The organism is Austwickia chelonae (genome assembly GCF_003391095.1).
In the GTDB taxonomy this organism is placed as follows: domain Bacteria; phylum Actinomycetota; class Actinomycetes; order Actinomycetales; family Dermatophilaceae; genus Austwickia; species Austwickia chelonae_A.
The window spans coordinates 1,093,555-1,324,240 of sequence record NZ_CP031447.1; the positions used below are offsets into that span (position 1 = coordinate 1,093,555).

General features: G+C 62.9%; 202 protein-coding genes, 1 tRNA gene, 3 rRNA genes, 3 pseudogenes and 1 riboswitch (2 of these 210 running past the window's edge). Of the genes and pseudogenes, 164 read left to right on the forward strand and 45 right to left on the reverse strand.

Annotated elements, in window-relative coordinates; translation table 11 throughout:
• From DX923_RS04820 to DX923_RS16620, 8 genes are all read left to right on the forward strand, one after another.
• Window positions 1–629, forward strand: the 3' portion of a protein-coding gene (locus DX923_RS04820) for a TIGR03936 family radical SAM-associated protein (RefSeq protein ID WP_116116162.1). 139 nt of this gene lie to the left of the window's left edge; the window shows 629 of its 768 coding nt (coding positions 140–768); its start codon lies off the left edge, out of view; the stop codon is at window positions 627–629.
• 182 nt (window positions 630–811) lie between these two features.
• Entirely contained in the window at window positions 812–3,991 is a 3,180-nt protein-coding gene (locus DX923_RS04825; protein ID WP_116113092.1) for an Rne/Rng family ribonuclease, read from the forward strand.
• Window positions 3,992–4,124: 133 nt separating this feature from the next.
• Window positions 4,125–4,433, forward strand: coding sequence for a 50S ribosomal protein L21 (gene rplU, locus DX923_RS04830; RefSeq protein ID WP_006501252.1), 309 nt, complete (start codon window positions 4,125–4,127; stop codon window positions 4,431–4,433).
• Window positions 4,434–4,486: 53 nt separating this feature from the next.
• Window positions 4,487–4,747 (forward strand): 50S ribosomal protein L27, encoded by a 261-nt coding sequence (gene rpmA / locus DX923_RS04835; RefSeq protein WP_006501251.1) that lies wholly within the window; start codon window positions 4,487–4,489, stop codon window positions 4,745–4,747.
• A gap of 158 nt (window positions 4,748–4,905) precedes the next feature.
• Window positions 4,906–6,435: a GTPase ObgE gene (gene obgE, locus DX923_RS04840; protein ID WP_116113094.1), complete on the forward strand. Its 1,530-nt coding sequence runs from the start codon at window positions 4,906–4,908 to the stop codon at window positions 6,433–6,435.
• 274 nt (window positions 6,436–6,709) lie between these two features.
• On the forward strand, window positions 6,710–7,189 hold the full coding sequence (locus DX923_RS04845) for a hypothetical protein (protein ID WP_116113095.1): 480 nt from the start codon (window positions 6,710–6,712) through the stop codon (window positions 7,187–7,189).
• A 49-nt stretch (window positions 7,190–7,238) separates the two neighbouring features.
• The gene (gene proB / locus DX923_RS04850; RefSeq protein WP_116116163.1) at window positions 7,239–8,375 is read left to right on the forward strand and encodes a glutamate 5-kinase; all 1,137 of its coding nucleotides are present in this window, start codon (window positions 7,239–7,241) and stop codon (window positions 8,373–8,375) included.
• 161 nt (window positions 8,376–8,536) lie between these two features.
• A complete protein-coding gene (locus DX923_RS16620; RefSeq protein ID WP_116113097.1) occupies window positions 8,537–10,459 on the forward strand; it encodes a glutamate-5-semialdehyde dehydrogenase in 1,923 nt (640 codons plus the stop codon).
• Window positions 10,460–10,500: 41 nt separating this feature from the next.
• Here DX923_RS16620 and DX923_RS04860 read toward each other — a convergent pair whose 3' ends face one another.
• Window positions 10,501–11,532, reverse strand: a complete 1,032-nt coding sequence (locus DX923_RS04860) for a glycosyltransferase family 2 protein (protein ID WP_240322747.1) — start codon at window positions 11,530–11,532, stop codon at window positions 10,501–10,503.
• A gap of 113 nt (window positions 11,533–11,645) precedes the next feature.
• Between DX923_RS04860 and DX923_RS04865 the strand changes: the two genes are divergently transcribed.
• The 5 genes from DX923_RS04865 (at window position 11,646) to DX923_RS04885 (ending at window position 13,814) form a co-directional block, all read left to right on the forward strand.
• The gene (locus DX923_RS04865) at window positions 11,646–11,894 is read left to right on the forward strand and encodes a hypothetical protein (protein WP_162872784.1); all 249 of its coding nucleotides are present in this window, start codon (window positions 11,646–11,648) and stop codon (window positions 11,892–11,894) included.
• An 8-nt stretch (window positions 11,895–11,902) separates the two neighbouring features.
• Window positions 11,903–12,529: a nicotinate-nucleotide adenylyltransferase gene (gene nadD, locus DX923_RS04870; protein WP_116113100.1), complete on the forward strand. Its 627-nt coding sequence runs from the start codon at window positions 11,903–11,905 to the stop codon at window positions 12,527–12,529.
• A 61-nt stretch (window positions 12,530–12,590) separates the two neighbouring features.
• Window positions 12,591–12,989 carry a ribosome silencing factor gene (rsfS, locus tag DX923_RS04875; RefSeq protein ID WP_116113101.1) on the forward strand — a complete coding sequence of 133 codons (399 nt, stop codon included), beginning with the start codon at window positions 12,591–12,593 and terminating at the stop codon, window positions 12,987–12,989.
• Window positions 12,986–13,660 (forward strand): histidine phosphatase family protein, encoded by a 675-nt coding sequence (locus DX923_RS04880; protein ID WP_116113103.1) that lies wholly within the window; start codon window positions 12,986–12,988, stop codon window positions 13,658–13,660. The genes rsfS and DX923_RS04880 overlap by 4 nt, the downstream gene beginning before the upstream one ends.
• Before the next feature lie 78 nt (window positions 13,661–13,738).
• Window positions 13,739–13,814, forward strand: a tRNA-Ala gene (locus DX923_RS04885).
• A 106-nt stretch (window positions 13,815–13,920) separates the two neighbouring features.
• On the opposite strand, the gene DX923_RS04890 is transcribed toward DX923_RS04885, so the two are convergent.
• From DX923_RS04890 to DX923_RS04905, 5 genes and pseudogenes are all read right to left on the reverse strand, one after another.
• Window positions 13,921–14,547: a rhodanese-like domain-containing protein gene (locus DX923_RS04890; protein WP_116113105.1), complete on the reverse strand. Its 627-nt coding sequence runs from the start codon at window positions 14,545–14,547 to the stop codon at window positions 13,921–13,923.
• A gap of 145 nt (window positions 14,548–14,692) precedes the next feature.
• Window positions 14,693–15,841 (reverse strand): transglutaminase-like domain-containing protein, encoded by a 1,149-nt coding sequence (locus DX923_RS16115; RefSeq protein WP_162872785.1) that lies wholly within the window; start codon window positions 15,839–15,841, stop codon window positions 14,693–14,695.
• 264 nt (window positions 15,842–16,105) lie between these two features.
• A pseudogene (locus tag DX923_RS17110) lies at window positions 16,106–16,960 on the reverse strand (DUF3488 domain-containing protein); the annotation flags it as partial.
• A 38-nt stretch (window positions 16,961–16,998) separates the two neighbouring features.
• Window positions 16,999–18,342 carry a DUF58 domain-containing protein gene (locus DX923_RS04900; RefSeq protein WP_116113109.1) on the reverse strand — a complete coding sequence of 448 codons (1,344 nt, stop codon included), beginning with the start codon at window positions 18,340–18,342 and terminating at the stop codon, window positions 16,999–17,001.
• Window positions 18,339–19,346, reverse strand: coding sequence for an AAA family ATPase (locus tag DX923_RS04905; RefSeq protein WP_116113110.1), 1,008 nt, complete (start codon window positions 19,344–19,346; stop codon window positions 18,339–18,341). Before DX923_RS04905 ends, DX923_RS04900 begins: the two co-directional genes overlap by 4 nt.
• A gap of 370 nt (window positions 19,347–19,716) precedes the next feature.
• Between DX923_RS04905 and mraZ the strand changes: the two genes are divergently transcribed.
• The 25 genes and pseudogenes from mraZ to DX923_RS05025 all read left to right on the forward strand — a co-directional run bounded on the left by mraZ (window position 19,717) and on the right by DX923_RS05025 (window position 49,019).
• Window positions 19,717–20,148: a division/cell wall cluster transcriptional repressor MraZ gene (mraZ, locus tag DX923_RS04910; protein WP_116113112.1), complete on the forward strand. Its 432-nt coding sequence runs from the start codon at window positions 19,717–19,719 to the stop codon at window positions 20,146–20,148.
• A 240-nt stretch (window positions 20,149–20,388) separates the two neighbouring features.
• Window positions 20,389–21,432: a 16S rRNA (cytosine(1402)-N(4))-methyltransferase RsmH gene (gene rsmH / locus DX923_RS04915; protein ID WP_116113114.1), complete on the forward strand. Its 1,044-nt coding sequence runs from the start codon at window positions 20,389–20,391 to the stop codon at window positions 21,430–21,432.
• A complete protein-coding gene (locus DX923_RS04920) occupies window positions 21,429–22,010 on the forward strand; it encodes a hypothetical protein (RefSeq protein WP_162872786.1) in 582 nt (193 codons plus the stop codon). The genes rsmH and DX923_RS04920 overlap by 4 nt, the downstream gene beginning before the upstream one ends.
• Window positions 22,011–22,193: 183 nt before the next feature.
• Window positions 22,194–23,981: a peptidoglycan D,D-transpeptidase FtsI family protein gene (locus DX923_RS04925; protein WP_240322749.1), complete on the forward strand. Its 1,788-nt coding sequence runs from the start codon at window positions 22,194–22,196 to the stop codon at window positions 23,979–23,981.
• Window positions 23,982–23,990: 9 nt separating this feature from the next.
• A complete protein-coding gene (locus DX923_RS04930) occupies window positions 23,991–25,559 on the forward strand; it encodes a UDP-N-acetylmuramoyl-L-alanyl-D-glutamate--2,6-diaminopimelate ligase (RefSeq protein ID WP_116113119.1) in 1,569 nt (522 codons plus the stop codon).
• Window positions 25,556–26,929: a UDP-N-acetylmuramoyl-tripeptide--D-alanyl-D-alanine ligase gene (locus DX923_RS04935; RefSeq protein ID WP_116113120.1), complete on the forward strand. Its 1,374-nt coding sequence runs from the start codon at window positions 25,556–25,558 to the stop codon at window positions 26,927–26,929. Before DX923_RS04930 ends, DX923_RS04935 begins: the two co-directional genes overlap by 4 nt.
• On the forward strand, window positions 26,926–28,038 hold the full coding sequence (mraY, locus tag DX923_RS04940) for a phospho-N-acetylmuramoyl-pentapeptide-transferase (protein WP_116113122.1): 1,113 nt from the start codon (window positions 26,926–26,928) through the stop codon (window positions 28,036–28,038). The genes DX923_RS04935 and mraY overlap by 4 nt, the downstream gene beginning before the upstream one ends.
• Window positions 28,035–29,537 (forward strand): UDP-N-acetylmuramoyl-L-alanine--D-glutamate ligase, encoded by a 1,503-nt coding sequence (murD, locus tag DX923_RS04945; protein WP_116113123.1) that lies wholly within the window; start codon window positions 28,035–28,037, stop codon window positions 29,535–29,537. The genes mraY and murD overlap by 4 nt, the downstream gene beginning before the upstream one ends.
• A gap of 168 nt (window positions 29,538–29,705) precedes the next feature.
• The gene (gene ftsW, locus DX923_RS04950) at window positions 29,706–30,893 is read left to right on the forward strand and encodes a putative lipid II flippase FtsW (RefSeq protein WP_240322750.1); all 1,188 of its coding nucleotides are present in this window, start codon (window positions 29,706–29,708) and stop codon (window positions 30,891–30,893) included.
• A complete protein-coding gene (murG, locus tag DX923_RS04955) occupies window positions 30,890–32,044 on the forward strand; it encodes an undecaprenyldiphospho-muramoylpentapeptide beta-N-acetylglucosaminyltransferase (RefSeq protein ID WP_116113125.1) in 1,155 nt (384 codons plus the stop codon). Before ftsW ends, murG begins: the two co-directional genes overlap by 4 nt.
• 2 nt (window positions 32,045–32,046) lie before the next feature.
• Complete coding sequence (gene murC / locus DX923_RS04960) at window positions 32,047–33,471, forward strand: UDP-N-acetylmuramate--L-alanine ligase (protein WP_162872787.1); 1,425 nt, start codon at window positions 32,047–32,049, stop codon at window positions 33,469–33,471.
• Between the two features lie 292 nt (window positions 33,472–33,763).
• Window positions 33,764–33,904 (forward strand): annotated as a pseudogene (locus tag DX923_RS17115) (hypothetical protein); the annotation flags it as partial.
• Between the two features lie 51 nt (window positions 33,905–33,955).
• Window positions 33,956–34,333: a cell division protein FtsQ/DivIB gene (locus DX923_RS16120; RefSeq protein ID WP_240322753.1), complete on the forward strand. Its 378-nt coding sequence runs from the start codon at window positions 33,956–33,958 to the stop codon at window positions 34,331–34,333.
• Window positions 34,334–34,519: 186 nt separating this feature from the next.
• Window positions 34,520–35,836 (forward strand): cell division protein FtsZ, encoded by a 1,317-nt coding sequence (gene ftsZ / locus DX923_RS04970; RefSeq protein ID WP_116113128.1) that lies wholly within the window; start codon window positions 34,520–34,522, stop codon window positions 35,834–35,836.
• A 181-nt stretch (window positions 35,837–36,017) separates the two neighbouring features.
• Complete coding sequence (gene pgeF, locus DX923_RS04975; protein ID WP_116113129.1) at window positions 36,018–36,755, forward strand: peptidoglycan editing factor PgeF; 738 nt, start codon at window positions 36,018–36,020, stop codon at window positions 36,753–36,755.
• On the forward strand, window positions 36,752–37,465 hold the full coding sequence (locus tag DX923_RS04980) for a YggS family pyridoxal phosphate-dependent enzyme (protein WP_116113131.1): 714 nt from the start codon (window positions 36,752–36,754) through the stop codon (window positions 37,463–37,465). Before pgeF ends, DX923_RS04980 begins: the two co-directional genes overlap by 4 nt.
• Before the next feature lie 75 nt (window positions 37,466–37,540).
• Complete coding sequence (locus DX923_RS04985) at window positions 37,541–38,074, forward strand: cell division protein SepF (RefSeq protein ID WP_116113132.1); 534 nt, start codon at window positions 37,541–37,543, stop codon at window positions 38,072–38,074.
• 80 nt (window positions 38,075–38,154) lie between these two features.
• Complete coding sequence (locus tag DX923_RS04990) at window positions 38,155–38,436, forward strand: YggT family protein (RefSeq protein WP_116113134.1); 282 nt, start codon at window positions 38,155–38,157, stop codon at window positions 38,434–38,436.
• A gap of 161 nt (window positions 38,437–38,597) precedes the next feature.
• Window positions 38,598–39,632 carry a DivIVA domain-containing protein gene (locus tag DX923_RS04995; protein ID WP_116113135.1) on the forward strand — a complete coding sequence of 345 codons (1,035 nt, stop codon included), beginning with the start codon at window positions 38,598–38,600 and terminating at the stop codon, window positions 39,630–39,632.
• A gap of 428 nt (window positions 39,633–40,060) precedes the next feature.
• Window positions 40,061–40,483, forward strand: coding sequence for a TraR/DksA family transcriptional regulator (locus tag DX923_RS05000; protein ID WP_240322756.1), 423 nt, complete (start codon window positions 40,061–40,063; stop codon window positions 40,481–40,483).
• A 2-nt stretch (window positions 40,484–40,485) separates the two neighbouring features.
• On the forward strand, window positions 40,486–41,142 hold the full coding sequence (gene lspA / locus DX923_RS05005) for a signal peptidase II (RefSeq protein WP_240322758.1): 657 nt from the start codon (window positions 40,486–40,488) through the stop codon (window positions 41,140–41,142).
• Window position 41,143: 1 nt separating this feature from the next.
• Complete coding sequence (locus DX923_RS05010) at window positions 41,144–42,064, forward strand: RluA family pseudouridine synthase (RefSeq protein ID WP_116113140.1); 921 nt, start codon at window positions 41,144–41,146, stop codon at window positions 42,062–42,064.
• A 57-nt stretch (window positions 42,065–42,121) separates the two neighbouring features.
• Complete coding sequence (gene dnaE, locus DX923_RS05015; protein ID WP_116113142.1) at window positions 42,122–45,715, forward strand: DNA polymerase III subunit alpha; 3,594 nt, start codon at window positions 42,122–42,124, stop codon at window positions 45,713–45,715.
• 57 nt (window positions 45,716–45,772) lie between these two features.
• A complete protein-coding gene (locus DX923_RS05020; RefSeq protein ID WP_116113143.1) occupies window positions 45,773–47,911 on the forward strand; it encodes a S9 family peptidase in 2,139 nt (712 codons plus the stop codon).
• A 121-nt stretch (window positions 47,912–48,032) separates the two neighbouring features.
• On the forward strand, window positions 48,033–49,019 hold the full coding sequence (locus DX923_RS05025) for an SPFH domain-containing protein (protein WP_116113145.1): 987 nt from the start codon (window positions 48,033–48,035) through the stop codon (window positions 49,017–49,019).
• A 230-nt stretch (window positions 49,020–49,249) separates the two neighbouring features.
• On the opposite strand, the gene DX923_RS05035 is transcribed toward DX923_RS05025, so the two are convergent.
• Window positions 49,250–50,107 (reverse strand): ABC transporter permease, encoded by an 858-nt coding sequence (locus DX923_RS05035; protein ID WP_116113147.1) that lies wholly within the window; start codon window positions 50,105–50,107, stop codon window positions 49,250–49,252.
• A 101-nt stretch (window positions 50,108–50,208) separates the two neighbouring features.
• Between DX923_RS05035 and hisD the strand changes: the two genes are divergently transcribed.
• The 38 genes and pseudogenes from hisD (at window position 50,209) to DX923_RS05245 (ending at window position 93,489) form a co-directional block, all read left to right on the forward strand.
• The gene (hisD, locus tag DX923_RS05040) at window positions 50,209–51,645 is read left to right on the forward strand and encodes a histidinol dehydrogenase (protein WP_240322760.1); all 1,437 of its coding nucleotides are present in this window, start codon (window positions 50,209–50,211) and stop codon (window positions 51,643–51,645) included.
• Entirely contained in the window at window positions 51,642–52,811 is a 1,170-nt protein-coding gene (locus DX923_RS05045) for a histidinol-phosphate transaminase (protein ID WP_116113149.1), read from the forward strand. The genes hisD and DX923_RS05045 overlap by 4 nt, the downstream gene beginning before the upstream one ends.
• The gene (gene hisB / locus DX923_RS05050; RefSeq protein WP_116113151.1) at window positions 52,808–53,431 is read left to right on the forward strand and encodes an imidazoleglycerol-phosphate dehydratase HisB; all 624 of its coding nucleotides are present in this window, start codon (window positions 52,808–52,810) and stop codon (window positions 53,429–53,431) included. The genes DX923_RS05045 and hisB overlap by 4 nt, the downstream gene beginning before the upstream one ends.
• Before the next feature lie 109 nt (window positions 53,432–53,540).
• Window positions 53,541–54,188: an imidazole glycerol phosphate synthase subunit HisH gene (hisH, locus tag DX923_RS05055; RefSeq protein ID WP_116113152.1), complete on the forward strand. Its 648-nt coding sequence runs from the start codon at window positions 53,541–53,543 to the stop codon at window positions 54,186–54,188.
• 60 nt (window positions 54,189–54,248) lie between these two features.
• On the forward strand, window positions 54,249–54,998 hold the full coding sequence (gene priA / locus DX923_RS05060) for a bifunctional 1-(5-phosphoribosyl)-5-((5-phosphoribosylamino)methylideneamino)imidazole-4-carboxamide isomerase/phosphoribosylanthranilate isomerase PriA (protein WP_116113154.1): 750 nt from the start codon (window positions 54,249–54,251) through the stop codon (window positions 54,996–54,998).
• On the forward strand, window positions 54,995–55,783 hold the full coding sequence (locus DX923_RS05065) for an SseB family protein (RefSeq protein ID WP_162872791.1): 789 nt from the start codon (window positions 54,995–54,997) through the stop codon (window positions 55,781–55,783). The genes priA and DX923_RS05065 overlap by 4 nt, the downstream gene beginning before the upstream one ends.
• Before the next feature lie 85 nt (window positions 55,784–55,868).
• Complete coding sequence (locus tag DX923_RS05070; protein ID WP_116113157.1) at window positions 55,869–57,056, forward strand: MFS transporter; 1,188 nt, start codon at window positions 55,869–55,871, stop codon at window positions 57,054–57,056.
• Between the two features lie 367 nt (window positions 57,057–57,423).
• Window positions 57,424–58,065, forward strand: a complete 642-nt coding sequence (infC, locus tag DX923_RS05075; protein ID WP_240322761.1) for a translation initiation factor IF-3 — start codon at window positions 57,424–57,426, stop codon at window positions 58,063–58,065.
• A 91-nt stretch (window positions 58,066–58,156) separates the two neighbouring features.
• Window positions 58,157–58,351 (forward strand): 50S ribosomal protein L35, encoded by a 195-nt coding sequence (gene rpmI, locus DX923_RS05080; RefSeq protein WP_006501203.1) that lies wholly within the window; start codon window positions 58,157–58,159, stop codon window positions 58,349–58,351.
• Window positions 58,352–58,451: 100 nt separating this feature from the next.
• A complete protein-coding gene (gene rplT, locus DX923_RS05085) occupies window positions 58,452–58,829 on the forward strand; it encodes a 50S ribosomal protein L20 (RefSeq protein ID WP_116113160.1) in 378 nt (125 codons plus the stop codon).
• Between the two features lie 41 nt (window positions 58,830–58,870).
• Complete coding sequence (locus DX923_RS05090) at window positions 58,871–59,707, forward strand: TrmH family RNA methyltransferase (RefSeq protein WP_116113162.1); 837 nt, start codon at window positions 58,871–58,873, stop codon at window positions 59,705–59,707.
• A 20-nt stretch (window positions 59,708–59,727) separates the two neighbouring features.
• Window positions 59,728–60,807, forward strand: coding sequence for a PAS domain-containing sensor histidine kinase (locus DX923_RS05095; protein ID WP_116113163.1), 1,080 nt, complete (start codon window positions 59,728–59,730; stop codon window positions 60,805–60,807).
• A 97-nt stretch (window positions 60,808–60,904) separates the two neighbouring features.
• The gene (gene pheS / locus DX923_RS05100; RefSeq protein ID WP_116116166.1) at window positions 60,905–61,993 is read left to right on the forward strand and encodes a phenylalanine--tRNA ligase subunit alpha; all 1,089 of its coding nucleotides are present in this window, start codon (window positions 60,905–60,907) and stop codon (window positions 61,991–61,993) included.
• Window positions 61,993–64,575 carry a phenylalanine--tRNA ligase subunit beta gene (pheT, locus tag DX923_RS05105; protein WP_116113165.1) on the forward strand — a complete coding sequence of 861 codons (2,583 nt, stop codon included), beginning with the start codon at window positions 61,993–61,995 and terminating at the stop codon, window positions 64,573–64,575. Before pheS ends, pheT begins: the two co-directional genes overlap by 1 nt.
• On the forward strand, window positions 64,568–65,362 hold the full coding sequence (locus DX923_RS05110; protein ID WP_116113166.1) for an SDR family oxidoreductase: 795 nt from the start codon (window positions 64,568–64,570) through the stop codon (window positions 65,360–65,362). Before pheT ends, DX923_RS05110 begins: the two co-directional genes overlap by 8 nt.
• Before the next feature lie 71 nt (window positions 65,363–65,433).
• On the forward strand, window positions 65,434–66,474 hold the full coding sequence (gene argC, locus DX923_RS05115) for an N-acetyl-gamma-glutamyl-phosphate reductase (protein ID WP_116113168.1): 1,041 nt from the start codon (window positions 65,434–65,436) through the stop codon (window positions 66,472–66,474).
• Entirely contained in the window at window positions 66,471–66,938 is a 468-nt protein-coding gene (locus tag DX923_RS05120; protein ID WP_240322763.1) for an ACT domain-containing protein, read from the forward strand. The genes argC and DX923_RS05120 overlap by 4 nt, the downstream gene beginning before the upstream one ends.
• Entirely contained in the window at window positions 66,935–68,086 is a 1,152-nt protein-coding gene (gene argJ / locus DX923_RS05125) for a bifunctional glutamate N-acetyltransferase/amino-acid acetyltransferase ArgJ (RefSeq protein WP_116113170.1), read from the forward strand. Before DX923_RS05120 ends, argJ begins: the two co-directional genes overlap by 4 nt.
• The gene (argB, locus tag DX923_RS05130) at window positions 68,083–69,093 is read left to right on the forward strand and encodes an acetylglutamate kinase (protein WP_116113171.1); all 1,011 of its coding nucleotides are present in this window, start codon (window positions 68,083–68,085) and stop codon (window positions 69,091–69,093) included. Before argJ ends, argB begins: the two co-directional genes overlap by 4 nt.
• Complete coding sequence (locus tag DX923_RS05135; protein ID WP_162873097.1) at window positions 69,083–70,279, forward strand: acetylornithine transaminase; 1,197 nt, start codon at window positions 69,083–69,085, stop codon at window positions 70,277–70,279. The genes argB and DX923_RS05135 overlap by 11 nt, the downstream gene beginning before the upstream one ends.
• A gap of 198 nt (window positions 70,280–70,477) precedes the next feature.
• The gene (locus DX923_RS05140; RefSeq protein ID WP_116113174.1) at window positions 70,478–70,978 is read left to right on the forward strand and encodes an arginine repressor; all 501 of its coding nucleotides are present in this window, start codon (window positions 70,478–70,480) and stop codon (window positions 70,976–70,978) included.
• Window positions 70,979–71,006: 28 nt separating this feature from the next.
• Window positions 71,007–72,452: an argininosuccinate lyase gene (gene argH, locus DX923_RS05145; protein ID WP_116113176.1), complete on the forward strand. Its 1,446-nt coding sequence runs from the start codon at window positions 71,007–71,009 to the stop codon at window positions 72,450–72,452.
• A complete protein-coding gene (locus tag DX923_RS05150; RefSeq protein WP_116113177.1) occupies window positions 72,445–72,990 on the forward strand; it encodes a DNA-3-methyladenine glycosylase in 546 nt (181 codons plus the stop codon). Before argH ends, DX923_RS05150 begins: the two co-directional genes overlap by 8 nt.
• Before the next feature lie 184 nt (window positions 72,991–73,174).
• A pseudogene (locus tag DX923_RS05155) lies at window positions 73,175–74,059 on the forward strand (ISL3 family transposase); the annotation flags it as partial.
• A 240-nt stretch (window positions 74,060–74,299) separates the two neighbouring features.
• Entirely contained in the window at window positions 74,300–75,556 is a 1,257-nt protein-coding gene (gene tyrS / locus DX923_RS05165; RefSeq protein WP_116113179.1) for a tyrosine--tRNA ligase, read from the forward strand.
• A 482-nt stretch (window positions 75,557–76,038) separates the two neighbouring features.
• Window positions 76,039–77,558 (forward strand): 16S ribosomal RNA (locus DX923_RS05170).
• 328 nt (window positions 77,559–77,886) lie between these two features.
• Window positions 77,887–80,994 (forward strand): 23S ribosomal RNA (locus DX923_RS05175).
• A 104-nt stretch (window positions 80,995–81,098) separates the two neighbouring features.
• Window positions 81,099–81,215: ribosomal RNA gene (rrf, locus tag DX923_RS05180) — 5S ribosomal RNA — on the forward strand.
• Together the 16S, 23S and 5S rRNA genes form the textbook arrangement of a ribosomal RNA operon.
• Before the next feature lie 700 nt (window positions 81,216–81,915).
• A complete protein-coding gene (locus DX923_RS16630; RefSeq protein ID WP_240322764.1) occupies window positions 81,916–82,821 on the forward strand; it encodes a tetratricopeptide repeat protein in 906 nt (301 codons plus the stop codon).
• Between the two features lie 75 nt (window positions 82,822–82,896).
• Complete coding sequence (locus DX923_RS05200) at window positions 82,897–83,955, forward strand: HAD-IIA family hydrolase (protein WP_116113183.1); 1,059 nt, start codon at window positions 82,897–82,899, stop codon at window positions 83,953–83,955.
• 223 nt (window positions 83,956–84,178) lie between these two features.
• On the forward strand, window positions 84,179–85,000 hold the full coding sequence (locus tag DX923_RS05210) for a TlyA family RNA methyltransferase (protein ID WP_116113186.1): 822 nt from the start codon (window positions 84,179–84,181) through the stop codon (window positions 84,998–85,000).
• Complete coding sequence (locus tag DX923_RS05215) at window positions 84,997–85,905, forward strand: NAD kinase (RefSeq protein WP_116113188.1); 909 nt, start codon at window positions 84,997–84,999, stop codon at window positions 85,903–85,905. The genes DX923_RS05210 and DX923_RS05215 overlap by 4 nt, the downstream gene beginning before the upstream one ends.
• A gap of 112 nt (window positions 85,906–86,017) precedes the next feature.
• Window positions 86,018–87,766, forward strand: a complete 1,749-nt coding sequence (gene recN, locus DX923_RS05220; protein WP_116113189.1) for a DNA repair protein RecN — start codon at window positions 86,018–86,020, stop codon at window positions 87,764–87,766.
• 164 nt (window positions 87,767–87,930) lie between these two features.
• Window positions 87,931–89,634 (forward strand): CTP synthase, encoded by a 1,704-nt coding sequence (locus tag DX923_RS05225; protein WP_116113191.1) that lies wholly within the window; start codon window positions 87,931–87,933, stop codon window positions 89,632–89,634.
• Entirely contained in the window at window positions 89,631–90,299 is a 669-nt protein-coding gene (locus tag DX923_RS05230) for an NUDIX domain-containing protein (RefSeq protein WP_116113192.1), read from the forward strand. The genes DX923_RS05225 and DX923_RS05230 overlap by 4 nt, the downstream gene beginning before the upstream one ends.
• A gap of 137 nt (window positions 90,300–90,436) precedes the next feature.
• Entirely contained in the window at window positions 90,437–90,724 is a 288-nt protein-coding gene (locus DX923_RS05235) for a YchJ family protein (RefSeq protein WP_430732292.1), read from the forward strand.
• 225 nt (window positions 90,725–90,949) lie between these two features.
• A complete protein-coding gene (gene aspS / locus DX923_RS05240; RefSeq protein ID WP_116113196.1) occupies window positions 90,950–92,773 on the forward strand; it encodes an aspartate--tRNA ligase in 1,824 nt (607 codons plus the stop codon).
• Window positions 92,770–93,489: an HAD family hydrolase gene (locus tag DX923_RS05245; protein ID WP_116113198.1), complete on the forward strand. Its 720-nt coding sequence runs from the start codon at window positions 92,770–92,772 to the stop codon at window positions 93,487–93,489. Before aspS ends, DX923_RS05245 begins: the two co-directional genes overlap by 4 nt.
• Before the next feature lie 60 nt (window positions 93,490–93,549).
• Here the strand turns inward: DX923_RS05245 and DX923_RS05250 are convergent, their stop codons facing one another.
• Entirely contained in the window at window positions 93,550–95,697 is a 2,148-nt protein-coding gene (locus DX923_RS05250; protein WP_116116168.1) for an MMPL family transporter, read from the reverse strand.
• Between the two features lie 146 nt (window positions 95,698–95,843).
• Here DX923_RS05250 and DX923_RS05255 point away from each other — a divergent pair, with 146 nt between their 5' ends.
• Entirely contained in the window at window positions 95,844–97,241 is a 1,398-nt protein-coding gene (locus DX923_RS05255) for a replication-associated recombination protein A (RefSeq protein ID WP_116113199.1), read from the forward strand.
• Window positions 97,242–97,294: 53 nt separating this feature from the next.
• Here DX923_RS05255 and DX923_RS05260 read toward each other — a convergent pair whose 3' ends face one another.
• From DX923_RS05260 to DX923_RS05280, 5 genes are all read right to left on the reverse strand, one after another.
• Window positions 97,295–98,431 carry an ABC transporter ATP-binding protein gene (locus tag DX923_RS05260; RefSeq protein ID WP_116113201.1) on the reverse strand — a complete coding sequence of 379 codons (1,137 nt, stop codon included), beginning with the start codon at window positions 98,429–98,431 and terminating at the stop codon, window positions 97,295–97,297.
• Window positions 98,424–99,470 carry an ABC transporter ATP-binding protein gene (locus tag DX923_RS05265; protein WP_116113203.1) on the reverse strand — a complete coding sequence of 349 codons (1,047 nt, stop codon included), beginning with the start codon at window positions 99,468–99,470 and terminating at the stop codon, window positions 98,424–98,426. Before DX923_RS05265 ends, DX923_RS05260 begins: the two co-directional genes overlap by 8 nt.
• A gap of 15 nt (window positions 99,471–99,485) precedes the next feature.
• Window positions 99,486–100,421, reverse strand: coding sequence for an ABC transporter permease (locus DX923_RS05270; RefSeq protein WP_116113205.1), 936 nt, complete (start codon window positions 100,419–100,421; stop codon window positions 99,486–99,488).
• Window positions 100,414–101,340: an ABC transporter permease gene (locus DX923_RS05275; RefSeq protein ID WP_116116169.1), complete on the reverse strand. Its 927-nt coding sequence runs from the start codon at window positions 101,338–101,340 to the stop codon at window positions 100,414–100,416. Before DX923_RS05275 ends, DX923_RS05270 begins: the two co-directional genes overlap by 8 nt.
• 315 nt (window positions 101,341–101,655) lie before the next feature.
• Window positions 101,656–103,263: a peptide ABC transporter substrate-binding protein gene (locus DX923_RS05280; protein ID WP_116113207.1), complete on the reverse strand. Its 1,608-nt coding sequence runs from the start codon at window positions 103,261–103,263 to the stop codon at window positions 101,656–101,658.
• 389 nt (window positions 103,264–103,652) lie between these two features.
• Here DX923_RS05280 and alaS point away from each other — a divergent pair, with 389 nt between their 5' ends.
• From alaS to aroB, 7 genes are all read left to right on the forward strand, one after another.
• Window positions 103,653–106,355 (forward strand): alanine--tRNA ligase, encoded by a 2,703-nt coding sequence (alaS, locus tag DX923_RS05285; protein ID WP_116116170.1) that lies wholly within the window; start codon window positions 103,653–103,655, stop codon window positions 106,353–106,355.
• 1 nt (window position 106,356) lies between these two features.
• Window positions 106,357–106,848 (forward strand): Holliday junction resolvase RuvX, encoded by a 492-nt coding sequence (ruvX, locus tag DX923_RS05290; protein ID WP_116113208.1) that lies wholly within the window; start codon window positions 106,357–106,359, stop codon window positions 106,846–106,848.
• Window positions 106,799–108,025, forward strand: coding sequence for an endolytic transglycosylase MltG (mltG, locus tag DX923_RS05295; protein WP_240322765.1), 1,227 nt, complete (start codon window positions 106,799–106,801; stop codon window positions 108,023–108,025). The genes ruvX and mltG overlap by 50 nt, the downstream gene beginning before the upstream one ends.
• A gap of 17 nt (window positions 108,026–108,042) precedes the next feature.
• Complete coding sequence (locus DX923_RS05300; protein ID WP_116116171.1) at window positions 108,043–108,879, forward strand: shikimate dehydrogenase; 837 nt, start codon at window positions 108,043–108,045, stop codon at window positions 108,877–108,879.
• A gap of 71 nt (window positions 108,880–108,950) precedes the next feature.
• Window positions 108,951–110,174 carry a chorismate synthase gene (aroC, locus tag DX923_RS05305; RefSeq protein ID WP_116116172.1) on the forward strand — a complete coding sequence of 408 codons (1,224 nt, stop codon included), beginning with the start codon at window positions 108,951–108,953 and terminating at the stop codon, window positions 110,172–110,174.
• Window positions 110,168–110,713, forward strand: coding sequence for a shikimate kinase (locus DX923_RS05310; protein ID WP_116113212.1), 546 nt, complete (start codon window positions 110,168–110,170; stop codon window positions 110,711–110,713). The genes aroC and DX923_RS05310 overlap by 7 nt, the downstream gene beginning before the upstream one ends.
• The gene (gene aroB / locus DX923_RS05315; RefSeq protein WP_116113213.1) at window positions 110,706–111,788 is read left to right on the forward strand and encodes a 3-dehydroquinate synthase; all 1,083 of its coding nucleotides are present in this window, start codon (window positions 110,706–110,708) and stop codon (window positions 111,786–111,788) included. The genes DX923_RS05310 and aroB overlap by 8 nt, the downstream gene beginning before the upstream one ends.
• 40 nt (window positions 111,789–111,828) lie before the next feature.
• Here aroB and DX923_RS05320 read toward each other — a convergent pair whose 3' ends face one another.
• Genes DX923_RS05320 through DX923_RS05330 form a run of 3 tightly spaced genes read right to left on the reverse strand, consistent with a single transcriptional unit; the run spans window position 111,829 to window position 115,608 of the window.
• Complete coding sequence (locus DX923_RS05320) at window positions 111,829–112,572, reverse strand: response regulator (protein WP_116113215.1); 744 nt, start codon at window positions 112,570–112,572, stop codon at window positions 111,829–111,831.
• The gene (locus tag DX923_RS05325; protein WP_162872792.1) at window positions 112,569–113,783 is read right to left on the reverse strand and encodes a sensor histidine kinase; all 1,215 of its coding nucleotides are present in this window, start codon (window positions 113,781–113,783) and stop codon (window positions 112,569–112,571) included. The genes DX923_RS05320 and DX923_RS05325 overlap by 4 nt, the downstream gene beginning before the upstream one ends.
• Before the next feature lie 28 nt (window positions 113,784–113,811).
• Window positions 113,812–115,608 carry a peptide ABC transporter substrate-binding protein gene (locus DX923_RS05330; protein WP_116113218.1) on the reverse strand — a complete coding sequence of 599 codons (1,797 nt, stop codon included), beginning with the start codon at window positions 115,606–115,608 and terminating at the stop codon, window positions 113,812–113,814.
• Window positions 115,609–115,784: 176 nt separating this feature from the next.
• On the opposite strand from DX923_RS05330, the gene efp reads away from it, so the two are divergent.
• Entirely contained in the window at window positions 115,785–116,345 is a 561-nt protein-coding gene (gene efp, locus DX923_RS05335) for an elongation factor P (RefSeq protein ID WP_116113219.1), read from the forward strand.
• Complete coding sequence (gene nusB / locus DX923_RS05340; protein ID WP_116113220.1) at window positions 116,345–116,797, forward strand: transcription antitermination factor NusB; 453 nt, start codon at window positions 116,345–116,347, stop codon at window positions 116,795–116,797. Before efp ends, nusB begins: the two co-directional genes overlap by 1 nt.
• Before the next feature lie 106 nt (window positions 116,798–116,903).
• Here nusB and DX923_RS05345 read toward each other — a convergent pair whose 3' ends face one another.
• The 4 genes from DX923_RS05345 to pflB form a co-directional block, all read right to left on the reverse strand.
• On the reverse strand, window positions 116,904–117,446 hold the full coding sequence (locus tag DX923_RS05345) for a DedA family protein (protein WP_116113221.1): 543 nt from the start codon (window positions 117,444–117,446) through the stop codon (window positions 116,904–116,906).
• A gap of 8 nt (window positions 117,447–117,454) precedes the next feature.
• Window positions 117,455–119,134, reverse strand: a complete 1,680-nt coding sequence (gene pgi, locus DX923_RS05350) for a glucose-6-phosphate isomerase (RefSeq protein WP_205413127.1) — start codon at window positions 119,132–119,134, stop codon at window positions 117,455–117,457.
• A gap of 155 nt (window positions 119,135–119,289) precedes the next feature.
• The gene (gene pflA / locus DX923_RS05355) at window positions 119,290–120,114 is read right to left on the reverse strand and encodes a pyruvate formate-lyase-activating protein (protein WP_116113223.1); all 825 of its coding nucleotides are present in this window, start codon (window positions 120,112–120,114) and stop codon (window positions 119,290–119,292) included.
• A gap of 1 nt (window position 120,115) precedes the next feature.
• A complete protein-coding gene (pflB, locus tag DX923_RS05360) occupies window positions 120,116–122,404 on the reverse strand; it encodes a formate C-acetyltransferase (protein WP_162873099.1) in 2,289 nt (762 codons plus the stop codon).
• Window positions 122,405–122,919: 515 nt separating this feature from the next.
• Between pflB and DX923_RS05365 the strand changes: the two genes are divergently transcribed.
• The 34 genes from DX923_RS05365 (at window position 122,920) to DX923_RS05530 (ending at window position 158,161) form a co-directional block, all read left to right on the forward strand.
• The gene (locus DX923_RS05365; RefSeq protein ID WP_116113225.1) at window positions 122,920–123,840 is read left to right on the forward strand and encodes an ABC transporter ATP-binding protein; all 921 of its coding nucleotides are present in this window, start codon (window positions 122,920–122,922) and stop codon (window positions 123,838–123,840) included.
• Window positions 123,837–124,625 carry an ABC transporter permease gene (locus DX923_RS05370; protein ID WP_116113227.1) on the forward strand — a complete coding sequence of 263 codons (789 nt, stop codon included), beginning with the start codon at window positions 123,837–123,839 and terminating at the stop codon, window positions 124,623–124,625. Before DX923_RS05365 ends, DX923_RS05370 begins: the two co-directional genes overlap by 4 nt.
• Before the next feature lie 225 nt (window positions 124,626–124,850).
• Window positions 124,851–126,500 (forward strand): methyl-accepting chemotaxis protein, encoded by a 1,650-nt coding sequence (locus tag DX923_RS05375; RefSeq protein WP_116113228.1) that lies wholly within the window; start codon window positions 124,851–124,853, stop codon window positions 126,498–126,500.
• Window positions 126,501–126,636: 136 nt separating this feature from the next.
• Window positions 126,637–127,263 carry a bifunctional pyr operon transcriptional regulator/uracil phosphoribosyltransferase PyrR gene (gene pyrR, locus DX923_RS05380; RefSeq protein WP_116113230.1) on the forward strand — a complete coding sequence of 209 codons (627 nt, stop codon included), beginning with the start codon at window positions 126,637–126,639 and terminating at the stop codon, window positions 127,261–127,263.
• Window positions 127,263–128,201, forward strand: coding sequence for an aspartate carbamoyltransferase catalytic subunit (locus DX923_RS05385; protein WP_116113232.1), 939 nt, complete (start codon window positions 127,263–127,265; stop codon window positions 128,199–128,201). Before pyrR ends, DX923_RS05385 begins: the two co-directional genes overlap by 1 nt.
• Window positions 128,198–129,487, forward strand: coding sequence for a dihydroorotase (locus DX923_RS05390; RefSeq protein ID WP_116113233.1), 1,290 nt, complete (start codon window positions 128,198–128,200; stop codon window positions 129,485–129,487). The genes DX923_RS05385 and DX923_RS05390 overlap by 4 nt, the downstream gene beginning before the upstream one ends.
• Entirely contained in the window at window positions 129,484–130,728 is a 1,245-nt protein-coding gene (gene carA, locus DX923_RS05395) for a glutamine-hydrolyzing carbamoyl-phosphate synthase small subunit (RefSeq protein ID WP_116113235.1), read from the forward strand. Before DX923_RS05390 ends, carA begins: the two co-directional genes overlap by 4 nt.
• Window positions 130,728–134,081 carry a carbamoyl-phosphate synthase large subunit gene (gene carB, locus DX923_RS05400; RefSeq protein ID WP_116113237.1) on the forward strand — a complete coding sequence of 1,118 codons (3,354 nt, stop codon included), beginning with the start codon at window positions 130,728–130,730 and terminating at the stop codon, window positions 134,079–134,081. Before carA ends, carB begins: the two co-directional genes overlap by 1 nt.
• Entirely contained in the window at window positions 134,074–134,973 is a 900-nt protein-coding gene (locus DX923_RS05405; protein WP_116113239.1) for a dihydroorotate dehydrogenase electron transfer subunit, read from the forward strand. The genes carB and DX923_RS05405 overlap by 8 nt, the downstream gene beginning before the upstream one ends.
• On the forward strand, window positions 134,973–135,938 hold the full coding sequence (locus tag DX923_RS05410) for a dihydroorotate dehydrogenase (protein ID WP_116113241.1): 966 nt from the start codon (window positions 134,973–134,975) through the stop codon (window positions 135,936–135,938). The genes DX923_RS05405 and DX923_RS05410 overlap by 1 nt, the downstream gene beginning before the upstream one ends.
• Window positions 135,935–136,900, forward strand: coding sequence for an orotidine-5'-phosphate decarboxylase (gene pyrF / locus DX923_RS05415; protein WP_116113243.1), 966 nt, complete (start codon window positions 135,935–135,937; stop codon window positions 136,898–136,900). The genes DX923_RS05410 and pyrF overlap by 4 nt, the downstream gene beginning before the upstream one ends.
• Window positions 136,900–137,247, forward strand: a complete 348-nt coding sequence (locus DX923_RS05420; RefSeq protein ID WP_162872794.1) for a chorismate mutase — start codon at window positions 136,900–136,902, stop codon at window positions 137,245–137,247. The genes pyrF and DX923_RS05420 overlap by 1 nt, the downstream gene beginning before the upstream one ends.
• 214 nt (window positions 137,248–137,461) lie before the next feature.
• Window positions 137,462–137,779, forward strand: coding sequence for an integration host factor, actinobacterial type (mihF, locus tag DX923_RS05425; RefSeq protein WP_006502433.1), 318 nt, complete (start codon window positions 137,462–137,464; stop codon window positions 137,777–137,779).
• Between the two features lie 3 nt (window positions 137,780–137,782).
• Window positions 137,783–138,373 carry a guanylate kinase gene (gene gmk, locus DX923_RS05430; protein ID WP_116113244.1) on the forward strand — a complete coding sequence of 197 codons (591 nt, stop codon included), beginning with the start codon at window positions 137,783–137,785 and terminating at the stop codon, window positions 138,371–138,373.
• A 60-nt stretch (window positions 138,374–138,433) separates the two neighbouring features.
• A complete protein-coding gene (gene rpoZ / locus DX923_RS05435; protein ID WP_006502431.1) occupies window positions 138,434–138,697 on the forward strand; it encodes a DNA-directed RNA polymerase subunit omega in 264 nt (87 codons plus the stop codon).
• A 40-nt stretch (window positions 138,698–138,737) separates the two neighbouring features.
• Entirely contained in the window at window positions 138,738–140,057 is a 1,320-nt protein-coding gene (gene coaBC, locus DX923_RS05440; protein WP_116113246.1) for a bifunctional phosphopantothenoylcysteine decarboxylase/phosphopantothenate--cysteine ligase CoaBC, read from the forward strand.
• A 132-nt stretch (window positions 140,058–140,189) separates the two neighbouring features.
• Window positions 140,190–141,404, forward strand: a complete 1,215-nt coding sequence (metK, locus tag DX923_RS05445; RefSeq protein WP_116116175.1) for a methionine adenosyltransferase — start codon at window positions 140,190–140,192, stop codon at window positions 141,402–141,404.
• A gap of 103 nt (window positions 141,405–141,507) precedes the next feature.
• Window positions 141,508–143,526 carry a primosomal protein N' gene (locus DX923_RS05450; RefSeq protein ID WP_162872795.1) on the forward strand — a complete coding sequence of 673 codons (2,019 nt, stop codon included), beginning with the start codon at window positions 141,508–141,510 and terminating at the stop codon, window positions 143,524–143,526.
• A 184-nt stretch (window positions 143,527–143,710) separates the two neighbouring features.
• Window positions 143,711–145,003, forward strand: coding sequence for an MFS transporter (locus tag DX923_RS05455; protein ID WP_240322766.1), 1,293 nt, complete (start codon window positions 143,711–143,713; stop codon window positions 145,001–145,003).
• Between the two features lie 72 nt (window positions 145,004–145,075).
• Window positions 145,076–145,621, forward strand: a complete 546-nt coding sequence (gene def, locus DX923_RS05460) for a peptide deformylase (RefSeq protein ID WP_116113249.1) — start codon at window positions 145,076–145,078, stop codon at window positions 145,619–145,621.
• Window positions 145,622–145,624: 3 nt separating this feature from the next.
• A complete protein-coding gene (gene fmt, locus DX923_RS05465) occupies window positions 145,625–146,560 on the forward strand; it encodes a methionyl-tRNA formyltransferase (protein ID WP_116113250.1) in 936 nt (311 codons plus the stop codon).
• Window positions 146,561–146,631: 71 nt separating this feature from the next.
• Entirely contained in the window at window positions 146,632–148,164 is a 1,533-nt protein-coding gene (locus DX923_RS05470; protein WP_162873101.1) for an RsmB/NOP family class I SAM-dependent RNA methyltransferase, read from the forward strand.
• An 81-nt stretch (window positions 148,165–148,245) separates the two neighbouring features.
• A complete protein-coding gene (gene rpe, locus DX923_RS05475; protein ID WP_116113252.1) occupies window positions 148,246–148,905 on the forward strand; it encodes a ribulose-phosphate 3-epimerase in 660 nt (219 codons plus the stop codon).
• Between the two features lie 131 nt (window positions 148,906–149,036).
• Window positions 149,037–149,780 (forward strand): nucleoside/nucleotide kinase family protein, encoded by a 744-nt coding sequence (locus tag DX923_RS05480; RefSeq protein WP_205413107.1) that lies wholly within the window; start codon window positions 149,037–149,039, stop codon window positions 149,778–149,780.
• Between the two features lie 50 nt (window positions 149,781–149,830).
• On the forward strand, window positions 149,831–150,709 hold the full coding sequence (locus DX923_RS05485) for a PfkB family carbohydrate kinase (protein WP_162872796.1): 879 nt from the start codon (window positions 149,831–149,833) through the stop codon (window positions 150,707–150,709).
• A gap of 85 nt (window positions 150,710–150,794) precedes the next feature.
• Window positions 150,795–150,928, forward strand: a riboswitch (FMN riboswitch).
• A 262-nt stretch (window positions 150,929–151,190) separates the two neighbouring features.
• On the forward strand, window positions 151,191–152,204 hold the full coding sequence (ribD, locus tag DX923_RS05490) for a bifunctional diaminohydroxyphosphoribosylaminopyrimidine deaminase/5-amino-6-(5-phosphoribosylamino)uracil reductase RibD (protein WP_116113256.1): 1,014 nt from the start codon (window positions 151,191–151,193) through the stop codon (window positions 152,202–152,204).
• 11 nt (window positions 152,205–152,215) lie between these two features.
• Window positions 152,216–152,860 (forward strand): riboflavin synthase, encoded by a 645-nt coding sequence (locus DX923_RS05495; protein WP_116113257.1) that lies wholly within the window; start codon window positions 152,216–152,218, stop codon window positions 152,858–152,860.
• 86 nt (window positions 152,861–152,946) lie between these two features.
• Entirely contained in the window at window positions 152,947–154,275 is a 1,329-nt protein-coding gene (ribB, locus tag DX923_RS05500; protein ID WP_116113259.1) for a 3,4-dihydroxy-2-butanone-4-phosphate synthase, read from the forward strand.
• A 2-nt stretch (window positions 154,276–154,277) separates the two neighbouring features.
• Window positions 154,278–154,775, forward strand: coding sequence for a 6,7-dimethyl-8-ribityllumazine synthase (gene ribH, locus DX923_RS05505; protein WP_116113261.1), 498 nt, complete (start codon window positions 154,278–154,280; stop codon window positions 154,773–154,775).
• Window positions 154,772–155,545, forward strand: coding sequence for a nicotinamide riboside transporter PnuC (gene pnuC, locus DX923_RS05510; protein ID WP_116113262.1), 774 nt, complete (start codon window positions 154,772–154,774; stop codon window positions 155,543–155,545). Before ribH (DX923_RS05505) ends, pnuC begins: the two co-directional genes overlap by 4 nt.
• A 132-nt stretch (window positions 155,546–155,677) precedes the next feature.
• Window positions 155,678–156,166 (forward strand): 6,7-dimethyl-8-ribityllumazine synthase, encoded by a 489-nt coding sequence (gene ribH / locus DX923_RS05515; RefSeq protein WP_116113264.1) that lies wholly within the window; start codon window positions 155,678–155,680, stop codon window positions 156,164–156,166.
• A gap of 88 nt (window positions 156,167–156,254) precedes the next feature.
• Complete coding sequence (locus tag DX923_RS05520; RefSeq protein ID WP_116113265.1) at window positions 156,255–156,518, forward strand: phosphoribosyl-ATP diphosphatase; 264 nt, start codon at window positions 156,255–156,257, stop codon at window positions 156,516–156,518.
• A gap of 67 nt (window positions 156,519–156,585) precedes the next feature.
• Complete coding sequence (gene hisG / locus DX923_RS05525) at window positions 156,586–157,431, forward strand: ATP phosphoribosyltransferase (RefSeq protein ID WP_116113267.1); 846 nt, start codon at window positions 156,586–156,588, stop codon at window positions 157,429–157,431.
• 217 nt (window positions 157,432–157,648) lie between these two features.
• A complete protein-coding gene (locus DX923_RS05530; RefSeq protein ID WP_240322767.1) occupies window positions 157,649–158,161 on the forward strand; it encodes a PH domain-containing protein in 513 nt (170 codons plus the stop codon).
• An 8-nt stretch (window positions 158,162–158,169) separates the two neighbouring features.
• Here DX923_RS05530 and DX923_RS05535 read toward each other — a convergent pair whose 3' ends face one another.
• Genes DX923_RS05535 through trpS form a run of 3 tightly spaced genes read right to left on the reverse strand, consistent with a single transcriptional unit; the run spans window position 158,170 to window position 161,131 of the window.
• Window positions 158,170–159,393, reverse strand: coding sequence for an FUSC family protein (locus tag DX923_RS05535; protein WP_116113270.1), 1,224 nt, complete (start codon window positions 159,391–159,393; stop codon window positions 158,170–158,172).
• Complete coding sequence (locus tag DX923_RS05540; RefSeq protein ID WP_116113271.1) at window positions 159,377–160,045, reverse strand: hypothetical protein; 669 nt, start codon at window positions 160,043–160,045, stop codon at window positions 159,377–159,379. Before DX923_RS05540 ends, DX923_RS05535 begins: the two co-directional genes overlap by 17 nt.
• Window positions 160,046–160,048: 3 nt before the next feature.
• On the reverse strand, window positions 160,049–161,131 hold the full coding sequence (trpS, locus tag DX923_RS05545) for a tryptophan--tRNA ligase (protein WP_116116179.1): 1,083 nt from the start codon (window positions 161,129–161,131) through the stop codon (window positions 160,049–160,051).
• Between the two features lie 271 nt (window positions 161,132–161,402).
• Between trpS and hisF the strand changes: the two genes are divergently transcribed.
• From hisF to DX923_RS05565, 4 genes are all read left to right on the forward strand, one after another.
• Entirely contained in the window at window positions 161,403–162,200 is a 798-nt protein-coding gene (gene hisF / locus DX923_RS05550; protein WP_116113273.1) for an imidazole glycerol phosphate synthase subunit HisF, read from the forward strand.
• Between the two features lie 138 nt (window positions 162,201–162,338).
• Window positions 162,339–163,547, forward strand: a complete 1,209-nt coding sequence (cbiE, locus tag DX923_RS05555) for a precorrin-6y C5,15-methyltransferase (decarboxylating) subunit CbiE (RefSeq protein ID WP_162872797.1) — start codon at window positions 162,339–162,341, stop codon at window positions 163,545–163,547.
• Window positions 163,547–164,665 carry a YihY/virulence factor BrkB family protein gene (locus tag DX923_RS05560; RefSeq protein WP_116113276.1) on the forward strand — a complete coding sequence of 373 codons (1,119 nt, stop codon included), beginning with the start codon at window positions 163,547–163,549 and terminating at the stop codon, window positions 164,663–164,665. Before cbiE ends, DX923_RS05560 begins: the two co-directional genes overlap by 1 nt.
• A 10-nt stretch (window positions 164,666–164,675) precedes the next feature.
• Window positions 164,676–164,885 carry a hypothetical protein gene (locus DX923_RS05565; protein ID WP_116113278.1) on the forward strand — a complete coding sequence of 70 codons (210 nt, stop codon included), beginning with the start codon at window positions 164,676–164,678 and terminating at the stop codon, window positions 164,883–164,885.
• Between the two features lie 78 nt (window positions 164,886–164,963).
• Here the strand turns inward: DX923_RS05565 and DX923_RS05570 are convergent, their stop codons facing one another.
• Window positions 164,964–165,548 (reverse strand): DUF3043 domain-containing protein, encoded by a 585-nt coding sequence (locus tag DX923_RS05570; RefSeq protein WP_116113280.1) that lies wholly within the window; start codon window positions 165,546–165,548, stop codon window positions 164,964–164,966.
• A 121-nt stretch (window positions 165,549–165,669) separates the two neighbouring features.
• On the opposite strand from DX923_RS05570, the gene DX923_RS05575 reads away from it, so the two are divergent.
• From DX923_RS05575 to erpA, 3 genes are all read left to right on the forward strand, one after another.
• A complete protein-coding gene (locus DX923_RS05575) occupies window positions 165,670–167,064 on the forward strand; it encodes a dipeptidase (RefSeq protein WP_275895844.1) in 1,395 nt (464 codons plus the stop codon).
• A gap of 51 nt (window positions 167,065–167,115) precedes the next feature.
• A complete protein-coding gene (locus DX923_RS05580) occupies window positions 167,116–168,279 on the forward strand; it encodes a glycerate kinase family protein (protein ID WP_162872798.1) in 1,164 nt (387 codons plus the stop codon).
• 137 nt (window positions 168,280–168,416) lie between these two features.
• Window positions 168,417–168,767: an iron-sulfur cluster insertion protein ErpA gene (gene erpA, locus DX923_RS05585; RefSeq protein WP_116113283.1), complete on the forward strand. Its 351-nt coding sequence runs from the start codon at window positions 168,417–168,419 to the stop codon at window positions 168,765–168,767.
• Window positions 168,768–168,841: 74 nt separating this feature from the next.
• Here the strand turns inward: erpA and DX923_RS05590 are convergent, their stop codons facing one another.
• Complete coding sequence (locus DX923_RS05590; protein ID WP_240322768.1) at window positions 168,842–169,168, reverse strand: PadR family transcriptional regulator; 327 nt, start codon at window positions 169,166–169,168, stop codon at window positions 168,842–168,844.
• A 94-nt stretch (window positions 169,169–169,262) separates the two neighbouring features.
• On the opposite strand from DX923_RS05590, the gene aat reads away from it, so the two are divergent.
• The 5 genes from aat to DX923_RS05615 all read left to right on the forward strand — a co-directional run bounded on the left by aat (window position 169,263) and on the right by DX923_RS05615 (window position 174,676).
• On the forward strand, window positions 169,263–169,988 hold the full coding sequence (aat, locus tag DX923_RS05595; RefSeq protein ID WP_116113286.1) for a leucyl/phenylalanyl-tRNA--protein transferase: 726 nt from the start codon (window positions 169,263–169,265) through the stop codon (window positions 169,986–169,988).
• A 229-nt stretch (window positions 169,989–170,217) separates the two neighbouring features.
• Window positions 170,218–171,048, forward strand: a complete 831-nt coding sequence (ctaC, locus tag DX923_RS05600; protein ID WP_116113288.1) for an aa3-type cytochrome oxidase subunit II — start codon at window positions 170,218–170,220, stop codon at window positions 171,046–171,048.
• A complete protein-coding gene (gene ctaD, locus DX923_RS05605) occupies window positions 171,048–172,826 on the forward strand; it encodes an aa3-type cytochrome oxidase subunit I (protein ID WP_116116181.1) in 1,779 nt (592 codons plus the stop codon). The genes ctaC and ctaD overlap by 1 nt, the downstream gene beginning before the upstream one ends.
• The gene (locus tag DX923_RS05610) at window positions 172,823–173,239 is read left to right on the forward strand and encodes a cytochrome c oxidase subunit 4 (RefSeq protein WP_116113290.1); all 417 of its coding nucleotides are present in this window, start codon (window positions 172,823–172,825) and stop codon (window positions 173,237–173,239) included. The genes ctaD and DX923_RS05610 overlap by 4 nt, the downstream gene beginning before the upstream one ends.
• A gap of 234 nt (window positions 173,240–173,473) precedes the next feature.
• A complete protein-coding gene (locus tag DX923_RS05615; RefSeq protein WP_162872799.1) occupies window positions 173,474–174,676 on the forward strand; it encodes a L,D-transpeptidase in 1,203 nt (400 codons plus the stop codon).
• Between the two features lie 72 nt (window positions 174,677–174,748).
• Here DX923_RS05615 and DX923_RS05620 read toward each other — a convergent pair whose 3' ends face one another.
• On the reverse strand, window positions 174,749–175,108 hold the full coding sequence (locus DX923_RS05620) for a metallopeptidase family protein (protein ID WP_116113293.1): 360 nt from the start codon (window positions 175,106–175,108) through the stop codon (window positions 174,749–174,751).
• A 33-nt stretch (window positions 175,109–175,141) separates the two neighbouring features.
• On the opposite strand from DX923_RS05620, the gene DX923_RS05625 reads away from it, so the two are divergent.
• Entirely contained in the window at window positions 175,142–175,426 is a 285-nt protein-coding gene (locus DX923_RS05625; protein WP_116113295.1) for a DUF167 domain-containing protein, read from the forward strand.
• A gap of 98 nt (window positions 175,427–175,524) precedes the next feature.
• Here DX923_RS05625 and qcrB read toward each other — a convergent pair whose 3' ends face one another.
• From qcrB to ctaE, 4 genes are all read right to left on the reverse strand, one after another.
• Window positions 175,525–177,339: a cytochrome bc1 complex cytochrome b subunit gene (gene qcrB / locus DX923_RS05630; protein ID WP_116113296.1), complete on the reverse strand. Its 1,815-nt coding sequence runs from the start codon at window positions 177,337–177,339 to the stop codon at window positions 175,525–175,527.
• Window positions 177,336–178,490, reverse strand: a complete 1,155-nt coding sequence (gene qcrA, locus DX923_RS05635; RefSeq protein ID WP_116113298.1) for a cytochrome bc1 complex Rieske iron-sulfur subunit — start codon at window positions 178,488–178,490, stop codon at window positions 177,336–177,338. The genes qcrB and qcrA overlap by 4 nt, the downstream gene beginning before the upstream one ends.
• Before the next feature lie 61 nt (window positions 178,491–178,551).
• Window positions 178,552–179,337: a cytochrome bc1 complex diheme cytochrome c subunit gene (gene qcrC / locus DX923_RS05640; RefSeq protein ID WP_116113300.1), complete on the reverse strand. Its 786-nt coding sequence runs from the start codon at window positions 179,335–179,337 to the stop codon at window positions 178,552–178,554.
• 51 nt (window positions 179,338–179,388) lie between these two features.
• On the reverse strand, window positions 179,389–179,976 hold the full coding sequence (ctaE, locus tag DX923_RS05645; RefSeq protein WP_240322769.1) for an aa3-type cytochrome oxidase subunit III: 588 nt from the start codon (window positions 179,974–179,976) through the stop codon (window positions 179,389–179,391).
• A 307-nt stretch (window positions 179,977–180,283) separates the two neighbouring features.
• On the opposite strand from ctaE, the gene DX923_RS16635 reads away from it, so the two are divergent.
• On the forward strand, window positions 180,284–180,739 hold the full coding sequence (locus tag DX923_RS16635) for a response regulator transcription factor (RefSeq protein ID WP_116113301.1): 456 nt from the start codon (window positions 180,284–180,286) through the stop codon (window positions 180,737–180,739).
• 2 nt (window positions 180,740–180,741) lie between these two features.
• Window positions 180,742–181,800 carry an anthranilate phosphoribosyltransferase gene (trpD, locus tag DX923_RS05655; RefSeq protein WP_116113303.1) on the forward strand — a complete coding sequence of 353 codons (1,059 nt, stop codon included), beginning with the start codon at window positions 180,742–180,744 and terminating at the stop codon, window positions 181,798–181,800.
• A 6-nt stretch (window positions 181,801–181,806) separates the two neighbouring features.
• On the opposite strand, the gene DX923_RS05660 is transcribed toward trpD, so the two are convergent.
• The gene (locus tag DX923_RS05660; protein ID WP_116113305.1) at window positions 181,807–182,085 is read right to left on the reverse strand and encodes an Lrp/AsnC family transcriptional regulator; all 279 of its coding nucleotides are present in this window, start codon (window positions 182,083–182,085) and stop codon (window positions 181,807–181,809) included.
• 72 nt (window positions 182,086–182,157) lie between these two features.
• Here DX923_RS05660 and DX923_RS05665 point away from each other — a divergent pair, with 72 nt between their 5' ends.
• The gene (locus tag DX923_RS05665; protein ID WP_116113306.1) at window positions 182,158–183,354 is read left to right on the forward strand and encodes a hypothetical protein; all 1,197 of its coding nucleotides are present in this window, start codon (window positions 182,158–182,160) and stop codon (window positions 183,352–183,354) included.
• A 79-nt stretch (window positions 183,355–183,433) separates the two neighbouring features.
• Here the strand turns inward: DX923_RS05665 and DX923_RS05670 are convergent, their stop codons facing one another.
• Entirely contained in the window at window positions 183,434–185,245 is a 1,812-nt protein-coding gene (locus DX923_RS05670) for an AMP-dependent synthetase/ligase (RefSeq protein ID WP_116113308.1), read from the reverse strand.
• Window positions 185,246–185,414: 169 nt separating this feature from the next.
• On the opposite strand from DX923_RS05670, the gene DX923_RS05675 reads away from it, so the two are divergent.
• From DX923_RS05675 to DX923_RS05695, 5 genes are read left to right on the forward strand one after another with little or no spacing between them, the layout of a single operon-like run.
• Complete coding sequence (locus tag DX923_RS05675; RefSeq protein WP_162872801.1) at window positions 185,415–185,837, forward strand: polyketide cyclase / dehydrase and lipid transport; 423 nt, start codon at window positions 185,415–185,417, stop codon at window positions 185,835–185,837.
• A gap of 34 nt (window positions 185,838–185,871) precedes the next feature.
• Window positions 185,872–186,315 carry an SRPBCC family protein gene (locus DX923_RS05680; protein WP_116113311.1) on the forward strand — a complete coding sequence of 148 codons (444 nt, stop codon included), beginning with the start codon at window positions 185,872–185,874 and terminating at the stop codon, window positions 186,313–186,315.
• A 4-nt stretch (window positions 186,316–186,319) separates the two neighbouring features.
• Window positions 186,320–187,399 carry a hypothetical protein gene (locus tag DX923_RS05685; protein ID WP_116113313.1) on the forward strand — a complete coding sequence of 360 codons (1,080 nt, stop codon included), beginning with the start codon at window positions 186,320–186,322 and terminating at the stop codon, window positions 187,397–187,399.
• Window positions 187,383–187,781 carry a hypothetical protein gene (locus DX923_RS05690; RefSeq protein ID WP_116113315.1) on the forward strand — a complete coding sequence of 133 codons (399 nt, stop codon included), beginning with the start codon at window positions 187,383–187,385 and terminating at the stop codon, window positions 187,779–187,781. Before DX923_RS05685 ends, DX923_RS05690 begins: the two co-directional genes overlap by 17 nt.
• A gap of 51 nt (window positions 187,782–187,832) precedes the next feature.
• Window positions 187,833–188,807: an ROK family glucokinase gene (locus DX923_RS05695; protein WP_116113316.1), complete on the forward strand. Its 975-nt coding sequence runs from the start codon at window positions 187,833–187,835 to the stop codon at window positions 188,805–188,807.
• 67 nt (window positions 188,808–188,874) lie between these two features.
• Here DX923_RS05695 and DX923_RS05700 read toward each other — a convergent pair whose 3' ends face one another.
• On the reverse strand, window positions 188,875–189,324 hold the full coding sequence (locus tag DX923_RS05700) for a hypothetical protein (RefSeq protein WP_162872803.1): 450 nt from the start codon (window positions 189,322–189,324) through the stop codon (window positions 188,875–188,877).
• Window positions 189,325–189,512: 188 nt separating this feature from the next.
• Between DX923_RS05700 and DX923_RS17005 the strand changes: the two genes are divergently transcribed.
• From DX923_RS17005 to DX923_RS05715, 3 genes are read left to right on the forward strand one after another with little or no spacing between them, the layout of a single operon-like run.
• Window positions 189,513–190,955 carry a 1-acyl-sn-glycerol-3-phosphate acyltransferase gene (locus tag DX923_RS17005; RefSeq protein ID WP_116113319.1) on the forward strand — a complete coding sequence of 481 codons (1,443 nt, stop codon included), beginning with the start codon at window positions 189,513–189,515 and terminating at the stop codon, window positions 190,953–190,955.
• Window positions 190,956–191,012: 57 nt separating this feature from the next.
• Window positions 191,013–192,344, forward strand: a complete 1,332-nt coding sequence (locus DX923_RS05710) for a class II 3-deoxy-7-phosphoheptulonate synthase (protein ID WP_116113321.1) — start codon at window positions 191,013–191,015, stop codon at window positions 192,342–192,344.
• Window positions 192,345–192,366: 22 nt separating this feature from the next.
• Complete coding sequence (locus DX923_RS05715; RefSeq protein ID WP_116113322.1) at window positions 192,367–192,963, forward strand: molybdopterin-dependent oxidoreductase; 597 nt, start codon at window positions 192,367–192,369, stop codon at window positions 192,961–192,963.
• A 56-nt stretch (window positions 192,964–193,019) separates the two neighbouring features.
• On the opposite strand, the gene pknB is transcribed toward DX923_RS05715, so the two are convergent.
• Both pknB and DX923_RS05725 read right to left on the reverse strand, forming a co-directional pair.
• Window positions 193,020–194,975: a Stk1 family PASTA domain-containing Ser/Thr kinase gene (gene pknB, locus DX923_RS05720; RefSeq protein ID WP_116113324.1), complete on the reverse strand. Its 1,956-nt coding sequence runs from the start codon at window positions 194,973–194,975 to the stop codon at window positions 193,020–193,022.
• A 75-nt stretch (window positions 194,976–195,050) separates the two neighbouring features.
• Window positions 195,051–196,364: a LysM peptidoglycan-binding domain-containing protein gene (locus tag DX923_RS05725; RefSeq protein ID WP_162872804.1), complete on the reverse strand. Its 1,314-nt coding sequence runs from the start codon at window positions 196,362–196,364 to the stop codon at window positions 195,051–195,053.
• A gap of 289 nt (window positions 196,365–196,653) precedes the next feature.
• On the opposite strand from DX923_RS05725, the gene DX923_RS05730 reads away from it, so the two are divergent.
• Entirely contained in the window at window positions 196,654–197,094 is a 441-nt protein-coding gene (locus DX923_RS05730) for an Rv2175c family DNA-binding protein (protein ID WP_346218098.1), read from the forward strand.
• A gap of 114 nt (window positions 197,095–197,208) precedes the next feature.
• On the opposite strand, the gene DX923_RS05735 is transcribed toward DX923_RS05730, so the two are convergent.
• Window positions 197,209–198,294 (reverse strand): polyprenyl synthetase family protein, encoded by a 1,086-nt coding sequence (locus DX923_RS05735; RefSeq protein WP_116113329.1) that lies wholly within the window; start codon window positions 198,292–198,294, stop codon window positions 197,209–197,211.
• Window positions 198,295–198,356: 62 nt separating this feature from the next.
• Between DX923_RS05735 and metF the strand changes: the two genes are divergently transcribed.
• The 4 genes from metF (at window position 198,357) to DX923_RS05755 (ending at window position 202,490) form a co-directional block, all read left to right on the forward strand.
• Window positions 198,357–199,661: a methylenetetrahydrofolate reductase [NAD(P)H] gene (gene metF / locus DX923_RS05740; RefSeq protein ID WP_116113331.1), complete on the forward strand. Its 1,305-nt coding sequence runs from the start codon at window positions 198,357–198,359 to the stop codon at window positions 199,659–199,661.
• A 160-nt stretch (window positions 199,662–199,821) separates the two neighbouring features.
• Window positions 199,822–200,601: a methyltransferase gene (locus DX923_RS05745; protein ID WP_116113333.1), complete on the forward strand. Its 780-nt coding sequence runs from the start codon at window positions 199,822–199,824 to the stop codon at window positions 200,599–200,601.
• Between the two features lie 32 nt (window positions 200,602–200,633).
• Entirely contained in the window at window positions 200,634–201,914 is a 1,281-nt protein-coding gene (gene dinB / locus DX923_RS05750; protein ID WP_116113334.1) for a DNA polymerase IV, read from the forward strand.
• A 174-nt stretch (window positions 201,915–202,088) separates the two neighbouring features.
• Window positions 202,089–202,490, forward strand: a complete 402-nt coding sequence (locus DX923_RS05755; protein WP_205413108.1) for a DUF3040 domain-containing protein — start codon at window positions 202,089–202,091, stop codon at window positions 202,488–202,490.
• A 176-nt stretch (window positions 202,491–202,666) separates the two neighbouring features.
• On the opposite strand, the gene DX923_RS05760 is transcribed toward DX923_RS05755, so the two are convergent.
• Window positions 202,667–202,876, reverse strand: coding sequence for a DUF7455 domain-containing protein (locus DX923_RS05760; protein ID WP_006502365.1), 210 nt, complete (start codon window positions 202,874–202,876; stop codon window positions 202,667–202,669).
• A gap of 328 nt (window positions 202,877–203,204) precedes the next feature.
• On the opposite strand from DX923_RS05760, the gene DX923_RS05765 reads away from it, so the two are divergent.
• Window positions 203,205–205,316, forward strand: coding sequence for a DNA gyrase/topoisomerase IV subunit B (locus DX923_RS05765; protein WP_116113338.1), 2,112 nt, complete (start codon window positions 203,205–203,207; stop codon window positions 205,314–205,316).
• A 65-nt stretch (window positions 205,317–205,381) separates the two neighbouring features.
• On the opposite strand, the gene DX923_RS05770 is transcribed toward DX923_RS05765, so the two are convergent.
• Both DX923_RS05770 and DX923_RS05775 read right to left on the reverse strand, forming a co-directional pair.
• Window positions 205,382–206,395 (reverse strand): sucrase ferredoxin, encoded by a 1,014-nt coding sequence (locus DX923_RS05770; RefSeq protein ID WP_162872805.1) that lies wholly within the window; start codon window positions 206,393–206,395, stop codon window positions 205,382–205,384.
• Window positions 206,396–206,468: 73 nt separating this feature from the next.
• Window positions 206,469–207,470, reverse strand: coding sequence for a sugar-binding transcriptional regulator (locus DX923_RS05775; protein ID WP_162872806.1), 1,002 nt, complete (start codon window positions 207,468–207,470; stop codon window positions 206,469–206,471).
• Window positions 207,471–207,652: 182 nt separating this feature from the next.
• Between DX923_RS05775 and DX923_RS05780 the strand changes: the two genes are divergently transcribed.
• From DX923_RS05780 to glpK, 3 genes are all read left to right on the forward strand, one after another.
• Window positions 207,653–209,389, forward strand: a complete 1,737-nt coding sequence (locus DX923_RS05780; protein WP_116113342.1) for a glycerol-3-phosphate dehydrogenase/oxidase — start codon at window positions 207,653–207,655, stop codon at window positions 209,387–209,389.
• Between the two features lie 188 nt (window positions 209,390–209,577).
• A complete protein-coding gene (locus DX923_RS05785) occupies window positions 209,578–210,339 on the forward strand; it encodes an MIP/aquaporin family protein (protein WP_162872807.1) in 762 nt (253 codons plus the stop codon).
• A 153-nt stretch (window positions 210,340–210,492) separates the two neighbouring features.
• On the forward strand, window positions 210,493–212,013 hold the full coding sequence (glpK, locus tag DX923_RS05790) for a glycerol kinase GlpK (RefSeq protein ID WP_116113346.1): 1,521 nt from the start codon (window positions 210,493–210,495) through the stop codon (window positions 212,011–212,013).
• Between the two features lie 129 nt (window positions 212,014–212,142).
• Here the strand turns inward: glpK and DX923_RS05795 are convergent, their stop codons facing one another.
• The 5 genes from DX923_RS05795 to pfkB all read right to left on the reverse strand — a co-directional run bounded on the left by DX923_RS05795 (window position 212,143) and on the right by pfkB (window position 219,193).
• Window positions 212,143–214,923 carry a DNA gyrase/topoisomerase IV subunit A gene (locus DX923_RS05795; RefSeq protein WP_116113347.1) on the reverse strand — a complete coding sequence of 927 codons (2,781 nt, stop codon included), beginning with the start codon at window positions 214,921–214,923 and terminating at the stop codon, window positions 212,143–212,145.
• A gap of 264 nt (window positions 214,924–215,187) precedes the next feature.
• A complete protein-coding gene (locus tag DX923_RS05800) occupies window positions 215,188–215,952 on the reverse strand; it encodes an SDR family NAD(P)-dependent oxidoreductase (protein WP_116113349.1) in 765 nt (254 codons plus the stop codon).
• A 205-nt stretch (window positions 215,953–216,157) separates the two neighbouring features.
• Window positions 216,158–217,744, reverse strand: coding sequence for a PTS fructose transporter subunit IIC (locus DX923_RS05805; RefSeq protein WP_116113351.1), 1,587 nt, complete (start codon window positions 217,742–217,744; stop codon window positions 216,158–216,160).
• Window positions 217,741–218,190 (reverse strand): PTS sugar transporter subunit IIA, encoded by a 450-nt coding sequence (locus DX923_RS05810; protein WP_116113353.1) that lies wholly within the window; start codon window positions 218,188–218,190, stop codon window positions 217,741–217,743. The genes DX923_RS05805 and DX923_RS05810 overlap by 4 nt, the downstream gene beginning before the upstream one ends.
• Before the next feature lie 52 nt (window positions 218,191–218,242).
• A complete protein-coding gene (pfkB, locus tag DX923_RS05815; RefSeq protein WP_116113354.1) occupies window positions 218,243–219,193 on the reverse strand; it encodes a 1-phosphofructokinase in 951 nt (316 codons plus the stop codon).
• A gap of 185 nt (window positions 219,194–219,378) precedes the next feature.
• On the opposite strand from pfkB, the gene DX923_RS05820 reads away from it, so the two are divergent.
• The 4 genes from DX923_RS05820 to DX923_RS05835 are packed head-to-tail and all read left to right on the forward strand — an operon-like array spanning window position 219,379 to window position 224,620.
• Entirely contained in the window at window positions 219,379–222,081 is a 2,703-nt protein-coding gene (locus DX923_RS05820; protein WP_116113356.1) for a GNAT family N-acetyltransferase, read from the forward strand.
• Window positions 222,082–222,098: 17 nt separating this feature from the next.
• Window positions 222,099–222,692: a DUF5998 family protein gene (locus DX923_RS05825; RefSeq protein ID WP_116116183.1), complete on the forward strand. Its 594-nt coding sequence runs from the start codon at window positions 222,099–222,101 to the stop codon at window positions 222,690–222,692.
• A 1-nt stretch (window position 222,693) separates the two neighbouring features.
• The gene (locus DX923_RS05830; protein ID WP_116113357.1) at window positions 222,694–223,896 is read left to right on the forward strand and encodes an alkaline phosphatase family protein; all 1,203 of its coding nucleotides are present in this window, start codon (window positions 222,694–222,696) and stop codon (window positions 223,894–223,896) included.
• The gene (locus tag DX923_RS05835; protein ID WP_116116184.1) at window positions 223,889–224,620 is read left to right on the forward strand and encodes a thymidine kinase; all 732 of its coding nucleotides are present in this window, start codon (window positions 223,889–223,891) and stop codon (window positions 224,618–224,620) included. The genes DX923_RS05830 and DX923_RS05835 overlap by 8 nt, the downstream gene beginning before the upstream one ends.
• Here the strand turns inward: DX923_RS05835 and sepH are convergent.
• Window positions 224,592–225,914, reverse strand: a complete 1,323-nt coding sequence (gene sepH, locus DX923_RS05840; RefSeq protein ID WP_116113359.1) for a septation protein SepH — start codon at window positions 225,912–225,914, stop codon at window positions 224,592–224,594. The two genes, DX923_RS05835 and sepH, sit on opposite strands and share 29 nt — an antisense overlap.
• Window positions 225,915–226,100: 186 nt before the next feature.
• On the opposite strand from sepH, the gene DX923_RS05845 reads away from it, so the two are divergent.
• From DX923_RS05845 to DX923_RS05875, 7 genes are all read left to right on the forward strand, one after another.
• Window positions 226,101–227,192, forward strand: a complete 1,092-nt coding sequence (locus tag DX923_RS05845) for a ferrochelatase (protein ID WP_116113360.1) — start codon at window positions 226,101–226,103, stop codon at window positions 227,190–227,192.
• Window positions 227,193–227,314: 122 nt separating this feature from the next.
• Complete coding sequence (locus DX923_RS05850; RefSeq protein ID WP_240322770.1) at window positions 227,315–228,094, forward strand: inositol monophosphatase family protein; 780 nt, start codon at window positions 227,315–227,317, stop codon at window positions 228,092–228,094.
• A gap of 252 nt (window positions 228,095–228,346) precedes the next feature.
• Window positions 228,347–228,649 carry a DUF4193 domain-containing protein gene (locus DX923_RS05855; RefSeq protein ID WP_116113363.1) on the forward strand — a complete coding sequence of 101 codons (303 nt, stop codon included), beginning with the start codon at window positions 228,347–228,349 and terminating at the stop codon, window positions 228,647–228,649.
• Window positions 228,650–229,135 carry a dUTP diphosphatase gene (gene dut, locus DX923_RS05860; RefSeq protein ID WP_116113365.1) on the forward strand — a complete coding sequence of 162 codons (486 nt, stop codon included), beginning with the start codon at window positions 228,650–228,652 and terminating at the stop codon, window positions 229,133–229,135.
• Between the two features lie 70 nt (window positions 229,136–229,205).
• On the forward strand, window positions 229,206–230,009 hold the full coding sequence (locus tag DX923_RS05865) for a DUF3710 domain-containing protein (protein WP_116113367.1): 804 nt from the start codon (window positions 229,206–229,208) through the stop codon (window positions 230,007–230,009).
• A 10-nt stretch (window positions 230,010–230,019) separates the two neighbouring features.
• Window positions 230,020–230,394, forward strand: coding sequence for an OB-fold nucleic acid binding domain-containing protein (locus DX923_RS05870; protein ID WP_116113369.1), 375 nt, complete (start codon window positions 230,020–230,022; stop codon window positions 230,392–230,394).
• Window positions 230,384–230,686 carry the 5' end (the start) of a DUF3159 domain-containing protein gene (locus tag DX923_RS05875; protein ID WP_116113370.1) on the forward strand. 435 nt of this gene lie beyond the right edge of the window, so the window shows 303 of its 738 coding nt (coding positions 1–303); its start codon is at window positions 230,384–230,386; its stop codon lies beyond the right edge, outside the window. The genes DX923_RS05870 and DX923_RS05875 overlap by 11 nt, the downstream gene beginning before the upstream one ends.

Sequence of the window (230,686 nt, forward strand, 5' to 3'; positions counted from 1 at the left end):
GAGCTGCCGTTCCTATGGCTTTTTCGTCCGGCTTTCACCCACACCCGCGGATCTCCTATGCCAATGCTGCTCCGACAGGGACGGCCAGCGAGGCCGAGTACGTAGAGATCGCTCTGGCTGAGAGAGTCGATCTTCCCGCAGTACGAGTCGCATTGGACGAAGCGCTACCGCCGGGGTTGGACATCTTGGAGGTTGCCGAGTCGACCGAGTCCTCGCTGGCTGACCTGCTGCAGGCCAGCGCCTGGTTGATGTGTTTCCAGGACCTCACGCCGGAGGAGCTGGCTCTGGTCCGTGCTGAGTTCTTGGGATTGGACGAATCTCCGGTGACCCGGATGTTCAAGACGGGTGAAAAGACTCTGGATCCACGGGCAGCCGTCGTATCCATGACGGTCTGGAATCGTGCTGATGGATGCGCTGCGGACAGCACGATCAGCGGGCTTGACGAAGCGTGTGCCATACTGCGAATGGTCGTACGGCACACCACGCCCGCTGTACGCCCCGATGACATCCTCACTGCGTTGCGCACTTATGCCTCCTTGTCGCCCACATCGACCCCCTTGGTGATCCGACTCGCTCAGGGCCCGCTGATCGAGGGGGAAGTGGCCGATCCACTGGCCGCATCACAGTGACGTCGTCGGCGCCCGCACAGGTGACGCGCTAGCGCGAGCCCGAACGGACGTAGCGATACGACTTCCGTCGATAGCGGTGAACCGCACTACCGACGATCTTCGATCATGCATCGGTGCGATGACGAGGGAGAACGAGATTCCAGGCGTGGCCGTTGTCACACGGTGCAGGAAGGACGCCTCAGATGGCTTCCGAGAACAGCACCCCCGAGCAGGATGCCGACACCCCGGAATCTGCTCCTCGTAAACGCGCTCCCCGTAAGGCTGCGGCGGCTAAGTCGTCGACAAGTTCCTCTCGGGCATCGGCGTCAAAGCCTCGCAAACGCGCGGCCTCCAAGAAGACTGAGGTGCGACAGGAAACTGCCGAAGAACCGGCTGCTGCAGCGCCCGAGACGAACGAAACCGAGGGCGAGCGGCCTCTGGCGCAGGAGAAGGCCGCGACAGCTCCTCGTAAGCGGGCGGCCCGACAGAAGAAGGTCGTAGAGGAGACCGCGGGGTCCGATCCTGCGCAGAGCACCGGCACGAAGGAAGAGGCTAACGCCGGAGAGGGCGAGTCTGCTCCTCAGACGACGCGTGCTCGGCGTGCTCGGAAGAAGACGGCATCACCATCGGTTGGAGTCGATGTCGAGGCTGCGACGTCCGATCCCGAGACTGTGAAGAAAGCCGCTGGCAAGGCCCCTGCCAAGAGTCGGAAACGTTCGAAGAAGGTCGACCATGCCGCTCTCCCCATGCCGGAGGAGGGCCAGGTCTCCGATCTGATGGTGGCTCAGATCTCCGAGGACGAGGCGAATGCCTTGATCGAGGAGGTTCTTTCCTTGGCGGAGGCGGACGCACCAGAGGAAACGGGGAACACCGATCAGTCGCTGACACCCACTTTCGGTGTTCTCTTCCAAGCACCGGAACCGACTGCCGTTGTTGCTCAGACTCGTCGTCGTGGTCCAGCAGAACCCGAGGAAGTAGCTCAGGACCACTCCAGCGTGGACGATGACGTCGACACCGATGTCGATGCCGACTCGAACGCCGAGGACTCACGCGATTCGGAGGAATCCGAGAGCGGACGTCGTCGTCGTCGTCGCGGAGGTAAAGGTCGCCGCCGTGGAAGCGGCTCAGCCGAGGACGGGTCAGCAGCCGACGGCGAGGATGCTCCGGAGGAGGACGACCGGGAGCAGGAAGAACGCTCAGGGTTGCCTGCGGAGGGAGACGGGGACGAGCCTGCCGCCAGCGGACGCCGCCGTACCAGACGGCGCCGTCGGAGCGGGAGCGCCACCGAGGGCGAGGACCCGCCCGGTACTGTGACGAAGGTGCGTGAGCCCCGTCGGGACCGAGACGAGGCCACGGGCATTAAGGGGAGCACCCGGCTGGAGGCCAAGAAGCAGCGCCGCAGGGAAGGGCGCGAAGCTGGTCGGCGGCGGACCATCATTACCGAGGCGGAGTTCCTGGCACGCCGGGAGAGCGTCGAACGGGTGATGGTGGTCCGGCAGCAGGGAGAACGCACTCAGATCGGGGTTCTTGAGGACGGGGTCCTGGTCGAGCATTACGTGAGCAGGGCTGATTCGGCTCAGTCCGGTTCGATGGCCGGCAATGTCTATCTGGGACGGGTGCAGAATGTGCTGCCCAGCATGGAAGCTGCTTTCGTCGACATCGGGCGAGGACGCAATGCGGTGCTCTACGCCGGAGAGGTCAACTGGGACGCGGCGGGTCTGGAAGCACACCGCTCCCGTCGTATTGAAAACGCATTGTCCTCGGGGCAGAGCGTTCTGGTGCAGGTCACCAAGGATCCGATCGGTCACAAGGGGGCCAGGCTCACCAGCCAGATCAGTCTTCCAGGGCGTTACTTGGTGTACGTGCCCCAGGGCAAGATGACCGGAATCAGTCGCAAGCTTCCCGACACCGAGCGAACCCGTCTGAAGAAGATCCTCAAGGAGATCGTTCCCGCAGATGCCGGGGTCATCGTGCGTACCGCAGCTGAGGGTGCGTCGGAAGCCGAGCTGCGGGCAGACGTGGAGCGTCTGGCGAACATCTGGGAAACCATTCAGAAGAAGACGGCCTCAGGACATGCACCCGCGCTGTTGCACGGTGAGGTAGATCTGACGGTACGGGTCATCCGGGACGTCTTCAACGAGGACTTCTCTTCGATGGTGGTCGCTGGGGACAGTGCCTGGTCAACGGTCAATGACTACATCGGATCTGTGGCCCCGGATCTCGCAGGAAAGCTGCGCCGATGGACCGGGGGCAAGGACGTTTTTGCCGAGTTCCGCATCGACGAGCAGCTGGCGAAAGCCATGGACCGTAAGGTCTGGCTGCCCAGCGGAGGATCCTTGGTCATCGATCGCACTGAAGCGATGACGGTCATCGACGTCAACACCGGTAAGTTCGTCGGTGCCGGCGGCAATCTCGAAGAGACGGTCACGAAGAACAACATCGAGGCTGCGGAGGAGATCGTCCGTCAGCTGAGGTTGCGTGACATCGGCGGGATCATTGTCATCGACTTCATCGACATGGTTCTGGAGTCCAATAGGGACCTCGTGGTTCGCCGACTGCTGGAGTGCTTGGGCCGCGACCGTACCAAGCACCAGGTTGCCGAAGTCACCTCGCTGGGATTGGTCCAGATGACCCGGAAACGTGTGGGTGCAGGGCTCATCGAGGTCTTCTCCGAGCCCTGCGAACACTGCAACGGACGCGGGATCATCGTTTCGAACACTCCGGTGGACAAGTCGTCTGCGTCCAGCAGCGGCGGAGGAAACAGCGTTGAGGGCGGACGCCGTCGTCGCGGGAAGGGGAATGCCGCATCGGCGACATCCTCCGCGTCTACCTCGACCGGTACCGATCAGCCGGCCGCCGAGGTCGAGGAGAGTTCCGAGACTGCGGCATCGGACCGGACGGTTGCGTCTAGCCCTACACCGGCGCAGATCGCGGCAGTGGCTTATGCGGCGCTTCATCAGGAGCCACCTGCAGAGGGGGAGCCCGCTTCTCCGATGACGGAGCCGGTGAAGACAAGTGCGGTGAAGACAGGGGCGGTGAAGAGACGGAGTGAGCGTGTCGTCGAGGAGCCGACGGACACAGCAGCCGAGGAATCTGTGAAGGTCTCGCCGGTGAAGAGCAATCGGGTTCGTCGAGGAGCTAGTCGCCCGGTTGCAACGCCGGAGCCGAGCACGCCGAAAGCACTGCTTGCTTTGCCCGATGCTCCTGCTGAGAGCTCTCTTGGAGCTGGGGGTGGGGCTACCGGTTCGGCGGCCGCCAGCGAGCTTGTCCCGGTGGCGGAGACAACAGCGCGTAAACCTCGTCGGCGTCGGGCGCGTGCGGTGGCTCCTGCGGGGCCGCCCAAGCACACCCGTTCGGACGAGGTCGACACGGCTTCAAAGTAAGAGAGATGTAATTTGGGCAGACTTGCTGCCTTCACGTAGACTTGTCAGTCGGTGCGCCCACCGTGACCCGTGTTGACGGGCCGGTTCGAAGAGGTCGCCGAATCACTGCAGAAGCAAGGAGAGTGGGTTCAACGTGTACGCGATTGTTCGCGCCGGAGGCCGCCAGGAGAAGGTGTCCGTAGGCGACGTCCTCATCGTCGACAAGGTCAACGCGGAGCCCGGTACGTCCGTGGACCTCACTCCGCTGATGCTGGTGGACGGCGCCGATGTCACCACCGAGGCAGAGAAGCTTGCGAAGGTGAAGGTCAAGGCTGAGGTCGTGAAAGCGACCAAGGGTCCCAAGATCACGATCCTCAAGTACAAGAACAAGACCGGTTACCGCAAGCGTCAGGGTCACCGTCAGCCGACGACCCAGATCAAGGTCACTGCGATCGAAGCCTGAGTGCTTCTTCGTATTAGTTCGAGCCTCTACGAGCAGCAAAGGTAGACACTGACATGGCACACAAGAAGGGTGCGTCGTCGTCGAGGAACGGCCGCGACTCCAACCCCCAGTACCTCGGCGTGAAGCGTTTCGGGGGTCAGGTCGTCAACGCAGGCGAAATCCTGGTCCGTCAGCGCGGCACCCACTTCCACCCCGGCGAGAACGTCGGCCGTGGCGGCGACGACACTCTGTTCGCACTCGCCGCTGGTGCGGTGAAGTTCGGCACCAAGCGTGGCCGTAAGACGGTCAACATCGTCCCCGCGACCCAGGCCTGACGAGCACACGTTCTTCACCTGCACATCGCACGACGTATACGTGAGGGGTGGGCTTCGGCCCACCCCTCACGTGCATCTATCAGGACCCATCGTTCGGGTACAGCCGACAGGCGGCAGACCGTACGGCCCAATGAACACCAGATACTGAGAGGCATCTCATGGCTGCAACCTTCGTCGACCGAGTAGCCCTGAACGTGGCGGCTGGTAAAGGCGGCCACGGATGCGCCTCTGTCCATCGTGAGAAGTTCAAGCCCTTGGGCGGGCCAGACGGCGGTAACGGCGGTCACGGCGGTGATGTCGTAATCCGGGTCGATGCCCAGGTGACCACTCTTCTGGACTATCACCACAGCCCGCATCGCCAGGCAGCCCACGGCAAACCTGGCGAGGGAGAAGAACGTAATGGAGGCCAGGGAGCCGACCTGGTGCTCCCCGTTCCGGACGGTACGGTGGTCAAGGACTCCGACGGGCGGATTCTCGCCGATCTGGTCGGGTTGGGCAGCGAATACGTAGTAGCCCGAGGCGGTCGCGGCGGGCTGGGTAACAAAGCTCTGGCGAGTCCCCGACGTAAAGCCCCAGGGTTCGCGCTGCTCGGTGAACCAGGCGAACAGCGCGACATCGTTCTGGAGCTGAAGACGCTTGCGGACGTCGCGCTGATCGGTTTTCCCAGCGCAGGGAAGTCATCCCTCGTCTCCGTGATTTCGGCCGCACGGCCCAAGATCGCGGATTACCCCTTCACGACCTTGGTCCCGAACCTGGGGGTGGTGACTGCTGGTGATGCGCGCTATACCGTGGCTGACGTCCCGGGGCTGATTCCTGGAGCACACCAGGGTAAGGGCCTGGGGCTGGAGTTCCTACGTCACGTCGAGCGCTGCTCCGTACTCGTGCACGTCGTGGACTGCGCCACTCTCGAGCCAGGTCGTGATCCGTTGACCGATCTGGACGTCATCGAACACGAGTTGCGTCAGTACGTGGCCGACGAGTCCCTGGGCGGGCGCCCGCTGTCCGAACGCACTCGCATCGTGGTGCTCAACAAGGCAGACGTTCCTGAGGCCCGTGAACTGGCCGAGATGGTCCGTCCTGATCTTGAAGAACGCGGGCTCGAGGTACACATCGTCTCCGCTGTTGCCCGCACCGGGTTGAAAGAGCTCGGGTTCGCCTTGGCCCGTCATGTCGCCCAGGCGCGAGCTGAGCAGGCAGCACAAGCCGAGGCCGCTCCCCGCCAGCGGGTTGTGGTGCGACCGGTGGCCGTCGACGACGAGGGCTTCACCGTGAACCAGATCGAGACCGAGGACGGTCCTGCCTTCCAGGTCTTGGGAGAGCGTCCGTCCCGATGGGTGCGGCAGACTGATTTCACGAACGATGAGGCGGTTGGCTATCTGGCCGACCGACTGGCGAGGGCCGGAGTCGAGGAAGCCTTGTTCGCGGCCGGTGCGGTTGCTGGATCGACGGTGCTGATCGGGCCGGAGGACAACGCCGTGGTCTTCGATTGGGAGCCGACCATGTCTGCTGGGGCGGAGCTGCTTGGGCGACGTGGGACCGATCTGCGCCTCGAAGACCACCACCGTCCGACTCGAGGTCAGAAGCGTGAGGACTATGACTCCCGTCGGGCTGCCAAACGAGCAGCACGGGAGGAACTCGAGGCAGAACGTGCAGCAGGGTGGTGGACCTCGTCTTCGGACGACCACTGACCTCGGTACGGGTTATCGCCTCAGGGGTTGTGAGGAAGGCGTAGGGCTCAGAAGGTCATTGCTTTCTCCAGTTTCTCCGGACTTGTCATGGGATTGGCTGCTTCTCTTGTCAACCGGTCGACGCTCTGCCTACGGTGGCTGGAAGGTGCTGACCGGGGATTCAGGTCAGAGAGACCTGACGTAGTAGACCGACGGTATGCGCTCATCTCCTGCTTTGTGTTGACGATGGGTCGGTCAGGAGCACGGTCGGCCCTTCTCTCGGTCAGGAGGATGTATGCCTGCGATGGAAGCGGGGCCGTCCTCGGTCCGGAGGACGGAGGACATCTGCCGGGACGCAGCTGAAAAGGACACCGCCCTCGGTGGGGAAACGGATGCGGCGAAGTCCACGGCTGTGGCCAACTGGCGGAGTGTGCTCACGGAAGACCGCGTGGGACGTGCCCGGAAGATCTTCGGTAGCGATCTCGATTATTTGACCGATACCGATCGACAACTTATCCACGCTGTCACCGGTGAGGTGATCTGGCAAGGCCAGGAACCGCACGAACGCCCGCTGAGCGCCTTCGCCATGCAGATCGCCGTGGACCGCCGAACTCGCGCTCTGGCCGAGGGGGAAGAGATCTCACAGTCCTATCTGCAACGCACGTGCGACAGGTTGGCCGCCTTGGGTGTTCCAGCCAACCCCTTCCAAGGAGTCAACCTACGCAAGGCGAAGGATTATCTGGCTTCACGGAGTGAGGTTCCACGGTCTGGCTGAACGAGCAGATTCTTTTCGCTGCCGGCCTTCTGCCGGTTACGCTGCGTCCATGTCCGTGCAGGTGAACGACCCCAGAGCGGTCCGACAACAGATCTCGACGGCGTCACGACTGGTGGTGAAAGTCGGCTCGTCGTCCTTGACGACGGCTGAGGGGATTCTGGACGGAGGACGTCTACGGACTCTTGCCGATGCTCTGGCAGAACGCAGGCTGTCCGGACACCAGGTTGTTCTGGTCTCCTCTGGAGCTATCGCTGCGGGGATCGTCCCCCTAGGGCTGACTCAGCGTCCTCGAGACCTGGCCACTCAGCAGGCTGCCGCGAGCGTCGGACAGGGAGCCCTGATCGCGGCGTATACGGCTGCCTTCGGGGCACACAGGTTGACCGTCGGACAGGTCCTGCTCGCCGCTAGCGATCTGAACCGCAGCGATCACTACGTCAATGCGCGGCGAGCGATCATTCGCTTGCTGCGCCTAGGAGTTCTTCCGGTCGTCAACGAGAACGACACCGTGGCTACCGACGAGATCCGTTTCGGGGACAACGATCGTCTGGCTGCCTTGGTAGCTCACCTGATCGGAGCCGAAGCACTGGTTCTGCTGACCGATACCGACGCCCTTTACGACGGTCCGCCGCAGGAGCCGGGGAGTCATCGCATTTCCTCGGTCTCCGGAGACAAGGACCTGGTGGGGGTCCGTATCGGTGGTAGTGGAAGCTCTGTGGGCACCGGCGGCATGGTGACGAAGATCGAGGCTGCGAGGACCGCCACGGGCGCGGGGATACCGACGCTGCTGGCCGGAGCTGGCCAGGTGACCGAGGCCTTGCGAGGGGATGATTTGGGAACGCTGTTCCTTCCTAGAGGTGAGAGGCCCACATCGAAACGTCTGTGGCTGGCCCATGCCAGTGAGCCTGAGGGAAGGCTGGTCTTGGACGACGGAGCGGTGAATGCCTTGCGGGCCGGGCGGGCTTCGCTTCTACCTGCCGGGATTGTCGCAGTCGAGGGAGCCTTTGCGCAGGGGGCTCCGGTGGAACTGGTGGATCGGAGCAAGGTGCCTGTTGCTCGGGGGCTCGTGGCTTTTTCCAGTGATGAACTGCCTCGGCTGTTGGGCAGGAGTACCCGGTGGCTGGGCGAGGTCCTTGGTCCTCAATACGCCCGTGACGTCGTGAACCGCGATTATCTGGTGCTGGTGTGAACCATCCCTACTACTAGCCCGGAGAGCTTGGGCAGGAAAGGATCTGGGGGAGCCGGTCGAAAGGCTGTCCACAAGCGTTCCCGTCTCCGCACGGCGGCTGATCGAGCTCTCCTGGCGGGGTGGATTCGCTCCGCTCGAGTGAGCTATGTACCGTCGGCCCCATGCGCTATCAGATCACGCGCGCTCACCTCCGCGATTTGTCCCGCGTCAAGCCTTTGTGGAAGGCGATGCTGAGCCGCTATGTCGATGTCATCGGGCCGACCTGTCCGGTCCGGAATCCGGGCGAGGCCTGGGCCCGGCGCCATGAGGAGTACCTGACCTGGCTTAACGACGGAGCTGGGGTGGTCTACCTGGCTACTGATAGCGAGGACTCGGACCGGGTTGTGGGCTATGCCGCGCTGCATTTCCGAGTCTCCGGATCAGCTTTCGACATGGGAGAGCGCTTCGGGGAACTGGAGTCCCTTGCGGTCAGCGAGGAAGTACGTGGTCAGGGCCTGGGAAGCCGGCTGCTGGAGGCTTGCAGGCTGGAATTGCATCGACGGGAGATCCGTTATTGGTCGCTGGACACTTTGGCAGCGAACGAGAACGCCCGTCGCATGTACGAGCGTGCGGGTTTCGAGCCGTTCATGCTGCGGATGATTCGACTGGTCGAGGACACCTCCGGCGTTCCTGCGGCTTCTGACCCTCCGACCGCCCCACTTGTCATGCCGACCGATCAAGTCGGCGTTCCCGGGTCGGCAGGTGATCGCAGCGCTGCTGCGGGGTGGCGTTCCGAGCAGGAGGCTAAGGGCGACAGCGAGGTTGAGGGTAGCGCGGCACCTGCCGTGTCATTGTCTGTGCAGGAGGCCGGGATGAGAGCCCGGGCAGCTGCTCGGGAAATGGCTGTGGTGACGACGGCGCAGAAGAACCGAGCTCTGCGTTTGATCGCTGATGCGCTGGAAACGGAGTCGGAGTCGCTGCTGGCAGCGAATGCGAAGGATGTCCGCCGGGCTGAGGAGGAGGGACGCCCGGAGAGCCTGATCGATCGGTTGAAGCTCGATCAAGGTCGGCTGAGTGAGATTGCGGATGCTGTCCGCCAGATCGCGGAGCTGGCTGATCCGGTGGGTGAGATCGTGCGGGGATCGACCCGTCCGAACGGCCTGCAGGTCCGTGAGCAACGGGTGCCTTTCGGTGTGGTCGGCATGATCTTCGAAGCTCGTCCGAATGTGACTGTCGATGCGGCTGCGCTTTGTCTCAAGAGCGGAAATGCTGTGGTTCTTCGCGGAAGTTCTAGTGCAGTAGAGAGCAACCGGGCGCTGTCAGGGGTCATGCGGGCAGCCCTTGAACGGACTGATATCCCGGCCGATGCCGTTCGACTACTCGACGGGGACCGTGCCGAGGCAGCCTCTTTGATGAGGGCCAGAGGGCTGATCGACGTGATCGTTCCTCGAGGTGGCGCGGAGTTGATCCGCGCTGTGGTCGAGGAGTCAAGTGTCCCGGTCATCGAGACAGGTAGCGGAAATGTGCACCTCTACGTTGATGCTGCGGCGGATCTGGCCAAAGCGCTCGACATCTTGATGAACGCGAAGACCCAGCGTCCGAGCGTGTGCAATGCGGTGGAGACCTTGCTCGTGCACGAGTCGGTCGCCGAGGACTTGATGGATGCGGCATTGCCTGCTTTGCATTCGGCCGGAGTCGTGGTCCATGGAGATCTCGCAGTGTGTGAGGCGGGATCTCGTGCGGGGGTTCCCGTGCAGGAAGTAACCCATGAGGATTGGGCGACCGAGTATCACGGCCTGGAGATTGCCGTAGGCGTCGTCGACTCGATTGATACTGCGATGAAACATGTGGCGAAGTACTCCACCGGCCACACCGAGGCGATCATCACCGAGGATCGAGGCGCGGCACGTCAGTGGACGAAGGGCGTGGACGCCGCCGTGGTGATGGTGAACACCTCGACTCGTTTCACCGACGGCGGTGAATTCGGCTTCGGCGCCGAGATCGGCATCAGCACTCAGAAGATGCATGCCCGGGGGCCGTTGGGTCTACGGGAGCTGACCAGCACTAAGTGGATCGTCGAGGGAGACGGACAGATCCGCGGTTGAGCAAGCTGAGTCGTCCGCACTGGCTTACCGGTGCGGACGACTCAGTCCTGGTTTGATGCGGTCTGCTCTGGCCCGGGGGTACCAGCGCTGCTGGAGCGACCTTGGGTCTGGTCCTCCTGGGAGTCGTAGGAGATGTAGTAGGTGGGCCGTCCTTGCAACATGGTGTACATACGGCCGACGTATTCGCCGAGAACCCCCAGACACAACAACTGAACGGCACCTACGGCCGAGACCGCGACCACCGTTGAGGTCCATCCGGCAATGACATGGCCCAATGCTCGAGCCACCAGGGCATAGACGAGGACGCCCAGCGCGGCGACGCCACCGAGCAGCCCGCACCATGTGGCGAGGCGTAAGGGCGCCATCGAGTGTCCGGTAAGGCTGTCGACAGTGAGCGCCAGCATCTTTCCTAGTGGGTACTTGGATGTTCCTGCCGCTCGAGCAGCCCGTTGGTAAGGGACAGAAGCGCTCGGAAAACTGAGAGTGGGGACCACCAGGCGTAGCACCCGGTGCTGTTCGGGCAGGGCATTGACCGCATCCACCGTGGCTCTGCTCATGAGGCGATAGTCGCCTGCCTGGTCAGGGACATCTCCTCCGGCGGCTGCGCGCATGATCCGGTAGTAGGCCTGCGCGGTCCGGCGTTTGAAGAGGGTGTCACTGCTGCGGTCGGTGCGCACTCCGTAGACGACGTCGACCTGGCTGTCCTGGGCGGTGTGCAGCATGATCGGGATACTTTCGGGAGGGTCTTGGAGATCGGCGTCGATGGTTACGACGTAGTTCCCTCGAGCACGCATCAACCCCGCCGATATCGCTGCTTGATGCCCGGCGTTGGCTCGTAACCGAACGATACGTAGCTCCGGCCATTCCCGGCGAAAGCGTTGGAGAAGGACGGGCGAGGCGTCTGAGGAGCCATCATCAACGGTGATCACTTCGTAGGGGGCGTTCAAGTCGTCGAGGACCGGGCGCAGCCGCTCGACCAGTAGCGGAAGGACAGATTCCTCGTTGTACACGGGAACGACTACCGTGAGGACGAGGTCGTCCACATACTCCGGGGGATCGGTCGGGGCAGGCATGCCAGCCAGGCTATCCGCCGTTGAGCGCAGGTGGTGCCCCCTGAACGGACCGCCTCTTGTTTGTGTCCTGCAGCGGACCCACCGGATCTGCGTCGACGGGTAGTCTGTCCGCCATGTCGATGACGTCCGTAGCGATGATGGTGTCCGGTTCAGGTGGCCACGGACACGAGCCCGTATGGGACCTTCCGATCCCGGCGTGGTCCTATGGTGCGATCGCGTTGGCTGCTTTCATGCTGCTGTTGTTCGTCACCTGGTGCTTCCGCAACGCGGGGCATACCTTGATGGAGGCGTCGGACGTCGTCGCCCATGGGCAGGGTTCTTCGGACGGGTCGACGCGGGATGGTCACGGCTCGACGCGCTGAGGAAGATCATGCGAGTAGGAGTGATGGGTGGGACCTTCAACCCGATCCATCACGGGCACCTGGTGGCGGCCAGTGAGGTGCAGCATTTGCTAGAGCTCGACGAGGTCGTCTTCGTGCCGACAGGGCAGCCTTGGCAGAAGGACAAACAGCTCTTGGCGTCTGCCGAGCATCGATATCTCATGACGGTGATTGCGACGGCCTCCAACCCGCGGTTCTCGGTGAGTCGGGTTGATATCGATCGGGAAGGTCCGACTTACACGATCGATACTTTGCGGGATCTGCGGCGGGAACGTCCTGAGGCCGAGCTTTTTTTCATCACGGGCGCAGACGCCTTGGCGCAGATCTTGTCCTGGAAGGACGCGGACGAACTCTGGCATCTGTCGCATTTTGTGGGTGTTACACGGCCAGGACATGCGTTGTCGGTGACCGGATTGCCACAGGAGGGCTTGACGCTCACTGAGATCCCCGCGATGGCGATCAGCTCCACGGATTGCCGTGACCGGGTCGCCAAGGGGGAGCCTATTTGGTATTTGGTGCCTGATGGTGTGGTTCAGTACATCGGCAAGTACCGTCTGTATCGGACGGATCTGTCGCCGGAGCCTGCGGTGGCGCACTTGTCTGATCTTTCTCGGTGACTTCCGAGATTCCAGCCCACAGCCGCATCCACGTGCGGCGACATCAGGAGGAAAACTGCCCGTGTCCGCCACTGAGCAATCCCGACAGCTGGCCCAGGAAGCGGCGGCTGCTGCTGAAGACAAGCTGGCCATCGACATCGTCGCGCTGGACGTCAGCGAACACCTGGCGCTCACCGACATATTCCTGGTGGCTTCGGCTCCGAACGAGAGGCAGATCAGCGCCGTCGTTGACGCGATCGAGGAGAAAATGCACGCGCGCGGGATCAAGCGTGTACGTCGCGAGGGTGAGCGTGAAGCTCGCTGGGTTCTGGTCGACTTCGGTGACATCATCGTGCATGTCATGCACCAGGAGGAGCGGGCTTTCTATCAGCTCGAACGACTGTGGAAAGACTGCCCCCATGTGCCTCTGGTGCTGGGGCCCGAATCGGCAGATGTCGAGTCCGTCGACGCGACCCGATGAGCCAGGGCGCGGAGTCCGCTAGCGCCCCTCGCCGTCTCGTCATCCTCCGTCATGGGCAGACCGATTTCAATGAGCAGGGGATCTGGCAGGGACATCTCGACACCGAGTTGAACAAGCGGGGGATCTCCCAGGCAGACAGCGCGGCTACAGCACTGAGTTTGCAGGGTTTCGACCACATTCTGTCGAGCGATCTGGCGCGCGCTAAGCGCACTGCCCAGATCGTCGCCAAGGCCTGCGGATTGGAGGTCACCTGTGATTCACGACTACGGGAGATCCACGTGGGCTCCTGGCAAGGGCTGGACTCCGTAGGGGTAGAGAGTGTCTTCCCCGGCGTGCAAGCGCGTCTCGCCGCTGGTGAGGACCTGGCGCGGGGGGGCGACGGCGAGCGGGTAGGCGATGTCGTTCTGCGGGCCCGGGCGGCAGCGGACGACCTGCTCTCGGTTCTCCGGCATGGGGAATCTGCCTTGGTGGTCACGCACGGTGTATGCGCGCGAGCATTGGTCGCCGACCTTTGCGGGATGGACCAGCGCACGGCCTGGATGTCCTTTGGTGGTTTGGCGAACTGCGCCTGGGCAGAGCTCGTGGAAAGATCGGGCCGTTGGCGGCTGGCGCGCTGGAATGTCGAGGTCTCCGCTCTGGGGCGGCCGCTGCGAGAGGGACACGGTTACTGAGCGCGATTCTCGGACCTCTCGATTTGGCATGTGGCTCGGCTCTGGATAAACTCATCCAGTCCTCGCGATGAGGATGAAGGGGCTGTGGCGCAGTTGGTAGCGTACCTCCATGGCATGGAGGGGGTCAGGGGTTCGAATCCCCTCAGCTCCACCAGAAGCGGTCAGGGCCCTCACGGAAACCCGTGAGGGCCCTGACCGCTTTCTTTTGAAACCTTTAAGGGTGTTGCGGTCTGGAAGAATTTCCCGACCGCAACACTAGGTCAGTGTCCGAGCTCGGTGAGCACTGAACGCAGGTCAGGCTCAAGCTCACGGTTGTAGGGAAGCTTGGAGAGCAAGCTTCCCATCATGCAGGAATCAGTCAGCGCGGCTGCCATGAGCCCGCAGCCGATCGCGCCGGAGAGCCACTTGGCCCGAGGGATGAATGTGCTGGTCACGATGCCGCTCACGACAAGCCCGCCAGCGACCAGGCGAACTTGGCGTTCCAGATCCCACCTTCCTTCGCCCTGGACCACCGGTGCGCCTTCAGCCATCCAGGTGGTCATTCCGCCGGTGAGCACGTGCAAGCGGGACAACCCCGATGCCGCCAGGATTTCCTCGGCCTGACCTGCTCGTCGATCCGTGCGACAGATGAGCACGCTCTGCTGCCCCAGCGCTTCTGTGAGCTCTTCCTTGTGGTCTTTCAGGAGGGGCAGTGGGACGTTGAATGCTGTCGGGATATGTGCGCTCCGGAATTCTGCGGCGGATCGGACATCGATCAGCAGGGGCCGGTCGGCACCGGTGAGCCAGGAACGCAAGGTGTCGACATCGATCCGGGTAGGCAGATCGATGTGGACGGCTGGGTCGGTGACCGGGTGGATCTGAGGGTGCTGTTCGGCGGTGACGGTCATGTGGCCCTTTCTGCTGGTCCCGATGGATTCGGGAAGTGGAGTCGCGGCTGGTGACTGCGGAAGCGGGCCACGAGTCGGACAGGCGAATGCTCGCCACTGTAAATACCCCCAGGGGTATTTACAAGCAGGCTCGGATTTCCCCGCTTCAGCCGGAACGGAACCTGCGCGGACGGGAGCGCCACTCCCCGGGAAGGAGCGGGCCTGGCGTTGGCCACAGCGCAGCCCGTAGCCGATCGGTCTTTGTGCGATGACGTGCAGCTTCATCCACGATCAGGCCTGCATCGGACCTGAACGTCCGAGCAACACCAACGTCGTGCACCCTCTTGTCGTCTGAAGGCGCATATCGGAAAAGCTCAACTGCCAAAGCCATCCGGGAAAGAGCGTCCTGCGCAGGCGAGTTCAGAGGTATATGGGCCTTGAGTTCGCGATGAAGGGCCCTGGGCGAAGCGGAGACAGGGACCAAGATTCCTAGATCCCGTAGACGCTCCGACATGATGTCCCATTCCACGCCGACCTCGCACCCAGGGGAGAGTCGTCGGCGCCGATGCCAACGTGACCAGGCTGCTGGAAAAGTCCGGATCCCGCCGATGCCGATAGCTGTGACGGCACCGATGACCCAGAACCACCATCGGTGCTTCCGGCTATTGACGGAGCCGTCGGACTTCATCACGCCCGTTGCTGGTACCGATGCTGACGGCGTCGGCGAGACAACCGGGGACTCCGGGGAGGGTGATGCCGCCGAGGTGATGGGTGGAACGACCTCTTCGGCCCGGTTCCAGGCATAAGTCGGAGGGAAGACGTCCCGGGCGGCAGGGGTTGGCTCGAAACGTAACCATCCCAGCCCCTCGAACCTGAGCTCGGGCCAGGCATGGGCGTCCGAGGAAAGGACGATTCGGTTCTCCCCTTCGACGCGACCCGGACGGAAGCCCGAGACCAACCGCGCTGGAATTTCCGCAGCACGCGCCAGCATCACCATCGCCGTAGCGAATTGGACGCAATAACCTCGTCGGGAGGTGAGGAACCGATCGAGCGCAGTACGCCTCACGGTGGTCTCGTTCATGCCCTCCGGAGGGGGCTCGAGGTCGAGGGAGTAGGTGAAACCTCCTGCGCGACGTAGCCACTCCTGTATGCGGACCGCTTTGTCATACGCTCCTGCTGAGCCGGCAGCAGCTTCAGCCAGGGCTTGGTGTAACACCGGCGTGTCGACCTCAGGAGGAAGCTCCAAGGTCTCAGGAGGCGCGTCCTCGGCCGCTATCGCCGTACTCAGATGCGCATTGGTAGGAAGCGCTGTCAAATAACGAAACTCATATGATCGAGGAGGAGCGTCCACGACGGGAACCTCTGTCCTGGTGTCCAAGGCCCAGCGTGCGCCCACCACCGTGCCGGAAACGAGTGCAGGTTGAGCCGCGATGTGTGGGGCAGGTAAGGAGGCCTCCTCCACCTTCAGATGGGACTCCTGGAAAGCGAGATCCGACCAGCTGGCCGCAGGATCCGGGAGCACCGGACGGCGGGAAGGCGGTATGCCCTGGACGGCTGAGGACCACCGCCCGTCCTGATAGACGTGAGCCACATCTACCCGCAGCGGAGGCTGTCCCGGATCGTCAGACCGGTAGCGGAGAACTGGAGAGGGATCGCTACTGCGTAAGCTCTTCGACATGTCTGAGTAGGGAGAGAAACCCATGGTGGCCTTCCCCGAATAGCCTGGCACGGACAAGCGATCGGCCAGACGCGAGGGCGGCAGGTGCGGAAGGCTGCCCGAGGCATAAACTCCGGCCGCAGAAGCCGATATCACGCAGACCCCGGCGAGTGCAGCCCGAGGTAGCACGGCAGATCTTGGAGACGGCACCGAAGCGCGGCGCCCCCTGGGGGTCTTCTGCCCACCGCAGAGCATCATCACCCACAGTAAGAAAGGCCACGCGACATCTGTGCTGGACATGGTGCCTGATGCGTTGATGGCCGGCACGAGCAGCGGGAGAAGCAAAGGTACTCCAGCCAATGCCGGCATCCGAGCCCCCGCTGCCAGGACGTCCACCCACCAAGCCACAAGGCTGATCGCAACGGTGACGAGGAAGGAAACCGCTGTCGGGGTCGGCGCAGGAATCGGATGACCGGCCAGGACACGTGACCCTTCGAACAGATAGTCACGCCAGATGAGCCAGATGGATGGCGTGGGGACGAATCCTCTGGTCAAAGACCCTGGAGCAGGGAAAAAAACTGAAATGGCAATGACCATGATCGCGAGCTGAAGGGGAGCGACCACGGACAGCCTGTGTAGGAATATGCGGAGGAAGACCCCGGACAAGGCCACCGTCATCACGATCACCTGGACTGGGCTGCGCCAAGGATCATCGATGAAGAGAAAACGCAGTGGGTAGGAGGCGAACAAGACCGTGACAGCTCCCAAAGCAGCCATAGCCGGGGCCGGCCTCAAGTCGGAAAGGCCGCCTCTCGTCACCGGACGCCTCGTGTCATGTTCTCAGGGTTCTCGCTCCGACGTAGGCCGCGCCATACCTCGGTCGGTGACATCCCCGGCCTTACTCCCACGGTATGCCAGCCACCTGCGGTGGCATGGGCGCAACAAGCTTCGATCAGAGGAGAAGCGGCGGTTTTACTGCTCTTCGTGAAAGCAGCGACATCCAGGAAAACAGCCGACCCGACAAGGCCAGGGCGGAGGAGTTCCAAGGTAGGTCGGCCACCGGCTGGGCTCTGATCTCCGGCGACGAAGACGACGATTCCGCCGCTTTCAGGCAGGTGGAAGTCCGACCCCGGCAGGAGTGAGGGCATCGGCGGAGTCTCTTTCCGTGCACCCGGCTCCGGTCCTGGTTGCACGGTTGCCAGAGCGAGCAGAAGCTCGGATACGGGCAAAGGACCCGCTGCGCCGTCTGTATCAGTAGAGCTGCCAGCATCGAACAGAATAAGGTGCAGCCCGAAGCCGCGACTGTCCAGATGGGTCGCCACCGATGCCAGCCAGGAAACAGCCCACTCGAAAGCAGCGCAATCGTCACCCGAGGGAAGGCCCCAAACCTCGGGTGAACAATCCAGAGCGAGCAACGCGCATCGTCGGCGTGGTCGTGATTCGTGCCGGATCATCAGCCGACCCTGACGCGCAGTGGTCTTCCAATGGATACGGCGTAACTCGTCGCCATTGCGGTACTCACGCAGTGAAAGGTCGTATTCCGACCCGGTGAGCATGGTTCCGGGGGTGTCGCCCTCCTTGCTCAGGCCCGACTCTAGATCAGCCTCTTCTGACAGCAGATCGATGGAGGGGAGAACGATGACCTGCGTGGCAGCAGCCGTCTGTATTCGCGAGCGGACCAGTCTGAAGGGATCGTGTTGGTAGACGGCTGTCGGGCCGATCTCGAGTACCCCGCGCCGAGTGGGAGAGAACATATAACTCAAGGTCGTCGACGGCCGTTGCGCGAGGTCCACCTCAGACCAGCGCATCTGACGGCCGACTCCCCAGGGTGCCTTCTCGATGACGGTGACTTGGGTGCGGCCGCTGAGATTTGTTGCGGTGAGCGCCAGCCGTACTGTGCCGTGACCACCCACGACTGCATTCTCTCCGGAGAACCGACGTTCTAGATTGAGGCGTGGACGCAGCAGCACAGAGGCGAGAGCGCTCAGCGGCGGTAGAGCCAAACAGGACACTCCGATCTGAGTGAGTGGCCGTAGACCGAGTGCCATACCGCACATCGTGATCACCAGGCCTGCAGAGAGCAGTGCGACTGCGCGGGAGGTGAGGAAGAACAGCCGCGGACGGTCTGGTGCGACAGCCCGGTTTCGCCGGGAGGTCATGACTTGTCGACCGGGATGCGTTCCAGCAGATCCATCAAGACGTGACGAGTATCGACACGTTGTCGTTGAGCCTGCCCGGAGAGCAGAACCCGATGCGCGATCACAGACAGGAATATGTCCTGAACGTCATCGGGAACAACGTAACTGCGATCGCGGATCGCGGCACGGGAACGGGCTGCTCTGAGTAGATGAAGGCTCGCTCGCGGGGACGCGCCCAACCTCAGCCGTTCATCGTTTCTGGTGGCTGAGACGAGTTCTACGATGTATCGCTGGACATCGCGCCCGGCGTGCACTCTTCCGGTTGCCTCGATGACGCGATTCATCGTCAATGGGTCAGTGACCGCACGCAGACCGGACAGCGGCGAGAGGGCGCCGTGTGACTCCAGCATGAGACATTCGGCTTCTTTTGAGGGGTACCCCATCGAGAGCCGAGCCATGAACCTGTCCCGTTGAGCTTCGGGCAGGGGGTAGGTGCCTTCCATCTCGACAGGATTCTGCGTGGCGACCACGAGAAATGGCTGGTCCAGGACATAGGTGCGTCCGTCGACGCTGACCTGTCCTTCCTGCATGCATTCAAGGACTGCTGACTGGGTCTTGGGAGATGCTCGATTGATCTCATCGCATATCACGACATGGGCGAAGATCGGGCCTGGCCGAAACTCGAAACAGCGGTCGTCGGGAGTGAGGACGCTGATCCCGGTGATATCGGAGGGAAGTAGATCTGGAGTGAACTGGATCCGGCTCGGCTTAGCTCCGATCGCTATCCCAAGGGCTGTTGCCAAGGTGGTCTTGGCCATGCCGGGGACATCCTCGATGAGCAGGTGTCCCCCAGCGAATAAAACGGTCAAGGCGATGTCGATCGCATGGTCCTTACCGGTGACCACTTCGGTGACCGCTCGATAGATCGCTCTGGCCGTCGTCGGTACCAATGTGTCATCCGACGGTGGTACGGGAGAGCTGCCGACCAGGCGTGCGGATAGTCGATCAGATGACTGATGGGGCACAGATCCTCCTCGGCGGTCTTCATTCCCATTGTGCGCACCGGAGGCAGCCTGCGCTCAGTAAGCGAGACGAGGTCTGAGGCATGCACCACTTTCCTCCACGTTGCCGCCCTCCCGGACAGCTAAAGGAGAAGTTGTTTACGTCATTGCTGATAGAGCCCCCAGTCCAAAACGTTCTAAATGCGAATTTCCCACCTTGAGTCCTGAACTTCTCCACCTGTCTGATCTGCGAAATCAACGGAAATGGAGCAGCCGCGCTCGGCGAGTGCGTTGACGGTGGAGCGAAGTGGAGTATCGTGGAGGAACAGGGTGGGCGGGAGTATTTCTTCGGGGGATCCCACTCTGATCGTCCGGACGGGAGGTGCGTATCGCGATGTTCCTCGGTACACACACGCCCCGGATCGATGACAAAGGACGGCTGATCCTTCCGGCCAAATTCCGTGAACGGTTGGCATCCGGCCTGGTGGTAACACGCGGTCAGGAACGTTGCCTCTACGTCTTTCCTGCTGATGAATTCAGCCGGATCGCCGGTGATCTGAGGGCCGCGCCTGTCACTAGTAAGTCTGTGCGGGACTATCTGCGAGTGCTGCTCTCCGGAGCCTCGGACGAGATCCCCGACAAACAGGGCAGGGTCACCATTCCGGTGTCCTTGCGGGAATACGCAGGGTTGAGTCGTGACGTGACGGTCATCGGCGCGGGCAGCCGCGTCGAGATCTGGGACAGCGCAGCTTGGCAGACCTACCTGTCGGAGACCGAACAGGCCTTCGCAGACCAGGCCGAGGAGGTGGTTCCCGGGTTGCTGTGACCGCGCGGTCGTCATGGATGGTCGGACCGCAGTGATGCGGGCCCTGTCTTGTGGTCTCTCCCCGCTCTCAAACAATCCCGGGATACTTCCCCGATCTCGGGCCTGAGCGGTGGGAGACCGGATGACAGGGCTTGTCGTGTACATCGGGGGCGGCGCAACGACACCCGCCATGATCGCTTCGGCCGGGGAACCCTGTCATGTCAGGACTCTCCCGTCGGGCGAGTGAACGAGAGGAGCACAGTGAGCTTGTCGGCGTCGGAACGTCATATCCCGGTGATGTGCGCGCGCATCACCGAGTTGCTGGCCCCTGCACTCCAGGCCTCGGGCAGTGTCTATGTCGACGGCACTCTCGGCATGGGAGGGCACACCGAAGCTGTGCTGACCGCCTGCCCTAATGCTGTGGCAGTCGGTATAGACCGGGATCAGCAGGCTTTGGCCGAAGCACGGGAGCGGCTGGCGTCTTTCGGTGAGCGCTTCGTCGGGGTGCATGCGCGGTATGACCAGATCGATGAGCTGGTTCCTGAGCTGACGGGAGGGAAGGTCCAGGCCATTCTGTTGGACTTGGGTGTGTCCTCTCTCCAGCTCGACGAAGCCGAGAGAGGTTTCGCCTACCGCATGGACGCGCCTCTCGATATGAGGATGGACCTGGGGCTGCCACTCACCGCGGCAGATGTCCTCAACGGTTACACCGTCGATGAGTTGACCAGGGTCTTGCGTGAATACGGGGAGGAAAGATTCGCCTCGAAGATCGCTCGGTCTGTAGTCGCTGAACGAGAACGTGAGCCTTTCGAGAACTCCGGAAGACTCGTCGAGCTGCTCTATCGGGTCATTCCTGCAGGATCTCGCAAGACCGGTGGACATCCGGCTAAACGAACTTTTCAGGCTCTGCGGATCGAGGTCAACGGCGAGCTGGAGTCCTTGGCCCGAGTCCTGCCTCGTGCGGTCGAGTCCTGCGCGCTGGACGGACGCATCGCAGTCCTATCCTATCACTCTCTGGAAGACCGGATGGTGAAGAAGACCTTTGCTCAGGGGTTGGCAGACACCTCTCCGCCGGACATGCCGGTACAGCTTCCTCAGCATGCTCCTTTCCTGGCTTCACTCACCCGCGGAGCCGAAACAGCGGACGACGATGAAGTCGCCCGTAACCCTCGATCGGCGTCGGCCAAGCTTCGCGTGGTCCGGCGCATCGCACCGACCCCTCCCGGGCGGTTGAGCGACGACTCCCACGCCGACCTCTCGCCGCGGTCGCGGCACCAGAATCGACGGAAGGGACAACCCCGATGAGCCAGACAGCCGCGACCGCTCGCACCACGGCGAGACCGACCCGACGGCCAGCTCCGAGTCGGCCGAGGCTGCAGGTGGTCAAGCCGCTTCCTCGCAGGCGTAGCAGCCTTCCTTTCGCGCTACTGTGTTCCTTCATCCTGGCTGGAGGGTTGATGGCTGTGCTGCTGTTCAACCTCTCCCTTTCGCAGGGCGCTTACGAGATGCACGAGTTGCAGTCCCGTTCTTCGATGGCCTCCGACCAGGAAGGAGCACTGCGGGAGCACCTTGCGGCGGAATCCGCCAGCGGAAAATTGGCTGAACGTGCAGGCAAGATGGGGATGGTCCCGGCAGGGTCTGCGGTTTTTTTGAGCCTTCCCGACGGCAAAGTGCTGGGAGTTGCGCCCAAGCAGCCGGTTAAAGATCCGCTGCGAATCGCAGGCGACCGTTTGTCTTCAGGACAAGGAGAAGAACCGGCATCCCGGCCGACCCCGAGCCGGACTTCTTCAGGTCATGGGGCATCGCCACAGGCTGGAAATATGTCTGAGACGCCGGGCAGGCTCGAGGAGAGCTCGCGGCGGAGTACCGAACAAGGACGATGATCGATGGGTACCCGACGTGAGCCCAAGCGTGGGCAAGGGGCGCCACGCAACTCGTCTTCCTTCCGAGCGCATGCAGCAGCTGGGCGTCGAACAATTTCTGCAGCCCAGGCTCGTGCTGTGGGGGCGATGCGCCCTACGGAACCTCCTCTGGCGCCAGGCCGGGTTCCTGACTACCGACCCAGGATGGGGAACAACCGCAGGCGAGCCAGAGCTTTGTTCATCGCGACGCTTTTCGTTTTCAGTATCTTCGCGGTGCAGCTTCTGCGACTTCAGTGGTTCGAGGCAGGAAGCATCGCCAAGGGAGGCCGCGATCAACGACAGGGGACGACGAAGCTTCCTGCGGTGCGCGGGCAAGTCACCGATGCGCATGGCGTGGTCCTGGCGCAAAGCATCGAGCGGTACACCGTGGCTTCATGTCCCCGCGATGTGCGTTTCTACGGGCAGAGCAAGGACCCGAAGAAACGTCAGATGACCGGGCCCGAGGGCGCCGCGCAGGAGCTGTCTCCGTTGCTGGGTATGTCTGCTGAGCAGCTCCTTCCCTTGCTCTCCGGTACTGAGAACGAGTGTTACAAAATCGTCAAGAAGGGCGTGGAGCCGCTCCAATGGCGGAAGATCGCTGAGCGTGCGATACCGGGGATCAGCGCGCAGATGACGCAGGAGCGGCTCTATCCGGGCGGTTCTGCGGCAGCTCCGCTGATCGGTTGGGTGGGGAACGAGGGCGAGGCCAGGAAAGGTCATGGTGGGGGCCTCGAACTTCTGATGAACGAGAAACTCACGGGGAAGCCTGGTCAGATGACCGCTGAGTACTCCGTGAATGGACGGGTCATTCCCATGGGGGAGAGGGAGCTTCGTCCTGCGATCCGTGGGCGAGATGTGCGCCTGACGATCGACAACGACTTGCAGTGGTACGCCTATAACGCGATCGCGGCTCAGGTCCAAGCCAGCAAGGGTGATTCCGGCTACGCCGTTGTGATGGATAAGAAGGGGCGGATCCGCGCTGCGGCCCAGTACCCGGCTTTCGATCCGGTGACCCGTGCGAAAGGCTCCCGGTTCGATGCACTTCCGTTCACTGATGTCTTCGAGCCAGGGTCGACGGCCAAGGTGATGTCGATCGGGGCTGCTCTGAACGAGGGGCTGATCGACCCCACATCTCAGTTCGTGGTGGAGAATCGGTTGCCCCGCGCCGACCAGCAGTTTCGAGATGCTCATGACCACGCGACCCTTAACCTGACCTCGACGGGGATCCTTGCGGTCTCCAGCAATATTGGCACGATCCAGATCGCGGAGAAGATGCCTGCGGAGAAACTTGAGTCCTACTATCGATCTTTCGGTATGGGAAAGACTTCCGCAGTCGGCTTCCCCGGTGAGTCCGATGGTCTGATGCCACGCACCGACAAACTCAGTGCTTCTCAGCGGTACACGATGATGTTCGGTCAGGGGTTCTCGCTGACCGCGATGCAGGACATCGGGGTATTCCAGACCGTGGCCAATGGCGGGGTCCGGATCCCGGCGACCTTGGTCGAGGGGAGCGCCGACGCGGAAGGGCGATATGTCCCCTCGGTGGAGCCGGAGGGCGAGCGAGTCCTGTCGGAGGATGCCAGTAAGACTTTATTAAAGATGATGGAGAACGTCACCAATGTTGGTGGCACTGCAGTAACTGCTGAGTTACCTGGGTATCGCGTCGCTGGGAAAACAGGTACTTCCGATCGGTACGACGATGCAAAGAAAGGGTATTCCGGGACGACAGCATCCTTCATCGGAATCGCGCCGGCAGATGATCCTGAGCTGATCACCGCTGTCATTGTCCAGAATCCGAAAAATGAGGGTCTGGGTAGTGACCATACTGCTCCAGTCTTCAAGTCCGTGATGACTTATGCCCTGCAGAAACTCAAGATTCCACCTACCGGAAGCTCCCTGGACCCCTTCCCGAACTACTGGGGGGAGCAGGCTTCCAGGAACAAGACGCGGTAGGTTCGACCGGTGAGCAGCACCCTCCGCCCGACCAAGGTTCCTCAGGTTTCAGTTCGACGACTCGCGAGGGAAGTGGGCGCAGAGCTCACACTCGCAGGCGGTCTTCCGTCTCCGGATGTGGGGGCCTGCGGCATCGTCCTCGACAGCCGGCAGGTGAATGCCGGTGACATCTATGCCGGCCTTCCCGGTGAGCATGTGCATGGTGCTTACTTTGCAGTTCAGGCTGCAGCATCTGGGGCTGTTGCCGTGTTGACCGATGCTAGAGGCGAAGCCTTGATGGACGAGGCGGGTGTTGAACTTCCCCGCATCGTAGTTCCCTCCCCGAGAGACCTTTTAGGGGCTTTGTCGGCGCTGATGTACGATCGGCCAGCCGAGGCGCTGACACTCGTCGGGGTGACCGGCACTAACGGCAAGACGACCACCGCGTACATCGTCGACAGTGCATTGCGCGCGATGGATCGCCGCACCGGTTTGATCGGCACTATCGAGACTCGAGTGGGAGAACGCAGCGTGTCATCGGTGCGCACGACGCCGGAGTCCTGCGATCTTCATGCGCTTTTTGCGCTCATGCGTGAGGAACTCGTCGATTCCTGCGTGATGGAAGTCAGCAGCCATGCTCTCGAACTCCATCGGATTGACGGGGCTGTTTTCGATATCGCAGTGTTCACGAACATGTCCCAGGATCATTTGGACTTCCACGGTTCCATGGAAGCCTATTTCACGGCGAAAGCTTCCTTGTTCACTCCTGAACGATCCAAGCTCGGAGTCGTCTGTGTCGACGACGAATGGGGTGCGAGATTGGCCAGGGAAGCTACCGTGCCGGTGGCTACTGTCGCGACTCGTCCTGATGCGGTCGGTGAGGCCCAGTGGACTCTGCGTCCTGAGCCTGAACGAGGGATCGATGCCTTCGCACTGGTTGGTCCGGAAGAGACCTTCCATCTGACAGGGGCTCTTCCCGGAGACTACAACCGGTCGAATACGGCGTTCGTGGCGGTGGCGCTGTCATTGATCGGGTGGTCGAGGACACAGATCGAGGAATCACTCACTGACGGCGCTCATGTGCCAGGCCGGATGGAACGGGTCGACCTAGGCGAGGGAGCCCCGTCGGTCTATGTCGACTTCGCGCACACTCCTGAGGCTGTTCGCGCGACTTTGGGGACCTTGAAGAAGAACACGCGGGGTCGGCTCATCGCCGTGGTGGGGGCAGGGGGACACCGGGACATCGGCAAGCGTCCGCTGATGGGTGCTGCTGCGATGGAGTACGCAGACCTGGTGATGATCACCGACGACAATCCCCGGGACGAGGAACCAGCAACGATCCGTCAGGCCATCGAAGCTGGTGCACAGGAGTTCTGGTCTGCGAAGAAAACACGCGAGGTAGACGGCGCTGCTCCACTCCGGAACGTGGCAGGACGCGCCGAGTGCATTGCAGAGGCGCTCCGGTGTGCAGAACCGCAAGACGTGATCGCGGTACTGGGCCGAGGACACGAGAAGAAACAGGAAATCATGGGTGAGTTCGTGCTCTTCGACGACCGTATCGCCGTGCGAACGGCTTGGAACAAGGTGGCTCATCCGTGATCCCGTTGACACTCTCCCGGATCGCAGAGATCACGGGGGGCCGCTTGTCTGGGGAAGCTGCCGCTGCGATCGTGATCGACGGTCCGATCGTCACAGACAGCAGAGAGGCCCGGCCTGGTTCCCTGTATGTCGCCCGTGTGGGTGAGCATGCTGACGGGCACCGTTACGTCGGCCAGGCTGAGCAGAACGGTGCCCTGGCTGCGCTGGTCACTGAGCCGGTCGAGGAGCTTCCCTTTGTCCAGGTCACGGATGTTCAGGAGGCTTTCGCGTCGCTGGCATCTGCCGTCATCACCGGTATCCCAGAGTTGAATGTCGTGGGCATCACCGGTTCTTCGGGGAAGACTTCCACGAAAGATCTTCTTGCCGCAGTGCTGGAAGAGAACGCGCCGACCGTGGCCAATGTCGGCTCGCTCAACAGCGAGGTGGGTGTGCCACTGACCGTTTGTCGTGCGACGCCACAGACCAAACATCTCATTTTGGAGATGGGTGCCCGGGGCCTTGGCCATGTGCGCTATCTGACGGATATGACCCATCCGCGGATTGGTGTGGTCCTCAACGTCGGCAGCGCTCATGTCGGGGAGTTCGGGGGGATCGATACGGTCGCCATAGCCAAGCGAGAACTGGTCGAGACGCTGCCTGTGGACGGAGTCGCGGTACTGAACGCCGATGACGTGCGTGTGGCCGAGATGGCGTCACATACTTCGGCACGAGTGGTGTTCACCGGTCGATGCGCGTCTGCCGATGTCCGGGCGATCGATGTCTCGATGTCCGCTGAGGGGACAGCCTCCTTCCTTCTCGTCTTCCCGGAAGGGGAGGCGCAGGTGGACCTGAAGGTGCTGGGCGAGCACATGGTTGACAACTGCTTGGCTGTTGCCGCTGTCGCCAGGGAGTCTGGTATGGATGTCCGACAAGTGGCGACAGCACTTGGCCGGGCGCACCTGGCCAGCCGGTGGCGTCTGGAGCGTCATGACCGTCAGGACGGCGTGACCGTCCTCAACGATGCTTACAACGCCAACCCTGACTCCCTGGCAGCTGCCCTGCGGACCCTGGCCGTCATGGGATCTAGTCGAAGGACTTGGGCTGTGATCGGGGAGATGCTCGAGCTGGGTGACGGGTCCAGCCAGGCTCATTACGACAGCGGAACGCTGGCGGTTTCCTTGGGCGTGGACCATGTGGTCGCCGTAGGCGTTGGTGCTTTTCCTGTGGCTGAGGGCGCAGGCGAACATGGCCGCACGGTGGCCGATATCGACGAAGCGTACGAATTACTCACAGCAGAACTTGCACAGGGAGACATCGTCTTGTTGAAGTCGAGCAGGAACAGCGGTCTTCGCCATCTCGGCGAGCGCCTCGCGGAGGAGTCGCAGGCATGAAAACCGTTCTAGCCGCTGCTGCGTTGGCGCTCTTCATCTCTTTACTGGGTACCCCTCTGTACATCAAGTTCTTGGTGAGTCGGGGTTACGGCCAGTTCGTTCGAGACGATGGTCCGACCACTCACAAGACCAAGCGTGGTACCCCCACCATGGGCGGTTTCGTCATCATCGCCGCAACTCTCATCGGTTACTTCGTGGCTCACCTGGTGACGATGCGCAGGTCGGACGGAATCGCTTTCGGGGTGACCCCTAGTGCGTTACTGATCCTGGGCCTGATGACAGGACTGGGGTTTGTCGGCTGGCTGGACGATTACATCAAGATCAGCAAGCAACGCAGCCTTGGCTTGCGTTCTGCGCAGAAACTGTTTGGACAGATTCTGGTGGGAAGTGTCTTCGCCGTGGTCGCCGTCATGATGACGGATATGCGAGGTAACCCATTGGCTTCGATGAAGATCAGCTTTGTTCGGGATCTTTCTTGGCTGGACCTGGCTGTTTTTGGTCCGGTCATCGGGCTGGGGCTGTTCATCCTGTGGGTGAATTTGATCGTGGCGGGGACCAGCAACGGGGTGAACCTTACTGACGGGCTGGACGGGCTGGCCACCGGTGCATCGACCATGGTCTTCGGGAGCTATGTCCTCATCGGTATCTGGCAGATGAACCAGAACTGCCATCCGGTGGCGATGTCTCCGAACTGCTACGAGGTCGCTGCGCCCTACGACTTGGCGATCACAGCGGCGGCATTGGCTGGCTCCTGTTTCGGATTCCTCTGGTGGAACGCGGCTCCGGCAAAAATCTTCATGGGTGACACCGGCTCGTTGGCGCTAGGTGGAGCGCTGGCCGGTTTCGCGATTATGACGCGAACTCAGCTTCTCGTGGTCTTGCTGGGCGGGCTCTTCGTGATCATCACGCTTTCGGTGATCATCCAGGTCGCCTCCTTCAAACTGACTGGCCGAAGGGTGTTTCGGATGGCACCTCTCCAGCATCACTTCGAGCTTCTGGGGTGGGCTGAGATCACCATCGTGATCCGTTTCTGGATCATCGCCGGTGTCTGTGCCGCCCTCGCCTTGGGCATCTTCTACGCCGAGTGGTTCACCGGAGGGCTCGTATGACCTCGCAGAGAACGGACGCAGGTGTTGATCCCTATGAGCCTCGTCCTGGGCTGATCTGCCGGGAAGCAGACTGGTCTGGACTTCGGGTCGTGGTGACCGGTTTGGGTGTCTCCGGTTTTGCTGCAGCTGACGCCTTGTCAGAGCAAGGCGCTGACGTCATCGTGGTCGACGGGTCCAGCGTTGGCGATCGTCTGCTGGAACGGGCTCAGATCCTGCGCGTCCTCGACGTCGATGTCCGGTTGGGGGTTGAGTACGTCCAGACCTTGCCGGAAGACATCGACCTGGTGGTGACCTCGCCGGGATGGAGCCCCTCTCAGCCGCTGTTGAAGGAGGCCGCACTTCGAGGCGTTCCCATCTGGGGAGAGGTCGAGCTCGCCTGGCGGATGCGTCCCCGCGAGGGATCTGCGCCGTGGATCACCGTCACCGGGACGAACGGTAAAACGACCACGGTGAAGATGCTGACTTCCATTCTGGAAGCGGCAGGGAAACGTACCGTGGCTGCAGGCAACGTAGGTACGCCGATTATGGAGGCGGTTCTCGACCCGTCTCCGTACGACTTCATCGTCGTGGAGCTGTCGAGCTTCCAATTGCATTGGCAGCGTTCGTTGTCACCATTAGCTTCCGTGTGCCTCAATGTGGCACCGGATCACGTGGATTGGCATGGCTCCTTCGAGGAGTACGCATCTGCCAAGGCCCGGGTTTACGCGAACACCAAGGCCAGCTGCGTCTACAACGTCGACGTCCCACGAACCGAGCAGATGGTTCGAGATGCCGAAGTGCAGGAGGGCTGTCGCGCGGTGGGGTTCACCCTGGGTGTTCCGGGCCTCTCGATGGTGGGGCTGGTCGACGATGTGTTGGCAGATCGAGCTTTTGTCACCCAACGTCAGACCTCGGCGGCAGAATTGGGTACCTTGGCAGACCTGCGCGCAGGTGAACAAGATCCTGCACCGCATTTCGTGGCGAATGCTCTGGCCGCGGCGGCGTTGGCCAGATCCTGCGGTGTTCCACCTGCGGCTGTTCGTGACGGTCTGGTCTCTTTTCAACCTGATGCTCATCGCATCGCTGAGGTGGCTACGGCTCAGGGAGTGAGCTGGATCGACGACAGCAAAGCGACGAATCCACATGCGGCGGCGGCATCGCTGGCGGCGTACCCTTCGGTTGTTTGGATCGCCGGTGGTCTCCTCAAAGGGGCTGACGTCGACGAGCTGGTCGAAGGCGCGGTTGATCGCCTCAAAGCTGTATTGCTGATCGGTCGTGACCGGGACCGGATCAAGCAGGCCTTGATCCGACACGCCCCGAAGATTCCGTTGGTTGAGTTCGCCGAGACGGACACTGGGGTGATGGGCCGAGTGGTTGCTCGGGCTGCGGAGCTGGCTTCACCGGGCGATGTGGTTCTGTTGGCTCCGGCCGCAGCCTCCATGGATATGTTCGCCGACTACGGTGCCCGGGGGGATGCTTTTGCCGCAGCGGTACGTTCGCTGCTGCTCATCGACGAGTGATGACGTGGTGAAAGGCTCGGGGAAGTTGGATCATCTGCCGCTGCATCGAAAGGCTGGGACGACGTGAGCACGACGGGCCGACGTATAGGGACTAGACGTCGTGTCCGCCCGCCTCTGTCTGCAGAAGACCAGGGAAGGGGACACGACCCTCATTCGGCGTTGGCCGGCTTGCACAGTCCACTGTCCACGTACTATCTCCTGATCGCGTCGATCGGTACTTTGCTGGGCATCGGTCTGTTCATGGTGTTATCGGCGTCCAGCGTGATGTCTTTGCACGAGAACGGCAATGTCTTCACGATCGGGCTCAATCAGGCGAAGTTCGCACTGATTGGTGTCGTGCTGGCGATGGTGACCAGTAGGGTTCCGACTGCAGTGTGGCGCTCCTTGGGAACGCCGGTTCTTCTGGGAGCGCTCTTTCTCCAGCTGCTGGTGTTCGTGCCAGGGCTGGGGGTCACTGCGAACGGTAATACCAACTGGCTGCGCTTGGGAGGGCTGCAGTTCCAACCAAGTGAATTCGGTAAGTTGGGGCTCATTCTGTACGGGGCCTGGATCCTCACGGTGAAGCGTCATCGGCTGGCGGATTGGAAACATGTCGTCATCCCCGTGATTTTTCCTGCAGCGACTTTGTTGTTTGGGCTCATTCTGGGTGGAGGAGACCTGGGAACGGCGATCGTTCTGTTCGGGATCTTGTTCGCCGTTCTCTGGACCTCAGGCATCCCTTCCCGAATTCTGGGTGTGGGTGTGGCGATCTGCACATTCTTGGTACTCATGCTTGCCCTGTTCAGCGCCAACCGGATGCGTCGTATCACGGGGTGGCTTTCCTGCGAGAAGGCGACTGATCACGATGGTGCTTGTTGGCAGGCTATTAATGGCCAATTCGCTTTGGCCGACGGTGGATTGTGGGGGCTGGGGCCTGGCGCGAGCCGGGAAAAATGGGGGTGGCTTCCTGAACGGCACAACGACTTCATCTTCGCGATCATCGGCGAAGAGTTGGGGATCTTCGGTACCTTTTCCATCCTGCTGCTGATCTGCATGATCATGGTGGCCTGCTACCGGGTGATCCTCCAGTCCGAAGACATGTTCGTTCGATTGGCCACGGCGGGTGTCATGGGGTGGTTCGTGGTGCAGTCGGTGGTGAACATCGGCGCGGTGATCGGGCTGCTTCCGGTGATCGGGGTGCCGCTTCCCTTGGTCTCTGCAGGTGGGTCGGCAATGGTGACGACCTTGTTCGGCCTGGGTATGGTCGTGTCCTTCGCGCGTAACGAACCGGCTTGTCAGCGTGCGTTGACTGAGCGACCGCATGTTCTCGCTCGTTCGTTGTCCATCTTGTCCCCGTTGAGGAAGAGACGCCGATGACTTCCGCTCGTCCCGATGTCCCCGAGAACCCAGATGAAGGTTCGGTGACGGTCCGTAGAGGCCCGCGTTCGGTGGTGTTGGCAGGAGGCGGGTCAGCTGGGCACGTGTCTCCTCTGTTGGCATTGGCTGATGCGCTACGTCGGCGTAATCCCTCAGTGACGATCACTGCTCTGGGTACCAGCACCGGCCTGGAGCAACGTTTGGTTCCCGAACGGGGATACCCGCTGAGATCGATTCCGAAGGTAGCTTTCCCCCGTAAGGCTCATGTTGATGCTTTGCGTCTGCCGGCCATGCTGAAAGAGGCTGTCGACCTGTCAGGGGAGATCCTGGACGAGGTGTCTGCTGAGGTCGTGGTGGGTTTCGGCGGGTATGTGTCTAGCCCGGCCTATCTGGCAGCGAAGAAGCGCGGCATTCCGATCGTGATCCACGAGCAGAACGCGCGTCCCGGGTTGGCCAATCGTCTGGGGGCACGTTTAACCCCCTACGTGGCGACAACTTTCACAGGGACTGACCTTGCCCATGCTCGAGTGGTGGGAATGCCGCTGCGAAGAGAGATCACGGGCCTGGACCGCGCTGCTGAGCGTGCTCGGGCACGAGAACATTTCGGGCTGGAGCAGGACGGGCCAGTCCTGCTGGTCACCGGAGGCTCTTTAGGCGCAGCCAAACTGAACTCGGCTTTTGCTGAAGCTGTTGAAGACCTCTCTCGAAGTGGCATCCAGGTTCTTCATGTCACTGGTCTGGGGAAGGAATTCGTTCCGGAAGGGACCCGCGGCACCCCATATGTAGTTCTTCCTTATGTTGATCGGATGGACCTGGCCTATGCCGCGGCGGATCTGGTGGTCTGTCGTTCAGGTGCCAATACAGTCTGCGAGTTGGCTGCTGTGGGGCTTCCTGCAATCTTTGTTCCGCTGCCGATTGGAAATGGGGAGCAGCGTTTCAATGCGGCTGATGTGCAGGCTGCTGGGGGATGTTTGTTGTTCGACGATGCGGATGTCAACGCTTTCTGGGTGCGAGCTGCGGTCCTTCCTTTGCTTCGAGACGAATTGCGTTGTCTTCGAATGGCTGAGGCGATGATGCGCTCAGGGCGCCGTGATGGAGACGATGGATTGGCCGATTTGGTGTACGAGGCTTGGCAGGAGAGCACGCGGTGAGGATGAGATTTGATGTGGACGAGCTAGTTCCGGCTCCTGCTGAACTGGGTCGGGTTCATGTGTTGGCTGTGGGTGGCGCAGGGATGTCCGCAGTGGCTCGATTGTTGTTGGCTGCAGGTGTTCAGGTGTCCGGGTCGGATGTCCGGGATTCCGATGTTCTACGGGGGCTGGCTCAGGAGGGTGTCCGTACCTTTGTCGGCCACGATCCTTCCTATGTTGCTGGAGCTGACACGGTGGTGATCTCCTCTGCCATCAGGGAAGACAACATTGAACTGGTTGAAGCGCGATCGCGAGGGCTACGTGTCTTGCATCGTTCACAGGCGCTCTCGTCCGTGATGTCCGGACGCCGTTCGATCGCGGTGGCTGGAGCGAACGGTAAGACGACAACAAGTTCGATGCTGGCGACAGTGCTGTCGCATGCGGACGCCGATCCGTCCTATGCGATTGGCGGCGAGCTGGTGACCAGAAGGACGAATGCGGCATTGGGAACAGGGGAGGTCTTTGTCGTAGAAGCAGACGAGAGTGACGGCTCTTTCCTTGTTTACCACCCGGAAATCGCAGTAGTCACGAACATTCAGCCCGATCATTTGGACTTCTACGGGACTTTTGATCAGGTGAAGGAGTCCTATCTGAAGTTCGGAAAGACTGTTCCTTCCGGTGGAACCATCGTCGCTTGTGCTGATGATTCCGGATCAGCTGAGTTTGCAAAACGGATGACTGGGACCGGAGTTCGTGTGGTGACCTATGGCGAGTCGGTAGATTCTTCGATACATATCGATGACATATCTTTTGATAGGCTGGGGTCAACGGCGACACTTGTTTATGAAGGTCGGCGTCACAGTCTGATGTTGTCGGTTCCAGGTCGGCACAATGTCGCCAATGCTGCAGCAGCTTTCGCGGCCGCCCACGTTGGAGTGGGAATGTCTGCTGAGAGCGCCCTTCAAGGCCTGTCTGCCTTTCGAGGTGCCCGACGCCGTTTTGAAGTGAAGGGCGAAGCCGGCGGGGTGCGTGTTGTTGACGATTACGCCCACAACCCGGGCAAGGTTGCTGCTGTGGTGGAGGCAGCCGCGCGGGTTGCTAGGCCTGGTCGGTTGATAGTGGTTTTTCAGCCCCATCTGTACAGCAGGACCAGGGATTTTGCGGGGGAATTCGGACGAGCATTGTCCGGCGCAGATCTGGTTTTAGTGACTGATGTGTATGCGGCGCGTGAAGATCCAATTCCAGGCGTGGATGGAAGGATGGTTGCTGAGGCAGTGGATCGGGTCAGTGGAGTCGAGGTCGATTATGTCGAGCAGCTGGCGCAGATTCCTGAGCATGTCGTCTCACGGGTCCGCCCAGGGGATTTGGTCGTAACGGTGGGCGCTGGCGATATCACCATGGCGGGTCCGAAGATCCTGGAGTTGTTGGCCGGGCAGGGACGTGGCTGATTCTCCACGAGGCAAACGGCCTGCTGATTCTCCACGGCTGAAGACGCCTAAGAACAAAAGTCCGTGGACACCGTCTGGGGTCAGGGGTGTTCGGAGAGCCGTCTCCTCAGCTCCCTCTGAGTTTGGTCATCCTGAGGGGGCACGTGAGCGTCCCCGTCTGGGAAAAGCACGCAACTCGGGAACTGCGGCGAAGCAGAGGCGGCGCCGCGGCAGGCCCCGAGCATGGCTCCTCCTGGGCCCGGCTGTTGCTCTGGCCTTTTTATGGGTGGTGCTGGGGAGTCCTTGGTTGCGAGTGGCCTCGGTAGAGGTTGTTGGTGGAGATCCTGATATTCAGGAAGAGGTCCGTAGCATCATGGACCCCCGTAAAGGACAGTCGTTGATCCAGGTTGATACAGTGGGGCTCCAGCGTGATGTAGCTCGTTTGCCGAAGCTGGCTCGTGCTGATGTTATGCGTGACTGGCCGAATCGTCTGAAAGTCACTGTGGTGCCACGTCAGCCTGTGATGGCAGTCGACCGGGGTCAGTCTTTGGACCTCGTTGATGGCGATGGCGCTGCCTATACGTCTGTTTCGATGGCTCCGCAGGGCGTTCCTACGGTGGCCGTCGCACATGGCGATGACAAACGAGAGATCGTGGCGGCGGCTTCGGCGATGAGGTCCTTGACTGACGATCAGAGATCCAAGGTGTCGAGCCTGGAAGCTTCTTCCCCTGACAACGTGCGTTTTGTTGTTGATGGAGTGGCAGTGGTCTGGGGTGGCGCAGGGCAAGGCCGGCAGAAAGGTCTGATCTTGACTGCCCTACTCCAACAGAAAGGCGTCAAGTCGATCAACGTCAGCGCACCGGATGCTCCGGTCGCTTCATGACCAGCGGAGGACGGTCGGTCAGGCGGCATCGAGCGCAGCCGGATTCCCGCATGTCGGCAACTTGAGTCACGGGCAGCGTGCCGTACGATGGGGCCGAGCTGGAGCGCACCATCGCACTTTTTGAAGCGGTACCCCTAGGCAGCGCCCCTCACGCACCACCATCGATCCAGGAATGAGGCCCCCGTCGTGGCAGCACCACAGAACTACTTGGCCGTGATCAAGGTCGTCGGCATCGGTGGCGGCGGTGTCAACGCGATCAACCGCATGATTGAGGTCGGCCTCAAGGGTGTCGAGTTCATCGCGATTAACACTGATGCCCAAGCGCTTCTGATGAGCGACGCTGATTTGAAGCTGGATGTGGGTCGTGAGTTGACCCGAGGACTAGGAGCAGGCGCAGACCCGGAAGTGGGTCGGCGCGCTGCCGAAGACCACGCCGAGGAGATCGAGGAAGCACTCAAGGGCGCTGACATGGTCTTCGTGACTGCAGGAGAAGGCGGTGGCACCGGTACCGGTGGAGCCCCTGTCGTAGCCAAGATCGCTAAGGGACTGGGGGCTCTGACTATTGGTGTGGTGACCCGTCCTTTCACCTTCGAGGGGCGACGCCGCGCGAACCAGGCCGAATCTGGGATCGGTACCTTGCGTGAAGAGGTTGACACTCTGATCGTGATCCCGAACGACCGGTTGTTGTCGATCAGCGATCGGGCTGTGAGTATGTTGGACGCTTTCCGCAGCGCTGATCAGGTGTTGCTCTCTGGCGTTCAGGGAATCACTGATTTGATCACGACTCCGGGTTTGATCAACCTGGACTTCGCTGATGTGAAGTCGGTGATGCAGGGCGCAGGGTCTGCCTTGATGGGGATTGGCTCGGCGCGAGGTGATGAGCGCGCGGTTCAAGCTGCAGAGTTGGCAATTTCTTCGCCACTCCTGGAGGCCAGTATCGATGGAGCGCACGGCGTTCTTCTGTCGATCCAAGGCGGTAGTGATCTGGGCCTCTTCGAGATTAATGAGGCCGCGCGGCTGGTTCAGGAAGCTGCCCATCCTGAGGCGAACATCATCTTCGGCGCGGTTATTGATGACGCTCTAGGAGATGAGGTCCGTGTGACCGTGATCGCCGCGGGTTTTGACTCGGGCGGCCCGCAGCGGACCAGTGAACGTGGTCTCGGCCAGGCCGCCGGCTCTTCTCAGCAGCGCCCGACTACCCCTCAGCAGCGCCCAGCAGCTCCGCAGCCGCAGGCATCTCGGCAGGTGTCTCCTCCTGTGATGCAGCAGCCTTCGTCGCATCCTCGCCTGGGACAGGTGATGCCGCCTCCTCCGGGGCGTCCGGTGGAACCGGCGCGACTTCAGTCTGAATCAGCCAGGGATGTGCGGCCGGAGCGGAAGTTGGAGCGTCCCGCTGAGGCTGGAAACTCGGCCATGAACCGCCCGGCTGAGCCTGCGAGGCCTCCCCGGACGGTGACTTTCGATGAAGCTGACGATCTGGACGTTCCTGATTTCCTGAAGTGAGTTCTGGCATAGGTCGGATCTGGCGTCCTTAGAGTTGGCGATCCCGGCCTTGGTAGAGCGCTCCTCCAGAGGTTGTCATGTGGTTCAGCAGGCGTCTGTCTTCCGGGTGCCTGCTGAACCTTTTGTTCCAGGGAGATGAGGGCTTGCCTCGGAAATAGCTTGTGCAGCGTAGGGTTACGACGTGTGGGAATGGACTCAGACGTACGAGGCGCTGCCCGGGAGACACTCGCTGCGGTGGGGATTTACTAATGCCGTTGGAGGAGCGAGCTCACTGCCCTATCGGTCACTGAATCTCGGGGATCATGTGGGGGACGACCCCGCATCTGTAGCTGAAAATCGTGCTGCAGTGGCCAGTGATCTGGGGTTGCCTCCGGACCAGCTGCGCTTTATGAAACAGGTGCACGAAGCTCAGGTCGCTGTCGTGGAGGGAACTTCAGGTTTAACGCCAGTGGCAGATGCTATGGTGACCCACTCCACAGGGGTGGCTTTAGCTGTCCTGGTGGCGGATTGCGTTCCTGTTCTCCTGGCTGACCGCGCTATCGGCGTTATCGGTGTGGCGCATGCCGGGCGACCAGGGCTCGTGGCAGGTGTCGTTCCTCAGACTGTGCGGACGATGCGCGGCCTCGGCGCACGTCGGATCGAGGCGGTCGTCGGGCCTTCGGTCTGTGGCCGCTGTTACGAGGTTCCTGCTGCGATGCAGGCGGCTGTGGCCGCGGTGTCCCCGGTAAGCGCCACCGTCAGCTGGACCGGAAGCCCCGCGGTGGATGTAGCAGCTGGTGTGGTGGAGCAACTGAATTCATTGGGGGTGGATGTGTCCTGGCGACCGGGGTGCACCCGTGAATCCACGAATCTTTATTCCTATCGTCGTGATGCTGTGACAGGCAGATTCGCCGGAGTGGTCCTGCAAGGGGGAGAATGATGGGACGCCGTGAGGAGCTTGCCGCTGCCCTGGCGACGGTTCAGGGAAGGATCCGCGCAGCTTGTGACGCTTGTGGGCGGGATTCTGCCGAAATCACGCTGGTAGTGGTGACGAAGAACTTTCCGATGGAAGATCTGGTCCACCTGTCGGCATTGGGTGTTCGGCATATCGGTGAGAATCGGAGCCAAGAGGCTGAGAACAAACTTGACAGGCTGGCAGCTGTCTGTCCTGAAGCGCGTACCGCGCTGAATGTTCATTTCATCGGTCAGCTGCAGACGAACAAAGCGACTTCAGTCGCTCGTTATGCCGATGTGGTGCATTCGGTAGATCGAATTCGTCTGGTCGAGGCACTGGATCGAGGGGCTGATCGCGCTGAGCGATCTATGGACGTATTGGTTCAGGTGTCTCTCGACGGGCAACAAGGGCGAGGCGGCATCGATGTAGCTGGACTCCCGCAGATTGTCGAGCAGGTGGCGCGATCTTCACGTTTGCATCTGCGCGGTGTGATGGCAGTGGCTCCGCCAGGCGCGGACGCTGACAGCGCATTTTCGGAACTGGCTGCTGCAGCAACAGTTCTTCGGTCGTATGACACCTCAGCGAGAGTGATCTCAGCAGGGATGTCATCAGACCTGGAGGCAGCGATACGACGCGGGTCCACACTTCTGCGTGTCGGTAACGCAATCCTCGGAACCAGAACGCCGACCGGCTAGTTTCGCTAATGAGCACTGGCGTCTCCGTCTCCGGGGCGTCATGGCAGGCGACGGGTGAGCTAAGGAGCGACGACCATGGGATTCTTTAAGGACGCGAGTGTCTACCTGGGTTTGCGTGATGACGAACGTGAACTGGCGTACGACACTCCGCGACACAACGGAGGGGGCCACGCGGACAGGTTGAGTCGCGCGGCACCTGTCATGCACGGTGCGAATGCCGTGTCGCTGCATGACGATTACGACCCAGAACCGATGCACCATGCGGAGGTAACCCCGTTGCGGACGACACCGGTCGCACAGGTCGTCGACGATGTGGAGGTCGCAGCCGTGAACCGCATCACCACCATTCACCCGAAAACCTACAATGACGCGCGCAACATCGGTGAGGCCTTCCGCGAAGGCACTCCGGTCATCATGAACCTCACCGATCTGGATGATGCGGACGCCAAGCGTTTGGTCGATTTCGCTGCGGGCCTGGTCTTCGGCCTGCAAGGTGCGATCGAACGGGTGACGAACAAGGTCTTTTTGTTGTCGCCCTCCACCGTGGAGATCACGACTGAAGGAGGAGACGGCGCCAAGGATGGGCGCGGTCTGTTCAATCAGAGCTGAGTCGCTGTACACCCGTCGCTGAAGCGCGTGGATCCGGTTGTTGTCCGGATCTGCGCGCTTCGTCGTTGATACTAGGAAGCATGAACGTGGTGCGACTCCTGCTCATATGGATTCTGAATGTCTTCCTGCTGCTACTCTTGGCCAGGCTGGCATTGGATTGGATCCAGATGTTCGCGCGAGACTGGCGACCGCGCGGGGTGCTCCTCGTGATAGCTGAGGGCCTTTACACGGTCACGGACCCGCCCTTGCGGGCTGTACGCAAGGTCGTTCCACCGTTGAATCTCGGGGGAGTGGCTCTTGACCTATCTTTTATGGTGGTCGTTCTCATCATCTGGCTTCTACGTGTGCTCCTGCTTCGATGAAGTGCCCTTGGCTATGATGATTTTAGGATGAACGATCGTCCAGGTCAGAGACCTAAAGCGCAGTTGTCGACACGGCGAGTCGCACCAGTGTTTGCCCGAGCGACGTTACGCACTTGGGTAGGCTGACGCCTGTCCACTACAGGTCCGATCGAGGGGACGACATGGCTCTTACGCCCGAAGATGTCCTTAATAAGAACTTCACAGCTACCCAGTTCCGACGTGGGTACGACGAACAGGAAGTTGATGACTTCCTCGACGAAGTAGTCGTTGAGCTGCGCCGATTGCTCGGTGAGAATTCCGAGCTAAGACGAAAACTGGAGGCTGCCCAGCAGGGCAAAGGTCTCCAGGATTCGCCTGCGGTCGGTGTAGGAATGGATCCCTACGCAGTCCGTCAGAGCGAAGCATCCACCAAGGCTGAGATCGAGCGCATCCAGCGTGAATCTGAAGACCGCATCGCTCGAGCCCGCGCTGGTGCAGAACAGGCCGAAAAGGATGCTTCCGCTAGAATTTCCAAGGCCCGAGCCGATGCTGAGAACGCGGAGAAGCAGGCTGCGGCGGCGGCTCGAGCTGCCGACCAGGCACGTCGTGACATGCCTCCTACAGGGGCTCCACCTGCCCCGCATCCGATGGTCGCAGCTGCGACAGGTGGCGCAGGGGATGCTGCCGGTGTCATTGCCTTGGCGCAGAAGCTTCACGACGAGTACGTCACTCAGGGCAAGGCAGAGCACGATCGCTTGTTGGGTGAAGCTACCCGACAGCGCGACCAGATGCTGGCTGCTGCCACCACTCAGCGCGACCAGATGTTGGCTGAGGCGAACACGCGTCGTGACCAGTTGTTGGGTGAAGCCCAGGCACGGCACAACGAGTTGATCGGCACCGCAGAGTCTCGCCATCGTGAATTGTTGAGTACTGCTCAGACTGAACATGACCGTCTTCTTGCCGAGGCCAATGAAACGCACGAGCGCTTGATTACCGAAGCACGTCAGCGTTCGACCGGGATGGTGGCGGAGGCGCAGCAGAAGCGGCAGTCCGTGTTGGAGGAGATGGAGCGGACCCAGTCCCAGCTCAACCAGCGCATCGCCGAACTGCGGCAGTACGAGCAGGATTACCGCAATCGTCTACGTTCCTTCATTGAGGGCCAGCTTCATACGCTGGCCAACGCTGAGACGGTGGCTCCTCGTAGCGCTATCGGCTGATTTGAGAGCTGATGGCGTTACCGGGAGGCTCAGGCGTCGCTTGGTGACGTCGGAGCAGCTTCTTGTGCCTGAATTTGTGCTCGATATGTGGACGGTATGACGCTCGCGCTCCGGTCAGATGGACGTGAGCATGCGCTGATGGTCAGGGCATGGAGGTCTTGGCCTCGGGATGGCCTTCTGGGCAGGACCGTTGCTTGGGACCGGTGCCTGTAGAAGCGCCATACGATGATTCGCACTATTTGGCGAGGCCTGGCTCGGGCTGGGCCCATCGGACAGAGCTCTACGTGATGGGTTGACTCTGGACGGTAGACCAGGGGTGTTGTCATTGAGTTAGGCCTTTGACGGTCTATCCTTTCCACCACTGATCATTCCGGTCGGTGTGAGAACAACGAGCGAGGTACGCCATGGCCGGTGTCACAGAGGCGAGCATGAGCGCGAGACACGACGATTCCGATCTGACGTGGCTTCCGACCCGTGAAGGAGAGGAGCCTTGGACGATCGACGATCTGGAGGAGGTGCGCTCGGAGCTCCTGAGTGAACGAGAGCGTCTTACCGCAGACCTTGCCGAGTCGGAAATGGACCTTCAGGACCTCATGCGGGATTACGGCGGAGGGTCAGGCGACGACTCGGCCGACACCGGTGGAAAAGTTCTGGAGCGTGAGCAGGAGATGACGCTGACCAACAACTCGCGAGGGCTGCTTGCACAGACTGAGCGGGCTTTGGAGCGCCTTGATGCCCATACCTACGGGGTTTGTGAGAACTGTGAGCAGCCGGTCGGAAAGCTTCGACTGCAGGCGTTTCCTCGAGCGACCTTGTGCGTCTCCTGTAAGCAGAAGCAGGAACGACGCTGACTGTGTCCGACGCTGCCAGCGGAGACGGGAAGCCTCCATGCCCTGATCCGCTGAACGACAGGCATAGTGACCAAGGCGTTTCGTCTCCGGGATGGACTCCGCTCGTCCTGGGGCTTGCGGTCTTGGTCTATGCCGCGGATCAGTTGACGAAGATCTGGGCTTTGGCGAACCTCGAGCCGGGGAACCGGAGGGAGTGGCTCGGGGAGCTGGTGCAACTCCATCTCATCTTCAACCCAGGCGCAGCTTTTTCGCTTGGGTCCAACATGACCTGGCTATTTACCATTATCCAGACAGTGGTCCCGGCGATGATCTTGTTCTTCACCCCTCGGCTGAAGACCTGGCAGTGGGCTGCAGGTGCCGGTCTTGCTCTGGGTGGTGCTTTAGGGAACCTCACTGATAGATTGCTGCGCTCACCGGGATTTGGGGTCGGTCATGTGGTCGACTTCCTTGAACTGCCGAATTGGCCAATTTTCAATGTGGCGGATTCTGCCATCGTAGGGGCGGCCTTGATCGTGACCCTTGCGACAGCGATGGGGGTGGATGCGTTCGGTGAAGAGAAGAGCGACTCTTCCAAGCCCGAACGCAGCGACAGCACCGCGGAGAAGAAGTACCCCGCTGAGGGGGACACGGAAACATTTGGGGACAAGAATCGTGGTTGATATGCGCGCCTTCCCGGTGCCTGACGGACTTGATGCAGAACGGGTCGATGCTGCACTGGCACGACTTTTTGGGCTTTCTCGCACCCGTGCTGCCGAACTGGCTAGTGAAGGCGCGGTTGCGCTCGACGGGCGGCCGGTCGGCAAGTCAGACCGGGTCCGGGCCGGCAGCCTGTTGGAGGTTGCGCTTCCGGCGACTGTTCTTCCCCCAGGGTTAGAGGTCATCGCCGAGCCGGTTCCAGGAATGACGGTGGTCCATGACGATGACGACATCGTGGTGGTCGACAAGCCTGTCGGTGTGGCCGCTCATCCGAGTGTTGGATGGTCCGGTCCAACAGTGGTGGGTGGCTTGGCGGCCGCAGGCTACAGGATCTCGACCTCCGGAGCCTCGGAACGCCAAGGCATTGTGAGCAGGCTGGACGTAGGCACCTCGGGGCTGATGGTCGTCGCCAAGAGTGAGTACGCCTACTCTGTCCTCAAACGTGCGTTCCGCGACCGCACTGTCGAGAAGACTTATCACGCACTTGTTCAGGGGCTGCCGGACCCGGTGGTCGGCACCATCGATGCTCCGATCGGTCGACACCCTGCTTATGACTACAAATACGCTGTGATGAAGTCGGGTAAGCGAGCGATCACCCATTATGAGGTCGTTGAGGCTTTCGGACCAGCTAGCCTCGTCCAGATCCATTTGGAGACAGGACGAACCCATCAGATTAGGGTTCATTTCGCGGCGACTCGCCACCCTTGCTGTGGGGATCCGTTGTACGGGAGTGACCCTGTACTGGCCAAAAGACTCGGGCTGGAACGCCAGTGGTTGCATGCGACCGGTCTGGGATTCGTGCATCCTGGGTCTGGGGAATGGGCCACCTTTGAGAGCACCTATCCTGGAGACCTACAGGGCGCGCTCGACCGTATCGCTACCTGACGCTGTATCCGAGCATGATGCTCCTGGCGTGTCTGCGGGGCTTAGACTCGCACAACGATGTCAATCCAGCCAGCCTCCGCCGCCCCGACCGATCAGATCGGGTCGGGATTTGTTCACCTGCACAATCACACCGAGTACTCCATGCTGGACGGTGCCGCGCGGATCGACGACCTCTTCGAGGCCTCGGCCCGGATGAGGATGCCCTCGCTCGCCACCACCGACCACGGGTTCATTTTTGGTGCCTACGAGTTCTGGAAGAAATCCAGCAAGTACGGGGTCAAGCCCATCATCGGTATCGAGGGCTATCTGACACCGGGGACGCACCGTACCGACAAGACCCGGGTGAAATGGGGCGACGGTAGCCGGGACGATGTCTCGGGGGCCGGGTCGTACACGCACATGACGATGTGGGCCCAGAACAACGTCGGCATGCACAATCTCTTCCGATTGTGTTCTTTAGCCAGTCTGGAGGGGTACTACTTCAAACCCCGTATGGACCGGGAGCTGTTGCAGACGTATGGGAGAGGCATTATCGCAACTACTGGATGCCCTTCTGGGGAGGTCCAGACCCGGCTTCGCTTGGGACAGTACGCAGAGGCAAAACAGGCTGCCGCTGACTTTCGTGACATCTTTGGCCCGGAGAATTTCTATTGCGAGCTGATGGACCACGGGCTTGACATCGAACGGCGGGTGCAACGTGACCTGTTGCGTCTGGCCAAAGAACTTGACCTTCCTCTGGTGGCGACGAACGACCTTCACTACACGAAGGCCGAGGACGCGAAGTCCCACGCGGCGCTGCTTTGTGTGCAGTCAGGGTCCACCATCATGGATCCCAACCGGTTCAAATTCGATGCCGACGAATTCTACTTGAAGTCCCCTGAACAGATGCGTCATCTGTGGCGGGAGGTTCCAGAGGCTTGTGACAACACCCTGCGAATCGCAGAACGCTGCGCGATCGACTTCGTCGAGGAAACCGGCAAGTACATGCCACGCTTTCCCTGCCCGGAAGGTGAGGACGAGACGAGTTGGTTCATCAAAGAAGTCGAGAGGGGGCTCCATGAACGTTATCCCCAAGGAATCCCCGACTATGCACGTAAACAGGCTGAATACGAAGAAGAAGTCATCATCGGTAAGGGGTATCCCGGATACTTCCTCGTTGTTGCGGACTTCATCAATTGGGCCAAGAACAATGGCATCCGTGTCGGACCGGGGCGTGGGTCCGGTGCTGGCTCAATGTGTGCCTATGCGATGCGGATCACCGACCTCGATCCGGTTCCGCACGGCCTGATCTTCGAGCGTTTCCTCAACCCGGAACGTCCGTCGATGCCAGACTTCGACGTGGACTTCGACGAACGCCGACGCGGCGAGGTCATCAAGTACGTCACGGACAAGTACGGTTCGGATCGGGTCGCGCAGATCGTGACCTACGGGACGATCAAGGCCAAACAAGCAGTCAAGGATTCGGCCCGCGTCCTCGGGCACCCTTTCGCGGTCGGTGAGAAGCTGACCAAAGCGATGCCACCGGATGTCATGGGTAAGGGCATCCCCTTGTCCGGCATCTTCGACTCCGGCCACAAGAGATACGCAGAAGCGCAGGACTTCAGGGATCTGCACAGCTCTGACCCTGTGGCTCAGGAAGTTGTGGCCACAGCCCTGGGTCTAGAAGGCCTGAAGCGGCAGTGGGGTGTCCACGCTGCTGGCGTCATCATGTCCAGCGAACCGTTGCTCGACGTCATCCCGATCATGAAGCGGGAACAGGACGGGCAGATCATCACCCAGTTCGACTATCCGAGCTGTGAGAGTCTCGGGCTGGTCAAGATGGACTTTCTGGGCCTGCGGAACCTGACGATTCTCGATGACGCGCTGGCCAACGTGAAACTCAACCGCGGTGAGGACATCGATCTGGACCAGCTGTCCAAGGACCCGACTGATGTCAACGCCTACAAGTTGTTGCAGCGCGGAGACACACTCGGCGTCTTCCAGCTCGACGGCGGCGGTATGCGCTCCTTGCTCCGGCTGATGCAGCCGGACAACTTCGAAGACATCTCCGCTGCACTTGCCCTCTATCGTCCTGGGCCGATGGGAGCGGACAGCCATACCAACTATGCGCTGCGCAAAACTGGCCGGCAAGAGATCGTTCCGATCCATCCGGAGTTAGCTGAGCCGCTGGACGAGATCCTGTCGATGACTCAGGGCCTGATCATCTATCAGGAGCAGGTTCAGCAGATCGCCCAGAAACTTGCTGGGTACACCCTGGGCAAGGCGGACATGCTGCGTCGTGCCATGGGGAAGAAGAAGAAGGAAGTCCTGGACGCAGAGTTCGTCCCGTTCGAAGCCGGGATGCTCGACAACGGGTACTCGAAGGCAGCGATCAAGACGCTGTGGGACATTTTGGTTCCCTTCTCCGACTATGCCTTCAACAAGGCTCATACGGCTGCGTACGGGCTGGTGTCCTACTGGACGGCTTACCTCAAGGCGAATTATCCGGCCGAATACATGGCTGCACTGTTGACCTCGGTCGGTGATGACAAGGATAAATCTGCGCTCTATCTCAACGAGTGTCGTCACATGGGAATCAAGGTGCTTCCTCCTGATGTGAACTCTTCCATCGGTTTTTTTGCTGCGGTCGGGGAAGATATTCGATTCGGCTTGCAGGCGGTACGTAACGTGGGTGGCAACGTGGTGGAAGCCATCGTGCAGGCTCGGGAGGAAAAAGGAGAGTTTTCTTCCTTCGCGGACTTCCTTAACAAAGTGCCTGCTGTGGTCTGTAACAAGCGAACCATCGAGTCCTTGGTCAAAGCCGGTGCTTTCGACTCGTTGGGCCATCCTCGCCATGGTCTGGTTCGGATCCACGAGCAATATGTCGATGCTCTGGTGGACGTCAAGCGGAAAGAAGCTATTGGCCAGGACAGCCTGTTTGCCTCTTTCGGTTTCGGTGAGGAAGATGCCGGGGAAAACCCGATGGACGCGATGTCCGGACTGCCTGCGATTCCCGATCTGGAGTGGGACAAGGCCACCGAGTTGGCTTTCGAACGTGAGATGTTGGGTCTCTACGTATCGGATCATCCGTTGTTCGGAATCGAGCACGTTCTGTCACAGCACGCTGATACATCGGTCAGCTCTCTCAACCTTCCGGTGGAGGACGGAGGTCGCAGCGACGGCGCGATCGTGACCGTGGCCGGCTTGATCACCGGTCTTCAGTTGAAACGTACGAAGAATGGTGAGTTGTGGGCGATTGTGACCGTGGAGGACCTCCAGGGTTCAGTCGAGTGTCTCTTCTTCCCCAAGACGTACATGACGGTTTCCACGATGTTGTCGACCGATGTGGTGTGCACGGTGAAGGGCAGGGTGAACCGTCGGGATGATGCGACGAGCCTCTACGCCCAGGAACTCACGCTTCCCGATATCACCGAAGGCCCTCGTGGCCCGGTGGTGCTCACCCTGCCTGCTTCTCGGGCGACTCAGCGGCTTGCTGAACGACTCAAAGATGTGCTTTGTGAGCATCCAGGGGTGACTGAGGTGCAGATCAAGTTAACGCAGCCAGGCCGGGGGGTTCTGATGAGGTTGGACGATTCGTTACGGGTGAGTGCAAGCCCGGAGCTCTTCGGCGATCTCAAGGCGCTGCTGGGAACCTCCTGTCTGGATGTCTGAGACCTGAGGAGCTTCCCTGTCGGGCTGCTGAGCCGGTGCTGGACGTAGGGTCGGATCATGTTTACGCCGCCCCGGGCCGCGACCCGCGATGATGTCCGCACACAGCACGGCGATCAGGTGAAGGACGAATTCGCGTGGTTCGCCGATACCTCCGATCCTGAGTTCCGTGCCTACCTGGAGGCCGAGAATGCCTATGCCGACGAGGTCATGGCTCCGCTGGCGGAGCTGCGTGAACGCATTGTTGGTGAGATCAAAGGCAGAGTGAAAGAGACCGATCTGTCTGTGCCGGTGTCATATCGCGGCTGGTGGTATTACTCCCGGACGCAAGAGGGGCATCAGTACGCAGCGGAATGTAGGGTGGCCGACATCCCTGGCGAGCCGATGCCTCGCCCGGAGCCGGGAGATCCTCTACCTGGTGAACAGGTGCTGGTGGACGGCGAGATCGAGGCAGCGGGGGCGGATTATTTTGCCTTGAGTGCCTGCGAGGTCAGCCCGGATACCGAGCTGGTGGCTTTCGCTGTGGATCGCTCGGGAGACGAGCGTTTCGATGTGGTGGTGCGTCGGATCGGTGACGGCGTGGTGGTCGACGAGATGCTCACCGGCGTCGGATACGGGCTGGTCTGGTCCGCCGATTCGTCCTACCTGGTCTACGTGCGAGTGGATGAGGCCTGGCGGCCACATGAAGTGTGGCTGCACAGGGTGGGGACTGATTCTGCACAGGACGAACTCCTGTTGACCGAATCGGACGAGCGCTTCTGGCTGGGGATCGGTCAGTCGCGGGACGAGCGTTGGCTAGTGGTCTCGGCAGCGTCGAAGACCACCAGCGAATGTTGGCTGGGAGATCTTGACTGCTCGCACCCCGAACTGGTTTCAGTGGCGGGCCGGAGGGAGGGCTTGGAATACGACGTCGAGCCAGACCGGGACGGTCTGTTCATCACCCATAATGCGACGAGTCCTGATTTTGGAGTTTCTTGGGCGCCTTGGAATGTCAGGCAGGAACTTGCAGGGGCCGAGGTCCGTCCTTCGGCTCCTGAGGAGGAATGGGTCCCCTGGCTGTCGCCGCGTCCAGGGGTCCGTTTCCTGGGGGTGGATGCCTTCGCGGAGCAGGTCGTGGTTTCTCTGCGCGAGGGAGGGCTTCCTTCGTTGAAGCTCGCGCGTCGCCAAGGCCAGGTGATGGCGGTGTGGGAGGACCTGCTTTTGTTGGCGCCGCAGGAGGAATTGTTCTCGGTCTCCTTGGCGCAGAACCCCTCCTGGGAGGCCAGCGCTCTTCGTGTTGCCTACGAGTCCTTCGTTACGCCGAAGACTTTGGCTGAGGTGCAGGTTGCTGATCTCTCCTGGACGGTGTTGAAACAGCAGGAGGTTCTGGGCGGTTATCGTCCGGAGTGTTATGTGCAGTCGCGGGAGTGGGTGACTGCCGAGGACGGGACCGCAGTGCCACTGTCGATCGTTCGCCGGTCAGGTGTTGAGGCGGATGGTACCGCGCCGGCTTTCCTGATGGCTTACGGGGCTTATGAGGTCAGCCTGGATCCGTGGTTCTCGGCGCTGCGATTGTCGATGCTCGATCGTGGGGTGGTCTTCGCCGTTGCGCATGTGCGTGGAGGGGGCGAACTGGGACGTTCTTGGTACGAGCAGGGTCGGTTGACTGCGAAGCCAACAACTTTCTCGGACACGGTTGCCTGTGCGCGGCATCTGCATGACCGGGGTTGGGTGGCACCGGACAGGCTCATCCTGCAGGGGGGGTCTGCCGGTGGCTTGACGGTAGGGGCTGCGATGAATGCAGCGCCGGAGCTGTTCGCGGTCGTTCATGCAGACGTGCCTTTCGTCGACCCCTTGACGTCCATGTTGGACGATTCCTTGCCGTTGACGGTGGCCGAGTGGGAGGAATGGGGTAATCCTGCCGCGGATCAGGAGATCTACGCCTGCATGAAGGGCTACTCGCCCTACGAGAATTTGCAGCAGGTTTCCTACCCGGCGATTTTGGCAACCACGAGTTTGAACGACACCCGGGTGTTGTGCGCTGAGCCAGCTAAGTGGGTGGCGCGTCTACGCGCCTTGGGTGTGAAGGGTCAAGCGCCGATCCTGTTGCGTACCGAGATGGTGGCTGGCCATGGCGGGCGTAGTGGACGCTACGACGCCTGGCGGCAGTATGCCTATGAGACGGCTTTTGTGCTGAGTCGGGTGGGTGTCACGGACTGACCGGTAGCCCGGTGTGCGGCCGAGGCGGATGTCGGTTCTCTGCCTCGGCCGCACGCCTCTGGTTTCTTCTCTAAAAAAGTGATATCACTTTGCTATCACTTGATGATGACCGGAGGCCGCTGTGAGCGCAGAACAAACTGTTGAGACCCCCTCGACAACGTCACCTGAATCAACATCTCTCGGGCCGGGGGCCGCACCGCCCGCCAGCGCTCCGGTGGGGCACGCCGGCATCCGCATCGATGTCGCCGAACGACAGGCGATGGTGCTGAACGGTTTTCTCGGTCTGCTCTTGGCGCTCCTCGCTGTTGTTGCCGGGGCTGCTCTCTTCTTCAACGCTTTACCGAAGGGGCACAGCGCTCTCGCAGGTGCCGGAGCAGTACTGGCGTGTTCCTCGCTTTTCCTGTTGACCACCCTGACCGTGATTCAGCCGGGACAGACCACGGTGATCCAGTTCTTCGGCCGGTACATCGGCACCGAACGACGGGCAGGGTTGTTCATGCTCATCCCCCTGTGCAAGCAGAGAAAGGTCTCGGTACGAGTCAACAACTTCGAGACCTCGGAGCTGAAGGTCAACGATTACGACGGTAATCCCATCGAAATTGCGGCCATTGTGGTCTGGCAGGTCGCGGATACCGCGAAGGCTGTCTTTGCGGTCGAGGACTATCGCAACTTCATCCGTGTGCAGTCAGAAGCTGCGCTACGTCACGTGGCTACCTCTCACCCGTACGACGACCCCAAGGGTGCAGGCACTTCCTTGCGAGGCAGCACGGATGTAGTTTCTGCTGAACTCGCCCATGAGGTCGCTCAACGTGTTGCTGTCGCGGGACTGGAGATCGTGGAGGTTCGTATCAGCCATCTCGCCTATGCTCCGGAGATCGCTGGCGCAATGCTCCAACGGCAACAGGCCGGAGCCGTCGTGGCTGCCCGTTCACAGATCGTCGAAGGAGCGGTGGGCATGGTCGAGCTAGCCCTTGCACAGCTGGAAGAAGAGGACATCGTGGTTCTCGACGACGAACGCAAGGCCGCTATGGTGAGCAACCTGCTTGTAGTGCTCTGTGCCGAGCAGAAAGCCACACCTATCCTGAATGCAGGAAGTCTGTATTCCTAAGTCATGTGTGCGGGGGCGCGTCGGCCCTCGCACACACCTTGTTTTGGACGAACTTTTCCCACTGTTGATCAGGGAGGACTGTGACCCCCCGCGCAGAGCGTAAACAGGTCCTTCTGCGTCTGGATCCGCAGACTTACGATGCCGTTGCCAAATGGGCAGCCGATGATGTCCGTAGTGTCAACGCCCAGATCGAGATCCTGCTCCGCAGGGCTCTCGAATCGGCGGGCAGATCACCTCGAATCAGCGCGCCGATCCCCCGTCGAGGGCGTCCCCGCAAGACGGAGGAATGACTGCGGGCCCAGACTCGCTTGATGGGTGCTCTTGGATCGTGTCATCACCCCTCGGGACACCAGTTCTACTGTCAGAAAGACTGCTACCGACTGACTGGCCAAGATCCCGGCCAGAACGACCAGTTGTAATGCAGCTGCCTGTTGCGGAGAAGCACCCCCCAGCAAAGTTCCTACGAAAGCACCGGGCAGGGTCACCAGCCCTACGGTTCGGGTCTGGTCCAGGGCGGGGACGAGCGCCAGCCTCGCAGTGCGGCGTGCCACCAGTAGGGCAGCTTCCCGAGGAAGGAACCCTAACGCGAGCGCAGCTTCGACCTGTCCTCGACGTTCCTCGAGGGCATCCAGGGTTCTCTGACCGGACAGAGTTACGGCCGTCATGGCATTGCCGATGAGGATGCCAGCCGTGGGGATGATCGAGATCGTCTGCATCGGAAGTAGGCCTACTGCCAGGAGGAAGGCGGTGACTGGAAGCCCGCCGCAGGCCACTGGCAATAGTGCTGGCCACCACGACGAGACGCGAAGGCGTCTTCCTGCGGTGAACGCGCCCACTGTCACCATGATGATGATGAACAGGCAGGTCAGTGGCCATGAACCGAGTACTCCGGCTACCACTATGCCGACCGCGCCCAGCTGCACCGTTGCCCGCCCTGCCGCCAGGATCTCTTCGCGGCCGTTGCCCAATCCGCAGAAGAAACGGAGAGCTCCGCTGAACGCTGCGAGCACGAAGACGGCCAGGAGCAGGCGGAGGTAGTCCGGACCGTCTTCCAGGTGGATCAGGGCATCCGTGGGTAAAAGGGGCACTTGCGTATTCTCCTCCTGCTGGGAAAGTCTCCTGCTTGGCGGATCGTTCCGGAGCGTGGTCGTCGAGGCGATCTGCCCGGACCGTTTTCTAGAATGACCTCGTGATCTCCCGAATTGATTTGCGCGGCCGGGAACTTGATGCCCGCGCACTGCGCGAGGCGCTTCCGCGCGCCGACTACGACATGGACGACGCTCTCGACGTCGTTCGCCCGATCTGCGAGGACGTCCGCACTCGTGGAGCTGAGGCGGTACGGGAATACGGTCATCGGTTCGATGGTGTCACGCCTCCTCATCTTCGGGTTCCACCCGAGATCTTGAGCGCTGCTCTCGAAAATCTGGACCTCGACGTTCGGGCAGCTCTGCAGGAGTCGATTCGGAGGGCTCGGATCGTACATGCGGAGCAGATGCGTGCACCGCACACCACTCATGTGGTTCCAGGCGGAACGGTCTCTCAGCGTTGGTTGCCGGTCGAGCGTGTGGGGCTGTACGTGCCAGGGGGAGTGGCCGTCTACCCCAGTAGCGTGGTGATGAATGTTGTTCCGGCGCAGGTCGCCGGGGTTGATTCACTGGCTGTGGCGAGCCCTCCGCAACGACAGAACATGGGGGAGTTCATCGGATACCCGCACCCGACGGTCTTGGCTGCCTGTGCACTGTTGGGCGTCGAAGAGGTCTACGCAGTGGGCGGGGCGCAGGCGGTGGCGATGTTCGCCTATGGCGCGCGCGAAGAGGACGGCTCTCAAGTATGTCAACCGGTTTCCTTGGTGACCGGTCCGGGGAATGTCTACGTGGCCTCAGCGAAACGCGCCCTACGCTCAGTGGTGGGTATCGATGCGGAGGCCGGCCCGACTGAGATCGCGATCCTGGCTGATGACACCGCGGATGCCGAGCATGTTGCCGCTGACATGATCAGCCAGGCTGAGCACGACGTCCTCGCGGCCTCGGTCTTGGTCACGGCAAGTGAGTCCTTCGCGGATGAGGTGGCTTCCGCCGTACAACGCCGTGCGGAACAGACGAAGCATCGTGATCGAGTTGTCAAAGCTCTGAGCGGGCGGCAGTCGGCGATCGTTCTGGTCGACGACCTTGACGCAGGGCTGCGGGTGGTGAACGCCTACGGTGCTGAACATTTGGAGATCCAGACCGTGAATGCAGCCCAGGACGCGCGTTTCGTGACCAATGCTGGCGCTGTCTTCATCGGTTCCTATACCCCGGTGAGTCTCGGCGACTATGCAGCAGGGTCTAACCATGTCCTGCCGACGAGCGGGACCAGCGCTTATGCTTCAGGGCTTTCGGTGCAGTCTTTCCTGCGTTCGGTGCAGTTCATCGAATACACCAAGGACGCCTTGGAAGAGGTTGCGGAGAGTGTGGTCTGTTTGGCCGAAGCCGAGGATCTGCCGGGGCATGGAGAAGCTGTCCTGGCGCGGAGAGTGACCATCTCGGACGAAACCGATTTTTCAGGAGAGCCTCTCGAATCGGATCCCGCTGTGTCGATGATGGGTTCTCTCTCACAGGGTGGGGCGAGGGCCGAGGAGAAGGAGTGAGCGCCTCGTCATCGGCGGAACTTGCTGTTCTGCTGCGCCCGGAGCTGCGTAACCGTTCGGCCTACGGTGCTCCCCAGATAGACGTGCCCGTTCTGCTGAACACCAACGAGAACTCTTATGCGGTACCTGATCTGGTGGCCAGGGCCATGGCTCGAGACATCGAGCTGGCCGCATCGACCCTGAATCGCTATCCAGACCGTGAGTTCTCTTTACTGAGAGAGGATTTAGCGAGCTATCTCACTCGGACGAGCAGTACTTCGATCCTGCCGGAACAGGTGTGGGCGGGCAATGGATCCAATGAGGTTCTACTGCACGTGGTTCAAGCTTTCGGGGGTCCGGGACGGTCGTTGATGGCTTTCGTGCCGTCCTATTCGATGTATCCCAATTACGCTTTAAGTACCGGTACGAGATGGATCCAGGGGTCCCGGGGAGTCGCTGGCGCGGGTCGTCATGACCTCGGCGTGGAGGACGTGGTCCGACAGGTGGAGGAAGCCCGCCCCGACATCGTGATGATCGCCTCGCCGAACAACCCCACTGGTACCGCAGTCGATCTGCGAGTCATCCAAGCGGTCTACGACGCAGCGCCTTGCGCAGTAGTCGTGGTCGATGAGGCCTATGCGGAATTCTCTAGAGCAGGAACAATATCGGCGCTTTCCTTACTCCAAGGTCGCCCTCGTCTGGTGGTCAGTCGCACGATGAGTAAAGCTTTTGCTCTGGCGGGTGGTCGGCTGGGCTACCTTGCCGCAGATACAGCACTCGTGGATGCCTTGCGATTGGTGCGGATGCCTTACCATCTGTCGACGGCTACTCAAGTGATCGCACGCACTGCACTGGCGCACGCTGACCTGTTGCTGGCTGAAGTCGAGGCGCTGAAGGAACAGCGGGACCGGATTGTCGACGAGACTCTTGCCATGGGCTTGAAACCGGTGCCCTCGGATGCCAATTTTGTTCTGGTTGATGGTTTTAAGGATGTAGGGGAGGCATGGCAGGCTCTTCTTGACCAGGGGGTTCTGGTCCGTGATGTAGGCCTGCCAGGCTGCCTGCGGGTGAGTGCAGGGACGCCTGCCGAGGTGACGGCATTCTTGAAGGCATTGCAGACATACCTCTCGTCATCGCGGACCGAGCGGTGTTTCCCGGAGACCGATGAAGAACGGACGACCCCATGAGCGACACATCAACCACGCCCGCCGCTCGAGTGGCGCAGATTCGACGGGAGACCCTGGAGAGCCGTATCGACCTTGAGGTGGACCTCGACGGATCGGGAGCTTCGGAGATCTCGACGGGTGTTCCGTTCTATGACCATATGTTGATCAGCTTCGCCAAACACAGCCTGATTGATCTGCGGATCGAGGCGGTCGGCGATGTGCATATCGATGCGCATCACACGGTTGAGGACGTGGCGATTTGTCTCGGAGACGCCATCTCTCAAGCGTTGGGAGACAAACGGGGGATCAGCCGCTTTGGCGATGCCGTCGTCCCGCTCGATGAAGCTTTGGTCCAAGCTGTCGTCGATGTGGCTGGTCGACCCTACTGCATGCACACCGGGGAGCCTGAAGGGCAGCAGTACGTCATGATCGGCGGGCATTTTGTGGGTTCGCTCACCCGGCATGTCTGGGAAACACTGGCTCATCACGCACAAATCGCTTTGCACGTTCGGGTATTGGGTGGCAGGGATCCCCATCACATCGTGGAAGCGCAGTTCAAGGCGGTTGCTCGTGCGATGCGCGCAGCCCTGTCTCGTGATGCGAGGGTGACCGGCGTGCCCAGTGCGAAAGGGTCGCTGTGATGCGTCACTTTTCCTGGCCCGAGGCGCGGGCCTTCTCTTCCGTTCGGCGACAGCGGCATCTAGCGCTGCTGTCACCGATCGATCGCTGTCACGGTGGAGGAGAGCGTCGATGACCTCTGGTTCGAGGCACGTGGTGGTGCTTGATTACGGGAGCGGGAATGTTCGTTCGGCGGTGCGGATGCTGCAACGAGTTGGAGCTGAGGTCTCCTTGACCGCAGATCCTGATCAGGTACTCCAGGCTGATGGCCTGGTCGTGCCCGGTGTTGGTAATTTTCACGCGTGCATGACGGGGCTTTTCCGAGCGGGCGCAGCGGGGCTCATCGACCGCCGTCTGTCAGGGGGGCGCCCGGTTCTGGGCATCTGCGTGGGGATGCAGGCCATGTTCGAGGGGTCTGACGAGCCTTCGAAAGAGAAACGGCCTGGGTTGGGGCAATGGCCTGGCAAGATCCAGCGGTTGCCTTCAGCGATAGTGCCGCACATGGGGTGGAGCAGCGTGAGGCCAGGAGAGGGTAGTCAACTGTTCGCCGGTGTGCAGGATGAGTTGTTCTATTTCGTGCATTCATACGCGGCTTTGGAGTGGTCATTGCGACAGGAAGGTCCGTTCTCTGCGGTCGCTCCTACAGTGACATGGGCTGAACGCGAGGCGCCTTTCGTGGCTGCGGTGGAGAATGGTCCGTTGTGTGCAACCCAGTTCCATCCGGAGAAATCCGGGGACGCGGGTGCTCATCTGCTGCGTAACTGGTTGAGCATGTTGTAGTTGAGGCTTTGCCCCGAGATTTGCCCGTGCGTTGATCGTGTGTCGAACGAAAGGTCCCAGATGACTGCCACTCCTGCATCCACAGAGCTCCAGCTGCTGCCTGCAGTGGACATCGTTGGTGGGCAGGCCGTTCAACTTGTGCAGGGAGTCGCTGGCACCGGCGGAGAGTTCGGTGATCCTTATGAATCAGCGATGCGTTGGCAGCGGGAGGGCGCCCAATGGCTGCATTTGGTGGACCTTGATGCCGCTTTCAGCCGAGGAAGTAATTACGATCTGATCGCTTCGATCATCGAACGCTTGGACCTCCAGGTAGAGCTTTCTGGTGGGATTCGTGACCAGGAAACCTTGGATCGTGCGTTGGCGACTGGTTGCCGTCGGGTGAACATCGGCACTGCCGCGTTGGAAGACCCAGAGTGGACGGCTCGGGCTATCGCCGAGCACGGTGACCGGGTCGCCATCGGTCTGGATGTGAGAGGCGAGACTTTGGCTGCCCGAGGCTGGACCAGCGAGGGCGGTGACCTCTGGGAGACTCTGAACCGTTTGGATGCAGAAGGATGCTCTCGATACGTGGTGACTGATGTGAAGCGTGACGGGATGTTGTCCGGCCCCAATGTGGAGTTGCTGCGCGAGGTCTGCGCGAGGACTAACCGTCCGGTGATTGCCTCCGGCGGAGTGTCGACTTTGTCTGACATCGAGTCCTTACGCGAGTTGGTACCGGTGGGGGTCGAAGGCGCTATCGTCGGTTCGGCGCTATATAAGGGGGCTTTTTCTCTGCCCGAGGCCTTGGCCACAGCAGGCACTGTGCAGTGACGCGTCGACTGGAGAACGGCGGCGTGGGGGCAGCAAGCGCGATGAGCCTGTCGGACACTCACGGTGTTCCATGGTCAGGCCGCTCTTTGTCGCCTTCCCCGTTCGCTGGGGACGAGGGGACGGCCGATCCGCAGCTGGTGAGGGCACTGGCTGCAGTGGGTGTTGCCGAAATGGCAGAGCGTGCTCGGGCCGAAGCGACAGCAGTCGAGATCTTGTCGGCATCTCGCTTGGTGGTTCCCTTGCTGGCGATGCCGGAGTCTGGAAGTGGAGCGAATGTTGGTGCCATGGCGACAGCTCTGCTGATGGCGCCAGACGGCACTAAGGCTTTGCCGCTTTTTACCGGGGTTGACGCATTGGCTTCCTGGGATCCTCGGGCAAGGCCGGTGCCGATGACGGCGGCTCAGGCTGCGGAAGCGGCCTTGAGCGAGGAGGGATGTCACACCGCTGTGGTCGATGTGGCGGACTCGCATGGGATGGTGCTGCGCATGTCCCAGTTGTGGTCCTTGGCATTGGGGGAGGCCTGGGTGCCAGCCGATCAGGATCCGGTGGTGTGTCGAGCAGCGGCGAATGCTGCAGAGAGCGTACACGGTGTACATGCTGTGATGGTGGTTGAAGGGTGGGGCGAGCTTCCGGGCGCGCTTCGGCTAGAGGTGGAGATTCTCCCCGGGATCGTCGAGAGCCAGGTCGCTGCGGCTTTGGTGGCAATTGGTGAGAGATTGTCTGCTGACCCTGATGTCCGCCGTCGAATCGATGACTTGTCCGTGAAGGTCATTCGCCTGGGGTAGTGAGTTTCTTTGGCTTCTGCTGCGGTGTATTCCATCACCGGGCAATGCCGGGGTTATCCGGCATGCTGGCTGGGATAATGGTGGTATGCCTCTGACTCCCTATGTCCGTGTTCTGCGGGAGAGCCGGATCGGGATCACAGTGCTGTTGGGCTTGCTGGTTCGGACTCCGGTGGCTGCTTGTGGTGTTGTTCTGACCCTGCATGTGGTGGCGATCGGGCGTTCCTACGCCGAAGCTGGGGTCGCGACGATGCTCCTGACCGCAGGGGTGGCGCTTTCTGGTCCCTGGCGTGGCCGACTACTGGACAAGGTTGGCTTGCGTAGAACGGTCTGGCCTTCCCTCGTGGTGTTGATGGTCTGTTGGTCGGTGGCACCTCATCTGAATTACATTTCCCTGTTGGCGCTGTGTTTGTTCGCTGGGATGTTCACGATTCCGTCCTTTTCCATCATTAGGCAGGCGGTGATTGCGGCTGTTCCTCATCGGGATCGGCGCACGGCATTGGCGATGGATTCTGTGGCGGTAGAGATTTCGTTCATGCTGGGGCCCTTGCTCGGGGTTTGGGCAGCTACTGCGTGGGACACCGGCAAGGTCTTGGGCGGGGTGGGGCTCGCCGGAGTTGGCGCTGGCCTGGTGATGTGGTGGGTCGATCCTCCGTTGCGTAGTACCCGATCAGAGCAGGAAATTTCTTCTGCTTCGGGGGATGGTCTCGATCAGTGGTTCACTCCGAAGGTTGCAGTGATCTGCATGGTGGCAGCGGCGACGACAATTGCTTTGTCCGGCACGGATATCGCAGTGGTCGCTGCAATGCGGGAATGGGAACGTACTGCGCAGGTGGGATGGGTGCTGGCCTTGTGGTGTGTCGGATCTTTGGTAGGAGGCCTGGCTTATGGGCTGTCTTCTCGGCCGATACCGTCGTTATGGCTTTTGCTGGCTTTGGGCGCGGTGACTTTTCCGGTGGCATGGGCCCGTGACGTGGCCACGCTCGCTGCATTGGTTGTCGTGGCTGGCCTGCTGTGCGCGCCGACGACAACAGCGATGGTGGACGAGCTGACTCAGGTTGTTCCAGAGCGTTTTCGGGGAGAAGCAATGGGGTGGCATGCTTCTTTCCTGCAGATCGGCTCTGCACTGGGCGCTCCGATAGCTGGTGTGGCGATCGACCGGGGCGGCTTCGGTGCTGGTTTTATGGCGGTGGCGCTGACGAGTACGGGTATCGCAGTGCTGGGGATGGTGGCGTCCTGGGTTCGCCGTCGTGGCTATGTGGCTGCTTCGAGCTGACGAGGATGATTCGCTGAAAAAGCTTTCTGACTGATATCCTGCTGCAGAAGATCGTGTCGTGCGCTGTTAGGCATTCGACACGAGAAGAAGAGAGGTCGGCTCAGCCGCTTCCACCTGCTTCGGCTCCAGAGTCGACGGGTTGATCTGGAAGTTTCCTGTCCCCTGTGGCAGGAGTAGATGTCATTTCGCTGCAGCATGGCTGCTCGTGGGCGGGTGAGATTTCTTCTGGAAGGTGAGCTGGGCTTCTCGCATACGACGGACGCGGGAGGCCCTTTCTGTGTGCGTCGCCCCTGATAACTAAGCAGTTTGAGAGAAGGAGCGCACCATCAGCGAACCGCGCATCAACGACCGCATCCGCGTCCCGGAAGTGCGGCTCGTCGGGCCTAATGGGGAGCAGGTCGGCATCGTCCGCGTGGAGGACGCCCTGCGACTCGCCGCAGAGGCGGATCTGGACCTGGTCGAGGTGGCACCGATGGCCAAACCCCCGGTCGCAAAGTTGATGGACTTCGGGAAGTACAAGTACGAAGCTGCCCTGAAGGCCCGTGAGGCTCGGAAGAACCAGGTCAACACGGTAATCAAGGAGATCAAGCTTCGTCCGAAGATCGATCCTCACGACTATGAGACCAAGAAGGGACACGTCGTCCGCTTCTTGTCAGCTGGTGACAAGGTCAAGGTCACAATCATGTTCCGTGGCCGCGAGCAGTCCCGCCCCGAACTTGGTTTCCGTCTACTGCAGCGTCTGGCCCAGGATGTCACCGAGCTCGGCTTCGTCGAGAGCTCACCGAAGCAGGACGGCCGCAACATGATCATGGTGCTCGGTCCGACCAAGAAGAAGGCCGAGGCCAAAGCGGAGCAGCGCAAGCGCCGTGACGACGCTGAGGCTGCGAAGAACGCAGCTCGTGGTCCTGAGAAGCACAGCGCCCAGGAGCCCGTGGACACGCCTGCCGAGGTCTCGGAAGAAGGCGTTCCGGTGGCAGCTGCTACCGGGTCCCCCAACTCTGGGGCATGAGGCCGGACTGACGCAGGTCACGGTTTTCCTGCCCACTCACCCCTGTCACGCAACGGTGTGTCAGGACGTACGACGAAGGAGAGTCGGCGCGATGCCGAAGAACAAGACGCACAGCGGCGCCAAGAAGCGTTTCCGTCTCACGGGGACCGGAAAGGTCATGCGCGAGCAGGCGAACGGCCGTCACCTGCTGGAGCATAAGTCCAGCAAGTACACGCGGAGCATCGCCGGCGACCTCGAGCTCGCCAAGCCGGACGCTAAGAAGATCAAGAAGCTGCTGGGCAAGTAAGCCCACCCGCCATAACCGACCACTGCACCGTGCGGTCTGTTTTCGTCAGCGCTTTCCTGCGTAGCGAAGATCGCCGGTTCGACATGCAAGGAGCAATCACGTGGCACGCGTGAAGCGGGCAGTCAACGCCCAGAAGAAGCGTCGCGTCGTCCTGGAACGAGCGAGCGGGTACCGCGGACAGCGGTCCCGTCTCTACCGCAAGGCCAAGGAGCAGGTCCAGCACAGCCTTGGTTATGCCTACCGTGACCGCCGGGCCCGCAAGGGTGACTTCCGTCGCCTGTGGATCCAGCGCATCAACGCCGCGGCGCGTGCGCACGGCATGACGTACAACCGCTTCATCCAGGGCCTCAAGGCTGCTGAGATCGAGGTAGACCGTCGCATGCTGGCCGAGATGGCGGTGAACGACGAGCCTGCTTTCGCGGCGCTGGTGCAGATCGCAAAGCAGAACGTCCCCGCTCAGACTTCTGACGCGGCCTGATTCCTCGACCGGAAGCACTCTCTGGTTTGCGGATGTCTTCGATGCCAGAGCGCCGGGAACGCCCTGTGCTGTCCAACCCTCGCAGCGAGCGAGTGAAGACAGTTCGGGGGCTGTCCCGGCGTTCTGCGCGTATGCGCAGCGGTTACTTCCTCGCGGAGGGGCCGCAGTCGGTGCGGGAAGCAGTCCTGCATCGGCCTGATGTGATCGTCGATTTGTATGTCGGTCATGAAGAGTCGGACGATGCGTTGTGGAAACCGATTGTTGACGAAGCCTTCTCTGCAGGGGTTGAGGTGCGCCTCGTCAACCGGGCTGTCCTCAGCGCGATGTCAGACACTCCGTCGCCGCAAGGAGGATTGGCTGTCTGCCGGCAGCTGGATGTGACTTTGGAGTCGGTGCTGGCTCAAAAACCGAGAGCTTTGTGTGTGCTGACTCATGTCCGAGACCCCGGAAATGCTGGCACTGTGCTGCGGGGAGCCGACGCCACTGATATTGACGCAGTATTCCTGACCGAGTGCAGCGTCGATCTCTACAATCCGAAACTTGTGCGATCGACTGCAGGTTCTCTCTTCCACGTTCCCGTGGTCACCGGGATCCAGGTCGATGGGCTCTTCGCAAGCTTGCGAGCAGCAGGAGTGACCTTACTGGCTGCAGACGGTAGAGGGGACACCTCTTTGTACGACGCGGATCTTCAGGTGCCGCATGCTTGGATCTTCGGCAATGAGGCCTGGGGGCTGACTGATGAGATCCGGGTAGGTTGCGATGACGTCGTCAAGGTTCCGATCTACGGACGAGCTGAGTCATTGAATCTGGCTATGGCGGCCACCGTGTGCCTCTACGCTTCTGCCTCCGCTGTGCATGAGCGAGGTCTCCCGCAGTAGCTACGCGATATTCTCAGGTCGTGGTGATCCAGCCGGAAGCGCACCGGGACGAGGTCCTTGCGCAGATGCCTGACGGGGTCGTCGTCGTCGGTGCGGATCGGGCGGTGACACAGGTCAATCCCCGAGCGGTCCGCTTGATCGGACGTGGCTCCATGGAACTTGTCGGTCGACCGGTCACGGAGGCCTTGCCGTTGATCGAGCCGACGGGGCGCTCATGGTGGTCGTGTATCGATCCATGGTCAGGTTTGGCCACTCGCACCGGACATCGAGAGCGGATGCTGCTTTTGCCCGGGCGCGGTGAGATGTTGGTGACGATGAGTTTCGTCCGTGCGGAGAGGTCTGGTCCGGTCGAACGAGTGATCGTTATGCTGCGCGATGCGAGCCAACGGCGCCGTCATGAATCGGGGACAGCGGAGTTGGTGTCGATCGTGGCGCATGAGCTGAGATCTCCGTTGTCCAGTATCAAAGGGTTCTCCGGAACCTTGTCCAGACAGTGGGAGAGGTTCACCGAGGATCAGCGAAGACTGATGGTGGAGACCATTGCCACCGATAGTCAGCGGCTCTCCCGGTTGCTGAACGAGCTGCTGGACGTGTCTCGTCTCGACGCAAGTCGGCTGAGGGTCTCTCTGCGTCCATTGGACGTACGTCAGGTCATCGGCGCGCATGTGACCCGTCTGGTTGCCGGAGGGCATGACCGTTCCCGATTTTCTTGGGAGGAAGCAGACCTGGGTCGCCTTGAGGTGTGGGCTGACGCAGATCGTCTTGATCAGATCTTGGCGAACCTGATCGAGAACGCTTTACGCCATGGTGCCGGAACGGTCCGCGTCACCACAGAGGTCCTATCTGATATCGATGGTGAGCCGTCCTCGGTTGCGGTGGCGGTCAGTGATGAAGGCGAGGGTATCGACCCTGAGCTCTACCCCTTGATCTTCGACAAGTTCTGGCACGGGTCTGCCCGGGGCAGCACAGGGTTGGGCCTTTATCTGGTGAAAGGCTTGGTGGAGGCACATGGGGGGCAGGTCGAGGTCGACCGCGCGCCGACCGGCGGTGCACTCTTCCGTTTCACACTTCCGCTGCGCGAACCGTCACATATGTCATGAGCGCTGGTCTTTTCTGCCGCTAACGAGGCTCGGGTGCAAAGGGTCTTGTCGTTCTCGATGTCGCGTCGTGGTGCAGGTGCTGGCTAGGATCGACTCCGTGTCAGGACCGAACAAGCAGTATGACCCCGTCGAGGTAGCCGCTCTCGCACCCGAACAGATCGAGAGCGATTTAGCTGCTGCCTTGGAAGCGATAGCTGCCGCTCAGGATCTTGACGAGCTTAAACTTGCTCGTCAGGCCCATGCTGGTGATAAGAGTCCATTGGCTCTGGCCAACAGGGAGATCGGAGCGTTGCCTCCGAGCGCCAAGGCCGAGGCTGGCAAACGGGTTGGCCAAGCACGCGGCCGGGTGGGCGCTGCGTTGAAGGCACGGCAACAAGAACTTGAGAATGAGCGGGATGAACGGATCCTGGTGGAGGAACGGATCGACGTCTCGGTGGTGTCGCCCTATCGCCGGGTCGGAGCTCGCCATCCGATCAGTCTCGCCGTGGAGCGTATCCAGGACATTTTCGTGGGTATGGGCTGGGAGATCGCAGACGGTCCGGAGATCGAAGCTGAATGGTTCAACTTCGACGCGTTGAACTTTGCTCCTGATCATCCGGCCAGGCAGATGCAAGACACTTTCTTTCTCGATCCGCCAGGGTCTGGTCTGGTACTGCGGACACACACGTCACCGGTACAGGCGCGGACCATGCTGCACTTGGATTCCTCGCTGTTGAAGCGGGATCTTCCTGTCTATGTCGCAGTACCCGGTCGGGTATACCGCACTGATGAGTTGGATGCGACTCATACCCCGGTGTTTCATCAGGTCGAAGGCTTGGCTGTGGACAAAGGGCTCACGATGGCGCATCTGCAGGGAACCTTGGATCACCTGGTCAAAGCACTCTTCGGTCCCGAGGCCCGGACCCGTTTGCGTCCATCGTTCTTCCCCTTCACCGAGCCCAGTGCCGAGATGGACCTCTGGTTCCCACAGAAGAGGGGTGGAGCTGGATGGATCGAGTGGGGCGGTTGCGGGATGGTGAACCGCAATGTGCTCTCGGCCTGTGGTGTCGACCCTGATGTGTATTCAGGTTTCGCCTTCGGCATGGGGATCGATCGTACGGTCATGCTCCGTAACGACGTACGGGATATGCACGACCTCGTTGAAGGAGATGTGCGGTTTTCCGCGCAGTTCGGGATGGAGATCTGATGCGCGCGCCTACGATCTGGCTTGCAGAATTGGTCGGTCTGGAGCAGACCCCTGCCGGCACCGATGTGGCGGCCGACTTGGTAAAGGTCGGGCTGGAAGAGGAAACTATCCATACCGGTGAAGTGTCCGGTCCTCTGGTCGTGGGTCGGGTTCTGGACAAGACGGACGAGCCGCAGAAGAACGGTAAGACCATCCACTTCTGCCATGTTGACATCGGTACCGAAACACCGCAGGAGATCGTGTGCGGTGCACATAATTTTGAGGCAGATGACCTGGTCGTCGTGATCCTACCTGGTGGCAGGCTCGGGGACTTCGAGATCGGGGCCCGGAAAACTTACGGGCACATGTCGGCAGGAATGATCTGCTCAGAGAAAGAACTAGGGATTAGTGAGGAGCATGACGGGATCATCGTCCTGTCGGAGTTCTTCGCTGGAGATGACGCGCTTCTCGCCTCGCTTGAGCCAGGTCAAGACGCCTTGGAACTGATGGGGCTGACCGAGGAAGTCGTCGAGGTCAATGTCACCCCGGATCGTGGGTATTGCCTCTCTATGCGGGGAATTGCGAGGGAATACGCCTTGTCGACCGGTCGTGGAGTGGCTTTTCAGGATCCAGTCGTCGAGACCGACGGTCTTCCGGTAAGCAACGATGAAGGCTATGAGGTTCGCCTCGTCGATGAGACCCGGATCCACGGCGTGGCAGGCTGCGACCGCTATGTAGCCCGGATGGTCAGTGGCATCGATGTGGCCGCGCCGACACCTCCATGGATGAAGCGTCGGCTTCGTCAAATGGGGATGCGGCCGGTCAACGTGGTGGTCGATGTCACCAACTACATGATGCTGTTGACCGGGCAACCGTTGCACGCCTTCGACTTGGATGAGTTGGACGGGGCAGTTGAAGTCCGGCGAGCTCGTGAGGGCGAGTCCTTGGCGACTTTGGACGGTGTCGAACGCACATTGCACCCCCAGGACTTGTTGATCACGGACGGGGGATCTACCCCGTTGGCGATCGCTGGCGTCATGGGCGGGCAAAACAGCGAAGTGAGTCTTTCAACCACCAACGTTCTGGTGGAATCAGCGCACTTCGATCCGGTCAGTATCGCGAGAAGCTCTCGTCGACACCAGCTTTCCACGGAAGCTAGCCGTCGTTTCGAACGAGGCGTCGACCCTGCCATCACCGCTGTGGTTGCAGATATGACGGTCCGGATGTTGCTTGATCTGGCTGGCGGACAGCTCGATCCCGGAGTGACGGACATCGACCGGCGGGAAGGGCGTTATGAGATCACCTTTGATACCGCGCAGGCCTGGCGCCTGATCGAGCCGGGCAACCCGTTGACCTCGCCGATTCCGGAAGGGTTGGGGCACCAGGATGTCGTCATCGCCCTACGGGGTTTGGGCTGCGAGGTCGAGGAGATTACCGAGCCAGCGGCGGATGCCTTCGGCCATGTACGGGTGTTGCCTCCGTCCTGGCGTCCTGATCTGTGCAACGGTCCGGACCTGGTTGAGGAGATCGCCCGGCTGCGTGGTTACGACCGGATCCCCTCCATCCTTCCGGATGCGCCTGGTGGGCGGGGGCTGACCAGAGGGCAGACTGCGGTGCGTACGACAAATGCGACCTTGGCGTCCTTGGGGCTCACCGAAGTCTGGTCGTATCCCTTCGTGTCGGAGGGGCTCTTCGACGAACTCGGCTATGAAACGGATGATGAGCGCCGGAATGCAGCTCGGATCACGAACCCGTTATCGGACGAGGCACCACTCCTGCGCACCTCGATTCTTGACTCCCTGTTGGGAACCCTACGACTGAACGTGAACCGGGGTTCGAAGGACTGTGCTCTATTCGAGACAGGATTGGTCTTCCGGCTTGCTCATGATCTGGTTTCTGCGCCGGTTCCTGCTGTGGGGATCAAACCTGACCAGGAGGTACTCGATGAGATCGTCTCAGCGGTACCTTCCCAGCCACGGCATGTCGCTTTTGCTATGACAGGGGCTTCTGAGCCCGAAGGCCCTTATGGGGCAGCAACGCCGTGGACTGCACCTCAGGCAATCAGTCTGGCGATCTCGCTGGCCAGAGTGTTCGGTGTCGTCGTGATGCCGGAGGCAGAGGTCGGGAAAGCGCCTTGGCATCCTGGACGGTGTGCTCGCTTGGTAGCCGCTGACGGAAGCGTGATCGGTTACGCCGGTGAGCTGCATCCGAAGGTGTGCGCGAGATTGGGAATACCCGCTCGTTCCTGTGCAGCGGAACTCGACCTTGATGAGTTGTTGTCCTGTGGCGGCGATCCGGTTCAGGCTTCGGCGTTGTCGACCTATCCGGTGGCTCGTACGGATGTGGCTCTCGTCGTCGACGAGGACACTCCTTCAGCGGCGGTGGAGTCTGCCCTGCGAGCTGGGGCTGGTCATGGGTTGGAGTCGGTGGAGCTGTTCGATGTCTATCGTGGCGAGCAGGTTGAGCAGGGACAGAAGTCTTTGGCCTATCGACTCACCTTCAGGGCCGCGGATCGGACGTTGACCACCGATGAGGTGAGCGGAGCCAGGGATGCAGCTATTTCGGCGGCTGCTCAAGTAACAGGCGCTGTCCAGCGTGGGTGAACGATCTCGAGTGGTGGTGGTCACCGGTGCTTCTCGCGGCATCGGTGACCATCTGGCCGCTGCGTTCGTGGCAGCGGGCGATCTGGTTGAGGGCTGTTCTTTGCACGGCAAAGCGTCGGGGGCCGAGCCCCACCTAAGAGGTTTTTCGCTGACGGCTGTGGATGTGACCGATGCCCAGGCGGTTGCCGATTTCGTATCGGCGGTCGAGGAAAGGCATGGACGTATCGATGTTCTGGTCAATAACGCCGGAGTGATCGACGACGAGGTGCCTTTGGAGTGCTCTACCCCTGATCAGTGGTGGCGTACGGTGGAAGTGAATCTTAGGGGGCCTTATCTTTTCACCCGAATGGTGTTGCCTGGGATGCTGGCTGAAGGTTCTGGTCGGATCATCAATCTCAACTCTGGGGCAGCGATGCGCGCTGGAGATGTCGCGTCGGCTTATCACGTTGGGAAGGCTGCTTTGGCCCGGATCACCGGCTCGACGCATCTTTCGGGGAATGGTCGGGGAGTTCAGGCTTTTGACTTGATGCCGGGTGTCGTGCGTACTGATATGACCTCATCGATGCAGGCTCATGACGGACGTACGGAGTGGACGACTCCGCAGCAGGTGTGCGAGTTGGCCTTGGCTTTGGCCAGCGGGCGTCTGGATTCATGGTCAGGTTGTTTCGTGCGGGCAGGGGTGGACAAGGTCGACGACTTGGTTTCGGTGGCTGCGAGCGGTGTAGGTGGAACGGCGCGACAGCTGAATCTGACTTCTTATGGCAAAGGCGATCCGGTCGTCGGTTGAGAGTGTCCGCTAGCTGAGGGAACCGCCGACTCTCGGTGAATAACTTTACAATACTGTGTATATTCATCCGCATGAGAGTTGCGGTTGCAGGTGCCAGCGGTTATGCCGGGGGGGAAGTGATCCGCCTCCTGCTGGGGCATGCTGAATTCGAGGTAGGTGCGCTGACCGCCTCTGCCAGCGCAGGTAGCACCCTGGGAGAGCATCATCCACACCTCTTTCAGCTGGCAGACCAGATCCTGAAGGGCACAACCCCAGAGTCCTTCGAAGGACATGATGCTGTGGTCCTGGCTTTGCCACATGGATTCTCTGCTTCACTCGCAGCTGATCTCCCCGCAGACCTTGTCATCATCGACTGTGGCGCAGATTTTCGGCTGACAGATCCTGATGCATGGGAGCACTATTACGGCACTCCGCATGCTGGTTCATGGAGCTACGGACTGCCGGAACTTCCGACGGCGGGGGGCGGACGACTCCGCTCCGAACTAGTAGGACAACGCCGCATCGCAGCTCCTGGGTGCTATCCGACTGGGATCAGTCTGGCTTTGGCGCCGGGGCTGGCAGCTGGGCTTCTCGACCCTGCTGACATCGTTGTCGTTGCTGCCTCGGGCACTTCTGGCGCAGGAAAGGCGCTCCAAACTCACCTTCTGGCTTCTTCGGTGATGGGGTCAATGTCCCCTTACGGAGTCGGAGGATCTCACCGACACGTTCCCGAGATCGAACAGAATCTGTCCAGAGCTGCGGGAGCACCCGTATCTGTCTCGTTTACTCCTATGCTCGCGCCAATGCCTCGAGGCATCATCGCTACCTGCACAGCACGGCTGTCAGCTGGGATTTCACCGATCGGGTTGAGACGAGTATGGCAAGAGATCTACCAGGACGAGCCTTTCGTCCGGTTACTTCCTGAAGGTGTCTCGCCTTCCACCGGAAGCGTTCTGGGAAGCAATGTTGTGGCGATGCAACTGGCCTATGACGAGCGTGCTGGACGGGTCGTCGTGGTAGCTGTGGAGGACAACTTGACGAAAGGGACAGCGGGTGCCGTTGTGCAATGTCTCAATTTGGCATTCGGTATCCCGGAGGACACCGGTCTGTCTACGACGGGAGTAGCACCGTGAGTACCGCACACCAGTTCTGGCATCTGACTATGCACGAGTGTCCGGTCAAGATTGCTCGGCTCGACCCTGGGAGCGCGGTTCCTCAGTGGGCTCGAAGTGGACACCCCCTGACCTCGGTCACCTGGAATGCCAAGGAAACCTCGGTGATTGCGGCAGCAGACGAGGTTCCCATCGGGGTAGTCCAAGCGGGGCCTTTCCACGCCTTCGAGATCGAGGGGCCTCTTGATTTCACCTTGACTGGCGTGTTGGGAGGGCTGCTTGCCCCACTCGCGAGGGAGGGCATAGCTGTCATCACCCTGTCCACCTTCGAGACAGACTGGATCTTGATCCCGGTCGATCAGTCGGATCAGGCTGCCACTGTCTGGCGCTACAACGGTCATACGGTCGACACAGACCCACAGGTGAGGACGGCGCCTCCCAACGATGTACTTCTGGAGCATCCTGATGTCGAGGGGGAAGTATGAGCGTTACTTTCCCGGCGGGTTTTCGTGCTGCAGGTGTCGCAGCAGGGATAAAGCGCTCAGGTGCCCTGGACGTCGCGCTCGTGGTCAATGATGGGCCGAAGCGGTCTGCCGCGGGAGTTTTCACCACCAACCGTGTAGAAGCCGCTCCTGTCACGTGGAGTCGTCAGGCGCTCGACGACGGCCAGGCGTCGGCTGTGGTCCTCAACTCAGGATGCGCTAATGCCTGCACCGGTTCTCAAGGTCCCCAAGATGTGAAGGCCACGGCTGATCACCTGGCAGGCCGCCTGGGCTGCACATCGAGTGATGTCATCGTATGTTCCACGGGGATGATCGGCGAACTGCTTCCGCTCTCGGTGTTATTGAGCGGCATCGATGCCGCGGTCAGTTCCTTAGGAGCTGGGGGAGGGCCAGCGGCAGCCGAGGCGATTATGACGACCGATACGGTCGCCAAACAGGCTCACTGTTCAGAGGGTGGGTGGTCTGTCGGGGGAATGGCCAAAGGTGCGGGAATGCTGGCCCCAGGGCTGGCTACCATGCTGGTAGTTCTGACGACTGATGCCCAGGTTGACGCCCCAGGGCTCGGTTGTGCGCTTCGGGAGGCGACCCGCCGGACATTTGACCGACTCGACTCCGACGGGTGCATGTCGACGAATGACAGCGTGGTTTTGCTGGCCTCCGGGGCTTCGGGAATCGAGCCTTCGATGCAAGATCTCAGCAGGGCGTTGTTCGAGGTGTGTTCGGATTTGGCTCGACAGTTGATCGCCGATGCGGAGGGCGCGCGACACGACATCGCGATTACGGTCGAACACGCAGCGTCGGAGAGCGAAGCGACTGAGGTGGCCCGGGCAGTGGCTCGGAGCAATCTGTTCAAATGCGCTGTTTTTGGCGAGGACCCCAACTGGGGCCGAATTGTTGCTGAGGTCGGAACGACGCGAGCGACATTCGATCCAGACGACCTTGATATCTCGATTAATGGTGTGCAGGTGTGTCGGGGGTGCGCACCCGGAGAGAGCAGAACTGAAGTCGACATGTCTCTTCGTGAGGTCACCGTTCTCATTGATCTGAAAGCCGGCTCTGCGGAGTCCACGGTCTGGACCAACGACCTTACTCACGATTATGTCCACGAGAATGCGGTCTACAGCACATGAATGGCGTCGGAGGAAGGAAAACGGAGAAAGAGTGGTCTGCTGAGGAAAGGTCAGATGCGGCCTTCCAGCACCTACGGACCCTGCGTGACCAGGCGTCCTTGAACCGAGCTGCCGAGAAAGCCCATGTCTTGGTCGGCGCACTTCCATGGCTGGAGCGTTTTCATGGCTCCTTGGTCGTGGTCAAGTACGGCGGCAATGCTATGTCCTCAGATCGACTGAAGAAAGCTTTCGCTCAGGACATCGCTTTTCTACGCTACGCAGGTCTTCGTCCGGTAGTGGTCCATGGTGGTGGTCCTCAGATCGGCGTGATGCTCGACCGACTCGGCTTGCCTTGTGAGTTCAAAGCAGGACTAAGGGTGACCACTCCTGAGGTGATGGATGTGGTGCGCATGGTGCTGATGGGGCAGATCGGCAGAGAATTGGTAGGTCTTCTCAATGAGCATGGGCCGATCTCGGTGGGACTCTCTGGCGAGGATGCCGGATTGTTCGAGGGTCGGCGGCGTTCTGTCATGGTCGAGGGGGTGCCGGAGGACATTGGTCTGGTGGGCGATGTGGTGGGGGTCAACCCTTCGGCGGTGCTCGACATCATCGAGGCAGGGCGTGTTCCGGTGGTCTCGACCATCGCGCCTGATATCGAACGGGATGGGGTTCTGAATGTGAACGCGGATACGGCTGCAGCCGCGTTGGCTGTGGCCTTGTCCGCGCGCAAGCTGGTGGTGCTGACGGATGTCGAGGGAGTTTACGCCCGCTGGCCAGATAAGACTTCGCTGCTTTCTCGTCTGGATCTCACCTCGGCTGAGGAGCTGATGGGGTCAGTGGGTACAGGGATGCTTCCCAAGCTTGAGGCCTGTGTGCGGGCCGTGCGCGGAGGAGTTGGCAAAGCACATGTGATTGATGGTCGTCGGCCGCATTCATTGTTGGTGGAGATCTTTACCGGCGAAGGTGCAGGCACGATGATCGTTCCTGACGAGACAGAAGGAGGAGCTGGTGGATCAGATGGTCCGTGAGGAGTTCTTCCGAAGGTATGGACAGTCGTTGCTTCCGGTATTCGGCAAACCTCAGCTTGTTGTGTCTCATGGGGTTGGTAGCCGTTTGTGGGATATAGACGGAAAAGAATACTTGGACCTCTTGGCTGGTATTGCAGTCAATGCTTTGGGGCATGCGCATCCGGCTTTGGTCGCTGCGCTTTCTGAGCAGGCGTCGAAGCTTATTCATGTCAGTAATTACTTCACCTCTACGGTTCAAGTTGAGTTGGCAGAGAAACTCCTTGAGCTTGCTGAAGCGCCAGAGGGATCAGCTGTCTTCTTCACTAATTCTGGGACGGAGTCAGTGGAAGCAGCGATCAAGCTGTCACGGCGTACAGGACGTACGCGGATGGTGGCTGCGGAGGGTGCTTTCCATGGTCGTTCGACTGGCGCTTTGAGCTTGACGCACCGGCGGGAGTACCGGGATCCCTTTGAACCATTGTTGGGGTCAGTGCAACATGTGCCTTTCGATGACGCACAGGCTTTACGTGCGGTTTTCGCCGATGACTCTGCTCCGGTCGCAGCTTTATTCCTGGAACCTATTCAGGGAGAAGCCGGCGTGATCCCGGCATCACACAGCTATCTACGTCTGGCTCGGGAACTATGTAGCAGACACGGCGCTCTTCTCATCTTTGATGAGGTGCAGTCTGGAATGGGCCGGACTGGGCGCTGGTTCGCGCACCAGTGGGCGGAGGTGACGCCGGACGTCATGACCCTGGCCAAAGGACTGGGCGGCGGGATGCCCATAGGAGCGATGCTGACTTTTGGTAGGTCAGTGACGGGGCTGCTTTCTCAGGGACAACACGGCACAACATTTGGTGGCAATCCACTTGCGTGTGCAGCAGGTAACGCGGTGATTGAAGTACTGCAGCAGAAAGGAATGCTGGAACGAATCTGCAGCCTCGGTGACGAGTTGAAAGAACGGCTGATCGACATGGGATTGCCACGAATCGTCGAGGTTCGTGGACAAGGATTACTGCTCGGGATCGGTCTTGGTGATGCTGAAGCGCGCTCGCTCGCTGACGATCTGCTGGCAGAGGGGTGCATTGTTAATGCACCGAATCCGTACACCCTGCGGATCGTGCCTTCGCTCTTGTTGAGCCGCGAGGATGTCAGCTTGTTCGTCGAGACCTTCCGCCGAGTACTCCTGCGGGACGTCAAACGATGAAGAAGGGAGCTGTTTGCAGCCAGACGTTGACCAGATCGGCGCAGGGCCGGCCGGGGGATCCGGTGGTTTGGCATCAGCGGTTTCGTGTGATTGTTGACCTGCTGGGTACCCTCCGGTACCTGGTCGTGGGTGGAGGTAGGAGGTGCCCACGCATCACGGCTTCCGTGACTTTCACCGTTCGATGAGGAGAGATTTCTGTTGACCGTCGCCCAGTCCCGTATGGCACGACACGCACGGATCGTGGAGATCCTGATGCGAAATGCGGTGCGGAGCCAAGGAGAACTTCTGGAGCTCCTGTCCCTTGACGGTTACGAAGTGACCCAGGCCACCTTGTCGCGGGACCTGGTGGAGATCGGTGCGGTGAAAGTGCGTCGGGGAAAGTCACTGGTTTACGCGGTTCCAGGGGAAGGCGGAGACCGCACCCCTCGACCTGCGGTGGAAACGGACGAGATTGATGTTCGCTTGAAAAGGCTCTGTGAGGACCTGTTGGTGACGGCCACGGCCTCGGCGAACCTGGTGGTTCTTCGTACCCCGCCCGGCGCGGCGAATTACTTGGCTTCTGCCATTGACCGTGCTGATCCGGACGAGATCATCGGCACGATCGCTGGTGACGACACGGTTCTGATCGTCACAGTTTCTGCTCAGGGTGGGCAGGAAGTTGCGGATCGACTGCTGTCCTTGGCCTCAGGTATGTCATGAGATCACATATCACTTTGAGGGATGATCGATGTCAGAACTTGTGAATTCAGGTGGCGCTGTGTCTTTGTGGGGAGGAAGGTTTACCGGCGGACCGGCGGAAGCTCTGGCCGAGTTGAGCCGGTCGACGCACTTTGACTGGCGGCTAGCTCCGTATGATTTGGCAGGGTCACGCGCACATGCTCGGGTTCTCCGTGCTGCTGGTCTGCTCGACGAAACTACGTTTGCGACGATGATCGAAGGGCTGAATGCTCTCGGAGCGGAGGTCGCATCGGGTGCTTTCCTCCCTACCTTGGGCGACGAAGACGTGCACACGGCGTTGGAACGTGGTCTGATCGAGCGAGTTGGCACTGAGGTGGGCGGCCGGCTCCGGGCAGGAAGATCTCGTAACGATCAGGTGGCTACGCTCTTCCGGATGTATCTGCGGGACCATGCACGGGTCTGTTCAGGGATGCTCTTGAACGTCGTAGATGCTTTGATCGCGCAGGCTGCGGCCCATCCGGGTGTTCCGATGCCAGGCCGGACACATCTTCAACATGCCCAGCCGGTGTTGTTGGCCCATCATCTGTTGGCTCATGCGTGGGCTCTGCTGCGTGATGTGGAACGTTGGCGTGATTGGGATGTCCGGGCAGCGGTCTCCCCGTATGGTTCTGGAGCACTCGCCGGTTCTTCACTCGGGTTGGACCCGGATTCGGTCGCCTCGGATCTGGGGTTTACCTTGGCTTGCGAGAACTCGATCGATGGCACGGCGAGTCGTGACTTTGTCGCTGAGTTCTCTTTTGTCTCAGCGATGGCCGCAGTGGACGTATCTCGCTTTGCGGAGGAAGTATGTCTTTGGGCTACGAAGGAGTTCGGTTTCATCACCTTGGATGATGCCTACTCGACTGGGTCAAGCATCATGCCTCAGAAGAAGAACCCCGATGTCGCTGAGTTGGCGCGTGGCAAAGCGGGTCGTTTGATTGGCGACCTAGCTGGGCTTTTGGCCACGTTGAAGGGGCTGCCGCTGGCTTACAACCGTGATTTGCAGGAAGACAAAGAGCCTGTCTTCGACGCAGTCGACACCTTAGAAATGTTGCTGCCTGCTGTGGCAGGGATGACATCCACATTGATTTTTCATAGTGAGCGGCTCGCTGAGCTGGCTCCTCAGGGTTTTTCCTTGGCGACAGATGTTGCAGAGTGGTTGGTCCGTCAAGGAGTAGCCTTCCGCGTCGCACACGAGGTCGCTGGCGCGTGTGTGCGGGTCTGCGAGACGCGAGGTATCGAGTTATGGGAGCTCACCGATGGTGATCTGATCGCTATCTCGCCGCATCTCACTCCCGAAGTGCGCTCGGTGCTTTCGGTGGAGGGCTCCCTGGCCTCCAGGGATTCTAAGGGCGGGACGGCCCCGGTGAGAGTGGCTGAGCAGATCGCCCGGGCGTGCACAGCAGCTGAACAGGCACGTTGCTGGACTTCTGAGCAGGTCGTGGTCTGTGACTGATGTTTTTTTGACGGAGCGCTTCTACGCTCGTCCAGTCCTGGAGGTCGCACGTGATCTGCTGGGATGCGTCATCGCTCATTCCGGTGTGGCGGTACGACTCACAGAGGTGGAGGCGTACGACGGTGAACACGATCCGGGATCGCATGCTTTTCGCGGGCGTACACCGCGTACAGAGGCGATGTACGGCCCACCGGGCGGCTTGTATGTTTACTTTGCCTATGGGATGCACTTCTGCGCGAACCTGGTTTGCCGACCAGAAGGACAAGCAGCAGGGGTCCTGTTGCGAGCAGGCGAAGTCGTAGCGGGTGAAACGGTGGCGGTGGATCGCCGCATGGTTCGTAAGAAGCCCTCGCTGGGTCCTGACAGGCAGGCGATTGAGATTCGTCCGCGAGATCTAGCATGTGGTCCTGCTCGTCTGACGACGTGTCTTGCGATTGGACGTGCCGAGAACGGCCTGCTCACCACATCTGAGGGGAGCGCCGTAAAGGGGCTCTTCCCAATTGATGGTGTAGGTCGGGCGGCCATCATGCGGCAGTAGGGGGTGGGCGCGTCGGTGCCGGGGTAGGCGTCGAGGCCTTCCGAGGATGAAGGTTCCTACACCAGCCATCCAAGAAGACCTCGACGTGCGCGACGCTACCTTCACCTGCCCTGATCTGGCCATGTTCACCGGCGTGAGCGACCTCGGCCTGATCATCACCGGCCAACGCCTTCTGCCCGACAAAGCGGTCCTGGACGAGGGCCGCCGGGTCCTGATCAGCGACCCCGCGCGGTTCGACGGGGTGCGGGTGATCGGCGTCGATGAGCACGTGTGGCGCCACACCCGCCGCGGGGACAAGTACGTCACCGTCGTCATCGACCTGACCCCGGTGCGCGAGGGCACCGGCCCGGCCCGGTTGCTGGACATGATCGAGGGCCGCTCCAAAGCGGTCTTCAAGACCTGGCTGACCGGCCGCGACCAGACGTGGCGCGACGGACTCGAGGTCGTCGCGATGGACGGGTTCACCGGGTTCAAGGCCGCCGCCGAAGAGATCCCGCAGGTGGTCGCGGTGATGGACCCCTTCCACGTCGTCCGCCTGGCCAGGGACGCACTGGACCGGTGCCGCCGCCGAGTCCAGCTGGACCTGCACGGCCATCGCGGATTCAAGGGCGACCCGCTCTACCAGGCCCGACAGACCCTGCACACGGGCGCTGACCTGCTCACCGAGAAACAGCAGACCCGCCTGGTCGCCCTGTTCGACAGGCCCGAGCATGTCGAGGTCGAAGCGACCTGGGGCATCTACCAGCGGATGATCGCCGCCTACCGCGACCCCGACCGCGCCAACGGGAAGAAACAGATACGAGCCGTCATCGACGCCCTCGAGGGCGGCGTTCCCCGCGCGCTCACCGAGCTCATCACGCTCGGGCGGACACTGAAGAAACACGCCGACGACGTCCTGGCCTTCTTCGACCGCCCCGGCACCAGCAACGGCCCCACCGAGGCCATCAACGGCCGCCTCGAACACCTGCGCGGGTCCGCCCTCGGCTTCCGCAACCTCACCCACTACATCGCCCGCAGCCTCCTCGAAGCCGGCGGGTTCAGACCCCGACTACACCCTCAATTCGGATGAGTCCGTAAAGGTGACTCGTGGTGATCTGATCGATGATGCGCAGGTAGCTTCGGGGCCCAGGGTCGGAGTGGCAGGTTCTGGAGGAGATCCTGAGCGGTTCCCTTGGCGCTTCTGGATCAACGGGGACCGAACAGTGTCGGCCTATCGCCCGGCGGTTTCTCCGCAGCGACAGGGGTAAGGGATTATGGCCAAGGAGAGTCCACCGTCCGGGTGGCCTGGCGATCGAGAGGTAGTGAAATTGTGAGCAATGTGCTCGACGAGTTGATGTGGCGTGGCCTGGTGGCACAGACCACCGACGAGGCTTCGTTGCGTGAGGCGCTCGAGAACCCGCTCACGGTCTATTGCGGCTTCGATCCCACTGCACCTTCCTTGCATTTTGGCAATCTCGTGCAGTTGATACTGCTGCGGCATCTTCAACGGGCAGGCCATCGGGTCATCGGACTGGTGGGAGGGTCGACTGGTTTGATCGGGGACCCTCGGCCTACGAGCGAGCGGACGTTGAAGACCAAGGAACAGACCGCGGCGGACGTCGATCGTATTGCTGCTCAGGTACGTAAGATTCTGTCGATTGATGACAGCAACCCCCCAACCTTTGTGAACAACCTGGACTGGACCGCTCCGATTTCCGCCATTGATTTTCTTCGTGACTACGGGAAACACTTCAGGGTCAATCAGATGATCAAGAAGGATGCTGTGTCCGCCCGGTTGAGCTCTGAGCAGGGGATCAGCTACACCGAGTTCAGTTATCAGATCTTGCAAGCGCTGGACTACCTGCACTTGTACCGTGAATTTGGCTGCACGCTACAAACCGGTGGCCAGGATCAGTGGGGCAACCTCACCGCAGGGGTCGACCTTATCGGCCGGTCGGAAGGCGCCTCAGTGCACGTGCTGACGACTCCGCTTCTCACTGACAGCTCAGGTGAGAAGTTTGGTAAATCTGCAGGAAATGCAGTTTGGCTTGACCCAGAGATGACGAGTCCGTATGCGTTTTACCAGTATTGGCTCAACGTCGAAGACGCCTCAGTGATCATGCTGCTTAAGGTCTTCACCGATCGAACCCAGGATGAGATCGCTGAGTTCGAGCGTCAGGTGAGGGAAGAGCCCTTCCGTAGGACAGCACAGAAGCAGTTGGCTGCAGATGTGACAGAGCTGGTCCACGGAGTAGCTGCATCTGAGTCTGTCCAATCAGCTTCAGCGGCGCTTTTCGGTAAGGGCGACCTTCGAGGGCTGGCCATGACCACGCTGCGGGACGCCACAGACGAGCTTCCCGACGGTGTGGCAACTGTCGGCGATTCGCTGGTGGACGCGCTGGTTTCCTCAGGGCTGGTCGACTCCAGGAACGCAGCACGACGGGTGCTCTCCGAAGGGGGCGTCTCGGTTAACAACCTCAAGGTGAGTGATCCAGGAACGTTGCTTGTTGAGGAGGACTTCCTGGGAGGGGAAATCTGTCTTCTCAAGCGGGGACGCAAGGCCATGGCTGTGGTTCGCCGGGCATGAGCTCCCACGCTTGGAGGTACCCCCGCTGCGACGCTGCAAGCTTCTGAACAGCAGATTTGTACCTCTTGGGATTCTCTGGCTAATGTATTTCCTGTCAGCCCGGAAGGGAAGAAGCGAGGCGGAAAAGCCTCGGGTAAGCCTCGGGCTGACAGGTTCTCGATAGGAGAAGATGTCCTGAATCTACAGGGTTTCGATTCCTTGAATCTCGAAGAGTGAACTTGAACATCAAGGCACACTCTGATAGAGTTGAGAGCCTGCCGCCGAGAAGGAAGACTTCACGACGGAGCGCCGCCTCTTGCTAGGTTCTGCTAAGATCCTCTAGCTCGCAGGTAAGCAACCGATTCTTGAGAACTCAACAGCGTGCCGAAATCGATGCCAATTGTTTGTTGGTTTCAAGTCAATTCGGTCTTGACTTAATGGTTGAGACTTTTGGTTTGTTGCCAGGATTTTCCCGGCTAACTTTGTTGGCCTGGGGTTTTTCATTAATGGAGAGTTTGATCCTGGCTCAGGACGAACGCTGGCGGCGTGCTTAACACATGCAAGTCGAACGATGAAGACCAGCTTGCTGGTTGGATTAGTGGCGAACGGGTGAGTAACACGTGAGTAACCTGCCCTTCACTCTGGGATAACTCCGGGAAACCGGGGCTAATACTGGGTATGACCAATCTCCGCATGGAGTGTTGGTGGAAAGCTTTAGTGGTGAAGGATGGACTCGCGGCCTATCAGCTTGTTGGTGAGGTAATGGCTCACCAAGGCGACGACGGGTAGCCGGCCTGAGAGGGCGACCGGCCACACTGGGACTGAGACACGGCCCAGACTCCTGCGGGAGGCAGCAGTGGGGAATATTGCACAATGGGCGAAAGCCTGATGCAGCGACGCCGCGTGAGGGATGAAGGCCTTCGGGTTGTAAACCTCTTTCATCAGGGAAGAAGCGAAAGTGACGGTACCTGAAAAAGAAGCACCGGCTAACTACGTGCCAGCAGCCGCGGTAATACGTAGGGTGCGAGCGTTGTCCGGAATTATTGGGCGTAAAGAGCTTGTAGGCGGTTTGTCGCGTCTGCCGTGAAAATTCGGGGCTTAACTCCGGACGTGCGGTGGGTACGGGCAGGCTAGAGTGTGGTAGGGGAGACTGGAATTCCTGGTGTAGCGGTGAAATGCGCAGATATCAGGAGGAACACCGATGGCGAAGGCAGGTCTCTGGGCCATAACTGACGCTGAGAAGCGAAAGCATGGGGAGCGAACAGGATTAGATACCCTGGTAGTCCATGCCGTAAACGTTGGGCGCTAGGTGTGGGACTCATTCCACGAGTTCTGTGCCGCAGCTAACGCATTAAGCGCCCCGCCTGGGGAGTACGGCCGCAAGGCTAAAACTCAAAGGAATTGACGGGGGCCCGCACAAGCGGCGGAGCATGCGGATTAATTCGATGCAACGCGAAGAACCTTACCAAGGCTTGACATACACCGGAAACACGCAGAGATGTGTGCCCCGTAAGGTCGGTGTACAGGTGGTGCATGGTTGTCGTCAGCTCGTGTCGTGAGATGTTGGGTTAAGTCCCGCAACGAGCGCAACCCTCGTTCCATGTTGCCAGCACTTCGGGTGGGGACTCATGGGAGACTGCCGGGGTCAACTCGGAGGAAGGTGGGGATGACGTCAAATCATCATGCCCCTTATGTCTTGGGCTTCACGCATGCTACAATGGCCGGTACAAAGGGCTGCGATACCGCGAGGTGGAGCGAATCCCAAAAAACCGGTCTCAGTTCGGATTGGGGTCTGCAACTCGACCCCATGAAGTCGGAGTCGCTAGTAATCGCAGATCAGCAACGCTGCGGTGAATACGTTCCCGGGCCTTGTACACACCGCCCGTCAAGTCACGAAAGTCGGTAACACCCGAAGCCGGTGGCCTAACCCTTGTGGGGGGAGCCGTCGAAGGTGGGACTGGCGATTGGGACTAAGTCGTAACAAGGTAGCCGTACCGGAAGGTGCGGCTGGATCACCTCCTTTCTAAGGAGCATATAGGGTCCTTTCGTTACCAAATGTGTAACGGGGATCTGCTCAAGGGTGGAACATCGATGGATGGCATTTGCTGATGGTCAGCATCACGAGTACGGCTCTTCGGAGCAAGGAAAGTGTGTCTGGTTGGAGTGAATGTCGTGGCACGTTGTTGGGCTCTCAGGGCTCGGCTGCTCTTCGAGTAGTTGGGTGCTGATTGTTGATGTCCCATGTGGGTCATACCCGTTCATGACAGGAATGTTGTGGGTGTGAGGTGGCTCCGGTTGTGGGATGTTGGTTGGTGTTTTGAGAATTACACAGTGGACGCGAGCATCTTTGTGGCCAAGTTTTTAAGGGCACACGGTGGATGCCTTGGCACCAGGAACCGATGAAGGACGTAGGAATCTGCGATAAGCCTCGGGAAGTCGATAACCAGACTGTGATCCGAGGATTTCCGAATGGGGAAACCCGGCTGGAGACATGTCCAGTCACTCGCACCTGAATATATAGGGTGTGTAGAGGGAACGTGGGGAAGTGAAACATCTCAGTACCCACAGGAAGAGAAAGCAACCGCGATTCCGTGAGTAGTGGCGAGCGAAAGCGGATCAGGCTAAACCGAGCGTGTGTGATAGCGGTCAGGCGTTGCACGTTCGGGGTTGTGGGAGGTATCAGCTGGCACTGACTTGTCAGCAAGGAGTAAGAAATTTTCATGGTAGGCGAACGGTCTTGAATGGCCGGCCATAGACGGTGGCAGCCCGGTAGCTTAAACCTTGAGAACTCCTGATGCATTTCCCGAGTAGCACGGGGCCCGAGAAATCCTGTGCGAATCTGGCGGGACCACCCGCTAAGCCTAAATATTCCCTGGTGACCGATAGCGGACAAGTACCGTGAGGGAAAGGTGAAAAGTACCCCGGGAGGGGAGTGAAATAGATCCTGAAACCGTGTGCCTACAATCCGTCGGAGCCTCTTTGTGGGGTGACGGCGTGCCTTTTGAAGAATGAGCCTGCGAGTTAGTGCTCCGTGGCGAGGTTAACCCGTGTGGGGAAGCCGTAGCGAAAGCGAGTCTGAATAGGGCGTTTTAGTCGCGGGGTCTAGACCCGAAGCGGAGTGATCTACCCATGGCCAGGTTGAAGCGCCGGTAAGACGGCGTGGAGGACCGAACCCACTTAGGTTGAAAACTGAGGGGATGAGCTGTGGGTAGGGGTGAAAGGCCAATCAAACTCCGTGATAGCTGGTTCTCCCCGAAATGCATTTAGGTGCAGCGTTGCGTGTTTCTTGCCGGAGGTAGAGCTACTGGATGGCTGATGGGCCTTACCGGGTTACTGACGTCAGCCAAACTCCGAATGCCGGTAAGTAAAGCGTGGCAGTGAGACTGCGGGGGATAAGCTCCGTAGTCGAGAGGGAAACAGCCCAGATCACCAGCTAAGGTCCCTAAGCGTGTGCTAAGTGGAAAAGGATGTGGAGTTGCAGTGACAACCAGGAGGTTGGCTTAGAAGCAGCCACCCTTGAAAGAGTGCGTAATAGCTCACTGGTCAAGTGATTCCGCGCCGACAATGTAGCGGGGCTCAAGCACACCACCGAAGCTGTGGCATTGACACATTTCCTAAGCCTTCGTGGTTCAGGGGTGTTGATGGGTAGGGGAGCGTCGTGTGGCGAGTGAAGCATCCGAGTGATCGAGGTGTGGACGCCACACGAGTGAGAATGCAGGCATGAGTAGCGAATGACGGGTGAGAAACCCGTCCGCCGAATAACCAAGGGTTCCAGGGTCAAGCTAATCTGCCCTGGGTAAGTCGGGACCTAAGGCGAGGCCGACAGGCGTAGTCGATGGACAACGGGTTGATATTCCCGTACCGGCGAAGAACCGCCCATATCGAACCCAGTGATGCTAAGCATCCGAAGCCGCTGTTTTCAGTCTTTGGCTGTGAATGGATGGTGGAGCATGCGATCCTATCTGGTAGTAGGTAAGCGATGGAGTGACGCAGGAAGGTAGCCTCCGCGTGGCGATGGTTGTCCACGTTCAAGCATGTAGGGAGTCAGATAGGCAAATCCGTCTGGCATTATCCTGAGATGTGATGGTGACACCGTATGGTGGAAGCAGGGTGATCCTATGCTGCCGAGAAAAACTTCTAGCGAGGTTCGAGCCGCCCGTACCCTAAACCGACTCAGGTGGTTAGGTAGAGAATACTAAGGCGATCGAGTGAATCGTGGTTAAGGAATTCGGCAAAATGCCCCCGTAACTTCGGGAGAAGGGGGGCCCAAACCTTGAAACTCTTTACGAGTTAGGGGTAAGGGCCGCAGAGACCAGGGAGAAGCGACTGTTTACTAAAAACACAGGTCCGTGCGAACACGTAAGTGGATGTATACGGACTGACGCCTGCCCGGTGCTGGAACGTTAAGGGGACCGGTTAGCTCTTCGGGGCGAAGCTGAGAACTTAAGCGCCAGTAAACGGCGGTGGTAACTATAACCATCCTAAGGTAGCGAAATTCCTTGTCGGGTAAGTTCCGACCTGCACGAATGGCGTAACGACTTCTCCACTGTCTCAACCGCGAACTCGGCGAAATTGCACTACGAGTAAAGATGCTCGTTACGCGCAGAAGGACGGAAAGACCCCGGGACCTTTACTATAGCTTGGTATTGGTGTTCGGTACGGCTTGTGTAGGATAGGTGGGAGACTGTGAAGCTCGTGCGCCAGCATGGGTGGAGTCAACGTTGAAATACCACTCTGGTCGTACTGGATGTCTAACTTCGGACCATGATCTGGTTCAGGGACAGTGCCTGGTGGGTAGTTTAACTGGGGCGGTTGCCTCCTAAAAGGTAACGGAGGCGCCCAAAGGTTCCCTCAGCCTGGTTGGCAATCAGGTGTTGAGTGCAAGTGCACAAGGGAGCTTGACTGTGAGACAGACATGTCGAGCAGGGACGAAAGTCGGGACTAGTGATCCGGCCATGGCTTGTGGAAGCGTGGTCGCTCAACGGATAAAAGGTACCCCGGGGATAACAGGCTGATCTTGCCCAAGAGTCCATATCGACGGCATGGTTTGGCACCTCGATGTCGGCTCGTCGCATCCTGGGGCTGGAGTAGGTCCCAAGGGTTGGGCTGTTCGCCCATTAAAGCGGTACGCGAGCTGGGTTTAGAACGTCGTGAGACAGTTCGGTCCCTATCCTCTGTGCGCGCAGGAAACTTGAGAAGGGCTGTCCCTAGTACGAGAGGACCGGGATGGACGAACCTCTGGTGTGTCAGTTGTTCTGCCAAGAGCACCGCTGATTAGCTACGTTCGGAAGTGATAACCGCTGAAAGCATCTAAGCGGGAAGCACGCTTCAAGATGAGGTTTCCATGAGTCCTAGAGACTTGAGAGGCTCCCAGCTAGACTACTGGGTTGATAGGCCAGATGTGGAAGCACAGCAATGTGTGGAGCTGACTGGTACTAATAAGCCGATAACTTGTTTACAAAGATGCTACGCGTCCACTGTGTGATTCCCGGAACATCAACCGGGATGAACAATTTCATATGAGATTGTTGTGATTCTCTGAGGTTGGTAAGTACGAGAGAGTTACGGCGGTCATAGCGAGAGGGAAACGCCCGGTCCCATTCCGAACCCGGAAGCTAAGCCTCTCAGCGCCGATGGTACTGCACTGGTGACGGTGTGGGAGAGTAGGACGCCGCCGGACAATCATTCAGGAAGGGTCCTGACCACTACGTGGTCAGGACCCTTTTTGTGTTTGGGGAGTATTCCGTGTGGCTGGGAGCCTGGGGTGAGGCCCGGGTAGAGCATCTACCCACAGCCACCAGAGGACCCCACAGACAAGAACCCACGCTTCTATGCCAGCGTGATGATGCGACATCGCTATCAGAAGCGCTTAGGTGCGGATGGCTGGTGTTCGATAACCTTGTTGACGGTCGTGAAACGGCCGCGTGTGCAGATCAGAAGAGGGGAACGAAGTGTCTCAGGACCGAAATATGCTGGGATCAGGGCGGTCTCGGTGGAACCGAGTCGACGGAGAGCAGCAGCCCCCTGCCGGAGACAGCCATCAGACTACTCACGCTGTACAACGGGCGGAGGAAGACTCCCCTAAGTCGTCCCAACAGGGTAAAAAATCACGAGACGGCGAGCTGCCGAGAGGACGAACTGCTGACGGTGCAGCAGATAGAAAAACTCGCTTTGGGCGTTCTGAGCTAGGAAATCGGCACGACAGAAGATCGGCTGGTAGGCCGCAGCGAGAAGCTGACGAGACGGGACGAAGCCAAGGACGACAGAGCCAGGAAGGGCGCCCTGTGCGAGGGCGGAGAGATACTGATCGCCGTGGATCTTTCGGGGAACGTCCGAAGCGTTTTCGAGACGAACAAGATCGGGACGGTTCGAAGACCCCAGTGGGGGAGCGTCGTCCCTTCCGGTCTCGCAGCGGAGAGGGAGGACGCACTGCAGGACCCCGTAAGGACGAAAAATTTGAAGTCGTCAAACGCGGTGGGGCCCGGCTGGCGCCAAAACAAGAACGTAAGCCGGACCCAGCTATCGATGCAGATGTCACCGGGCTCGAAATTGACCGTGCAATCAAGAACGAACTTCGCACATTGAGTAAAGAGAACGCCAAAGGCGTAGGGCAACATTTGGTTATGGTGTCCCGGTTGCTGGACGTGGACATCAACGGTGCCCGTGCACATGCGGAAACAGCGGTCCGCAGAGCAGGGAGAGTGGCGGCTGTTCGTGAAGCCAGAGGGCTAGTTGCCTACCGAGAAGGCGACTACCAGATGGCGCTGAGTGAATTTAGGACTGCACGTAGGCTGTCTGGTTCACAGCATCTTCTGCCCCTCATGGTTGACTGCGAACGCGGGCTGGGACGTCCGGAAAGAGCTCTCGAACTGGCGGGATCCCCTGAGGCTCGTACCTTGACGAAAGCGGAACGCATCGAGCTTTTGATCGTCTGTTCTGGGATTCGCAGGGACATGGGGCATCTGGATGCTTCTGTAGTGCTGCTTGAAACCCCAGATCTCAATCCGAACAGGAGAGATCCTTGGTCAGCGCGATTGTTCTACGCATATGGTGAAGCATTGATGAGCCGTGGTGATCATGAACTTGCCCGTGCATGGTTCGCAGAAGCAGCAGATGCAGACACCGATAATCTCACCGATGCAGCTGAACGGCTTGATGAGATCGATGGAATCGTTTTTGTCGACCTCGGAGAAGAAGAGAACGACCTGCCTGGGGTCAGCTCGGTTAAGAATGGGGCTGATTCTGCGCAAGAGCAGGATGTTCAGCAGACGGGCCATATGAGGTAAACAGTCTGTGAAAGTGACATACTCGACTTTATCGAGAGATGGGAAACCGCTCCCAGTTCGCAGGAGAAAATTTCTATGACAGATGTGTCAGATTGCCTGGTTAGTTTTTATCGTGGGCTTATCTGCGACCTGGATGGCGTGGTCTATAGAGGATCAAACGCAGTGCCACATGCCGTTGATTCGCTTGCCGAAGCTCAAAGAGGAGGTATTGGCGTAGTTTACGCCACAAACAATGCCTCTCGCCCACCACGTGAAGTCGCTGATCAGCTGAGAGCGCTAGGCCTGGTGCTTGAAGAAAGGGCTGTTGTCACCAGCGCGCAAGCTGGTGCCGCATACCTGGCAGGAGTCCTCCCCGCCGGAAGCAGGGTTTTGGCCGTTGGAGGACCAGGTGTGGCACAGGCGCTGTCCGCAGCTGGCCTTCAGGCAGTGAGTGGCGCGGATAGCTCAGGCGGAGAAAAAGTATCCGCGGTGCTCCAGGGTTATGGTCGAGATGTCAGCTGGACGGATCTGGCCGAAGCTGCATACGCCATTTCAGAAGGAGCCCTTTGGGTCGCGTCGAATACTGATCTCACTATCCCGACTGCGCGGGGACTCGCCCCGGGGAACGGTTCCCTTGTTGGCGCAGTAAGACAAGCTGTGAAGATCGACCCCATCGTCGTCGGAAAGCCCCAAACTGCACTTTATGAACTCTCAGCCTCAGTGCTTCACGGAGAACTGACAGAGGTGCTCGCACTAGGAGATCGCCTCGACACCGACATCGAAGGAGCTAACAAGGCCGGGATCGATTCCTTGTTCGTCCTGACAGGGGTGAACAACGTCGCGGACGTTGTCATGTCGCCTGAGCTGCTACGTCCTCGATACATCGCTAGCGATCTTCGATCCTTGATGACTCCGTATGCAGAGCCGACTGTAAACAGCGATGGGAAGACCGCCACCGCAAGATGCGCAGATGCGGAGGTCATCGTTGGAACCAAGGGAGTGGAGAGTCTCGCCGGGGACCCAGAGTCGGCTATGCGGACCTTCGTCTCAGCGGCCTGGATGGCCCAGGACGCAGGGATTTTGCGCGACCAGGACGAGATCCGCCGCGCCGCAGACGCTGTGCAAGATGCGGCTCGGCGAGCTGCGCAGGGCTGACGATGGTTCACCCCGTCGACTCTGATAGCAACGGTGGCAAGCCAGTTCCTGGCTTGCCACCGGAGGCCTGCTGCGGGACACCCGAGAAGACATGTCAGCTGGAGATCAGCGGGACCTTCAAACAGCTCATAGAGCTTGAAACCAGTGATTTCGATGGTGCGATTGAGCTGGGAGCCCGTCTCTATCAGGATCTTCGTAGCCAGCTGCAGGAGGCAGCAGGAGGATGACCCCTTCGCGTATCGATGCTGCGCTGGTCGCTCGAGGTCTAGCACGTTCGCGTGGAGACGCTCAGGAGCTGATTCGATCAGGTGCGGTACAGCTCAATGAAACTGCTGTCCGCAAAATGTCGACCCCGGTACGCGAAACAGATCAGATCGTCGTCCGGAGGGAGGGTCCGCTCCCGGTCGGTCGTGGCGCGTATAAATTAGAAAAGGCTTTCGAGCTCTTCGGGAGAACTCGTGAAGATCCTTTTGACGTCGGGGGGCAGCGCTGCCTCGATATCGGTGCATCGACGGGCGGGTTCACCCAGGTTCTTCTAGCGCACGGCGCCAGAGAAGTCACCGCGCTCGATGTCGGACATGGGCAGCTGTCACCCACGCTCCGATCTGACCCTCGGGTGCGGGAAGAATCCGGTCGCAATATTCGCGAAACCTGTGCTATCGATATCGATGGCCCTTTTCCCATCATCGTCGGCGACCTGAGTTTCGTCTCCCTGGCACTGGTCATGCCTGCCGTCGCAGAGCTGATCGACGACCCAGGACAAGCTGTTCTTCTGGTCAAGCCCCAGTTTGAGAGCGGACGAAACGCCCTCGACAAGAACGGCGTCGTCCGTGACCCCCGCGAACACCGTAGAGCGATCTGCGCCGTGGCCCGTTCAGCGCGCGAACAAGGACTTTTTCCCAGAGAGATCCGCACAACAGGACTCCCCGGACGTACCGGAAATCACGAGTACCTAATGTGGATCACGACGAGAGAAGAACTCGCCTTGACCGACGACGAAGCGGCTGCCGACACTGCTGTTGATCTTCCGGGAAGGACACGATGACGCGCACAGTACTGCTCATCACCAATGTCACCCGCTCCGAGCTGCGCCACCATACCTGTGAGATCGCCTCCCTTTTCGCTCAAGCCGGGATGCAGGTGGCGATGGCCTCCAGCGAACTTGACGTTATTGGAAGAACAGCGAACTCCCCGATCATCGAGGCGGATGCTGATGTGCCAGCAGACGGAGTGGAACTGGTCTGTGTTCTCGGAGGAGACGGGACGATCCTCCGGGCCGCAGACATCGCCCGAGGGTCAGGAGTTCCCTTACTCGGCGTGAACTTCGGCCATGTAGGATTCCTGGCTCAAGCAGAACGAGATGCGCTCACCGATGTTGTCCGACAAGTGGTGGCTGGCGATTACGCCGTCGAAGATCGGATGACTCTTGACGTGACAGCGCTACATCGTCAAGACGTCATCGCTACCAGCTGGGCACTCAACGAGGTCACCGTCGAGAAAGCAGCCCGGGAACGCATGTTGGAGCTCGTGCTCGAGATCGACGGCCGACCGCTCTCGACGTGGGGGTGCGATGGCGTCATCGTGGCCACCCCCACCGGAAGCACGGCCTATGCCTTTTCTGCAGGAGGCCCCGTCGTCTGGCCCGATGTCGAAGCTCTCCTTTTGGTTCCCATCTCGGCACATGCGCTGTTCGCAAGGCCTCTTGTCGTCGGACCGGACTCGCACGTCGCTGTCGACCTGGTAGCAGGTACTGAAGGTCGGGGAGTCATGTGGTGCGACGGAGCCAGACCTGTAGAACTACCGGAAGCTGCTCGTATCGAAGTGCGTCGTAGCGATCTTCCTGTACGACTTGCCCGCCTTGACGACGCGCCCTTCACCGATCGGCTTGTAGAGAAATTCGCGCTATCCGTTCACGGATGGCGCGGCAGGAACAACACGAACCTCAGGTGATCGCAGAGTAGCCAGCTACAGAAAGCCCCAAGGCCGGCTCGGAAGAGCGACGATCCCCAGGGAAGACAGCCGGGAATCCAGCGGAACACGATCTTATGCCTACGCTGGCCTCATGCTCCGCCAGATGCGAATCCAAGGTCTGGGTGTCATCGAAGACGCCGTTCTCGACCTCAGCGATGGACTCAATGTCCTCACCGGTGAAACCGGTGCCGGGAAGACCATGGTGATCTCCGGGCTCGGGCTGCTTCTCGGAGCACGAGGCGACGCAGCAATGGTCCGTGCAGATGAACGCGCTGCTGTGATCGAAGGGCTACTCGACATTCCCGAAGGCCACCCGGCTCGGGAACGAGCGATCGACGCCGGGGCAGACGTTGAAGACGATCTGATCATCAGCCGTACTGTGTCCGCTGAAGGACGCAGCCGTGCACACGTCGGAGGCAGGCAGACTCCGGTCTCAGTGCTGGGCGACATCGGAGAGATGCTTGTGGCCGTGCACGGGCAATCCGATCAGTGGCGCCTCCGCAGACCTGAAGAACACCGGGTCGTCCTCGACGACTACGGTGCTGCTCCTCTCGCCCAGCTCCTGCAGGATTACGCTGCGGCCTACAGCGCGCTGGCCACGACCCAAGCGGCGATTCGGGAAGTGACTGAATCGAGCCGAGACCGAGCCGTCGAGATCGAGGTTCTGCGCAGAGGACTTGCCGAGTTGGAAGAACTCGATCCTCGCCCAGGCGAAGACGAGGAACTCCGTGCCGAGGACCAACGCCTTTCGCACACCGACGCGCTACGTGCTGCGGCCGGCATCGCCCATGACGCGCTAACCGGAGATCAGGAGGTGCCGGACGACGGTGGTGCCGCTGGCCTGCTCGCCGCCGCCAGGGCAGCCCTTGCCGGACAAGCCGATCACGACGAACAACTCGCGGAGCTGGAACGACGTACTGCTGAGCTGACCTACTTGACAGCAGATCTCGGAACTGACCTGGCTGCCTATCTCAATGACATCGATGCCGACCCCACTCGCCTCGCCATCGTGCAGGAACGACGAGCAGCGCTCGCGAGACTCACCCGGAACTATGGAGACGACATCGATCAGGTGCTCGACTGGGGGCGACGGGCAGCAGCTCGCTTGGACGAACTCGAAGGATCACACGACAGGGTCGAAGCCTTGCGTGCCCAAGCAGCGCAGGAACAGGAAACCTTAGCGGCAACAGCGATAACGCTGAGCCGCACCCGTCAGGAAATCGCGGTGAAACTGGGGCAGGCAGTAACCGAAGAGCTCACCCACTTGGCAATGGGGCGGGCTCAGATTGAGGTGGTTGTCGAACAACAAGAGGATCCCGAACGCGGACTACCGTTACCGGACGGACGCCGAGTACGTTGCCACCCCCATGGCATCGACGTCGTCGAGATCAGGTTGGCGGCGAACCCAGGCGCGTCTCCCCGGACCGTGGCCAAAGCCGCTAGTGGCGGAGAACTATCCCGAGTGATGCTCGCCTTAGAGGTCGTCACCGGAGCCTCCATCGAGGACAGTACAGCGCCACGACCACGCACTTTCGTCTTCGATGAAGTCGATGCAGGCGTGGGTGGCAAAGCGGCCCTGGATGTCGGGGCCCGCTTGGCCCAGCTGGCTCAACACGCCCAGGTCATCGTGGTGACCCATCTTCCTCAGGTCGCTGCTTTTGCCGACGCCCACCTGGTGATCCACAAGAGCAGCGACGGACAGGTGACAACCAGCGGGATCAGTGTTTTGGACGATGACGGCAGACTCCGTGAACTGGCTCGAATGATGGCCGGCGCGGAAAGCGAGGTTGCCGTGCAACATGCTCGAGAGCTCCGTGAGCAAGCGACCAGCCGTACCTGAGGAAAACCGCTCGGAGCGTTGCGGATACGGACCCAACGGGGATATTTACGGACGATTAACAGGCTCTGCCCACCTGTTCAAGACGGCAGAAAGATGGAAGATGGCAGCCCACCGAGCAGGTAGAAGGTCTCCACTCGGGCGAAGGTGACGTAGAATCAAAGTCCGTGGCGCAAACGAAACATATCTTCGTGACCGGAGGCGTTGCCTCGTCGCTTGGCAAGGGGCTGACGGCATCAAGCCTCGGATTCCTGCTTCGTCAACGCGGGTTACGGGTCACCATGCAGAAACTCGACCCCTACCTCAACGTCGATCCGGGGACGATGAACCCTTTCCAACACGGCGAGGTCTTCGTCACGGCAGACGGCGCGGAGACCGATCTCGATATCGGACACTACGAACGCTTCCTCGACGCACCTCTCTCCCAAGCTGCCAATGTCACCACCGGGCAGGTCTACAGCCAGGTCATCGCCAAGGAACGTCGCGGAGAGTACCTGGGTGACACAGTGCAGGTCATCCCGCATATCACCAATGAGATCAAAGAGCGGATGAGGGAACAGGCCTCGGCGAAGAAGCCGCCGCAGGTCATCATCACCGAGATCGGGGGGACCGTCGGTGACATCGAATCCCTTCCCTTCCTCGAGGCGGCCCGGCAGGTGCGTCACGACCTCGGCCGAGAGAACTGCTTCTTCCTGCACGTCAGCCTCGTGCCCTACCTCGCGCCGAGCGGTGAACTCAAGACAAAACCCACCCAGCACTCCGTGGCGGCGCTGCGTCAGCTCGGGCTCCAACCTGACGCCATCGTGCTGCGCGCCGACAGGGAGATCCCCGAAGGGATGAAGCGGAAGATCGCCCTGGCCTGCGACGTCGATCAGGAAGGCACCATCGCCTGCACAGATGCGCCCTCGATCTACGACATCCCCAAGGTGCTGCATGCCCAAGGCCTCGACGCCTATGTCGTCCGTCGTCTTGGTCTTCGTTTCCGGGACGTCGACTGGAAAGAGTGGGACGTCCTCCTGAACCGGGTCCACCGGCCGAGCAGCCATGTCGAGATCGCGCTCGTCGGAAAGTACATCGACCTCCCGGATGCCTATCTGTCGATCACCGAAGCGCTCCGGTCGGGAGGCTTCCACCATGACACCAAGGTCAAGATCCGCTGGGTGGCCTCCGATGAATGCCAGACCCCGGAACGAGCGCAAGCAGCACTCGGAGGCGTCGACGCCATCCTGGTCCCCGGAGGTTTCGGTGTTCGAGGCATCGAAGGGAAACTCGGCGCGCTGAGATGGTCCCGTGAGAACGGCATCCCCACTCTGGGGATCTGTCTGGGCCTGCAATGCATGGTCATCGAATACGCTCGAAATGTCGCCGGAATCGAAGGCGCCAGCAGCAGCGAGTTCGATCCGCAGACCCCGGCACCAGTTATCGCCACGATGGCCGAGCAAGAAGCCTTCGTCGAAGGTGCCGGAGGTGACATGGGTGGAACCATGCGGCTCGGATCGTATCCGGCCAAACTGCTCAAAGGGTCGGTCACCGCGAGTGCCTACGGGGCGCTCAAAGCGGACGAAAGGCACCGTCATCGTTACGAGGTCAACAATGCCTATCGGGGGCAACTGGAGAACGCCGGGTTGGTGTTCTCCGGGACCAGCCCGGACGGTTCCCTCGTGGAATTCGTGGAGCTTCCTTCATCGGTGCATCCGTACTATGTCTCCACCCAGGCCCACCCTGAATTTCTCTCCCGTCCGCACCGGGCGCATCCGCTCTTCGCCGGACTCGTCCGTGCTGCGCTCGACCGGCAGGAAGCTGCTCGGAGCACCGATCCGGAGTCAGCATCGGGGAAGAACTCAGACCGGAGAGGAAACGCCAAGAAATGAGTCTCGATGCGCCTCGCCTCGGTGCCGACGACTTGGCCGACGATTTTCTAGGTAAACCGGTCCTTCACACAGACAAAGTCTTCCAGGGCATGGTCTGGGACGTCAGAGCAGACCGGGTCGATCTCGGGGAGGCAGGGGAAGTCACCCGACAGTACGTCGAGCACCCCGGCGCGGTGAGTATCGTCGCGCTGCGCGAATGCCGCAGTGAACCTGAGGTTCTGCTGATCAAGCAGTACCGGCACCCGGTGCGGGCTACCGAATGGGAACTGCCGGCAGGACTGCTGGACATCGCAGGGGAACCAGCGAGGGAAGCTGCCGCCCGTGAGCTGGCCGAAGAGGCTGATCTCCGAGCCAAGAGCTGGCATCTGCTCACCGATCTTTTCCCGTCCCCCGGTGGGATCGGAGAAGCGATCCGTATCTTCCTGGCCCGTGACCTGACCGAGGTGCCGCTCGAGGAAAGACATGACCGCGATGCGGAAGAACTAGGCATGCCCACGGCCTGGGTGCCGCTCGACGAAGCGGAGAGAGCTGTCCTGGCGGGGAGACTCACCAACGGGGTCGCCCAGCTGGGGATCCTCGCTGCCGCGGCGGCCCGTCGACACGGATGGGCCACTTTGCAGGCAGCGGACACCGCATTCCTCGCGCTTCCCGGGAACCGTGGATGAGCGGGGCTTTCGGGAACATCCGCGGATCGGCAGAGTCACGCTGCCCCTGCGGCGGAGTTCCGACAGGAAATTCGTACCAGGAATGTTGCCAGCCGTTGCACTCGGGCACGGAACGAGCAGTTACTGCAGAACAGGTGATGCGCAGCAGATACAGTGCCTTTGCGCTAGGCGATGAGAGGTACCTGCTGCGAACCTGGCACCCCCGCACTCGGCCAGAGGCTCTGCGGCTCGACCCGGGGCATCGTTGGGTCTCGTTGGAAGTCCTGGGGACTCACGAAGGGCAGGACGCCGACGAGACCGGGGTGGTGACCTATCGGGCCCGGTCCCGCGGACATAACGGCGAAGAGAGCACCATGACAGAGATCAGCCGATTCGAACGACGAGCCGGACGATGGGTCTACGTCGACGGAGAGATCGTCGATTGACGACCCGGTACCCGTGAACAGGACGACAGGGAACCGAAAATGCCCTCGAAGCCATTCGTCGCGGCCGCGTACCATAGGACACGGTCGCTGCACCGTACGAGGGCTTGACCCTCCATAACGGGACGGCACCGTCTCCTGCACGACGTCTCTGCTCAGGAAGCTCCTAGGCGCGGACGGTGTGGGCGACCAATCCAGACCAGTGATCCATCGATCGAAGGACCCACCGTGCTCCGTACGCACACAGCCGGCTCCCTGCGGGCCGAGCATGCCGGAACGACCGTCACGCTCACAGGTTGGGTAGCCAACAGGCGCGATCACGGCGGCGTCGAATTCATCGATATCCGGGATGCCAGCGGGGTCGTACAGGTCGTGGCCCGTGACGAGGTGCTCACCGGTACAGCCCATGGCCTGCGCAACGAGTACTGCGTCAAGGTCACCGGTCAGGTCACCCCTCGCAGCGCCGAGAACATCAACCCTGATCTGCCCACCGGCCAGATCGAAGTCGTCGCCAGCGACATCGAGGTGCTCTCCGAGGCCTCCCCACTGCCCTTCCAGATCGATGAGCGCACCACCGTCGGCGAAGAGGCTCGGCTACGCCACCGTTACCTGGACCTGCGGCGACCCGGAGCGCACAATGCCGGACACGCGATCCGTCTGCGCAGCAAGGTCAACGCAGCTGCCCGGCATGTGCTCGGCGAACGTGACTTCGTAGAGATCGAGACGCCCACCCTGACCCGGTCCACCCCTGAAGGCGCTCGCGACTTCCTTGTCCCGGCCAGGCTCGCACCCGGCTCCTGGTACGCGCTTCCGCAGAGCCCTCAGCTGTTCAAACAGCTGCTGATGGTCGCCGGTATGGAACGCTATTACCAGATCGCCCGGTGCTACCGTGATGAAGACTTCCGTGCAGACCGCCAACCCGAGTTCACCCAGCTCGACATCGAGATGAGCTTCGTCACCGAGGACGATGTCATCGAAGTCGGTGAAGCCGTCGTTCGGGAGATCTGGCAGCTCATCGGCGTCGAGCTGCCCACGCCCTTCCCCCGGATGGCTTACGCCGAAGCGATGGCACGCTATGGGTCCGACAAACCGGACCTCCGCTTCGGCCAGGAGCTCGTGGACTGCACAGAGTTGTTCAAAGAGACTTCCTTCCGGGTCTTCCAAGCCGAATACGTCGGCGCGGTCGTCATGCCGGGTGGGGGCAGCCAGCCTCGTCGCCAGTTCGACGCCTGGCAGGAATGGGCCAAGCAGCGTGGGGCCAAGGGGCTTGCCTACATCACCGTGGGGGAGGACGGCACACTGGCCGGACCGGTGGCCAAGAACCTCTCCGAAGCCGAGCTCGCTGCACTGCCTTCGCACACCGGCGCTCAACCAGGTGACTGCATCTTCTTCGCTGCAGGTGCCATCAAAGCGAGTCGCGCACTCCTCGGCGCGGCACGTCTCGAGATCGGCAAACGCTGCGGGTTGATCGACGAGAACACCTGGAGCTTCCTCTGGGTGAACGATGCACCGCTCTTCGAGCCGACAAGCGAAGCCGTGGCCGCTGGCGATGTCGCCGTGGGCAGCGGCGCCTGGACCGCGGTACACCACGCCTTCACCTCCCCGAAGGCCGAATACCTGGACACCTTCGACAGCGACCCTGGGCCTGCGCTGGCCTACGCCTACGACATGGTCTGCAATGGCAACGAGATCGGAGGTGGATCGATCCGTATCCACCGACGAGACGTCCAGGAACGTGTCTTCAAGGTCATGGGGCTTACCGAAGAACAATCGCAGGAGAAGTTCGGATTCCTCCTCGACGCCTTCGCCTATGGTGCCCCGCCGCACGGTGGAGTCGCCTTCGGCTGGGACCGCATCGTGATGCTGCTCGGCGGATACGACTCGATTCGCGACGTGATCGCCTTCCCGAAATCCGGTGGTGGCTTCGACCCCCTGACCGAGGCCCCGGCCCCGATCACCCCTCAGCAGCGTAAAGAAGCCGGTGTCGACGCGGCACCGCAGACATCGTCCTCGACGAAGGCTCCCGAAACGGACGCCAAACCCGGCGCATGACAGAAGAGGACACACGCTCTTCCTCGTCGGTGCGGCTCACCACTGTGTCAGGGGCGGGCCGCACCGACGAACGAGGTGAAGAGCTCATCTTCGACGAGAAGTCCCGTCCCGGAATCGTCCTGCTCGATGCCGATGGCGTACTACAACGGCCTCCGGAGGACTGGCTGGAACAGCTCCTGGCTATCGGAGGAGGACCGGACTTCGTCGAAGACTGTTTTCACGTGGAGAAATCTTCCCTACGGGGAGAGAGCGACTTCCGGAACGATGTGAAGAACTATCTCGCGACCCGAGGACTACATGCTGTCGATGTCGAAGACGTCCTAGCGCCCTGGTTGCAGATCGAGGTTGATCCCGGAGCCCTGGCCATCGTGGCCCAGCTACGGCGTGGCGGGACCCGCTGTTACCTGGCCACCAATCAACAAGCCATCCGTGCAGCTCATATGAAAGAACATCTCCGGTACGAGTCAGTGCTGGACGGGTGCTTCTACAGCTATGAACTCAAGGTCGCCAAACCCGACCCTGCCTACTTCGAGCGCATCCTGGCAAGACTTGGCGCAGCTGCCGCTGACGTCCTTTTCGTCGACGACCGCGTCGACAATGTCGAATCAGCGCGCTCAGTAGGGTTGCATGCCGAAGTCGTCGAAGGCTTCGACGACGGAGACTTCCTACGCAAGATCTTCACCGACTACGGTCTGCTGCCTCCGCAGCACGAATAATCTTCGGGCCCGGCTCACTTGTCCCAAGAGAGCCGGGCCCGAAGATCATCAGAACGAAGATCAATGCTTGATGGCGTGTTTCTGATGCCACCTGCGTAGCGGGCCCGGCGCCCACCAGTTCCACCGCCCCAACAGGTGCATCGTGGCCGGTACCAGCAGCATGCGGACAACGGTGGCATCCAGGACCACGGATATCGCCAGACCCACACCGATCTGCTTCACGATCAGCATCTTCGCCATGGCCAAACCAGCCAAGACGATCAGGATCAGTAAAGCGGCGCTGGTGATGATCCGTCCTGAACGTTGCAGGCCCAGCTCGACGGCCCTCTCGTCGTCATAGCCCTGCTCGTGCAGCTCCACGATCCGTGACAGCAGGAAGAGTTCGTAGTCCATGGCCAACCCGAACCCGAAGGCCAACAGGATGACCGGAGTCACCGACTCCACTCCGTGAGTAGAGGTGAACCCCAAGACCTCCTGCAGATGTCCCTCCTGGAAGATCCAGGTGAGGATGCCCAGGCTCGCGCCCAAGGACAACACATTGAAGATCAACGCTTTCAAGGGCAGAGCCAGTGAACCGGTCATCAGGAACATCAGCACCATGGTGGCCGTCGCGACAATTCCTGCTGCCCAAGGAGCACGCTCGCGGATCGCATCGAGGTAGTCGGCGAGCTGTGCGTCCGAACCGGTCACCCAGGTCTGGAAAACAGGCCGTTCCGAGCGCAGGCTCGTGACGATGTTCTTCCCCTGGTCGTTCTCCGTGGCAGCGCCCTTCGCCCGGACACCCAAAGCAGAGTACTGATCGTCGATCGGTCGGGCAGGGTCCACGGAGGAGACTCCGGCGATACGCGAGACGACGTCGCGTCCATAGGTGTCCAATTGCTCGGGGGTGGCTCGGGCGACGACCACTGCAGCCGGTTCGCTCAACATCGGGAAATCCCGTCGAACACCTTCGATGAACTGGCGTTCCGTGCTGCCGGCTGGGAGCAGCTCGGTGCTCGAGGAGACCTGCCGCATCCCGAGTACGGGCCAGGCCAAGGCCAACAACAATGCGGTGGCTGCTACCACCATCGGAATGTAGGTGCGGGCCACGAACCGTGCCAGACGGGCGAAAAGGCCCTCATCGGGGGAGTCATCACTGCGTCGACGGACCAACCGGCGACCGCCCAGGAAACAGAGCGCCGGGACCAGTGTCATCGCTACCGCCAGCGCCACCAACACCACGGTGACCCCAGCCAGCCCCACCGCGCGGATCACCGGAGCGGGAAAGACTGTCAGACCGGCCAAGGAGATCGCGACGATCAATGCGGAGAAGAAGACGGTCCGTCCCGCAGTGTTCACCGTCTGCGCAGTGGCCTCCACCAGATGTTCGCGATCCAGCTGTGCATGGTCAGTCTCCGGGGCGAGCCGACGGACCTCCTCGCGGAACCGGCTGACGATCAGCAAGCCGTAGTCGATGCAGAGCGCCAAGCCCAACAAGGTGGTGATGTTGACCACGGTGGCGTCCAACTCGGTGACGAAAGAAAAAGCCCACAAGCTGGCCAGACCACCAGCGATGGAGGCCAAGGCACCGACGATCGGTAGACCTGCCGCGAGGAAGCCCCCGAACACGAAGACCATGACGATCAAGGAGAGCGGGAGCGCGATGCCTTCACCTTTGGCCAGGTCGGTCTGGATCTGGGTGGTGATGTCCTCGAGGAAAGTGATGCCGCCACCCAGGGTGACCTTGGCGCCAGGGACCGCGGCGAAGGCATCCTGCGCCTGTTGGCGCGACTCTCGGGCGAGGTCCAGCCGCTGGGTTTGGGAGAGGGCTCGGTCGACGACCAAGACCATCATGAAGCTGTCCTCACGGTCCTGAGCGAACAGACCGTCGGTCTGCGGGGTGCGGGCTCCGCCGGGGACGACGAAAGGGGAGGTCGCCCGGGTGACATACTTCGTGGTGGCGAACTTCTCCTGTAACCGGGATCCTGCTTCGAGAGTCGCGGGTTCGGTACTGCGAGCGCCTTCGACCCGGATCAGAATGTTGGGTCCGGTGTCCTTGGCCCGTTCCAGAAGAGTGCTTCCTTCGTGGGATTCCTTCGGGACAAAGGGCTCGGCTTGATGCAACCGGGAGAAGAGCGAAGGGGCGCCGAGCGCACCGGTGGCCCCGGCGTAGCACAAGGCCGAGACGACGAGCCACAGCACGACGACCAGACGGGCATATTGTGCCATGGCACTGCCAGCTCGGTACAGAAGAGGTCTCGACCCGGTACGTGCTTCATGCGCTTCGGCGATCACGGGACAACTCTCTCATTCCGGAGCGGACCCATGGTTTCAGTGGCCGATGGCCGGCTTTCCTCAGGTGACAGACTGGTCCGGTGGACGAACCCGATCTTTTCGCCGACGCCGTGGACTCAGCTCCGGCAGAGGGGGTCCTGCCGCCTCTTGCCGTACGGATGCGCCCGCGGTCTCTGGATGACGTCCAGGGGCAGGAAGCCGTATTGCGGCCAGGAAGCCCCCTGCGTCGCTTGATCGAAGGACACGGCGGTTTGGCCGGTCCTTTGAGTGCGATCCTCTGGGGCCCTCCGGGGACAGGGAAAACGACCCTGGCGCATTTGGTCGCTCAAGCCGCAGGCCGGGATTTCGTGGAGCTTTCGGCCATCACCGCCGGGGTCAAGGACGTACGCACCGTGATGGAGGGCGCCCGCAGAACACGGGACCTTCATCACCGTCAGACAGTGCTCTTCCTCGACGAGATCCACCGATTCAGCAAAGCCCAGCAGGACGCATTGTTGCCCGGGGTGGAGGATCGCACCGTCATCCTGGTCGCGGCCACCACGGAGAATCCGTCGTTCTCGGTGATCGCCCCGCTGCTGTCGCGCTCGATGCTGATCCGTCTCGAATCGCTCGACGACGACCACGTCAGGGAGGTCCTGGCTTCGGCGCTTCTGGACGAACGGGGGCTTTCCGGCGCCTACCTGCTGACCGAGGACGCCGGAGAGCATCTGGTGCGCATGGCAGGTGGGGATGCCCGTCGAGCCTTGACCTCGTTGGAAGCCGCAGCTGGAGTGGCGCTGGACGCGCGCGCGGCGGGGCTGGGACTGCCGGATGCAGAGCATCCTGTCGAGATCGATTTGGCGCATGTGGAGCAGGCAGTGGAACACGCTGCGGTGCGTTACGACCGGGCCGGGGACCAGCATTATGACGTGGCCAGTGCTTTCATCAAATCGATGCGTGGTTCGGATGTGGACGCGGCGCTGCACTACCTGGCCAGGATGCTTGAGGCGGGAGAGGACCCCCGGTTCATCGCACGGCGCATTGTGATCTCGGCCAGCGAGGAGATCGCGATGGCCGACCCGACCGCCTTGCAGACTGCGGTGGCAGCGATGCACGCCGTGGCTCAGATCGGGATGCCGGAGGCCCGGCTGATTCTGGCGCAGGCTGTGGTGCACAACTGTTTGGCGCCGAAGTCGAATGCCACCTATACGGCGATCAACGAGGCGATGGCACAGGTGCGGGCCGGTGGTGGTGGCCCGGTGCCGACACATCTTCGGGGGACCGGCTACTCCGGTGCCGGCCGCCTGGGGCATGGGCGTGGCTACCGGTACGCCCATGACGAACCGGATTCAGTGGCCGCTCAGCAGTACTTGCCGGACGACCTGGCCGGGAAGACCGATTACTACCGTCCGAAAGAGCGAGGCTTCGAAGCGCGCATGGTTTCTCGACACGCCTGGCTGAAGGAACGACTCGGCGGCGGCCCGGCGGAAGCGACATGATCGTGTGGTGAGGTTTCCCCCGGAGGAGCACCTCACCACACGATTCCCAGGGGTCAGCTCTGGGGCGGAATCTCCGGTTGTGGTTCCTCCGGAGCCATGACCTGGGCTAGCGGCGAAGCTTGGTCGGATCTCACGGCGTCGGGGCTGAGAGTTCCAGTAGGTGCGGCGATCGCGGAGACGTCGACGGCTTCGACGACGACTCGAGGCTGCGCGAAATGGCACGCTGACTCGTGTTCCCCGGTGCCATCCGGACGTAAGGTCAGCGTCGGCTCCTCGGAACTGCAGATGTCTTGGGCCATCCAGCATCGGGTGTGGAAACGGCATCCGGTAGGCGGATTGGCCGGTGAAGGGACATCCCCGGTCAGCACGATCTGTTCGCGTTTGTCGCGCAAGGTCGGGTCCGGAACCGGAACCGCGGAGAGCAGAGCTTGCGTGTACGGATGGGTCGGCCGACCGTAGATCTCGTCCTCTTCGCCGATCTCGGCCATCTTCCCCAGGTACATGACACCGACCCGGTCAGAGATGTGCCGGACCACGGACAGGTCGTGGGCGATGAAGATGTAGCTGAGTCCGAGTTCTTCCTGCAAACGGCTCATGAGGTTCACGACCTGGGCCTGTACCGAGACGTCGAGTGCGGAGACCGGTTCGTCGCAGATCAACACTTTCGGGTTGAGCGCGATGCCTCGAGCGATGCCGATGCGCTGCCGCTGCCCGCCGGAGAACTGGTGCGGATAGCGGTTGATGTGTTCCGGGTTCAACCCGACCAGCTCGAGAAGATCACGGACGGCCTTGTCGTACCCGCCCTTCGGAATGGCGTCGCGGTGAATCCGGAAGGGCTCTCCGATGATGTCTCCGACTGTTTTCCGGGGGTTCAACGAGGTGTACGGATCCTGGAAGACGATTTGGATGTCGCGGCGGATCCGCCGCATGGCGGCACCCTTCTGGGCGTACATGTCGACCCCGTTGAAGACGACCCGGCCACTGGTGGGTTCTTCCAGGCGCATGAGCAGCCTTCCCAAGGTGGACTTACCGCACCCGGACTCGCCGACGATGCCGAGCGTCTCCCCTTTACTCAAGGAGAAGCTGACCCCGTCGACGGCTTTCACTTTGCCCACCGGGCGTCGGAGAACACCGCTGAGGATCGGGTAGTGCTTGACCAGGTTCTCGGCGATGAGGACAGGTTCAGTCACCGTAGACCTCCTCGGCGAAATGGCAGGCGGTCGGACGGCCTGGGACGACCTCACGCAGCTCGGGCAGTTCCTCGGTGCAGCGTTGACGGGCATGACCGCACCGAGGATGGAACGGACATCCCTTGGGCATACGTAACAGGTTCGGTGGAAGTCCACCGATGGCGGCGAGGGTCTGCCCCTTCTGGTCCAAACGAGGGATGGAATCCAGCAGCCCCTTCGTGTACGGATGGGCCGGACGCCGGTAGAGCTCGAAGACGTCAGCGGTCTCCATGAGCCGACCTGCGTACATGACCGCGATCCGGTCGGCGACATCGGCGACGACCCCGAGGTCATGGGTGATGAGGATCAGCCCCATCTGCCGCTCTTCCTTGAGCTCCTGGAGGAGGCGCATGATCTGTGCCTGCACCGTGACGTCCAGAGCGGTGGTGGGCTCGTCGGCGATCAGGACGGCGGGGTCCAAAGCGATGGCCATCGCGATCATGATGCGTTGACGCATACCACCGGAGAACTGATGGGGGTAGGCCTTGACCCGTTGGCGAGCCGCAGGGATCTGTACCCGTTCCATGAGCGAGACTGCCTGGTCCATGGCATCGGACTTGTTCAGCCCCCGATGCTGACGGAACATCTCCGCGATCTGCCAGCCCACCGGAAACACCGGGTTGAGTGCGGACAGGGCGTCCTGGAAGATCATCGAGATCTCTGGCCCCCTGGTCCGACGCCTCTTCTCCTCGGGCATCGTCAAGAGTTCGTGGCCGTTGTACTTCACCGACCCTTTGGGGACCCGCGCGGGCGGGCTGTCCAGGATGCCCAGGATCGCTTGGGCGGTCACCGACTTCCCAGAGCCGGACTCACCGAGGATCGCGAGGGTTTCACCAGGGTCGAGTCGGAAACTCACCCCGTTGATGGCGTGGGCGGTCCCGTCGTCGGTGTGGAAGTCGACGTACAGATCGTCCACCTCCAACAGGGACGATCCGTCCACAGGGGCGAAGAGGGAAGACTTCTCCGGGTCACGCTGGGACACGGACGTGGCGGCGTTCATCGTCTTGTCCTCTCCTTATCGCTGTTTGGGGTCGAAGGCATCGCGTACGACGTCCCCCAGGGTCATGAAGGCCAGTACGCACAGGCTGAGGAAAGCCGCCGGACAGAGCAGGTTGTGCGGGGACAGCTGGTACCAGGACAGGGAAGCGTTGATGGCGGTTCCCCAGGACGTCGCTGGGTGCTGCAGCCCGATGCCCAGGAAAGATAAAGTGGCCTCGGCCGCGATGTACGCCCCGAAATGGATCGTCGCGATCACCAGGACCGGCGCCATGGCATTGGGCAGGATGTGCTGCACGATGATCCGTAACGGCGAGGCCCCCAAGGCGCGCGCGGCCAACACGTATTCGTTCTGCTTGATCTGTAGGACGGAGCTACGCATCAGCCGGGCGATGCTGGGCCATCCGAAGAGCATGAGCACGAAGACGACTTTGAAGACGACGAGTAAGTAGGGGTCGTTTGGCCGACTGACCCAGGTCGACATGAAGAGGATGCCGCCGAGCAACATCGGAATGGCGAAGACCATGTCGGTGACCCGGGAGATCACGGCGTCGATCCACCCCCCGTAGAAGCCGGCGATGACGCCGAGGAGACTTCCGAAGGTCGCGGTTGCCAGGGTGGTGAGGAGACCGACGGTGATGGAGGCACGGGCTGCGTAGACCGACCGGGAATAGACGTCCCGGCCCAGGTGGTCGAAGCCGAAGACGGCGCCGTCGCCTGGCGCGCGCCTGGCACGGGAAAGTTCTCCGTAGTTGGGGTCGACGCTGGTGAACAGGCTGGGGAACAAGGCCATCGCCAGGAAGACGACGATGATCGAGGAAGCCACCCAGAACAGGGGGCGTTTGCGTAACTGCCGCCAGGCGTCCTGGGTCAGGGAGCGGCCGGGCGCGGACTCGCCGCCGTCGGAGGATGACGGGGGTGCAGAGGGGAGCGTTTCCGCGGTGGCATCAGTCATGGCTGATCCTAGGGTCGAGCACGCCGCAGAGTAGGTCGACGAGCAGGTTCATGACGAGAAAGACGATGACGAGTACGGTGACCGCACCGACCACGGCGAGTCCGTCCCGGTTGGCTATGCCGGTGAAGATCATGCTGCCGACGCCTTGGATGTTGAAGATGCGTTCGGTGACGATGGCTCCGCCGAGCAGGCCGCCGAAGTCGGCACCGATGAAAGTGACGACGGGGATGAGGGAGTTGCGCAGGGTGTGCACGCTGATGGCCCGGCGTCGAGTGAGGCCTTTGGCGATCGCGGTGCGGGCGTAATCGGCGCGGAGGTTCTCGACCAGGCTGGTCCGGGTGAGCCGGGCGACATAGGCCACGGAGAGTAACGCGAGGACCATGCCCGGCAGGATCAGCTCGTTCAGCGGTGCTTCCGGAGAGACCGTGGGGCGGAACCAACCGAGTTGGATCGCGAAGACGATCTGGGCTACCGGGCCGATCACGATGATCGGAATGGAGATGAAGATCAAAGTGGCCAAGATCACGGTCGTGTCGATCAGTCCGCCTTTACGGACTCCAGCGAGAACACCGATAGAAATGCCGATCAGGATCTCGAAGGAGATGGCGATGAGCGCCAACTTGGTGGTGGTCGGATACCGCTGGAGGAGTTCATCAGCGACCTGATTGCCGAAATAGTTCGTGCCGAGGTCGCCCTGAGCCAATTTTCCGAGGTATTTGCCGTACTGGATTAGCAGCGGATCGTCCAGATTATGTTCGGCCCGGTACTGGGCTACATAGGCCGGTGGGCAGGGGCGCTCGCCGCATTTTCCGTCCGTGGGGTCGCCAGGTAGAGCGAAGACCATGGCGAAGATCACGAATGTCGCTCCGAGAGCGACCGGGATCATTTGCAGCAGGCGCCTGATGACGTACTTGCCCACGACACCTCCTAGGTTGTCGTCGACGGCGGGGGCTGACATCGAGGTCAGGGAACATGATTTATCCGGGTGGCAGCCCGGTGCCGTCTGGTGGACGGTGCTTGTCGGGGAGATCTGCACCGTGATGAGAGTGGCAGTGAGAATACATACCGGAGTTGCCCTGTGCCCGGTGTTCGGAGCTTCTTGACCTGTGTCGAAATGATGTTTGTGCGGAGACGACAGGCCGAACCTGCCGGGTCAGCCCGCGGACTGAGCAGTGCGGGCCGACCCGGAGGTGTTTTTCAGCAGGGTCCGGTGTGAGAGAGAACTTGGCTCAGCTCACTTCCGTTTGATCTGCCGGTAGTCGGGTTTTCCGTCGATGTCGAGTTTGACGTCGGCGATCTTGTTCGACCATCCGGCGTGTTCGGTATAACTCCACAGCGGGATGGAGGGCATATCTGCCACGAGCATCTTCTCGGCTTCGACAAACAGCTTGAAGCCGTCCTCCTTGCTGGGGGCAGCGAGTGCTTCCTTCAGTTTGGCGTCGAAGGCGGGGTTGGAGTAGTCGGAGTCATTGCTGGAGCCGCCGGTGCCGTAGAGCGGGGTCAGGTAGTTCTCCGGCGAGGGGTAGTCCATCTGCCATCCGGCGCGGAACATCCCCTTCATCTCCCGTTTCTTGACCGTGTTACGGAAGGTCTTGAAGTCGACGCTGGGGGCACCTTGGCACTGGATGCCCAGAGTGTTCGTGATGGACTGGCAGGCGGCGTCGACCCATCCGCGATGGTCGGAGTCGGCGTTGTAGCCGATGGTGAGGACGCCGGTGAATCCGCCGGCTTCGGCGAGTTTGGCCTTGGCCTTGTCCTTGTCGTACTGGCAGTATTCGCCGCAGTTGTCCGTGGGGTAGCCGTCGATCGCGGCCGAGGCGACCCAGCCGTTCAACGGCTTGCGTTCGTTGTTGAAGACCGCCTTGATGATTTCTTCGCGGTTGATGGCCATCGAGATGGCCTGCTTGAGCTTGGGGTTCTGCACGGTGGGGTCGGTCTTGGCCGGGGCGAAGGTCACATGCTGGACCGTGGAGGTCTTGTCGCGGACGGAGAACCTGTTGGGCAGGTCGTTCTTGTACCGGCCGCCGGCCAGTGCGTCTGAGGGGAAGCCGTAGGTGACATCGAGGTTGTTGGCCTGGACGTCCTTGTAGGCGGCGCCGGCGTCCTGATACATCCGGAAGGTGATCTTGTCGGACTGTCCCTTGAACTCGCCGGCGTACTCCTTGTTCTTCTCCAGGACGATCTGCTGGTTGGCATCCCACTGGACGACCTTGTAAGGGCCGGCACCGATCGGTTTCTTCCCGAAATCGCCCTTCGGGTTGGCGAAGAAGGCGTCCGGCATGGGGGTGAAGGCGCTATATCCCAGGCGGAGACCGAAGTCGGAGGTGGGGTTGGAGAGCGTGACCTCGAAAGTGTGGTCGTCGACGACCTTCAGGCCCTTCATCTCCTTCACCGTGGATTCGGGTTTGGAGACGTCTTCGTATCCTTCGATGGGAGCCATGAAGGACCCTGCACCCATGGCATTGGGCCCGAAGGCGGCGTAATTCCAGGCATCGACGAAGTTCTTGGCCTTCACCTCGGTGCCATCGGAGAACTTCTGGCCCTTCTTCAGGGTGATGGTGAACACTTTCGTGTTGACGTCGCTGATCTTCTCGGCGAGGTCGTTCTGCGGCTTGGCGGTGTCGGCGTCGTAATGGAGCAAACGCGCCGTGGTCAGGCCGAGGATCTCGCCGGCGCAGGATTCGGTGGTGTTCGCCGGGATCAGGTCGTTCTGCGGATTGCATCCCCTGACAGTGATGTTGTTCCCCTGGGCATCGGATTTGCCGCCACCGCCACAGGAGGCGGTGATCAGGGATGCGGCGGTCAGGCACACAACGACGGCGACGCGGGTTTTTCCTCGCATGAATGGGACCTCCTATGCGGGGTTCACGCCCGGTTGACGGGAACCAGCTGCCGTCGGCGCATTCACGGAACGTTGGGGTGTGAAGTGCCTTGTGGTACAAGGGCAGCATGAGAATTGTCGGCCAAAATAAGAGGGGTTCAGGCTTCCTCAACATGGGGTATACCTAATCGTGACCTTCACGTGATTCTTTTTTGTTCGACAGCATCCGATGGGATTTTTCTGAGGCTTGTCGATCCTCAACGATGCATTCGATGAACTAAAATTCGCCCACCACTCGGAGCTGGACGTGCCTCAGGAGCAAGCCGGTGAGGCGCAAGGGCCAGTACTGTAGGTGGAGCGGCGTGTCGGGGCCCCGACACGCCTACGTCGTCACCCGCAAGGACCCCTGCATGGATACCGCCGAGATCAGGCGCCGTTGGCTGACCTTCTTCGAGAAGAACGGACACACCGTCGTCCCCAGCGCTCCGCTGCTCTACGACGACCCCAATCTGCTGTTCGTCAACGCCGGTATGGTTCCCTTCAAGCCGTACTTCCTCGGTCTCGAGAGCGCCCCCTACGCGCGTGCCACCTCGGTACAGAAATGTGTCCGTACCGGCGACATCGACGAAGTCGGCAAGACCACCCGCCACGGCACCTTCTTCCAGATGAACGGCAACTTCTCCTTCGGCGACTACTTCAAGGAAGGCGCCGTCAAGTACGCCTGGGAGCTGATCACCGGTCCGCAGGATCAAGGTGGGTACGGCTTCGACCCCGACAAGGTCTGGGTCACCGTTCTCGGCCCAGGACACCACCCTGGATATCCGCACGGCGATGCCGAAGCCGTCGAGATGTGGCGCGCGGTCGGGCTGCCCGACGAACGTATCCAGCGTCGTGGCCTCAAGGACAACTATTGGCACATGGGCGTTCCCGGCCCGGGCGGGCCGTGCTCGGAGATCTATATCGACCGCGGACCCCAATACGGTGCTGACGGCGGACCCGAAGCTGACGAAGACCGCTTCCTGGAGATCTGGAACCTGGTCTTCCAAACTGAGGAACTCTCTGCCGTGCGGGCCAAGGACGACTTCGACGTGGCCAAGGCACTGCCTGCCAAGAACATCGACACCGGGCTCGGGCTGGAACGTACCGCCTATCTCATGCAGGGCGTCGACAACCTGTACGAGATCGACGAGGTCTTCCCGGTGATCCGTCGTGCCGAAGAGCTCGCGGGGAAAAAATACGGCATCCACACTCCTGACGACGTGCGTTTCCGAGTAGTTGCCGACCACGTCCGGTCTTCCCTGATGCTGATCGGGGACGGAGTGACTCCTGGCAATGAAGGCCGCGGCTATGTGCTGCGACGGCTGCTGCGTCGCGCGGTCCGGTCCATGCGGCTGCTGGGCGTGCACGATCCGGCGCTGCCGGAGCTGCTCCCGGTGTCGATGGGACGGATGAGCCAGTCCTATCCCGAACTCGAACGTGATTTCGGGCGGATCAGTCAGATCGCTTACGCCGAGGAGGAGGCCTTCCGACGTACCCTCGCCTCGGGCACCAGCATCCTCGACGTCGCTGTGGCCAAGACCAAGGCCGGAGGGGGGGACACGCTCACCGGTGGGGACGCCTTCAAACTGCACGACACCTACGGCTTCCCCATCGACCTGACTCTGGAGATGGCTGCGGAGCAGGGATTGTCCGTCGACGAGTCCGGTTTCCGTCAGCTGATGACTGAACAGCGGGAACGGGCAAAAGCTGACGCCAAAGCCAAGAAGCAGGGGCACGGAAGTGTCCAGGTCTACCGTGAGATCGCTGACTCCCTCGGCCGTCCGGTCGAATTCCTCGGCTACGGCGATGTCGTCGGGGAGGGGACCGTCGCCGGACTGGTGGCGGCCGGGAACGGGGTTTCCTCGGCTCGAGAGGGGGACCAGGTCGAGATCGTTCTGGACCGGACTCCGTTCTACGCCGAATCCGGTGGACAGATGCCGGACAAGGGCCTGATCACTTTCTCCAACGGAGCGGTGATCGAGGTCGACGACGTCCAGTCACCGATCACTGGGCTCATCGTGCACCGGGCGAGGGTGATCTCCGGCGAGGTCGAGGTCGGACTTCCTGCGTTGGGTCAGGTCGATGTGCTGCGACGTAAGGGGATCAGCCGCGCACACACCGCCACCCACCTCGTTCACCAAGCAATGCGGGAAGCACTCGGGGAGACGGCGACCCAGGCCGGTTCGCTCAACCGGCCAGGAAGTCTCCGATTCGACTTCAAAGCGGGCCAACCTGTTCCGGCCGCGGTTCTGCGTGATGTCGAAGCTCAGGTCAATGCCAAGCTGCTGGAAGACCTCCCGGTCTACGCCGAGATCATGTCCCAGCAGGAAGCGCTCGACTCCGGAGCCATGGCTCTCTTCGGCGAGAAATACGGCGATCAGGTCCGAGTCGTCTCGGTAGGCGACTGGTCCCGCGAACTCTGCGGGGGGACCCACGCCGAACGTGCAGGCCAGCTCGGGATCGTGAAGCTCTTCAGCGAAGCCTCCGTCGCCTCTGGTGTTCGTCGTGTGGAAGCGCTGGTCGGTGCCGACGCCTATGACTACCTGGCGCGAGAGAGCGTCATCGTCGGTCAGCTCACCGAAGTCGTGAAAGCGCGACCAGAGGAGTTGCCCGACCGGATCGGTGGCATCCTCAACAAGCTGCGGGAAGCCGAGAAAGAAATCGCCACCATGCGTCGCCAACAGGTTCTTTCCCAGGCTTCGGCGCTGGTCGATCAGGCACACGATGTCTCAGGCGTCACCGTGCTTGCCCACCATCTGGGCGATGACATCAGCACGGATGATCTACGCCAGCTCGTCCTCGACCTGCGCGGACGGCTGGGAACGGAACGTCCATCTGTGGTGGCGCTCACCTCGGTGGTCAAAGAACGTCCGATGGTCGTCATCGCGACCAACGGTCCGGCACGCGAACTGAAGGTGAAAGCCGGCGCCCTGGTCAAGGTCGCTGCGCAGACCCTCGGAGGAGGAGGAGGAGGCAAAGATGACGTGGCTCAAGGCGGCGGCAGTGACCCCACCAGGATCGAAGACGCTCTCTCCAAGGTGAAGCAGGCCGTCGCCACTACGGTGACCGGCTGACGTGCGCCCTGGACGGCGTGTCGGCGTCGATATCGGTCAGGCCCGTGTCGGAGTCGCAGTCTGCGATCCCGACGGCCTGATCGCGACTCCGGTCGAGTCTGTTCCCCGTGACCTGAGCGGGCACAAGGACATTGATCGGGTCGCCGAACTATGCGTTGAATTCGAGGCTGTGGAAGTGGTGGTGGGCCTGCCACTGTCCTTGTCCGGTGTCGAAGGTTCGGCGGCAGGCGCCGCGCGCGAGTATGCTCGCAGGCTCGCATCCCGAGTGCGTCCGGTGCCCATCCGTTTGGTGGATGAGCGCTTGACCACCGTCGATGCACACCGATCGTTGCGGGACGCTGGCCGTGGCACGCGCACCCACCGATCTGTCATCGATCAACAGTCTGCAGTCCTCATCCTGCAGACTGCCCTGGACATTGAACGAGCAACGAATTGGCCGGCTGGTGAACAACTACTCTCACGAAAGCCGCGGGCGTCGCGGCGCCACAACTAGAAGACGGTCTCGAGTCGAGGATCCTCTCGACGAGTCGATCTTCGGTGCCCCTGTCTACGAAGAAGAAGAGCCACAATCTCGGCGGAGCGACCGGAACCGTCGTCGCCGAGGGCAACAACGTCGTCGCCGCAGGCTGGTGACCTATGTCACTGCTACTGCGGTGCTGGTGGTAGGCGGTGCAGTCGTCGTCACCAACTTCAAACCCCTCTATGAGCAGCTCGTGGAGTCTGGCGACTACGAAGGCGAGGGTGGTGAAAATGTCACCGTCGTTGTCCGGCCGGGTGACTCCGGTGGGCAGATCGCACAGCGACTTCAGGAATCCGGGGTGGTCAAGACTGCTGCCGCTTTCCGGGAAGCCTTGGAGAACAACAAGGGCGACGAGATCCAGCCGGGCACATATACCTTACGGAAGGAGATGAAAGCCACTGCGGCGCTGTCGAACCTCCGCGGCGGAAACCGGAATGTCGCAAAGGTGACCATCCGGGAAGGCCTGTGGAAGTCCGAGACCTACGACGTGCTCTCGAAGGCCACCGGGACTCCTCGGGAGGAATATGACAAAGCAGAGAAATCTGCCGGCGCCGACCCTTCACTCCTGGGTCTTCCGGCCTCCACCAAGGGGAACCCGGAAGGTTGGCTTTTCCCGGCCACCTACAACTTCGACAAGAAGAGCCCGGCGATGGACCAGTTGAAGAAGCTGGTGGGTCAGACCGACATGAAGCTCAAAGCGTTGAATGTGCCCTCGGACCAAGCTCATCGCGTCCTGACCATTGCGAGCATGGTGGAGGCCGAGGCGAGACATGTCGACGACGGACCCAAGGTGGCCAGGGTGTTGGAGAACCGGCTCACCGCAAAACCGCCGATGAAGCTGGAACTCGACTCCACATCGATGTACGGCGTTCAGCAGCGCACAGGTAAAGCTTTGACCAGTGAGCAGATGCGTAAGGCGAACAATCCGTACAACACTTACGCCATCGAAGGGATGCCGGCCGGGCCGATCGGTAACCCTGGCGAGAATGCGATCAAAGCTGCTATGAATCCGGCCTCCGGGTCCTGGCTTTTCTTCGTCACCACCAACCCCTCCAGCGGAGAAACCATCTTCACCAGTACGTTCGCTGAACACAATGTCCAGGTGGCCAAGCTGAATGCGTGGTGCCGAGCCAACCCCGGAAAATGCTGACAGGCCCGCTGTGCGACATGAAGTCTGATGAAGAGCTTTGTCGCGCAGCGGTCTTGGGGTCTCCGATCGCACACTCCCTCTCTCCTGTTCTTCACCGAGCGGCTTACCGGGCGCTGGGGTTGACGCGGTGGTGCTACGAACGGCGACAGGTAGGTGGTTCTCACGACCCCTCCTTGGCGGATTTTCTGTCCGGTTTAGGGCCGGAATGGAGGGGTTTGTCCGTCACCATGCCGGTCAAGGAAGAGGCACTTGATTATGCGGACGAGGTCTCACCGGTCGCAGAACTGGTCGGTGCGGCCAACACTCTCCTGAGATCCGAGACCGGGTGGCAGGCCACGAATACCGATGTCCACGGGATGGCCTGCACTCTTCACGAGAGCGGGATCGACATCCCTGACCGGGCGTTGGTCCTGGGCGCAGGAGCCACCGCGCGTGCAGTGTGCGTGGCCTTGGCCGAGTTGGGCGTCAGCGTCGTGGACTTCGCGGTGCGTAGCCGGATCCGTACGAGAACGGCTGAGGTCGCGGCCCGGGCCGGGCTGAGGACAGACGAGCGTTCGCTCAGCGACCTTCCCAGGTATGCCGACGACTTCCAGCTGGTCATCAGCACCTTGCCCACCGGTACAAGACTGGAACTGTCCTCCGACGGGTCGGGTGCGCCCGGCCCGGGAGGGCTGCTCCTCGACGTCGTCTACGGCGGATGGCCCACCCCGCTGGCACAGTGGGCCGCGGCTGGGGGCAGCACGGTGATCTCCGGCCGGGAGATGCTTCTCCACCAAGCCGCTGCCCAGGTTCAGTTGATGACGGGATGTCCAGCGCCGCTGGAGCAGATGCGGGCAGCCTTGGCCGCTGCCTGAGCTGCTCGTCGCCGAGGGCATCAGCGAGACAGGATGTGTCCGTCATCCGAGCATCTGGCAGCATGGCCGACATGGTGCGTTGGTTGACCGCAGGAGAGTCGCACGGTCCTTCCCTGGTGGCGATCGTCGAGGGTGTTCCGGCCGGGGTCGAGGTGACCACAGCTGATATCGCCGATGCGTTGTCCCGGCGCAGGCTCGGGTACGGACGAGGTGCCAGGCAGAAATTTGAACAGGACTCCTTGGAAGTTCTGGGCGGGATCCGGCATGGTGTGACCCTGGGATCACCGGTCGCGCTGGAGATCGGCAACAGCGAATGGCCCAAATGGCAGACGGTCATGAGCCCTGACCCGGTCGACGCCGCCGAATACGCCGAGGCCGATGACATCAACGCTCCCCGGGAGATCGCTCGGAATCGTCCGTTGACCAGACCGAGGCCGGGACATGCCGATCTGGTCGGAATGCAGAAATACGGCTTCGCTGAAGCGCGGCCTGTGCTGGAACGAGCTTCAGCGAGGGAGACCGCAGCCCGGGTCGCACTGGGCGCGGTCGCAGCAGCCTTCCTCTCGCAGGCCTGCGGGATCAGGTTGGTCGCGCACACTGTCGCCGTTGGAGAGGCCCATGTGCCGGAGGACCAAGAGCTTCCCCGCCCTGACGATGTAGCCCGCCTCGATGCGGACCCGGTACGCGCCCACGACCCGCAGACTTCGGCAGCGATGGTCGCCCAGATCGACGCAGCGCATCAGGACGGCGACACCCTGGGGGGAGTGGTGGAGGTCGTGGCTTACGGGTGTCCTCCCGGACTGGGCTCATACGTGCACTGGGACCGCAGACTGGATTCCCGACTGGCTGGTGCATTGATGAGTATCCAGGCGATCAAAGGTGTCGAGGTCGGCGACGGTTTCCGAAGCGCAGCCAGGCGAGGGTCGGTCGCTCACGACGAGATGGACCGTGACGAGGACGGCGTCATCCGACGGCGGAGCGGGCGGGCCGGTGGGCTCGAAGGCGGGATGACCACCGGCGACCCGCTCCGGGTGCGGGCTGCGATGAAACCGATCAGCACGGTTCCACGAGCATTGGCCACTGTCGATGTGGCCGGGGACGAACCGGCTCGAGCGATCCACCAGCGTTCCGATGTGTGCGCGGTCCCCGCCGCGGGTGTCGTGGCCGAGGCGATGGTGGCTCTGGTTCTGGCGGATGCCGTCTCGGAGAAGTTCGGTGGAGATTCAGTGGCGCAGGTCCGAGCCGCCCACGAGAGTTATCTGGCGCAGATTCCCGAAAGGATGCGCACATGGTGAGCGTGGAATCGTCCCCTGGGCCCGCAGTGGTGCTCATCGGCCCCCCTGGCGCGGGTAAATCCACGGTCGCCCGGGAACTAGCTGCCCGGACCGGCTACGACACTGCTGACACCGACCTCCTGATCGAGGAGCGGGTCGGAATGTCGATCTCCGACATCTTCTTCGAACGAGGGGAGACTTTCTTCCGGGATGTGGAGGCCGAGGTCGTCGCCGCTGCTGTGTCCGAGTACCGAGGAGTGCTGGCGCTGGGCGGCGGCGCGATCCTGGCTCCGAGCACGCAGCAGGTTCTGACCGGGCGGCCGGTGGTTTTTCTCGATCTGTCCTTGCGGGAGGCAGTCCGACGTACAGGACTCGACCACGGGCGGCCGCTGTTGGCCTTGAACCCGCGTGGGGCTTGGCTACGGCTGATGGAAGACCGGCGAGACATCTACGAGCAGCTGTCGGTGCTCAAGGTGGATACCAGCGACATCTCGCCTGAGGAGGTCGCGGAGTGCATCGTCGTAGGGCTCGGCTTGGAGGGGAGTGACGTCCGTGCATGAGGAACCGACCTGTGTCCGGGTGGGTGGCGCAGACGGCTACGACGTCGTCATCGGTCGCCAGCTGACGGACCGGGTGCTAGAACTGGTCGGGGAAGGTGCTGCTCGAGTACTCGTGGTGCATTCTGCTCCCTTGTCCGAGCTGGCTGAGCCGATCTGTACGGCCTTGCGCGGGCAGGGGCTGGAGGTGCACGAGGCAGCCATCCCTGATGCAGAGCAGGCGAAGACTTCTGTGGTCGCGGCGGACCTGTGGGGGAGATTGGGACGGGCTGGATTCACTAGAACCGATGTCGTCGTCACCGTTGGCGGTGGATCGGTCAGCGATCTCGGTGGCTTCGTCGCAGCTACCTGGCTCCGGGGCGTGCGCGTGGTGCATGTGCCGACCACCTTGCTCGGCATGGTCGACGCTGCAGTCGGTGGAAAGACCGGCATTAACACTGCCGAGGGGAAAAACCTGGTCGGATCTTTCCACCCCCCGGCTGGGGTACTCGTCGATGTGGAACATCTGCGGACCCTTCCCCGGGCCGACCTGGCAGCAGGGATGGCCGAGGTGATCAAGGGCGGCTTCATCGCCGATCTACGGATTTTAGAACTGGTCGAGGAGAACCCTCGTTCAGCGCTCGACCCGCTTGGGCCGGTGCTCGCAGAGCTGGTGCGCCGCAAGATCCAGGTCAAGGCGGACGTGGTCACCGCTGATCTGAAGGAGTCTTCACTGCGGGAGATCCTGAATTACGGACACACTTTCGCTCACGCGATCGAACAGGTTGAGAACTACCGCTGGCGGCACGGGGACGCCGTTGCGGTCGGGATGGTTTACGCTGCCGAGCTCGGCCGCTTGGCTGGACGACTCGATGCTGCCGAGGTGGAAAGGCACCGTCGGATCATCGGGTCGCTGGGGCTGCCCACTACGTACACGGCTGGACGTTGGCCCGAGCTGCACACCGCGATGTGTCGAGACAAGAAGGCGCGGGGGGCCACTTTACGTTTTGTGGTGCTCGATGGGGTGGGTTCGCCGACGCGGTGGGAAGGTCCTCCGGAGGCGGCTCTCCGCACGGCTTACGAGGCCGTTCTGCCCTGAGACAGGGATCTCCCCGCCCGACGTGAAGAGGGACTGAGGCTCACAGCAGCCCTGCATCGTGGACCCGAATCGCAATCTGAACCCGGTTGTCGACCTGAAGTTTTTCGAAGAGCCGGGCGACATGTCCTTTGACGGTGGCGATACTCAGGTAAAGCTCCTGGGCTATTTCGGCATTCGACGCCCCTCGCCCGATGGCTAGAGCAACATCTCGTTCGCGTGAGGTGAGGGACCGGAGTGCAGTGGCCGCCTGTTCCGCGCGGTCGTCCGCTGGTCCGTTCTGGGAGGAACGGGTGGCTGCCGCGATCACCTGGGCCATGACCGACGGTGACAGGGAATGCTCTCCCCGCGCGACCGAATGGACTGACTGGACGATGGTGTGTGGCGGGGTGTGTTTCAGCAGGAAACCGGAAGCTCCGGCGGCCAGTGCGCTCAGGACCATGTCGTCGGCGTCGAAGGTGGTCAGCACGATGACCTTCGGTGGATGTGGGTCTTCCAAGAGCGTCCGGGTAGCGGTGAGCCCGTCCATTCTGGGCATGCGGACGTCCATGAGGACGATGTCGGGGCGGAGCCGTCGGGCCTCGGAGACCCCGGTCACGCCGTCGTCTGCTTCCCCGATGATGTCCAGGCCGGGCGAGCCACCGAGGATGAGACGCAAGCCGGCCCGGACGAGATGGTCGTCGTCGACGAGGAGCAGCCGTACTGGTGTCGGCGTTGCGTGCGGATCGTCGACTGAGCTGGATGGTCCCGGATCGTGGTGGTGTGGGCGGGGGCTCGGACTGATCATGGTTTCGGTCTTTCTTCCGAGGGCCAAGGCAGACGTGCGCGTACGCGATAGCGTTGATCCCGGGTGCGCATGTGGTCGAGGAATCCACCCGCCAGGTGGGCCCGTTCGGCGAGGCCGATGAGTCCCAGCCCCGCCCCAGGGGTGTGTTGGCCTGCGGCGGGATCGAGGAGCGGGTTGGACACCTCGATGATCAGTTGTTCACCAGGGCGCCCACCCAGAATGATGGATACCGGCACCGAAGGGGCATGTTTGCGGGCATTGGTGCAGCATTCTTGGATGATCCGGTACGCGTGTCGCCCGGTCGAAGTCGGGAATCCCGTGTCCACAGCGCGATGGTCGTGCACAGTGATGTCCAGGCCTGCGGTGCGGAGATCGTCGAGAAGATCCGGTAGGTCGACCAAGGTCGGCTGAGGGCGTTCAGGAACCGGGGAAGCCGCCTGCGGGTCGGCGGCCCGAAGGACGCCCAGGATGTCTCGCAGCTCAGTCAGTGCGCCGTGCGCATTCTCCTGGATCAGTGCTGCACTCTCTCTGACCTGCTCGCCGCTGAGGTCGGTGCGATAGGACAGCGCACCGGCGTGCATCGCGACCAAGGAGATGCGGTGTGCGAGGGTGTCGTGCATCTCTCTGGCGATCGCAGCACGCTCTGCTCCACGCGCCTGGGCGACTCGAGCCTCTTGTTCTCTTTCTGCGGTCTCGGCTCGGGCCACCAGCGAATCCATCAGCTCACGTCGAGCTCCTCGGTAAGCGCCGATGGCCAGGACGATCACCGTCACCATGACCTCGCCGCTGGCGGTAATCCACCAGACCTGGGACTGTGAGTCCTTGGTCAACCAGAAGAACTGCAGGAACAAGGTGCACAGCAGCGTGCCGAGTACCGTGATGACCTGCCACCATCGGCGGCGAGCGCCAATAGCGCCTGTCGCGATCGCCCAGGGGACCACGGCGGGCAGGCTGAAGGTTGACAGTGCCGTGGTGAAACTTGCCGTTGCGACCGGCCACCGTCGACGCAGCGGAAGAGTGAGGAAGGACGCCCAACCGAGCAAAGTGGTTGAACCACTCTGCTGGATGTCCCCCTCCGTTGTCGCTTCCCGCCACAGCGTGATCAGAGTGACCAGGATCAGAATGGTGAGGCAGAACCGTTGCCCCGGAGTCATCGGGGCATTCGGCTCGGCTTCGTCACTCGGCGGAACCATGTTGAGGCTCAGCGACACCTGGGGATGTCTGATATGTCTTCTCGGATCATGGTCGAGACATCTCGGTGTAGATGGGCAGCCCGAAGACATCGATCTTCACTGGCTGGACGCGTTCGCTACGGCCGACGGTCGCGTTGACGTACCACAAAGGGATCTCCGGCATGTCGTGCAGGATCGCTTTCTCGGCCTCCTGATAGACCTTGATGCGTTGTTCGATGTCGGTGGTAGCAGCGGCTTTGGCCAGCAGGGTCTGGGCTGTTGCACCGGTGTATCCACTGAGGTTCTCGTTGGAGCCAGCCATGAAACGCGGGGAAAGGAATCCGCTGAGATCCGGGTGGGTCATCCGTCGAGTGATCAGCATCGGGATGGTGATCTGATGCAGGGCAGCCGAGCGCTCCAGCGCAGCCTGCCTGGGAACCGGGTGAGGTGTACAGGTGATGCCGACCGCCGAGGTGATGGCTGAGCACAAGGCCTCTACGACAGGTCGTCCGCCGGAGTCTGCCCCGTAGGCGATCTCCAAGGAACGCATGGGCTGGGGGACCCGGTTGAGCTCGGTCCGAGCCGAGTGGGGGTCATGGCGGCAGTCGTCTCCGCAGAGGTCGTTGGAATACCCTGCGACCACGGGGGAAGCCAGGTCGTTCGCCGGGGCCCGTGTGCCGGCGTAGATGCCCTCGGCGAGAGCCTTGCGGTCGATCGCGCGAGAAATGGCCTGACGGGTGTAGCGGCCTTCGTCGCCAGCCCATTCAGGGCGGGCGACGGGGAAGACCAGCGAGGTGGTGACGCCCACGGCTTGGTTCGACGAACGGAAGCCCAGATCGGCCTTGTACCGGTCGAGTGCGGTGACCGGCATCGAGTCCAGGACGTCCAGGCGTCCGTTCGTCAACGCCGGGTAGGTTCCGCTGGGGTCGGGGAAGAAACGGAAAGTCAAGCCACCGTTGCGTGCGGGCTCTCCTCCTGAATAGGAGGCATTCGGAATGAGTCGGACTTCCTTGCCGGCCAGCCAGCCGCCGCTGAGCTGATAGGGGCCGTTGCCGACCGGGGCGGTCGCGAAAGCAGCCGGGTCCTTCAAAGCCGCAGAGGGCAACGGGGAGAACGGAAGTTGAGCCAACCTGTCGGTGAAGGTCGAATCAGGAGCTGCCAGACGAATGGTGAATTCCAGCTCATCGACGACCGCTAGACCGACGAGGGCGCCAGCAGGAGGGCCTGCCGGGTCACCCAGCGGGCCAGCAGGAGTGGGGGATGTGCTTGGCGAGGCGGAAGCCGAAGAACGTTGGGTGTTCCGGGTGGGATTGACCGACGGCTTCGTGGTGCTGGTCGACGGAGTCGGGGACTCCTTCCCCTCTCCATCTGAGGCCGGAGGTGCAGGTTCGTTGAGCCCTCGTAGAGCTCGGTAACCGGCGATCGAGGAGAAGGCGTCGGCATGCAGCTGCTTGTTGGCCGGGTCTGCCGCAAAATTCCAGGCGTCGACGAAGGATTCGGCGGTGACCGGTTCGCCGTTGCCGAAGACCCATCCTTTACGGATCTTCACGCGATAGAAGGTGGAGTTCACCGTGGCGATCTCTTCTGCGACTTCGTTGACCAGGCGACCTTTAGCGTCGTAGCGCACGAGACCGCGGTAGATCAGCGAGCCGATCCTGGTGCCGTAATCATCACCGATATCGGCGGGCAACAGGGCGCGTTCAGGCTCGACGGCATTCACGATGATGGGGACCTTGTCAGGACTGTTCACCGTGTTGGCCGGCAGTTGCGCTGCAGGCGGTGGCTGCGGCGGGCTGCTGCACGCGGCGAGCGCACCGCACGTGAGCGCCAACAGCGCCGCACTGACGCGATGCCGGGGGGACATGGGGCCTCCTCGGGCGGACGCGACCGGGACCAGACCGAGGAGATTCGGGTAGGCCCACGGTACGGGCGGGACCACTCGAGATTACGCGATGATGAAGGGATGGCGCGTCGCGGGGAGGCCGTGCGCAGGCCGGTAGAATTTATGGTGAACCGAAGAGTCGAGAAGAGAGACGATCTGTGGCAACCACGAATGACCTGAAGAACGGCCTGGTCCTGAACATCGACGGCCAGCTCTGGACCGTGGTGGAGTTCCAGCACGTCAAGCCAGGCAAGGGCGGCGCCTTTGTGCGTACCAAGCTGAAGAATGTGCTCTCGGGCAAGGTCGTCGACAAGACCTTCAACGCGGGCACGAAGGTCGAGACCAGCAATGTCGACAAGCGGACGATGCAGTACCTGTACAAAGACGGGGACGACTTCGTCTTCATGGACGGGAAGACCTTCGACCAGATCAACGTGAGCAGCACCGTCGTCGGTGATGCCGAGAAGTACATGTTGGAGAACCAGGAGGCCATCGTCGCCACCCACGACGGAGCTCCGTTGTTCGTGGAGCTGCCGGCCTCGGTCGAGCTGGAGATCACCTACACCGAGCCGGGCCTGCAGGGTGACCGTTCCACCGGCGGAACCAAACCGGCCACCTTGGAGACCGGTGCGGAAATCCAGGTTCCGTTGTTCCTGGAGACAGGCACTCGGGTCAAGGTCGACACCCGGGACGGTAGCTACCTGGGCCGCGTCAACTGATGGCTTCTTCCTCCGGTGGGCGGGCGCCGCTGTCCGGTGCGCGTACGAAAGCGCGCCGGGCGGCACTGGACCTGCTCTTCGAGTCGGAACAGCGTGGGCTGAACGCCGGCACGCTGTTAGCAGAGCGCATGACCAAGCCCATGGCTGATGCCCCCTTGCGGGGATACACGGTGGAGATCGTAGACGGGGTCGTCGCGCATTGGCAGCAGATCAATGAAGCTCTGGGGACGTACAGCCAGGGCTGGCCGGTGGAGCGGATGCCTGCTGTCGACCGGGCGATTCTGAGGATCGGTGCGTGGGAGGTGCTGTACAACTCTGACGTGCCGGACGCGGTGGCTACACAGCAAGCTGTGGAATTGGCAACGGCTCTGTCCACCGACGAGTCGCCGAGTTTCGTCAACGGCCTGCTTTCCCGGTTGTCAGAGGTGAAGAACACACTCGACCTGGCCTGATCCGATGGCGTCCTTCGCCGCCGACGAAGGCCACGGGCGATATGAGCGGGGGCCGACCCATCTGGGTCGGCCCCCGCTCATATCGCCCGTTGAGAAGACACCAGGGTCAACGATGTTCTCCTTCAGGGAGCGCTGCTGGGGGAAGCGGGGAGTCGGACGGGTCCGTAGACCCTCCAGTTGCGCCACGGCGGCTCTCCCGGCGAAAAGCCCAGGTGGCTACCACGATGAGGGCGATAGGGATCAGCATGACGATGAGCCAAGGGCCAGCTTCGTCCTGGATCCAGGCCTCGAGCACGGCGAAACCGATCGTGGTGTAGATCGCCGCCCAGATCAGTGACCCGATGAAGGCGGCGGGAAAGTACCTGCGCATCGGCATCCGGAGCGCACCCGCTGCGAGATTGATGGCGGTCTGTACTCCGATCGTCAAGAAGGACAGCACGATGATCGGAGCTCCCCACCGAGCAACCAGGCGTTCAGCGGTGTGGACCGCAGGACGATCGAGCCGACGCGCCACGCGTGAACGTTCGCCACCCACGCGCAAGCCCCGGCCCGTCCAGTAGGTGGCCTGGCTCCTGGCCAGCGCACCGAAGAGGAAGAAGACGTAGAGGGCAGCGAACGGCCAGGTGTTGAGGTCGCTCCACCCTTCCACGCTGCGGCTCAGCGGCGCTGCGCGCGGTAGTAACGGATCAGGCTCCTCGTGGAGGGATCCTGATCCGGCAGAGCCTGCTCGTCCCCGGCCACGGCGGGAGTGACTTCTTTGGCGAGCTGCTTGCCGAGCTCTACGCCCCACTGGTCGAAACTGTCGATGCCCCAGACGACACCTTGGACGAAGGTGATGTGTTCGTAGAGGGCGATGAGTTGTCCTAGCACAGCAGGGGTCAACGCCGGAGCCATGATCGATGTCGTCGGTCGATTTCCTTCGAAGACTCTCGCCGTGACGATGGCCTCCGCAGTGCCCTCGGCACGGACCTCGTCGACGGTCTTACCGAAGGCGAGCGCTGCGGTCTGGGCGAAGAAGTTCGCCAGGAAGATCTCGTGCACGTCGACATCGCCCTCGGACAGGGGATGGGCAGGATTGGCGACTGCGATGAAATCGGCCGGGATGAGTCGGGTGCCCTGGTGGATCAGCTGGTAGAAGGCATGCTGTCCGTTGGTTCCGGGCTCACCCCAGAAGATCTCACCGGTCGGGCAGGTGACGGGGCTCCCGTCCCAGCGTACTGATTTGCCATTGGACTCCATGGTCATCTGCTGCAGGTAGGCGGGGAACCGATGGAGCTGTTGGGCATAGGGCAGGACCGCGTGGGTCTGTGCGCCCAGGAAGTCGACATTCCACACGTTGAGCAGACCCATCAGCGCCGGGACGTTCCGGGCGAGCGGGGTGGCGCGGAAATGCTGGTCCATGGCGTAAAGGCCGTGGAGGAAGTCCTCGAAGTTGTTCCGTCCGATCGCGCAGACCAGAGAAGCACCGATCGCTGAACCTACGGAGTAGCGGCCGCCGACCCAGTCCCAGAAGCCGAAGGCGTTCTCCGGGTCGATGCCGAAGTCTGCAACCTTGTCCAAAGCGGTGGACACCGCGACGAAGTGACGGGCTACGGCGTGCTGGTCCTGTTCCGGGGAACCGTCGACGACTCCGGCGGAACGGAGCCCGTCGAGCAACCAGGAGCGCACCAGTTTCGCATTGGTGATGGTCTCCAGAGTGGTGAAAGTCTTGCTGGCGACGATCACCAGAGTGGTCTCCGGGTCGAGACCTTGGATTTTCTCTGCGACATCGGTCGGGTCGATATTGCTGATGAACCGGCAGGACAGCCCTTCTTGGACGTAGGGCTGCAGCGCTTCGTAGACCATGACAGGGCCCAGGTCCGAGCCGCCGATACCGACGTTGACGACGGTCTCGATGCGGCGCCCGGAGACCCCTGTCCATTCTCCGGAACGTACTTTCTCGGCGAAGGCGTACACCTTGCTCAAGACGTCGTGGACATCGCCGTCCACGTCCTGACCGTCGACCTTCAACCGGGGTTCTACGCCCTGGGGACGACGCAGAGCGGTGTGCAGTACGGCACGGTCTTCCGTGACATTGATCCGCCGGCCCGCGAACATCGCGTCGCGGTGCTCCTCCACGCCGGTCTCCTCGGCGAGGGAGAGAAGAGCTTCGAGGATCTCGTCAGAGATCAGGTTCTTGGACAGGTCGACGTACAGGTCGGCTGCTTCGAAAGACAGCCGGTCGGCGCGCGCTGGGTCTTGGGCGAACCAGGCACGCAGATCGGGCTTCAACCCGCTCTCGAGCTCGGTCAACCTCTCCCAGGACCGGGTCGAAGTCGGATCCACCGGAGCGCGCATCATCTTCACCTCTCGTCGACATGCTCGTGGAGGCTCGGTGCCCCCGTACCAACCCTACAAAGCAGAGCCGGTGATCGCGGAACAGCGGCTCTGCTCATCGGGTCCGGTGTGAGGTGTTCAGGTGGAGCACCTCACACCGGGGAGTGAACCGACGCTCAGTAGACCGTGAGCCCCCGCGAAGCGAAGACCGCACGGGCTCGAGCGACCTCGTCTACCGAAGGGGCTTTCGTCCCTTCCAGCTGGTAGGTCATGCCCAGCCGCTGCCACTTGTCCCGTCCCATCTGATGGAAGGGCAGGACCTCGACACGTTGCACGCTGCCCCAGGTCGCCACATGATCGGCGACCGCTTCGATATTCTCCGGGGCGTCGGTGAGCCCCGGGACCAGTACGAAACGGATCCAGATGGGGGTCTCCCGTTGAGCCAGACGTTCACCGAAGGCCAAGGTCGGGGCCAGGTCTCGCCCTGTCACCGACCGGTAGGTCTCGGGCAGCCCGGATTTGACGTCGAGGAGGACCAGATCGACGTCGTCGAGCAGAGCGTCGCTCGCCCGCGCGCCCAGGAAACCGGAGGTGTCGATGGCCGTGTGGATCCCGATCTCCTTGGCACCCCGCAGGATCCGGGCCAGGAAGGCCGGCTGCTGCAACGGTTCGCCGCCGGAGACGGTGATCCCACCGCCGGTGCGGGCGAAGACGCCCCGGTACCGCTTGATCCGGGCCAGGACGTCCAGGACATCCGTGGGATCTCCATCCCGGGCGCGCATCGTGTCCGGATTGTGGCAGTACAGGCAACGTAGCGGGCAGCCGGACAGGAACAAGGTCATCCGGGTTCCCGGTCCGTCGACCGCGGTCACCAGCTCCCAGGAATGCACCGAGCCGAGCCGCCCGTCGCGCACATCCGCCAGGCGGCGTGCGTCGTCGGGCGACTCGACAGCGGCAGGAGCTACTGCAGTCCCGCCGAGGGTGAGGCTGCAGACGCCCAACTCAGGCCCGCTCGTGGAAGGTGCGGGAGATGACGTCGAGCTGCTGTTCGCGGGTCAACCGGACGAAGTTCACCGCGTACCCGGACACCCGGATCGTGAGCTGCGGGTACTTCTCCGGGTTCTCCATCGCGTCGTACAGGGTGTCGCGGTTCAACACGTTGATGTTGACGTGGTAGCCCTCAGCCCCCATATAGGAGTCGAGGATGCCGACCAGGTTGGTGACCTGCTCCTCCTTGGTACGGCCCAACCCGGAGGGGACCACCGTGTTCGTCAACGAGATGCCGTCCTGGGACTCGGCGTAAGGCAGCTTCGCCACCGAGAGCGCCGAGGCCAGCATGCCGTGGGTGTCGCGCCCGTTCATCGGGTTCGCACCCGGAGCGAAGGGCTGTCCCGCCCGGCGTCCGCAGGGGGTGTTGCCGGTGTGCTTGCCGTAGACGACGTTACTGGTGATGGTGAGCACCGACTGGGTGTGCAGGCTGTTGCGGTACGTCGGCAGCTTGCGGATCTTCGCCATGAAGCTCTCGACGAGTTCGGAGGCGATCGAGTCGACCTTGTCGTCGTCGTTGCCGAAGGTCGGGAACTCGCCCTCGACGGTGTAGTCGACGACCAGTCCGGTCTCGTCACGGACCGGACGAACCTTGGCGTACTTGATCGCCGACAGCGAGTCGGTGGCCACCGACAGGCCGGCGATACCGCAGGCCATGGTGCGCAGGATCTCCCGGTCGTGCAGCGCCATCTCAATGCGCTCGTAGGCGTACTTGTCGTGCATGTAGTGGATGCAGTTCAGGGCGTCCACGTAGGTCTGGGCGAGCCAGTCGAGCAAGGTGTCGTACTTCGCCCGGACGTCGTCGTAGTCGAGGAACTCGCCTTCCGCAACGGGGGAGACCGGCGCGACCTGCTTGCCGGAGATCTCGTCGCGCCCACCGTTGATCGCGTACAGCAAGGCCTTGGCGAGGTTGACCCGGGCACCGAAGAACTGCATCTGCTTGCCGATGGCCATGGCGGACACGCAGCAGGCGATACCTGCGTCGTCGCCCCAGTGCCCGCGGATGTGGTGGTCTGACTCGTACTGGATGGCAGAGGTGTCGATGGACACCTGGGCGCAGAAGTCCTTGAACCCCTGGGGAAGGTCCTCGGACCAGAACACGGTGATATTCGGTTCCGGGGCCGGACCCAGGTTGTAGAGGGTCTGCAGCATGCGGAAGCTGTTCTTGGTGACGAGGGTACGGCCGTCCTCACCCATCCCACCGATGGACTCGGTCACCCACGTCGGGTCGCCCGAGAAGAGTGCGTCGTACTCGGGGGTGCGCAGGAAACGCACGATACGCAGCTTGATGACGAAGTCGTCCATCAGCTCCTGAGCGCGTTCCTCGGTGATGACGCCGTTGCACAGGTCCCGCTCGATGAAGACGTCGAGGAAGCTGGTGGTGCGACCCAGGCTCATAGCGGCGCCGTTCTGTTCCTTCACCGCCGCCAGGTAGGCGAAGTACAGCCACTGGATCGCCTCGTGGGCGCTCCCGGCCGGGCCGGAGATGTCGTAGCCGTAGGAGGCCGCCATCTCCTTGAGCTCGCCCAGTGCGCGGATCTGCTCGGAGAGCTCTTCGCGGTCCCGGATGACGTCCTCGGTGGACCGCAGCGCGTCGAGCTCGTCACGTTCGTTCTTCTTGCCCTCGATGAGAGCGTCCACGCCGTAGAGCGCGACCCGGCGGTAGTCGCCGATGATGCGGCCACGGCCGTAGGCGTCGGGCAGGCCGGTCACGATGTGTGCCGAGCGGGCGGCGCGGACATCGGCGGTGTACGCGTCGAAGACGCCGGCGTTGTGGGTCTTGCGGTACTTGGTGAAGATCGTCCGCAGGTTGTCGTCGACGGGGTAGCCGTAGGTCTTGAGGGCGCCCTCGACCATCCGCCATCCGCCGTTCGGCATGATGGCACGCTTCAGCGGAGCGTCGGTCTGCAGGCCGACGACGAGTTCGTCGTCCTTGTTGATGTACCCCGGTTCGTGAGAGGTGATGGTGGACGGCGTCGTGGCGTCGATGTCGTAGACACCACGCTCACGCTCCTCGGGGAACATCGCGGCGAGACGTTCCCACATCTGCGTCGTCCGCGTGGTGGCCTCGGCCAGGAAGGAGGAGTCTCCTTCGTAGGGGGTGTAGTTGCGCTGGAGGAAGTCGCGGACGTCAACGTGGTCACACCATCGGCCCTGCTCAAAATCGCGCCAGGCGACGTCGGCTGACGAGGGCTTGGAGATGGGAAGTCCGTTGCTCGGACAGCCTTGGGGGGCGTCGGTCATCGACACGGGCGTGCACTCCTCCATGATCTGGGCACGCAAGAGACGACGCGGCGTGGAGCCGCGGTGCTCCCTGCGTGTACCGCTGGAACGGTGCATCGGGCGTGCGGAGAATTCCGCTCCGATGTGTTCGCGACGTCCTTGTCGCGCACCGTTGCCCCCTCGGTGGGGCCGAATGATATTGCTGGATTAAGACTAACGCGCGGCTTTTGCTCAGAAAAACCGGCCTCAGTTTCACGATGACCCCTGTTGGCCAGGGGTTTTCGTGACAAAAATACTCCTCTACCGGATCGGGACCTTGGTCATGGATCTGGGTGGAAGGCGTATTTCGAGGAATCGGTGAACCTTTGATCATCTTCTTGTGAAGACACACTACGGAAGCCTTTTCCGGCCCGATCGTCGCCCCCTCGACCAACACTTTCGGAGGGGCGAGCGACGCGTGGAAATCCACCTAAAGTTTTAGAGGCTCCGTCTCTCGAACGATTGTGCAGGGCAGCCCACCCCGGCAGGGTGGAAGCATGATCGAGGTAGAACATCTGACCAAGCACTATCGAGGCGTCCGCGCCGTCGACGACATCTCCTTCGTGGTGCATCCTGGACGTGTCGTCGGCTTCCTCGGCCCGAACGGTGCAGGAAAGTCCACCGCGATGCGATGCATGACCGGGCTGACCCACCCCACCTCCGGCAGCGTGCGCATCCTGGGCCGCAACTATCCGAGTCTGCCGAATCCTGGACGGTATGTCGGGGCTCTCCTGGACGCCTCCGCCCAACACCCCGGACGGACTGGACGTGAGGTCCTGAGCCTGGGCGCCCAGATGATCGGGGCCCCCAAGGGCAGGGTCGCCGAGATCCTCGCCACGGTCGGCCTCACCGACAAGGAAGCCAACCGAAGGGTGGGCGGATACTCCCTCGGTATGCGCCAGCGACTGGGCATCGCCCATGCTCTGCTCGGTGAACCTCGCGTGCTGATCCTCGACGAGCCCGCCAACGGGCTCGACCCCGGCGGTATTCGATGGATGCGTGACCTGCTGCGCAACTTCGCCGATCAGGGAGGCGCCGTCCTCCTGTCCAGCCACCTGCTCAAAGAGGTCGAGCATGTCGCTGATGACATCGTCATGATCGGGAAGGGCAAGATCGTCGCCCAAGGCTCGAAGGCTGAGCTGCTCGCTGCGAAAGACGGTAAACACCGTGTCCAGGTGCAGGCGGCCGACGCCGATGGAACCGCTGTTCTCGGTGCGGCTCTGCGCGACCGTGGCATTGAAATCATCGCATTCGAAAACGACCTGTTCACCGTCAATGCTGAGGCTGCGGCTCTCGGGCGGATCGCACTGGACGCACGTGTAGCGTTGAGCCAGCTGAGCGATTCCCAGCCGGAAGACCTGGAAGACATGTTCCTCGCGCTGACCGCCGAAACCGCCCGAGAAGGAAAAGCAGCATGAGCGCGCCAGCCGTCGGTACCACAGCACATCTCGACCTGGCCGGGGCCAAAGGAATCCCCTTCTGGCGGCTACTCGCCGTGGAGATGCGGAAAGCAGTCGACACCCGAGCCACCCGGTGGCTCCTGGTGGCCATGCTCGGGCTGAGTGCAGCCATCATGGTGGGCATGGCCTTGAAGGCCCCCGATGAATTTCGGAAATTTTCCACCCTCTGGAAAATGGGGATGCAGATAGTAGCTCTACTCCTGCCGGTCGTGGGTATCCTCGCCACGACATCGGAATGGAAACATCGGAGTGCGCTGACGACCTTCGCGCTCGAACCCCGGCGAATCAGAGTCTTCTTGGCCAAGATGTTCGTGGTTCTCGGGCTCGCCCTGGCCGCAACATTGCTGGGATTGGTGATGGCTGCATTGGCGACGGTGATCGCAGGCACGGCAGCCACGGACAAGACCGGCCTCTGGACGTTCGAAACCAAGTCGATCGCGCTCTACACCGTCTTCATGCTTATCAACGTCCTGGTCGGCTTCGCTCTTGGCATGTTGCTGAGCAACAGCGCCATCGCCATCACGGTTTACTACATCGCTCCGGTGGTCACCCCCTTGATCGCGCTCTGGGACAAAGCGAAGCCGGTCATGGACTGGGTGAGCCAGACTGCATTGGCGACGCCTTTTCAGATGGACACAGCCACGAACGAACAATGGCAACAGAGCGCCGTAGCGGCGCTGGTCTGGATTGTGACTCCCCTGATCATCGGTGGGTGGCTCGGCTATCGACGTGAAGTGAAATAAACAGGAGAGCAGTTCCTGCCCGATCATGCCCGGCGGCGCTTCCTCGACCGAGGAAGCGCCGTTGCTGCTCTCCGCCCAAGGTCACCTCGCTCCAAGCGAGAAGAAAACATGCGGGCGTCAAAACTCGGCAGGTCATCTCCTTCAACTTCAGCTGTATGTCGCCGAATAGGCCGGAACCATGGCCTCTTTCATCGTGTCTGTCGGCACGATGCCTGACGTTGGAGCATGCCGATGCGCGCCACAGCAGCACTCAATCCGGACCAGACCCAAAGACGTCAGCGAGGCTTCGGACGCGGAATGAAATTACGCGGACAGATCCTCGCGGTGCTTGCAGTGATGGCTATAGCAACACTCGCCATCACCCTGGCCAGCATCGTCTCCTTCGGGAAGATGGCCGATGCCTCTGCGAAACAGGCGTCCATCGAAGACCTGAAGAGCCCCCTGACCACGATCCAACATCGGCAGGTCTACAACCGGATGATGTTCGACTGGGTCGCTCTGGAGCAGACACAGAAAGGAAAGGACGACACCCTCGCCGTGGTGAAGAAGACCGACGGACAGATCGCCGACGCCGTTGCCCAGATCCGCAACAAAGGAGGAGACAAGATCATGCCCTCCTTCGACTCGTTCGTCGCCACCTATGGCGAATGGCAGAAGAACCGTGACAGCGTCCTGACCCCTCTGGCCTACGGCAAGAACTGGGAGCTGTACATGACGACCTCCTTCAGCTCTGAACCGAACGGGAACGTCGGGATCATCCGCCGGTACGAACCACAGTTGTACGCCGCGGAGAAAGAACTGGCCGAATACTCTAAGCGGCTGTCCGCCGAAGCTGACAGCACCCGTACCGGAGCCGTGACCCTGGTCGTCGCTGTCTTGATCGGCGCACTCGGAGTTACCGCAGTACTGGCCGCTGTCGTCCTGCGACGCATCAGCAGCAATGTGGACTCCGTCCGGTCCGGTCTGGCAGCACTCGCCGAAGGTGACCTGAGCCGACCAACCGTCGTCGACTCGTCCGATGAGATCGGCGAGATGGCCAAGGACCTGGAGCGGGCCAGGCTCAACCTGCACGCGGTCGTGGAGGACGCCTCTCAAACCGCAGGTTATGTAGCACAAGCCTCCGCTGAACTGGCGTCCTCGGCGCAGACTGCGAGGCAGGAGGCCGTCACCGTGTCCACAGAGGTTGGCGTCACCTCGTCCAAGGCCTCAGAGGTCAACTCGAACATCCAGACTGTCGCTGCGGGGACGGAGGAGATGACGGCCTCGATCCGGGAGATCGCGAAGAATGCTCAGGATGCCGCAGGAGTGGCGGCATCGGCGGTGAGCGTGGCCGACCGGACGAATGCCACGGTGGCGAAGCTGGGCGATTCGAGTGTGGAGATCGGGAATGTCGTCAAGGTGATCACGTCGATCGCGGAGCAGACGAATCTGTTGGCGTTGAATGCCACCATTGAAGCGGCCAGGGCGGGGGAAGCCGGGAAGGGCTTCGCCGTGGTGGCGAACGAGGTGAAGGATCTCGCGCAGGAGACGGCGAAGGCGACGGAGGACATCGGGCATCGGGTGGAACAGATCCAGGTGGACACCGAGGCGGCGGTGGCAGCGATCAGTGAGATCTCGGCGATCATCTCGCAGATCAATGACACCCAGGCCACGATCGCCTCGGCCGTGGAGGAGCAGACCGCCACCACCAACGAGATGGGCCGGAATGTCGCTGAAGCGGCGGCTGGGGCAGGAGATATCGCTCGTGGTGTCGACACCGCCGCCACCGCAGCGAACTCCGCTGGACAATCGATGGAGGACGTCGGCGCAGGAATCGGCGATCTCGCCGAACGTGCACTCCAGTTGAGGGAGAAGGTCAGCACCTTCCGACTCTGACAAACCGCGCGAACGTGACCTAACACCTGCGTAAAACAGTGCAAAGTGGTCGGATCGCGCTTCGGCCGCTACGCTCGGTAAGCGTTCGACATCCTTTAACCACCGTCCTGTGAGGCGGGGAAGGAGGTCTGGCGCCATGGTGCGTCCTGACTCGGCACGATCCCACCCCGAGCAGGCTGGAAGAACACCAGCCCCGGGAACATCCACCGATTCCATTGCCCCCCCGGACGTCAAGGCCGTCCTGGGCGAGGCAGACATCTCCCGAGCACTGCGGCGTATGGCCCACGAAGTGCTCGAACGCAACAAAGGTGGCGACGATCTCATCGTCCTGGGCATCCGGACCCGGGGGATGCCCTTGGCTGCGCGACTCGCCCGCCTGATGAGCGAGGTCGAAGGCTACGAGATCCCCGTCGGCAATCTCGACGTCACCCTCTACCGGGACGACCTGCGACGGCACCCCACCCGACGGGTCGAGTCCACCGATATCCCAGAACGGGGGATCGACGACGCCGTCGTCGTCCTGGTCGACGACGTGCTCTATTCAGGGCGGACCATCCGTGCTGCGCTGGACGCCCTGAACGACATCGGCCGTCCTCGAGCTGTCCGGTTGGCCGTGCTCGTCGACCGTGGACATCGTGAGCTGCCCATCCGTGCCGACCACGTCGGCAAGAACCTGCCCACATCCAGCAGCGAACGGGTCGACGTGCTGCTGTCCGAAGCAGACGGGCTCGACGAGGTCCGCATCACCGGAGGTGACCGCTGATGAGGCTGCCACACTTCCTGTCCACCGACGGGCTCACCCGCGACCAGATCACCCAGCTTCTCGACACTGCCGAGGAAATGGAGAAAGTACGTCGTCGCGAGGTCAAGAAGATCCCTGCCTTGCGTGGAGTCACCGTCGTCAACGCCTTCTTCGAGGACTCGACCCGTACGAAGAACTCCTTCGACCTGGCCGCCAAGTCCTTGTCCGCCGACACGATGACCTTCTCCGGCAAGGGCTCCTCGACCTCCAAAGGCGAATCACTACGGGATACCGTGCTCACCATCGCCGCGATGGGCGTCGACGGTTTCGTCATCCGCCATTCAGCTTCAGGCGCGCCAAAACTCGCCATGGACTGGACCGGCTTGCCTGTGGTCAACGCCGGTGACGGCACCCACGAGCACCCCACCCAGGCGCTCCTGGACGCCTACGCGATGCGCCAAAGGCTGGGCGACCTGAACGGACGCCATGTCGCCATCGTCGGTGACCTGCTGCACAGCAGGGTGGTCCGTTCGAACATCTTCTGTCTGCGGACCCTCGGTGCCCACGTCACCCTGGTGGCGCCACCGACGTTGATGCCTCCGGGCATCGAGGAGCGAGCAGCTGCCGAAGGGTTCGCGATCACCTACGACCTCGACTCGGTGGTCGGCGACGTCGACGCCGTCATGATGCTGCGCGTCCAACGCGAACGGATGAGCGGAGGATTCTTCCCCACAGAGGCTGAGTACACGGCTCTGTTCGGGCTGACCCGACGGCGGATGGAACGACTCGGCAAGAACGCCGTCATCTGTCATCCCGGCCCGATGAACCGAGGTCTGGAGATCTCACCCGAGGCCGCCGATGCGGCGAACTCGCTGATCCTGGACCAGGTCGCTGCCGGTGTGTACACCCGGATGGCCGTGCTGTTCCATGTCTTTTCCGGGGAAGGGAGCGCGGCATGAGTCTGCTCGTCAAAGGTGCGGACCTGCTCGGCCAAGGACGCGGAGACATCCTCGTCCGTGACGGAAGGATCGACGAGATCGGCCCGGACGTCGACGCTCCCGCCGGAGCGGAGGTCATCGACGCCGACGGACTGATCGCCTTGCCCGGTCTCGTGGACATACACACCCACCTGCGCGAACCAGGACGGGAAGACGCCGAAACCATCGAATCCGGCTCGAAGGCTGCAGCCCGAGGTGGCTACGTCGCGGTGATGGCGATGGCCAACACCGAGCCGGTGACCGACACCGCGATCCTCGCCGAGTGGGTCTGGGAGCATGGCCGCCGCAGCGCCTACACCGATGTGCACCCCGTCGGAGCGGTCACCAAAGGGCTGCGGGGAGAAGAGCTGGCCGAGTTGGGGCTGATGCACCGCAGCCGCGCCGGGGTATCGATGTTCTCCGACGACGGCCGATGCGTCCACGACCCTCAGGTCATGCGACGGGCGCTGGAATACGTGAAGGCCTTCGGCGGCGTCATCGCCCAGCACGCCCAGGATCCCCGGCTCGCTCCACACACCGCCTGCTGTCATGAGGGGCCTGTCTCGGGACGGCTCGGCCTGCCAGGCTGGCCTGCGGTCGCCGAGGAGACGATCATCGCTCGTGACGTGATGCTTGCACGTCAGGCCGGATCACGGTTGCACGTCTGTCACCTGTCGACCGCAGGCAGCGTCGAGATCGTTCGATGGGCCAAGTCCCAGGGCATCCAGGTCACTGCCGAGGCGACGCCTCACCACCTTCTGCTCACCACCGAGCTGCTCGAGGGCTACGACCCGGTCTACAAGGTCAATCCGCCGCTGCGCCCCAGCGAGGACGTCGAAGCCGTGCGTGCGGGCTTGGCCGACGGCACCATCGACGCTGTCGCCACCGATCACGCGCCCCACGCTCGCAATGACAAGGAACACGACTTCCAGGTCGCGGCCTTCGGGATGCTCGGGTTGGAGACTGCGCTGTCGGTGGTGACCGAGGTCATGGTGAGACCCGGGTTGATGGCCTGGCACGATGTGGCCAGATCGATGTCGGGCAGACCGGCACAGATCGCGGGACTGACCGATCACGGCCGCCCGTTGGCAGCAGGTGAGCCGGCCAACATCACCCTCGTCGATCCGGAAGCCACCGTGGTGATCGACCGGGAAGACAGCTCATCCATCTCCCGTAACAACCCCTACCACGGACGCACCCTGCACGGCCGGGTGATGACGACTCTGCTCCGCGGCGTCCCGACCCTGTTGGAGGGCCGACTGCAATGACGACGACCGCTACACGGTCGCCCCGTACTCCGGCTGTCCTCGTTCTCGAGGACGGCCGGGTGTTCACCGGGCGGGCCTATGGAGCCGAGGGCACCGCTGTGGGCGAGATCGTCTTCTCCACCGGGATGACCGGCTACCAGGAGACACTCACCGACCCCAGTTATCACCGGCAGATCGTGGCCATGACCGCGCCCCACGTCGGTAACACCGGAGTGAACGACGAGGACGCGGAGTCCAGCCGGATCTGGGTGGCCGGATTCGTCATCCGCGACCCTGCTCCGCGTCCCAGCAACTGGCGCAGCCAGCGTGACCTGGAAGACGAATTGCGAGCAGCCGGAGTCGTCGGTCTGTGCGAGGTCGACACCAGGGCGATCACCCGGCACATCCGGGAAGCCGGAGCGATGAGGGCCGGGATCTTCTCCGGGGAAGAAGCCCACGCCAGCCACAGAGATCTGCTCAGCCGGGTGTTGGCCGCACCGGCCATGTCCGGTGCCAGGCTCGCCGAAGAGGTCAGCACGGACATCGGGTACATCGTCCCTGCGATCGGCGAGCGCCGCGCTGTGGTTGCCGCCATCGACCTCGGACTGAAGTCGATGACCCCGCACCGGATGGCTGAACGCGGCATCGAAGTGCATGTCCTGTCAGCCGAATCGACCTACGAGGACCTCTGCGCCGTCACCGGCGTCACCGAAGGACCCCGTGCCCGAGGAGGGGGACCGGACGGTGTCTTCCTGTCCAATGGCCCCGGCGACCCAGCCACCGCGGACAGCCAGATCGCCCTGCTGCAGGAAGTGCTGGACGCCCGTATCCCCTACTTCGGGATCTGTTTCGGCAACCAGCTGCTCGGCCGTGCCCTGGGTTTCGGGACCTACAAACTCAGATACGGACATCGAGGCATCAACCAGCCGGTCCTGGACCGGTCCACCGGCCGGGTCGAGATCACTGCGCAGAACCATGGATTTGCCGTCGACGCACCACTCGACAGTGTGGTGCAGGCCCCGAACGATACTGAGGGGCACACCTCCTACGGGCGGGTCGAGGTCTCCCATGTCTCGTTGAACGACCGCGTGGTCGAGGGCCTGAAGTGCCTCGACATCCCCGCTTTCTCCGTGCAGTACCACCCGGAAGCCGCAGCCGGCCCCCACGACTCGGCCTACCTCTTCGACCGCTTCCTCGACCTCATGCTCGACGCCGCAGGACCGTCGGCATCCCCCGAATCTGCCCACGGAGGCCAGTACTGATGCCGAAACGGACAGATATCAGCAGTGTGCTCGTCATCGGTTCGGGGCCGATCGTGATCGGACAGGCCGCCGAGTTCGACTACTCGGGCACTCAGGCCTGTCGGGTCCTGCGTCAAGAGGGTCTGCGAGTCATCCTGGTCAATTCGAATCCGGCGACGATCATGACCGACCCGGAGATCGCCGATGCGACCTATGTCGAGCCGATCACTCCCGAAGTCCTCGAAACGATCATTGCCACCGAACGGCCAGATGCCGTCCTGGCCACTCTTGGGGGGCAGACCGCCCTCAATGCAGCGATGGCACTGCACGACGAGGGAGTGTTGGAACGTTACGGATGCCCGCTCATCGGCGCGAATGTCGAAGCGATCCGGCTCGGCGAAGACCGTGAAGCCTTCAAAGGCGTCGTCGAACGCTGTGGCGCCCAGAGCTGTCGAAGTGTCATCTGCCACTCCATGGACGACGTATGGGCAGCGGCGGAGGACCTGGGATATCCCCTGGTGGTCCGTCCGAGCTTCACCATGGGTGGGCTCGGCTCGGGATTCGCCTACACCCCTGAGGACCTGGCCCGGATCGCCGGTGCGGGGCTACACGACAGCCCGACCACCGAGGTGCTCCTCGAAGAATCGATCCTGGGCTGGAAGGAATACGAACTCGAGGTCATGCGCGACCACGCCGACAACGTGGTCGTCGTCTGCTCCATCGAGAACCTCGACCCATGTGGGGTGCACACCGGCGACTCGATCACCGTCGCCCCGGCGATGACTCTCACCGACCGCGAATACCAGCGTCTGCGGGACATCGGTATCGCCGTCATCCGGGAGGTCGGTGTCGACACGGGTGGATGCAACATCCAGTTCGCGGTGAACCCGGTCGACGGCCGGGTGATCGTCATCGAGATGAATCCGCGGGTCTCCCGTTCCTCGGCGCTGGCGTCCAAGGCCACCGGTTTCCCGATCGCGAAGATCGCCGCCCGGATGGCCATCGGCTACACCCTCGACGAGGTTCCCAACGACATCACCGAGAAGACCCCGGCGAGTTTTGAACCGACGCTCGACTATGTCGTGGTGAAGGTGCCCCGTTTCGCCTTCGAGAAGTTCCCTGCCGCTGATTCCACGCTGACGACGACGATGAAATCTGTCGGCGAGGCGATGTCCATCGGCCGTAATTTCACCGAAGCACTCCAGAAAGCCCTTCGTTCCACCGAGCGCAAAGGCGACGGTTTCCACTGGCGAGGACCACGGCCCACCCGGGAGGAAGCTCTGTCGTCGCTGGAGAACGCACGGAGGCCCACCGACGGTCGGATCACCGCGATCCAGCAGGCGCTACGTGGAGGCTGCACCGTCGAAGAGGTCCACGAAGCCACCGGTGTCGACCCGTGGTTCCTCGACCAGATCTGCCTGCTCAACGCAGTCGCCGGGGAGATCCGTGAGTCCGGACGCAGCGTCCGCCATCTGGAGGCAGACAGCCTGCGGCAGGCCAAATGGCACGGTTTCTCCGACGCACAGATCGGCGAGATCATCGGGGTGAACGAGGCCGTTGTCCGCGGTGTCCGTCAGGCTTTGGACATCCGACCGGTGTACAAGACGGTGGACACCTGTGCCGCGGAATTCGCGGCCAGGACGCCTTATCACTACTCGACCTACGACCAGGAGACCGAGGTGGCCCCGCGAGAGCGGCCGGCCGTGCTGATCCTCGGTTCCGGACCGAACCGGATCGGGCAGGGGATCGAATTCGACTATTCCTGCGTCCATGCCAGCTTCGCGCTGCAGGACGCCGGTTACGACACGGTGATGGTCAACTGCAACCCCGAGACCGTCTCCACGGACTACGACACCAGCTCGCGGCTCTACTTCGAGCCCCTCACCCTCGAGGACGTCCTGGAGGTCTACGAGGCAGAGAAAGCTGCAGGCCCGATCGCCGGGGTGATCGTCCAACTCGGCGGTCAGACTCCGCTCGGTCTCGCCCAGGCCTTGAAAGACGAAGGACTGCCCATCGTGGGCACTGCGCCAGAAGCGATCGACCTCGCCGAGGACCGAGGCCACTTCGGCCGGGTCCTTGCTGAGGCAGGGCTGCCCGCACCCCGGCACGGCATCGCCTTCTCCTCGGAAGAAGCCGCCGCCATCGCCGGTGACATCGGATATCCGGTATTGGTCCGTCCCTCGTACGTCCTGGGCGGGCGGGGCATGGAGATCGTGTACGACGACACCACCCTGCGGGCCTATGTCGATCGAGCCACGGAGGCGTCGCCCGAGCACCCGGTCCTCATCGACCGTTTCCTCGACGACGCCATCGAGATCGATGTCGATGTGCTCTACGACGGACAAGAGATCTTCGTCGGCGGGATCATGGAACACATCGAGGAAGCCGGCATCCACTCCGGGGACTCCGCCTGTGTGCTCCCACCGGTGACTCTCGGGCCTCGCGAATTGCGTCGAGTCCGCGAATCGAGCTTGGCGCTTGCCCGAGGACTGGAAGTCCGTGGTCTGATGAACGTGCAGTTCGCGCTCGCTCAGGACGTCCTCTACGTCTTGGAGGCCAATCCCCGCGCCTCCCGGACGGTCCCTTTCGTGGCGAAGGCCACGGGGGTTCCTCTGGCCAAGGCCGCCGCCCGGGTCATGATGGGCTCCTCGGTGGCCGAGCTACGGGTGGAGGGCCTGCTCCCCGCGGTCGGTGACGGCGGAACGATGCCGGTCGATGCCCCGGTCTGCGTCAAAGAGGCGATCCTTCCGTTCAAGCGTTTCCGTACGGCTGAGGGACGGGTCGTCGACTCGGTGCTCGGTCCGGAGATGCGTTCCACCGGAGAAGTGATGGGGATCGATGCGACCTTCGGCGCTGCCTTCGCCAAGACACAGATGGGTGCACTTGCCGGCCTGCCGTGCTCGGGGCGGATCTTCGTATCGATCGCGAACCGGCACAAACGAGGCATGATCTTCCCGTTGAAACGGCTCGCCGACCTCGGCTTCGAGCTGTTGTCCACTCACGGGACGGCCGATGTGCTGCGTCGCAACGGCGTGTACGCGAGGGTCGTCCGTAAACACAGCGAAGGGCCCGGGCCGGATGGCGAGCCCACCGTCGTGCAGATGATCGAGGCCGGGGACATCGACATGGTCGTCAACACCCCTGAAGGCAGCGACGCACGCAGGGACGGTTATGCGATCCGGACGGCGGCAACGAGCATGGACCGGCCGATCATCACCACGATTCAGCAGCTGGGGGCAGCTGTTCACGGGATCGAGTCTGCCCTGGAGCATCCGGTGCGGGTACGTTCTTTGCAGGAACATGCCGAAGCGCTCGACCTCGCAGCAGGGGCGGCGCAGGCCTTGCCGATGCGAGGAGGTGTCCTCGGTGTCTGAACGGGCGACGGCCGATGCGGTGAGCCCGGCGCAGGTGACCGCAACCCTTGTAGAAGCGACCTGGGTCGGGGCCTATCGGAGGATGGCCTTCGAAGTGGACTGGATCGCCGATGTGGCGGCACCCGGACATTTCGTGTCGGTGACGGTAGGCGGAGAGCTCAGCGGGGCGCTGCTGCGTAGGTCCTTCTCGTTGAGCGAGGTCGTCCCGGCAACAGAGGGCCGGCGGGGCCGGGTCGAGCTGGTGGTGGCGCCACATGGCAAGGGGTCACGTTGGTTGACCGCTCTCGACGTGGGCGGCTGCGTCGACATGGTGGGCCCCTCCGGACGGCCCTTCCCCCTGCCGGCGGAACCGGTCTCCTGTGTGCTGGTGGGGGGCGGGTACGGAAGCGCCCCCTTGTTCTGGCTCGGCCGGTCCTTGCGTTCCCGAGGGTGCCAGGTAGCCATGGTCTTAGGCGCTGCGGACGAGAAACGCTTGTACGGCGTGGAGCTGGCTGCCGAGTGCGCCGACCCGGTGTTGGTCACGACGAACGACGGCAGCGCCGGGGTGCCTGGATGGGTCTCCGATGTCCTGCCGGGATTGATCGACGACGTAGGAGCAGGACAGGTCTACGCTTGCGGGCCGATGCCCATGTTGCAGTCGGTGACCCGGATCGCCGAGGCACATGGCGCCACGGCGCAGGTGACGGTGGAGGAAGCCATGGCCTGCGGCATCGGGGTCTGTATGACCTGTGTGCTGCCGGTCGAGGGCCTGGATGGGCGTACGCGCATGGTGCGTGCCTGTACGGAGGGTCCGACCTTCCGGGGCGATCTGGTCCGCTGGGACTCTTTCGAGGACGGCCGATGCCGGGTGCCCTCCGACGCCGTGGGAGCGCCCGGGGCAGGTGGTCACTGATGCCGCAGGTGCGTTTGGACGTGGACCTCGGCGGACGGATGAAGCTGCCGAACCCGGTGATGACGGCCTCGGGATGCGCGGCGAATGGTCGCGAGTTGGCGCATTTCTTCGACCTGGGAGACCTCGGCGCGTTCACCACGAAGACGGTGATGGGCGCGCCGAGGTCGGGCCGGGGAACTCCTCGGATGGCGGAGACCGCCGGAGGGATGCTGAACTCGATCGGTCTCCAGGGGCCGGGGATCGAGGCCTTCGTGGAGGAGGACTTGCCTTGGCTTGCCTCCGTCGGAGCCCGGGTACTGGTTTCCATCGCTGGCGGCGATGTCGAAGAGTTCGCCTCGGTAGCGAGAACGCTCTCCGGGAGCGAGGCTTTCGACTGCTGTGTCGGGGTGGAGATCAACATCTCCTGCCCGAATGTGGCCAATCGAGGCCTGGTGTTCTCCTGCGATCCGGTCTCGACCGCTGAGGTCGTGCGCGCTGTGCGCGAGCACGTTCCTGCGGAGGTGCCGACTTTGGCCAAGCTCAGCCCGGATGTGACTGACATGGTGCCGATCGCCGGTGCCGCATTGGCTGCTGGTGCTGACGGGCTCACGATGATCAACACGATCCTGGGGATGGAGATCGACCTCGACCGGTTACGCCCCACGCTGGGCGGTGTCACCGGCGGGCTTTCCGGACCTGCGATTCATCCGGTGGCCGTGCGCGCAGTCTTCCAGGTGAGGGCAGCGATGCGTGCAGGGCGGATCGCTGCGGCACCGGTCATCGGCGTGGGTGGTGTCGCCTCCGGAGCGGATGCCTTGCGACTCATCGCGGCAGGTGCGGATGCGGTGCAGGTCGGAACCGCGGTCTTCCACGATCCACAGGCTCCGGTTCGGGTTGTTCAGGAATTGGGCTGCTTGATCGCGGACAAAGGGTTCGCGTCTGTGGCTGAGGTGGTCGGGATCGCACACGAACGGATGGCGACATGAACAACGAAGGGCAGCGCGAGCCTGTCGGACCGGAGGACAGCGTGGGCGAGGAGTGCGACCTGCTTCGCACGAGCGACCCTGGCTGCTCGTTCGGAGCTCGACTCCACACTGCGGTGGGTCGGTGCGGCCCGTTGTGCGTGGGGATCGATCCTCATCCGGCGTTGTTGGCGCAATGGGGATTGCTGGACGATCCTGCAGGTCTGAGGCATTTCGCGATGACTTGTGTGGAGGCCTTTTCTGGCGTTGTGGCCTGTGTGAAACCGCAGTCGGCCTTCTTCGAAAGACACGGGTCAGCGGGGATCGCTGTTCTCGAGGAGGTGCTGGCGGGGCTGCGTGATGGAGACACCCTGAGCATCCTGGATGTCAAGCGCGGGGATATCGGCTCCACCATGGCCGGATATGCCGAGGCCTATCTGGGAGAGGGCCCTTTGGCCGCTGACGCGATCACCGTGAGTCCTTATCTGGGGTATGGCTCCTTGCGGCCGGCTCTGGACATGGCTAGAGCCGGGGGCCGGGGGGTCTTCGTCCTCGCGTTGACCTCGAACCCGGAAGGGCCAGCTGTGCAGCACGCCCGGGTCTGGGGGATGCAGGCGGCTGGTTCGGGTTCGGCCTCTGCGACCTCGGTCGCCGGCAACATCGTCTCCGGTGCCGCCGCGGACAATGCTGCAGCCGGCCTGCAGGGTGTGTGGGGGCATGTGGGGTTGGTGGTCGGGGCAACGGTCGGGGAAGCGGTGCAGGAGTTGGGTGTGGACCTGGCTGCTGCGAATGCCCCCATCCTGGCTCCCGGGGTCGGCGCTCAGGGTGCGGATGCAGACGATCTACGGCAGGTGTTCGGGGCGGCTCTGGGGCATGTTCTGCCCTCGAGCAGCCGTGAGATTCTGTCGGCTGGTCCGCAGATCGAGACACTTCGGGAACGCGCCCAGCTTTCTGCGGGGCATTTGGCGCACGTATTGGAGCTGTGATGACAGGTCAGGAAACGGGGGCAACTGCCCCTGATCAGAGCGATCCACGGGGGGTCTCGGCGATGGCTGAACTCGCCGAGATTCGTGGAAGCATCGACAATATCGACGCGGCCCTGGTGCATTTGCTCGCGGAGCGTTTCAAATGTACTCAACGGGTGGGTCGGCTTAAGGCCGAACATGGCCTCCCACCTGCGGATCCTGACCGTGAAACGGCTCAGATCGCAAGGTTGCGAGGGCTGGCCGTCGAATCGCGTCTGGACCCGGCCTTCGCGGAGAAGTTCCTGGCGTTCATCATCGATGAGGTCATTCATCATCATCAAGCGATAGCGGCCCGCCGGGAGCAGTGAGGCAGACCCCTCGTGGACCGACGCGGAAGGCTGTTACGCCGGGGTAATTGGCAGGGTGAGTCCCGTTGCACCTGACCGGTGCTTTCGCTAGGTTCAACCCTGGGCTTCGCGAGAAAGCACCGGTGACAAGCATGTACGACTGTCTGGGTCGTGCGCCTGTATTCGGTCTCGCGGCCCGTGACAGACAATCGGCAGCTTCTTCGAGGAGAGACCCGTGGCCCTACCCCAGCTGACCCCCGAGCAGCGCGCGGAAGCGCTCGAGAAGGCCGCAGCCGCGCGGCGTGAGCGGGCTGCGGTCAAGAACAGGCTGAAGAACTCGCAGGGATCTCTCGCTGACGTCGTGAAGGAAGGCAAGACCAACGACGTCATCGGCAAGATGAAGGTTTCTTCTCTTCTGGAGTCCATGCCCGGCGTCGGCCGGGTCCGGGCTCGTCAGATCATGGAGGAGATCGGTATCTCCGAGACCCGCCGGGTGCGTGGTCTGGGCGCGAATCAGATCGCTGCTCTGCTCGAGCGCTTCAAGCAGGGCTGAGCCCTGAGCACCGAGCCCGGCCGGGTCGCTGCGACCCGGCCCGGCTCGCTCCGGCCCGCTGTCCTTGCCGGCCCTACGGCAGTGGGCAAGGGCACCGTCTCGGCCTGGGTGCGTGAGTATCATCCCGAGGTGTGGATGTCCGTGTCGGTGACGACGCGCCGTCCGCGCCCCGGGGAGGTCGAGGGTCGGCATTACTACTTTGTGAGCGATGAGCGTTTTGACGAGATGATCGCCGGTGGTGAGCTGCTGGAGTGGGCCGTAGTCCATAATCTGGCCCGTTACGGCACACCTCGTGCTCCTGTGGAAGGCGCGCTGGCTCAAGGGCGCCCGGTGTTGTTGGAGATCGATCTCCAAGGTGCCAGGCAGGTCCGTCGGTCGCTGCCGGAAGCTCTTTTCGTCTTTCTTGCTCCGCCCAGCTGGGAGGAGTTGGTGCAACGTCTGTTGGGGCGGGGCACCGAGACCGAGGTCGAACGAGAAGCACGTCTGGCCACGGCCCGTGTGGAATTGGAAGCGGCCAGTGAGTTCGACGTCGTCGTGGTGAACGATGACGTACGGCGCGCGGCCGAAGAACTCGTACACTTGATGAAGCCCTGACGTCCGCGTCAGTTTCTCTTGTTCAGTTTTCTGAGTCCCCCGAGCGAAACGAGAATCTCCTTGTCCGGCACCGTCGCGAACCCGATCGGCATCACCAACCCGCCTATCGACGACCTGCTGGAGGTCGCCGACAGCAAGTACGCCCTGGTGATCTACTCGGCGAAACGTGCCCGTCAGATCAATGCGTACTACAGCCAGCTCTCCGAGGGCCTGCTCGAGTACGTCGGGCCACTGGTCGAGACCCAGGTGCATGAGAAGCCCCTGTCGGTCGCCCTGCGTGAGATCAACGGTCGTAAGTTGACTTCGACGCCCACCGAGGGCTGATCGGGCGGAATCGCCTAGAACCGTCGAAAAGAGCATCACGATGATTGCCGCTCCTGGAACAGGACGCCCTTTACGTGTCGTCCTGGGTGTCGGGGGCGGCATCGCCGCGTATAAGGCATGTCTGTTGTCGCGGTTGTTCTCCGAACAGGGCGCGGACGTGACGGTGGTTCCTACCGAGGCAGCCTTGCATTTCGTCGGTGCTCCCACGTGGGAAGCGCTCTCCGGTCACCCGGTCAGCGCTTCTGTTTTCGACGGCGTCGACGAGGTACGTCATGTACGAATCGGTCAGCATGCCGATGTCGTGGTGGTGGCACCTGCCACGGCGGATCTGCTGGCCCGGGCCGCACACGGGCTGGCGAATGATCTGCTCACCAATGTGTTGTTGACCGCGCGCTGTCCGGTGGTCATGGCCCCGGCGATGCACACCGAGATGTGGCTGCACCCTGCGACACAGGCGAACGTGGACATTCTGAAGGCCCGGGGAGTCACGGTCGTTGAACCGGCCAGCGGACGATTGACCGGGGCGGACTCCGGGCCGGGGCGGTTGCCGGATCCGGAGAGTATTTTCGCGCAGACGATAGCAGCGCTGGAATGCTCCTGCCTCGAGGAGGGTCCCTGTGAGGATTCGGACCGGCTGTGGCGTGGCCGGCGGGTGGTGGTGACCGCAGGCGGGACCCGTGAACCGGTGGACCCGGTTCGTTTCATCGGCAACCGGAGTTCGGGGAAACAGGGCTACGCGATCGCACTCGAGGCTGCCCGTCGTGGAGCACGAGTCGACGTGATCAGCGCCCATGTCGATATAGGGGCTCCGGTGGGGCCCCCGGGTGGAGGAGCGATCTCTCTGATCGAGGTGGAGTCGGCCTTGGAGATGAAAGCTGCTGTGGACGCAGCGGCGGTGGGCGCCGATGTGGTCGTCATGGCAGCGGCTGTCGCCGATTTCCGACCCCAGGCTTATACCGGTCACAAGATCAAGAAGAGCTACGAGGACAGCTCTGCGGATGCGGTGATGACCATCGAGCTCACCCGCAATCCCGACATCCTGGCAGGGCTGGTCGCCCGGCGGGACAGCACCGAGAACACGGCCCCGGTGATCGTGGGCTTCGCCGCCGAGACCGGGGACGATTCCGGTTCGGTCTTGGATCTCGCCAGGAGGAAACTGGCCCGCAAGGGGTGCGACCTCTTGGTCGCCAACGAGGTCGGCCGAGGGGTCGTCTTCGGTCAGGACGACACTGTGCTCTCCATCCTGCGTCAGGGATATGACGACCCGGTCCGTGAGGTCACCGGGAGCAAGCAGGACGCTGCGCGAGCCCTGCTCGACGTCGTCGAGGAATTCCTCAGGTCTCCGACTGACGAGGGTTGACCTCCGATTGGTCACGGGGTCATCAGACTCTGGTTTCGTACGCCGATAGGATGAGGAAACTGTGTGTTCCCTGACGCAGGGTTTCTGCCGCACGACGCGGCGTCAACGATCGCCACACCGCTAGGAGAACCCGTGGCTCGCCTGTTTACCTCCGAGTCCGTCACCGAAGGACACCCTGACAAGATCTGTGATCAGATCTCGGACAGCATCCTCGACGCCATGCTCGAGCAGGATCCTTATGCGCGCGTGGCCGTCGAGACGATGGTGACGACCGGCCTGGTCCATGTAGCCGGTGAGGTCGATACGACCGGATATGTCGATATTCCGCGACTGGTCCGTGACACCATCGTCGGTATCGGCTACGACAGCTCCGTCAAGGGTTTCGACGGACGTACCTGCGGCGTCGAGATCTCGATCGGTCAGCAGAGCAGCGATATCGCCCAGGGCGTCAACACCGCCTATGAAAACCGCACGGGTGGCATCGACCCCAAGGACAAGCAGGGTGCAGGCGACCAGGGTCTGATGTTCGGCTACGCCTGTGACGACACGCCCGAGCTGATGCCGCTACCGATTTTCCTGGCGCACCGCCTGGCCGAGCGGCTCACCGCCGTGCGTAAGTCAGGTCAGATGGCCTACTTGCGTCCGGACGGCAAGACACAGGTCACGATCGCTTATGACGGTGACCGGCCGGTTCGTTTGGACACCATCGTGGTCAGCAGCCAACATGCCTCTGATGTCAGCTTGGACGCGCTCCTGGCCCCTGACGTCGAGAAGTACGTCATCAAGCCGGTCATGGAGAGCCTGGCCGATTCCGGCGTCGAACTCGACTTCGCCGAGGCCCGTACGCTCATCAACCCGACTGGGCGTTTCGAGATCGGCGGACCCATGGGGGACGCCGGCTTGACGGGGCGCAAGATCATCGTCGACTCGTACGGTGGCACGGCCCGTCATGGTGGGGGCGCTTTCTCCGGCAAGGACCCGAGCAAGGTCGACCGCTCCGCGGCATATGCGACCCGCTGGGTGGCGAAGAACGTGGTCGCAGCCGAGCTGGCCCGTCGTTGCGAGGTCCAGGTGGCCTATGCGATCGGCAAGGCCCAGCCGGTCGGTCTGTACGTGGAGACCTTTGGTACGGAGACGGTTCCGGTCGAGGTCGTGGAGAAAGCCATTCTCGAGGTCTTCGACCTGCGTCCGGCCGCCATCATCGAAGAACTCGAGCTGCTGCGGCCGATCTACCGGCCTACTGCCGCTTACGGCCATTTCGGTCGTACCTCCGTTCCGGACGTGACGAATGCCTTCACCTGGGAGAAGACCGACCGGGTCGAGGAGCTGCGCCGCGCGATCGGCTGATACGCGGGCATCGCCCTGAACAGATCCAGGAGGCTGCCGGGCATCGGGATCAACAGTCTGGCGGTCTCCTGGTATGTCAGCCAGGTGCGGTAGAACATCTTCCATGGACGAGGCGTTGATCCCGCTGGGCGATCTTCAGGTATCGCCTGAGGTCCACAGCGAGGTCCCGTTGGCGGCAGCGGACCCGGTCGCTCTGGTTGCTCTTGATCTTCCGCTTCCTCACCTGGATCGAGGGTTCGAGTACGCGGTGCCTGCTGAGCTGGCCGAGCAGGCACAGCCGGGATGCCGGGTCAAGGTGATCTTCTCCCACCGTGAGGCGAACGGCTATCTCCTGGAGCGGCGTCCACATCCCGAATACGACGGGAGACTGGCACCGTTGCGTCGCGTGGTCAGCCCTGAACCGGTGCTCACCAGCAGACTGGCGCAACTGGCCCGACGGATTGCTGACGAACAAGCGGGAACCTTCGCCGATGTCGCCAGGCTGGCCGTTCCGCCACGGCATGCACGGGCGGAGAAACAACTGCGAGGTCCTGGTGAAATCTCCGATCTGCCAGAGGCTCCGGACCGATCAGCATGGTCGGTTTATCCGGCAGGGGAGAGTCTGCTCCGGCGGTTGGCCGATGGCGAGGAAGCCTCTGCCGCCTGGACCGCCGCCACCCACCACGATCCTGTCTACGACTGGCCTGCTGCGTTGGCCGAAGCCGCTCGGGCCACTTTTTCCGGGGGGCGCGGCGCGGTGATAGTTCTCCCGGACGGCCGTGACGTCGACCGGGTCGATCAGGAACTGACCAGACTGTTGGGAACCGGGCGACATGTGGTTCTCACTGCCGCGCTCGGGCCTGAAGCCCGGTATCGGGCGTGGCTGAAGGTGCTACGTGGGTATGTACGGGTGGTGGTGGGCACTAAAGCTGCCGCTTTTGCTCCGGTCGCCGACCTGGGGCTGGTGGCGTGGTGGGACGATGGTGACAACAACCATGTGGAGAAACGATCTCCGTATCCGCATGTGCGTCAGATCCTGCTCGCCCAGGCCGAACTGTCGGGCGCCTCGATCCTGGCCGGGGGGGTGACCCGTACTGCTGCGGTGCAGGCTCTGGTGGACGGAGGACGTGTGAAGGACGTCCTGGTCAGCCGGGCGGAACGTCGAGCTGCGGCGCCCAAGGTGTATATCGCTGGTGAGGGTGTCGACGAGGAACGGGACGGACCTGCCGCGCGGGCCCATCTACCCGGGATCGCCTGGCGGGTGGCCCGATCTGCTTTGGAGACCGGGCCGGTGCTGGTGCAGGTGCCCCGGCGGGGGTACATCCCGGCGTTGTCCTGCGAGCGGTGCCGCACCCCGGCACGTTGCCCGGAATGTTCCGGTCCGTTGTCCTGGCAGGAAGGTGCAACGGTGGCGGGTTGCCGGTGGTGTGGACGGAATGCAGCGGATTTCTGTTGCCCTGCCTGCGGAGGATTCCGGCTGCGGATCCGGGTGATGGGTGCGCAGCGGACGATGGAGGAACTGGGGCGGGCCTTTCCCGGGGTGCCGGTGGTCTACTCCCGGGCTGGCTCACTCGTGGAATGCGTCGAGGCGAAGCCTGCGATGGTGGTGGCCACCCCCGGTGCGGAACCTCGTGCCGAGTTGGGTTATGCGGCGGTCTTGTTGCTCGATGCGTGGGCCAGCTTGGATCGTCCGGTACTCGATGCGGGGGAGGAGGCCTTGCGCCGCTGGACAGGAGCAGCTTGCCTGACAGGTCCGGGCGGCCGTGTGGTGTTGGCCGGAGTCCCCGAGGCGCCCTCGATCCCTGCGGTGGAGGCTTTGGTGCGCTGGGCGCCGGAGTGGTTCGCCGGTCGGGAGCTGGTCGAGCGCGCGGAGCTGTGTCTGCCGCCCACGGCCTGGGTGGCTTCGTTGAGAGGGACCCGGCGAGCGGTGACAGACCTGGTGGACGTCGCTCGGCTTCCTCCGGAAGTGGAACGGCTGGGGCCGCTTCCGGTGCCGGAGAGCGAGGACGTCCACCTGTTGTTGCGGGCTCCGCATGCGTTCGGAGCGCAGGCCGCGGGCGGATTGCATGCGGCGCGGGCGGTTCGAGGAGCCAGAGGTGAACCCGATCTGGTGTCTGTCCGGGTCGGGGTCGTTGACTTCTGAGTAAGGGAAAGCGGAGGTCAAGCGCGCGTCAAGAGTGTTCTTCGTCAGGTCGCGGGGGCTTTTCCTGCCCTACTCTGAAGGTATCGGTCGTGGGGTCGGCTGCCATCGTGCTGGAGGGACGATCTAGGGAGAACGGCGGATGGGCGGGAATCTCGCGTTTGCGCCGCTGAAGGACACACGATTTGTGTGGTTCTTCGTAGGGCGGTTCATCTCGACCGCAGGGTCGGTGATGGCTCCGATCGCGTTGGCCTTCGCCGTCCTGGAGATGACGTCGTCGGTGACTGCGCTGGGCCAGGTTCTCGCAGCTCGGAGCATTCCGCTGGTGGTCCTGCTGCTGGTCGGTGGAGTCGTGGCGGATAGGTTCTCCCGGTCGACGGTGCTCATGGTCTCTCATGTGGCATCGGCAGCGACTCAAGGTCTGGTGGCCTACCTGGTGATCACGGGGCAGGCCCGCCTGGACACGGTCATTCTGCTGGAGGCCCTCAACGGGGCGATGACGGCATTCACCATGCCGGCCATCCAGGGCATGGTTCCGCAGGTGGTGGACCGGGCGGTGATGCAGCAGGCGAATGCTTTGCTGGCCTTCAGCAGGAGCATCCTGGCAGTGATCGGACCCGCGGTAGCAGGCCTTCTGGTCGTGACGGTGGGCGCAGGATGGGCCCTGGCTTTCGACGCTCTGACCTGGGTGATGGCTGCGTTCTGCATGCTTTTCGTGCGGGTTGCTCCGGCCGCTGACCGCGAGCGCTCCACGATGTGGAGGGAACTGCGTTCAGGCTGGACGGAATTCATTTCGCTCACCTGGCTGTGGGTGATCGTGCTCGCTTGTGGTGTGCTGAATGCGGTGCATGCCGGTGCCTGGGCGACCTTGGGGCCGATGGTGGCCAAGAACGATCCCCGGATCGGGGAACAGGGCTGGGGGATGCTGGTCTCTGCCGAAGCAGTTGGCCTCTTGGTGTGCACCGTGGTCATGCTGCGGGCCAGGGTCGTGCGCCCGTTGGTCGTGGGGATGATCGGGATGGCTGCTTTGGCCCTCCCGTTGTTCGCCTTGGCCCTGCACCCCTCACTGGCCGTGGTGATGATCTGTTGTTTGCTGGCAGGAGCGGGGGTGCAGGTTTTCATGATCACGTGGCAGACCGCCATTCATGAGAATGTTCCGGAACGCTATCTGTCCAGGATCACCGCTTACGACAGCCTTGGATCTTTCGTGGCGCTGCCCTTGGGACAGCTGGCGGTGGGGCCGGTGGCCGGGGCCGTAGGACCGGAGTCGACCTTGATCGGTTCGGGCGTTTTCTTCATCGCGGTGGTGTCGGCTGCGCTGGGAGTACCCGCGGTCAGGACGATGCGTCGGGGAGTGGCGGCACCGGCGGGTCCTTCGACGCTCGTGGTCGAACCTCGGGTGGTCGAGCCGCAACAGGCGGAACCTCGTACCGGCGGGGCTGCCGTGGCCGGTGCTCCAGGTGTAGAACCTGAGCGGTGAACGAGGGACGGCGGTAGGGCTCATGAAGCCCCGTAAACTGATGGTTTCCGTTCTTTCCGCTGAAGGAGACTCGTGGCTGTCCAGGACATCCGGCTGTTCGGTGACCCCGTATTGCGTACGCCCGCTGCGCCGGTCGTCGATTTCGACAAGGAGCTGCGCAAGCTCGTCGAGGATTTGACCGACACCATGCGTGAGGCTCCCGGAGCGGGTCTGGCTGCACCTCAGATCGGGGTGGGTCTTCGGGTCTTCACCTGGTGGGTCGACGGCCAGCTGGGGCACCTGTGCAATCCGGTACTCGATCTCTCCGAGGAACAGCAGGAAGGGGACGAGGGCTGCCTGTCTATCCCCGGGGTCTACGTGGACACTCCACGTGCGCTGCGGGCGGTAGCCACGGGGGTCGATATGTACGGGGAGCCGGTGCGGGTCGAGGGCACGGAGCTCTTGGCGCGCTGTTTGCAGCATGAGACCGATCACCTGGACGGCATCCTGTTCGTCGACCGGCTGGACCGTGAACAGCGTCGGATGGCGATGAAAGCGATCCGGGCCGCGGAATGGGCCGGGACAACCCCGCCGACGGTGAAAGTCAGCCCTCATCCGACCTTCGGCCGGGGGTGGTGAGCCATGCGGATCGTTTTTGCCGGTACCCCGGAGGTCGCGGTGCCCTCGTTGTCGGCCTTGTTGTCCTCCTCGCACGAGGTGATCGCGGTGGTTACCCGTCCGGACGCGCCTGCGGGCAGGGGACGTTCTCTGCGGCCCAGCCCGGTGAAGGAGCGCGCGCTCGAGGCCGGGGTGGAAGTCCTGACCCCGTCGTCGGCCCGGGATCCGGAGTTCCTCTCGCGTCTTTCCGAGCTGGCACCGGACGCCTGCCCGGTGGTCGCCTACGGGAATCTCCTGCCTGCTGCGGCGCTGTCCGTCCCTGCCCGTGGATGGATCAATCTACATTTCTCGTTGCTGCCGGCCTGGCGGGGTGCTGCGCCGGTGCAACACGCGGTGATCGCTGGGGACGAGATCACCGGGGCCAGTACTTTCCTGCTGGAAGAGGGCCTGGACACCGGGCCGGTGTTGGGCACGATGACCGAGGTGGTGCGGTCTCAGGACACCTCCGGCGAACTTCTGGAACGGCTGGCTTCGGCCGGGGCGTCCTTGCTGGTGTCGACACTCGACGCAGTGGAGTCCGGGTCGGCTCTACCGGTGGCTCAGCCGGCGGAGGGAATCAGTTTTGCGCCGAAGCTGACCACGGAGGACGCCAGGGTGCGCTGGGATGTTCCCGCTTTGGCGGTCGACCGCCGCGTCCGCGGTTGCACTCCGGCTCCGGGCGCGTGGACCACTTTCCGTGGCGGTCGGATCAAGATCGGACCGGTTGCCCTGGTAAGCGACCCTGAGGTCAGGCCGCTGGCACCGGGATCGATGGTGGTGACTCGGCGGGATGTCTTCGTCGGGACAGCCAGTACACCGGTACGTCTGGGAACGGTCCAGCCGCAGGGCAAGCGACCGATGGCAGCAGCTGATTGGGCTCGCGGTGCGCGGGCCATGACGGACGAGACCCTGGGAGAGTGACCGTGTCGGGTGCGCGACGTGAAGGATCGGGCGGGGCAGGACGAGAACGGTCAAAGGGGGAACACGGTGGAATGCGCCGCTCGTCGACGGAGGGCACAGCGCCGTACCGGGGGCCGCGTCGTCGCTCGGTGACCCGCCCGGCGCAGAGACACCGGGCGGTCGATCAGGCCCGGTCGGTGGCCTACGAGGTCCTGCGGGCGGTCGCCGAAGGCGCCTACACCAATCTTGAACTGCCGAAACGTCTGCGGGCTGCACAGGTCACCGGACGGGACGCCGCCTTTGCGACAGAACTGGTCTACGGCACGACTCGGATGCGAGCCTTCTACGACCTCGTGGTGGCTCGGGCAGCCGGGCGACCGCTGTCGAAACTGGACGATTCGGTGCTGGACATCCTGCGTCTGGGAGCACATCAGCTCCTGGGAATGCGGGTCCCGGTGCACGCCGCATGTGACACGACGGTGGCACTGGCTCGGCAGACCCATGGCACGGGGGTGTCGGGGTTGGTGAATGCGGTGATGCACCGCATCAGCGAACAGGACAGGGAAACCTGGCTGAAGGCCGTCTCACCGGGAGAAGACGCGGACGCCAGCGCCCGCCTTGCCGTGGAGACTTCCCACCCGGAATGGATCGTTCGTGCGTTGCGGTCGGCCTTGATCGGGCATGGCGCTGCCACGGCCGAGGAGGCCGACGAGGCCTTGGCCGCATTGTTGTCCGCGGACAACATCCCGGCTGCGGTGACCTTGGTGGCACGCCCGGGGCTGTCCGAGATCGACGAACTCGTCGAAGCAGGCGCGGAGGCCTCGTCGACGGTACGGACGGCGGCGGTCCTCACGGCAGGTGGTGATCCCGGAGCGATCCCTGCGGTGCGCGAGGGGCGGGCTGCGGTGCAGGACGAAGGAAGCCAGCTGGTGGCTCTGGCGCTCGCGGCGGCTCCTGTGGTCCCGGTCCAGGGTGGTGGGCCCGTGGACGATCAGCCCCAGGCGCCTTCGGAGCAATGGCTGGACATGTGTGCAGGACCAGGTGGAAAAGCTGGTCTGCTGGCGGCGCTGGCGGCTTCTCGGCCTGCGGCACTCTTCGCCAACGAGGTGAGTGAACATCGGGCGCGTCTGGTACGCCAGACAGTGGCTGCTGCGGTTCAGGTGGGCACGGAGGTCTACGTGGGGGTGGGCGACGGCCGGGAGATCGGCGAGCTCGAGCCAAGCGCCTACGACCGTGTTCTGGTCGATGCTCCGTGTACGGGTCTGGGGGCCTTGCGGCGTCGGCCCGAGGCACGGTGGCGACGTACCGCCCAGGACGTGACTGCGTTGACCGCGGTTCAGGGGCAGCTGCTCGATTCGGCACTGGCGGCAGTTCGGGTAGGTGGCGTGGTGCTTTACGCCACCTGTAGCCCGCATCTGGCGGAGACCCGTTTCGTGGTGGCAGATGCACTGAAGCGGGCGCAGGCCCACGGAATCGGCGTCGAGGAACTCGATACCGGAGCAGTTTTCGCTGAGGTGTCTGAGGGGCGGATCACCCACATGGGAGAGGGCCCAGCTGTGCAGCTGTGGCCGCATCTGCACAGTACAGACGGGATGTATGCGGCTTTGTTGCGTCGAACGTCGTGATCGATCCGACCGGTTCTGTCTGCTGGGCCGGGTGCGGCATCCGCTGAGGTGGGCGTTGCATCCGGTCAGTAGGATGACCGGGTGCAGATCTCGCCCAGCATCCTGTCCGCTGATTTCGCGAACCTCCAGTCCGAGCTGGAAGCGATCCGTGACGCGGATTGGGCTCATGTGGACGTCATGGACAACCATTTCGTACCGAATCTGACCTTGGGTCTCCCGATCGTGGAGGCGTTGCTCAAGGTCAGCCCGGTTCCGTTGGATTGTCATCTGATGATCGAGGAGCCTGACCGTTGGGCGCCGGCTTATGCGGAAGCAGGGGCGGGGAGCGTGACTTTCCATGTGGAAGCTGCTCAGGATCCAGTGGCCTTGGCCAGAGCGATTCGGGCTGCTGGTGCCCGGGCATCGATGGCGCTGAAGCCGGGAACCGCATGGGCGCCGTATGAGGATCTGTTGCCTGAGGTCGACATGGTCCTGGTGATGACGGTCGAGCCGGGCTTCGGGGGGCAGTCCTTCATGGCCGATCAGATGCCGAAGGTGCGTGCGGTTCGTGAATCGGTTCGTCGATACGGCGGACAGGTCTGGGTGCAGGTCGACGGTGGGGTCTCTACCTCGACGATCGAGCAGTGCGCGGAAGCTGGAGCGGATGTCTTCGTCGCGGGTTCAGCGGTTTACGGCGCGCAGGACGTCGGGAGCAGGGTGGCTGAGCTGAAGGACCTGGCGAGCCGACACGCGCACGCCTGAAAGCGGAAAAACCGGGCGACTGACTTCTGGCAACTAATCTGTGCAGCAACACTTTTGCTGCCTGACCGAGTGTTGCTGGGGGGATTCCTTGTGGCGTTCTCGGCAGGGGCCGCCAGGGAGGAGTCGTACTCGTGAACGGATCTTCGCCCGACGCCCTCATGCATGATGAAGACGTCGACAAGGCCACGGAAAGCCGCTCCGTCGTCGAGGGCGCCGAGATCGAGGAACAGATCGTCCTCGACGAGGACGAGGCGTGGAACCGCCTGGTTCGTCTCGTCGAACGGTCGCCGGGTCGAGTTCTGCTCGGGATCGCCGGCTCGCCAGGAGTGGGCAAGACCTCCTATGCCGACTACTTGGCTGCCTGTTGCGTCGACGCGGCGGTGGTCGGTCTGGACGGCTTCCAGCTCTCTCAGTCGGCGCTCTCCCGGATGGGGCGGGCCACCCGTCGCGGAGCCCCCGACACCTTTGACGTCGAGGGATATCTGGCTCTCCTGCGAAGGCTGCGCAGTGACGACGAGCAGACGGTCTGGGCGCCGGAGTTCCGCAGGGAGACCGACGACCCGGTGGCGGGGTCGGTCCCGGTGCGTCCTTCAACCAGAGTGGTCATCACCGAGGGGAACTACCTTCTCCTTCCTGAACGTCCGTGGGCGCAGGCCCGTGAACTGTGCGACGAGGTCTGGTTCGTCGAGGTCCCTGAGCGGGTCCGTATCCTTCGACTGGTCAACAGACACGCCCACTATGGTCTGAGCCGAGCACAAGCCCGGGCCCGGGTCACCGTGGGTGCCGATGGGGAGAACGCGAAGCTCGTCCGTGGCACGCGAGGACGAGGGGACTTCGTCGTGCGGATGACCTTGTCCGAGGAGGAAACGGTATGACCCCAGGCCCAGGGACGGGCGAATCGGATGAAGGAGCGGCGCGGCGCGGTGTGACCTGTGTCGGGCTCACTGTGCTGGACGTGGTCCAACGCGTGGACTGTCCGGTGTCCTGGGGGCGGAAGAGCGTGTCCACCTCGGCCGAGGTCACGGTCGGAGGGCCTGCCGCGAATGCCGCCATCTGCGTCGCCAAGCTGTTGGGGACGGCAACTCTGGTCACCGGTGTCGGGGGTGGGGCGATGGCAGAGCTGGTGCGCGCCGAACTCGAGGCCTGGAACGTGCATCTGATCGATCTTGCCCCGGCCGGCTGGCGGCTGCCGGTGGCTTCTTGTCTGGTAGGCGCCGATGGCGAACGGACCGTCGTCGCGCCGGGCGCCTTAGCCACGTCGTGGTCTTTGAACGCTCAGGCTCGACAGGCCATCGATGTGGCGGGAGCCCTGCTCGTGGACGGCCATCACCCGGTCGCCGCAGAAGAAGCACTGAGGTCGGTTGAGGAGTGTCGCGTGCAGCAGGGACGGGCCCCGCTCACCCTCGTCGATGCAGGTAGCGTCAAAGCCCATGTCCAGGAGTGGCTGCCGCTGCTGGACATCGTGGCAGGCTCTGCCGACTACGCCGCTGGGTTGACCGAGTCACCGGAGGCCGCGATGGAACTGGTCCTGACCGCCGGAGCCGGCGCCGTGGTGATGACCGACGGGCCCGGTGACATCCGTTGGGCCACGGCACAAGGAGACCGAGGGTGCATGCGCCCACCTCGAGTGACGGCAGTGGACACCCTGGGGGCAGGTGACGCCTTCCACGGGGCACTCGCGGCGGGGATGGCGACCGGGATGGGGCTGGCGGATGCGGTGGCTCTGGCGGCGGAAACGGCGTCCTGCCGGGTCGCGTACGAGGGTGCGCGTGCGTGGATGTCCTCGGTGTCGCTGCTGCCGTGAACGGTCAAGATGCCCCGGTGAGCGGTCTTGAGACGAAAAAACCGATTCGTTCGCAGCGTGACGTGACCCAGTGGCATACTGGGGGCACGTGCTCCGGGGTCGGTGAAATTCCGAGCCGGCGGTGATAGTCCGCGACCCGTTGCCCTCGCTCGCGAGGTCACGGTGGATCCGGTGAAAGTCCGGAACCGACGGTGAAAGTCCGGATGGGAGGCGCACGTGGCCACCTGAAAGGGTGGCTCGGCGGCGATGAAAAGCGTCGTCGTAGCCCTACGCGAGCGCGTCTTCGGACGTGCTCGTTGTGTGTCCGGGGCCATCGGGCGCTCGGTGCATCCTGCATCGGGAGCCGGCCGTCGGACCTCACGGAGAAATAGCGCGGCTCGTCCGTGTGCTACTTCTCCTGGAGGGGCTCGACTGCGCCGTTCACCGGTCTCCGCTCGTTCCCGGAGCTCGACAGTATGGTCGAGGAGCAGGAGGGGCGAGGGTGTCGAGCACCGCCGACGAGGAATTCATGCGCATCGCGCTGGCCGCAGCTGTGCTGGGGCCAGCTGCCGACCCAAATCCCCAGGTCGGAGCAGCGATCACCGATGCTTCGGGTCATCTGGTGGCGGTCGGGCATCATCGGGGTTCGGGAACCCCGCACGCGGAGATCGGCGCGCTCATTCAAGCCGGAACGCGGGCGCGAGGAGGCACGCTCTACGTGACCTTGGAGCCGTGCCGGCATCGAGGGCGTACCGGCCCGTGCACCGAAGCCTTGATCGGGGCCGGGATCTCCCGGGTGGTCTTCGCCCAGGACGATCCCACCGAGCAGGCCGGTGGCGGTGCACAGGTGCTGGCCGAGGCTGGGGTCGAGGTCGAGTCGGGGGTCCTCGCCGAAGAAGCAATGGCGTTGAACGCCTTCTGGTCGTGGGCGATGTACCTGGGACGGCCGGTGGTCACCTGGAAGTATGCGGCCACTCTCGACGGACGGTCGGCTGCGGTGGACGGGACCAGCCAGTGGATCACCGGTGAGGAGGCCCGCGCCGACGTCCATGAACGCCGCTCCCAGTGCGGGGCCATCGTGGTCGGGACGGGTACTGCCTTGGCGGACGACCCCCAGCTGACGGTACGGGATACTTATGGCGCTTTGACCGGCCAGCAGCCTTACCGAGTGGTCGTGGGCCATCGGGACCTGCCTGAGGATGCGCGACTGCGGGACGGGAGCGCGCCGACGCTCTTCCTGCATACACATGATCCTGCGCAGGTGTTGGCCGAGCTGCACGAGCGGGAGATCCGCCATGTCTGGCTCGAGGGTGGTCCGACCCTGGCTGGGGCCTTCCTCGACGCGGGCCTCGTCGACGAAGTGGTCGCCTATGTTGCACCGATGCTTCTGGGTGCTGGTCCGTCGGCGCTGGTCGGACCGCAGATCACCACCTTGGCTGAGGCCTACCGCCTGGATCTTCAGGATGTGGCTCGGGTGGGCGATGACATCCGTCTGGTTTTGAATCCCGTCGTCTGAGGAGGTTGTTCATGTTCACCGGAATCGTCGAAGAGATCGGCGTGATCACCGCGATGGATCGCCGTCCGGACTCGGTGGTGCTGCGGATCCGTGGACCGTTGGTGACGACGGATGTCGCCGACGGCGTGTCGATCGCGGTCAACGGGGTGTGTCTGACCGTGACGGGGCACGACGGTGAGGAGTTCACCGTCGATGTCATGCAGGAGAGCTTGAACCGCAGCAGTCTCGGCGCACTCGGCCTGGGCAGCCAGGTCAACCTGGAGCGGGCCTTGTCCGCTCAAGGCCGTTTCGGGGGGCACATCGTCCAAGGACATGTGGACGGTACGGCGACCTGTTTGAGCCGGGTGCCCGGTCAGGACTGGGAGGTGCTGACCTTCTCCTTGCCCTCCGACCTGGCCCGGTACGTGGTCTCCAAGGGATCGATCACTGTCGACGGGGTCTCGTTGACGGTCTCCGGGCTCACCGAGGAGACCTTTGCCGTCAGCTTGATCCCTACCACTTTGCGGGAGACGACATTGGGTGGCCTCGGGGTGGGCGGTGCGGTGAACCTCGAGGTCGACGTCCTCGGGAAGTACGTCGAGCGGCTCCTGGGGCTGGTGCCTGCCCAGGCAGATCTCGGTGCAGCTCCTACGCTCGGCGAGGGGAGCAGAGCATGACAGGGCGGCACGACCACGGGGGACAGCGGACGGCGCCGGAACCGGCCAGTGGCGGGACAGGGAAAGAGAAGCAGGGGAGGACGGATATGGCAGAGCACACGGCAGATGCGGGTTTCGCGAGTATCGAGGCTGCTCTGGCTGCGATGCGGGCGGGGCGCCCAGTCCTGGTCCTGGACAGCGCAGACCGGGAGAACGAAGGTGATGTGATCCTGGCCGGGCAGACCTTGACCACGTCATGGCTGGCCTGGACGATCCGGCATAGTTCCGGTTATGTCTGCGTACCGATGACGGCCGACCGGGCCGACGAACTTCAGCTGCCTTCCATGGTCGTCGACAACGAGGACCCCCGGGGGACGGCCTATGCGGTCAGCTGTGATGCCGCGACAGGGGTGAGCACCGGGATCAGCGCAGCCGACCGGGCACGGACGATCCGGTTGTTGGCCGACCCTGATTCTGGTCCGGAGCAGTTCGTCCGGCCCGGTCACGTGCTCCCGTTACGGGCGCATCCGGGCGGGGTCGCAGCTCGTGCCGGGCACACCGAGGCCGGGGTCGAGCTGGCTCGGGCTGCAGGGCTGTCCCCGGTGGCGGCGATCGCTGAACTCGTCCATGACGACGGGACGATGATGCGTGCCGCCGATGTGCTGCGGTTGGGGGATGAGCACCGGCTTCCGGTGATCACGATCGTCGACCTTCAGGCCTGGCTGGCCAGGGGCGGGGAGAACCGCCGTGCCTGGTCGGCCGGAGAGCCATCGGGTGGTGTCGCCATCGCCGGGAAGGGTGCTGGGGCACACCGGGTCGTCCGCCATGGCGAGGCCCAGCTTCCCACCGAGTACGGGGTTTTCCAGATGGTGGGCTACGCCGATCTGGTGACGGGGGCGGAGCATCTGGCTCTGATCAGCCCGGTAGGGCTGGGAGATCGTCCAGTGGTGCGGGTGCACTCGGAATGTCTGACCGGGGATGCCTTGGGGTCCTTGCGCTGTGACTGCGGGCCTCAGCTGCAGGAAGCCTTGGCGACGGTGGCAGCTCAGGGCGGGGTCGTGGTCTACGTCCGTGGTCATGAGGGGCGAGGCGTGGGGTTGTTGGCGAAGGTCTCCGCCTACGGGGTGCAGGATCTGGGGGCAGACACGGTCGATGCACAGGTACGACTTGGCCTGCCGATCGATGATCGCGAGTACGGCGGTGCCGCAGCGATCCTGACCGATCTGGGTGTGGGGCCTTTCGAGCTGCTCACCAATAACCCCTTGAAGATCACTGCTCTGCAGGGCTTCGGTCTGGAGGTCATCGCCCGGCGGGAACACCATGTCGGGGTGAACCCGGCCAATGTCGCCTATCTGGCCACGAAACGTGACCGGATGGGCCATCTTCTCTCCCAGGACCAGCACATCCCTTCATTTGTTTCTCCTACGGAAGGTTGACCATGGCCGGACACGGTTCCCCGACCCTGACCCCCGATGCTGCTGCACTGCGTGTGGCCGTTGTGGCGTCCAGCTGGCACGACGAGATCATGGACGGCCTGATAGCCGGGGCGACCGATGCCCTGGCCGAAGCGGGCTGCCCGCAGGTCGATCTGATTCGGGTCCCGGGGACCTTCGAGCTTCCGGTCGCCTGCGCGAGGCTTGCCTCCGCCTACGACGCCCTGGTTGCCCTGGGCGTGGTCGTCCGAGGAGGAACACCGCATTTCGACTACGTCTGTGCTGGCGCGACCACCGGGATCACCCAGGTATCGGTCACGACCGGTGTCCCGATCGGTTTCGGGGTGTTGACCTGCGATGACGAGGAGCAGGCCCGCGCCCGGGCCGGCCTGCCCGGGTCGATCGAGGACAAGGGGAGGGAAGCCGCACAGGCCGCGGTGGCCACGGCAACCGTGCTGGCTGGGCACCCATGGCCACCTGCCGGCCACGAGGATCTACGATGATCGACGTACTACGTGATCTCTTCGAGGCGAAGATCACCATCGGTGGTTACCCGCTGTACTGGCGGGAGGTCATCGGTAACGGTTTCGGTTTCGCTTCGGCTATCGGGGGGTTGCGTCGCAGGGTGTGGGCCTGGCCGGTGGGGATCGTCGGCAATGTCCTGTTGTTCACGGTCTTCTTCGGGACAGCCTTGAGTCTGGACGACGGCCGGTTTCCTTTGTTCGGCCAGTCTGCACGCCAGGTCTTCTTCGTCGCGACCAGCGTGTACGGCTGGTGGCGGTGGCGGCAGACGAGCCGTGGACGGGCCAAGGACGCCCCGGCGATCACTCCCCGGTGGGCGACCTCTCGGGAGCGACTGGTTTATGTCGCGGTGTGGGCGGTGGGCCTCGTCGTGGCTCAGGGCGTCTTCGCCTCGGTGGGCGCCGGGTGGCCTGCGCCTCGCTGGTACTACTGGACGGACGCCTGGATCTTCACCGGTTCGATCGTGGCGACCTTCGCGATGGCTCGGGGATGGAACGACTTCTGGCTCTGCTGGATCGCAGTCGACCTGGTAGGGGTGCCCCTGTTGTGGCACAGCACGTACTACCCCAGCGCGGTCCTCTACGCGGTCTACGGAGGGCTGGTCCTTTACGGGTTCTCGGTGTGGGTGCAGGCGACCAGGGCCGAGCGTAGATTCCAGGACGGATTTTCCGCCGTCCCGGGCGAGAAGGTCCCGCCTCGCCCGGATCCGTCGACCGGACCGGTCTTGGGGCGGGCCGTCGACGCGAGTTGAGCATCGGCAGCGTCTTTCTGCGACGGAGAACCGAAGGTCCAGCGTTCTCGTGACGATATGGGGGCACCGTGTCCGTACCCGGACACGGTGTTGTCGCCGCGTGTCGTCGCGGCCGGTGCGAGGAGGCCTCGGATGGGCGCACAGGACGATACGTACGCTGGGTGGGATATCGATGGGAGTGGCCTGCGGGTCGCGATCGTTGCCGCCAGATGGCACCGGGAGTACATGGAGGGGATGCTCGAGGGCGCGAAACTGTCCCTGTCCGAGCACGGCGTCGAAGACCTGGACGTGGTGCGGGTCCCCGGCGCTTTCGAGCTTCCGGTGGTCTGTGCCCGTTTGGTCCACCAGCCCTATGACGCCTTGGTCGCTTTGGGGATCATCCTCAAGGGTGGGACTCCGCACTTCGAGTACGTCGCCCAATCGGTGACCCATGGGCTGTCCCGGGTGTCGACCGCTGCCGGTGTCCCCATCGGTTTCGGGGTGTTGACCTGTGAGAACGAGATGCAGGCTCGTGATCGTTCCGGCGTGCACGGGTCGCGGGAGTCCAAGGGCTATGAGGCCGGCATGACGGCGCTGGCCACTGCGACGGTACTCCGTTCAGTGGATTCCTGCCCCGATTGATCTGTTCCCGGTTGCACTCCCCGGAGGCGGAGGACCGAGATGCGGGCTGGAGCCTCTGTCCGGAGCGAAGGCCGGTAGCCTGACGCAGGTGAAGAGCTTTGACGACCTCTACGCCGAGTTGGCCGAGAAGGCCAATACCCGCCCTGCCGGTTCAGGCACTGTCGCGGAACTCGATGCCGGGGTCCATTTCATCGGTAAGAAGATCGTGGAAGAGGCTGCGGAAGCCTGGATGGCGGCCGAGTTCCAGTCCGACGAGGAAACCGCTGCCGAGATCAGCCAACTGCTCTACCACGTACAGGTCATGATGATCGCCAAAGGCCTGACTCTGGAGGACGTCTACCGACATCTGTGACCGGTGGCGCTCGACGCCGCCTGCTGTCATCTGTCGAAGAGAGACCTACACCATCAGAGGAAAGACCGTGTTACGTATCGCTGTCCCCAACAAGGGGAGCTTGGCCGAGTCCGCCGTTGTCATGTTGAAGGAATGCGGGTACAAGGTTCGCCGCGATTCCAAGGAACTCGTCCTGACCGATGTCGACAACGACATCGAATTCTTCTATTTGCGTCCGCGGGATATCGCGGTCTACGTCGGCTCCGGAACTCTCGACGGCGGGATCACCGGCCGTGACCTGCTGCTGGATTCGGGAAGTGAAGCCGTCGAGACCATGCCATTGGGCTTCGCGCGCAGTACCTTCCGGTTCGCCGGACGTCCCGGTCCGGCTTCGTCGGTGGCTGAGTTGTCCGGCCAGCGCATCGCGACCAGCTACACCGTGCTGGTCCGTGACCATCTGGCATCCCATGGCGTCGAGGCCGAGGTGGTTCGACTCGACGGGGCGGTGGAGACCTCGATCATGTTGGGGGTCGCCGATGTGATTGCCGACGTGGTGGAGACCGGCGCCACCTTGCGGAACCAGGGCTTGGAGGTCTTCGGGGAGCCCATCTTGCGCAGCGAGGCCGTGCTCATCGCCCGCCCGGACACCGCAGAGTCTCCGGCGATGGCGGTTCTGCAGCGTCGGCTGCAGGGAGTCATCACCGCCCGCACCTACGTCATGGTCGACTACGACGTACGGGTCGAGCTGGTTGAGCAGGCCTGTGCCGTCACTCCTGGGTTGGAGTCGCCGACAGTCAGCCCGCTGCACGACAAGGGCTATGTCGCGGTGCGGGCCATGGTCCCCCGCAGCAGGGTGAACCAGGTGATGGACGAGTTGTACGCCATGGGTGCCCGCGGCATCCTCGTCACTGACATCTCAGCCTGCCGTCTGTGAATCACCCGGATTTCCGTGGAGACGGTCGTCCTGGGGCGGTGGTCTTCACGGTGGGGTGACGTGCCGAGTCGTCGAGCGCGAGGCTTTTCCCGCTGAGTGCGAATACGCTCTGCTCTGCGCTGTTCTCAGGACAATCGGCATGAATACGATCCGGGTGCGACACGGATGGACAGCGCACAAACGGCTGTGGTGCGACGAAGCTGAGTAGCGTATGGCTGTGAACAATGCCACCTCCGATCGGGCTGATTCCTCAACCGCTTTCAACCCCTATGCGGTGATGCGGCCGCGTCGCGGGGCTGCCGTCGCGGTCGTCCTGACCGTTCTGGTCTTCATCGCCTTCACCTATGCGGCGATCACGGTGCCGGGCAGAGAAGGGCAGAAAGCAGACTGGGGGATTCTCGATCGGGTGATGATCTTTGTGAGCGGGGCCGCCATCGCCTGGTTCATCTGGCGATTCGCCAGTATCAAGGCAGTTCCTTCACCACAGGGGATCGTGGTGCGAAATCTGCTGCTGACCCGGACGATCGACTGGGCTGAGGTCGTGCGGGTGCAGTACGGCGGCGCGGCTCCCTGGGCGCGGCTGGACCTGTCCGATGCCGACACGGTGGCGGTCATGGCGATTCAGAAGGCCGACGGTGCGCACGCTCAGGCGTTGGCCGCCCGGTTGGCGGCTTTAGTGGAGGTACATGCTTCTGCGGTGGACCCGGGGCTTGGCCCGCAGCAGAGCTGACCGCGTGGTCAGGGTGCCCGATCGGCAGAGCTCTCCGGAATGTCTTCGTCGTCGCTCTCCTGGGGTTCCCGGTTGTCCACCAGCACGAAAGTACTGGGCACATAGGTGACGGCTTCCTGGTAGGGCAGGCCGGTGACCTCCAACAGGTCCACGACGATGGACCGCACCTGGGCGCGGATCACTTCTGAGGACAACGACGGACGCTCGTCGACATAGGTGGTCATCTCGGCCAGGTCCACCAGGATGAGGCGTGAGGCCTCCGGGAGTTCACGTTCGGAAAGACTGGCGGCCATCAACTCGGTCGCCTCGGCGAGACCCGCGACCATGTCGAGGTACGACTTGGAGACGACCTCTCCTGCGGAGACCGCGACATAGGCCCGCCGAACCAGGACACGGAGATTACGGATCGTGTGATCGAGGGGATCGAGCAGGTCCGCGATCACCTGTACCGCAGGTAATTGCCTGCGGCGGAAGGGAGAAGTACGGACCACGGCCAACCCGGCGTCGGCGCTCTCCCGCAACTCGTCCAGGATCTCCTCGGTGGTGCGTGCCCGCTCCAGTGCGGCTGCGGCCCGGGCCGGGTCCTGCTCCCGTAGCGCTCGTACCGTGTCCCGGAGGATCGCGCTGATTTCGGCGAGAGCTTCGGCGGCTTTCAGCCGGGGAGCTCGGACGGGGGTGGCCGGGGTGATGGTCGCGGCCAGTAACGCGACGCAGCCACCGATGACGGCATCGGTCCAGCGCAGGAAAGCTTGACCTGGGGGAGCCACCAGGATGGTGACGACAGCCGATTGGATCCCGGCGGTGGCGGTCATGCCGACTCCGGCATCCAGCAGGGTTGCTGCGGACATGGCGGTGATGACGATCACCGCCAGCTGCCAGTACCCGGCGCCCATGAAGTGGACGAAGGCGTCTCCGATGAAGACGCCCAAGGCGACCCCGACCACCACTTCGACGACCCGGCGTAGCCGCTGACCGAAGGACTGCCCGAGGACGATGAGAGCGGCCACCGCAGCGAAGATGGGCATCTCGTGCCCGAGGAGACCCTGCGCGACTGAATAGGCGATCCCGGCGGAGACTGCGCACTGGACGATGAAGAACGACCGGCTGCGCAGCCGAGAGATCCGGGTCTGCAGGGAGGAACGGCCCCGGAGGGCTACTCGTCGGGGGATGGCCAATCCCCAGTCGACCCAAGCGGCTTCGTACCAGCGAGAGCTGTCAGCCGTTCTGGGCATGGAGGTCCTTCCTGGGGGTGGCGGGAGGTGGTGTCATCGGGGTGGGGGCAGCCGGCTCGCTGCGGCCGGTGTCGAGGATCAGGTCGGCCTGTTCCCGAGTGCCTTCCTGGGCGAAGAGTTGCTCCTCCTGGAGCGCCCACTGCTGCCAGTACGGCCGGAAGGTGTCTCCGTCGCGTCGTAGTGCACGCGCTCGGCGCAGATCCGCAGATGCTTCGGTCCAGATGACAGCGGACAGATACGGCAGGCAGGGGCGTGAAGCGCAGCCGACGCCTTCGACGACGATCCACGGAGCAGACAGGATCGGGCGCGGATCGGCGAAGTTCTGTGCCGTCCAGTCGTAGACGGGGGAGAAGACAGGTCTCCCCTGGGCGAGAGGTTCCAGCACGTGATGTACGAGCAGGTCGACGGCCGGGAAAAGCCCGTCCCATCCCGGGTAGAGGTCGTCCATGTGGACGATCGGGACGTGGAGACCCCGATCTGCGGACAGCGCAGCGGCGAGGACATCGGCCAGGGTCGTCTTCCCTGCGCCGGCAGGACCGTCGAAGGCGACGACGATGCTTTTCCCCGCCATGGGACCACGACGCTCCGCGACGGTGACGATCCTGGCCACCGTCGCGGAGAGATCCGTGTTCTTCGAAGAGGGCTCGGTCATACCTCAGACATAGTTCATGGACATCGCGGCGCGTACTTCATCAAGGGTGGCTGTGGCGACTTCGCGGGCGCGTTCGTTCCCGGAAGCGAGTACATCACGCAGATGCGCCGGGTCGGCGGACAGCTCTGCCCGGCGGGCCCGGATCGGCGCGAGATGTTCGTTCACGGCCTCGGTGACGACAGCTTTGAGCCGTGCGCCGCCGCCGTCGCCGATCTCTTCGGCCAGCACAGCAGGATCCCGGTCGGAGAGCAGTCCGGCCATCAGAAGCAGGTTGGCGACCTCAGGACGGTTCTCGGGGTCATAGGTGATGTGCCGGTCGGAATCGGTCACGGCCCGCTTCAACCGTTTGGCGGTCTCGTCGGCGGTCATGCCGAGTTCGATGGTGTTGCCCTTCGACTTCGACATCTTCGTGCCGTCGGTACCCAGGATGTGCGCTCCGGAGGAGAGTAGCGCCTCTGGCGCGGGGAAGACCGGACGCTTCTTGTCGACCCGGCCGAAACGCTCGTCGAAGCGGCGGGCGATCACCCTGGCCTGCTCCAGGTGCGGGAGCTGGTCCTTGCCGACCGGCACGAGATTCCCCTTGCAGAACAGGATGTCGGCAGCCTGATGGACCGGGTAGGTCAGCAGCAGTCCGGACAAGGCTCGCCCTCCGGTGGCCTCCTGCTCAGCCTTCACCGTCGGATTGCGGCGCAGTTCGGAATCGGTCACCAAGGAGAGGAAGGGCAGCATCAGCTGGTTCAGCTCCGGGATCGCGCTGTGCGTGAAGATCGTGGTGCGCGCCGGGTCCAGGCCCACAGCCAGGTAGTCGGTGAGTAGGGAATAGACGCGTTCCTTCATCTCTCCGACGCTGTCCCGGTCGGTGATCACCTGGTAGTCGGCGATGACGACGAAAGTGTCGAGCCCCAGACCCTGCAACCGGACCCGGTTGCTCAGGGTGCCGATGTAATGTCCCAGATGCAGGTTTCCGGTGGGGCGGTCCCCGGTGAGCATCCGGAAACCGCTCGGGTCCTCGGCGATCTGTTCTTCGATCTGGATGCTCCGGGCTTGGCTACGGCGGAGGCTGGCGTCGCTGACCGAGTCGGCCATGGCCTGGGCCTCCGGCGAGTTGCCGGAACTTTCGATGGCGGGGTCGATCTGCGGCGTGGAGTTGCTCACGTGGTCTTCCTTCGCTCTGCTCAGGATCGCCCGCGTCCGACGTGGGTCCGCCGTCGCACGGGCGACGGCGGGTGGATGTGCTGCTCAGTGCCGTCGCGTGGACGGCCACCAGGAAGGCACTGGGCGGATCATAGCGATATCGTACGCTGCCGCCGGTGGACACCTTCGCCGGACAGGGGCCCACCGGTTCTAGGCTGAACGGGTGAGTGTGGCTACCCGTGTCATTCCCTGTCTCGACGTCGACGGCGGACGCGTCGTCAAAGGCATCAACTTCCAGGACCTGCGCGATGCCGGTGATCCGGTGGAGCTGGCTGCGGTCTACGAGAAGCAGGGCGCCGACGAACTGACCTTCCTGGACGTCACCGCCAGCAGTGGCGACCGGGCAACCACCTTGGACATCGTGAGCCGCACCGCGGAACAGGTCTTCATCCCGTTGACCGTCGGCGGCGGCGTCCGCACCGTTGAGGACGTCGACCGTCTGCTGCGGGCCGGCGCCGACAAGGTCGGGGTGAACACTGCTGCGATCGCCCGACCTGAACTGATCAGCGAGATCGCTGACCGCTTCGGCGCTCAGGTGCTGGTGCTCTCCGCAGATGTTCGTCGCTGGCAGGACCGCGGCGACGGGCTCTCCGCGGACGGGCATCCTGCCCCCGTCTCCGGTTTCGAAGTGACCACCCACGGAGGTCGACGGGGCACCGGCCTGGATGCGCTCCACTGGTGTGTCCGCGCTGCAGCACTGGGCGCGGGGGAGATCCTGCTGAACTCCATGGACGCCGACGGTACCCGTGACGGTTTCGATCTCGAGCTGATCGACGCCGCACGTTCCCGACTCACCGTTCCGCTCATCGCCAGCGGTGGAGCTGGCGCGACCAGCCATTTTGCGCCTGCAGTCCGGGCTGGCGCCGATGCCGTGCTCGCGGCCAGCGTCTTCCACTTCGGTGAGATGACGATCGGTGAAGTCAAGGATGCACTCCGGTCCGACGGGCACCTTGTCCGCTGAGGGCGTGCCTTCTGACGTGGCGCGTTGGTGACCGACTGGCTCGTCGCAGAATTACCATGTGCGAATGACCGATTCCTCGGCTTTGGCCGTATCGGCGCAGAGCTTGCCCGCGGCTGCGCACCCTGGCAGCGAGGTGCTGTGACTCCTCAGGTGGCTCAGGCCTTCACCGAACGCGGAGTCGTCGTGGTCGGGGTCGGGGCCGACGGATGGACCGGCCTGGGAGAAGAAGCGCGTCAGGCCTTGCGCGCGGCAGGCGTGATCATCGGCAGCCCTCGGCTCCTGGAACATCTCCCGACCTGGCTGGGTGCTCGACGGGTGGACTGGCGCAGCCCACTGCGCAGCGGCATCCGTTCCCTCGCGGAGGAATACGCTGATCAAGGATTGGTTGTCCTGGCTTCTGGCGATCCGCTGCTCCACGGCATCGGCCGTACCCTCGTCGAAGAATTGGGCATCGCCCGTCTGCGCTTCCTTCCCGCACTGTCCTCGGTCGCCCTGGCCTGCGCGCGCCTGGGCTGGCCCCGAGAGGACATCGAGGTAGTCAACGCCGTGGGCGGCGGTCTGTCCGGTCTGCCCGAAGCCTTCTTCTCCGGCGCCCGCTTCCTCGTCCTCTCCGCAGGCCGCGACACCCCCTGCACGGTGGCCGCGATGCTGACCGAGCACGGCTTCGCTGACAGCACGGTGGTGGTCCTGGGTGATCTCGGCTCCCCACGCGAACAACGCTGGGAAGGGACCGCTGCCACCTGGTCCGCAGAGATCGACGCCGGGATGAACGTGATCGCCGTCGACTGCCGTCGTGCGCGAACTCCCGACCGCCGCCGGTTGAGGAAACCAGTACGACAAGCGATACCTCGACCGCCGCTTCCGAGCTGGGATGACAACGGGAACCTTTCTGCGACGACTGCGCTCGCCGTGATCATGTCGGCGCTCGGTCCTGCGCCCGGCGAATGCCTCTGGGAGATCGGCGGGCCGGGAGTCTGCACAGACGAGTGGGTCCGTTTGGGGAGAGGTCGTTGTGCTGTGCTGTTGGACCGTCCACCAGACCCGGTCGTGAAGAGCAGCGGGCCGCCAGACGCCGTCGTCATGGCCGGAACAGGCTTGTCCCCGCGTAGTGTCGAGGCCTCCTGGAGGGCTCTGCGCCCTGGAGGCCGGCTTCTCGGTGCAGGGACGAGCGTGGACGAATCAGCATTGTTGGCCCGGTACCACCGGGCCATGGGAGGAGAACTGACCCGGTGGGACTGCGTTCGTGGGATTTCCTCGGCGGATCGGGGGCAGACCCGTTGGGCGGGTGGCGGCCAGATGGTGCTCTGGTACCTGGTGAAACCGCTCGTCGAGCAGGAGGGGCGGTGATGAAGGTCAGTGGTCGGGTGGACGCCTTCCAACGGCGTAGACCTGCGTTGGGTGTGCCTCTCGCCGTGATCTACAAGTACATCGACGACCAGGGCGCCTATCTGGCAGCGTTGATCACCTACTACGGGTTCATCTCGCTCTTTCCCTTGCTCCTCCTCCTTTCTTCGGTGTTGGGCTACGCCTTGGAGAACAACCCTGAATGGCAGGCCCGGATCATGGAATCGGCCTTCCGGCAGGTCCCGGTCATCGGGGACCAGGTGGAACGGGCTCAGCTTCAAGGCAACACCACTGCAGTCGTCATCGGTGCGATAGGCGCGCTCTTCGGCGCGCTGGGCGTGGCTCAGGCGATGCAGAACGCTTTGAACGCAGCCTGGTACGTCCCTCGCGACTCCCGTCCGAACCCGGTGATGGCCCGCGCCCGCAGTACAGCTCTGCTATTGGTGGTAGCGCTCTTCCTGGTGGCGACGACGGTGCTCTCCCAAGCGGACGCAGCTCTGGTTGCCATAGGGGTCAGCGACCAGGCGATCGGTGTCTGGGGGAAGCTGGTCTCCGGGGTGATCACCGGTCTGCTCTTCCTGGTGATCTCCCGGTACGGAACGAGCTATCCCGTCACGGTCAGGGAAGCTCTCCCCGGCAGCGTCCTGGGTGTCCTGGCTTGGCAGGGGCTGCAGAACGCCGGGACGGAATTCGTGCGGAGCTTCGTGGCCGGGGCGACCGCCACCAACGGAGTCTTTGCGGTGGTCCTTGGTCTTCTGGCGTGGATCTACCTGGCGTCGGTGGCTTTCGTGCTCTGCACGGAGCTCAACGTGGTCCTCGCGTTAGGGCTCTATCCACGGGCGCTGCTGACCCCGCTGACCGATGACGTCGACCTGACCGAGGCCGATGTCGAAGCCTATGCCGGAATAGCCAGGGCCCAGCGGTTGAAAGGATTCCAGACGGTACAGGTGTCCTTCGAACACGACGGCCAGTACCGAAGCGCTCGGCTGAGGCGGGAGGAACGCCAGCGGTTGGCCGAGCTTGCGCAGGAGGAGACCTGTCGGCGGGCTGCCCAGGCCCGCCGCAACCGGGAGAACCGCCGGCTCGCTGGGAGGCGACAGCAGGAGAAGGACGCGGGCTAGGTTGGGGAACATGAACGAACGATGGACATGGACCTGCGTGGACGGAGACGACAACCCGGTGGAGGTCGACAGTATGGCGGCGTCCTTCGACTCTCGGGAAGAAGCGGAGTCCGCGCTGAGCAGCGGATGGGAGGAGCTCGCCGACGAAGGAGTCGAACAGGTCTCCTTGTGGTGCGACGGAGAACTCGTGTACGGGCCGATGTCCCTCCAGGAGGGGTGATCACAGGTCCTGGACATGCCGCGGCCCCCGGATCGGACAGGGATCGGGGGCCGTGTAGCAGGTGCTCGGAGGAACAGATCAGTCGACGGAGGCTCCACGTTCGACGCGGGGCAGCGGAAGCCGGGCTCGTCGCATCGAGAGAGTACGACTCATCGTGTAGAAGAAGGTGCCGCTGGCAGCTTTGTATCCGAACTTGGCCATATGGCGCCGTTTGATGCCGAACCAGAGGAGCAGGGTGTCCAGCATGAAGACGGCGAAGGCGCCGTAGACGACCGAGTAACCGATCCGGACGAGCATGCTGGTCGGTGGGAAGAAAAGCAGAGGCAGGCCGATGAGGACGATCGGCATCAGGAATTCACCGATATTCCAACGAGCATCGATGACATCGCGGATCCAGGCGCGTTCTGGGCCGCGGTCTCGGGGCATCAGCGCCCATTCCTCGCCGCGTCGCATCGCCTCCTGGCGTTTGAAACGCTGCTCACGTTCAGCCTGCTTAGCAGCCGTGGCCGCAGCCTTCCGGTCGGCAGGGACCAGCGGCTGCTTCCGGGCAGCTTCGGCTTGCTTGCGCTTGGGCGTGGGCCGGTTCTTGGCACCGACCCGTTCTGCCTCGGTCTGCTCCTGGAGCTTCTCCTGCAGAGACTCATCCTTCTTACGTCCGAACACGAGGGCAACTCTAGGGCACCTTCCCGGCAGGTGGGGGCGATGCCTCCGCAGATGGACAGCTGTTCGCCAGGAGTCTTCGGGCTTTGCCACCACGGAAAGCCTCAGAACGTAGGCTCAAGCCATGAGTGACAAGCTGAGAAAGATTGCGCGAGAAAGCGATCTGCCTGCTGGGCGGCGGGACGAACTGGCCGATCGGGTGGCTTCGGCGATGCCGGGAGTCCGCGCAGACCTGGAATCCCTGGTGCGCATCCCCAGCGTCTCCCTCCCCAGCTTCGACGCCCAGGAGGTGACGCGGAGCGCCGAGCGGGTCGCCGAACTCTTCCGAGCCGAGGGGATGGACGTGGAGGTCGTCCGGATCGGGGAGGGCCACCCTGCGGTCCTGGCCCGTAAACCTGGACCAGAAGGGGCTCCACGAGTTCTGCTCTACGCCCACCACGACGTCCAACCTCCCGGTGAAGAGTCCGAATGGACCACGCCGGCCTTCGAACCGGTTGAACGGGAAGGGCGTCTCTACGCCCGCGGTGCAGCCGATGACAAGGCCGGTGTCATGGCGCATGTGGCGGCCTTGCGTGCGCTCGGTGACGAGCTGGCCGTCGATCTCCGGGTGATCGTCGAAGGAGAAGAAGAAGCCGGATCGGAGAGCCTCCCGGGGATCCTCTCGGCCTATGCCGACCGACTCGACTGCGATGCGATCGTCCTGGCCGATTCGTCCAACTGGGCGGTGGGCACTCCCGCGCTGACCACGACACTGCGCGGCAACGTCCGTGTAGTGGTGACGGTGACCGCCCTGGAACACGGGGTGCACTCGGGAATGTTCGGGGGCGCCGCGCCTGACGCCTTGACCGCGCTGTGCCGGCTGATGGCCACCTTGCACCACGAGGACGGCGCCGTTGCCGTCGCCGGACTACGTAGCGACCCCGCCAGCGACCTGGACTACCCGCAGGAACAGTTCCGGAAGGACAGCGGGATGCCTGCGGACGCACCCCTCCTCGGGACGGGCACCGTCGTCTCCCGGATCTGGTCACAACCTGCGGTGACGGTCATCGGCGTCGATGCACCCAGCGTCGACACCGCAGCGAACCTCTTGCTGCCGCAGGCGCGCGCAAAGGTATCCGTTCGACTGGCGCCTTCCCAGGACTGGGAATCGGCGTGGAAGGCTGTCCGGGACCACCTGCAGGACCGGGCGCCCTGGGGAACCCGTGTCGAGGTCGCGCTGGAGGACGGCGGCAACGGCTTCGTGGCGCCGACCTCGGGGCCTTACGTCGACGCGGCCAGAGCTGCCTTCGAGGACTCCTGGGGAGTGGCACCGGTCGACACGGGCATCGGTGGATCGATCCCCTTCATCGCGGAGTTCGCCGAACAGTTCCCTGCGGCAGCGATCCTGGTCACCGGGGTTGAGGACCCGGATACTCGGGCCCATGGCACCAACGAAAGCCTGCACCTGGGTGAATTCGAGCGGGTCTGTCTGGCCGAGACGATCCTGCTCGAACGGATCGGGCGACTCCACCGCGGCTGATCCTCACCTGCGTACTGGTCGTGGCACAGCGACCAGTGCGACCATGTGAGGATGCGAGTGTTGATCTGCCCGCAGCGTTTCGGGGGCACGCTGACGGCGGTGCAGGCCGCTGAGGCGATAGCGACTGGCTGGCGTTCCCGTGCCCCCGAAGACGAACTGATGGTGGCCCCGATCAGTGGCGGCGGCGCAGATTTCCTCGACGTCTTGTCGACCGCCGCCGACGGGGGAATCACCGTGGGGGCGACGGTCAAGGACCCTTTGGGACGCGAGGTTCCTGGGGTGGTGCTGGTGGTCGAGGAGGATTCTGGGCTCACCGCCTATGTCGAAGCAGCCCAGGCGGCAGGTCTGCATCTGCTTTCCGCTGCTGAACGTCGCCCCGGGACGACCACCAGCCGAGGGGTCGGCGAGCTGATCGAGGTCGCTCTGGCCGAGGGCGCCACCCGCGTCGTTGTCGCGGTCGGTGACCTGGCCACGAATGACGGTGGTGCGGGCCTGTTGAATGCTTTGGGTGTGGGCTCCCCGGAGGATCTCTGCCGGGGAGGTGCAGGGCTGGCCGAGATCGGGAAGGACGCCCTCGAGGGGTTGAGTGCTCTTCGGGAGAGACTCTCTGGGGTGGAGCTGGTCCTGGCCACCCAGGAGGAACTGCCTCTGCTCGGCTTGCAGGGCACCTCTGCGGCTACGGCGGGCTCGCGTGGCGCGGACCCGCAGGAAGCTCAGATTCTGGAGCATGCGCTGAGCAGGTTCCGCCATCTTGCCGACACGGTGTGTCCTCCACCGACCGACCTCTTGAGCGGCACGCCACGTCGAGTGGATCGGATGCCGGGAGCCGGCGCAGGCGGCGGGCTCGGGTACGCACTGTTGCTCCTGGGCGCCCGACGGCGCAGCGCTGCCGATTGGTGTTTCGAGGCGTGGGACTTCCCTGCACTGCTGGCGCACACCGATGTGGTGGTGACCGGGGAAGGCTGCCTGGATTGGCGCTCGGCCGGACAGGGAGTGGTCGCTGAGGTCGCTGAACTGGCTGGGAGACACGGACTGCCGGTCGTGGCGGTCGCCGGTACCGTCGAGGTGGGCAGACGGGACACGATGACGATGGGGCTGTCGGCGACCTACGCAATAGCAGAGCGTCCGGCCGAGGTCGTAGCGGCAATGGCGGACCCCGCTGGCAGCCTCAGCGCTCGAGTGGCCAGGGTTGCAGCGACCTGGTCACCACGCTGACCGTCCCATGCCGGCGACGTGGGTCAGGACACCCTTCGTTGCTCGCGTAGCATTCGTACAATGCGGGCGGAACAAAAGCGGACCTCGGCCGCGTTGATGCCCCACGAAGGACTTCTCGACCAGCGGAGGACGACGTCATGACCACCCAGAACGAGACTCAGGCGCACGGTGTGATCCTGACCGATGTCGCGGCGATCAAGGTGAAGAGCCTGCTCGAGCAGGAGGGTCGCGATGACCTCCGCCTGCGCATCGGTGTGCAGCCCGGTGGCTGTTCCGGCCTGATCTACCAGCTCTACTTCGACGAGCGCAGCCTGGACGGCGACCTGGTGTGCGACTTTGACGGTGTCGAGGTCGTCGTCGACCGGATGAGCGCACCCTACCTGGACGGCGCCACGATCGACTTCGCCGACACGATCGAGAAGCAGGGCTTCACGATCGACAACCCCAACGCGCAGGGCTCCTGCGCTTGCGGTGACTCCTTCAGCTGAGTCTCGCCGTCACGCCGTTCGGGCGGCCGCCGCACCCACCCCGGTGCGGCGGCCGTTCGCGTGTGGTCGCCTCGTCAGGACGACACATGGCGCAGGGGGCGCCACAGGCGCCCGGCGACGGCGGTGACGGTGGCGACCAGATCGGACCAGGCCGCTTCGGCCCGGGCGAGTTCGGCTCGGCCGGCCTCGGTGATGCGGTAGCACTTCCTGGCTGGACCGGAGGAGGACTTGATCAGGTACGACTCGAGATGACCTGCTGCTTCGAGTCGCGTGAGTGCGGGGTAGACGGTGTCCTCCACCAGGTCGTCGAAGCCGGCATCACGGAGTCGGGTGACGATGCCGTAGCCGTTCTCGTGCTGAATCAGGCGGAGCAGGAGGAGGGAGAGGATGCCCTTCAGCATTTGCGGATCATGACCTGGCACAGGACAAGTCTATTTGTTAATAGCTAGTACTGGACTAACTCCAGTTCATCAACACGGCGGCTATCGTGATCCCATGCGACCGGTCGAGCCCCCGCCCAGCCAATGGGATCTCGGTGGTGCCGAGCCGCAACCGGGCGACGATCTCGTTGCCGTCGGTGCCGATCTCGAACCAGGGACCCTCCTCGCCGCCTATCGCTCGGGCCTCTTTCCGATGGGGCTCGGGGACGACGGCGAAGAGCCCCTGGGCTGGTGGAGCCCCGACCCCCGAGGTGTCCTCGAACCCTCGGAATTGAAGATCTCCCGATCTCTGCGCCGATCCCTCAAGGGTTTTGAGCTCACCTGGGACGTGGCCTTCGAACAGGTGGTCGAGCGATGCGCCGACCCGACGAGGCCCGGTTTCTGGATCACCGACCGGATCCGCGAGGCCTACCGCACGCTGCACGACCAGGGATGGGCGCATTCGGTGGAGGTCTGGTCGAACGATGAACTCGTCGGGGGCCTGTACGGAGTCGCCATCGGTGGACTCTTCGCCGGTGAATCGATGTTCCACCGGGCGACCGACGCCTCCAAAGCAGCCCTTGTCGGCCTGGTCGAGGTGATCAGCGCTGATGCGGATCATCGCCGGATCATCGATGTCCAATGGCACACCGAACACCTCGGAAGCCTTGGCGTCCGGGAGATTCCGCGGATGGAGTATCTCGGACGTCTTCACCGTGCTCTTCCCGCACCGAACCTGGCACTGCCCAGGGGGTCTCGTATCACGTTCCGGGCAGATCGCTCCAGGAGCGGCCGCCGCTGAGCGTGCCAGAGAGCCGCCCACCGATTTGATGGGTTCCTCACCTGGTACCGACCGCTCAGCCGCACTTCACAGGGGGTGTCCGCGCGTAACCTTCAGCTCATCGGATATGCCCGTCCACGCCCTGCCAAGAGCATCGGGGGCATCCACACTGACAGCGGAAGGTACACCATTGCGTCGGCATCCTGACACCCGCGGCCGCCAACCGCGACGGGTGACGAGCATCGCAGCCATGACGGCCCTGGCGGTTCTCGCACTCGGCGGCTGCAGCAGCGAGGAACTCTCGCGAGGTTTCCTTCCTCGCGGCGCCTCTGAGGGCGCGCAGCGTGTCCAGGACCTGTGGGTGGGCGGCTGGATCGCGGCACTGTGCGTGGGGGTTTTCGTCTGGGGGCTCACGATCTGGTGCATGGTGGCCTACCGGCGTAAGAAGGACGACGTCGGTTTGCCGCCCCAGCTGCGGTATCACGTGCCGATCGAGCTGTGCTACACCGTTATCCCCGTCATGATGATCGGCGTCCTCTTCTACTACACCGCACGTGACGAAGCGATCCTCCTCGACACCAGCCAGAAACCCGATGTGACGATCAACGTCGTCGGGAAACAGTGGAGCTGGGATTTCAACTATGTCGAGGCAGAGGTCTGGGAATCTGGAGTCCAAGCCCAGCTGACCGGAAAACCAGGGGTCGAAGAGACCCTGCCGACGCTCTACCTGCCCAAAGGCAAACGCGTCGAGTTCGTCTTGACCGCGAGGGATGTCATCCACTCCTTCTGGGTGCCGGCCTTTCAGCAGAAGCTCGACATGATCCCGGGCAAGGTCAACAAACTTCAGGTCGTCCCCACGGAGGAAGGCACCTACCAAGGTAAGTGCGCCGAACTCTGCGGCCAGTACCACGCGACGATGCTGTTCAACGTGAAGGTCGTCTCGCAGGAGGAATACGACAAGCACATGCAGTCGCTGCGGGCCAAGGGCCAGACCGGCATGCTCGACAACAGCCTCAACCGAGCAAAGCTCGAGCCTGGCCAAGAAGGCCGCATGCAGTGGAGACCGGAGGGGAAGCGCTGATGTCGACCGTACTGACACCTACACATGTCGCCGGGGTACCGGCGACGCGGAGGAAGCCGACCAAGGGTCAGCGCTTCGTGTCGCTCATCACCTCGACCGATCACAAGGTGATCGGCAACCTGTACTTCGTCACCACGATGTTCTTCTTCCTGATCGCCGGCGTGATGGCCCTGATCATCCGAGCTGAGCTGGTCGCGCCGGGCCTGCAGGTCCTGCACAACCTCGAACAGTTCAACCAGATGTTCACCATGCACGGCTCGATCATGCTGCTGCTGTTCGCGACCCCGCTCTTCGCCGGATTCGCCAATGCTCTGCTCCCGCTGCAGATCGGGGCTCCCGACGTGGCGATGCCACGGCTGAACATGCTGGCTTACTGGCTCTACCTCTTCGGTGGCCTGATGGCCGTCTCCGGATTCCTGGTGCCGGGCGGCGCCGCCTCCTTCGGGTGGTTCGCCTATGTTCCCCTGTCGAACTCCACCTTCACCCCCAGCCTTGGTGGCGACCTGTGGATCCTTGGCTTCGGGCTCGGCGGGTTCGGCACGATCATGGGTGCGGTCAACTTCATCACCACGATCGTGTGTATGCGGGCCCCGGGAATGACGATGTTCCGGTTGCCGATCTTCACCTGGACGGTCCTGGTGACCTCCATCCTGATCCTGATGGTCTTCCCGGTGTTGACCGCAGCCTTCATGGGCCTGGCCGGCGACCGGCTCTTCGGGATGCACATCTACGACGTGACCAACAACGGGCCGATCTTGTACCAGCATCTGTTCTGGTTCTTCGGTCATCCCGAGGTCTACATCATCGCGTTGCCCTTCTTCGGGATCGTCAGCGAGATCTTCCCGGTCTTCTCCCGCAAACCGATCTTCGGTTACAAGGGCCTGATTTTCGCGACCATCGCGATCGCCGCGCTGTCGGTGACGGTCTGGGCGCACCACATGTATGTGACCGGTCAGGTTCTTCTGCCGTTCTTCTCCGTGATGACAATGCTGATCGCAGTACCCACCGGGGTGAAGTTCTTCAACTGGATCGGCACGATGTGGGGTGGCTCGATCACCTTCGAGACGCCGATCGTCTGGGCGTTGGGCTTCTTGGTGACCTTCCTCTTCGGTGGGCTCACCGGTGTGGTGCTGGCCAGTCCCGCCTTGGACTTCCACCTGTCCGACAGCTATTTCGTGGTGGCTCACTTCCACTACACCGTCTTCGGCACCGTCGTCTTCGCGATGTTCGCCGGCTACTACTTCTGGTGGCCCAAGCTCACCGGCCTGATGCTCGACGAGAAACTCGGCAAGTGGCATTTCTGGCTGCTCTTCGTCGGCTTCCACGCGACTTTCCTGGTGCAGCACTGGCTCGGGGTGCAGGGCATGCCCCGGCGGTACGGCGACTGGATGGTCGAGGACAACTTCGGTCTGTTGAACATCATCTCGACAGTGGGCTCGGTGGTACTGGGAGTCTCCTTCCTGCCCTTCTTCTACAACATCTGGAAGACGCATAAGGAGAACAAACGGGTCACGGTCGACGACCCGTGGGGTTATGGGGGTTCGTTGGAGTGGGCGACCTCCTGCCCACCGCCGCGGCACAACTTCAACAGCATTCCTCGTATCCGTTCCGAGCGGCCGGCCTTCGACCTCCACCACCCGGATGCTGAGGACATCAGTAGCCCGGCTCCGGACAAGGCCGTCCTGGAAGCTCTCCACAGTCAGCGTGGCGCGTCCACGACCGAGGTAGGGGCGCAGCAGTCTGCGTCCACAGACGGTGACGGAGGTCACTCCCGATGAAGGTAGAGGCCAAACTGTTCCAGTACGGGGCAGTGCCTTTCATCTTGACCGCAGCGGTCTACGCCTGGGCGACGGCGGTCTTCACCCCCGATGGGGTGGAACCGGTAGGCACGGTGTGTATCTTCCTGACCGGTCTGATGACCGGAATGATCGGGTGGTACCTCTCCAAGACGGCGCAGACCCTTGACGCCCGTCCGGAAGATGACCCTGACGGTCATATCGGTCAGATGGAAGGGGAGTACGGTTTCTTCAGCCCGTACAGCTGGTGGCCGTTGCCCTTGGCGCTCTCGGCGCTGCTGCTCTTCCTGGGGCTGGCCGTCGGCTGGTGGATCTTCATCGTCGGCGCCTTTTTTGGGGTGATTTCCCTTTTGGGGTGGACTTTCGAGTACTTCCGCGGCGATATCGGAATCTGACTGATACCGATCTGTGAACATATCGAAAGGGGTGTCTGGCTACGCTAGACGCCCCTTTCACCTCTGGAGTTTCCGCTAAACGGCTCCAGCAGGCACATGGCGACTCAGGAATTTGCCAGGGGGAAATGTGAAGTTGGTGTTCGGTTAAGGCGCTGCGGATTTGGCCTGCGGTGCGCAGAGCTGGGAGAGAACACGGTGGGCAGAGCTGTACCCCTTGGCAGGAATTGGGCGATTGTGGCAGGGCTGACCCTGTCAGTCACAGCATTGATTTCCGGATGCCAGGACGAGGGGGAGAAACGCAGCGATAAGGCTGTGATCGACACCAAGTCGGCTGAGGCCAAGATCGAGGTGTCCGTCCCGGACGGGACCAAAGATGTCTCTCCGGAGAGCGTCATCACGGTGAAAGCACTCGACGGCGAGATCGGAACGGTAACGGTCGCCAGCGAGGACGGGAAGCGGAGCGTCGACGGGAAGGTCGGCGACGACAAGAAGGTGTGGTCCTCGCAGCGAAATCTGGCACCCAAAACGACCTACAAGGTGACGGCCACCGCTCGGAGCAAGGATGGACAGGAGAGCACCTCCACGACCTCGTTCACGACGCTCACTGCCAAGAAGGTCATCGGTTACACGGTCACTCCCGACGGATGGACAGTCGGCGCAGGGATGCCCGTTCAGGTGAAATTCAATGCACCGATCACCACCCCCGAAGCCAAAGCACAGATCGAGTCACAGATGTCGATCACCGCGAGCCCCAGCCAGCCTGGGTCATGGGGATGGACCAATGACCGAACCTTGCTCTATCGGCCGCAGACCTACTGGACGTCAGGGACGAAGATCGAGGTGAAAGCGCCGCTGGCTGGCACCAAGATCGCCCCGGATACCTACCTCGCCGAGGACAATGGCGCGAAGTTGACCATCGGTACCCAGCGGGTCCTGAAGGTCGACCTGGCTGCTTATTCGATGACCTTGATCGAGAACGGACAGACGGTCAAGTCCTTCGCGATCAGTGGAGGACGGGCCGGCGAGCGTTTCGAGACCCGCGCCGGGACCAAGGTGATCCAGGACAAACACCCTGACATCGTCATGGACTCCTCGACCTTCGGCGTGGGTAAGAGCGACCCGGAGTACTATCGAACGAAGGTCCAGTGGGCGCTCCGGATTACCGACAGCGGCGAATTCCTGCACTCGGCACCGTGGTCGGTGGGGCAGCAGGGCAAAGCGAATGTCTCCCACGGGTGCGTGAACATGGCGCCCGGTGACGCCGAGTGGTTGTTCGGCAAAGCCCAATACGGTGACGTTGTCGAGACGGTCAACTCCAACTACCAGCTCAAGCCGGAACAGGCTGGAATCCCGGTCTGGTTGTGGACCTGGGAGGAATGGCAGACGAAGTCTGCGGTCAACGCAGTCGGCTCCTCAGAAGGCCCGATGAAGGGCTGAGCGGCTCGGCCCCTGTGCGACGGACGGCGTGTGTCCGCGCTCTCCTCTGGAGAAGCGGATGCACGCCGTCCGTCATCCCCAGCCGAGTTCGTGTAGCCGTTCGTCGTCGATGCCGAAATGATGGGCGATCTCGTGGACGACGGTGATCGCGACCTCGTCGACGACCTCTTCGAATGAATTGCACATCCGTAAGGTCGGCCCGCGGAAGATGAAGATCCGGTCGGGCATCATCGGTTCTCCCCATTCCCAACCTCGTTCGGTTTTGGGGATGCCCTCGTAGACGCCGAGGCAATCGGCACCGAGTTCGCTGTCGGGCTCGTCCTCCACGAAGAAGACCACATTGTCCATCAGATCGAGAAGGTCGGCTGGGACCGCGTCGAGCGCGTCGGCGACGGCCTCCTCGAACTCTATCCGGCTCATCTCGACTGTCATGGAGGCATCCTCTCATCGGGGGAGAATGAAGCTATGCGACTTGTGCTACGCGTCCGTCCAGGAGCCTCTCGGACACGGGTGGGCGGGAGCTATGAAGCTCCGGATGGTCCACAACTGTGTGTAGCTGTGAATGCCCGGGCTGTCGACGGTCAGGCCACCGAAGCGGCGTTGAAGGCAGTCGCAGAGGCTTTAGGGGTCAGGCCGCGTCAGGTGAACCTGGTGTCCGGTGCGACTTCCCGCTCGAAAGTGGTGGAGGTGGATGCGTCTCAGGCGGAGGCGGAGATTTCCGAGAGGCTCCGCGAACTACTTGCCTCGTGAGCGGGACTCCCGGTTCGCTGCTTCTGGACATGGGTGAGGGCCGTCCCCCTGAACCACTTCGGGTCGACGGCCCTCACTTGTCGTGGGTGACTCCTTGATCAGCTCTTCCCAGCCGGTTGATCGGTGGGAGCGTTCTCCTGATCTACCGGCTCCGCTGTGCCATGCCGACCGATGGCCTGTGGACCACGTCCGGCCGGATCCGACTGGAGCATCGCCGCATAGTCATGATGATGGTCTTGTGCTTCGGCGAACTCGGACGGAGTGACTGGCTCGATCCGGTCGGCGAAGTAGAACCGGGAGAAGAACGAGCGTGCTCTTCCGTGCTTCGACTTCGGATCGGTATTGCCCATCGTGTCGGTCACAGGACCCGCGTCGAGCGGCTTCGGCGACTCGTGCTGCACCAGGTTCCACCGCTGGTAGGGGTCCAAGGGTTCGTGGGCCTCGGCGAAACCGCTTCCTTCGGTGAAGACGATACGCCCGGTCTCGTGACCGTGCAGGACCTTGGAGCGGTCAGCCAACTGCAGGGAGAGACACAGCCGTTTGGTCACCCAGAAAGCGATGACCGGCCCTGCGAAGAAGAGGACCTGCAGCGCACGGGTGATGTCGTTGATGGACAGCCCCATCTTGATCGCCATCAGGTCGTTGCCTGCAGCGAGGAACATCACCAGGTATGCGGTCAGCGCAGCGACACCGATCGCGGTCCGCACCGGTGCATTGCGGGGACGGTCGAGCAGGTGGTGCTCGCGACGGTCGCCGGTCACCCAGGCCTCGAAGAAGGGATATGCGCCCATGAGGGTGAAGACCACGGGCAGGAGCATGATCGACCCGATTGCCAGGTTCAGGCTGAGGGTGTATCCCAGGATCTCGAACTCCAGCTGCCCAGGGAGCAGCCGCAAGGCCCCGTCGGCGAACCCCATGTACCAGTCGGGCTGGGAGTCGGCGGTGACGGGGGAAGGATCGTAGGGGCCGTACATCCAGACGGGGTTGATCGCCACCAGCCCTGAGATCAGCGCGATGATCCCGAAGACGATGAAGAAGAATCCACCTGCCTTGGCGGCGTACACCGGCATCACGGGGAAGCCCACGACGTTGTCATTGGTCTTGCCCGGCCCGGGGTACTGGGTGTGCTTGTGCACCATGACCAGGATGAGATGCGCGGTGAACAGACCGATGATGAGGGCAGGGATGAGCAGGACGTGGGCGATGTACAGCCTGGGGATGATGTGTTCTCCGGGGAAGGCTCCACCGAAGATCATGTATGACAAGTACGAGCCGATGATCGGCGAGGACTCGACGAAGCCCTCCATGACCCGGATACCGGTACCGGAGAGCAGGTCGTCGGGCAGCGAGTAGCCGGCGAAACCTTCGATGCAGGCCAACAGGAGGAGCACGGTGCCGATGACCCAGTTGATCTCACGGGGCTTGCGGAAGGCGCCGGTGAAGAAGACTCGGCAGGCGTGGAGGCCGACAGCGGCTACGAAGAAGAGCGCAGACCAGTGATGGAGCTGACGGATCAGGAGCCCACCACGGATGTCGAAGCTGATGTTCAGGGTCGAGGCATAGGCCTCGGACATCGCCAGCCCCTTGAGCGGGACATAGCTGCCGTCGTAGACGACGTGCCCGGCGCTGGGGACGAACCAGAAGGTCAGGAAGACACCGGTGATCAGGGCGATGAGCATGGAGTACATCGCGATCTCACCCAGCATGAACGACCAGTGGTCAGGGAAGACCTTGTTCATCAGGTAACGCAGCGGTTTGGCAGCGCCAGTGCGTTCGTCGAACCAGTTGGCGGCACCACTGCTCTCCGAACGGTGCCGAGATGTCGAGCGGGGCGCCGAGCTGTCCTCAGCACGGAGGGAATCGGCAGCAGCGCGGGCGCGCTCCTGCGAGGAGGGGGAGGAATGAGTGGTCATCGCGCACGCGTCCAGAAGCTCGGTCCGACAGGCTCCATGAATCCCTGGTCGGCGACCAGGTATCCCTCTTTATCCACGGTGATCTTCAGCTGCGGCAGAGGGCGTTTCGCCGGGCCGAAGACGACCTCGCAGTCATTGGTGACATCGAAGGTCGATTGGTGGCAGGGACAGAGGAGATGGTGGGTCTGCTGCTCGTACAGGCCGACCGGGCAGCCTGCGTGGGTGCAGATCTTGCTGTAGGCCACGATCCCTTGGAATCCCCAGTCGCGGGCCTTGGTGCTGGCGAACTTCGCAGGATCCAGACGCATGAGGAGGACAGCGGCTTTCGCCTTGCGCTCCAGGACGCCCAGGTTCTCGTCGTGGTCGAAGGTCTGTCCAGGAGCAGGTTTTTGCTTGGGCTTGTCGTGGATTCCCTCGGGGAGGACGTGATAGACCGAGCCGAGGGTCACATCTGTCGCTTTGATCGGGCGGTTCTCCGGATCGGTCATCAGGCGTAGCCCCTTACGCCAGAAGGTGTTGCGCAGCTCTCGGTCAGCGTCGCCCATCTTGCCCAGCCCGCCGACGACTTGAATCAGTAAGGGCAGGGCGAAGATGGCCAAGGAGGTTCCGCCCGCCAGGCGGATCAGTTTTCGCCGACCCAGCTGGCTCTCTTCCATGCCGCGCTGCAAGGTGTCCAGCACACCTTGGCGGTCCTCCTCGCTGGAGACCACGGGGTGTCGGTGCTCGACGACCTCCTCATCGGGCATCAAGGTCTTGGCCCAGTGCACTGCGCCCAGGCCGATGCCCAGGAGCGAGAAACCCAGGAAGAGTCCGAAGAGGGTGTGCAACAGGTCCAGGTTCCCGAAGAAGGGGACGAAAACCATGTGGTTCATCGGCAGGGTGAAATAGGCGACGACAAAACCGATCGTGCCCACGATGGACAAACAGAAGAGCCCGGCTACTTGCCGTTCAGCACGTCTCGCCGCGCGCTCGTCGACATCGGCGTGCCGCAGGACATGCGGGGGCAGACCGGGATTCTCGAAGCGATCGGTGACAGCTACAGCTGTGCCGGGGACGTGCCCGTCCCCCAAGGAGACTTCGTGGCCGGTCACATGCGGGTTCTCAGGACGACTGTTCCCTGTCGCCCCGGAAGGAGAGCCGTTCTCGTTCATTCGTCGTTCCTGTCGGTACCGAGACCTGCCTTGCGGCGTGGTCGTCCTGGGGAGGAGAGGGTCAGGCGGCCTTGCGGCCCAGCCAAACGGCGGAGCCGATCATGATCGGGATGGCGATCAGCCACAGGAAGAAGCCGTCGGCGACCGGGCCGAAGGAACCCAGGGTGTGCCCGCCGGTGTTGTTGGCTTTGTCCAGTTCATGCAGATAAGCGATCACATCCCGTTTTTCTTCGGGAGTGATGTTCTGGTCGTTGAAGACCGGCATGGACTGAGGCCCGGTGAGCATCGCCTCGTAGATGTGTTTGCCTTCGATTCCTCGCAACGGGGGAGCGAACTTCCCTCGGGTCAGGGCTCCGCCTGACCCGGCGTAGTTGTGGCACATGGCGCAGTTGACCCTGAAGATGTCCCCACCACGGGCCAGGTTGGCGCCCTCGGCGGTGATGTACTTCTGATCGGGAACTGCGGGGCCGGGGCCCAGGGAAGCGACATAAGCGGCCATCTGCTTGATCTCGGTGTCGCTGAACTGCACCTTGTTGCGCTTGGCCTGGACATTTTGCTGGGGCAGTGGCATGCGTCCGGTCCCGACCTGGAAGTCCACCGCAGCGGCACCTACCCCGACGAGACTCGGCCCGTCCGGGGTTCCGGTGGCATTGGCGCCGTGGCAGGTCGTGCAGTTCGCCATGAAGAGCTTCTTGCCGGTTTCGATGTCCTGGGAGGAGGAGCCCGCTTCAGCCTGCGCGGAACCAGGGGCGAAGAAGCTGTAAGCGCCGCCGGTCATCAGTAGCCCGAGCAGGAGAAGGATGACGAAGGCGGCGGGGTGTCGACGGCGGGCGGCGAGGGCTTTCACGTCAGTGGTTCCTTGGGGTCGGAGCGCAGTTGGTGTGGCGGGGTGTGCTGGTTACTTCAAGATGTAGATCGTGACGAACAGTGCGATCCACACCACGTCGACGAAATGCCAGTAGTACGAAGTGACGATGGCGCCGGTGGCCTGCCTGTGGGTATAACGGCGCGAGGTGAAGCTGCGTCCGATGATGAGCAGGAAGGCGATCAACCCTCCTGTGACGTGGATGCCGTGGAAACCGGTGGTGATGTAGAAGGCCGAGGTGTAGGCGTTGTGACTCAGTGTCATGCCCTCGGAGGTGAGGGTTGCGTACTCCCAGACCTGCCCGGCAACGAAGACCGCGCCGAAGAGATAGGTCAGGACGTACCACTCGCGCATGCCCCATTCCTTGATCGGATGGAGGGTCAGGAGCTTCCCGGTACGTGACCCCCGGCCTTGCTCCGCGGCGAAGACCCCGAACTGACACCACACCGAGGAAATGACCAGGATCAGCGTGTTGACGAAGGCGAACCAGAAGTTCAACTTGGCGGTGCCATCGGCCCACAGGTCCGGTCGAACGGAGCGGATGGTGAAGTAGATGGCGAAGAGTCCCGCGAAGAACATCAGTTCGCTGGCCAACCAGACCATGGTCGCGACCGATGCCATATTCGGTCGTGTGACCGGGCCGTGCCCGGGGATCACACGAGGTGCAGGGGAATGAACGGAGGTTTCGGTCGCCACGGCCGCAATATTGCCTGACGATCGGGGGTGATCAGGCCCGCTGAGCAGGGCGAGGCGGTGCGTCGAACAGATCATCGCTCAGCGGTCGGTTGTCTCGGACGAGCGGTGTGTGGACCTGCGTTTTCACGAGTGGTCAGCTGGCCGGATCAGACCGGGTGGACGTCGGTCACGTGTTTTCCGAGGAGGATCGGTACAGACATCCACCGTGGAACGACGCGGGTAGGATCGCCCTATGAGCACCTCCCCCGAATCCGCTGTCGATGCCGCAGCAACCGAGGGTGCCGCCGCGCCCCGTCGCCTACGTGTCCTTCTTTACAGCGACGACCGGTCCACACGGGATGCCGTGCGGGTCGCCGTCGGTAAACGTCCCTCCCGTGAGGTGGAGATCGAGTCGTGGTTCGAGTGCGCAACCCCGGTGGCGGCTGAGGAAGCTGTTCGATCGAATACTTTCGACCTGTTGATCCTCGACGGGGAGTCTGCACCTTTCGGTGGGCTCGGGATGTGCCGCCAGTTCAAGCATGAGATCTTCGAATGCCCTCCCGTGGTCGTGCTCACCGGTCGGCCACAGGACGACTGGCTCGCCGCCTGGTCTTATGCCGACGGCGTGGTCCCGCATCCGCTCGACCCGGTGCAGATGGCGAAAGTGGTTGCCGAGACATCGGCGCGGGAAGCGGTGACTCCGGCTTGAACGTGACGGCCGGTCCTAGCTGGCCCACGATCTTGACCGCTTTGCTGTCCGGTCACGACCTGACTCCTTTGCAGACGACCTGGGCATGGCGTCACATCATGAACGGTGAGGCGTCTCCGGCACGGCTGGCTGCTTTCGTGGTCGCTTTACGGGCCAAGGGTGAGACGGTAGGTGAGCTGGCCGCCATCTCTGAGGAGATGCTGGCGCACGCCCGACCGATCACGGTTCCTGGCCCCACCTTGGACATCGTGGGCACGGGCGGGGACGGTTCACACAGCGTGAACATCTCGACGATGGCAGCTCTGGTGTGCGCCGGTGCGGGGGCGACCATCGTGAAGCACGGTAATCGTGCAGCCTCTTCGAGCTCGGGGACCGCTGACGTCTTGGAAGAACTCGGCGTCGCGCTGGACCTTGGGCCGGAACAGGTCGCCGAGGTGGCCCGCACGTCGGGGATGACTTTCTGCTTCGCGCAGGTCTTTCACCCTGCGATGCGACATGCCGCAGGGCCGCGCCGTGACTTGGGTATCCCGACGGTCTTCAACATCCTGGGTCCACTGACCAATCCGGCTCGGCCGACCCATGCCGCGATCGGTGTCGCCGATCAGGCCTTTGCACCGCTCATGGCGGGGGTTTTCGCTTCCCGGGGGCGAGATACCGCCGTGCTGCGTGGTGACGACGGGCTCGACGAGCTCACGATCTCCACCACATCGAAGGTGTGGTGGGTGCGTGATGGAGCTGTGCGTGAGTACCGTGTCGATCCGGACGAATTAGGAGTCACCCGATCACCTTTGTCGGCTCTGCGCGGCGGAAATCCAGCTCAGAACGCTCAGGTGGTTCGGGAGGTCCTGGCCGGACGGCAGGGCCCGGTTCGAGACGCTGTGGTGCTCAACGCCGGCCTCGCATTGGCGATCATGAGTCCGGACAGCGGACACGAGCACCGGGACTTCGTTCATGATCTGCGCCAGGGGATGGACCGGGCCGAGGAATCGATCGACACCGGATCCGCCGCAAGGGCGCTGGATCGTTGGCGGTCGGCGACCCGTGCCTGCCGTGGACGCTGAGGGCGGTCAGTCGAGCCCGATCGCGAAAGCGGCATCCATGTCCTCGGTGCCGTACTGACGGAAAGCGATGTGGGTGCGCGTGCTGCGCACCCCGGAGGTCTTGTTCAATCGGTCGGCGATCACGTCGGCGAATTCTTCATGGCGGTCTACCTGGACCACGGCAATGAGGTCGCAGTCACCGGTCACCGAATAGACCTCGCGGACGCCAGGCTGACCGGCGATGTCTTGCGCTACCTCGGGGATCCGGTCGACGTCGGCATGGATGAGGACGATGGCGGTGATCACCTCGATACTCTAACCGGACACGTCTCTCGGTCATGTGCCATAAGTCGATATGCCCGGATCTAACATGACGGAATGTCCTCCGCAGAATTCGTGAGCAGGCGTGATCTCCTGCGTGGCGTGGGTTGGGGCACGATCATGCTCTGCGGAGCCGTGGCCGCGTCCTGCGCCGACCCGGTCGGGTCCGTGCAGCCTGGGCACTCTTCCGATCCTGGGTTGGCGGAGCTGGCGAAGATGTTGTCCAAGAGGGCCGAGGCCTATCACCGCGGTGATGAGACCGGATGGGCTGGAAGCATCCTGCAAACAGCTGGATTGGACGACGGCGTGGGCGGATTCGCTGTCATGCAGGCGTTGGGCGTGCGTGAGGTCTCCTACTCTTCCTTTCGCCGGTCCGGGCAGGATCTGGGGGCGGAAATGAGTTATCGGATCGACGGCGCGGATTGGGCTGCGGCGACGGGGATGACATGGTGGCAGCTAGAAGGTCAGATCCCTCGCCGGGTCGGGCAAGCAGCTTTTCCGTGGGAAGAGCCAGGGGCACAGGTTCGCCGAGGAGCCGATTGCCTGATGGTGGGCGCAGCACCGGCAGCGCATCAGGCTGAGGCCGTGTCCTGCGCTGACGCCGCGGTTGCCCGTGTCCATGAGCTGTGGGCGGGGGAGAAGAGCCGACCGGTGGTCTTGCTGCCGGCGTCGGCTGCTCACTATGAGAAATGGGGCGTTCAACACGGGAGTGGTGGGCAGATCCCTGCGGTCACGGTCGGTGCTGTGCGTGAGGGGCAGAGCATAGGAGCTGATCGGGTGGTGGTGAACCCTGCGATGTGGGGGCGGCTCCTGGACGAGGGAAAGACCGTTGTCCTTGCCCACGAGTTCACTCACCTGGTGCTGCGGCGTGATCTGGGAGGTCCCCGACCGCTGTGGCTGGACGAGGGGTTCTGCGAGTACGTGGCCTATCGACAGCTGTCCCTACCGGAAGACGCAGTGGCCGCCGATCTCGTGCGCCGGGTGAGCAGACAGGGCGTGCCCCAACATCTCCCCGAGGACAAGGACTTCTCCGGCGAGTCCCGTCAGGAGGCTTATGCCTCTGCCTGGTTGGCCTGCCGAGTCGTGGCGGAGACACACGGGGAGGTCGCATTGTGTCGGTGGATCCGTCAGGCGCGGGGCGACAGGAGCGACAGCCCTGGGGTCGCAGATACCTTGTACACCGTCACCGGATGGCGACTTCCTGATCTGGAGTCGGCCTGGCGGGCAAGGTTGTCCTCCTTGGCCACCAGGTGAGCGCACAGGGCGAGGATCAAGGACCGACCACTCATGGTCCCCATGCGCCCGCCGATGTAGACCTCACGGACGAGGTGGGTCAGCTTGCCGACGGTGGGCCGCCGGTGCCGTACAAGGCATCGATCTGATCGGCGAAGTCGTGGGCTACGACAGTTCTCCTGATCTTCAACGATGGGGTGAGATGTCCGCCCTCCTCGGTGAAATCCGTCTCGAGGACCACGAATTTACGGATGCTCTCGGCGCGGCTGACCTTCTCGTTGGCCCGGTTCACCGCCATTTGGAGATGCTCGAGAACCAGCGGATCGGTGTGTGCATTTTCCCAGGTCAAGTCGCTTCGTCCGTGAGCTTGTCCCCAGATGGAGATCATCTCTGAGTCCAAGGTCACCAGGGCGCCGACAAAAGGCCGTTGATCGCCGACAACCATGCACTGGGAGACCAAGGGGTGAGCCCGGATCGCATCTTCGAGCGGAGCAGGTGCCACATTCTTACCGCCCGCGGTGACCAGGATTTCCTTCTTGCGCCCCGTGATCGACAGGCGCCCGTTCTCGTCGAGGGAACCGAGGTCCCCGGTGCGGAACCAACCGTCTTCGGTGAAAGCCTGCGCGGTGGCTTCCTCGTTGCCGTGATAGGCGCGGAAAATACCGATCCCCTTGACCAGGAGTTCCCCGTCCTCGGCGATCCGGACGGAGGTCCCCGGCATGGGCAGCCCCACCGTGCCGATACCGACCGAACTGGGGAGGTTCACATTGGTGGGAGCCGTGGTCTCGGTCAGCCCGTAGCCCTCGAGGATGTTGATACCTGCGCCTCGGAAGAAGTGCCCAAGCCTGGACCCCAAGGGCGCTCCGCCGGAGATGGCCCACAGACAGCGTCCGCCGAGCGCTCCTCGCAGCTTGGAGTAGACGAGGACGTCGAACACCTTGTGCTGTATTCGCAAAGGAATGGACACCGATCCGGTGTCGACCGCTCGGCTGTAGGCGATCGCTGTCCGCGCTGAGAGACGGAAGACCCTGCCCTTGCCCTCGGTGGCGGCTTTCTGATCCAGCGAGTTGTAGATCTTCTCGAAGACCCGGGGCACGGCCAGCAGAAGGGTCGGGCGGAAGGAATCCATGTCCGACAGGAGCTGCTTGATATTGGGAGCGTGGCCTACCCGCATACCGACATCGATGCCCAGCACCTGGATGAAACGGGCCAGGACATGCGCCAAGGGGAGGAACAGCAGAGTGCAGGCCTCGGGGTCCCCGACGATCTCGGGAAGCGATCCTGCTGCGTTCTGCGAGAGCTGAAGGAAGTTGTCATGGGTCAGCTCACAGCCCTTGGGACGACCGGTCGTTCCTGAGGTGTAGATGATCGTGGCGAGATCTTCCCTGGTGGTGCGTTCCGCGGATTCCTGCAATGGCGACTGGTCACATCGCTGGTCGGCCAGACGGGTGAGATCGTCGGCGTCGATCTGCCACAGGAATGTCAGGTCGGGGCAGTCATCGCGGATCTTCTCGACGGTCTTCTGGTGCTCGGCGGACTCCACGACGATGGCGCGGCACCCACTGTTCGACAGGATCCAGTGGACTTGTTCCGACGAAGAGGTCTCGTAGATGGGCACGCTGACCAAGCCAGCGGTCCAGATGGCGAAGTCGACCAGCGTCCATTCGTACCTGGTGCGGCTCATCACCGCTACCCGGTCCCCCCAGGACAGCCCTGCTGCCAGGAACGCTGCTGCCAGAGCACGGACTTGTTCGTCGAATTCCCGGCAGGTGACGTCCACCCAGTCGGACGAGCCGGGGAAGCGGCGGCTCAAGGCCACACGATCGGGAGCTATGCGCGCATTGCGTGCGGTGATATTGCCAAGACTCGTCTCCGTCGACGTGGCGAGGACGGGGACAGAATTCTCTCGCATGGATCCCTCCGTAAGCTGCAGCAGTGCGGCTGCCGCTGGACACTACCCGCTGGTCACACGCGGTGACCGCCTTCGATGATGTGACACCGCTAACGCGCCATGGCCAGCGTTCAAGACCGGTTGTGGACGTGACGTGACGTGACGCGCCCTCCTGACACATCCTGGTGTGGTGTGGGATCCGACGCGACATCAGGTGCAGATCGTCGACGAGACATACATCGAGGCGTCCCCAGCACTTCTGGCTGCGGTTTTCCGTCACAGTGACAATGTCACCAATGTATGGCCCCACGTTCGCGCGACCTTACACCAGGATCGTGGACATTTGGGTGCGATCTGGCATGTCGAGGGGGAGCTGGCCGGTGAGTTCGAGGTGTGGCTGGAACCCTTCTGGGACGGCACGATCGTGCACCATTACGTTCGTGCCGATGTCGTCGGTCGACATGTCAGACAGGTCGAATACGCCCATGTGCGCAGGTGGAAACGCTTCATCACGGCGTTGAAGGACCAACTTGAACCGAGTCGACGTGCCTGGGACGTCCACGGAGGACAATCATCCAGATCGTTGACCGACGAACATCTCAAGGATTCGTGAGCTCTCCGCCTGTCGGCAACGGTACGGTCGGCCCATGGCAGATCACACCGAATCGAGCATCCACATCGAGAGTTCCCCGACCGCTGTGGCCGATGTCATCGCCGATGTCGAGGCCTATCCGGAGTGGACCTCTCAGATGCATTCCGTGCAGGTGCTCACACAGGATGAGGAGGAGTGGCCTGAACATGTCGAATTCGTGGTGGACGCTGGGGTCTTCAAGGACACCTATGTGCTCGACTACACCTGGGACATCGACGAGGACAGCCAAGGAGTGATCTCCTGGACCTTGGTCCGGGGGGAGAAACTCACCGCGATGGATGGTTCCTACACACTCCGCCACGAAGGCGACGGAACCCGGGTCACCTACCGGCTGGCGGTGGACCTCGACCTCGCGGTGCCGGGGCTGCTCAAACGACAGGCCGAGAAGAGCATCGTGGCCGGTGCTCTGGACGGGCTGAAGAAACGCTGCGAAGGCTGAACACTTGCCTCTTCTTCATCTGCTGACCGGAACCGGCGGTTCCGGTGTGAGCACCGTGAGCGCTGCTCTCGCGGCGGCGTGGGCAGCTGAGGGAAAACGGGTGAGATTGGCGCACATCGCGGATCCGATCAGCTGCAGCAGGCCTTTCACCGTGGGACGTGAGGACCACGGTGAGATCGACATCGTCGACTTGGCCGCGCCAGCACCCTGGGGAGCTGCCGACCAGGTACTGGCGGATCTCCTGCTCTCTCAGGACTGCCCGGGTGAGATCGCTGAGGAGTGGCGCAGACTTCCTGGCGCCGACAGCTGGCAGATTCTGTCCACCTTGGCCGAGCGACCGCCGGACATCGACGTCCTGGTCGTCGACCTGGGTAACCTGCAGCGAGCAGCCGACCTGCTCCAGGCAGCTACTCGGATCCCGTGGGTGCTGCGGCATCTTCTCGAAGCGGTCGCCGGTCCCTGGGGAGCTGTCGACGGGGTCGCCGAAACCCTCCTGAGGGGACTGTCCCGAGTCGAGTCCGGAGCGACATGGCTCACTTCTGCCGACAGCATTCTCCACGTGGTCACCAGCGGTCGTGCCCTGGACGAGAGCAAGATCCGCAAGAGCGTCCCCGGAATGCTGTTGTCCGGCCCGAAGCCTGGACTGCTCGTTCACATCTCCTCGGTCGATGGCGAGGACTGGAACAGCGAGAAATGGCTTCCCCTCACGCCGGTTCGAGTCGCCCCGATCTCGCTCACCGAGGAGGGTGCATTCACCGAGCCACCTGAGAAATGGGTTGCACCGCTGCTCCCGCCGATTTCGGAAATCTCGATCGGTACACAGCCGGTCGGGCGTATCGTCCGCGCCCCCCAGCCCGCCAGGCGACTGCGCTGGAGCATGCCGTTGATCTGGGTGCAAGCCGAAGACCTCCGACTCGTGCAACGGGGAAAAGACGTGACGCTCGTCGTGCACGGAGTGCCGTACCTGCTGACATTGCCGCCTGCAGCACGTCGTTGTGAACCAGAAGTGGCCTGGGTGTCCGACGGTGAACTCGTCGTCGACCTGACCTGGCGGGAAGGAGAGTGGCGTGAACGTGAGCTATGACCGGGTGTCGCGGGAGGCAGCTCTCCTGGCCGAGGCGCTCGCGGGGTCGACGGGAGGAGCCCCCCAGCCAGGGCAGGAACGGTTCGCCGCTGACAGGGCGGATCCGGTTTCAGAGCAAACTGGTCCGAGCTCGAACTCCAGTACCGGGCGGTCTTCCCCACGTTGGGCGCAGCTTGCTTCCCGAGCTGCACTGTTGGCTCGTGACGGTTTCGTACGCGTCGGTGCATCCTTGGAGGAATGGGCGCAGGAGGCTCCTGACGGCGTACGATCCCCTGCGGGATCGCAGCAGGAAACCCGCGGACGACACGGTGGACGGTCGCCCGCTGCGTACCGGCGGGCGGAATGCAAGGACATCCCGGTGACCGACGAACCACGACGGTGACCTGATACGGCCCGTCGGCACCGGCCGTTCGTGCACGAAGGAGAACAACGGATGGACGTCGCAGTAGGCATCGACATCGGCGGGACGAAGGTATCCGGCGGAGTCGTGACCGGTGAAGGCCAGATCCTCCATCGTGCTCGTGCCGCGACTCCCAATAGGTCGACCAGCCCGAAGGTCGTCGAGGACACGATCGTGTCTGTCGTCGAGCAGCTCCAAGAAGCCGCAGGCTCCGATGTCACCATTCGTGCGGTGGGTGTCGGCGCCGCAGGGTGGGTGTCGAGCGACCGCGCCACCGTTCTCTTCGCGCCTCACCTCTCCTGGCGTCATGAGCGCCTCAGGGAATCACTGGGCAGCAGGATCGACGCGCCGCTCTTCGTCGACAACGACGCCAACGCTGCGGCTTGGGCGGAATGGCGCTTCGGGGCCGCTCGCGGGCAGGACGACATGGTCATGATCACTCTGGGTACCGGTATCGGCGGTGCCATCCTGCGTGAAGGTCATATCGACCGAGGGCGTTGGGGACTGGCGGGTGAATTCGGGCACATGCAGGTGGTCCCCGACGGACAGCGTTGTGAATGCGGGAACCGCGGGTGCTGGGAGCAGTACGCCAGCGGTAATGCCTTGGTTCGTGAGGCCAGGTCGATGATCGACGCAGGGTCACCGATCGCAACTGATCTGGCGGTCCGGCTGCGGGCTGATGGCGGACCGTTGACCGGTCCTCTGGTGACGGCGGCTGCGCAGGAAGGCGATCCCACAGCGGTGGAACTTCTGGCAGAGATCGGGCACTGGCTCGGCGTCGGATTGGCCAACTTGGCGGCAGCATTGGACCCGTCGCTCTTCGTGATCGGGGGCGGCGTCAGCGCAGCGGGTGACCTGTTGATCGCTCCGGCGACGGAGTCCTTCCGTCGGCGCCTGCCTGGACGGGGATATCGTCCAGCAGCTCAGATCGTGAGCGCTCAACTGGGCAATGATGCCGGGCTCATCGGTGCAGCAGACCTGGCTTGGAGTGAAGTCCAAGCGTGTTGATCACAGGGATTCGCCACCGGCGAGCTGGGCTGTGACCGAAGGCGTCGCGTCGGACACGAGGAACAGATCAGACACGGGCACCGTCATCGCCGTCATCATGTCGTTCAGGCAGCCGCCGAACCAGGAGCGCGAAGCCTGCCGCTGTCGCCATCCCGGACAACCACAAGGGCAGATGGGTGGTGTGCGGCCCGGTCAACGCCCAGCCGACGAAGACCACCGGGCCGCCGACGATCCCTGCGAGCGCGCCCCAGAACTGAAGGTCTCCTCGGGGGAGCGGCGGATCGGGTTCTTCGAAGTCGTCGTCCTCGGGCACTTCTTCTGGCGGAAGGTGTACCCGCCAGCCAGCCGGTGCCACATCGAAGGACGGTCGTCGAGGTTCGGCCGGTGCTGGAGCGACTGGAGAGGGGTTGGTCCTTCTCGGGTCGGAGTCTCGTTCCCATTCGGCGACGATGGCTGCGAAAGCTGCATCGATGCGTTCGTCGTCCGGGGTGCGATCCTGCGGAGTCGGTTTCGTCATCAGGGTCTCCAGTCGGCGCGGCAAGGCAGGGGAAGAGTGTCGGATCGGCGGAAACCGGGACATGGTGCCTCGGCGGCGACCTCATATCATTCTTCCACGGCGACATGTCGGCCGCGAGAGCGATGAGCGACGACGACAACCCTCGGAGTGTCGTAGAGTCAAACGGCCGTCAAGGAGGGGTCGCTGCCATGTTCTACAGGTTGATGAAGGTCTCGGTCGGTCCGGTGTTGACCGTACTTTTCCGTCCGAAGGTCGAAGGACTGCATCATGTCCCGGAGAGCGGGGCTGCGATTCTCGCCAGCAACCACCTGTCCTTCTCGGACTCGTTCTTCCTTCCGCTGGTGCTGCCGCGGCGGATCACTTTTCCCGCGAAGATGGAGTACTTCACCGGGACCGGGGTGAAGGGGCGGATGACCGCAGCCTTCTTCCGAGGAGTCGGGCAGATTCCGATCGACCGGTCAGGGGGCGCTGCCAGCCGGGCTGCGATGGAGAGCGGGTTGGCGATCCTGAACCGTGGAGAGCTCTTCGGGATCTACCCTGAGGGCACCCGTTCACCGGACGGCCGACTGTACCGGGGCAAGACGGGGATGGCTCGCTTGGCTCTGGCCGCAGGCGTACCGATCATCCCTGTGGCGATGATCGATACGGATAAAGCGCAGCCGACCGGCCAGATCATTCCGAACATCACACAGGTCGGTGTGCGTATCGGCGCGCCGCTAGATTTCTCCCATCTCGCAGGCCGGGAGGACGACCATGTGCTCCTGCGCACGGTGACCAACGAGGTCATGGCGGCTTTGAGCGAGTTGTCGGGCCAGGAATATGTCGACGAGTACGCGGCTGATCGAAAACGGGCCATTCAGGAGAAAGCCGAGCGGATGATGGCTGCGGCCAAGGCGCAGGCCGATGCAGCGGCTGCGAAGGCCCGGGCAGAGGCCGCTGCCGCTACTGCTCGTGCTCGGGACGAAGCTGTGGCGGCGGCTGCGAAGGCCCGGGTGCAGGCTGACGAGTATGCCGAATGGGCTCGGGTGGAGTACGCAGCAGCATTGGAGCGGGCCACCGAGGCGACCTCACGGGCCCGGGATGAAGCGACTGCGGCGACAGAGCGTCTGCAGGCTCAGGTCATGGAGGCCACGGAGAAGACCAGAGCGGCCACCGAGAAGACAAGGGCTCAGGTCGTGGAAGCGACCGAGAAGACTTTCGTCCAGGCCGACGAGGCTTTGACGAAGGTGCGGGCTCAAGCAGCTGAAGGTGCGGCTAAGGCGTGGACCCAAGCGGCTGAGGGTGCTGCGATCGCGGAAGGCTGGCTGGCACAGGCCCGGGCGGACAGCGTGGCCAAGGCAGGCGCGCTCCAGGATCGCGCGGGTGAGCTGCACGGGCGGGCAGAAGAGCTGCATGTCCGTGCTGGAGAGTTCCAGGAGAAGACCGAGAACGAAGGAGACTCCGGTCAACAGGAGATGAAATCCGGTGCCGCTGTGGACCAGGAGAGGGGACCGGGCGAACTCGTGGAGAAGACTGCTGTGTCATCGGAGGGTTCCGAGCAGGGCGGCCAGCAGCCCGAAAAGCCGTCGACGGGGCAGAGCTCTTCCGAGGGTGGAGAGCCGCAGCTCGGCAAGGGTTTGTCCGGGAACTGAACGTTCGTCATCCGGACCCTGGCTGGGACGATCTCGCAGCCAGGTAGCCTGTGTGGCGTGAGCGCGCGAACCATTCTGGACTGGGCCGGCCTTCCGGCAGCTCAACAACCTACGTGGCCGGACCTCGATGCCCTCGCTTCGGCGAGGGCATCTTTGGCGACCTTCCCACCGCTGGTTTTTGCAGGGGAATGCGACATCCTGCGTGACAAATTGGCGGCGGCGTCGCGGGGTGAGGCCTTCGTTCTCATGGGGGGAGACTGCGCAGAGACCTTCGCCTCGGCGACCGCGGACAACATTCGGGACCGGGTCAAAACTCTTCTCCAGATGGCTGCGGTGCTCACCTACGGCGCGAGCACACCAGTGGTCAAGGTCGGGCGGATCGCAGGCCAGTACGCCAAGCCCCGGAGCAAGGACACCGAGACTCGGGACGATCAGGTCCTGCCTGCTTACCGCGGCGACATGATCAACGATTACGCCTTCACCCCGCAGTCGCGTCGTCCTGACCCGGATCGACTGGTTCGGGCCTATCACGCGAGTTCTGCGACCTTGAATCTCATGCGAGCCTTCACTCAGGGTGGTTTCGCAGACCTGCGGCATGTCCACGACTGGAACCGTGGCTTCGTCCGTAATCCGGCGCATCACCGGTACGAGCGGATGGCCGGCGATATCGATAAGGCCATGCGGTTCATGTCGGCCTGTGGCGCTGACTTCGAGGCGATGCGTCGAGTTGATGTGTGGGCTAGCCATGAGGCACTGCTACTGGACTACGAACACCCGCTCGCTCGGATCGACAGCCGCACCGGCCGGCCGTATGCCACCAGCGGCCATTTTCTGTGGGTGGGGGAGCGGACCCGTCAACTTGACGGTGCTCATGTCGATTTCGTCCGTCGTATCCGCAACCCTGTGGGAGTCAAGATCGGACCGACCGCCACCCCAGACGACCTCCTGGGCTTGGCGGAGAAGATCGACCCCGATCGGGAGCCAGGCCGTCTGACGGTGATTGTCAGGATGGGTGCAGAACGAGTTCAGGAGGGGCTTCCTCCGCTGTTGGAAGCGGCCAAGGCCGAAGGGCTGCAACCGACCTGGATCTGTGACCCGATGCACGGCAATACCTTCGAGTCGGCGACCGGATACAAGACGCGTCGTTTCGACGACATCGTTGCGGAAGTGAGGGGCTTCTTCGAAGCACATCGTGCGGCTGGCACCTGGCCGGGAGGCATTCACGTCGAACTCACGGGGAACGATGTGACGGAATGTCTGGGCGGAGCGATTGACCTGCACGACGAAGACCTACAGCTACGTTACGAAACTGCCTGCGACCCACGGCTGAACCACCAGCAGAGCCTGGAACTGGCATTTGTCGTGGCTGAGATGCTCGCCTCCTCGTAAGGCGTTCAGGAAGGGGTGACTCGTGTCCCAGGATGATGCTTTCGCCGAGGAACGCCAGCTGCCGCCAGGCCAACGGCGCAGTGAGGAGATGCGTGTCATCCACTACGGACGGGTGCCACGTATCGACCTGGGGCGTTGGCAGCTGAGTATCACCGGTGCGACCCTGGACGGCGAGGAACACCTCATCCGTTGGACGGACCTGTCGGAGATGCCTCAGATCAGGGTCACGGCTGACCATCATTGCGTTTCTCGGCACAGTGTGCTCGATGTCGTGTGGGGCGGAGTGCCGACCAGCGAACTGGTCCGGCTTTTCCCGCCTGCTGATGACGCCGCCTATGCGCTGGTCTCGGCTGCGTACGGGTACAGCGCTACGGTCACGGTGGACGACCTCTCCCAGCCGCGGGCCCTTCTGGCCACCTCGTTGAACGGCGAGTGTCTGACTCCGGAACGAGGATGGCCGGCCCGCTTGGTCCTACCACACCTCTACGGGTGGAAGGGGCCGAAATGGGTGCTTCAGATCGAGTACTCGACAGAGCCGGTGCGTGGTTTCTGGGAACGTCAGGGATACCACGTCACCGGAGACGTCTGGCGAGAAGAGCGATACGCGCATCAGGAATGAGATGACACCACGTCGTGAGGCCGGCCAGGGATTTTCCTGACCGGCCTCACACGTGTTCAGAGCACCCGCAGGACGACCCGAGTCCCCCGCGGGACCGAGGACCCGGCCTTGGGGTTGGTCGAATGAGCCATACCGAACAGGCCGCCGGCGAATCGATCCACGTCGACTTCCAGGCCCACTGCGCGTAGCGCTTCGACAGCCTGAGACTCCGAGCTTCCTCGTACCTTCGGGATCTTGACGAGTTCAGAGCCCTTGCTGATCGTGAAACTGACTTGTCCACCCTTGAACAAGGTGCCATTGGCGGGAGTTTGTTTGATGACGGACCCCTGCGGGACGTCGTTGTGGAACTCTTCACCACTGACCTGGGCGACCAGGCCGTCCCGCTCGAGTGTGTTCTTGGCCTCGGCGAAGGGTTTGCCGGTCCAGTCCTTCACATCGATCGGTTTACGGCCTTTGCTGACCACCAGGTTCACCTGGGTCGACGGCTTGACCGAGGTACCTGGAACCGGGTCGGCGGAGACGATCTGCCCTGCCTTGACCGATTCATTGAACTCTTCGGAGACCTTGCCCAGAGAAAGCCGGGCATCGGCGATCGCCTTCTTGGCTTCGTCGAGCGGTTGATTGACGACTTCCGGGATCGAGACCCGGTCCTTGCCCTTGGAGATGGAGACAGCCACCGCCGTGGACCGCCGTACGACGCTTCCACGGACAGGGTCGATCGAGACGACCAGTCCGGAGCGGACGTTCTCCGAGTAGATCGGAATGATCTCGGCTCGTAGATCAACGGCTTCCAATGCCGCGATGGCCTGCTCCTGGGACATGCCGGACAGCTCCGGGACCGTGCGTTCCGACCCCGGGCCTGCCAGGAGGTACCAGCCGAGGAGACCGCTCAGGAAGAGGACCGCAGTGGTGGCGAAGACCGCCAGCTGACGAGGGGAGAAAGCCTGCAACGGCCCTAGCCGCGAGGACAGTGGACTTCTGGCTCCGGAGACATCGCGGCGGAGCACATTGGTGGGCACCGGGCCGGTTCGGCGGCCACGCCGCGTGGCGATCTCTTCTCCGCCGGGATTCATCACCGGGACAGGCTGTGTGGGGCGGTGGACTCGGGCGGTGTGAGCGATTCCGGAAGCCGCGCCTGACACCCCGGGGGGAGTAAGATCCAGCTCTTTCCGGGTAAGGCTTCGTTCAGCCTCCATCACCTCGTGGAGGAAGATCTCCGCGTCGACAGGGCGTTCGTGTGCCTCCCGGCGGGTGGCCAGGGCAACGAGCTGGTCCAGGACTGGGGAAAGCCCTGGGCGTAGAGCGCTGGGCTGGGGGATCTCGCCGTGGACGTGCTGATATGCCACCTGAATGGGGCTGTCCCCGTCGACGGCCTTTGCTCCGGTGAGCATCTCGTAGAACACCAGCCCGGCTGCGTAGACATCGCTGCGCGGGGTGGCGATCCCATGCTCGACCTGTTCCGGTGCCAGGTAACTGACGGTGCCGAGGATGGTTGATCCGGTGGTGCCAGCGGTGACCGAGTTCACCGTGCGGGCCAGTCCGAAGTCGGCGACTTTCACATCACCGTTGTCGGAGATGAGGACGTTCTCGGGTTTGACATCCCGGTGAACGATCTCGGCCAGATGCGCCGAAGCCAATGCCGCCAAGATCTGTCGGAGGATGCGCAGAGCCTCTCGCGGGGTCATGGCGCCCTCGCTGTCGAGGACGGAACGCAGCGTACGGCCCTTGACGAACTCCATCGTCAAGAAGACCTGCTCGCCGTCCTGGCCCTGGTCGAAGACACCCACGACATTGGGATGGCTCAGTTGGGCCACCGCACGGGCTTCACGCTGGAAGCGCTCCACGAAAACGGCGTCCCTGACCAGGTCGGGGCGCATGACCTTCAACGCCACCTGGCGATCGAGTCGCTTGTCTAGGGCGAGATAGACACTCGCCATGCCCCCGTCTGCGAGGTGGCGCAGTACGAGGTAACGGTCGTCGATCAGGGCGTCGACGAGAAGGGCACCGGTCATAGCGCGCAGTCTAGGAGGCTGCGCCGAAAAGTCCCTCAGAAGTCCCCTCCGCTGCGTTCTGGTCCGGTCTCGTCGTCACATCTGACGCTTGTAGGCCAGAACTGATGCTACATACTCTTTGGTGTCCTCGAAGAGCCCTCTGGAACGTACCGAGGTGAGTCCCTGGTAGTAGCCGGCGATGACTTCGGTCTCGGAGACAGAACTTCGGCCCAAGCTGCGGAGAAGTGCTACCCCACAGGTGACATTGTCCTGGGGATCGAGCAGGTCGAGCGAGCGTCCTATCAGCTGAGACACCCATTGCCCAGTGGAGGGCAGGCACTGCATCACGCCGATGGCATTGGCCTCGGAGACGGCGTTCTGGCTCCACCGCGACTCCTGCCAGGCGATGGCCAAGGCCAGGCGCGGGTCGACCCCGTGGGCTTGTGCGGTGGCCACGATCATGGACCTGAGCTGGGAGCGGGAAGGTGTACCGGTCCGGTTCAGATAGGTGAGATTCGTCGTGGCTGCTTCCGACAGATTTCCTGGCCTGGAAGGTGCTGCTGCGCTGGCTGCGAGGCTGCCGATCACCTGGAGTCGATCGCCTGGTTTGAGTGGGTGGTTCAGGCCGATGCCATTGGCCTTGGCCAGCCCGGTCATGGAGACTCCGTACCGGCCGGAGATGGCCCAGAGAGAGTCGCCTGGGCCGACCACGGCTGTCGTCGTCCGAGTGTCGGCTGCTCCGGTGCGGGCGTTCTTGGTCACAGCCCGCACGGTCTGGTGCCCGCCCGGGACGGTGAGCCGACGCCCGGGAAGGAGGACATCGCCGGAGGAGAGGTTGTTCACGGCGAGCAGGGTGGATACGTCGACGCTCAGATGACGGGCGACCCTGGAGGCGGTGTCGCCCGGTCGGATCACATAGGTGCCATAGGGGGACGGATCCGGACGGGGGGAACCGGCCGATGAGCCCGGGACGGCGAGACGTTGACCCGGCAGGATCACGGAGGTGGGGGAGAGCTTGTTCGCCTGGAGGAGTGCTTCTACTTCGACGCCGGTGGAATGGGCGATATCCCAGAGGGATTCTCCTGCTCGGACCACATGGGTAGGACGTTGTGACGTCCGAGGTGCGGGCACCGGCACGGGGGCGGCCACCGCAGCTGGGGACAGGGTAAGCGGAGCATTGCCGGAAGGAATGGTCAGCTGGTCGCCGACATGCAGCGGGGTGCCTGCCGAAGCGAGTTGATTACGGGCAACGAGTTCGGTGACGGAGACCTGCGCCTTGGCGGCGATCTTCCACAGGGTGTCGCCCGGGCGGACCTCGTAGGTGATCCAGGCCCGTCCCGGAGCCGTGCTCCGGTTCATCACGGCGGCAGTCGGTGCCGCGTGTACCGCGGGTAAGGAGACAGGTGTCATGGGCGGACGCGGTCCTTTCCGACGTATCGTCCGTGAAGGTTCACCCCAGGTGTCGAGGGGACCAGGGGAAGATATGTCGTGGGCGACGATCGTGTCCCGGGGCACAGAGCTTTCGGATGCTGCTGACGGGACCCATCTGTCGACTGTGACCGTACCGGATTTTTCCTGTACAGAACGGGATTGACATGAGGACGCGCGAAAAACGGCCTCGCTGGGAACCGATGGATGTTCCTGCGGTGTGTTCACGCGCGACTGTGTGTTCTGTGTGGGGGATGGCATGCTCGCTGATGTGAGTAAGAAGAATGCGTCAACACCGGATACGTCCACCGAACCCACCCGTCGTGAGCAACGTGCTGCTCTTGACGGCGAACGGTTGGCCGTTCTCGAGGATCTCGTCCCGGGATGGCTGTCCGTCCCCGAGGTCGCCGAACGCCAGGGTGTCAGTTTGTCGACGGTACGCCATCAACTGCAGGAGCGCGAACTGCTGGGGGTCCGCAGGGGGGACAACAAAGCGGTCTACGTGCCTGAGCCCTTCGTCACCGTAGAGGGACCGCGGCCGGAGCTGCGTGGCACCTTCACCGTGTTGAGCGACGGCGGGATGGACGACCTCGAGCTGTTGACCTGGATGTTCCGACCGGACGACAGCTTTACCGGCGGAAACCCGATGTCTTGTCTGCAGGCCGGACACAAGACGGAGGTGCGTCGCCGCGCGATGGAGGAGGCTTTCTGAGCTCCTGCAGGGGGCCCTCGTCCCCTCCGGCGGGGTGGAGGACGGCGCAGGGCCGTAGCGTGCAGCGATCGTCTCCGACCTGCCGCCGGGGGGATGGCTCCGTCGGATCAACGGTCAGCGGTCTCTCTCTGTGGCGATGTCGACGAGTTCTTCCAACGCAGCCCTACCGGTTTCGGTGAGGTCGGTGATGGCAGAGAGCTCGGCTCGAGCGATGGTCGTCTGCTCGGTGATGATCTCCTCGTGCCGCTCCAGGGCACCGGAACCGCGGACCAGGTCCCGCATCGTCTCGATCTCGTCGTCGGTCAGATCGTTGTGGCCCAGACCTGCAGACATCGTTGCCCTGCCTTCGGCGTCGAGGCAGTCCAGGGTCAGGGCCAACAGGACGGTTCGCTTCCCCTCGCGGAGATCGTCGCCAGCAGGTTTGCCGGTCGTCGAAGGATCACCGAAGATCCCCAGGACGTCATCTCGTAACTGGAAGGCTTCCCCGAGCGCCAAACCGTAGGCGGACAGGTGTGCGGCTGCCGTGTCGTCCACCCCCGCGGCATGTGCGCCGATCAGGAGCGGATGCTCCACGCTGTACTTCGCACTCTTGTAACGGACGACTTGGCGGGTCTGCTCGATCCGTTCGGTTGTGGCCAAACCGTCCCATCCACGGACAGAGACCAGGACATCGAGGAACTGGCCGCCCATGAGCTGGGTGCGCATCACGTCGAAGACGGTGCGTGCCCGGTCGAGTTCCTCGACCGGTAGTCCGCTCCCGGCGACCATCTCGTCGGTCCACACCAAGCAGAGGTCTCCGGCGAGAATGGCGCCGGAGACGCCGAAGCGGTCAGCATCCCCGGTCCAACTCTCCTGGCCGTGCCGGTTGGCCAGCGCACGATGAGCAGTGGCTCGTCCACGCCGGGTCGCGCTGTCGTCCATGACGTCGTCGTGGAGGAGCGCGGCGGCCTGGAACATCTCCATCGCTGTGGCGACAGAGGTCATCTGTTCGGCATGCGCGCCTCCACAAGCGAGGTATCCGCTGTGGCAGAACGCAGCTCGCAGTCGTTTCCCACCGGCCAAGAGCCCCTCGATCGCATCGACGAGCTGGGTCATGTCCGGCCCAAGTTCAGCGAGAACTTCCCGCTGACGTGCCATTTCGGCATCGATCCTTTCCTGGACATGTTCGCGGAAGATGCCCAGGTCCCATGCACTGCTCAAACGGTCCTCCCGAAAGCTGGTCCTCTGAGCCTACGTTGTTGTTCTCTTCTACGCTGATCTGCATGTCACGCCCGTCGATTCCAGAGCTTCTCTCCGCACCCGAAGCCACGTTCAGTTTCGAGTTCTTCCCTCCGAAGAACGACCCTGCGGAGGACGCCCTGTGGGACGCCATCCGACGGTTGGAGCCGTTGGCGCCGGCTTTCGTCTCGGTGACCTACGGCGCCGGTGGGTCGACCAGGGACCGGACAGTTCGGGTGACTGAACGGATCGCGAAGGAGACCACACTGCGCCCGATGGCGCACCTGACCTGTGTCTCCTCCTCGGTGGACCAGCTCCGGGAGGTCGTCGGTCAATATGCGGCCGGTGGTGTTCGGGATATCCTGGCGTTGCGCGGCGATCCGCCGGGCGTCCCCGGAACTCCCTGGACGCCCCACCCCGAAGGCCTGGACCATGCCGAGGACCTGGTGCGTCTCCTGCGGAGCCTAGGCGATTTCACCGTTGGCGTGGCAGCTTTTCCCGATAAACATCCTGAAGCGGTCGACTTCGAGGCCGATGCCGAGGTCCTGGCTCGTAAGTTCGAGGCCGGCGCTCAATTCGCGGTGACCCAGTTCGCTTTCGATGTCGACTCGTACACCAGGCTCCGGGACCGGCTTGCGGCGCGGGGATGGGACGCTCCTATCGTCCCCGGACTGATGCCGGTGACCTCTTACAAACAGGTCAGCCGAATGGCTGAACTGTCCGGAACAGCGCTGCCTGCTGCCGTGGTAGCGCGATTGGCTCCTCTGGAGGGGCAACCGGAGGCCTTGTGTGCCGAAGGGGTTCAGATCGCCACGGAGCTGGCGGAGAAACTGCTGGCAGAAGGTGCCCCGGGGCTGCACTTCTACACGATGAACCGATCCACGGCGACTTTGCAGGTCTACCGAAATCTCGTGGGCGGCCCGCCGGAGCTGTCGGTTCCCTTGCCGACGCGCTCGGACCGGCTACGAGGCGGCGTCGTCGCCTCGGTGTGGCGGGTCGTCGACGCCATCGGTGCACAGGACTGGCAAGCGGTCAGGGAGTGCCTCTGTGCGCAGGTTGTCGTAGAACTCCCGGTCCAAGGCATCCGGCTTCAAGGGATCGAGGCACTCATGGGAGTGCTTCCCGGTTCTTTCGAGAAGTTGTCCGTCGAACGAGTGGTCTACGACGGTGGGCTCCAGGTAGTTCTCTGGGTCAGCAGGGATGAGCTGGTCGGCAGCCGTACCCATGATGCGGTTTTCATCTGCCTTGATGCCGTGGGGAGAATCGAATCGGTGGTGGATCTGCGCCCAGCGAACGTTGCCTCGACCGAAGAGGTTTCGACGGAAGCTGGTCGTGGAGCCAGGGGTTGAGCGGAGCCTCTCCCCGGAATCGTCCGGCCTTTCCCTGAGGGCATGGGTGGCTCTCCTGCGGGGTACTAAAGTGACACGGAGGAGCACCTGGGAGAGCCGCACCGCGGACGAGCGCATCGCAAGAGGGCATCTCTGGCGATGGGAAAAGAGAGTCGCATCGATGCCTGAAGAATCGCGCCGTGTGCGTCGTGGCAACCTCCATCATTCGCCACGCACCGTCATCTTGTGGGAGCGGGTCACCGCCGCGGTCGACATGCGCGTCGCCGAGGTCGGGCGCCCACTGCGGGTGGTGGATCTCGGCGGAGGGAGCGGGGGGATGGCGGTTCCCCTCGCAGCGCTGGGACACCATGTCACCGTGGTCGACCCCAGTCCGGACGCACTGGCGTCCTTGGAGCGTCGGCTCCGTGATGCGGATATCCCTGATGCCGGGCAGCATCTCGTCGCAGTCCAAGGTGATTCGACGGTGTTGGCCGATCTGGGGCTCGACGGGGTCGATCTGATCACCTGTCACGGGGTCCTGGAGGTCGATGACGATCCGGAACGGACCCTGTCCGATATCGCCGAGGCACTCGCTCCGGGGGGGATACTCAGCCTGCTCGTCGCCCAACGGTTGGCAGTGGTCCTCGCCAGGGCGCTGGCCGGACGGTTCACTCAGGCCAGGTCTGCCTTGCAGAGCGAAGACGGACGTTATGGGGAAGGCGATCCGATGCCGCGACGCTACGACCAGGACCAGCTGTGCGAGTTCGTCATTCGGTCCGGTCTTACGGTCGTGGACCGTCGAGGTCTGCGAGTTTTCACTGATCTGGTGCCTTCTGCCTTCGTCGACAGCGAGGTGGACCGGGAGGCTCTACTCGCCCTGGAACGGGCGATCGCCGAGCACGCAGACCATGAGTTGTTGGGACGTCTGGGCAGCGCTGCTCACCTGCTCGCCCGCCGCTGATCCGGGCGGGTCGTCCGGAGGGGAGCCCTCTCATGAGTCGTCGACATTTCGAGGTGCCACGGCGCACGAGCGACCGCCCCCCGGATGACACCGGTTGTTCGATCCTGCACGTCGACATGGACGCCTTCTACGCCTCGGTCTCCTTGCTGCAGCATCCTGAGCTGGTGGGTAGGCCTGTGGTGATCGGGGGCGGGCCGAGGGGGGTGGTCCTGTCGGCCACCTACGAAGCTCGACTCTTCGGAGTGACCTCGGCCATGCCGCTGAGTCGTGTCCACCGGATCTGCCCTCAAGCTGTGTTGTTGGCCCCCGACCACGCTGCCTATGCCCAGGTCTCGAAGTCCGTCATGGCGGTCTTCGGCGAGATCACCCCTCTGGTCGAGCCGATCAGCATGGACGAGGCCTTCCTCGATGTCTCCGGGGCTCTGCTCAGGTGGGGGTCACCGGTCAGGATCGGGGAAGCTGTCCGGGAACGTGTTCTGCATGATCAGGGCATCACCTGTTCTGTGGGGGTCGCCGCCAACAAATTCGTGGCGAAGCTGGCTTCCTCGTTGGCTAAGCCGGACGGATTGTTGGTCGTCCCGGAGCCCGAGGCCGTCGCTTTCGTGCAGCAACTCCCGGTGGCGGCCTTGTGGGGAGTGGGGGACCGTACCGAGGAGAACCTGATCCGATCGGGGTTCCGCACCGTCGAAGACATTGCTAGGGCGTCCCCGACGGTGCTGCGTGCTCACTTCGGTGCGCTCGGGGAGCGGCTGTACGACTTCGCGTGGGGGCGGGACCCCCGCCCTGTCGTTCCTACGCGGCAGGAGAAGAGCCTCGGTGCGGACGAGACCTTCTCCCAGGACATCGACGACCTTCAAGAACTACGGCGACGTCTGCTCCGGCTCTCCGAGAAAGTAGCGGCGCGTGCTCGCTCCCACGGGGTCCTGGCCCGCACGGTGAGTCTTCGTGGACGGTTCGTCGATTTCAGCTCAGTCAGTCGCTCTCGTACCCTGCCTACGCCTACGGACGCTGGGCAGGAGATCTATGCCGTCGCTGGAGACCTGCTCGACGACCTGTGGCGAACTTCGGGGAAACGGTTCCGCCTTTTGGGCGTTCGTGTGGAGGGTCTGCTGCCGACCCAGAGCACACCTATCCAGGGGACTCTGGGTGAGCCTGAACGAGGATGGCGGGATGCTGATCGGGCTGTCGACCGGGCAAGTGCCAGATTCGGGGAGGGATCCGTTCGCCCAGCTTCTCTCATCGAGCCGCGAGAGCGAGGCCGGTCCGGTAGCCCCGCGCAACGGCCGCTGGCCGCTGAGATCGATGACAGGTGAAACCGCTTCCCCGATCGCTACCGTAACCAGGCAGTCATTGCCTATCCTGGAGTGACCGACACCACGGTGTGGGAGGGGCGGGAATTTTCGACGAGCCTCGTGTGTTGGATCGCAAAGGATCCCCTGAAAAGGTCAGGACGTGCCAAGAGGCACGTTTCGGTGGAGGAGGTCAGCATGCCGCTGTCGGAGCACGAGCAGAAGCTCCTCGACCAGATGGAGCGCGCCCTCTATGCCGAGGACCCGTCGTTTGCGACCCAGATGAAAGGAACGGGCCGGTCTGTCTCCCGGATGCGCCTTGTCTGGGGTGCGATCGCTGCGGTGGTCGGGCTCGGGGTCGTCCTCTTGGGGGTCAACCTGATGAGCATCCCCGTGGGCGTTCTGGGCTTCACGATGATGGTGGCCGGAGTCATCTGGGCAGTGACCCCTCGGCGTGGGGGAGACAAGGGCCTTGCCGGACCTGGGGCAGCAGCGAAGTCGCCGCGGTTCGCTGAGAAGAAGAACGCGAAGAAGCGGCTCGATTTCATGAACCGACTGGACGCGAGGTGGGAACGGCGTCGTCATGAGGGCGGACGCTGAAGCATCTGCGCGGACTTCCAGGCACGGCAGTGAGCCGCTGCTCGGCTGTCCAAGAACGCGAGGTGGTTCCGCCGCTGATGCCCCTACGGCTACTTCGGGTCATGACCCACCGGCAGTTTCCACAGCGGCCTTCGGCCCGGTCGGCGGAGATCCGCCCACCGGCCGAGGTGTGGAGTTCATCCCTGTCGGGACTCCTCATGCAGCCTGCTGGTCTCATCGGAGATCTCGGTCGCGACATCGGCGAGCGCCGGTAGGTGTTGTCGCGCGTGATGCGCGCAGAAAAGCAGCTCACCGCCAGAGGCCATTCGTGCGCGAACATAGGCCTGCGCGCCGCACCGGTCGCAGCGGTCTGCGGCGGTCAGTGTGCTCGCAAGTGCTGTCTCCACATCGACCTTCCTGTCATGTCTCCTGACGATGGACCCCGGGTGGGCCCATGTCGGAACATGCACCTTGTATCGCTCAACAGTCAAACACGCTCCGGTGTTCCCCTGGGAACGTGTCCGTTGTCACGTTCCCAGGCCGTTGCGGTCAGCCATCCTCTCATCGGCTGGTGGTGTCCCGGACGCAGAAGTTCTCCGCAGGCAAGATCGTCGGTGCCTGATTCGGGGACATCGACGGACGAAAGTCGACCGGTGGTGGGATGTTGTCGTCGATCAGCGTTACCCTGAACCGCGATCGCCTACCGGTGTCCACCTGCAGAAAGGAATCGCCTCCGTGGCTGCTAGCACGCCCGAGAGTTACAGCGCCCGTCATCTCCAGGTTCTGGAGGGGCTGGAAGCGGTGCGGAAGCGGCCGGGGATGTACATCGGCTCGACCGACGCCCGCGGCCTGATGCACTGCCTGTGGGAGATCATCGACAACGCTGTCGACGAGGCCTTGGGCGGTCATTGCAGTGCGATCGAGGTCATTCTGCATGCGGACGGATCGGTGGAGGTTCGCGACGACGGGCGCGGGATCCCTGTGGACGTGGAGCCGCGTACCGGCTTGTCCGGGGTCGAGGTGGTCTTCACGAAGCTCCACGCCGGGGGGAAGTTCGGTGGTGGCAGCTATGCCGCCTCTGGAGGTCTGCACGGTGTAGGCGCCTCGGTGGTGAATGCGCTTTCCGAACGTCTTGATGTCCAGGTCGACCGAGGCGGCAAGACGTACGCGATGAGTTTCCACCGAGGTGAGCCCGGTGTGTTCGCTGACGGTGAGGACGGGCCGGAGTTGTCCTCGGCTTTCTCTCCTTTCGTGGAAGGTAGCGAGCTTCAGGTCGTCGGAAGAGCTCGACGTGGAGTGACCGGGAGCAGAGTTCGTTACTGGGCGGACCGTCAGATCTTTCTCACCGAAGCCGCTTTCTCCTACGAGGAACTGGTCTCCCGTGTCCGACAGACCTCTTTCTTGGTGCCGGGGCTGAAACTGACGGTGCGGGATGAACGCGGTCTGGCCGGTACACCTGGTGCAGAGGGCCCGTACGAAGAGGTCTTTCGTCACGACGGCGGGATCAGTGAGTTCTGTGACTTCTTGGCACCGGACACCCCGGTGACCGGAGTATGGCGGCTGCAGGGTGCCGGTCATTTCCAGGAGCGGGTGCCCGTACTGGACGACAAGGGCCACATGACGCCCAAGGACGTCCAGCGTGAATGTCAGGTCGATGTGGCTCTGCGCTGGGGGACAGGCTATGCGACCAGGTCGGAGTCCTTCGTCAACATCATCCACACCCACAAGGGTGGTACGCATGTCACCGGCTTCGAGCAGGCGCTTCTCAAGGTTTTCCGGAAACAGCTGGAGGAGAATGCGCGGCGTCTTCGCATCGGGCAGGACAAGGTCGAGAAGGACGACATTCTCGCTGGGATGACCGCTGTCATCACCGTGAGGCTGGCCGAGCCCCAGTTCGAGGGGCAGACCAAGGAAGTTCTCGGGACGAATGCAGTCCGGGCGATCGTCTCACGAGTGGTGGAGAAAGAGCTCACCGCCGTATTGCGCTCGTCCAAACGTGATGACAAAGCGCAAAGCTCGCAGCTCTTGGAGAAGATCGTCGCGGAGATGAAATCTCGGATCTCCGCGCGTACCCACAAGGAGAACCAACGACGCAAGAATGCGTTGGAGACATCTACGCTGCCTTCGAAGTTGGCTGATTGCCGCAGCTCGGAGGTTCAACGCACTGAACTCTTCATCGTTGAGGGCGATTCAGCGTTGGGCACGGCGAAACTGGCCAGGGACAGCGACTTCCAGGCGTTGATGCCCATCCGGGGGAAGATCCTCAACGTGCAGAAGGCCTCGGTCGGGGACATGTTGAAGAATGCGGAGTGCGCGGCGATCATCCAGGTCGTGGGTGCGGGGATCGGGCGCAGCTTCGACGTGGATGCCGCTCGCTACGGCAAGGTCATCATCATGACCGATGCCGACGTCGACGGGGCTCACATCCGTACTCTGCTGTTGACCCTCTTCTTCCGGTACATGCGTCCTCTGGTTGAGGCAGGAAGGGTCTACGCGGCTGTTCCGCCGCTGCACCGGATCGAGGTCGTCAACCCCGGGGCGAAGAAGAACGAGCTGATCTATACCTACAACGAGGCCCAGATGCGGACCACGATGGCCCGGCTGCGTCGCTCCGGGCGGAAGGTGAAGGAACCCCAACGGTACAAGGGCCTGGGTGAGATGGACGCGCATCAGCTCGCGGAGACGACGATGGATAAGAAACAGCGCACGCTGCGACGGGTGACCCTGGCCGATGCAGAAGCGGCGGAGCGAGTCTTCGATCTGCTCATGGGCAGCGATGTTGCGCCCCGTAAGGATTTCATCGTCGACCGCGCACACAGCCTTGATCGGGAGCGGATCGACGCCTGAGTCGCCGCGATGAGTACGGGGAGGGGCGACGGACGCTCTCCCCGGCTCCGGTCATCGAGTGGACATCACCTCGGCAGGGGCGCCTGCACGGTCAGTTCCACCTGGTAGGAGGTGGAACCGACCTCTTTTCCTCCGCACGAGACGGCAGGACCAGGCCGGGTGACTGCGGTGACGATGGCCAGCCAACGACGCCCGTCGACATGAGTGACCTGGTACCGGCTCTGGCTGGTTCCTTCCGGTGGCGCTTGAGACGGTTCCTCGTGAGGAAGGCCGAGCACCTGTAATGCGGACACTCTTGGTTCGCCTGCGGTAGCCCGGACGGAGGCCTCTGCGGCTTGCGCCGGTCCTGGCAGATGAGCCATCCCTCTCAGATGGGTCTGGCCGAGGACCTCGCTCGGAAGGCGGCCGTACTGGGCGGCGTCGACAACGGAGACGGCCAACGGCGCGGTCAGGCGGGCGAAGGTCGCTCCAGAGGGAAGTACCAGACCCGTCGGTGCGAAGCGGTGACCGCCGGTGTGAGTGCACTCCCAGACCAACTGCGCACGTTGGCCTGCTGCATAGGCTGCGACTTTCCGTCCTCGTACTGCGCAGCACAGGTCACGCTTACCGTTGGTGCAGATCAAGAGCACCGGGGTCCGGCAGTAGTTGAGCTCGGGCAGGGTCTTCCGGGCGGCTTCGGCATCGCCAGCGGCGATAGCGTCCCAGGGAAGCCGGGTCAACACTGCAGGGTCGACGAACAGTCCTTGCAGAAGCCACGGCTCGCCCTCTGGATTTCTACCGGCGAGGTAGACCCGTCGGGGCGTGCCCGAGTTGTCCTTACGGTGGTCGCCTACTGCGCGGATCAGCAGGGCGCGGCCGCCTGCCTCCACGGTGTCCTGTTGAAGGGTCGTGCCGATCTGCGGGTCCAGCCGTGATTCGGTGAAAGCCTTGGCGCCCCAAGGGCCAGGTTGCTCCACCGCCAGCCAGAAGACAGCGGGGGAAGCGGTACCCCACACGGGGGACTCCGCATCGTCCCAGACCTGCGAGCACAGGGAGTCGCGTCCAGGGGCATCAGCACTGATACGGGATGCTTCACTCACCTGGGCTACGGTACGTGGCTTGAGATGAAGACGCGCTCTGTGCTCGAGGCTCGGTGCCTGTGACAGAGATCCCTCATCGAGGGTCAGCAGTCGGCCGTCGACCTCGAGACGGGGCCGGCAACGGTGAACGGAGCCGGTCGAGCAATGCCCGTGCGGTCTGCTCATCGACGACCAGGTCGGTGACTGCTCCAGATCTCAATGCGCCCAAGGTGGCTTGAGCCCGGTGCCGCCCGGCCACGACGCACAGCCGCCGACGCACGCCGGCGAGGACTTCCGGAGTCGGGCCGGACGCGCGGGCGTTCAGCGGGATGTCGGCGTAGCTGCCGTCCTCCCGGATCGCGACAGTGCAGATGTCTCCCACCACGCCTTCCTGGAGAAGCCCGCCCATTTCCTCAGGAGAGAGATATCCGGCCGCATAGACATGGGACATGGTCGGCCCCTGGAAGGCACCGACTCCGAAGACGGCGATATCCAACCGGCTCTGCATGGACAGCACCCGTCGTACCGAGCGTTCCCGCCACAGAGCTGTCCTGGTCTCGACATAGTCGAAAAAGGCTGGGACGGGGAAGTGCAGGACGTGGGCGTCGAACGCCTGCCCGAAACGGGCGAGGATGTCTCCGGTATAGGCAACTCCCGTGGTGGTTGTGCTCGCGGCGCCGTTGAGCTGGACGATCTGGCTTCCTCGAGTAGGGGTGATCGGGAGGTGTGCGGCCACCGAGCTCACCGTGGTGCCCCACGCCACGCCTAAGGACATCTCGTCGTCCATCCAATCGGCCAACAACATCGCGGCCTGCCGGGCTACGGCGTCCAGACGGTTGGCCGGGCGTGCCGAATCCCGGACCGGAACCACGTGCACGGTGACCCCGAAAGCCTCGTACAGCCGTTCCGCCAATGGCGAGGACAAAGAATCGGGAGAAGCCAAAGAGATGCGAACTAGGCCGATCTCCCTGGCCTGGCGCAGCATTCGGGACACCGTCGAGCGAGACACCTTGAGTCGTGCCCCGATGCTCTCCATCGTCTCGTCCTGCAGGTAGTACAGGGCGGCGGCCTCGTAAAGCCGGTCGCTTTCGTGCATGGGCCGATCGTACGACTGCACATTCGTGCATGCACCTTGCCCGTCCGTTCAACGGACGTCAAGGTATGGGGACAAGGCGTCCTCCGAAGAAGCAGCGCACCTGCCTCCGAGCGTCGACGACAACCAGCGGAGCGCGATGACGTACACGAGTGCGACATCGGCACAAGACGGAGGAGGACGTGATGGCCACGGCGTTGACCGGGCAGTCCCGCGCATCAGCGATCGCGAAGATGACCGACGAAGAAGGAGTCGACCTTCTCGTCATCGGTGGGGGCGTGACCGGAGCCGGTATCGCCCTCGACGCCGCCACCAGAGGGCTGCGTACCGCCATCGTCGAGGCCCAGGACTGGGCCGGAGGCACCTCCCAGTGGTCCAGCAAGCTCGTCCACGGAGGACTCCGCTATCTCTACAACCTGGACTTCGCGCTCGTCGCTGAAGCGCTGAAGGAACGAGGCCTCCTCCTTTCACGCACCGCACCGCACCTGGTGAAGGCCCAGCCCTTCCTCTGGCCGCTGAAGATGCCGGTCATCGAACGCAGCTACAGCGCCGTCGGAGTGGGCATGTACGACGTCCTCGCCCAGATCGGCGGCGGGGGACACCGCGGCGTTCCTATGCAGCGGCACTACACCAAACGAGGAGCCAAACAGCTCTTCCCCGGAATCCGTGACGATGCCCTCATCGGGGCTATCCGTTTCTACGACGCACGGGTCGACGACGCCCGGCTGGTCATTGATCTCGTCCGCACCGCAGCTGGATTCGGCGCGCTCGCGGCCAGCCGTACTCAAGTCACCGGTTTCGACAAAGACGCCTCGGGCCGGGTCGTCGGAGCGACCATCCGGGATCTCGAGGATGGCCGTGACCTGCACATCAAGGCGAAATACGTCATCGCGGCCACCGGGGTGTGGACCGAGCAGACACAAGACCTGGTCAAGGATGATGCCGGGCTACGTGTCCTGGCCTCCAAGGGAATTCACATCGTCGTCCCCAAGGACCGGATCAAGGGCGAGACCGGGATCTTCCTGCGCACCGAGAAGTCCGTGCTCTTCATCATCCCGTGGCAGCGCTACTGGGTGATCGGAACCACGGACACCGCCTGGCACGAAGACCTGGCACATCCCGTCGCGACGGCAGAGGACATCGACTACGTCCTCGATCACGCGAATGCCGTACTCGCAGATCCCCTCACCCGGGAAGACATCATCGGTACCTATGCAGGCCTGCGTCCGCTGCTGCAGCCGAAGATCAAGGACGACTCCAAGTCGGCCAAAGTCAGCCGTGAGCACACCGTCACCGAGGTGGCTCCCGGGATGTGCGCCATCGCCGGCGGAAAGCTGACCACCTATCGGGTGATGGCCGAGGACGCCGTCGATTTCGCGCTGACCGGTCTCTACGGCAAAGAAGGTCCTCGGCTACGTCCGTGCGTGACCGACCTGACTCCACTGGTCGGCGCGGCGCGGTACCGCGGAGTGGCTGCCCGGCGGGAGCGGATCGCCAGGGAACGTGGATGGACCCTTGAGCAGGTCGACCACCTTCTCGATCGGTACGGCGACGAGATCGAGACGATCCTGGCGATGATCGACAATGACCCCTCCCTGGGCGAGCGTCTCGCCGGAGCCCCGGCCTACCTGCGCGCCGAGGTCGCTTTCGCGGTCACTCACGAAGGCGCCCTGCACCTGGAGGACATCCTGCTCAAGCGGGTGCGTCTCGATTATGAGATGCGCGACCGTGGGGCTTCCTGTCTGGAGGAGATCGCAGTTATCGTGGCGCCACTACTCGGCTGGGACGAGTCGACGGTGACCGCGGAGATCGACTCCTACCGTGCGCGGGCAGCAGGTGAAGCTGCTGCCGAGGGCGAGCGGAGCGATGCTGCTGCCAGTGCGGCGCGTGCAGAGGTCCGCGATCTCGTCCCGATGGCCTAGGTCGGATCTTCTGCCACCGGGGTTCCTGGCGTTCAGGTTCCTCGTCGGCCGGGAGAGCGTTCGTCGCTGCTTCGTGCGGCGGCGAACGCGCCTATGTGGTCGTTCTTTCCCAGATCGAGGGAAAGAACAACTGCGAAAGCTGTATATAGCTGTCGTACAAGGACGTTCGCACAGAAATGAGTGATTCGATGAACGCGATCATCGCGGCTGCACCCGCGGAGCCGGTTCCCCTGTCCACGGTCTTCTTCTCCGAGGTCCTGGGGACCGCGATCCTGCTGCTCCTCGGCGTCGGTGTTGTCGCCAATGCCCTGTTGGCGGAGTCCAAGGGCAAGGGCGGCGGGAATCTGATGATCAACTGGGGCTGGGGCCTCGCAGTCTTCGCCGGTGTCTACGTGGGGTACCGGTCTGGCGCTCACCTGAACCCGGCCGTCACCCTGGGACTGCTGGTCAGTGCCGACGAAGCCTATGCGCCGGGTGTCCCGATCACCACGGTGTCGACCATGGTCTACCTCGCTGCCGAGTTCATCGGTGCTTTCATCGGTGCCGTCATCGCCTGGTTGGTGTACAAGGACCACTTCGCTGCGGAGAGTGACGCAGGCCTGAAACTCGCCTGCTTCTCCACCGGCCCGGCCATTCGCAACACCGTCTCGAACCTGATCACCGAAGCGGTTGCCACCTTCGTCCTGGTCTACGTCATTCTGAAGTTCGGAGCCACACCGACCCAGGTCGGACCGCTCGCTGTGGCGCTGCTCGTCGTCGGTATCGGCGCGAGCCTCGGCGGGCCTACCGGGTACGCCATCAACCCCGCCCGTGACCTCGGACCGCGTATCGCCCACGCTCTTCTCCCGATCAAGGGCAAGGGCGCCAGTGACTGGGCTTACTCATGGATTCCGGTCGTCGGGCCGATCCTCGGAGCCGTCGCCGCAGGTCTGCTCTCCCGGGTCTTCTGATCCATCGGTGTGCCTTACCCCGAAGACACACCGCACGACGTACCAGCCACATCTGTCATCCCTGGCGGACGTCCCGCTCCTGGCTCTCAAATCTGTAGAGCCTTTGCCCAGCTCGCTGCCCCAGCAGCCACAATGATGTGAAAGGCACAGCTCATGTCCGACAAGAAGTACGTCCTCGCAATCGACCAGGGAACCACGAGCTCCCGAGCGATCCTGTTCGATCACGCTGGTGAGATCGTCAGCGTCGGCCAGCTCGAACACGAGCAGATCTTTCCGAGAGCAGGATGGGTCGAACACGACCCCGCCGAGATCTGGAACAACGTGCGTGAGGCGGTCGGTCAGGCACTCACCCGGGCAGAGGTCAACCGACACCAGATCGCCGCGGTCGGCATCACCAATCAGCGAGAGACCGCCGTGGTCTGGGACAAGAACACCGGCGAACCGATCTACAATGCCATCGTCTGGCAGGACACCCGGACCCAGAAGATCTGCGATTCCCTGGCCGGAGACGCAGGCGCCGACAAGTACAAGGACATCTGTGGTCTACCGTTGGCGACCTATTTCTCCGGACCCAAGGTGAAGTGGATCCTCGACAACGTCGAAGGGGCCAGGGAGAAGGCAGAGAACGGCGACCTGCTCTTCGGGAACACCGATACCTGGGTCATCTGGAACCTCACCGGTGGCACTGACGGTGGTGTTCACGTCACCGATGTCACCAATGCCTCCCGCACGATGTTGATGGACGTGCGCAAGCTCACCTGGGACGAGCAGATTTGCGTCGATATGACGATTCCCATGTCGATGCTTCCGCAGATCAAATCCTCCTCGGAGATCTACGGCTACGGGCGCAAACAGGGTCTGCTCATCGACACCCCTATCGCTGGTGACCTCGGCGACCAGCAGGCTGCTACCTTCGGTCAGGCCTGCTTCACCAAAGGCATGGCCAAGAACACCTACGGCACCGGCTGTTTCATGCTGATCAATACCGGCGAAGAAGCCGTCACCAGCAAGAACGGCCTGCTCACCACGGTCTGTTACAAGATCGGGGAGAACAAGCCCGTCTACGCGCTGGAAGGTTCCATCGCGGTCACCGGCTCTCTGGTGCAGTGGCTGCGCGACAACCTGGGCATCATCTCCTCCGCGCCGCAGATCGAAGAGTTGGCGGCCACGGTGGAGGACAATGGCGGTGCCTACTTCGTGCCTGCCTTCTCCGGGCTGTTCGCGCCCTACTGGCGTAGCGATGCCCGCGGTGCCCTCGTCGGCATGACCCGCTATGTCAACAAGGGGCACATCGCTCGTGCCGCGTTGGAATCCACCGCGTACCAGACCCGTGAGGTACTGGACGCCATGAACGCCGACTCCGGCGTCGACCTGACCGAGCTCAAGGTCGACGGCGGCATGACCGCCAATGACACCCTGATGCAGTTCCAGGCAGACATTCTCGGTGTCCCGGTAGTTCGGCCCAAGGTCGCCGAGACCACAGCGTTGGGTGCCGCCTATGCCGCAGGCATCGCCGTGGGCTTCTGGACCGGTGAGGAAGATGTCGTCGCCAACTGGGCCGAGGACAAGCGCTGGGAACCGCAGATGGAAGACGCTCAGCGGGAGAAGCTGCTGCGGCAGTGGAAGAAGGCCGTCACCAAGACCCTCGACTGGGTCGACGAGGACGTCGAATGACCTGACCGGCTGTTGATCGGCCGTGGGGGCCCTTCCTGCGGCCGATCGGCATCCATGAGGCTGTGCTGACCCTCACCACCGCGGGGGTCAGCATGGCCTCATGGATTTTCAGGTGCTGTTCGACGGCGATCAGTCCCGTCCGACCTGGACGATATCGCTGAGGTCGTCCGGATCATCACCGTCCCGGACCACCTGTGGGCGTGGACGAGGGGCGGGGTCCTCGACCTCGAAGAGCGAGCCGCCAGCAGCCAGCCCGGAAACAGAAGCCGGTTTTCTCGAGGTCGACGAAGAAGAGTCTTTCTGCTGCGTCGTCCGGCCCTGGGCAGCCTTGACCCGGCGGGCGTCCTCGGCACGCAAAGTCGCCCGTACCGTGTCCAGTCCGACATCGGCCTGGGACGTCTCGGACACCGACGCTGTCGATTCCACCGCCTCGGCAGGCCTACCTCTGTCGCCAGGCGACCCGCTGCCTGTGGCAGGAGCAATCGCGGCGATGGCCGCCGGAGCGGGCTGGCCTGAACCATCCCGTTTCCCGGTGGCTTCGGGAAGGACGACAGCAGTACCGTCCGAGGTCGAAGCCCGGGCTGGGGCGAGGCCGGCCCAACCGAAGAACAACTGGCTTTCGCCGCGGAGGAAACGTTGGCAACGGACACCACCGGTCGCGCGACCCTTACCGGGGAACTCGGTGAACGGAGCCACCTTCAGCGAACCTGGTTCGATGCCGGGCAGAGCGTCCTCAGCGCCGGCGATCGTCACCACGACTGCCCCTGAACGGGCTGGGTCGACCGAACCGAACCAGATCACTTCGTCGTCAGAGCCCAGCTTGATCCCGGCCATCCCACCGGCAGGCCGTCCTTGCGGACGCACAGAAGCCGCCGGGAAGTGGAGAAGCTGAGCACGACGGGTCACGAAAACCAGGTGATCTTCCTCCTCGGACAGTTCGACCGCGCCCACCACCCGGTCGCCCTTCTTCAACGAGATGTACTCCCAGTCGGTGCGACCCGACGGATAGTCACAGGTGACTCGTTTGACCACACCCTGCGCGGTACCGACGGCCAGACCTGGTGAGTCCTCAACCAGAGACACCAGACACAGGGGCAGCTCGTCCTTGGGCAGGTCCAGGAAGACCGCCAAGGGGGCGCCACCGGCTAGATGAGGTGACCCGTGGGTCGGCGGCAAAGTGGGAAGCTCCAGGACGGACAACCGCAGGATGCGCCCGGCAGAAGTGGCCACCCCGATCTCACCGCGTGCTGTGGTCCGGACCCGCGAGATGATCGCATCGTGCTTGGCCCGTTCGCCTTCATCGCTGAGATCCTCGGCCCCCGTCGTCCGTGCCAGGAGATGGGTGGAACTCATCAGGACCCAGCAGGGATCGTCGGCGATCTCCAGGGGCGCCGCAGCGGTCACCGGGGAACCGGAGCCCTCGAGCAGCACAGTGCGGCGGGCAGTGCCATGTTCCTTGGCGACCGCAGCGAGCTCGTCGGAGACGATTCGCAACAGTACGGCATGGTCGGACAGCACGGCTCGCAGTTCGTCGATAGCGGCTCGCAGCTCTTCGTCCTCCTTCTCCAACTCGATCTTGGAGAACTTGGTCAGCCTGCGCAGTTGCAGTTCCAGGATGTAGTCGGCCTGGACCGTCGACAGCGAGAAGGTGGATATGAGCCCTTCACGCGCTGACGCCGTGTCGTCAGCTGCTCGCACGATACGGATGACTTCGTCGATGTTCACGATCGCCAACAAGAGCCCCTCGACCAGATGGAGGCGCTCTTCCTGACGAGCCAGTCGATAGGCGGTACGGCGACGGACGACATCGGTGCGGAAGTTCACATAGACCTGGAGGAGCTCGCGCAACCCCAAGGTGCGCGGTTGGCCATCGACCAGGGCCACATTGTTGATCCCGAAGCTGTCCTCCATCGGGGTGAGCCGGTAGAGCTGCTCGAGGACCGCCTCCGGGTTGAAACCGTTCTTGATCTCGATGACCAGCCGAAGACCGTGCTTACGGTCGGTCAGATCCTTCAGGTCGGAGATACCCTGCAGTTTCTTCGCCTGGACGAGATCCTTGATCTTCTCCATCACCTTCTCCACACCTACGAGGTACGGCAGCTCGGTGACGACGATCCCCTTCTTGCGGGGAGTCACATTTTCGATCCGAGTGGTCGCCCGGGTCTTGAACGTGCCCCGGCCGGTCTCGTAGGCATCTCTGATGCCGTTGAGCCCGACGATCCGTCCGCCACCGGGAAGGTCGGGCCCGGGAACGAAGCGCATCAGGTCCTCGAGGGTGGCCTCGGGGTGGTCGATCAGATGACGGCAGGCTCCGACGACCTCGCTCAGATTGTGCGGTGGCATATTGGTGGCCATGCCTACCGCGATTCCCGAGGCGCCGTTGACCAACAGATTGGGGTAGGCGGCAGGGAGGACCTCGGGCTGCTGCAAGGTCTCGTCGTAGTTGGGGACGAGGTCCACGGTGTCCTCGTCGAGACTCATGGTCAACAAGGACGCGGAGGAGGCCGGGCGTGCCTCTGTGTACCGAGAGGCGGCAGGGCCGTCATCGAGTGATCCGAAGTTTCCGTGCCCGTCGATCAGGGGGAGTCGGAGGGAGAACGGCTGGGCCATCCGGACCAGGGCGTCGTAGATCGCCGAGTCGCCGTGCGGGTGGTAGCGCCCCATGACCTCACCGACGATGCGTGCCGATTTCACGTGCGGGCGGGCTGGTCGTAGCCCCATCTCGCTCATCCCGAAGAGGATCCGACGTTGCACCGGCTTGAGGCCGTCACGGGCATCGGGGAGTGCCCGGCTGTAGATCACCGAGTAGGCGTACTCCAGGAAAGCCCCTTGCATCTCCTCCTCGACGTCGATATCGACGATCTTCTCGACGATGTCGTCATCCGTGGAGGTCGAGGTCCGTCGGGCCATGCGCGCTGTGTCTCCTCGCTGGGGCTGCGATGCGGTCAAGGATGAACGGCCCGGCGACCGAGGTGGTGCTGTGCGGTCGTCGGTTGCACGTCATCGTGGTGGTGACCGGACCGGGGCGGAGCGGTCGCCAGTGTCCTATCTTCGCTCATCCTGAACGATGTCGTGACACGGCGGCTCGCTGTCGGTGTCCAGCGGTGGTGTCTGTCTGCCGGACCTGCTCAGGGCAGCATGTAGTCAAGGAGGCCGTTTCGAATGTGCGGCTGCTCAGCGGGGCGGCATCCGCAGTGCACCGTCAAGGCGGATGGTCTCCCCGTTCAACAAGGAGTTGTCGACGATATGGGCTACCAGCGCCGCGTACTCCTGGGGGCGACCGAGCCGACTCGGGTGAGGGACCAATGATCCCAGCGCATGTCGGGTCTCTTCGGGAAGTCCCGCCATCATCGGGGTCTCCATGGTTCCCGGGGCGATCGTCATCACCCGGATCTGCTGGTCGGCCAGATCCCGTGCGGCAGGCAGGGTGAGCCCGACGATCGCCCCTTTGCTGGCGGCATAGGCGAGCTGTCCTATCTGCCCGTCGTAGGCGGCGATCGAAGCTGTCAACACGATGACACCGCGGTCACCGTCCACCGGGGTGTTCTGCGCCATGGCTGCTGCTGCCAGCCGGAGGACGTTGACCGTGCCTACGAGGTTGATGTCGACGACGGTGCGGAAGGTGGCCAGCGGGAGCGGACCCTTGCGCCCGAGGACGCGTCCGGGGGTGGCAACTCCGGCGCAGTTCACGGCGACCCGGAGTTCGCCCGCAGAAGTCGCGAGCTCGATCGCGTTCTGGACCTGTTCCTCGTCGCGAACATCGGCGGCGATGAATCGGGCTCGTTCACCCAGCTCCTGTGCGACGTCCTGCCCGGCCGATGTCGGGAGGTCGACGATCACGACATGGCAGCCCCGCCGGTGGAGGTCGCGGACAGTCGCCAGGCCCAGTCCGGATGCGCCACCGGTGACGAGGGCAGCGGTGGCAGGGCTGATCTGCATTGGTCCTCCCGCGAAGATCCGGTGAAACTACTTGCGCAAGTAGGGTGCTGCACCGTCACACTAGCGTCCTGGACGCCTTTGCGGAGGGCTAAGAGTCAGAGTTCTTTCCTCAGCTTTTCGTGCTGACCAGCACCGCCGGCGGTGTCTTCGACGTGCTGTCCGTGGGGTGAGGGTACGGGCAACACGCCGAAGACACGGGTCGTGGTCAGGCAGCCTGGGGCGCTGTTGCCCTACCCTTTGCCTCCTCGACGGGCGCATCGGACGAAGACATTGAGCGACCGACCCTTTTCAAGGCGACCACTATCGCGGCGCAGACTGCGGTGCCAACGGCGATCGCAACCACGAACATCAAGCCGTGACCGATGAGAGGGAAGACCCACAGCCCACCGTGCGGCGCTCGTAGCGTACTCCCGAAAGCCATCACCAGACCGCCGGTGACCGCAGACCCGGTCATGGACGCGGCAATCACCCGGACCGGGTCGGCTGCGGCGAACGGAATCGCACCCTCGGAGATGAAGGACAGGCCCAACAACCAGGCTGCTCGCCCGTTCTCCCGCTCCGGCTCGGTGAACAGCCGGGGGCTGACCGTGGTGGCCAGGGCCATTCCCAAGGGTGCCACCATCCCCGCAGCCATGACCGCAGCCATGATCTTCATCTGGGGGGCATCTGCCGAAGCCGAGGCGGCGACAGCGGTGAGCCCGGTGGTCGCGAAGGTGTAGGCCACCTTGTTGACCGGCCCGCCGAGGTCGAAGCCCATCATGAGACCCAGGACCGCTCCGAGCAGGACGGCGTTCCCGCTGTTCATCCCGTTCAACGCTGAGGTCAGCGCCTCCATCAGGGAGGCGATCGGCCGCCCGAGGAGCAGAACCATCGCGCTTCCGGTGACCAGGGTGGACACGAGCGGAACCACGACGACCGGCATCACTCCACGCACATGGGGATGCACCGGCCAACGGCTGACCCAGCGAGCGGTGAACCCGGCGATGAAACCGGTGGCGATGCCACCGAGGAAGCCGGCCCCCATCATCGTGGCGATGGCTCCACCGACGAGGCCGGGAACCAGGCCCGGTCGGTCGGCGATACCGAAGGCGATGTAGCCGGACAGGATCGGCACCAGAAAACCGAAAGCAGCGGCGCCTATAGTGAACAGCAAAGCAGCCCAGTGCATGCCGTTCGTGGGGCTGAAAACGTTCTGCAGCAGAAGTTCAGGCCCTTTGGCCTTGGCCCCCTCGAGGGTGAACGCGGTCACGTCCATGGGTCCCTGCGCTCCACCGAAGAACTGGGCCAGGATGAATCCCAGCGCGATCAGTATTCCTCCGGCCGCTACCAGCGGGATCATGTGGGACACACCGGTCATCAACCAGATCCGGATCTGGTTCCCGGTTGACGGTTTCTCTCTGGAGACCGGCGCCGCAGCAGACGTCGGTCTCTGCTCTTCCGCAGCGCTTGCTCCGTCAGGAGCGGATTCCTCCTGGTTCTTCGTCACCTGGAGGACCAGCTCTTCCGCGCGGGCGAGCAGCGCGGCTGCATCGTTGATCGCGGCTTTGACCCCTACGTCGACGGTGGGTTTACCGACGAACCGATCAGCGTCCCGGATCTCCAGCTCATGGGCGAAGATGACAGCGTCGGCTTCGTCGATCGTCTTCTGGGGCAGACGTACCGCACCCGCAGACCCTTGGGTTTCGACTTCGATCTGATGGCCGCCCTGTTCCGCGGCTTGCTCCAGGGCCGCCGCCGCCATATAGGTGTGGGCGATGCCGGTGGGGCAGGACGTGACACCGACGAATTTCATGCCTTGATCACCTCGTCCTCGATCACCGTGACCACGGCAGCGGCGTCGGGGGCTTGACGCAGGGCGTTCTTGAAGTCTTCACGCATCAGCTTGCGTGCCAACATGGCCAGGATGGTCAGGTGGTCCTGGTCGCTTCCGGCAGGTACCGCGATCAGGAAGATCAAGGTGGCCGGGCCGTCCTCGGCTCCCCACGGGACTCCCGCTGAGGAACGGCCGAAGGCCAACGAGGGCTCGGTGACGGCGGCGCTGCGGCAGTGGGGGATGGCGATCCCGCCGAACAGCCCGGTCGACATCATCTCCTCACGTTTGGCGACATCGGCCAGAAGAGCGTCGAGATCGGTGACCCGGCCGGCGTCGACCAGGGTCTGGGCCAGCGCGCGGGTGGATTCAGCACGGTCGAGCTCGGGAAGGTCAAGGATCACTTGCTGGGGGGTGATGATCGACATGGAAGGGGGTCCTCCTCGTGGATAGACAGAATCAGGGGTGGAACGAAGACCGTCAGTCGTCGAGCGGGCGGTCCCGGCGGGGATCTTCCTGCACGGTCACCGAAATAGCGGCGACCTCGGCCGGTCCGGGGACCTCAGTGCCGGGACACATGACTGCTGCAGTGCCGAAGGCGACGGCGGTGGCGAGTGCGTCCGCCGCTCCCCGTCCGCAGACGAGCCCGGAGAGGTAGCCGGCCAGTGCACAATCGCCCGCGCCGACGGTGGACAACGGGTGCGGGGCAGTCGCATATGCGTAGTGCACCTGTCGTGCGTCGACCAGGAGTGCGCCGTCTCGTCCCAGTGAGACGAGTACTCGGCCGACATCTCGGTGGACGAGCTCACGAGCGGCCTCGATGACAGCACCGACGGTGGGTAGATCAGCACCTACCAGCTCGGCGAGCTCGGCCCGGTTGGGTTTGACCAGATCCGGTGATGCCTCGATCACCTGGTGCAGAGGAGTTCCTGAGGTATCGACGGCGACCTGCACGCCCCGGGATCTTGCCTGCTCGGTGAGTTCGGCATAGATGGAGTCGGGCATTCCTGGCGGGAGGCTCCCGCACCCGGCCACCCATGTGGTCGAGGCGGTGCAAGCCTCCAGTACTGCGTCCATGAACGATCGGACGGCTCGACGATCGTACCGAGGGCCGGTTTCGTTCACCTTCGTGGTGGTGCCATCTCCCTCGACGACGGCGATATTGGTGCGGACCTCGCCCTCGGACGGCAGCGTGATCAGCTCGACAGCGGACTCCTGCAGGAGATCGCGCATGAGCCGACCTGATTCTCCGCCCAAGGGGAGCGCTGCCCTGTTCGACATCCCGTGCTTGGCCAGGGCCCGGGAGACATTGACGCCTTTACCTCCGGCGTCGACCCGGGTGAAGGCAGCGCGATGCACCGCACCTGGTCGGAGAGCGTCGACGGTGACGGTCCGGTCGATACTGGGATTGGGCGTGACCGTGAGGATCATCGTTCGGCCAGACGCGGTACAAGTGGTGGCATCGTCGGTTCCGCTCGTGTCGACTGAAAAGGGACACCAGTCCAAGGTCGCAGTGACTTTAGCGGACTCGAGCGGGAGGATGGGGGCCGTTGGTCTTGACGAGCCCATACCGGCAGGTCGTTGACCCATCCGTCCGGGGCGGGAAGGATGACGTCATGGCAGACTCCGAAGCCTTTCAGAGCCTTGACGGGCTCCCTCCCGGGTATCCCGGGGACTGGGAGGCCGACGTGGTCTTGCGCAACGGGTCGATCGCGCACATCCGTCCGATCCTCCCCAGTGACGGCGAGGGCATCCGAGCCTTCCACGCCGGGCAATCCGAGGAATCGATCTACCTGCGTTTCTTCGCGCCGCTGAAGGAACTTCCGGACAAGGACGTCCACCGGTTCACCCATGTCGACTACGACGCGCGAGCCGCACTGGTGGTCACCGTTCGGGGAATGATCATCGGCATCGGACGTTACGACCGCCTGGCCGACGGGCACACGGCGGAGGTCGCTTTCAATATCGCCGACGTCTACCAGGGAAAAGGCGTCGGATCGGTGCTCCTCGAACATCTGGCTGTCGCAGCACAAGAACGTGGAATCACTCGATTCGTCGCCGACGTCCTACCCCAGAACCGCAAGATGATGAAGGTCTTCGTCGACGCCGGGTACGAGGTCAGCCACCATTTCGACGACGGGGTCATCGCGGTGGAATTCACTGTGGAACCCACGGCTCGTTCTGCCGCGGTCAGCCTGGCTCGTGAACACCGTGCTGAAGCAGAGAGCATGTCCGACGTCCTGTGTCCACGTTCGGTGGCGATCGTCGGGGTGAGCCGTCGGCCCGACGCTCCGGGAAGCTTGGTGCTGGACAACATCCTTGACGGCGGCTTCACCGGACAGATCCATATCGTCAACAGCGAGACCGATCACGTCCGGGGCCTGCCCGCCTACGACCGGGTCAGCGATATCACCGGTGAGGTCGACCTGGCGGTGGTGGCTGTTCCTGCGGAGAAGGTCTCTGCAGTCGTCGCGGACTGCGCGACCAAAGGTGTCAAGGCATTGGTGGTGCTCTCCTCGGGATTCGCTGAGTCCGGACCCGAGGGGCAGGCGCGACAGGCGGAGTTGTTGCTGACTGCGCGCGCGGCAGGAATGCGCGTCCTCGGCCCCTTGTCCTTCGGCTTGGTGAACAATCACCCCGAGGTGTTGCTGAACGCCACGATCGGTCGGCATCCTCCGCGGGTGGGCTCGCTGGGTCTGTTCAGCCAGTCGGGTGGATTGGCCGTCGGGCTGACGGCCTCGGCTGCGGAACGGGGGCTGGGGCTGTCGACGATGGTGTCCTCGGGCAACCGCGTCGACATCTCCGGTAACGACATGATGCAGTACTGGATCGACGACGAGTCCACATCCGTGGTCGGCATGTATCTCGAATCGATCGGTAATCCGCGTAAGTTCAGCAGGATCGCCCGCCAGCTGTCCTTGCGTAAGCCGGTTGTCGTCGTGAAGTCGGACACCGCACGCAATGTGCCGCCCGGTCATCGGGCGCGGGCACCCAAGGTCTCTCCTTCGGCTTTCGATGCTCTGCTGACCCAGGCCGGAGTGATCCGAGCACGCACCGTGCACGCGATGATGGACATCGCCGAGTTGGTCGCGCACCAGCCTCTTCCCCGCGGGGGGCGGGTGGGCGTCGTGGGCAATTCTGATGGCTTGAACCAGATCATGGTCGAGGCTGCCCGTTCCCGTGGTCTGCGCGTTCTGGGGGAGCCCCTGCGGGTGCCCTTGGGGGGGACTGTGCGGGACGTCAGAGCGGCTATGGAAGAAGCTTTCGGTGACGAGGGGACCGACAGCGTCGTCGTTGCTTTCATCCCACCCATGCAAGCTTCCGACGAGGTCATCGCCACTACTGTGGCCCATGCTGCTTGGGGTCATGAAAAACCTTGCGTGGCAGCTTTTTTCGGGATGAGGGATGTCTCTGAGGATCTCCGTAAAGCCAGCGAACCCCGCCCTGGGAACCACGAAGGACGACGTCGGATCATCCCGGTGTACCGCACCCCCCTCGACGGGATCGAAGCGCTGGCCGCAGCGACTCGCTACGCCCAATGGCTGCGATCCGACCACGGCGAACACCTCCGACCGTCAGGAATCGACCGAACCAGCGCGCACCACCTCGTCGAACGAACTCTGACCACCGCCCGAGAAGGGCGGCTCCTCGACGAGGACGAAACCAGAGAACTGCTGTCCGCCTACGGAATCGACTCCTGGGAATCCATCCCGTGCGCGGATGCCGAGGAAGCAGTGGCCGCAGCACAACGCCTGGGATACCCGGTGGTCCTGCGTTCGCTCGCCGAAGGAATCCGTACGCTGCCCGGAGCAGGTGGAGTCCGCGCAGACCTACGTTCCCCCGAAGCCGTCCGGACCGCGCACCGCGGACTCTCCGAATGGCTGGCCGACCTGAACGACCCACAACTGGCAGTACAGCGGATGGCCCCTGCCGGGATGGCCACGGTGATCCGCTCCCACGAAGACCCGCTGTTCGGCCCCGTCGTGAGTTTCGGGGTCGCCGGAGCACCCGCGGACGTCCTGGGAGACCTGACCCACCGCATCCCACCCCTGACCGAGGTCGACCTCCACGAACTGGTCGAAACCCTCCGAGCAGCCCCGCTGCTGAGCGGCGGGCACGGCAGACCCCCTGTCGATCGGGCCCATCTCTACGAACTGCTGTCACGGGCGGCTGCGCTCGCGGAGGACATCCCCGAGATCGACTCCTTGGAACTGAACCCGGTGATGGCTCACACCGGTGGTGCAGAAGTGCTCGGAGCCAGGATCAAGGTGGCTCCAGCACCGCGCCGTCAGGACATGGGACGGCGTGCGCTGCCCTGATGCGTCAAGATGTCTTCATGAACAACCCTGGGCGCCCTGCGGACAAGATGTCCCTCCCCGCGGAACTCCACCGTGGGATCGAGGAGGCTGGATATCATCCGGCTCTGGTCGGTGACGTCGTGGCCACGGCTGTAGCCGGTGACCCCGTCGTGGCCCATCTGGTGCATCAGGAGACCACCTTCGACCACGACGCGGTACGCCGCCACGTGACGGTGCTCGTCCTGACTCCCACGAGGCTGGTGGTCGCCCACGCCGACGAACACGGCGGCGAGGAGGTCCCGGTTCCGACGGTGACGGCCACGACGGAGTCGGTTCCGTTGGCCGGAGTCCGGGGCGTGATGCTGACCCATGTGGTCTCCGATCCGGCCCACTATCACCCCGGGAAGCTCGGCCACGAGGTCACCGTCACCATCGGCTGGGGTTCGGTCAGCAGGCTGGACATCCTGCCCGCCACCTGTGGCGACCCCAATTGCGATGCCGATCACGGTTATGAGGGGACCTTGACCGCCGACGACATCAGCCTGCGGATCAGTGCCGTTGCTGACGGCGAGTCCAAACTTCGAGAGGCCATGGCTTTCGCGCACGCCTTGCAAGCGGCGACTGCACGCTGACGTGAGTACACCCTCCACACCGATCGATCCATCTCAGCCCGGCACCGGCCTCGATGACGGCCTCGAGATGCCCCGTTACGACTCCGGTGGACTGGCCGGCGTCCTGCCCGCAGTAGCACAGGCTCTGAGCGCAGCGATCCTGCCCGGCCGCACCGTCTTGGAACTTCCTGAGGCCCGACGGGCCGTCGTGGTCCTCGTCGATGGGCTGGGCTGGGAGCTGCTGCGTCGACGCAGCGGGCATGCACCTTTCCTGCGGTCGATGATGTCTTCGGGCAGGAGGCTGACGGCAGGTTTCCCGACGACCACGGCGACCAGCATGGGCACCTTCGGGACCGGGCTGCCGCCGGGCAGCCACGGACTGGTCGGCTACGAGGTCCTCGTCCCGGAGACGGACAATCTCGTCAACGAACTGAGTTGGGAGAACGGCCCGGAACCTGAGCTCTGGCAGCCGGAGGAGACGGTCTTCCAACGAATCTCTGCCGCAGGGGTTCCGGTCACGATGGTTGCTCCGGCGCATTTCCGGGGCTCAGGTCTGACCCGGGCGGCATTGCGGGGAGCACGCGCGGTCGCAGCGAACCGGACCGAGGAGCGCATACCCGCCGTATTGGCGGCGCTGCGACGACAACCGAGGGGCCTCGTGTACCTCTATTGGGGCGAGGTCGACAAGATCGGGCACGGACACGGATGCGACAGCCACGAATGGGGGCTCGCCGTCGAGGAGGTCGACTCGACGTTGCGTAGGCTGGCTGCGGCCTTACCCGCAGACACTCTTCTGGCAGTCACTGCGGATCACGGCATGGTGGACATCCCCTTCGAGGACCGGGTCGACTTGGCACACACTCCCGAACTTGCTGCCGGAGTACGTCATCTGGGTGGAGAAGCTCGGGCCCCCCAGGTGTACGTTGAACAGGGGAGCCTTCCCGATGTCCTGGCGTCCTGGCAGTCCTGCCTAGCAGGTCGGGCGGCCGTCCGCACCAAAGAACAAGCGATCGACGAGGGATGGTTCGGCTCGGGGGAAGGCGCGGCAGGACGGCGCTCGGAAGTGGCTCGTCGGATCGGAGACATCGTGGTCTCCTGCGGGCAGGGCGTCGCCGTCGAGGACGGCCGTCGATGGCCGCGTCTGCTCGGATTGCACGGGGCATTGACCTCGGACGAGATCGCTGTTCCATTGCTCGTGCGTGCGCCAGGAGGTCACCGTGGCTGAGTTGGTCTTCTTCTCCGGAACGATGGATTGCGGGAAGTCGACCCTGGCGCTGCAGCTCGATTACACCCATCGGTCACGCTCGCGGTCGGGCATCGTGTTCACCAAGCTCGACCGGGCCGGCGAGCAGGTGCTCTCTTCGCGCCTGGGGCTGGTGTGCCCTGCAGTGGAGGTCCAGGACGATCTTGACTTCTGGCACGCGGTGAGCCGGGCGAGCAGAGAGGGCCGGATCGACTATCTGGTCTGTGACGAGGCCCAGTTCTATTCACCGGAGCAGATCGATCAGCTGGCTCGGGTGGTCGACGAACTCGACGTCGATGTCTTCGCCTTCGGGATCACCGCAGACTTCCGCGCGCAGCTTTTCCCGGGGAGCAAGCGACTCATCGAACTGGCTGACCGGGTAGAGGTACTCCAGGTGCAGGCGCTGTGCTGGTGCGGTCGTCGAGCCACTCACAATGCGCGGGTGCTCGACGGTGAGATGGTGGTTGAGGGCGAGCAGGTGGTGGTCGGTGACACCGACCGGGATCACGGGCCACACGAGGTCGAGTACGAGGTGCTCTGTCGCAGGCATTTCATGCGGAGGATGACCTCGAAAGTTGCTCGGCGAATCGCTCCGTCTCCAGAGCTGCTGCCTTTTGACCTGGATGCTTGTCCGGCCCCTCGTCGGTCATCGTCGGAGGCCGGACAAACAGGCGGAATCAGTCCTTCGACTTGCTGCCGAACATGACGTCATCCCAGCTCGGCACGCTGGCGCGCCCTTTAGCGCGGGTTCTGCTCGCACGACGACTGGCTCGAGTCTCCGGCTCTGCTCTGTCCTCCGCCGCACTGCTCTCGGGCTCGACGGCAACCGGGGCGCTCTCCTCGTGGGCGGTGCGGCGGCGCCGACTGGCTCTGCCGGACGGCGCGGAGAGGGCTCCGGCAGCCTCAGCGCCCGCTGATACCCCTCCGAGGTCCTGAACGGCCACGGGGGATCGCGTCGTACTTCCTCGCCGGGTGCGCGGTGCTGCGACCTTGGTATGGCGTCGAACGGGTTTCGTGGCCTGCTTGGCTGCTTCGGCCGCAACGGGCTCAGGAAGACCGTCTGCACCGTCTGGGTCGGGGTCGGAGTGCGCGCCAGGTGGGAGGCCCATGACGTCCGGGTCGTAGTCGATGGGCGTCAGCGCTGAACCTTCAGGGCCAGCAGGATCCTCCACCGGTGGCACCGAGGTCGGCGAAGCGTCGGTGGAAGCCGGCGCGACCTCGACCCGGTGGGTGCGTCGGGTGAATCCTCCTCGGCGGTGCCGGGCCGCGGATTGGTTGCGGACGGAGTCAGCTAGGTCGAAATGTTCTTCAGACTCAGGGGGATCGACCTCGTGATCTTCGTCCGACAGCGGCTGTCCTTCGTCCTCGGGCGGGCGGGAACGGACCTGTGAGGGAGCGACCGGCAGCGGCTGGGTCGTGGGGACCCGGTCGATGCCGTCGTCCCCGGAGAGCCAGAGTGCTTCGTCGTCGAGGGCCTGCACGGTGACCGTCTGGCGAGAGAAGGCCCAACTGGCCTGTCTGGCGCGACCACCGGCGAGGAAAGCAACGACGACGGTCCACTGCCCGTCCTCGGTGCGCCATGAGTCCCAGGTGACACTCTCCGCGGGGACCCCTCGGGCGGAGAGACGCTCGTCGACCCGTTCGGCCAGGGTGGCTCCATGGTCGCCGTACCGTCCTCTAAGGCGGGCTCGTCCTGCGGTCGTAGCGATGTGTTCCCGTTCGGCCAGGATCGGGCCGTCGTAACGGTGAACCTTCTCCACGGTCCAGCCTGCGCGGACCGCGGCTTCTTCGGCTGTTGCCCCGGCGCGGATCATGGCCTGGACTTCGCGCGGCCCCAGAGGTGGTGCCTCGCGGGGTGGAAGTGATTCGATCCGTGGCTCACGCCGGGCAGCCTGCCGGACCGCGTCGTCGAGTCGCAGTCGGAACTCGGCGCCGGAGTCGTCGACGAGGAGGAGATGTTCGCCGTCCTCGTGAACTCCGATCAGGTGCAGGTCCTGCATGGTCGCCTCTCAGCAAGGGGTGGTTGCACGCCTGACTCTGCCACGCTAGTTCGTCCGGTGGTAACGGGCACGCCGGGCCAGGCGCTCCCGCCCCGGTCCGGACGGGGCGTGACGGAGCTTGCGTCATTGTCGGTGGACTCCGGTACGGTGAAAGCGTTCCACAGGTAGCTCCGTGCCAGGAGATTCATGTCAGTCGATGCGCTCTCTCCCTACGACGCCGTCCTGCTCCATAGCTTCGGCGGTCCTGAAACGCCGGAGGAGGTCCTTCCGTTCCTGGAACGGGTGACCGGTGGGCGGGGGATTCCGCGTGCTCGGCTCGAAGAAGTTGGTCGACACTACTTCGAGTTCGGGGGGCGAAGCCCCATCAACGATGAGAATCGCGCCCTGATCTCGGCATTGGAGACAGAACTGTCCCGTCGGGGAACGCCTCGCCCGGTCTTGTGGGGGAATCGTTTCGCAGCGCCTTTCACCTCGGAGGCCTTGGGCAGAGCACGGGAGATCGGGGTGCAACGGCTGGTCGCGGTCACCACGAGTGCGTTCCCGTCGTATTCCGGATGCAGAGCCTATCGCGAGGATCTGGACCAGGCCCTGTCCGAGAACGGTTCCGTCGGCGTGATCGAGGGGATCCATGTCGACCGTATGCACCCGTATGCGATGCGAGAGGGCTTCGTCGGGACGAATGCGCGGTTGGTGTGCACTGCGCTGGAAGAGCTGATCTCCTCGGAGGGGCTCAGGACTGAGCAGGTGCGTCTGCTCTTCGTCACCCACTCGCTGCCGGTGACACAGAACGACACCTCTGGGCCTGAGCCTGGCGGCGCCTACCTGCGCTGGCACGAGGAGGTCTGTGCACAGGTGGCTCAGTCGGTGGAGAGACGCAGGGGAGAGTGCGCGGACTTCGAGCTCGTCTTCTGTTCTCGCTCCGGCCCGCCGACTCAGGCATGGTTGGAGCCGGACGTGGAGGATCGGATCCGGGAGTTGGCCGCTGGCCCGGTTCGTGGGGTGGTGGTGGCTCCGGTCGGCTTCACCGCTGATCACATGGAGGTCGTCTACGATCTCGATGTCGTGGCGGCAGCCGCTGCTCGTGAAGCGGGATTGGCATTCTCCCGGGTTCCCACTGTCCGCCAGGACAGCGAATTCGTCAGCTGCCTGGTGGATCTGTTGTTCGAGCGGGCGTCCCAGGCCAGAGAGTGCATTGTAGAGCCCTGTGACGCCGCCGCTTTCACGGAGGAGTCGGTCTGCTGCCGACCCGGATGCTGCCCGAACCCCCGAGGAGTTTGATCGTGCCGACGACCTGTGGCGTTTTTCCGAGTTCGGACGGTGGCGAGTTGCCTTCTCCTGAGGTTATTCATTCCTTGCGGAGAATGGCTGTCGAATTAGCTTCTGGTACAGCGGAATTAGCAGTGTCAGGCCGTGAGTCGGCCCTCTGCGACGAGAACACCGTGGACACCAAGAGCACCAGCAGCGACCTGGTGACTGCGATGGATCGGGCCTGTGAGGAATATCTGCGGGCACAGATCAGTGACCGCCGACCGCAGGACGGGATCCTCGGTGAGGAAGCGGGCGTATCCGGGTCCTTCGACGGGATCACCTGGGTGGTGGACCCCATCGACGGGACGGTGAACTATGTCTATGGCCGACCTGAGTACGCGGTCTCGGTGGCAGCGGTCGTCGGAGACCCTACGGTCCCGGGTGCTTGGCAGCCGATCGCCGGGGCGGTGTGTAGTCCGGTGAGTGGTCAGATCTTCCATGCGGGGATCGGCGCAGGGGCGTGTGTGGATTCTCCGGCCGGCGCCCAGGCCCTGAGATGCACCTCGGTGTCCGAGATCGGTCAGACCTTGCTGGCGACAGGGTTCGGGTATGCCCCAGAACGACGCCTCTTGCAAGCGCATGCGTTGGTGGAGATCTTGCCGACGGTACGGGACATCCGCCGCGGTGGCAGCGCAGCGCTGGACCTGTGCTCGGTGGCGTCGGGCATCGTCGACGCCTATGCAGAGGTCGGTGTGAATCCCTGGGATATCGCGGCAGGGTGGCTGATCGCCCAAGAGGCCGGCGCCCAGATCTCCTTCTGGTCTGCGGGTCCAGATCTTCCTCAGGGAATAGCTGCTTCCTCACCTGCTGTTGCACAGGAGGTTCACCACCTGATGACTCATGCTTACGAGCTTGCGGGTCAGAGGCTTTGACCTGATGAGGATGACTAGGTGACAGAGACCGGCCGCCTCCCGTGGGTGTGTCGGACGTCCAGATCTGGTCTTCTCCACGTCCTTACGGAGTGCCGGGGATGAAACCCGTCGCTTTTTAGGGCACAATCCCGCTGGACCGGGCACAGAACAGCGGCCCGATGCGTTGGTCCTGCAGCACAGACGACGCGTCGGCCTTGGTGAGTCCCATAGGCCCGGCGATCCACGTCACCCATGCCGACAGGGAGAAATTCAATGGCGACCGATTACGACGCCCCGCGGAAGACTGATGACGACGACCTGGGGGAAGACTCCCTTGAGGAGCTGAAGGCCCGGCGCGGAGACAAGTCCGCGAGCAGCGTCGACGTCGACGAGACCGAGCAAGCAGAGGGATTCGAACTGCCTGGTGCAGATCTCTCCGGTGAAGAGCTCTCCGTCCGGGTGATCCCCAAACAAGCGGACGAGTTCACCTGTTCTCGCTGCTTCCTGGTGCATCACCGCAGCCAGCTGGCCAAAGAGAACCATGGCAGCCCCGTCTGCTCGGAGTGCGCAGGCTGAATGACTGTCGTGGACGACATTCGTGTCGAGGTGGTCCGACTTGATCCGGAGCTTCCTCTGCCGGCCTACGCCCGGGACGGGGACGCCGGCCTCGACTTGTACGCCAAGGAGGGAGTCTCCCTGGCGCCGGGGGAACGTTCTTTGGTTCCCACCGGATTGGCCGTGGCGATCCCCTCAGGCTATGTCGGTCTGGTCCATCCTCGTTCAGGTCTGGCGCATCGGCACGGGCTGGGCATGGTCAATGCGCCGGGGACCATCGACAGTGGGTATCGTGGCGAGATCTTCGTCAATCTGATAAACCACGATGCGCATCGTCCGATCGTCCTCAACAGGGGAGACCGGATTGCTCAGCTCGTCGTCCAACGGGTGGCTCGTGCTCACCTCGTTGAGGTGATCAGCCTTCCGAGCAGTGAAAGAGGGTCCACCGGTCACGGCGCCAGCGGTGGTTTCGGTGGCTCTTCGAAAGAGGCCGAGCCGGGGGGCTAGGATCAGCCGCGTTCGGGTTGAGCCACACAGCACCACGTCACGGCCTGTCAAGGGCTTATGAGGAGATCAGATGGCACTGTTCCGGCGCCGGCGCCGCGAGGGTGAGGACAAAGTCGGTCGACGGGTCGTCGTGACCGACGATCTGGGTATCGAGGAATACGAGAGTTCTGACTACCCCTATGAAGATGCACCCGCACCAGAACCGGTGGCCGCGGACTCTGTCTCGTCCCTGGACTCTGACTATCTTCGGGAGGAGAGCGGCCCCTACGACCGGTCGGAGGTCGAAGACCGCGGAGACCGTGTCGACTTGGGCGGTGTCTGGCTGGCTGCTCTACCAGGAGCGGAGCTCCGGATCGAGGTCGATCCGGAGACCAACGAGGTTCAAGCCGTCACCACGGGACTGAACGGGAGCTCGATGCAGATCCAAGCCTTCGCCGCCCCGCGTAGCGCAGGCATCTGGGACTTCATCCGGGACGAGATCTCCGAAGGTGTCACCAGCCGCGGCGGTACTGCAGACCTGCGCAACGGCCCCCTCGGTACCGAGCTGCTCACCAGGCTACCCAGCCGCGGGCCGGACGGACGTACCGTTTATCAGGTCATGCGGTTCATCGGCGTGGACGGTCCTCGATGGTTCCTCCGCGCGGTGCTGACCGGGCCGGCCGCCTCGCAGGAGTATGCGGCGGAGCCCTTCTACCGGATGATCAGCAATTCGGTGGTGATCCGAGGCACTGATGCGCGACCGCCCCGAGAGATGCTTCCTCTGCGGCTGCCCAAGGAGCTGATGGAGGCCAACGGAATGGGACCGGAGGGCCAGGCGCCCGCTGACCCGTTGCGCCCCTTCGAACGCGGCCCCGAGATCACAGAGATCCGGTGATCTGACGTCCATGGGATCGGTCTTTTCGCGGTTCGCCCGTCGGGTTACTCGCTCACAGGAAGAAGAGGACGCCGATGAGCTGGTCAAGCAGGCCCAGTCGCTGGGCGCGTACAGCATCAAGGAGGTCAAGGATCGTGGAATGGCCGATGTCTGTGGCGAGCTACGGTCGTTGACCTTGCCGGCGCACTCCCGGGTGCCGATGCTCACCGCTGAGCTGTATGACGGTACTGCGACGATGCGTCTGGTCTGGTTGGGGCGTAGAGAGGTCCGTGGGATCGAGCCCGGCGTCAGGATGCGGGTGCGCGGACGGGTGATGTACCGCAAGGGAACGCCGACGGTCTTTAATCCTCAGTACGAATTGTTGATGCCCCGACATGGACATTGAGGGACAACACCGGCGCGAGACGCCGGACACTGTCGAGGGAATCCTCCGGGATCGACTCTCTCAGCTACTCGGAGGGTGGCGGGGTGCGGTCGAGGCAGGGGTCCCCACGGTGGCTTTCATCGTCGTCTGGGCCTTCTCCGGAGACTTGGTCAAAGCGCTCGTAGCCTCCGGGGTCGCGGTGCTGGGGGCTGTCGTTCTGCGAATGGTGCAGCGTCAGACGGTGCGTTATGCGCTGTCCTCGGTGTTGGCCACAGCGATCGCTGCTGCCTTTGCTCTCCGAACAGGGCGGGCC

Coding starts and splice junctions, on each gene's coding strand:
- DX923_RS04825 (WP_116113092.1), top strand. CDS start 812: ATGGCTTCCGAGAACAGCACCCCCGAGCAGGATGCCGACACCCCGGAA.
- rpmA (WP_006501251.1), top strand. CDS start 4,487: ATGGCACACAAGAAGGGTGCGTCGTCGTCGAGGAACGGCCGCGACTCC.
- obgE (WP_116113094.1), top strand. CDS start 4,906: ATGGCTGCAACCTTCGTCGACCGAGTAGCCCTGAACGTGGCGGCTGGT.
- DX923_RS04845 (WP_116113095.1), top strand. CDS start 6,710: ATGCCTGCGATGGAAGCGGGGCCGTCCTCGGTCCGGAGGACGGAGGAC.
- proB (WP_116116163.1), top strand. CDS start 7,239: ATGTCCGTGCAGGTGAACGACCCCAGAGCGGTCCGACAACAGATCTCG.
- DX923_RS16620 (WP_116113097.1), top strand. CDS start 8,537: ATGCGCTATCAGATCACGCGCGCTCACCTCCGCGATTTGTCCCGCGTC.
- DX923_RS04860 (WP_240322747.1), bottom strand. CDS start 11,532: ATGCCTGCCCCGACCGATCCCCCGGAGTATGTGGACGACCTCGTCCTC.
- DX923_RS04865 (WP_162872784.1), top strand. CDS start 11,646: ATGTCGATGACGTCCGTAGCGATGATGGTGTCCGGTTCAGGTGGCCAC.
- nadD (WP_116113100.1), top strand. CDS start 11,903: ATGCGAGTAGGAGTGATGGGTGGGACCTTCAACCCGATCCATCACGGG.
- DX923_RS04880 (WP_116113103.1), top strand. CDS start 12,986: ATGAGCCAGGGCGCGGAGTCCGCTAGCGCCCCTCGCCGTCTCGTCATC.
- DX923_RS04890 (WP_116113105.1), bottom strand. CDS start 14,547: ATGACCGTCACCGCCGAACAGCACCCTCAGATCCACCCGGTCACCGAC.
- DX923_RS04900 (WP_116113109.1), bottom strand. CDS start 18,342: ATGACCTCCCGGCGAAACCGGGCTGTCGCACCAGACCGTCCGCGGCTG.
- mraZ (WP_116113112.1), top strand. CDS start 19,717: ATGTTCCTCGGTACACACACGCCCCGGATCGATGACAAAGGACGGCTG.
- DX923_RS04920 (WP_162872786.1), top strand. CDS start 21,429: ATGAGCCAGACAGCCGCGACCGCTCGCACCACGGCGAGACCGACCCGA.
- DX923_RS04925 (WP_240322749.1), top strand. CDS start 22,194: ATGGGGAACAACCGCAGGCGAGCCAGAGCTTTGTTCATCGCGACGCTT.
- mraY (WP_116113122.1), top strand. CDS start 26,926: ATGAAAACCGTTCTAGCCGCTGCTGCGTTGGCGCTCTTCATCTCTTTA.
- murD (WP_116113123.1), top strand. CDS start 28,035: ATGACCTCGCAGAGAACGGACGCAGGTGTTGATCCCTATGAGCCTCGT.
- murG (WP_116113125.1), top strand. CDS start 30,890: ATGACTTCCGCTCGTCCCGATGTCCCCGAGAACCCAGATGAAGGTTCG.
- murC (WP_162872787.1), top strand. CDS start 32,047: ATGAGATTTGATGTGGACGAGCTAGTTCCGGCTCCTGCTGAACTGGGT.
- DX923_RS04980 (WP_116113131.1), top strand. CDS start 36,752: ATGATGGGACGCCGTGAGGAGCTTGCCGCTGCCCTGGCGACGGTTCAG.
- DX923_RS04985 (WP_116113132.1), top strand. CDS start 37,541: ATGGGATTCTTTAAGGACGCGAGTGTCTACCTGGGTTTGCGTGATGAC.
- DX923_RS04990 (WP_116113134.1), top strand. CDS start 38,155: ATGAACGTGGTGCGACTCCTGCTCATATGGATTCTGAATGTCTTCCTG.
- DX923_RS04995 (WP_116113135.1), top strand. CDS start 38,598: ATGGCTCTTACGCCCGAAGATGTCCTTAATAAGAACTTCACAGCTACC.
- DX923_RS05000 (WP_240322756.1), top strand. CDS start 40,061: ATGAGCGCGAGACACGACGATTCCGATCTGACGTGGCTTCCGACCCGT.
- DX923_RS05010 (WP_116113140.1), top strand. CDS start 41,144: ATGCGCGCCTTCCCGGTGCCTGACGGACTTGATGCAGAACGGGTCGAT.
- dnaE (WP_116113142.1), top strand. CDS start 42,122: ATGTCAATCCAGCCAGCCTCCGCCGCCCCGACCGATCAGATCGGGTCG.
- DX923_RS05020 (WP_116113143.1), top strand. CDS start 45,773: ATGTTTACGCCGCCCCGGGCCGCGACCCGCGATGATGTCCGCACACAG.
- hisB (WP_116113151.1), top strand. CDS start 52,808: ATGAGCGACACATCAACCACGCCCGCCGCTCGAGTGGCGCAGATTCGA.
- hisH (WP_116113152.1), top strand. CDS start 53,541: ATGACCTCTGGTTCGAGGCACGTGGTGGTGCTTGATTACGGGAGCGGG.
- priA (WP_116113154.1), top strand. CDS start 54,249: ATGACTGCCACTCCTGCATCCACAGAGCTCCAGCTGCTGCCTGCAGTG.
- DX923_RS05070 (WP_116113157.1), top strand. CDS start 55,869: ATGCCTCTGACTCCCTATGTCCGTGTTCTGCGGGAGAGCCGGATCGGG.
- rpmI (WP_006501203.1), top strand. CDS start 58,157: ATGCCGAAGAACAAGACGCACAGCGGCGCCAAGAAGCGTTTCCGTCTC.
- DX923_RS05090 (WP_116113162.1), top strand. CDS start 58,871: ATGCCAGAGCGCCGGGAACGCCCTGTGCTGTCCAACCCTCGCAGCGAG.
- pheT (WP_116113165.1), top strand. CDS start 61,993: ATGCGCGCGCCTACGATCTGGCTTGCAGAATTGGTCGGTCTGGAGCAG.
- argC (WP_116113168.1), top strand. CDS start 65,434: ATGAGAGTTGCGGTTGCAGGTGCCAGCGGTTATGCCGGGGGGGAAGTG.
- argJ (WP_116113170.1), top strand. CDS start 66,935: ATGAGCGTTACTTTCCCGGCGGGTTTTCGTGCTGCAGGTGTCGCAGCA.
- argB (WP_116113171.1), top strand. CDS start 68,083: ATGAATGGCGTCGGAGGAAGGAAAACGGAGAAAGAGTGGTCTGCTGAG.
- DX923_RS05135 (WP_162873097.1), top strand. CDS start 69,083: ATGGTCCGTGAGGAGTTCTTCCGAAGGTATGGACAGTCGTTGCTTCCG.
- argH (WP_116113176.1), top strand. CDS start 71,007: ATGTCAGAACTTGTGAATTCAGGTGGCGCTGTGTCTTTGTGGGGAGGA.
- DX923_RS05200 (WP_116113183.1), top strand. CDS start 82,897: ATGACAGATGTGTCAGATTGCCTGGTTAGTTTTTATCGTGGGCTTATC.
- DX923_RS05210 (WP_116113186.1), top strand. CDS start 84,179: ATGACCCCTTCGCGTATCGATGCTGCGCTGGTCGCTCGAGGTCTAGCA.
- DX923_RS05215 (WP_116113188.1), top strand. CDS start 84,997: ATGACGCGCACAGTACTGCTCATCACCAATGTCACCCGCTCCGAGCTG.
- recN (WP_116113189.1), top strand. CDS start 86,018: ATGCTCCGCCAGATGCGAATCCAAGGTCTGGGTGTCATCGAAGACGCC.
- DX923_RS05230 (WP_116113192.1), top strand. CDS start 89,631: ATGAGTCTCGATGCGCCTCGCCTCGGTGCCGACGACTTGGCCGACGAT.
- DX923_RS05235 (WP_430732292.1), top strand. CDS start 90,437: ATGCGCAGCAGATACAGTGCCTTTGCGCTAGGCGATGAGAGGTACCTG.
- DX923_RS05245 (WP_116113198.1), top strand. CDS start 92,770: ATGACAGAAGAGGACACACGCTCTTCCTCGTCGGTGCGGCTCACCACT.
- DX923_RS05250 (WP_116116168.1), bottom strand. CDS start 95,697: ATGGCACAATATGCCCGTCTGGTCGTCGTGCTGTGGCTCGTCGTCTCG.
- DX923_RS05265 (WP_116113203.1), bottom strand. CDS start 99,470: ATGAACGCCGCCACGTCCGTGTCCCAGCGTGACCCGGAGAAGTCTTCC.
- DX923_RS05270 (WP_116113205.1), bottom strand. CDS start 100,421: ATGACTGATGCCACCGCGGAAACGCTCCCCTCTGCACCCCCGTCATCC.
- DX923_RS05280 (WP_116113207.1), bottom strand. CDS start 103,263: ATGCGAGGAAAAACCCGCGTCGCCGTCGTTGTGTGCCTGACCGCCGCA.
- alaS (WP_116116170.1), top strand. CDS start 103,653: ATGGATACCGCCGAGATCAGGCGCCGTTGGCTGACCTTCTTCGAGAAG.
- DX923_RS05300 (WP_116116171.1), top strand. CDS start 108,043: ATGAAGTCTGATGAAGAGCTTTGTCGCGCAGCGGTCTTGGGGTCTCCG.
- aroC (WP_116116172.1), top strand. CDS start 108,951: ATGGTGCGTTGGTTGACCGCAGGAGAGTCGCACGGTCCTTCCCTGGTG.
- DX923_RS05310 (WP_116113212.1), top strand. CDS start 110,168: ATGGTGAGCGTGGAATCGTCCCCTGGGCCCGCAGTGGTGCTCATCGGC.
- DX923_RS05320 (WP_116113215.1), bottom strand. CDS start 112,572: ATGATCAGTCCGAGCCCCCGCCCACACCACCACGATCCGGGACCATCC.
- DX923_RS05330 (WP_116113218.1), bottom strand. CDS start 115,608: ATGTCCCCCCGGCATCGCGTCAGTGCGGCGCTGTTGGCGCTCACGTGC.
- nusB (WP_116113220.1), top strand. CDS start 116,345: ATGGCTTCTTCCTCCGGTGGGCGGGCGCCGCTGTCCGGTGCGCGTACG.
- pgi (WP_205413127.1), bottom strand. CDS start 119,134: ATGCGCGCTCCGGTGGATCCGACTTCGACCCGGTCCTGGGAGAGGTTG.
- pflB (WP_162873099.1), bottom strand. CDS start 122,404: ATGACCGACGCCCCCCAAGGCTGTCCGAGCAACGGACTTCCCATCTCC.
- DX923_RS05365 (WP_116113225.1), top strand. CDS start 122,920: ATGATCGAGGTAGAACATCTGACCAAGCACTATCGAGGCGTCCGCGCC.
- DX923_RS05370 (WP_116113227.1), top strand. CDS start 123,837: ATGAGCGCGCCAGCCGTCGGTACCACAGCACATCTCGACCTGGCCGGG.
- DX923_RS05375 (WP_116113228.1), top strand. CDS start 124,851: ATGCCGATGCGCGCCACAGCAGCACTCAATCCGGACCAGACCCAAAGA.
- pyrR (WP_116113230.1), top strand. CDS start 126,637: ATGGTGCGTCCTGACTCGGCACGATCCCACCCCGAGCAGGCTGGAAGA.
- DX923_RS05385 (WP_116113232.1), top strand. CDS start 127,263: ATGAGGCTGCCACACTTCCTGTCCACCGACGGGCTCACCCGCGACCAG.
- DX923_RS05390 (WP_116113233.1), top strand. CDS start 128,198: ATGAGTCTGCTCGTCAAAGGTGCGGACCTGCTCGGCCAAGGACGCGGA.
- carA (WP_116113235.1), top strand. CDS start 129,484: ATGACGACGACCGCTACACGGTCGCCCCGTACTCCGGCTGTCCTCGTT.
- carB (WP_116113237.1), top strand. CDS start 130,728: ATGCCGAAACGGACAGATATCAGCAGTGTGCTCGTCATCGGTTCGGGG.
- DX923_RS05410 (WP_116113241.1), top strand. CDS start 134,973: ATGCCGCAGGTGCGTTTGGACGTGGACCTCGGCGGACGGATGAAGCTG.
- pyrF (WP_116113243.1), top strand. CDS start 135,935: ATGAACAACGAAGGGCAGCGCGAGCCTGTCGGACCGGAGGACAGCGTG.
- DX923_RS05420 (WP_162872794.1), top strand. CDS start 136,900: ATGACAGGTCAGGAAACGGGGGCAACTGCCCCTGATCAGAGCGATCCA.
- coaBC (WP_116113246.1), top strand. CDS start 138,738: ATGATTGCCGCTCCTGGAACAGGACGCCCTTTACGTGTCGTCCTGGGT.
- DX923_RS05450 (WP_162872795.1), top strand. CDS start 141,508: ATGGACGAGGCGTTGATCCCGCTGGGCGATCTTCAGGTATCGCCTGAG.
- fmt (WP_116113250.1), top strand. CDS start 145,625: ATGCGGATCGTTTTTGCCGGTACCCCGGAGGTCGCGGTGCCCTCGTTG.
- DX923_RS05470 (WP_162873101.1), top strand. CDS start 146,632: ATGCGCCGCTCGTCGACGGAGGGCACAGCGCCGTACCGGGGGCCGCGT.
- DX923_RS05495 (WP_116113257.1), top strand. CDS start 152,216: ATGTTCACCGGAATCGTCGAAGAGATCGGCGTGATCACCGCGATGGAT.
- ribB (WP_116113259.1), top strand. CDS start 152,947: ATGGCAGAGCACACGGCAGATGCGGGTTTCGCGAGTATCGAGGCTGCT.
- ribH (WP_116113261.1), top strand. CDS start 154,278: ATGGCCGGACACGGTTCCCCGACCCTGACCCCCGATGCTGCTGCACTG.
- pnuC (WP_116113262.1), top strand. CDS start 154,772: ATGATCGACGTACTACGTGATCTCTTCGAGGCGAAGATCACCATCGGT.
- ribH (WP_116113264.1), top strand. CDS start 155,678: ATGGGCGCACAGGACGATACGTACGCTGGGTGGGATATCGATGGGAGT.
- DX923_RS05535 (WP_116113270.1), bottom strand. CDS start 159,393: ATGCCCAGAACGGCTGACAGCTCTCGCTGGTACGAAGCCGCTTGGGTC.
- DX923_RS05540 (WP_116113271.1), bottom strand. CDS start 160,045: ATGACCGAGCCCTCTTCGAAGAACACGGATCTCTCCGCGACGGTGGCC.
- trpS (WP_116116179.1), bottom strand. CDS start 161,131: ATGGCCGACTCGGTCAGCGACGCCAGCCTCCGCCGTAGCCAAGCCCGG.
- DX923_RS05560 (WP_116113276.1), top strand. CDS start 163,547: ATGAAGGTCAGTGGTCGGGTGGACGCCTTCCAACGGCGTAGACCTGCG.
- DX923_RS05565 (WP_116113278.1), top strand. CDS start 164,676: ATGAACGAACGATGGACATGGACCTGCGTGGACGGAGACGACAACCCG.
- DX923_RS05575 (WP_275895844.1), top strand. CDS start 165,670: ATGAGTGACAAGCTGAGAAAGATTGCGCGAGAAAGCGATCTGCCTGCT.
- DX923_RS05580 (WP_162872798.1), top strand. CDS start 167,116: ATGCGAGTGTTGATCTGCCCGCAGCGTTTCGGGGGCACGCTGACGGCG.
- erpA (WP_116113283.1), top strand. CDS start 168,417: ATGACCACCCAGAACGAGACTCAGGCGCACGGTGTGATCCTGACCGAT.
- DX923_RS05590 (WP_240322768.1), bottom strand. CDS start 169,168: ATGCTGAAGGGCATCCTCTCCCTCCTCCTGCTCCGCCTGATTCAGCAC.
- aat (WP_116113286.1), top strand. CDS start 169,263: ATGCGACCGGTCGAGCCCCCGCCCAGCCAATGGGATCTCGGTGGTGCC.
- ctaC (WP_116113288.1), top strand. CDS start 170,218: ATGACGGCCCTGGCGGTTCTCGCACTCGGCGGCTGCAGCAGCGAGGAA.
- ctaD (WP_116116181.1), top strand. CDS start 171,048: ATGTCGACCGTACTGACACCTACACATGTCGCCGGGGTACCGGCGACG.
- DX923_RS05610 (WP_116113290.1), top strand. CDS start 172,823: ATGAAGGTAGAGGCCAAACTGTTCCAGTACGGGGCAGTGCCTTTCATC.
- DX923_RS05620 (WP_116113293.1), bottom strand. CDS start 175,108: ATGACAGTCGAGATGAGCCGGATAGAGTTCGAGGAGGCCGTCGCCGAC.
- DX923_RS05625 (WP_116113295.1), top strand. CDS start 175,142: ATGCGACTTGTGCTACGCGTCCGTCCAGGAGCCTCTCGGACACGGGTG.
- qcrB (WP_116113296.1), bottom strand. CDS start 177,339: ATGACCACTCATTCCTCCCCCTCCTCGCAGGAGCGCGCCCGCGCTGCT.
- qcrA (WP_116113298.1), bottom strand. CDS start 178,490: ATGAACGAGAACGGCTCTCCTTCCGGGGCGACAGGGAACAGTCGTCCT.
- ctaE (WP_240322769.1), bottom strand. CDS start 179,976: ATGGCATCGGTCGCGACCATGGTCTGGTTGGCCAGCGAACTGATGTTC.
- DX923_RS16635 (WP_116113301.1), top strand. CDS start 180,284: ATGAGCACCTCCCCCGAATCCGCTGTCGATGCCGCAGCAACCGAGGGT.
- DX923_RS05665 (WP_116113306.1), top strand. CDS start 182,158: ATGTCCTCCGCAGAATTCGTGAGCAGGCGTGATCTCCTGCGTGGCGTG.
- DX923_RS05670 (WP_116113308.1), bottom strand. CDS start 185,245: ATGCGAGAGAATTCTGTCCCCGTCCTCGCCACGTCGACGGAGACGAGT.
- DX923_RS05680 (WP_116113311.1), top strand. CDS start 185,872: ATGGCAGATCACACCGAATCGAGCATCCACATCGAGAGTTCCCCGACC.
- DX923_RS05695 (WP_116113316.1), top strand. CDS start 187,833: ATGGACGTCGCAGTAGGCATCGACATCGGCGGGACGAAGGTATCCGGC.
- DX923_RS05700 (WP_162872803.1), bottom strand. CDS start 189,324: ATGACGAAACCGACTCCGCAGGATCGCACCCCGGACGACGAACGCATC.
- DX923_RS17005 (WP_116113319.1), top strand. CDS start 189,513: ATGTTCTACAGGTTGATGAAGGTCTCGGTCGGTCCGGTGTTGACCGTA.
- pknB (WP_116113324.1), bottom strand. CDS start 194,975: ATGACCGGTGCCCTTCTCGTCGACGCCCTGATCGACGACCGTTACCTC.
- DX923_RS05725 (WP_162872804.1), bottom strand. CDS start 196,364: ATGACACCTGTCTCCTTACCCGCGGTACACGCGGCACCGACTGCCGCC.
- metF (WP_116113331.1), top strand. CDS start 198,357: ATGTCACGCCCGTCGATTCCAGAGCTTCTCTCCGCACCCGAAGCCACG.
- DX923_RS05745 (WP_116113333.1), top strand. CDS start 199,822: ATGCCTGAAGAATCGCGCCGTGTGCGTCGTGGCAACCTCCATCATTCG.
- dinB (WP_116113334.1), top strand. CDS start 200,634: ATGAGTCGTCGACATTTCGAGGTGCCACGGCGCACGAGCGACCGCCCC.
- DX923_RS05755 (WP_205413108.1), top strand. CDS start 202,089: ATGCCGCTGTCGGAGCACGAGCAGAAGCTCCTCGACCAGATGGAGCGC.
- DX923_RS05775 (WP_162872806.1), bottom strand. CDS start 207,470: ATGCACGAAAGCGACCGGCTTTACGAGGCCGCCGCCCTGTACTACCTG.
- DX923_RS05780 (WP_116113342.1), top strand. CDS start 207,653: ATGGCCACGGCGTTGACCGGGCAGTCCCGCGCATCAGCGATCGCGAAG.
- DX923_RS05785 (WP_162872807.1), top strand. CDS start 209,578: ATGAACGCGATCATCGCGGCTGCACCCGCGGAGCCGGTTCCCCTGTCC.
- glpK (WP_116113346.1), top strand. CDS start 210,493: ATGTCCGACAAGAAGTACGTCCTCGCAATCGACCAGGGAACCACGAGC.
- DX923_RS05795 (WP_116113347.1), bottom strand. CDS start 214,923: ATGGCCCGACGGACCTCGACCTCCACGGATGACGACATCGTCGAGAAG.
- DX923_RS05800 (WP_116113349.1), bottom strand. CDS start 215,952: ATGCAGATCAGCCCTGCCACCGCTGCCCTCGTCACCGGTGGCGCATCC.
- DX923_RS05805 (WP_116113351.1), bottom strand. CDS start 217,744: ATGAAATTCGTCGGTGTCACGTCCTGCCCCACCGGCATCGCCCACACC.
- DX923_RS05810 (WP_116113353.1), bottom strand. CDS start 218,190: ATGTCGATCATCACCCCCCAGCAAGTGATCCTTGACCTTCCCGAGCTC.
- pfkB (WP_116113354.1), bottom strand. CDS start 219,193: ATGATCCTCACGGTCACGCCCAATCCCAGTATCGACCGGACCGTCACC.
- DX923_RS05820 (WP_116113356.1), top strand. CDS start 219,379: ATGGCAGACTCCGAAGCCTTTCAGAGCCTTGACGGGCTCCCTCCCGGG.
- DX923_RS05825 (WP_116116183.1), top strand. CDS start 222,099: ATGAACAACCCTGGGCGCCCTGCGGACAAGATGTCCCTCCCCGCGGAA.
- sepH (WP_116113359.1), bottom strand. CDS start 225,914: ATGCAGGACCTGCACCTGATCGGAGTTCACGAGGACGGCGAACATCTC.
- DX923_RS05845 (WP_116113360.1), top strand. CDS start 226,101: ATGTCAGTCGATGCGCTCTCTCCCTACGACGCCGTCCTGCTCCATAGC.
- DX923_RS05855 (WP_116113363.1), top strand. CDS start 228,347: ATGGCGACCGATTACGACGCCCCGCGGAAGACTGATGACGACGACCTG.
- dut (WP_116113365.1), top strand. CDS start 228,650: ATGACTGTCGTGGACGACATTCGTGTCGAGGTGGTCCGACTTGATCCG.
- DX923_RS05865 (WP_116113367.1), top strand. CDS start 229,206: ATGGCACTGTTCCGGCGCCGGCGCCGCGAGGGTGAGGACAAAGTCGGT.
- DX923_RS05870 (WP_116113369.1), top strand. CDS start 230,020: ATGGGATCGGTCTTTTCGCGGTTCGCCCGTCGGGTTACTCGCTCACAG.